At 68.1% G+C, this 220089-nt stretch carries 220 protein-coding genes, 2 tRNA genes and 3 pseudogenes (1 of these 225 only partly in view); 128 read left to right on the top strand and 97 right to left on the bottom strand.

Features of this window, described 5'->3' with window-relative positions:
• From NX1_RS36880 to NX1_RS38675, 3 genes are all read left to right on the top strand, one after another.
• A partial coding sequence (locus NX1_RS36880; protein WP_169812209.1) for a hypothetical protein occupies positions 1 to 213 on the top strand: 213 nt, incomplete at its 5' end.
• Positions 214 to 227: 14 nt separating this feature from the next.
• On the top strand, positions 228 to 1343 hold the full coding sequence (locus tag NX1_RS09620) for a winged helix DNA-binding domain-containing protein (protein ID WP_068056808.1): 1116 nt from the start codon (positions 228 to 230) through the stop codon (positions 1341 to 1343).
• 47 nt (positions 1344 to 1390) lie between these two features.
• Positions 1391 to 1681 carry a sigma factor gene (locus tag NX1_RS38675; RefSeq protein ID WP_218024091.1) on the top strand — a complete coding sequence of 97 codons (291 nt, stop codon included), beginning with the start codon at positions 1391 to 1393 and terminating at the stop codon, positions 1679 to 1681.
• 115 nt (positions 1682 to 1796) lie between these two features.
• On the opposite strand, the gene NX1_RS09615 is transcribed toward NX1_RS38675, so the two are convergent.
• On the bottom strand, positions 1797 to 2546 hold the full coding sequence (locus tag NX1_RS09615; RefSeq protein ID WP_068056704.1) for a TetR/AcrR family transcriptional regulator: 750 nt from the start codon (positions 2544 to 2546) through the stop codon (positions 1797 to 1799).
• A gap of 92 nt (positions 2547 to 2638) precedes the next feature.
• Here NX1_RS09615 and NX1_RS09610 point away from each other — a divergent pair, with 92 nt between their 5' ends.
• Positions 2639 to 3598 (top strand): ATP-binding cassette domain-containing protein, encoded by a 960-nt coding sequence (locus NX1_RS09610; RefSeq protein WP_068056703.1) that lies wholly within the window; start codon positions 2639 to 2641, stop codon positions 3596 to 3598.
• Positions 3598 to 4416, top strand: coding sequence for an ABC transporter permease (locus tag NX1_RS09605; RefSeq protein WP_068056702.1), 819 nt, complete (start codon positions 3598 to 3600; stop codon positions 4414 to 4416). Before NX1_RS09610 ends, NX1_RS09605 begins: the two co-directional genes overlap by 1 nt.
• A 50-nt stretch (positions 4417 to 4466) precedes the next feature.
• On the opposite strand, the gene NX1_RS09600 is transcribed toward NX1_RS09605, so the two are convergent.
• Positions 4467 to 5897: a DHA2 family efflux MFS transporter permease subunit gene (locus NX1_RS09600; protein ID WP_068056701.1), complete on the bottom strand. Its 1431-nt coding sequence runs from the start codon at positions 5895 to 5897 to the stop codon at positions 4467 to 4469.
• A gap of 14 nt (positions 5898 to 5911) precedes the next feature.
• Positions 5912 to 6718, bottom strand: a complete 807-nt coding sequence (locus NX1_RS09595; protein ID WP_068056699.1) for an acyl-CoA thioesterase — start codon at positions 6716 to 6718, stop codon at positions 5912 to 5914.
• A gap of 54 nt (positions 6719 to 6772) precedes the next feature.
• On the opposite strand from NX1_RS09595, the gene NX1_RS09590 reads away from it, so the two are divergent.
• The 3 genes from NX1_RS09590 to NX1_RS09580 all read left to right on the top strand — a co-directional run bounded on the left by NX1_RS09590 (position 6773) and on the right by NX1_RS09580 (position 8388).
• The gene (locus tag NX1_RS09590) at positions 6773 to 7282 is read left to right on the top strand and encodes a winged helix-turn-helix transcriptional regulator (protein WP_068056697.1); all 510 of its coding nucleotides are present in this window, start codon (positions 6773 to 6775) and stop codon (positions 7280 to 7282) included.
• 9 nt (positions 7283 to 7291) lie between these two features.
• Entirely contained in the window at positions 7292 to 7708 is a 417-nt protein-coding gene (locus NX1_RS09585) for an NUDIX hydrolase (protein ID WP_218024090.1), read from the top strand.
• Between the two features lie 182 nt (positions 7709 to 7890).
• Positions 7891 to 8388, top strand: a complete 498-nt coding sequence (locus NX1_RS09580; RefSeq protein WP_068056695.1) for a hypothetical protein — start codon at positions 7891 to 7893, stop codon at positions 8386 to 8388.
• Positions 8389 to 8451: 63 nt separating this feature from the next.
• Here the strand turns inward: NX1_RS09580 and NX1_RS35240 are convergent, their stop codons facing one another.
• From NX1_RS35240 to NX1_RS09550, 7 genes are all read right to left on the bottom strand, one after another.
• The gene (locus NX1_RS35240) at positions 8452 to 8595 is read right to left on the bottom strand and encodes a hypothetical protein (protein ID WP_174555472.1); all 144 of its coding nucleotides are present in this window, start codon (positions 8593 to 8595) and stop codon (positions 8452 to 8454) included.
• A 483-nt stretch (positions 8596 to 9078) separates the two neighbouring features.
• Positions 9079 to 9693, bottom strand: coding sequence for a GTP-binding protein (locus NX1_RS09575; RefSeq protein ID WP_068056693.1), 615 nt, complete (start codon positions 9691 to 9693; stop codon positions 9079 to 9081).
• Positions 9674 to 10048 (bottom strand): DUF742 domain-containing protein, encoded by a 375-nt coding sequence (locus tag NX1_RS09570; protein ID WP_068056690.1) that lies wholly within the window; start codon positions 10046 to 10048, stop codon positions 9674 to 9676. The genes NX1_RS09575 and NX1_RS09570 overlap by 20 nt, the downstream gene beginning before the upstream one ends.
• Positions 10045 to 10440: a roadblock/LC7 domain-containing protein gene (locus tag NX1_RS09565; RefSeq protein WP_068056688.1), complete on the bottom strand. Its 396-nt coding sequence runs from the start codon at positions 10438 to 10440 to the stop codon at positions 10045 to 10047. Before NX1_RS09565 ends, NX1_RS09570 begins: the two co-directional genes overlap by 4 nt.
• A complete protein-coding gene (locus tag NX1_RS09560; protein ID WP_068056804.1) occupies positions 10440 to 12785 on the bottom strand; it encodes a sensor histidine kinase in 2346 nt (781 codons plus the stop codon). The genes NX1_RS09565 and NX1_RS09560 overlap by 1 nt, the downstream gene beginning before the upstream one ends.
• 199 nt (positions 12786 to 12984) lie before the next feature.
• On the bottom strand, positions 12985 to 13620 hold the full coding sequence (locus tag NX1_RS09555) for a DUF3159 domain-containing protein (protein ID WP_068056686.1): 636 nt from the start codon (positions 13618 to 13620) through the stop codon (positions 12985 to 12987).
• A gap of 5 nt (positions 13621 to 13625) precedes the next feature.
• The gene (locus tag NX1_RS09550; RefSeq protein ID WP_068056684.1) at positions 13626 to 14579 is read right to left on the bottom strand and encodes a TauD/TfdA dioxygenase family protein; all 954 of its coding nucleotides are present in this window, start codon (positions 14577 to 14579) and stop codon (positions 13626 to 13628) included.
• Between the two features lie 75 nt (positions 14580 to 14654).
• Between NX1_RS09550 and NX1_RS09545 the strand changes: the two genes are divergently transcribed.
• Both NX1_RS09545 and NX1_RS09540 read left to right on the top strand, forming a co-directional pair.
• Positions 14655 to 15230: a TetR/AcrR family transcriptional regulator gene (locus tag NX1_RS09545; protein ID WP_068056683.1), complete on the top strand. Its 576-nt coding sequence runs from the start codon at positions 14655 to 14657 to the stop codon at positions 15228 to 15230.
• Positions 15231 to 15465: 235 nt separating this feature from the next.
• Positions 15466 to 17019, top strand: a complete 1554-nt coding sequence (locus NX1_RS09540; protein ID WP_068056682.1) for a succinic semialdehyde dehydrogenase — start codon at positions 15466 to 15468, stop codon at positions 17017 to 17019.
• Positions 17020 to 17113: 94 nt separating this feature from the next.
• Here NX1_RS09540 and NX1_RS09535 read toward each other — a convergent pair whose 3' ends face one another.
• The 3 genes from NX1_RS09535 to NX1_RS09525 all read right to left on the bottom strand — a co-directional run bounded on the left by NX1_RS09535 (position 17114) and on the right by NX1_RS09525 (position 20349).
• Positions 17114 to 17518 carry a DUF779 domain-containing protein gene (locus NX1_RS09535; RefSeq protein ID WP_068056681.1) on the bottom strand — a complete coding sequence of 135 codons (405 nt, stop codon included), beginning with the start codon at positions 17516 to 17518 and terminating at the stop codon, positions 17114 to 17116.
• Positions 17519 to 17538: 20 nt separating this feature from the next.
• Positions 17539 to 19056 carry an acetaldehyde dehydrogenase ExaC gene (gene exaC, locus NX1_RS09530; protein ID WP_068056680.1) on the bottom strand — a complete coding sequence of 506 codons (1518 nt, stop codon included), beginning with the start codon at positions 19054 to 19056 and terminating at the stop codon, positions 17539 to 17541.
• A gap of 78 nt (positions 19057 to 19134) precedes the next feature.
• Complete coding sequence (locus NX1_RS09525; protein ID WP_245668407.1) at positions 19135 to 20349, bottom strand: GAF domain-containing protein; 1215 nt, start codon at positions 20347 to 20349, stop codon at positions 19135 to 19137.
• A 98-nt stretch (positions 20350 to 20447) separates the two neighbouring features.
• On the opposite strand from NX1_RS09525, the gene NX1_RS09520 reads away from it, so the two are divergent.
• Positions 20448 to 20879 carry an MmcQ/YjbR family DNA-binding protein gene (locus NX1_RS09520; RefSeq protein WP_068056679.1) on the top strand — a complete coding sequence of 144 codons (432 nt, stop codon included), beginning with the start codon at positions 20448 to 20450 and terminating at the stop codon, positions 20877 to 20879.
• Between the two features lie 139 nt (positions 20880 to 21018).
• Here NX1_RS09520 and NX1_RS09515 read toward each other — a convergent pair whose 3' ends face one another.
• Complete coding sequence (locus tag NX1_RS09515) at positions 21019 to 21333, bottom strand: hypothetical protein (RefSeq protein WP_068056802.1); 315 nt, start codon at positions 21331 to 21333, stop codon at positions 21019 to 21021.
• Positions 21334 to 21453: 120 nt separating this feature from the next.
• Here NX1_RS09515 and NX1_RS09510 point away from each other — a divergent pair, with 120 nt between their 5' ends.
• Together NX1_RS09510 and NX1_RS09505 are read left to right on the top strand one after the other, a co-directional pair.
• The gene (locus NX1_RS09510; protein WP_245668406.1) at positions 21454 to 22125 is read left to right on the top strand and encodes a TetR/AcrR family transcriptional regulator; all 672 of its coding nucleotides are present in this window, start codon (positions 21454 to 21456) and stop codon (positions 22123 to 22125) included.
• A gap of 1 nt (position 22126) precedes the next feature.
• Positions 22127 to 22585 (top strand): hypothetical protein, encoded by a 459-nt coding sequence (locus NX1_RS09505; RefSeq protein ID WP_068056677.1) that lies wholly within the window; start codon positions 22127 to 22129, stop codon positions 22583 to 22585.
• Positions 22586 to 22834: 249 nt separating this feature from the next.
• Here the strand turns inward: NX1_RS09505 and NX1_RS09500 are convergent, their stop codons facing one another.
• Positions 22835 to 23743, bottom strand: coding sequence for a TIGR03620 family F420-dependent LLM class oxidoreductase (locus tag NX1_RS09500; protein WP_084501271.1), 909 nt, complete (start codon positions 23741 to 23743; stop codon positions 22835 to 22837).
• A gap of 77 nt (positions 23744 to 23820) precedes the next feature.
• Here NX1_RS09500 and NX1_RS09495 point away from each other — a divergent pair, with 77 nt between their 5' ends.
• Positions 23821 to 24411: a TetR/AcrR family transcriptional regulator gene (locus NX1_RS09495; RefSeq protein WP_084501270.1), complete on the top strand. Its 591-nt coding sequence runs from the start codon at positions 23821 to 23823 to the stop codon at positions 24409 to 24411.
• A gap of 91 nt (positions 24412 to 24502) precedes the next feature.
• On the opposite strand, the gene NX1_RS09490 is transcribed toward NX1_RS09495, so the two are convergent.
• From NX1_RS09490 to NX1_RS09480, 3 genes are all read right to left on the bottom strand, one after another.
• Entirely contained in the window at positions 24503 to 25645 is a 1143-nt protein-coding gene (locus NX1_RS09490; protein WP_068056676.1) for an alkaline phosphatase family protein, read from the bottom strand.
• 41 nt (positions 25646 to 25686) lie between these two features.
• On the bottom strand, positions 25687 to 26004 hold the full coding sequence (locus NX1_RS09485; protein ID WP_068056675.1) for a nuclear transport factor 2 family protein: 318 nt from the start codon (positions 26002 to 26004) through the stop codon (positions 25687 to 25689).
• A 95-nt stretch (positions 26005 to 26099) separates the two neighbouring features.
• The gene (locus NX1_RS09480) at positions 26100 to 26717 is read right to left on the bottom strand and encodes a TetR/AcrR family transcriptional regulator (RefSeq protein WP_068056798.1); all 618 of its coding nucleotides are present in this window, start codon (positions 26715 to 26717) and stop codon (positions 26100 to 26102) included.
• A 110-nt stretch (positions 26718 to 26827) separates the two neighbouring features.
• Between NX1_RS09480 and NX1_RS09475 the strand changes: the two genes are divergently transcribed.
• From NX1_RS09475 to NX1_RS09470, 3 genes are read left to right on the top strand one after another with little or no spacing between them, the layout of a single operon-like run.
• Positions 26828 to 27910 carry an SDR family oxidoreductase gene (locus NX1_RS09475; RefSeq protein ID WP_068056673.1) on the top strand — a complete coding sequence of 361 codons (1083 nt, stop codon included), beginning with the start codon at positions 26828 to 26830 and terminating at the stop codon, positions 27908 to 27910.
• Between the two features lie 10 nt (positions 27911 to 27920).
• Positions 27921 to 28055, top strand: a complete 135-nt coding sequence (locus NX1_RS38360; protein ID WP_281216120.1) for a hypothetical protein — start codon at positions 27921 to 27923, stop codon at positions 28053 to 28055.
• 53 nt (positions 28056 to 28108) lie between these two features.
• Positions 28109 to 28990 carry a TIGR03621 family F420-dependent LLM class oxidoreductase gene (locus tag NX1_RS09470; RefSeq protein ID WP_157119643.1) on the top strand — a complete coding sequence of 294 codons (882 nt, stop codon included), beginning with the start codon at positions 28109 to 28111 and terminating at the stop codon, positions 28988 to 28990.
• Positions 28991 to 29008: 18 nt separating this feature from the next.
• Here NX1_RS09470 and NX1_RS36120 read toward each other — a convergent pair whose 3' ends face one another.
• The gene (locus tag NX1_RS36120; RefSeq protein ID WP_157119642.1) at positions 29009 to 29170 is read right to left on the bottom strand and encodes a hypothetical protein; all 162 of its coding nucleotides are present in this window, start codon (positions 29168 to 29170) and stop codon (positions 29009 to 29011) included.
• A 45-nt stretch (positions 29171 to 29215) separates the two neighbouring features.
• Between NX1_RS36120 and NX1_RS09465 the strand changes: the two genes are divergently transcribed.
• Complete coding sequence (locus NX1_RS09465) at positions 29216 to 31498, top strand: ATP-binding cassette domain-containing protein (RefSeq protein ID WP_068056795.1); 2283 nt, start codon at positions 29216 to 29218, stop codon at positions 31496 to 31498.
• A 265-nt stretch (positions 31499 to 31763) separates the two neighbouring features.
• Positions 31764 to 32204 carry a hypothetical protein gene (locus tag NX1_RS09460; RefSeq protein WP_068056671.1) on the top strand — a complete coding sequence of 147 codons (441 nt, stop codon included), beginning with the start codon at positions 31764 to 31766 and terminating at the stop codon, positions 32202 to 32204.
• Here NX1_RS09460 and NX1_RS09455 read toward each other — a convergent pair.
• The 3 genes from NX1_RS09455 to NX1_RS36115 form a co-directional block, all read right to left on the bottom strand.
• Positions 32182 to 32790: an HAD family hydrolase gene (locus NX1_RS09455; RefSeq protein ID WP_068056669.1), complete on the bottom strand. Its 609-nt coding sequence runs from the start codon at positions 32788 to 32790 to the stop codon at positions 32182 to 32184. The genes NX1_RS09460 and NX1_RS09455 overlap by 23 nt on opposite strands.
• A 59-nt stretch (positions 32791 to 32849) precedes the next feature.
• A complete protein-coding gene (locus NX1_RS09450) occupies positions 32850 to 34385 on the bottom strand; it encodes an alpha/beta hydrolase (RefSeq protein WP_068056667.1) in 1536 nt (511 codons plus the stop codon).
• A 200-nt stretch (positions 34386 to 34585) separates the two neighbouring features.
• On the bottom strand, positions 34586 to 34816 hold the full coding sequence (locus NX1_RS36115) for a hypothetical protein (RefSeq protein WP_157119641.1): 231 nt from the start codon (positions 34814 to 34816) through the stop codon (positions 34586 to 34588).
• Positions 34817 to 34870: 54 nt separating this feature from the next.
• Here NX1_RS36115 and NX1_RS09445 point away from each other — a divergent pair, with 54 nt between their 5' ends.
• Positions 34871 to 36262, top strand: a complete 1392-nt coding sequence (locus tag NX1_RS09445; RefSeq protein WP_068056793.1) for a phenylacetate--CoA ligase family protein — start codon at positions 34871 to 34873, stop codon at positions 36260 to 36262.
• A gap of 65 nt (positions 36263 to 36327) precedes the next feature.
• Here NX1_RS09445 and NX1_RS09440 read toward each other — a convergent pair whose 3' ends face one another.
• Both NX1_RS09440 and NX1_RS09435 read right to left on the bottom strand, forming a co-directional pair.
• Positions 36328 to 37131: an SGNH/GDSL hydrolase family protein gene (locus NX1_RS09440; RefSeq protein WP_068056665.1), complete on the bottom strand. Its 804-nt coding sequence runs from the start codon at positions 37129 to 37131 to the stop codon at positions 36328 to 36330.
• Positions 37132 to 37189: 58 nt separating this feature from the next.
• Complete coding sequence (locus tag NX1_RS09435) at positions 37190 to 37540, bottom strand: hypothetical protein (RefSeq protein ID WP_157119640.1); 351 nt, start codon at positions 37538 to 37540, stop codon at positions 37190 to 37192.
• 38 nt (positions 37541 to 37578) lie between these two features.
• Between NX1_RS09435 and NX1_RS09430 the strand changes: the two genes are divergently transcribed.
• The gene (locus tag NX1_RS09430; protein WP_068056661.1) at positions 37579 to 38007 is read left to right on the top strand and encodes a DMP19 family protein; all 429 of its coding nucleotides are present in this window, start codon (positions 37579 to 37581) and stop codon (positions 38005 to 38007) included.
• A 132-nt stretch (positions 38008 to 38139) separates the two neighbouring features.
• Here NX1_RS09430 and NX1_RS09425 read toward each other — a convergent pair whose 3' ends face one another.
• On the bottom strand, positions 38140 to 38601 hold the full coding sequence (locus tag NX1_RS09425) for a VOC family protein (protein ID WP_068056659.1): 462 nt from the start codon (positions 38599 to 38601) through the stop codon (positions 38140 to 38142).
• The gene (locus NX1_RS09420; protein ID WP_068056657.1) at positions 38598 to 39191 is read right to left on the bottom strand and encodes a DinB family protein; all 594 of its coding nucleotides are present in this window, start codon (positions 39189 to 39191) and stop codon (positions 38598 to 38600) included. The genes NX1_RS09425 and NX1_RS09420 overlap by 4 nt, the downstream gene beginning before the upstream one ends.
• Positions 39192 to 39259: 68 nt before the next feature.
• Between NX1_RS09420 and NX1_RS09415 the strand changes: the two genes are divergently transcribed.
• The gene (locus NX1_RS09415) at positions 39260 to 40249 is read left to right on the top strand and encodes a helix-turn-helix transcriptional regulator (protein ID WP_174555471.1); all 990 of its coding nucleotides are present in this window, start codon (positions 39260 to 39262) and stop codon (positions 40247 to 40249) included.
• 262 nt (positions 40250 to 40511) lie between these two features.
• Positions 40512 to 40913, top strand: coding sequence for a hypothetical protein (locus NX1_RS09410; protein WP_068056791.1), 402 nt, complete (start codon positions 40512 to 40514; stop codon positions 40911 to 40913).
• On the opposite strand, the gene NX1_RS09405 is transcribed toward NX1_RS09410, so the two are convergent.
• Positions 40910 to 42325: an amino acid permease gene (locus NX1_RS09405; protein ID WP_068056653.1), complete on the bottom strand. Its 1416-nt coding sequence runs from the start codon at positions 42323 to 42325 to the stop codon at positions 40910 to 40912. The genes NX1_RS09410 and NX1_RS09405 overlap by 4 nt on opposite strands.
• A gap of 166 nt (positions 42326 to 42491) precedes the next feature.
• Positions 42492 to 43637 carry an LLM class flavin-dependent oxidoreductase gene (locus NX1_RS09400; RefSeq protein WP_068056651.1) on the bottom strand — a complete coding sequence of 382 codons (1146 nt, stop codon included), beginning with the start codon at positions 43635 to 43637 and terminating at the stop codon, positions 42492 to 42494.
• Between the two features lie 217 nt (positions 43638 to 43854).
• Here NX1_RS09400 and NX1_RS09395 point away from each other — a divergent pair, with 217 nt between their 5' ends.
• Positions 43855 to 45354: a flavin-containing monooxygenase gene (locus NX1_RS09395; protein WP_068056649.1), complete on the top strand. Its 1500-nt coding sequence runs from the start codon at positions 43855 to 43857 to the stop codon at positions 45352 to 45354.
• 49 nt (positions 45355 to 45403) lie between these two features.
• Here the strand turns inward: NX1_RS09395 and NX1_RS09390 are convergent, their stop codons facing one another.
• Entirely contained in the window at positions 45404 to 46015 is a 612-nt protein-coding gene (locus tag NX1_RS09390; RefSeq protein WP_218024089.1) for a TetR/AcrR family transcriptional regulator, read from the bottom strand.
• A 28-nt stretch (positions 46016 to 46043) separates the two neighbouring features.
• Here NX1_RS09390 and NX1_RS09385 point away from each other — a divergent pair, with 28 nt between their 5' ends.
• From NX1_RS09385 to NX1_RS09370, 4 genes are all read left to right on the top strand, one after another.
• Positions 46044 to 49253 carry an acetyl-CoA carboxylase family protein gene (locus NX1_RS09385; protein WP_444980705.1) on the top strand — a complete coding sequence of 1070 codons (3210 nt, stop codon included), beginning with the start codon at positions 46044 to 46046 and terminating at the stop codon, positions 49251 to 49253.
• 76 nt (positions 49254 to 49329) lie between these two features.
• Positions 49330 to 49986 carry a pentapeptide repeat-containing protein gene (locus NX1_RS09380; protein ID WP_068056643.1) on the top strand — a complete coding sequence of 219 codons (657 nt, stop codon included), beginning with the start codon at positions 49330 to 49332 and terminating at the stop codon, positions 49984 to 49986.
• Positions 49987 to 50208 (top strand): hypothetical protein, encoded by a 222-nt coding sequence (locus NX1_RS09375; protein ID WP_068056641.1) that lies wholly within the window; start codon positions 49987 to 49989, stop codon positions 50206 to 50208. It abuts the gene before it with no gap.
• 190 nt (positions 50209 to 50398) lie between these two features.
• Positions 50399 to 50881, top strand: coding sequence for a PLAT/LH2 domain-containing protein (locus NX1_RS09370; RefSeq protein ID WP_157119639.1), 483 nt, complete (start codon positions 50399 to 50401; stop codon positions 50879 to 50881).
• 14 nt (positions 50882 to 50895) lie between these two features.
• On the opposite strand, the gene NX1_RS09365 is transcribed toward NX1_RS09370, so the two are convergent.
• The 8 genes from NX1_RS09365 to NX1_RS09330 are packed head-to-tail and all read right to left on the bottom strand — an operon-like array spanning position 50896 to position 58927.
• On the bottom strand, positions 50896 to 51939 hold the full coding sequence (locus tag NX1_RS09365) for an MlaD family protein (RefSeq protein ID WP_084501267.1): 1044 nt from the start codon (positions 51937 to 51939) through the stop codon (positions 50896 to 50898).
• Positions 51936 to 53015, bottom strand: a complete 1080-nt coding sequence (locus NX1_RS09360) for an MlaD family protein (protein ID WP_068056636.1) — start codon at positions 53013 to 53015, stop codon at positions 51936 to 51938. Before NX1_RS09360 ends, NX1_RS09365 begins: the two co-directional genes overlap by 4 nt.
• The gene (locus tag NX1_RS09355) at positions 53012 to 54109 is read right to left on the bottom strand and encodes an MlaD family protein (protein WP_068056634.1); all 1098 of its coding nucleotides are present in this window, start codon (positions 54107 to 54109) and stop codon (positions 53012 to 53014) included. Before NX1_RS09355 ends, NX1_RS09360 begins: the two co-directional genes overlap by 4 nt.
• A gap of 3 nt (positions 54110 to 54112) precedes the next feature.
• Complete coding sequence (locus NX1_RS09350; protein ID WP_084501266.1) at positions 54113 to 55147, bottom strand: MlaD family protein; 1035 nt, start codon at positions 55145 to 55147, stop codon at positions 54113 to 54115.
• The gene (locus NX1_RS09345) at positions 55135 to 56157 is read right to left on the bottom strand and encodes an MCE family protein (protein WP_157119638.1); all 1023 of its coding nucleotides are present in this window, start codon (positions 56155 to 56157) and stop codon (positions 55135 to 55137) included. The genes NX1_RS09350 and NX1_RS09345 overlap by 13 nt, the downstream gene beginning before the upstream one ends.
• Positions 56154 to 57212: an MlaD family protein gene (locus tag NX1_RS09340; protein WP_068056632.1), complete on the bottom strand. Its 1059-nt coding sequence runs from the start codon at positions 57210 to 57212 to the stop codon at positions 56154 to 56156. Before NX1_RS09340 ends, NX1_RS09345 begins: the two co-directional genes overlap by 4 nt.
• Before the next feature lie 4 nt (positions 57213 to 57216).
• Entirely contained in the window at positions 57217 to 58083 is an 867-nt protein-coding gene (locus NX1_RS09335) for an ABC transporter permease (protein WP_068056631.1), read from the bottom strand.
• Between the two features lies 1 nt (position 58084).
• Positions 58085 to 58927 carry an MlaE family ABC transporter permease gene (locus tag NX1_RS09330; RefSeq protein ID WP_068056629.1) on the bottom strand — a complete coding sequence of 281 codons (843 nt, stop codon included), beginning with the start codon at positions 58925 to 58927 and terminating at the stop codon, positions 58085 to 58087.
• 357 nt (positions 58928 to 59284) lie between these two features.
• Between NX1_RS09330 and NX1_RS09325 the strand changes: the two genes are divergently transcribed.
• From NX1_RS09325 to NX1_RS09265, 12 genes are all read left to right on the top strand, one after another.
• Positions 59285 to 59896, top strand: coding sequence for a TetR/AcrR family transcriptional regulator (locus tag NX1_RS09325; protein ID WP_169812208.1), 612 nt, complete (start codon positions 59285 to 59287; stop codon positions 59894 to 59896).
• Positions 59880 to 60524: a TetR/AcrR family transcriptional regulator gene (locus NX1_RS09320; RefSeq protein WP_068056625.1), complete on the top strand. Its 645-nt coding sequence runs from the start codon at positions 59880 to 59882 to the stop codon at positions 60522 to 60524. The genes NX1_RS09325 and NX1_RS09320 overlap by 17 nt, the downstream gene beginning before the upstream one ends.
• A gap of 139 nt (positions 60525 to 60663) precedes the next feature.
• Complete coding sequence (locus tag NX1_RS09315; protein ID WP_068056623.1) at positions 60664 to 61524, top strand: SDR family oxidoreductase; 861 nt, start codon at positions 60664 to 60666, stop codon at positions 61522 to 61524.
• A 98-nt stretch (positions 61525 to 61622) separates the two neighbouring features.
• Positions 61623 to 63518, top strand: coding sequence for a CocE/NonD family hydrolase (locus tag NX1_RS09310; RefSeq protein WP_068056621.1), 1896 nt, complete (start codon positions 61623 to 61625; stop codon positions 63516 to 63518).
• 135 nt (positions 63519 to 63653) lie between these two features.
• A complete protein-coding gene (locus NX1_RS09305; protein ID WP_245668405.1) occupies positions 63654 to 64925 on the top strand; it encodes a GlnX family signal transduction membrane protein in 1272 nt (423 codons plus the stop codon).
• Positions 64922 to 65893, top strand: coding sequence for a glutamate ABC transporter substrate-binding protein (locus NX1_RS09300; RefSeq protein ID WP_068056619.1), 972 nt, complete (start codon positions 64922 to 64924; stop codon positions 65891 to 65893). The genes NX1_RS09305 and NX1_RS09300 overlap by 4 nt, the downstream gene beginning before the upstream one ends.
• The gene (locus NX1_RS09295) at positions 65890 to 67074 is read left to right on the top strand and encodes a hypothetical protein (protein WP_245668404.1); all 1185 of its coding nucleotides are present in this window, start codon (positions 65890 to 65892) and stop codon (positions 67072 to 67074) included. Before NX1_RS09300 ends, NX1_RS09295 begins: the two co-directional genes overlap by 4 nt.
• Entirely contained in the window at positions 67071 to 69500 is a 2430-nt protein-coding gene (locus tag NX1_RS09285) for a serine/threonine-protein kinase (RefSeq protein WP_084501265.1), read from the top strand. Before NX1_RS09295 ends, NX1_RS09285 begins: the two co-directional genes overlap by 4 nt.
• Positions 69501 to 69700: 200 nt before the next feature.
• Positions 69701 to 70759 carry a zinc ribbon domain-containing protein gene (locus tag NX1_RS09280; protein ID WP_068056615.1) on the top strand — a complete coding sequence of 353 codons (1059 nt, stop codon included), beginning with the start codon at positions 69701 to 69703 and terminating at the stop codon, positions 70757 to 70759.
• A gap of 22 nt (positions 70760 to 70781) precedes the next feature.
• Positions 70782 to 72068 carry a vWA domain-containing protein gene (locus NX1_RS09275; protein ID WP_068056613.1) on the top strand — a complete coding sequence of 429 codons (1287 nt, stop codon included), beginning with the start codon at positions 70782 to 70784 and terminating at the stop codon, positions 72066 to 72068.
• Complete coding sequence (locus NX1_RS09270; RefSeq protein WP_068056611.1) at positions 72068 to 72733, top strand: double zinc ribbon and FHA domain-containing protein; 666 nt, start codon at positions 72068 to 72070, stop codon at positions 72731 to 72733. Before NX1_RS09275 ends, NX1_RS09270 begins: the two co-directional genes overlap by 1 nt.
• Before the next feature lie 19 nt (positions 72734 to 72752).
• Complete coding sequence (locus tag NX1_RS09265; RefSeq protein WP_068056609.1) at positions 72753 to 73295, top strand: AAA family ATPase; 543 nt, start codon at positions 72753 to 72755, stop codon at positions 73293 to 73295.
• A gap of 12 nt (positions 73296 to 73307) precedes the next feature.
• Here the strand turns inward: NX1_RS09265 and NX1_RS09260 are convergent, their stop codons facing one another.
• From NX1_RS09260 to NX1_RS09225, 8 genes are all read right to left on the bottom strand, one after another.
• Positions 73308 to 74810 (bottom strand): FAD-dependent oxidoreductase, encoded by a 1503-nt coding sequence (locus NX1_RS09260; RefSeq protein WP_068056607.1) that lies wholly within the window; start codon positions 74808 to 74810, stop codon positions 73308 to 73310.
• A gap of 97 nt (positions 74811 to 74907) precedes the next feature.
• Positions 74908 to 75219 (bottom strand): hypothetical protein, encoded by a 312-nt coding sequence (locus NX1_RS09255; RefSeq protein ID WP_084501264.1) that lies wholly within the window; start codon positions 75217 to 75219, stop codon positions 74908 to 74910.
• A gap of 25 nt (positions 75220 to 75244) precedes the next feature.
• Positions 75245 to 75703 carry a hypothetical protein gene (locus NX1_RS09250; protein WP_068056777.1) on the bottom strand — a complete coding sequence of 153 codons (459 nt, stop codon included), beginning with the start codon at positions 75701 to 75703 and terminating at the stop codon, positions 75245 to 75247.
• A 42-nt stretch (positions 75704 to 75745) separates the two neighbouring features.
• On the bottom strand, positions 75746 to 76054 hold the full coding sequence (locus NX1_RS09245; RefSeq protein ID WP_068056775.1) for a hypothetical protein: 309 nt from the start codon (positions 76052 to 76054) through the stop codon (positions 75746 to 75748).
• Positions 76055 to 76142: 88 nt separating this feature from the next.
• Positions 76143 to 77093 (bottom strand): glycosyltransferase, encoded by a 951-nt coding sequence (locus NX1_RS09240; protein ID WP_245668403.1) that lies wholly within the window; start codon positions 77091 to 77093, stop codon positions 76143 to 76145.
• Positions 77094 to 77234: 141 nt separating this feature from the next.
• Entirely contained in the window at positions 77235 to 77969 is a 735-nt protein-coding gene (locus tag NX1_RS09235) for a metallophosphoesterase family protein (RefSeq protein ID WP_068056603.1), read from the bottom strand.
• 4 nt (positions 77970 to 77973) lie between these two features.
• On the bottom strand, positions 77974 to 78237 hold the full coding sequence (locus NX1_RS36875; RefSeq protein WP_068056601.1) for a BON domain-containing protein: 264 nt from the start codon (positions 78235 to 78237) through the stop codon (positions 77974 to 77976).
• 4 nt (positions 78238 to 78241) lie between these two features.
• Positions 78242 to 78832 carry a nucleotidyltransferase family protein gene (locus NX1_RS09225; protein ID WP_068056599.1) on the bottom strand — a complete coding sequence of 197 codons (591 nt, stop codon included), beginning with the start codon at positions 78830 to 78832 and terminating at the stop codon, positions 78242 to 78244.
• Positions 78833 to 78945: 113 nt separating this feature from the next.
• On the opposite strand from NX1_RS09225, the gene NX1_RS09220 reads away from it, so the two are divergent.
• Positions 78946 to 79368 (top strand): ChaB family protein, encoded by a 423-nt coding sequence (locus tag NX1_RS09220; protein ID WP_068056597.1) that lies wholly within the window; start codon positions 78946 to 78948, stop codon positions 79366 to 79368.
• Positions 79355 to 79873 (top strand): DUF6328 family protein, encoded by a 519-nt coding sequence (locus NX1_RS09215; protein WP_068056595.1) that lies wholly within the window; start codon positions 79355 to 79357, stop codon positions 79871 to 79873. Before NX1_RS09220 ends, NX1_RS09215 begins: the two co-directional genes overlap by 14 nt.
• Here NX1_RS09215 and NX1_RS09210 read toward each other — a convergent pair.
• Complete coding sequence (locus tag NX1_RS09210) at positions 79827 to 81056, bottom strand: glycosyltransferase (protein ID WP_068056594.1); 1230 nt, start codon at positions 81054 to 81056, stop codon at positions 79827 to 79829. The genes NX1_RS09215 and NX1_RS09210 overlap by 47 nt on opposite strands.
• A 214-nt stretch (positions 81057 to 81270) precedes the next feature.
• Between NX1_RS09210 and NX1_RS09205 the strand changes: the two genes are divergently transcribed.
• The 4 genes from NX1_RS09205 to NX1_RS09190 all read left to right on the top strand — a co-directional run bounded on the left by NX1_RS09205 (position 81271) and on the right by NX1_RS09190 (position 85625).
• On the top strand, positions 81271 to 83427 hold the full coding sequence (locus NX1_RS09205; protein WP_084501263.1) for a catalase: 2157 nt from the start codon (positions 81271 to 81273) through the stop codon (positions 83425 to 83427).
• An 85-nt stretch (positions 83428 to 83512) separates the two neighbouring features.
• Positions 83513 to 84190: a PAS and ANTAR domain-containing protein gene (locus NX1_RS09200; RefSeq protein WP_373864870.1), complete on the top strand. Its 678-nt coding sequence runs from the start codon at positions 83513 to 83515 to the stop codon at positions 84188 to 84190.
• Between the two features lie 228 nt (positions 84191 to 84418).
• Positions 84419 to 84850, top strand: a complete 432-nt coding sequence (locus tag NX1_RS09195) for an ATP-binding protein (protein ID WP_068056587.1) — start codon at positions 84419 to 84421, stop codon at positions 84848 to 84850.
• Positions 84840 to 85625: an RNA polymerase sigma factor SigF gene (locus NX1_RS09190; protein ID WP_068056585.1), complete on the top strand. Its 786-nt coding sequence runs from the start codon at positions 84840 to 84842 to the stop codon at positions 85623 to 85625. The genes NX1_RS09195 and NX1_RS09190 overlap by 11 nt, the downstream gene beginning before the upstream one ends.
• A 13-nt stretch (positions 85626 to 85638) precedes the next feature.
• Here the strand turns inward: NX1_RS09190 and NX1_RS36110 are convergent, their stop codons facing one another.
• Positions 85639 to 85950, bottom strand: coding sequence for a hypothetical protein (locus NX1_RS36110; protein WP_157119636.1), 312 nt, complete (start codon positions 85948 to 85950; stop codon positions 85639 to 85641).
• 195 nt (positions 85951 to 86145) lie between these two features.
• Here NX1_RS36110 and NX1_RS09185 point away from each other — a divergent pair, with 195 nt between their 5' ends.
• Both NX1_RS09185 and NX1_RS09180 read left to right on the top strand, forming a co-directional pair.
• A complete protein-coding gene (locus NX1_RS09185) occupies positions 86146 to 86544 on the top strand; it encodes a hypothetical protein (protein ID WP_068056583.1) in 399 nt (132 codons plus the stop codon).
• Positions 86545 to 86583: 39 nt separating this feature from the next.
• Positions 86584 to 86856, top strand: a complete 273-nt coding sequence (locus NX1_RS09180; RefSeq protein ID WP_218024088.1) for a hypothetical protein — start codon at positions 86584 to 86586, stop codon at positions 86854 to 86856.
• Between the two features lie 137 nt (positions 86857 to 86993).
• Here the strand turns inward: NX1_RS09180 and NX1_RS09175 are convergent, their stop codons facing one another.
• Positions 86994 to 91760: a cation-translocating P-type ATPase gene (locus NX1_RS09175; RefSeq protein WP_169812207.1), complete on the bottom strand. Its 4767-nt coding sequence runs from the start codon at positions 91758 to 91760 to the stop codon at positions 86994 to 86996.
• A 232-nt stretch (positions 91761 to 91992) separates the two neighbouring features.
• On the opposite strand from NX1_RS09175, the gene NX1_RS09170 reads away from it, so the two are divergent.
• The 6 genes from NX1_RS09170 (at position 91993) to thpD (ending at position 96393) form a co-directional block, all read left to right on the top strand.
• Positions 91993 to 92184 carry a hypothetical protein gene (locus tag NX1_RS09170; protein ID WP_157119635.1) on the top strand — a complete coding sequence of 64 codons (192 nt, stop codon included), beginning with the start codon at positions 91993 to 91995 and terminating at the stop codon, positions 92182 to 92184.
• A 184-nt stretch (positions 92185 to 92368) separates the two neighbouring features.
• Positions 92369 to 93079, top strand: a complete 711-nt coding sequence (locus tag NX1_RS09165) for a response regulator transcription factor (protein WP_068056575.1) — start codon at positions 92369 to 92371, stop codon at positions 93077 to 93079.
• 118 nt (positions 93080 to 93197) lie between these two features.
• Positions 93198 to 93782, top strand: coding sequence for a diaminobutyrate acetyltransferase (gene ectA, locus NX1_RS09160; protein ID WP_084501262.1), 585 nt, complete (start codon positions 93198 to 93200; stop codon positions 93780 to 93782).
• Complete coding sequence (gene ectB, locus NX1_RS09155) at positions 93779 to 95089, top strand: diaminobutyrate--2-oxoglutarate transaminase (protein WP_068056573.1); 1311 nt, start codon at positions 93779 to 93781, stop codon at positions 95087 to 95089. The genes ectA and ectB overlap by 4 nt, the downstream gene beginning before the upstream one ends.
• Positions 95086 to 95481: an ectoine synthase gene (locus NX1_RS09150; RefSeq protein ID WP_068056571.1), complete on the top strand. Its 396-nt coding sequence runs from the start codon at positions 95086 to 95088 to the stop codon at positions 95479 to 95481. Before ectB ends, NX1_RS09150 begins: the two co-directional genes overlap by 4 nt.
• 18 nt (positions 95482 to 95499) lie before the next feature.
• The gene (thpD, locus tag NX1_RS09145) at positions 95500 to 96393 is read left to right on the top strand and encodes an ectoine hydroxylase (protein WP_373864872.1); all 894 of its coding nucleotides are present in this window, start codon (positions 95500 to 95502) and stop codon (positions 96391 to 96393) included.
• 224 nt (positions 96394 to 96617) lie between these two features.
• Here thpD and NX1_RS09140 read toward each other — a convergent pair whose 3' ends face one another.
• The gene (locus NX1_RS09140; protein WP_218024087.1) at positions 96618 to 97451 is read right to left on the bottom strand and encodes a hypothetical protein; all 834 of its coding nucleotides are present in this window, start codon (positions 97449 to 97451) and stop codon (positions 96618 to 96620) included.
• 176 nt (positions 97452 to 97627) lie between these two features.
• Here NX1_RS09140 and NX1_RS09135 point away from each other — a divergent pair, with 176 nt between their 5' ends.
• Positions 97628 to 99679: an AMP-binding protein gene (locus NX1_RS09135; RefSeq protein ID WP_084501281.1), complete on the top strand. Its 2052-nt coding sequence runs from the start codon at positions 97628 to 97630 to the stop codon at positions 99677 to 99679.
• Here NX1_RS09135 and NX1_RS09130 read toward each other — a convergent pair whose 3' ends face one another.
• Positions 99680 to 101932 carry a serine/threonine-protein kinase gene (locus NX1_RS09130; protein WP_084501261.1) on the bottom strand — a complete coding sequence of 751 codons (2253 nt, stop codon included), beginning with the start codon at positions 101930 to 101932 and terminating at the stop codon, positions 99680 to 99682.
• A gap of 177 nt (positions 101933 to 102109) precedes the next feature.
• On the opposite strand from NX1_RS09130, the gene ybiA reads away from it, so the two are divergent.
• Positions 102110 to 102694, top strand: coding sequence for a riboflavin biosynthesis intermediates N-glycosidase (gene ybiA, locus NX1_RS09125; protein WP_068056569.1), 585 nt, complete (start codon positions 102110 to 102112; stop codon positions 102692 to 102694).
• Here the strand turns inward: ybiA and NX1_RS09120 are convergent.
• Positions 102688 to 103794, bottom strand: coding sequence for a tetratricopeptide repeat protein (locus NX1_RS09120; protein WP_068056567.1), 1107 nt, complete (start codon positions 103792 to 103794; stop codon positions 102688 to 102690). The two genes, ybiA and NX1_RS09120, sit on opposite strands and share 7 nt — an antisense overlap.
• A gap of 425 nt (positions 103795 to 104219) precedes the next feature.
• Between NX1_RS09120 and NX1_RS09115 the strand changes: the two genes are divergently transcribed.
• Both NX1_RS09115 and NX1_RS09110 read left to right on the top strand, forming a co-directional pair.
• Positions 104220 to 105299 (top strand): NAD(P)H-dependent amine dehydrogenase family protein, encoded by a 1080-nt coding sequence (locus NX1_RS09115; RefSeq protein ID WP_068056565.1) that lies wholly within the window; start codon positions 104220 to 104222, stop codon positions 105297 to 105299.
• Positions 105296 to 105778 carry a carboxymuconolactone decarboxylase family protein gene (locus NX1_RS09110; RefSeq protein WP_068056563.1) on the top strand — a complete coding sequence of 161 codons (483 nt, stop codon included), beginning with the start codon at positions 105296 to 105298 and terminating at the stop codon, positions 105776 to 105778. Before NX1_RS09115 ends, NX1_RS09110 begins: the two co-directional genes overlap by 4 nt.
• A gap of 7 nt (positions 105779 to 105785) precedes the next feature.
• On the opposite strand, the gene NX1_RS09105 is transcribed toward NX1_RS09110, so the two are convergent.
• The 3 genes and pseudogenes from NX1_RS09105 to NX1_RS38670 form a co-directional block, all read right to left on the bottom strand.
• Positions 105786 to 106478, bottom strand: coding sequence for a hypothetical protein (locus tag NX1_RS09105; protein WP_157119634.1), 693 nt, complete (start codon positions 106476 to 106478; stop codon positions 105786 to 105788).
• 72 nt (positions 106479 to 106550) lie between these two features.
• Positions 106551 to 107111, bottom strand: a complete 561-nt coding sequence (locus tag NX1_RS09100; RefSeq protein ID WP_373864871.1) for a tetratricopeptide repeat protein — start codon at positions 107109 to 107111, stop codon at positions 106551 to 106553.
• A gap of 27 nt (positions 107112 to 107138) precedes the next feature.
• Positions 107139 to 107213, bottom strand: a pseudogene (locus tag NX1_RS38670) (hypothetical protein); the annotation flags it as partial.
• Positions 107214 to 107225: 12 nt separating this feature from the next.
• Between NX1_RS38670 and NX1_RS09095 the strand changes: the two are divergent.
• Positions 107226 to 107531 carry a tetratricopeptide repeat protein gene (locus tag NX1_RS09095; protein ID WP_068056557.1) on the top strand — a complete coding sequence of 102 codons (306 nt, stop codon included), beginning with the start codon at positions 107226 to 107228 and terminating at the stop codon, positions 107529 to 107531.
• A gap of 233 nt (positions 107532 to 107764) precedes the next feature.
• On the opposite strand, the gene NX1_RS09090 is transcribed toward NX1_RS09095, so the two are convergent.
• The 4 genes from NX1_RS09090 to NX1_RS09075 all read right to left on the bottom strand — a co-directional run bounded on the left by NX1_RS09090 (position 107765) and on the right by NX1_RS09075 (position 111994).
• Positions 107765 to 108634, bottom strand: a complete 870-nt coding sequence (locus tag NX1_RS09090; protein ID WP_068056555.1) for an SGNH/GDSL hydrolase family protein — start codon at positions 108632 to 108634, stop codon at positions 107765 to 107767.
• Positions 108635 to 108742: 108 nt separating this feature from the next.
• Positions 108743 to 109858 (bottom strand): IS4 family transposase, encoded by a 1116-nt coding sequence (locus NX1_RS09085; protein WP_068056553.1) that lies wholly within the window; start codon positions 109856 to 109858, stop codon positions 108743 to 108745.
• 133 nt (positions 109859 to 109991) lie between these two features.
• Entirely contained in the window at positions 109992 to 111545 is a 1554-nt protein-coding gene (locus NX1_RS09080; protein WP_068056551.1) for an amino acid permease, read from the bottom strand.
• Positions 111546 to 111664: 119 nt separating this feature from the next.
• A complete protein-coding gene (locus NX1_RS09075) occupies positions 111665 to 111994 on the bottom strand; it encodes a hypothetical protein (protein ID WP_068056549.1) in 330 nt (109 codons plus the stop codon).
• Positions 111995 to 112150: 156 nt separating this feature from the next.
• Between NX1_RS09075 and NX1_RS09070 the strand changes: the two genes are divergently transcribed.
• A complete protein-coding gene (locus NX1_RS09070) occupies positions 112151 to 113524 on the top strand; it encodes an FAD-dependent oxidoreductase (protein WP_068056761.1) in 1374 nt (457 codons plus the stop codon).
• Between the two features lie 6 nt (positions 113525 to 113530).
• Here NX1_RS09070 and NX1_RS09065 read toward each other — a convergent pair whose 3' ends face one another.
• Both NX1_RS09065 and NX1_RS09060 read right to left on the bottom strand, forming a co-directional pair.
• On the bottom strand, positions 113531 to 113944 hold the full coding sequence (locus NX1_RS09065; RefSeq protein WP_068056547.1) for a nitroreductase family deazaflavin-dependent oxidoreductase: 414 nt from the start codon (positions 113942 to 113944) through the stop codon (positions 113531 to 113533).
• Positions 113945 to 114008: 64 nt separating this feature from the next.
• Positions 114009 to 114401: an ankyrin repeat domain-containing protein gene (locus tag NX1_RS09060; protein WP_068056545.1), complete on the bottom strand. Its 393-nt coding sequence runs from the start codon at positions 114399 to 114401 to the stop codon at positions 114009 to 114011.
• A gap of 95 nt (positions 114402 to 114496) precedes the next feature.
• Between NX1_RS09060 and NX1_RS09055 the strand changes: the two genes are divergently transcribed.
• On the top strand, positions 114497 to 114730 hold the full coding sequence (locus NX1_RS09055) for a metallothionein (protein ID WP_068056543.1): 234 nt from the start codon (positions 114497 to 114499) through the stop codon (positions 114728 to 114730).
• A gap of 42 nt (positions 114731 to 114772) precedes the next feature.
• On the opposite strand, the gene NX1_RS09050 is transcribed toward NX1_RS09055, so the two are convergent.
• Positions 114773 to 115399 carry a UdgX family uracil-DNA binding protein gene (locus tag NX1_RS09050; protein WP_068056541.1) on the bottom strand — a complete coding sequence of 209 codons (627 nt, stop codon included), beginning with the start codon at positions 115397 to 115399 and terminating at the stop codon, positions 114773 to 114775.
• A 29-nt stretch (positions 115400 to 115428) separates the two neighbouring features.
• Positions 115429 to 116589 (bottom strand): glutamate--cysteine ligase 2, encoded by a 1161-nt coding sequence (locus tag NX1_RS09045; protein WP_084501260.1) that lies wholly within the window; start codon positions 116587 to 116589, stop codon positions 115429 to 115431.
• Between the two features lie 138 nt (positions 116590 to 116727).
• Between NX1_RS09045 and NX1_RS09040 the strand changes: the two genes are divergently transcribed.
• Positions 116728 to 119631 carry a UPF0182 family protein gene (locus NX1_RS09040; protein ID WP_068056539.1) on the top strand — a complete coding sequence of 968 codons (2904 nt, stop codon included), beginning with the start codon at positions 116728 to 116730 and terminating at the stop codon, positions 119629 to 119631.
• 39 nt (positions 119632 to 119670) lie between these two features.
• Here the strand turns inward: NX1_RS09040 and NX1_RS09035 are convergent, their stop codons facing one another.
• Positions 119671 to 120786, bottom strand: coding sequence for a CapA family protein (locus NX1_RS09035; protein WP_373864869.1), 1116 nt, complete (start codon positions 120784 to 120786; stop codon positions 119671 to 119673).
• 40 nt (positions 120787 to 120826) lie between these two features.
• Between NX1_RS09035 and NX1_RS09030 the strand changes: the two genes are divergently transcribed.
• Positions 120827 to 121591: a Mut7-C RNAse domain-containing protein gene (locus tag NX1_RS09030; protein WP_068056536.1), complete on the top strand. Its 765-nt coding sequence runs from the start codon at positions 120827 to 120829 to the stop codon at positions 121589 to 121591.
• A 2-nt stretch (positions 121592 to 121593) separates the two neighbouring features.
• Here the strand turns inward: NX1_RS09030 and NX1_RS09025 are convergent, their stop codons facing one another.
• The 4 genes from NX1_RS09025 to NX1_RS09010 all read right to left on the bottom strand — a co-directional run bounded on the left by NX1_RS09025 (position 121594) and on the right by NX1_RS09010 (position 126050).
• Positions 121594 to 122037, bottom strand: a complete 444-nt coding sequence (locus tag NX1_RS09025) for a nuclear transport factor 2 family protein (protein ID WP_068056534.1) — start codon at positions 122035 to 122037, stop codon at positions 121594 to 121596.
• A 218-nt stretch (positions 122038 to 122255) separates the two neighbouring features.
• Entirely contained in the window at positions 122256 to 122930 is a 675-nt protein-coding gene (locus tag NX1_RS09020) for a TetR/AcrR family transcriptional regulator (protein ID WP_068056532.1), read from the bottom strand.
• A 99-nt stretch (positions 122931 to 123029) separates the two neighbouring features.
• On the bottom strand, positions 123030 to 124625 hold the full coding sequence (locus NX1_RS09015; protein ID WP_084501259.1) for a GMC oxidoreductase: 1596 nt from the start codon (positions 124623 to 124625) through the stop codon (positions 123030 to 123032).
• Between the two features lie 84 nt (positions 124626 to 124709).
• Entirely contained in the window at positions 124710 to 126050 is a 1341-nt protein-coding gene (locus tag NX1_RS09010; RefSeq protein WP_084501258.1) for a lipase family protein, read from the bottom strand.
• A gap of 334 nt (positions 126051 to 126384) precedes the next feature.
• On the opposite strand from NX1_RS09010, the gene NX1_RS09005 reads away from it, so the two are divergent.
• Positions 126385 to 127053, top strand: coding sequence for a cyclase family protein (locus NX1_RS09005; RefSeq protein ID WP_218024086.1), 669 nt, complete (start codon positions 126385 to 126387; stop codon positions 127051 to 127053).
• A gap of 120 nt (positions 127054 to 127173) precedes the next feature.
• Here NX1_RS09005 and NX1_RS09000 read toward each other — a convergent pair whose 3' ends face one another.
• The 3 genes from NX1_RS09000 to NX1_RS08990 form a co-directional block, all read right to left on the bottom strand.
• Complete coding sequence (locus tag NX1_RS09000) at positions 127174 to 128115, bottom strand: sigma-70 family RNA polymerase sigma factor (protein ID WP_068056527.1); 942 nt, start codon at positions 128113 to 128115, stop codon at positions 127174 to 127176.
• Between the two features lie 10 nt (positions 128116 to 128125).
• Positions 128126 to 129316 carry an NAD(P)/FAD-dependent oxidoreductase gene (locus NX1_RS08995; RefSeq protein ID WP_068056525.1) on the bottom strand — a complete coding sequence of 397 codons (1191 nt, stop codon included), beginning with the start codon at positions 129314 to 129316 and terminating at the stop codon, positions 128126 to 128128.
• A 105-nt stretch (positions 129317 to 129421) separates the two neighbouring features.
• Positions 129422 to 129853: a hypothetical protein gene (locus tag NX1_RS08990; RefSeq protein ID WP_245668402.1), complete on the bottom strand. Its 432-nt coding sequence runs from the start codon at positions 129851 to 129853 to the stop codon at positions 129422 to 129424.
• A 905-nt stretch (positions 129854 to 130758) separates the two neighbouring features.
• Here NX1_RS08990 and NX1_RS08985 point away from each other — a divergent pair.
• A complete protein-coding gene (locus NX1_RS08985) occupies positions 130759 to 132426 on the top strand; it encodes a sigma-54-dependent Fis family transcriptional regulator (protein WP_245668401.1) in 1668 nt (555 codons plus the stop codon).
• A 503-nt stretch (positions 132427 to 132929) separates the two neighbouring features.
• On the opposite strand, the gene NX1_RS08975 is transcribed toward NX1_RS08985, so the two are convergent.
• On the bottom strand, positions 132930 to 133283 hold the full coding sequence (locus NX1_RS08975; protein WP_068056517.1) for an ArsR/SmtB family transcription factor: 354 nt from the start codon (positions 133281 to 133283) through the stop codon (positions 132930 to 132932).
• A gap of 118 nt (positions 133284 to 133401) precedes the next feature.
• Here NX1_RS08975 and NX1_RS37340 point away from each other — a divergent pair.
• The 5 genes and pseudogenes from NX1_RS37340 to NX1_RS08955 all read left to right on the top strand — a co-directional run.
• Positions 133402 to 134067: pseudogene (locus NX1_RS37340) on the top strand (energy-coupling factor ABC transporter permease); the annotation flags it as partial.
• A 3-nt stretch (positions 134068 to 134070) separates the two neighbouring features.
• Positions 134071 to 134463 (top strand): PDGLE domain-containing protein, encoded by a 393-nt coding sequence (locus NX1_RS37335; protein ID WP_218024097.1) that lies wholly within the window; start codon positions 134071 to 134073, stop codon positions 134461 to 134463.
• On the top strand, positions 134464 to 135225 hold the full coding sequence (gene cbiQ / locus NX1_RS08965) for a cobalt ECF transporter T component CbiQ (RefSeq protein ID WP_068056515.1): 762 nt from the start codon (positions 134464 to 134466) through the stop codon (positions 135223 to 135225).
• Positions 135222 to 135932, top strand: coding sequence for an energy-coupling factor ABC transporter ATP-binding protein (locus tag NX1_RS08960; protein ID WP_068056755.1), 711 nt, complete (start codon positions 135222 to 135224; stop codon positions 135930 to 135932). The genes cbiQ and NX1_RS08960 overlap by 4 nt, the downstream gene beginning before the upstream one ends.
• Positions 135933 to 135963: 31 nt before the next feature.
• Positions 135964 to 136557, top strand: a complete 594-nt coding sequence (locus NX1_RS08955; protein ID WP_157119632.1) for a hypothetical protein — start codon at positions 135964 to 135966, stop codon at positions 136555 to 136557.
• 49 nt (positions 136558 to 136606) lie between these two features.
• On the opposite strand, the gene NX1_RS37845 is transcribed toward NX1_RS08955, so the two are convergent.
• The 3 genes and pseudogenes from NX1_RS37845 to NX1_RS38660 form a co-directional block, all read right to left on the bottom strand.
• The gene (locus tag NX1_RS37845) at positions 136607 to 136873 is read right to left on the bottom strand and encodes a response regulator transcription factor (protein WP_068056511.1); all 267 of its coding nucleotides are present in this window, start codon (positions 136871 to 136873) and stop codon (positions 136607 to 136609) included.
• Positions 136780 to 137115 carry an HD-GYP domain-containing protein gene (locus tag NX1_RS38665; RefSeq protein ID WP_169812205.1) on the bottom strand — a complete coding sequence of 112 codons (336 nt, stop codon included), beginning with the start codon at positions 137113 to 137115 and terminating at the stop codon, positions 136780 to 136782. Before NX1_RS38665 ends, NX1_RS37845 begins: the two co-directional genes overlap by 94 nt.
• A 113-nt stretch (positions 137116 to 137228) precedes the next feature.
• Positions 137229 to 137690: pseudogene (locus tag NX1_RS38660) on the bottom strand (DUF4331 family protein); the annotation flags it as partial.
• A gap of 1039 nt (positions 137691 to 138729) precedes the next feature.
• On the opposite strand from NX1_RS38660, the gene NX1_RS08940 reads away from it, so the two are divergent.
• From NX1_RS08940 to NX1_RS08885, 12 genes are all read left to right on the top strand, one after another.
• Positions 138730 to 139296 (top strand): hypothetical protein, encoded by a 567-nt coding sequence (locus tag NX1_RS08940; protein WP_157119631.1) that lies wholly within the window; start codon positions 138730 to 138732, stop codon positions 139294 to 139296.
• A 100-nt stretch (positions 139297 to 139396) separates the two neighbouring features.
• The gene (locus tag NX1_RS08935; RefSeq protein WP_084501255.1) at positions 139397 to 140557 is read left to right on the top strand and encodes a polyprenyl synthetase family protein; all 1161 of its coding nucleotides are present in this window, start codon (positions 139397 to 139399) and stop codon (positions 140555 to 140557) included.
• A complete protein-coding gene (locus NX1_RS08930; protein WP_068056505.1) occupies positions 140554 to 141819 on the top strand; it encodes a hypothetical protein in 1266 nt (421 codons plus the stop codon). Before NX1_RS08935 ends, NX1_RS08930 begins: the two co-directional genes overlap by 4 nt.
• 58 nt (positions 141820 to 141877) lie before the next feature.
• Positions 141878 to 142894, top strand: a complete 1017-nt coding sequence (locus NX1_RS08925) for a fatty acid desaturase (RefSeq protein WP_068056503.1) — start codon at positions 141878 to 141880, stop codon at positions 142892 to 142894.
• Positions 142885 to 143721 carry a methyltransferase family protein gene (locus tag NX1_RS08920; protein ID WP_068056501.1) on the top strand — a complete coding sequence of 279 codons (837 nt, stop codon included), beginning with the start codon at positions 142885 to 142887 and terminating at the stop codon, positions 143719 to 143721. The genes NX1_RS08925 and NX1_RS08920 overlap by 10 nt, the downstream gene beginning before the upstream one ends.
• A gap of 152 nt (positions 143722 to 143873) precedes the next feature.
• On the top strand, positions 143874 to 144887 hold the full coding sequence (mvk, locus tag NX1_RS08915) for a mevalonate kinase (RefSeq protein WP_084501254.1): 1014 nt from the start codon (positions 143874 to 143876) through the stop codon (positions 144885 to 144887).
• Positions 144888 to 144930: 43 nt separating this feature from the next.
• On the top strand, positions 144931 to 145980 hold the full coding sequence (mvaD, locus tag NX1_RS08910) for a diphosphomevalonate decarboxylase (protein WP_068056499.1): 1050 nt from the start codon (positions 144931 to 144933) through the stop codon (positions 145978 to 145980).
• Positions 145977 to 147059, top strand: a complete 1083-nt coding sequence (locus NX1_RS08905; protein WP_068056498.1) for a phosphomevalonate kinase — start codon at positions 145977 to 145979, stop codon at positions 147057 to 147059. Before mvaD ends, NX1_RS08905 begins: the two co-directional genes overlap by 4 nt.
• Positions 147056 to 148141: a type 2 isopentenyl-diphosphate Delta-isomerase gene (fni, locus tag NX1_RS08900; RefSeq protein WP_068056495.1), complete on the top strand. Its 1086-nt coding sequence runs from the start codon at positions 147056 to 147058 to the stop codon at positions 148139 to 148141. The genes NX1_RS08905 and fni overlap by 4 nt, the downstream gene beginning before the upstream one ends.
• Positions 148138 to 149196 carry a hydroxymethylglutaryl-coenzyme A reductase family protein gene (locus NX1_RS08895; protein WP_157119630.1) on the top strand — a complete coding sequence of 353 codons (1059 nt, stop codon included), beginning with the start codon at positions 148138 to 148140 and terminating at the stop codon, positions 149194 to 149196. Before fni ends, NX1_RS08895 begins: the two co-directional genes overlap by 4 nt.
• Positions 149193 to 150365 (top strand): hydroxymethylglutaryl-CoA synthase, encoded by a 1173-nt coding sequence (locus NX1_RS08890; protein WP_068056494.1) that lies wholly within the window; start codon positions 149193 to 149195, stop codon positions 150363 to 150365. The genes NX1_RS08895 and NX1_RS08890 overlap by 4 nt, the downstream gene beginning before the upstream one ends.
• Positions 150366 to 150373: 8 nt before the next feature.
• Positions 150374 to 151972, top strand: a complete 1599-nt coding sequence (locus NX1_RS08885) for a flavin-containing monooxygenase (RefSeq protein WP_068056491.1) — start codon at positions 150374 to 150376, stop codon at positions 151970 to 151972.
• Between the two features lie 139 nt (positions 151973 to 152111).
• Here NX1_RS08885 and NX1_RS08880 read toward each other — a convergent pair whose 3' ends face one another.
• The 3 genes from NX1_RS08880 to NX1_RS08865 all read right to left on the bottom strand — a co-directional run bounded on the left by NX1_RS08880 (position 152112) and on the right by NX1_RS08865 (position 154389).
• Positions 152112 to 152336: a hypothetical protein gene (locus tag NX1_RS08880; RefSeq protein WP_068056489.1), complete on the bottom strand. Its 225-nt coding sequence runs from the start codon at positions 152334 to 152336 to the stop codon at positions 152112 to 152114.
• A gap of 440 nt (positions 152337 to 152776) precedes the next feature.
• On the bottom strand, positions 152777 to 153370 hold the full coding sequence (locus tag NX1_RS08870) for an RDD family protein (protein WP_068056485.1): 594 nt from the start codon (positions 153368 to 153370) through the stop codon (positions 152777 to 152779).
• 221 nt (positions 153371 to 153591) lie between these two features.
• A complete protein-coding gene (locus NX1_RS08865; protein ID WP_068056483.1) occupies positions 153592 to 154389 on the bottom strand; it encodes a helix-turn-helix transcriptional regulator in 798 nt (265 codons plus the stop codon).
• A gap of 178 nt (positions 154390 to 154567) precedes the next feature.
• Here NX1_RS08865 and NX1_RS08860 point away from each other — a divergent pair, with 178 nt between their 5' ends.
• Both NX1_RS08860 and NX1_RS08855 read left to right on the top strand, forming a co-directional pair.
• A complete protein-coding gene (locus tag NX1_RS08860; protein ID WP_157119629.1) occupies positions 154568 to 155113 on the top strand; it encodes a hypothetical protein in 546 nt (181 codons plus the stop codon).
• A 268-nt stretch (positions 155114 to 155381) separates the two neighbouring features.
• Complete coding sequence (locus tag NX1_RS08855; RefSeq protein ID WP_068056479.1) at positions 155382 to 157121, top strand: N-acyl-D-amino-acid deacylase family protein; 1740 nt, start codon at positions 155382 to 155384, stop codon at positions 157119 to 157121.
• A gap of 13 nt (positions 157122 to 157134) precedes the next feature.
• Here the strand turns inward: NX1_RS08855 and NX1_RS08850 are convergent, their stop codons facing one another.
• Positions 157135 to 158091 (bottom strand): LysR family transcriptional regulator, encoded by a 957-nt coding sequence (locus NX1_RS08850; protein ID WP_068056477.1) that lies wholly within the window; start codon positions 158089 to 158091, stop codon positions 157135 to 157137.
• 64 nt (positions 158092 to 158155) lie between these two features.
• Here NX1_RS08850 and NX1_RS08845 point away from each other — a divergent pair, with 64 nt between their 5' ends.
• The 10 genes from NX1_RS08845 to NX1_RS08800 all read left to right on the top strand — a co-directional run bounded on the left by NX1_RS08845 (position 158156) and on the right by NX1_RS08800 (position 168727).
• On the top strand, positions 158156 to 159283 hold the full coding sequence (locus tag NX1_RS08845; protein ID WP_068056476.1) for an XdhC family protein: 1128 nt from the start codon (positions 158156 to 158158) through the stop codon (positions 159281 to 159283).
• A gap of 88 nt (positions 159284 to 159371) precedes the next feature.
• On the top strand, positions 159372 to 160262 hold the full coding sequence (locus tag NX1_RS08840; RefSeq protein ID WP_068056474.1) for an FAD binding domain-containing protein: 891 nt from the start codon (positions 159372 to 159374) through the stop codon (positions 160260 to 160262).
• A 2-nt stretch (positions 160263 to 160264) separates the two neighbouring features.
• Positions 160265 to 160783, top strand: coding sequence for a (2Fe-2S)-binding protein (locus NX1_RS08835; RefSeq protein WP_068056472.1), 519 nt, complete (start codon positions 160265 to 160267; stop codon positions 160781 to 160783).
• The gene (locus tag NX1_RS08830; RefSeq protein WP_068056470.1) at positions 160780 to 163170 is read left to right on the top strand and encodes an aerobic carbon-monoxide dehydrogenase large subunit; all 2391 of its coding nucleotides are present in this window, start codon (positions 160780 to 160782) and stop codon (positions 163168 to 163170) included. The genes NX1_RS08835 and NX1_RS08830 overlap by 4 nt, the downstream gene beginning before the upstream one ends.
• Positions 163171 to 163195: 25 nt before the next feature.
• A complete protein-coding gene (locus NX1_RS08825; protein WP_068056744.1) occupies positions 163196 to 164089 on the top strand; it encodes an XdhC family protein in 894 nt (297 codons plus the stop codon).
• Entirely contained in the window at positions 164086 to 164679 is a 594-nt protein-coding gene (locus NX1_RS08820; protein WP_068056468.1) for a nucleotidyltransferase family protein, read from the top strand. Before NX1_RS08825 ends, NX1_RS08820 begins: the two co-directional genes overlap by 4 nt.
• Positions 164676 to 165563: an AAA family ATPase gene (locus NX1_RS08815; RefSeq protein ID WP_068056465.1), complete on the top strand. Its 888-nt coding sequence runs from the start codon at positions 164676 to 164678 to the stop codon at positions 165561 to 165563. The genes NX1_RS08820 and NX1_RS08815 overlap by 4 nt, the downstream gene beginning before the upstream one ends.
• Positions 165564 to 165576: 13 nt before the next feature.
• Positions 165577 to 166221 (top strand): SRPBCC family protein, encoded by a 645-nt coding sequence (locus NX1_RS08810; RefSeq protein WP_068056464.1) that lies wholly within the window; start codon positions 165577 to 165579, stop codon positions 166219 to 166221.
• Positions 166218 to 167435 carry a vWA domain-containing protein gene (locus NX1_RS08805; RefSeq protein ID WP_068056462.1) on the top strand — a complete coding sequence of 406 codons (1218 nt, stop codon included), beginning with the start codon at positions 166218 to 166220 and terminating at the stop codon, positions 167433 to 167435. Before NX1_RS08810 ends, NX1_RS08805 begins: the two co-directional genes overlap by 4 nt.
• 425 nt (positions 167436 to 167860) lie before the next feature.
• Entirely contained in the window at positions 167861 to 168727 is an 867-nt protein-coding gene (locus NX1_RS08800; RefSeq protein ID WP_245668400.1) for an alpha/beta fold hydrolase, read from the top strand.
• Between the two features lie 139 nt (positions 168728 to 168866).
• Here NX1_RS08800 and NX1_RS08795 read toward each other — a convergent pair whose 3' ends face one another.
• On the bottom strand, positions 168867 to 170009 hold the full coding sequence (locus tag NX1_RS08795) for a helix-turn-helix domain-containing protein (protein ID WP_157119627.1): 1143 nt from the start codon (positions 170007 to 170009) through the stop codon (positions 168867 to 168869).
• A 122-nt stretch (positions 170010 to 170131) separates the two neighbouring features.
• Here NX1_RS08795 and NX1_RS08790 point away from each other — a divergent pair, with 122 nt between their 5' ends.
• Positions 170132 to 170509, top strand: coding sequence for a nuclear transport factor 2 family protein (locus NX1_RS08790; RefSeq protein ID WP_068056455.1), 378 nt, complete (start codon positions 170132 to 170134; stop codon positions 170507 to 170509).
• Between the two features lie 138 nt (positions 170510 to 170647).
• Here NX1_RS08790 and frdD read toward each other — a convergent pair whose 3' ends face one another.
• The 5 genes from frdD to NX1_RS08765 are packed head-to-tail and all read right to left on the bottom strand — an operon-like array spanning position 170648 to position 174136.
• Positions 170648 to 171001: a fumarate reductase subunit FrdD gene (gene frdD, locus NX1_RS08785; RefSeq protein ID WP_068056453.1), complete on the bottom strand. Its 354-nt coding sequence runs from the start codon at positions 170999 to 171001 to the stop codon at positions 170648 to 170650.
• Positions 170998 to 171390 carry a fumarate reductase subunit C gene (locus tag NX1_RS08780; RefSeq protein WP_068056451.1) on the bottom strand — a complete coding sequence of 131 codons (393 nt, stop codon included), beginning with the start codon at positions 171388 to 171390 and terminating at the stop codon, positions 170998 to 171000. The genes frdD and NX1_RS08780 overlap by 4 nt, the downstream gene beginning before the upstream one ends.
• Entirely contained in the window at positions 171387 to 172130 is a 744-nt protein-coding gene (gene sdhB / locus NX1_RS08775; RefSeq protein WP_068056743.1) for a succinate dehydrogenase iron-sulfur subunit, read from the bottom strand. Before sdhB ends, NX1_RS08780 begins: the two co-directional genes overlap by 4 nt.
• Before the next feature lie 5 nt (positions 172131 to 172135).
• Positions 172136 to 173878: a fumarate reductase (quinol) flavoprotein subunit gene (frdA, locus tag NX1_RS08770; protein WP_068056449.1), complete on the bottom strand. Its 1743-nt coding sequence runs from the start codon at positions 173876 to 173878 to the stop codon at positions 172136 to 172138.
• A 24-nt stretch (positions 173879 to 173902) separates the two neighbouring features.
• A complete protein-coding gene (locus tag NX1_RS08765) occupies positions 173903 to 174136 on the bottom strand; it encodes a fumarate reductase (RefSeq protein WP_068056742.1) in 234 nt (77 codons plus the stop codon).
• Between the two features lie 307 nt (positions 174137 to 174443).
• On the opposite strand from NX1_RS08765, the gene NX1_RS08760 reads away from it, so the two are divergent.
• On the top strand, positions 174444 to 175013 hold the full coding sequence (locus NX1_RS08760) for a VldE C-terminal domain-containing protein (protein ID WP_245668399.1): 570 nt from the start codon (positions 174444 to 174446) through the stop codon (positions 175011 to 175013).
• Between the two features lie 406 nt (positions 175014 to 175419).
• Here NX1_RS08760 and NX1_RS08755 read toward each other — a convergent pair whose 3' ends face one another.
• Together NX1_RS08755 and NX1_RS08750 are read right to left on the bottom strand one after the other, a co-directional pair.
• Positions 175420 to 176055: a zinc-binding dehydrogenase gene (locus NX1_RS08755; RefSeq protein ID WP_245668398.1), complete on the bottom strand. Its 636-nt coding sequence runs from the start codon at positions 176053 to 176055 to the stop codon at positions 175420 to 175422.
• A gap of 62 nt (positions 176056 to 176117) precedes the next feature.
• Positions 176118 to 176756 (bottom strand): TetR/AcrR family transcriptional regulator, encoded by a 639-nt coding sequence (locus NX1_RS08750; protein WP_068056445.1) that lies wholly within the window; start codon positions 176754 to 176756, stop codon positions 176118 to 176120.
• 86 nt (positions 176757 to 176842) lie between these two features.
• Here NX1_RS08750 and NX1_RS08745 point away from each other — a divergent pair, with 86 nt between their 5' ends.
• From NX1_RS08745 to NX1_RS08735, 3 genes are all read left to right on the top strand, one after another.
• Positions 176843 to 177502: a class I SAM-dependent methyltransferase gene (locus NX1_RS08745; protein ID WP_068056442.1), complete on the top strand. Its 660-nt coding sequence runs from the start codon at positions 176843 to 176845 to the stop codon at positions 177500 to 177502.
• Between the two features lie 463 nt (positions 177503 to 177965).
• Complete coding sequence (locus NX1_RS08740; RefSeq protein WP_068056440.1) at positions 177966 to 179210, top strand: MFS transporter; 1245 nt, start codon at positions 177966 to 177968, stop codon at positions 179208 to 179210.
• Positions 179211 to 179213: 3 nt separating this feature from the next.
• Positions 179214 to 179585, top strand: coding sequence for an ArsR/SmtB family transcription factor (locus NX1_RS08735; protein ID WP_068056438.1), 372 nt, complete (start codon positions 179214 to 179216; stop codon positions 179583 to 179585).
• 134 nt (positions 179586 to 179719) lie between these two features.
• Here NX1_RS08735 and NX1_RS08730 read toward each other — a convergent pair whose 3' ends face one another.
• The gene (locus NX1_RS08730) at positions 179720 to 181243 is read right to left on the bottom strand and encodes an FAD-binding oxidoreductase (protein ID WP_068056437.1); all 1524 of its coding nucleotides are present in this window, start codon (positions 181241 to 181243) and stop codon (positions 179720 to 179722) included.
• A gap of 209 nt (positions 181244 to 181452) precedes the next feature.
• Complete coding sequence (locus tag NX1_RS08725; RefSeq protein WP_245668397.1) at positions 181453 to 183246, bottom strand: serine/threonine-protein kinase PknD; 1794 nt, start codon at positions 183244 to 183246, stop codon at positions 181453 to 181455.
• Positions 183247 to 183586: 340 nt separating this feature from the next.
• Here NX1_RS08725 and NX1_RS08720 point away from each other — a divergent pair, with 340 nt between their 5' ends.
• From NX1_RS08720 to NX1_RS08710, 3 genes are read left to right on the top strand one after another with little or no spacing between them, the layout of a single operon-like run.
• Positions 183587 to 184711, top strand: coding sequence for an ABC transporter permease (locus tag NX1_RS08720; RefSeq protein ID WP_068056741.1), 1125 nt, complete (start codon positions 183587 to 183589; stop codon positions 184709 to 184711).
• Positions 184708 to 185406 carry an ABC transporter ATP-binding protein gene (locus NX1_RS08715; protein WP_068056433.1) on the top strand — a complete coding sequence of 233 codons (699 nt, stop codon included), beginning with the start codon at positions 184708 to 184710 and terminating at the stop codon, positions 185404 to 185406. Before NX1_RS08720 ends, NX1_RS08715 begins: the two co-directional genes overlap by 4 nt.
• A gap of 41 nt (positions 185407 to 185447) precedes the next feature.
• The gene (locus NX1_RS08710; RefSeq protein ID WP_068056431.1) at positions 185448 to 186026 is read left to right on the top strand and encodes a TetR/AcrR family transcriptional regulator; all 579 of its coding nucleotides are present in this window, start codon (positions 185448 to 185450) and stop codon (positions 186024 to 186026) included.
• A 66-nt stretch (positions 186027 to 186092) separates the two neighbouring features.
• Here NX1_RS08710 and NX1_RS08705 read toward each other — a convergent pair.
• Positions 186093 to 186177 (bottom strand) — tRNA-Leu (locus tag NX1_RS08705).
• Between the two features lie 93 nt (positions 186178 to 186270).
• Complete coding sequence (locus NX1_RS08700) at positions 186271 to 186627, bottom strand: winged helix-turn-helix transcriptional regulator (protein WP_068056429.1); 357 nt, start codon at positions 186625 to 186627, stop codon at positions 186271 to 186273.
• 142 nt (positions 186628 to 186769) lie between these two features.
• Here NX1_RS08700 and NX1_RS08695 point away from each other — a divergent pair, with 142 nt between their 5' ends.
• Both NX1_RS08695 and NX1_RS08690 read left to right on the top strand, forming a co-directional pair.
• A complete protein-coding gene (locus NX1_RS08695; protein WP_068056428.1) occupies positions 186770 to 187639 on the top strand; it encodes an NAD(P)-dependent oxidoreductase in 870 nt (289 codons plus the stop codon).
• A 97-nt stretch (positions 187640 to 187736) separates the two neighbouring features.
• Positions 187737 to 187821: transfer RNA gene (locus tag NX1_RS08690), tRNA-Leu, on the top strand.
• On the opposite strand, the gene NX1_RS08685 is transcribed toward NX1_RS08690, so the two are convergent.
• The 4 genes from NX1_RS08685 to NX1_RS38355 all read right to left on the bottom strand — a co-directional run bounded on the left by NX1_RS08685 (position 187803) and on the right by NX1_RS38355 (position 193928).
• Positions 187803 to 189542, bottom strand: a complete 1740-nt coding sequence (locus NX1_RS08685) for a recombinase family protein (RefSeq protein ID WP_084501251.1) — start codon at positions 189540 to 189542, stop codon at positions 187803 to 187805. The two genes, NX1_RS08690 and NX1_RS08685, sit on opposite strands and share 19 nt — an antisense overlap.
• Positions 189543 to 190248: 706 nt before the next feature.
• Positions 190249 to 190374, bottom strand: a complete 126-nt coding sequence (locus NX1_RS37325) for a DNA-protecting protein DprA (RefSeq protein ID WP_218024085.1) — start codon at positions 190372 to 190374, stop codon at positions 190249 to 190251.
• Positions 190375 to 190521: 147 nt separating this feature from the next.
• Positions 190522 to 193365: a hypothetical protein gene (locus NX1_RS08680; RefSeq protein ID WP_157119626.1), complete on the bottom strand. Its 2844-nt coding sequence runs from the start codon at positions 193363 to 193365 to the stop codon at positions 190522 to 190524.
• A 437-nt stretch (positions 193366 to 193802) separates the two neighbouring features.
• Entirely contained in the window at positions 193803 to 193928 is a 126-nt protein-coding gene (locus tag NX1_RS38355) for a hypothetical protein (RefSeq protein ID WP_281216095.1), read from the bottom strand.
• Between NX1_RS38355 and NX1_RS08675 the strand changes: the two genes are divergently transcribed.
• The 4 genes from NX1_RS08675 (at position 193927) to NX1_RS08660 (ending at position 197793) form a co-directional block, all read left to right on the top strand.
• On the top strand, positions 193927 to 195336 hold the full coding sequence (locus NX1_RS08675; protein ID WP_084501275.1) for an SIR2 family protein: 1410 nt from the start codon (positions 193927 to 193929) through the stop codon (positions 195334 to 195336). The genes NX1_RS38355 and NX1_RS08675 overlap by 2 nt on opposite strands.
• A 59-nt stretch (positions 195337 to 195395) precedes the next feature.
• Entirely contained in the window at positions 195396 to 196271 is an 876-nt protein-coding gene (locus NX1_RS08670; protein ID WP_068056423.1) for a DNA-processing protein DprA, read from the top strand.
• Positions 196272 to 196456: 185 nt separating this feature from the next.
• Positions 196457 to 197041 (top strand): hypothetical protein, encoded by a 585-nt coding sequence (locus NX1_RS08665; protein ID WP_068056421.1) that lies wholly within the window; start codon positions 196457 to 196459, stop codon positions 197039 to 197041.
• Positions 197042 to 197097: 56 nt separating this feature from the next.
• Entirely contained in the window at positions 197098 to 197793 is a 696-nt protein-coding gene (locus NX1_RS08660; RefSeq protein ID WP_068056419.1) for a primase 1D-like protein, read from the top strand.
• Positions 197794 to 197827: 34 nt separating this feature from the next.
• On the opposite strand, the gene NX1_RS08655 is transcribed toward NX1_RS08660, so the two are convergent.
• Both NX1_RS08655 and NX1_RS08650 read right to left on the bottom strand, forming a co-directional pair.
• Positions 197828 to 198541 carry a hypothetical protein gene (locus NX1_RS08655; protein ID WP_157119625.1) on the bottom strand — a complete coding sequence of 238 codons (714 nt, stop codon included), beginning with the start codon at positions 198539 to 198541 and terminating at the stop codon, positions 197828 to 197830.
• A 451-nt stretch (positions 198542 to 198992) separates the two neighbouring features.
• The gene (locus NX1_RS08650; RefSeq protein ID WP_068056415.1) at positions 198993 to 199175 is read right to left on the bottom strand and encodes a hypothetical protein; all 183 of its coding nucleotides are present in this window, start codon (positions 199173 to 199175) and stop codon (positions 198993 to 198995) included.
• Here NX1_RS08650 and NX1_RS08645 point away from each other — a divergent pair.
• From NX1_RS08645 to NX1_RS08620, 5 genes are all read left to right on the top strand, one after another.
• Positions 199174 to 200016, top strand: a complete 843-nt coding sequence (locus tag NX1_RS08645; protein ID WP_068056413.1) for a DUF4062 domain-containing protein — start codon at positions 199174 to 199176, stop codon at positions 200014 to 200016. The two genes, NX1_RS08650 and NX1_RS08645, sit on opposite strands and share 2 nt — an antisense overlap.
• Positions 200017 to 200542: 526 nt before the next feature.
• Positions 200543 to 200962, top strand: a complete 420-nt coding sequence (locus tag NX1_RS08635; RefSeq protein ID WP_068056410.1) for a hypothetical protein — start codon at positions 200543 to 200545, stop codon at positions 200960 to 200962.
• A 480-nt stretch (positions 200963 to 201442) separates the two neighbouring features.
• Positions 201443 to 201538, top strand: a complete 96-nt coding sequence (locus NX1_RS37320) for an MBL fold metallo-hydrolase (protein WP_218024084.1) — start codon at positions 201443 to 201445, stop codon at positions 201536 to 201538.
• Positions 201539 to 202311: 773 nt separating this feature from the next.
• Positions 202312 to 202689 (top strand): hypothetical protein, encoded by a 378-nt coding sequence (locus NX1_RS36100; RefSeq protein WP_157119624.1) that lies wholly within the window; start codon positions 202312 to 202314, stop codon positions 202687 to 202689.
• A gap of 93 nt (positions 202690 to 202782) precedes the next feature.
• Complete coding sequence (locus NX1_RS08620; RefSeq protein WP_157119623.1) at positions 202783 to 203241, top strand: hypothetical protein; 459 nt, start codon at positions 202783 to 202785, stop codon at positions 203239 to 203241.
• 302 nt (positions 203242 to 203543) lie between these two features.
• Here NX1_RS08620 and NX1_RS08615 read toward each other — a convergent pair whose 3' ends face one another.
• The gene (locus NX1_RS08615) at positions 203544 to 204401 is read right to left on the bottom strand and encodes a helix-turn-helix domain-containing protein (RefSeq protein ID WP_068056404.1); all 858 of its coding nucleotides are present in this window, start codon (positions 204399 to 204401) and stop codon (positions 203544 to 203546) included.
• 639 nt (positions 204402 to 205040) lie between these two features.
• Between NX1_RS08615 and NX1_RS37835 the strand changes: the two genes are divergently transcribed.
• The 15 genes from NX1_RS37835 to NX1_RS08540 form a co-directional block, all read left to right on the top strand.
• Positions 205041 to 205910, top strand: coding sequence for a hypothetical protein (locus tag NX1_RS37835; RefSeq protein ID WP_157119622.1), 870 nt, complete (start codon positions 205041 to 205043; stop codon positions 205908 to 205910).
• Positions 205907 to 207157 carry a cutinase family protein gene (locus NX1_RS08605; protein ID WP_245668396.1) on the top strand — a complete coding sequence of 417 codons (1251 nt, stop codon included), beginning with the start codon at positions 205907 to 205909 and terminating at the stop codon, positions 207155 to 207157. Before NX1_RS37835 ends, NX1_RS08605 begins: the two co-directional genes overlap by 4 nt.
• Positions 207157 to 208296, top strand: a complete 1140-nt coding sequence (locus tag NX1_RS08600) for a lipase family protein (RefSeq protein WP_068056399.1) — start codon at positions 207157 to 207159, stop codon at positions 208294 to 208296. Before NX1_RS08605 ends, NX1_RS08600 begins: the two co-directional genes overlap by 1 nt.
• 73 nt (positions 208297 to 208369) lie before the next feature.
• On the top strand, positions 208370 to 209869 hold the full coding sequence (locus NX1_RS08595) for a cutinase family protein (RefSeq protein WP_084501250.1): 1500 nt from the start codon (positions 208370 to 208372) through the stop codon (positions 209867 to 209869).
• A gap of 126 nt (positions 209870 to 209995) precedes the next feature.
• Positions 209996 to 210745, top strand: a complete 750-nt coding sequence (locus NX1_RS08590; protein ID WP_068056396.1) for a DUF8176 domain-containing protein — start codon at positions 209996 to 209998, stop codon at positions 210743 to 210745.
• A 3-nt stretch (positions 210746 to 210748) separates the two neighbouring features.
• Positions 210749 to 211429, top strand: a complete 681-nt coding sequence (locus NX1_RS08585) for a hypothetical protein (protein ID WP_084501249.1) — start codon at positions 210749 to 210751, stop codon at positions 211427 to 211429.
• Positions 211426 to 211722, top strand: coding sequence for a hypothetical protein (locus tag NX1_RS08580; RefSeq protein ID WP_068056393.1), 297 nt, complete (start codon positions 211426 to 211428; stop codon positions 211720 to 211722). The genes NX1_RS08585 and NX1_RS08580 overlap by 4 nt, the downstream gene beginning before the upstream one ends.
• A gap of 137 nt (positions 211723 to 211859) precedes the next feature.
• Entirely contained in the window at positions 211860 to 212687 is an 828-nt protein-coding gene (locus NX1_RS08575) for an alpha/beta fold hydrolase (protein WP_169812202.1), read from the top strand.
• Complete coding sequence (locus NX1_RS08570; protein ID WP_157119621.1) at positions 212684 to 212914, top strand: hypothetical protein; 231 nt, start codon at positions 212684 to 212686, stop codon at positions 212912 to 212914. The genes NX1_RS08575 and NX1_RS08570 overlap by 4 nt, the downstream gene beginning before the upstream one ends.
• A gap of 20 nt (positions 212915 to 212934) precedes the next feature.
• Positions 212935 to 213576: a DUF8175 domain-containg protein gene (locus NX1_RS08565; protein WP_084501247.1), complete on the top strand. Its 642-nt coding sequence runs from the start codon at positions 212935 to 212937 to the stop codon at positions 213574 to 213576.
• Between the two features lie 16 nt (positions 213577 to 213592).
• Positions 213593 to 214387 (top strand): DUF8175 domain-containg protein, encoded by a 795-nt coding sequence (locus tag NX1_RS08560; protein WP_068056386.1) that lies wholly within the window; start codon positions 213593 to 213595, stop codon positions 214385 to 214387.
• 77 nt (positions 214388 to 214464) lie between these two features.
• Positions 214465 to 215799 (top strand): hypothetical protein, encoded by a 1335-nt coding sequence (locus NX1_RS38350; protein ID WP_068056385.1) that lies wholly within the window; start codon positions 214465 to 214467, stop codon positions 215797 to 215799.
• Positions 215796 to 217268: an SCO6880 family protein gene (locus NX1_RS08550; protein WP_068056727.1), complete on the top strand. Its 1473-nt coding sequence runs from the start codon at positions 215796 to 215798 to the stop codon at positions 217266 to 217268. The genes NX1_RS38350 and NX1_RS08550 overlap by 4 nt, the downstream gene beginning before the upstream one ends.
• On the top strand, positions 217265 to 218974 hold the full coding sequence (locus NX1_RS08545) for a putative type IV secretion/conjugal transfer ATPase (protein ID WP_068056382.1): 1710 nt from the start codon (positions 217265 to 217267) through the stop codon (positions 218972 to 218974). The genes NX1_RS08550 and NX1_RS08545 overlap by 4 nt, the downstream gene beginning before the upstream one ends.
• Positions 218975 to 218980: 6 nt before the next feature.
• A protein-coding gene (locus NX1_RS08540; RefSeq protein WP_245668394.1) for a C40 family peptidase crosses the window boundary here: on the top strand, positions 218981 to 220089 show its 5' portion. The gene runs 34 nt beyond the window's last position; 1109 of the gene's 1143 nt are visible here — the first part of the coding sequence; it begins with the start codon at positions 218981 to 218983; the stop codon falls past the right edge of the window.

Here is a 220089-nt window from a genome sequence, read left to right as displayed (position 1 = left end):
GCGGTGCTCGCGCGCGCCGAACGACTGGTCGACCCGGCGACCGGCGTGCGCCGCGCCACCAACCGCACCGCCCTGCTCGGCGTGATCGCGGCCACCGTGACCGGCCTGTTCGAGATCGCAGTCGGCATTCTCGTTCTGCAGCACCATGATCAACTGACCCGCCGCGGTTGTCGGACCGCCGGTGTAGCGTGCCGGAGCACGATCGTCGTCTGACACAGGAGGATTGGGTGCGCGTCACCTGGGAACAGGTCTTCGCCTGGCGACTGGCCCGCCAATACGTCTCGCGGCCCGCCGCGTCGAGCGTGCCGGAGCTCGTCGGGCGCCTGTGCGGTGTGCAGGCGCAGGTCACCTCCGCGGCGGAAACGGCGGTCGCGCTGCGCAGCGCCGCGCCCGAGGACGGTGCCGTGGTGCGCGCGCTGTCGAACGGCACGCTGATCAAGACCTGGGCCATGCGCGGCACGCTGCACGCCATGACGCCGACGGGCGCCGCCGCCGTGCTCCCGCTCATCGCGTCCGCCCGTACCTGGGAAAAGCCGTCGTGGCAGCGCACTTTCGGCGCCACGCCCGCGGAAGTGGCCGCATTGACCGAGGCGGTGGGCGGGATACTCGCCGAGGCCGAACTCACCCGCGAGGAATTGGTGGAGGCGCTGCTCGCCGACAAGGCGTTCCACAAGCTCGGGGAGGAATTGCGCTCGGGCTGGGGCGCGCTGCTCAAGCCGCTGGCCTGGCAGGGCGCGATCTGCCATGGACCGGCGCGCGGCAACAAGGTGACCTTCACCAGTCCCGCGCGGCTGATCCCGGATTGGCCGGGATCGGCCGGACCGGACGTCGCGGCTCCGGCCGCCATCACCGCGTATCTCGGCGCCTACGGTCCGGCGACGCCGGAGATCTTCGACGCCTGGCTCAGCCGAAACAGCCTGCGCAAGACCACCGTTCGCGGCTGGTTCGCCGAGCTCGGCGACGCGCTCACGCCGGTGGAGGTCGAGGGCCGCACCGGTTACGTACTCACCGAACACGCCGACGAACTCGCCGCCACCGAACCGGCGACCTCCGTCCACCTGCTCGGCCCCTTCGACCAGTACGTGCTCGGCCCTGGCACCGGCGACACCGAACTGCTGCCGAACGCGCACCGGGCGCTGGTCAGCCGGACCGCGGGCTGGATCGCCCCGATCGTCGTGGTGGACGGGCGGATCGCGGGGACCTGGGAGCGCGAGGGCGACGAGGTGGTCGTCAGTATGTTCGACCGTGCGCCGCTGCCGAAAAACATCGATGCCGCCGTGGAACGTGTCGCGAAGGCGGCCGGGCTGGACAAGTCGGCCGTCCGAGTCGCCGCTGTTCCGTAATCGACTGTTCGATACGAGAAGTAGCTCTCCGAGGCGGGTCAGGAGCCATGAGAGGGGAGCCGACGCGACCGACGGACGCCGAGTGGGCATCGCATCAACCCGCCGTTTTCGGAGCGGCTTACCGAATCCTCGGAACCGTCACCGAGGCCGAAGACGTGGCGCAGGACGTGTGGTTGCGGGCTGTCACCGCCGATTCGTCCGAGGTGCGGGATCTACGGGGCCTGGCTGGTGACCTTGTCCGTCATGCAGGCCTGTCGGCGCGCCACGCCGATGGGCAAGGTCGCCGGGTACAACGCGGCGGCCGACCTGCTCCGAATGCCGTTGCGCGAGTTCACTAGCCGTGGCCGCAATGAATTTCGCATTGCGGTCGGTCGCGGTAGCGAGCCCGGTGAGCGGCCTGGCAGGACTCCCGACGCGGCACGGTGCCGTCAGTGGGTGGACACCGCGCGTGGGTCAATCTCCCGTCCGCTTCGCGACGAAAACCTCCAGCCCGTCGAGGATGCGTTGCAGACCGAAGTCGAAGTGGTCGAAGGACGTGTCGAACGCCTCCTCCGAGAGGGCGGCGACCGCGGGGTAGCGGCCGGTGGCGAGGGCCTTCTCGAGTGCCGGTTCCTGCGCCTTCCAGAATTCGGCGTCGGTCATGCCCGTCGTGCGCTCGGCTTCCTCGGCGAACACCCGGGTGCGGGCGACGCCGGCGACGTAGCCGGAGATCATCACGAGGACCGCGATCATCTCCGGATCCGCGAGCCCCATCGATTCGATCCGCGTGAGAAGGTGTTCCATGCCGGCCAGCGCGCCGGGCCCGAGGACGGGCCGGGTCTGGTTGACCTCGAGCAGCCAGGGATGGCGGCGATACATTTCGAGCGATTCGTACGCGTACCCGCGGAGCGCTTCGCGCCAGCCCTCGGGCGCGAGCTCCCCCTCGGGAGGTTGCTGTACCCGGTCGAGCATGAGATCGAGCAGTTCGGCCTTGCCGGGCAGGTAGCGGTAGAGCGACATCGTCCCGGTGCCCAGTTCGGTGGCGACGCGTCGCATGGTGACCGCGGCCAAGCCCTCGGTGTCGGCCACCCGCACCGCGGCCTCGACGATCCGATCGAGTGTGAGTGTGGGTTTCGGCCCCCGGCTCGGTCGATGACCGGTGTCCCAGAGCAGATCGAGTGTGCGCGCGAGGTCGCCGCTGCCGCTGGTCTCCGTGGACGTCATGGCTTCAGATTAAACGCTTGGCGAAAAACTGGGTACGTTGTACTCTAAACCGGGTACAACGTACCCAGTTAAGGTTCGGCAGGGAGGATTCGGTGAACGACTACGCGGTGCGGGCCGAGGGCTTGCGCAAGAGATACGGGGACAAGAACGCGCTCGACGGTTTCGACCTCACCGTGCGACGCGGCACGGTGCACGGCCTGCTCGGACCGAACGGGGCGGGGAAGACGACGGCGGTGCGCATCCTGTCCACCCTCATCCGCCTCGACAGCGGGCACGCGACGGTGGCCGGGCTCGACGTGGTGCGGCAGGCCAGGCAGGTCAGGGCGCGCATCGGACTGACGGGGCAGTACGCGGCGGTCGACGAGGTGCTCACCGGGCGGCAGAACCTCGAGATGTTCGGCAGGCTTTTCCATTTGGGCGGACGCCGGGCCAAGCAGCGGGCGAACGAACTGCTGGCACGCTTCGACCTGATCGACGCCGCCGATCGCGGCGTCGGCAAGTACAGCGGCGGCATGCGGCGGCGACTCGATCTGGCCGCCTCGATGATCCTCGCGCCGGACGTGCTCTTCCTGGACGAGCCGACCACGGGACTCGATCCGCGCAGCCGCGGCGAGGTGTGGGAATCGGTGCGCGCGTTGGTCGCCGACGGCACCACCGTGCTGCTCACCACGCAGTACCTCGAAGAGGCGGACCGGCTCGCCTCCCGGATCACCGTCATCGACCAGGGGCGCGCGATCGCCGACGACACCCCGGACGGCCTGAAGAACACCGTGGGCGGCGACCTGATCGAGGTGGTCGCCGCGGAGACGGCCGACCTGCCGCTGGTGGCCAAGGTGGTCGCCCGGGTCTGCACCGGCGAGCCGGACACCGACGACGCCGAGCGCCGGGTGCACGCGCCGGTGACCGACCGCGTCGCCGCGCTCACCGAGGTGGCCCGCACCCTCCAGGACGAGGGCATCGCGGTCGAGGACATCGGGCTGCGCCGCCCGAGCCTCGACGACGTGTTCCTGCAACTGACCGGGCACCGGACCATCGCCGAGGAGGCCGCCTGATGGGCACCATCGATCTCGTGCGTAACCGTTCCCGGGCGTATTGGGCGCTGGCCGACTGCTGGAATGTGGTGCGGCGCGGGCTGACTCACTATCAGCGCCAGCCGGTGAACATCGCCTGGCAGCTCGGCTTCCCAATCCTGTCGGTGCTGCTCTACGGCTACGTGTTCGGCAGCGCCATGACGGTGCCCGGCGGCGGCGACTACCGTGACTTCCTCATGCCGGGCATGTTCGCGATGACGATGGCGTTCGGTTTCGTCAACACCGCGACGCTCGTCGTCTACGACGCCACCAAGGGCGTCATCGACCGATTCCGTTCCATGCCGATGGCGCCGTCGGCGGTGGTGTCCGGGCGGGGGGTGACCGATCTGATCGTGGCGTGCGCTGAGCTGACCATCCTGATGATCACCGCGTACGCGATCGGCTGGCGGCCGGACGGCGGCATCCTCGGTGCGGCGGCGTCCTTCGCGCTGCTGCTGTGGCTGCGGTTCGCACTGATCTGGGTCGGTGTGTGGCTCGGGCTGCTGGTGCCGAACCCCGAGGCGGCGGGCGGGCTGTTCGCCGTCGCGTTCCCGTTGACGATGATCTCCAGCATCTTCGTCGCCCCGCAGCTCATGCCGAGCTGGCTCGGACATATCGCGGCGTGGAACCCCATCTCCTCGACCGTGGCCGCCAGCCGCGAACTGTTCGGAACGCCGGTGGGCAGCGGGGATTCGTGGATCGAGCAGCACGCGGTGTTGATGGCGGTGGTGTGGCCGCTGGTGGTGACCGCGATCTTCCTGCCGCTCGCGGTACATCGCTTCCAGCGGTTGAGTCGCTGAAAACCGTTGCTGCCCGGCATCGTTTCGGCAATGCCGGGCAGCAACCGCCGCTATGTGCGTGCCGCCGCAGGCGTTTCGGGCGCCGTCTGCACGGCGGGGCGCGGCATCCGCGCGCCGAGCCCGACGACGCCTGCGGCGACCGCGACAGCGGCCACGACGTACCACGCGTGCCGGAAGGCATCCAGGAGAGCGAGCGGATCGGTGGGGGAGCCGAGCACCGCGACAAGCACCGCGACGCCGACGGCCAAACCGATCTGCCGCGCCATGCTCAGCACGGCCGATCCGGTGGCGAATCGTTGCGGCGGCAGGCCGCTGGTGCCCGCGGCGAACGCGGTCGGCAGCGTCAGGCCGACGCCGAGACCGCTGACGACCATGCCGGGCAGCAGTCCCGCGAGATAGTCCGGTGCGAGCTCGATCGCGCGCGCCCACCACGCCATGCCCGCCGCGAACGCGACACCGCCCGCGGCGATCACGGGTCCCGCGCCGACGCGTCCGATCAACCGTCCCGCCAGGATGGCGACGATCGGCACCACCAGCGGCCCTGGCGCGATGGCGAGCCCGGTGCGCAAGGCCGACCACCCCCAGACGTTCTGCGCCCACAGCACCACCGACAGCAGCATGCCCGCGAACGCCACTTGGAACAGCACCGAATTCGCCGCCATCGGTGCGAAATTCGGGGCGCGCAGCAAGCCGGGATCGACGACCGGACTGTGGTGACGCGCCGAGGAGATCACGAACGCGATACCGAACACCACCGCGGCCGCGAAGGCGCCGAGCGTCTGCGGCGATGTCCAGCCCCAGTCCTCGCCCTTCACCAGGCCGAGCACGAGCGAGGCGATCGCCCCGACCAGCGCGACCGCGCCGAACAGATCCGGCAGCGCGCCGCCGTCACCGCGTGGGTCGGGCAGCTTGCGCAGACCGACGACGACGGCGCCGAGGCCGATCGGCACGTTCACCAGAAATACCCAGCGCCAGTCGATTTCGACGAGCAGACCGCCGATGACCGGCCCGAGCGCCGCACCGAGACCGCCGAACGCGACCCACAGCCGGACCGCCGTGGCGCGCCGCTCGGGCGGCGTCGCGGCCAGGACGAGCCCGAGCGACGACGGTGTGAGCATGGCGCCGCCGACCGCCTGGAGCACGCGGAACAGCACCAGCGCGGCGACGTTCCACGCGGCCGCGCACAGCGCGGAGCCGAGCACGAACACCGCGAGCCCGAGCAGGAAGGTGGTGCGGTTGCTGCCGCGGTCACCGAGCCGACCGGCGGGCACCAGCAGCGCCGCGAACACGATGGCGTAGGCGTTCAGCACCCAGGAAAGGCCCGCCAGCTCGGCGTTGCCGAAATCGCGCGCCATGTCCGGCAGCGCCACGTTGACGATGAACAGGTCGAGGCTCGACAGCAGGACGCCGACCGACACTATCGCGAGCACGAGTCGCGAATCCGGCGCGGACCGATCTGCCTCGGGGGCAAGAGTATTCATGAGCGTCTCCCGATTCAGCCGAGCACTCGGCGGTTCTGACGGGCCGAGACGAGCAGCCGCCCCGACTCGTCCCAGATATCGACGTCGTCCACCGACCAGCCCCCGCCGGTGCCGGTGTTGGCGACGCGCGCGAGCACCCGCTGGGAGGCGGGCTCGGTGAAGTCGGTGTGCACGTACATCGAGAACCCGACCGTCGGGACCGCGACCGGAGCGGAGAGAGTGGGAAAGATGCCCGGCGGCAGCGCGTCGGCCAGGATCGCGAGCGTGGCCGCGTCCGTGTCCATCGGCGGGTCGAGGGCGATCCACGCGCACATCCAGGCCTGCGCGGCCGCGGTCAACGGCAACGGGCCCGCTGCGGGGCGGATATCGAAATGCGCTGCGGCGGGGACGATCTCGGGCGGCATCCGGAAGGCCGCGCAGGCATCGGCCGTGGCCACCTCGGGGGCGGGCCGTTCGGCGCGGTCCGGCACCGAGCTCGGCGCGGTCCGGCCGAGCATGATCGACGCGGCCGCGACCGGTCCCGATTCCTGGCGCGCGACCACGTCGACGATCGCGGTGCTGCGCCCGACCGGCTGCGCGGTGGCCGAGAAAGTGAACGCGCCGTCGACGGGTCGGCCGAGGAACCGCAGGTCCACGGCGCGCACCGGCAGGTCGTCACCCGCCGCGCGCCGCGCCACCTCGACGAGCAGCCCGGCGAGCACGCCGCCGTGCGGACCGGTCCAGCCGCGCCACGTCCGATCCACTTGCGCATGCCAGGTCCCGGGGCCGGTCGCGCCGAGCGCGAACACGTCGCCCAGCGACTGTTGAGTGAGTTGCTTCATAAAATGCACACTAGGGTAGTGAGTTCTTTGAAGCAACCGACTAGGCTGACTAGCATGCGCAGGACGAGCTTCGAGGACATGAACTGCTCCCTGGCCCAGTGCCTGGAGGTGGTCGGGGAATGGTGGACGCTGCTGATCGTGCGTGACGCACTCTTCGGCGTCACCCGCTTCGACGACTTCCGCGCCCGGCTCGGCATCGCCCGCAACGTGCTGACCCAGCGCCTGGAGCACCTGGTGGCCAACGAGATACTGGAAAAGGTTCCGTATCAAGAGAATCCGCCGAGACACGACTACCGGCTCACGCCGAAGGGGCGTTCGCTGTGGCTGGTAGTCACCGCGATGCGGCAGTGGGGCGACGAGTGGGCCGCGCCGGACGGTCCGCCGGTGGAGTCGGTGCACACCACCTGCGGCCACCGGACGACGATCGAACCGGTGTGCTCGGAGTGCGGTGAGCACGTCCATGTTCGCGAACTGCGACCGGTGTACGGACCCGGCGCCCGCGACAAGACGCTGATCCCGGCCGCGCTCGCGGCGGACGCGGCCCGCATCGTGCCGCCGCGATAGGCTGCCCGCGTGACGGACGCGCGAGTGGAGACGGTCATCGATACGGTCGCGTGGGTGCGCGTCGAGGACGGTCGCATCCTGTGCGCGCGCCCCCGCGGCAAGGACATCTTCTACATTCCCGGCGGCAAGCGGGAAGGCGCGGAGACGGACTTGGAAACGCTGCTGCGCGAGATCGAGGAAGAGCTCACCGTCGCGCTGATTCCCGAGACCGCCCGCCATGTGGGGACGTACGAGGCGGCGGTGCACGGACCGGACGACGGCGTCACCGTGCGCATGAGCTGCTACACCGCCGACTATCGCGGCACGCTCACCGCCAGCAGCGAGATCGACGAAGTGGCCTGGTTCGGGTACGCCGACCGGGCGCTGGTGCCGCCGGTCGACCAGTTGCTCTTCGACGATCTCGCGGCGGCGGGCGTGCTGCACTGACGCCCCGGGGTCTCTCCCTGGCTGCGGAACTTCCGGCGCGAGACAGCCGACGCGGTCCGCGCGCTCGTCGCCGTCGCAGGCCGGTGCGACGCGCACGAGCCGTGCGAGCGCGATCGGCGGCGCGGCGAAGGACTCGTGGGCGCAACCGCGCGCCGGGGCGCGCCCCGCGATACGGTCCCAGGATGAAGTCGGTTCGCTCGCTCGCCCGCTGGGCCGGGTACGCGCTGGCCGCGCTGCCGCTCGCCGGCGCGCGGGCCGCCGCCCGGATGCGCGTGCCACGCCGGTGGCTGCGTGAACCGATCCGGCGGCGTGGGATCACACCGCTCCGGGTCGTCGCGCATTCGATTCTGAGCGCGGGCGTCGGCCTGTTGGCCTGGTTCCTCGCCTTCCTTGCGGGTCTCGGTTTCGTCCGCGGGGTCGCGTACCCGCTGGTCGCGGCGAACGACTACGAGAATTCCTGGGGCGGGCCGACATTGGCCGGGGCGTGGGCCGTGCACGCGGCGCTCGGCGTCGGGCTGCTTCCGGTCTGGCTGGCGGCGCTCGCCGGGCTCGGCGCACTGCAATTGCGGCTCATACGCAGGCTCTTCGAACGCACCGGGCCTGCGTGGCCGATTCCGGTGGCGATCGTCGTCGCCCTCGGCGGTGCTTTCCTCTTCCTGTCGTGGCTCGCCCAGGTGTGAGCGAGCCCGCCCCCATTCGGGAGCAGGAGCGACCGTCGAGATCGGCTCGTGCGCCGCGAAGTTTCACGACCTGTTGAGGTCGATGTTCCGCATCGTCACCAGCGCGGTGGCGCACAGCGTCTCCGACTCGCCGGTCACCGCGTAGACGTCCGCCGCCGCGACGGTGACCGTCGTACTCGACTGCACCGCCCGACCGCGGGCGATCACCCAGGGAAGTGGAAATCTGGACCGACTCCAGCTGCCGCCCAACGGCTTCCTCACTCCGAGTGCGGACCGGCTGCACCTGCTGCACCGTCCACTCGTCCGGCCATGGCGGTGATCCGATGCGGCGGATGCTGCTGCTCGGCGCGGGCGGGTTGCTCATCGTGACGGTGGTGCTCGCCATGGCCGACAGCATGAAGTTCGAAACCGATCGGGGCGCGGCACCCAAGTGGTGCGCTTCGACGCACGAGCCAAGGACACCGGAGTGTCTTCGGAGCCCGCACTGCGCTTGTGGGACAAGTGCGCGAGCCGCGTCAACCACGTGCGCGTCGTCGCGGGACCGGTGCCCGACGGCGACGCGTGGGCGGTGACGCCGGCACCGGCGCTCGGCGAACACACCGAGCGCCGCCTGGTCGGTTGCCTCAGAGGATCTGACCGTCGACGGCGTGCTCGGGCACTATCTCGGCTCGCGGCCGGGATAACGCAGCCTCAGGTGGTGACCGGCTCGCGACCGGCCAGCTCGATGAGATGCTGAACCAGTGTCAGCAGCACGTTCTTCGCCGATTCGCGCTCGCGGGCATCGCACAGCATGACCGGGGTGCTGGGGTCGAGATCCAGCGCGTCGCGCACCTCGTCCTCGGTGTAGCGCGGCGCTCCCTCGAAGCAGTTCACCCCGACCATGAACGGCAGGCCGCGGCGCTCGAAGAAGTCGACGGCGCCAAAGGAATTGCCGAGTCGCCTGGTGTCGGCCAGCACCACCGCGCCGAGCGCGCCGCGGGACAGCTCGTCCCATAGGAACCAGAACCGGTCCTGGCCTGGCGTGCCGAACAGGTACAGCACCAGATCGCGGTCGATGGTGATGCGGCCGAAGTCGAGCGCCACCGTGGTGGTCGTTTTGGACTCCACGCCGGACAGGTCGTCGACGCCGGTACTCACCTCGGTGATGAGTTCCTCGGTGCGCAGCGGCGCTATCTCGCTGATCGACGACACCATGGTCGTCTTGCCGACGCCGAAGCCGCCCGCGATGAGGATCTTGACCGACGCGGCCAAGTGCTGCGGCCCGTCGGGATCGAGCCGGGCGGGGTCAAAGTTTTCTGATGCCATCCAGTACCGCTCGCAATATGTTGAGATCGCCGGGGCCAGCCTCCGGTTGTACCGGAGCCCGGAAGATCAAATGTCCCTCGCCGATCAGGTCGCCGACGAGAATCTTGGTCACCGCAAGGGGAAGTTTCAAGTTCGCCGCTACTTCGGCGACCGATTGCGGATCACGGCACAGGCGTACGATTTCCGCGTATTCGGGCTCCGGCCTGCGCAAAGTGGGCGCGGGCGAGGCGCTGACCACCACCGTGACGATGTCCAAATCGTGACCTGCGCCCATGGTGCGCCCACGGGTCAGCGCGTACGGCCGGATCAGCGGTCCGGCCGCCTCGTCGAACCACGGCTCACCCCGGCGCGTCATGGCAATCGCGCGGGGGTGGAGAGATAGGAGCCGACACGCTGGACCGTGACGTTCATTTCGTAGGCCACCATGCCGAGATTCGCGCTCTCGGAGGCCTGCAGCGCAAGACAGGCGTTGTCGCCCGCCGAGGTCACGAACAGCACGGCGCGGTCGAGTTCGATGACCGCCTGGCGGACTCCGCCGCCGTCGAACCGGCTGCCCGCGCTGCGCGCGAGTCCGTAGAGGGTGGAGGACATGGCGGCGAAGTGTTCGGCGTCGTCGCGGCTCATCGCGTTGGAGCGGCCGAGCAGCAGTCCGTCGGTGGACAGCACCACCGCGTGCCGCACACCGGCCAGCCGATCCACCAGATCGTCGAGCAGCCAGTTGAGATCACCGGATTTGGGAGCGGTCACTACACGCCTTCCTCTTCGTCGGCGGGCTGCGCTCGGCGACCCTGCCGGGTTCCATTCTCGATGGCGGACATCAGATCCCGGGCCTGTTCGGCGGAACGCTCGCGTTCGACGACGGGTTCGGTGATCGATGGCTTCGCGAGTTCGGGTGCGAGATTGGCCTGTCGGTTGCGTTTGGGCAGAACTGGTCTGCCATCGGCGGTGGTCGCAGGCGTGTCGGCCGGGTTGGGCGGCGCCTGTTCGGGTTTCGGCTCGGGCGGGTCCATGGTGAGCACCGTGGCCGCCGACTCCGCCGTGCCACCTGGCGTCTCGGTTCCCGGCGCCTCGATGAACGGCACCGGATGCCGCGGGCGTCGCGCCTGCTCCTGCGCCGGGGTTTCCGGCGCGGTCGGCGCGCTGTCGGTGACGAGCAGCGAGGTCGGGATGAGCACGATGGCCCGGATGCCGCCGTAATCGGATTCCGCGAGCCGCACCGTGACGCCGTGCCGGACGCCCAGCTGCGCCACCACGAACAGGCCGAGACGGGAATCCGCGGAGAGCGTCGCGACACCGAAGTCCGGTGGATTGCGCAGCATCTCGTTCACCCGGAGCAGCTCCGCCTCCGGCATGCCCATGCCCTGGTCGCTGACCTCGACGACCACACCGCGGCCGACGATGTTGCCGGACACCTCCACCCGCGACTGCGGCGGGGAGAACGCGGTCGCGTTGTCCACCAGCTCGGCGACCAAGTGCACGAGGTCGGCGATCACGGTGCCGAGCACGCGCGCGTCGGGCAGCTTGGCCACCCGCACGCGCGAGTAGTCGAGCGTCTCGCCGACCGCCGAGCGCACCAGATCCATCAGCGGAATGGGATAGCGCCACTGCCTGCCGGGCTGCCCGCCGCCGAGGATGATCAGGTTCTCCGCGTTGCGGCGTTCGCGGGTCGCCAGGTGATCGAGCCGGAAGAGCGTCTCCAGCAGCGCCGGATCCTCTTGGCGCGCTTCGGCTTCGTCCAGGATCTCCAGCTGCCGGTGCACCACGATCTGGCTGCGGTGGGCGATATTGAGGAAGACCGCCTTCACGCCCTCACGGGTGCGCGCCTCGTCGACCGCGGCGGTCACCGCGGCCGCGGCCGCGTGCTCGAAAGCCTGGGCCACTTCACCGATCTCGTCGTGGCCGTAGTCGAGGCGCGGTGTCTCCGCGGCGGGATCGACTTCCTCGCCCGCGCGAAGCCTGCGCATCATGTCGGGCAGCCGGTCGTCGGCCAGCGCGAGCGTCTCACCGCGCAACCGCCTGAGCCGCCGGATGATCCGGTTGGCCATCAGCACCGCGACCACGATGGCCGCGCCGCTCAACAGCAGCACACCGCCGCCGCCGAAGAGCGAGGTGAGCGCGGAATCGGCCGACTTCTCCTCGGCGAGGCGCTGGGTGTGCTTGTTCTGGGCGATCCACAGATCGAGGAGGCCACGGTTCACCTCGGCGGCCGCGTTCTGCCAGTCCTGCGGCGAGAGCGGCAGCGGCGCCGGTTCGGCGGCGGTGCTTGCGCCTGTGCTGCCGGTCGAGGAGTTCTCGTGCTCGGCGGGCGCGACGTAGCGCCGGGCGACGGCGTTCTCCATCGCGGACAGCTGCTGCCAGGCCGCGGAGCCCGCGAGCGCGGCGCCCGCCTCGCGCTGATCGGTGTCGATGTCGGAGGCGAGCAGGGCGATCTCGGTGTGGTAGTAGCCGATCTGGCGCAGGTATTCCTCCACCGGCACCGACACGTCTCCGTTGGCGATGACCATGGCGATGGCCAGCGCGTGACTGCGCGACATGGCCTCCGCGGCGTACAGCAACCGCATGCCCTCGGTGATCTCGACACCGATCTCGGCGTCCGGCGCCGACTGCTGAGCCACCTGCGAGCCGACCGAGACCACGTCGAGCAGCCGGTTGTAGAAGGCGTACGCCTCGGCGGCGGGCAGCTGGCGCGAATCCGCTTGGGCGCGAACACCTGCCAAGTGCTGGCCGAGGGTGTTGAAACCGGCCAGGTCGTCGCCGATCTTGGAGTCGTCGACCTCGCGGATTCCCTCGCCGGCCTCCAGCAGCTTGCGCAGCGCGCCGTCCAGTCGCACCCGGGCGGCGGTGAGGGCGGGGCCGGTCGAGTCGTCGCCCGCCAGATGGGCCAGGGTGAGGTGGCGTTCTTGCTGCGTCGCCTCCATCAATTCCCTGGTCGACGGGATCGCGGCCTGCATCTGCGCCGCCCAGTCTTTCGCGGTTGTGCCCTGGTCGACCAGGTATCCCGCCGCACTCACGCCGATCACGAGCAGAGTCAGGCTCGGCAGGAGCGCGATCGCCAGTATCCGGGTCCGGACACCGAGCCTCGCTCTGAACATCCGCACAACCTAATTCAGCGGACTACACGGCTGTAATTCCGGTCTCGCTCAGCGGGACTGGATTTGACAAACAGTCGTGTAGTTGATCCACCGGTGGTGGGCGTGCCGCTGTCGGGTGCGAACCATTTGGTGTGGCAAGCGATTCGGCCGGAACAGCGAGCTCGCCGCTGACGGGATTCTTGTCGCGGCGACGCGTCGGTCATCGCTTGCGGATCCACAACCACGACGCCGCAAGGGCGATGAGCACCGAGGGTTTGCCGAGCAGCGTGGTCCCCAGAGCGAGGGCCGCGATCTGATCGGCGGCATACAGCGGCAGGAGTATCAGCACATGCAGCGCCCACATCACCGCCCAGGCCGCGGTCAGTCGCCTGTGCTTCCGGATCAGGGGCTGATCGACACCGGAGGGTTCGATCTGGAAGCGTTGGCACACAATCAGACTCAACGGCCGGCCCCGGATCAGAGTGGCGCCGAAGGCCACAGTCAGTACCGCGCAGCCGACGATCTCGGGTAGAAAGAAGGCACGGCCCTCACCGGTGAACAACACCAGCGCCGAATAAGCGGTGACGGCGGCCATGGCGGCCGTGACGACCTTCGGTGAATCGCCCCGCCGCAGCCGCCATCCGGCGAGCAGCGCCGCCGCGGTCAACGTGGCCGCGACCGCCGGGCCGGTCCCGAACAGTTGATATCCGACCACGAATGCCGCGACCGGCGTGGCGGCGTCGACGAGGTGCCGAACGCCGCCACGCGCGATGACGGCGTGCCCGAGCGCCCTGGCGTCCGATCGTGCTCGAGCGGAGTCGTGCGCGGTCCCGGACCGGTTGTCGTCGACTGTCATCTCCGTCAACGGGCGGGACGGGGGCCGACGATGGAGGCGCGTTCCATGATGCGCACGTGGGGCCAGTAATCGCTGGCGGCGTAGTGCTGGACGGCGCGGTTGTCCCAGAACGCGACGGTGTCGGGCTCCCACCGCAGGCGAACCTGATGCTCGGGGGCGTCGGCCGCCCGGCACAACCGGTCGATCAGGTCGCGGCCCTCCTCCAGGTCCATGCCGTGGACGCGGTCGGCGAAGACCCGGTTGACGTAGAGGTGCTTGCGGCCGGTGACAGCGTGCGTGCAGGCCAGCGGGTGGGCCACCGCGGGATGGTCGGCGCGCATCTTCTCCCGCTGCTCATCGTTGAGCATGTGCCCGAACGCACGAGTGAAATCATGAATGGCGTCCAGGTTTTCGATTCGGGCCTGGGTGTCCTCGTCGATGGCGTCGTAGGCCGCGTACATGTCGGCGAACAGCGTGTCCCCGCCGATCGCGGGCACCGAAATCGCATGCAGGACCGCGCCCATCGATGGCTGCTCGCGCCAGGTGACGTCGTGATGCCAGGCGTTCTCGAAACCGCCGACCTGCGCGCTCTTCTCGAATCGCACGAGTTCTGGCTGGTCGGTGTTGGAGGGGATGAAGGGGTGGACCTCGAGCGTGCCGAACCGCCGCGCGAAGGCCACGTGCCGTTCCGCGGCGAGCGGTTGGTCGCGGAAGAACAGCACCTTGTACTCGTGCAGGGCCTGCCGCAGTTCGGCGATCACCGCGTTCGGCAACTCGGTGGTCAGGTCGATCCCCGAGATCTCCGCGCCGAGGGTCGCGCCGGCCTGGCGGGCGTCGAAATGCTGCCAGCTCAGCTGGGCGAGCCGGTCGCGCTCGGCGGCGATATGCGTGAAGGGGCCGGACCGGACCGGATATCCGGGCAGCTGAACGGTGCGAGGTGTGAAGCCGGCGGCCGGGTCCTTTTCGGCGATCACGGACATGGCGACCTTCTTTCTCGGAGTGAAAGCGATGATGTAGTCAATCGACTACAGTTGCGTCTGAGCTACTGTAGTCACATGACTACAAAGGGCGCAAGGCCGTCTCCCGACGACGTCAATCCGCTCGGTCGCGACGCCGTCGTGTCAGCGGTGCTCACCCACGCGGCGGATCTGTTCGCCGAACGCGGCCCGGCCGCGACGTCGATCCGAGACATCGCCGAGCGGGCGGGCGTGAACCACGGGCTGGTATTCCGGCACTTCGGCGCCAAGGACAAACTTGTGACGGCCGTACTCGATCACCTCGCCGGCGAGACCGCCGAGCTCGCCGATGCCGGGGTGTTGTTGCCGGATGATCCCCGGCTGCGCAGGCACTGGGTCGTGCTGGCACGCTGCATTCTCGACGGCTATCCGGTCGGACAGATGCAGAGCCGATTCCCTGTCATCACGGCTCTGATCGACCATGCCCGCTCGCATCGAGCCGATGACCGCGACGCCGCCCTCTCCGTCGCACACGCCGCGGCGTTCGTACTCGGCTGGCAATTGTTCGAGCCCTTCCTGCGCAACGCCGCCGGGCTCGACGACATCTCGAATGATCGACTGCGACAGGCGATCAACGCCGAAGCCGTCCGGATCCTCCGCGGCAGCCAGCAATAGCCGTTCGGCGGATCAGTACGCGGCTGGCTCTCCGCTCGTCCCGAAGGATTCCGAGTTTCCGATCGGCATCGCGAACCGGGTGGTCGGACCATCCGGCGCAGAGGCGGATCGCCGCGGGCCGTTCACGTCGAGGGGCGGACCGAGTGTCCGCCGAGTCGGCGGACCGAGTGTGTTCGGGGCCACCGAGGGCGTAGATTGTGTGTATCCCGAGGTTACTCACAAGTAGGAGGCAAGGATGCCTGCGCCGGAAGCCGGAGTCTTCGACCGTCTGAGCGCGCTCGCCGCGATCGACGACCACGAGGCTCGTTCGCGCAAAACGATCGCCGAGACGTTCACCGGCAAGCCGCTCGGCTCGGTGCCGGTCGGCACCGCCGAGGATGTGGTGTCGGCATTCGCGAAGGCCAGGTCCGCGCAGGCGCGCTGGGCGGCCCGCCCCGCCGGGGAGCGCGCTGCGGTATTCGAGCGCTTCCGCGGCCTGATCATCGAGAACCGCGAATCCCTGATGGATGTCATCCAGGCCGAGACCGGCAAAGCGCGCTGGGCGGCCCAGGAAGAGATCATGGGCATGATGTTCGCGGCCCGCTACTTCGCCAGGGTCGCGCCAGGTCTGCTGCGCCCGCGCAAGGTGCCTGGCGCCTTCCCGGTGCTGAACCGCGCCGCGGTGCACACCCAACCCAAGGGCGTCGTCGGCGTGATCGCGCCGTGGAACTACCCGATGGTGCTGTCCATCGGCGACGCGTTGCCCGCCCTGCTCGCGGGCAACGCGGTGGTGGTCAAGCCCGACAGCCAGACCCCGTACTCCGCGCTGGCCGCCGCCGAGCTGCTCTACCGCGCCGGCCTGCCGCGCGACCTGCTCGCTGTAGTGCCAGGCCCCGGCTCGGTGGTCGGCACCGCCATCGTCGACGCGTGCGACTACCTGATGTTCACCGGCTCCTCGGCCACCGGCCGCGCGCTGGCCGAGCAGTGCGGGCGCAGGCTCATCGGCTTCTCGGCCGAACTGGGCGGCAAGAACCCGATGATCGTCACCCGCGGGGCGAACCTGGACAAGGCCGCCAAAGCCGCGGTGCGCGCGTGCTTCTCCAACGCGGGCCAGCTGTGCATCTCGATCGAGCGCCTCTATGTCGAGAAGGCGGTCGCCGACGAGTTCACCGAGAAGTTCGTCGCCGCGGTGCGGGCCGCGAAACTGGGCGCGGCCTACGACAATTCGGCCGACATCGGCAGCCTCATCTCCGAGGCGCAGCTCGAGACGGTCACCAAGCACGTCGCCGACGCCACCTCCAAGGGCGCCAAGGTCCTCGCGGGCGGCAAGGCGCGCCCCGATCTCGGCCCGCTGTTCTTCGAGCCGACGGTGCTCGCCGACGTCACCGACGAGATGGAGTGCGGACGCAACGAGACCTTCGGCCCGCTGGTGTCGATCTACCCGGTCGACTCGGTGGAGGACGCCGTCCGGCTGGCCAACGACACCGAGTACGGGCTCAATGCCAGCGTGTGGGCGGAGAGCAAGTCGGCGGGCGAGAAGATCGCGCAGCGACTGCACGCAGGCACCGTGTGCGTCGACGAGGGCTACGCCCCGGCGTGGGGCACGACCGCGGCGCCGATGGGCGGCATGGGCATCTCCGGCGTCGGGCGCAGGCACGGCGCGGACGGCCTGCTGAAGTTCACCGAGCCGCAGACGGTGGTGGTCACCCGGTTCATGAATCTGGATCCGCCGCCGCTGGTTTCGCATGATCTGTGGCAGCGCTTCCTGATGCTGGTCGCGCGTAGCCTCAGGTTCCTGCCCGGCCGCTGATCCGCGCGCGGCCAGACCTGAATTCGGCCGCGTCTTCGGGAACCTGGCCGGCTCGGTCTGCGGTCGAGCCGGCCAGGTTCCCCGTCGCCGGCTCTCAGGTGAGCCGGTCGTCTCCGGTGCGCGGCGGCGGGCCCGCCGCCAATGCCGCCGCTTCCTCGTCGGTGAGCAGCCGGGACCGGACGAGGAATCGCACGCCGAGGGGCGCCTCCAGCGAGAATCCGCTGCCGCGCCCCGCCACCACGTCCACGGTGAGATGCGTGTGTTTCCATAACTGGAACTGATCGGCGCTCATCCACAATTCGGTGTGCCACGGTAGCTGCCCGACAAGCACATCGGCGGCGCCGACCCGGAACTCGCGTGCCGGGAAGCACAGGGGCGAGCTGCCGTCGCAGCACCCGCCGGACTGATGGAACAGTACCGGCCCGTGGTGTTCGATCAACCGGCGCAGCACCACTCGCGCCGCGTCGGTCATGCCGACGCGATGAACCCGGTTCTGCATGAGAGTGATCCGATTCCGCATCAGAAGAATCCGAGCTTGGTAGGGGAGTAGCTCACCAGCAGGTTCTTGGTCTGCTGATAGTGGTCGAGCATCATCCGGTGGTTCTCCCTGCCGATCCCGGACTTCTTGTATCCGCCGAAGGCGGCGTGCGCGGGATAGGCGTGATAGCAGTTGGTCCACACCCGGCCCGCCTTGATCGCCCGGCCCATTCGGTAGGCGGTGGAGCCGTCTCTGGTCCACACGCCCGCGCCGAGGCCGTAGAGCGTGTCGTTGGCGATCCGGACCGCTTCGTCGACGGTGTCGAAACGGGTCACCGCCACCACGGGTCCGAAGATCTCCTCTTGGAAGACGCGCATGGTGTTGTCGCCCTCCAGGACGGTGGGCTGGATGTAGTACCCGCCGGGCAGTCCGTCCACCTTGCGTGCTTCCCCTCCGCTGAGCACGCGGGCGCCTTCCTGCCTGCCGATGTCGATGTAGGACAGGATCTTCTCGTACTGGTCGTTACTGGCTTGGGCTCCGATCATGGTGGTGTCGTCGAGCGGGTGCCCGCCCTTGATGGCCGCGGTCCGCTCCAGGCAGCGGACCAGGAACTCGTCGTAGATGGACGAGTGGATCAGCGCGCGCGACGGGCAGGTGCACACCTCGCCTTGGTTGAGCGCGAACATCACGAAGCCTTCGACGGCCTTGTCCAGGAACGCGTCGTCGGCGGCCATGACATCCGGCAGGAAGATGTTGGGGCTCTTGCCGCCCAGCTCCAGGCTCACCGGGACGATGTTCTCGCTGGCGTACTGCATGATGAGCCGCCCGGTGGTGGTCTCGCCGGTGAACGCGATCTTGGCGACCCGGGGACTGGTGGCCAGCGGCTTGCCCGCCTCGACGCCGAAACCGTTGACCACGTTGAGAACTCCTGGCGGGAGCAGATCGGCGATCAACTCCACCACGAGCAGGATCGAGGCGGGCGTCTGTTCGGCGGGCTTGAGCACCACGCAGTTCCCCGCGGCCAGGGCAGGGGCCAGCTTCCACGCCGCCATCAGGATCGGGAAGTTCCACGGGATTATCTGACCGACCACGCCGAGCGGCTCGGAGAAGTGGTAGGCGACGGTGTCGGCGTCGATCTGGGAAATGCTGCCCTCCTGGGCGCGGATGACGCCCGCGAAGTAGCGGAAGTGGTCGACCGCCAAAGGCAGGTCGGCGGCCAATGTTTCGCGGACCGGCTTGCCGTTGTCCCACGTCTCGGCGACCGCGAGCGGTTCGAGGCTGTTCTCGATGCGCGCGGCGATCTCGAGGAGGATGTTCGCGCGCACGGTCGGCGAGGTCGCGGCCCACGCCTCGGCCGCGTGATGCGCGGCCTCCAGCGCCATATCGATGTCGGCGGCGGTGGAGCGGGCGACCGAGCAGAAGGTCTCGCCGTCGACGGGGGAGGGATTGTCGAAGTAGCGGCCCTCGATCGGAGTGGCCCAATCGCCCCCGATGAAATTGTCGTAGCGGGTGGCGTAACCGACTATTGCGGCGTCGGAACCCGGTTTGGCGTAGATCATCGCAATCACTCCTCGCGCGAAACCCCCGGCGCACGCCACTATGAACGGCGAAGGTTGGCGGGAGGTTGGTGGCCGGGCTCAGTCGTTCCTGGCGTTGTGCAGCCGGGCGGCGACGACGGCGCGGCGCACGTCGTCGGCGGGCAGCAGTCGCAGAGCGTGCTCGTGCACCGCGATATCGCCCCCGGCGCGCTCACCGAAGGCGATGGCGTGCTCGGGCCGGTCGCTGGCCAGCACCGCGGTGCGTATGCCGACGTCCAAGTAGTCGCGCCATTCGACGACTCCGGGGGTGTCGGAACCGGGGAGCAGCGGGCCGCGGTAGTGCCACACCGCGCCGGACGTGTCGCCCGAGGTGATGGCGGCGAGCAGGTCGACGGCATCGCAGGACAGCGGTCCGGTCAGCGTGTAGCGGCGATTGGCGATCTCGCCGCCGGTGGCCCGGCGCAGATGCGAGACATCGGCTTTCAGCGTGCTCGCCGAGACGGGGCGATCGCCGTACACCGCGGCGTGCAGCCGATCGGGGGTGTAGCCGTCCGGTTCCAGCGCGAGCAGGGTGAGGATCTCCAGTTGTCGCGGCGGCAGCGGCACCGGCCTGCCGTGGCGCAACAGCCGTGCGGCGCCGAGACATTCGAGTCGCACCCGTTCGGCGGGCGGCGGCGCGCTCGTGCGAAGCACCGCCTCGACCGCCGTGACCAGGGACCGCACCGAGGCCATCGCCATCGGATGCGAGCGGCTCCAGTCGCTGGACAGATCGAGCAGGCCGAGCAGTCTGCCGTCCGGCGCGTGGATCGGCGCGGCATAGCAGACCCAGCCGTGCAGCGCGGCGACGAGGTGTTCGGCGGCGAACACGGCGGCAGGCCGGTCGTGGTGCAGCGCGAGGGAAAGTCCGTTGGTGCCCATCTGGCTTTCGTCCCAGCAGCCGCCCGGTGCGAAGTTCACCTCCTCGGCCTGACGGCGCAGCTTCCGGTCACCGGCGGACCACAGGATGGTGCCCGCCGCGTCGGTGACCACCGCCACGTACTCGGCGTCCTCGGCGATGCCGCGTATCTGGCCCGCCAGTTCGGTGATGGGCCCGCGGAGCGGGGATTCCGCCCACCGATCATCGATCCGGTCGAGCCCCGGTGCGGCTTTGCGGCCGGGATCGACGGTGTGCAGCGAGCGCTGCCAGGAGCGCACCACATCGGTGCGCAGGACGCCGGACTCGCGCCGGATTCGCGCGCGAGTCCCGGCGGTCGATGCCCACCGGGTCCATTCCTTTTCCAGTTCTGCCCGCTGCTGGGTGAGCGACGGTGCCACCTCGGAAAACCTCTGTCGTCGAGTGAACTCGCCTCGTGAACCCATCATGGCCGACGCGCCCGCGCGACGCGCCGATTTCCGGGCCTAGGCTCGTACGCATGGACAAGCGAGAGCGACCGGCCCGGATCGCCGACGTGCACGCCATCGCGCGCGGGATGCCGCACGTGACCAACGCGGCAGGCCCGCGCGGCAACGCCATCTACCAGGTGGGCGGCAAGTCGTTCGTGTTCTTTCGCACGCCGCGCCCGGACGCCGTTGATCCGCGGACCGGCGAACGCTACCCCGACGTCATCGTGTTCTGGGTGCCCTCGGAATCGGACAAGCAAGCCCTCGTACAGGATCCGGACGCGCCGTTCTTCACCACACCGCACTTCGACGGACACCCCTCGGTGCTGGTGCGCGCATGCCGCCTGCACGAGATCACCCTCGGCGAACTCACCGAGATCATCCAGGACGCCTGGCTCGCCCGAGCATCCCGCAAACGCGCCGCAGACTGGCTCGCCGCCCATCGGCTCCCGCCGCTCGCCTGAGTGGTCGAAGTGTCCTGCGTACGAAGCATTCTCGGCACGACGTGTCGGGACTTCTTCGCCGGTGAACCGGACAAGTCAGTAGTGGCGCCGGGGTTGACGATTCGCTTCCGACAGCGCTCGTCTCGCCGCCGCGCGCACCTCATTTGTTGAGGAAGATGCCCGCCACGTCGGCGTTCTTGATGGGCGTCTCGGCGTTGCGCTGGGTGGCGCAGAGCAGGTCGACGGAGATGATGGTGGCGTCGACGACGGTGCCCGCGGGTTCGCGGTCGTCACCGGTCTGCTGTTTGACGAACTTCGTGATCGTCGTGCGCTTGGTGTCGGGGTCCTGGGTGACGTACTCGTTGCACGGTGTGTCGCCGCCCTTGTTGAGAGCCCGCTCTATATCGGTGCAGCCCGCCAGCAGCAGTGCGGCGGCCACCATCCCGAGGCCGGTCCGTATCACGGTGGCGTTCATCTGCTCCTCCTGGTCGCATCGGTCGAGCGGATGGGCCGCCGCGATCGGTACGAGGGTAAGGGTGCCGGGTCGGAGGCGAGCCACGCGGCCCACAGGATCGTCGTATAACCCAGTCGCTCCGTGCCTCTGTTCATCTCGACCGAACTTCGATACAGTCTGTTTTGTAGATATGAAACATTCTGTCTCACAAGGAGTTCTGTGCGACCACCGGATCCACGCGCGGTGCGCAGTCGCGATGCCGCGCTCGCATCGGCCCGAGAGCTGTTGATCGAGCGGGGATTGGCCGGTCTGACGCACGGTGCCGTCGCGGCGCGCAGCGGGATCAGCCGGGCCACGCTGTACCGGCACTGGCCGGAGCCGCCCGATCTGGTTCGCGCCACGCTGGCACTGCACATCACCCTGTCGCAGTCGCGGCCGACCGGCGACTTGCGCGCCGACCTGCTGACCGAACTCGCGGCAACCCGCGCGATGCTGCACGAACCGGCGAGCGAGCAGGGAATGCGCGTGATGATCGAAAGAGCCGCTGTCGACCCTGAATTCGCGGAAGTGAAGGAGGCGCTGTACCGCTCTGGCACCCGGGTGGTGCGCGCGATCCTCGCCGATGCCATCGCGCGCGCCGAACTGCCTGCCGAACTCGATATCGACCTCGCCATCGATCAGCTGCACGGTCCGCTGTTCTTCCGGCGGCTGGTCGCGAACCGGACCTTCGATCTCGACTACGTGCACGCGGTCGTCGACGACTTCCTGCGCTGCCATTCCACGAAACTCCCACGTCAGCAAGGAACCTCGTGACATGACGACTCCGGCCACCAGAAGTCTTTCCGTCGCACGCGTTCTCGCCGTGCTCGTCGCACTCGCCACCATGTTCGGGGCACTATTGGCCGATTTCGTCATCCCGGCGGGCGCGGCCCAGCACCTTCGCAACGACGCGTGGCTGCCCCACGCGAAGTTTCACGACGCCCAGTACATCGTTCTCTCGATCCTGCTCGGCGTGGTCGCACTGACACTGCTTGTGCAGCGCGGGGGCGGTTCACGATCCCGCGTGTGGACGGCCTGTGCGATCCTGGCCACGCCATGGCTGGGTCTGCTGGGCGCGATACTGTTCCCCGGCGCCGCCGTGCACGACCCCGAATTCGACAACGTGTCGATCATCGGTCTGCATCCCCAGGTGCTGCTGGCCGTGATTCTGCTGACGATACTGCTCGTCGCCGTCCTGTTCACCGCCCGAACCGGACCGGGAGAACTGACATGACAGGTGCCGCGCGTCGGCATGGGTGACGAACGAAGCCGAATCGAGCAGTACTGCCCGCCGTTCGAGCCGCAGTGGCCGGTGCAGGGGCGATGACCAGGGCCGCGTGGGTCTCCCGCCGGGGCGAGGTTGGTCGCGGTGCCATTTCTTGCCAGACCGCCGCGGCTACGGCATCGCGCTGAGGGCGCTGGTCGACGCGTTCGGCGCCTGCCGTCCGCAGGTGATCCTCGAGCGGCCCCCGACACGCATCTGTCAGCAAAGGCTGGCATCGATACAGGCCAGGAGCTTCCACTGCTCTGCCGGGATGGTGAACGGCTCGGCTGGTAGCGCCTGAAGGCATACGTGATCGGCGCCGGCGGCGATATGGGCGGCGATGCGTTGTCGCACTTGGTCTTCCCCGATCGCGACCAACGCGTTGACGAGCCGGTCGCTGCCGGGTGCGGTGAGATCGGCGTCGGTGAAGCCGAGTCGCTGCCAGCTCGCCCGGTAACCAGGGTTGGACAGGTAGGCGCCCACGTGTGCGTGAGCGCGTGTGCGGGCGTCGGCGTCGCCGGCCCCGACCACGACGGCCTGTTCGACTACGAGCATCCGGTCCGGTCCGAGAGTGGCGCGGGCCTGCGCGGTGTGTTCGGGCGTCACAAGATAGGTGATAGCGCCGTCGGCCCTGTCCCGGGCCAGCTGCAAGGCGCGCGGACCGAGCGCCGCCAGCACGCGAGGTAACCGACCGGAGTCCGGCAGTCCGAGCTGGGCTCGCAAGGTGTCCGGTGTGTCGAGATCGTCGAGGTAGTCGCGCAAGGTGGCCAGCGGTCTGTGGTATTCGAGTCCGAGTACTCCTTCGATGACGCGGGGATTGGATGTGCCGGTCCCGAACACGAACCGATCCGGGTAGGCATCCAGGACGGCCCGGGCCGAGGCTCGCATCCAGTGTGGATGGCGGCCGTATGTCACCGCGATCCCCGTGCCGACCAGCAGTCTGCGGGTCGCGGCGAGCAGTCCGGCGGCAGTGACGAACGGGTCGTGCGCGAGCCCTTCGCTGAGCCAGATCGCGCCCAAACCCAGTTCCTCCAGCTCCGCTGCCAGCCCCGTCGCCACGGCCGGTGCTTGCAGATCGAGCCCGTTCACCCAGATGCCGGTGCGCGGCAAATTTGTCGGCAACATCATGGTCGACTCCCGTCCACTACAATTCGGAATGCCACTCCGAATATACGGAGTGGCATTCCGATTCGCCGAGGAGCCCTGTGAAGCAAGCAGATTCACTGCCACCGGGCGGCGTACGAGCCGATGCCCGCCGCAGCCGCGCACGACTGCTCGAGGCCGCCCGCACGATGTTCGCCAGCGAAGGCGTCGATGTGTCGTTCAACGAGATCGCCCGCCGCGCCGGTGTCGGCCCTGCCACTCTCTATCGGCACTTCCCGCAGCGAGAAGACCTCATCGCCGCCGTGGTCGGCACCAGTCTCGACGAGGTCACCACACTCGCGAGCACCCTTGACACCGATCCCGATCCCGCTGCGGCCCTGTCGTTATGGGTTGCCGCGCTGGTGTCGCACATTCGCCGTGTGCGGGGGCTGTCCGAGGAGATCGTGCGTGCTCTCGAGGTCCCCGACAGCCCATTGGCGCCGCATTGCGCCGCAGCACTGGCTGCGGCCGACACCGTGCTGGTCCGAGCCCAACGGGCAGGACGTGCGCACTCCGAGGCCACCACCGACGACATTGTCAAGATCGCCAGCGCAATCGCGTGGACCAGTGACCAGTCCGACATCACCGCGGCGGCCACCGACCGTCTTCTCGACCTTGTGCTGCACGGCATCATCGGCCCGGGCAGAACGTAACCCTTGCACGCCTGCCACCACTCTTTCGCCGAGGCGGGCGTTATCCACTCGGTCCAGTCGACGGGCAGTAGGCGGTGATGTCTGTCCGCGATCAGGCGAGGCAGGTGCGCAGTGGAACGTTGAGCTCGGCCGAGGTCAGTGAACCGTGGTGGCCGACCATGGCCGATTGGAGTGGTTCGGCGCCGGTCCGGATGACGCCGCGCGGTCCGAGCGCGGCGACGACGAGATCGCCGATCCGCTCGGCCACCGCGGGTCCGACGATGGGGCCGAACCAGCCGCGTTCGATCACCTCGGCGCGTGACAGCACCGCGAAGTCGGGGCCGAGCGTTTCTCGCCATGCCGCCGCGACGTCGTCCACCGCGCCCTCGATGGTGTAGACGTGCCGGGCGCGCGGTTCGCCGCCGAGCCGGTGGACGCCTGCGCTCAGTGCGTCGACGGCGTCGAAGTCCACGGTTCCGGTCAGCTCCACCATGCCGTGATCGGCGGTCACCAGCAGTGCGGCGTCGGGCGGCAGGTGTTCGGCGATGGTGGCGGCCAAGCGGTCCACGTGCGCGAGCTCCAGCCGCCACGCGTCCGAGGATGGGCCGCGCACATGGCCGGTGGTGTCCAGGTCGCCGTGGTAGGCGTAGACGAGCGAGCGGTCGCCCGTGCGCAACGCCTGGGCGACGCCGTCGACCTGGTCGCCGAACGACAGGCTCGGGCGGAACGCGCAACCGCGCAGCACGGCCCTGGTCAGCCCGGAGCCCGCCTGGTACATCGGGGCGACCTGGCTGACGCTGATCCCGGCGCGGGCGGCGCGTTCGAATACCGTTGCGGTGGGCTGGAACTGCTCAGGGACCAGTTCGCGCAGCAGGTCCACCTTCGGGCCCTCGCCGTGCAACCGCCAGCGCAGTGCGTTCACCAACCGGTCGTAGCCGGGCACGTTCATCAGATAGCCGACGATGCCGTGTTCACCCGGCGGCACCCCGACGCCGAGGGAGCTCAGGCTGGTCGCGGTCGTGCTCGGGAAACCGGCCGCCAGCTCGGTCGCGGCGAGGCCGGACAGGAACGGCGCCTCTTCCGCGTGCGCGGCGAGCGCTTCCGCGCCGAGCCCGTCCACCAGCAGGACGCAGACCCGGCGCGCGGACAGGCCGAGGCCGAGCCGATCGTCCTCGCCGGGGACGCCCAGACAGGCGAGGACGGAGGGAAACAGGTCGGCCAGGGAACCCGAGCCGTAGCGTGGCGCGTCGAACACGACGTCAGAATGTCAAGATCGGCGCCGCCACGGCAAGGGTTTCAGGCCTGTCCGGTCTCGAATCGGCTGATCTTGCCGTCGCGCACGGTGAAACGCCACGAGGTGCGCATCGATCCCCAGCGCGAGTTCGTGTAGTCGGCGAGCAATTCGATGCCGCCGTCGATCACCGTTTCGACCTGCATCCTGCCGTTGCTGGCGAAGACCTCCGAATCGGTCCACTGCTCGACATCGCGTTCCACGCCGTCGTCGGACATGGTGGCGTCCTCGGTGAGCACCGAGTGGAAGCGGTCGCGGTCGTTGGCGTTGAGCGCGTCGACGAACTCTTGCACGATGGGGTCGAGCTGCTGCTGTACGGACATCCGGTCATCCCTCTCGAATCACGTATTCGGGTCGAGCAGTGACGGAACAGCAAACATCTGGCGCCCACTCTAGGGCAGAAATGCGGCGCGACGCGTCAAGACCCGGGCGCGAGGAGTGCGGACATCGTGCGCATTACGTCCTCGACCAGTTCGGGCGCGGTGGTGCCGAGCTGAACCGCCCGCTTCTCCAGCTGACCGTCCAGCCACAGCGAGGCGAGTCCGTGGCCGATGCCCCACCAGGTGATGCCGAGAATATCCGCTTTGTCGGCGGGCAGCAGACCGGCCGCAACACACTCGCCGATGGCGTCGGCCAGGATCGCGAAGGCGGCGTCGCCGGCGACGATGGTATCGGGGTGCTTCTCCGGCTGGGAGAGCTCAGGGCGGAACATCAGCCGGAAATAGCCGCGCTGCTCGCGAGAGAAGCGGACGTAGGCGCCCGCCAGCGCGCCGAGGGTGTCGAGCGGCGAGCCGGTCGTGGCGTTCCGCGCGGCGGTGAGTTCGGCGGCGAGCAGCTCGAATCCCTTGGTGGACAGCGTCGCGAGCAGCGCGGCCCGATCGGCGAAATGATGGTACGGCGCGCCGGTGCTGACGCCCGCCTCCCTGGCGACCCGGCGCAGGCTCACCGCCGCGATGCCTTCGGTTTCGATCAGGCGCAGGCAGGCGGCGATCAGCTCATCACGCAGTGCGCCGTGGTGGTAACTGGTCCGCTTCACCAACCGAGCGTATGCGACGAGGGCTGGCCAACCTATCTATGCGCTGCTTAGATTATCTGAGCGGCGCTTAGATTCCGGCCGCGCCCCTCTTACCCTGACAGGTGGGACACATGAGCAAACAGGTACTCGTCACCGGCGCAACGGGATTCATCGCCGGACACGTGATCGCTGAACTTCTCGAACACGGCTACCCGGTGCGCGCCACCGTGCGCGACCTGGCGAACACCGGCAAGCGCGCGCACCTCGTCGAGCTCGCGCGCCGCCTCGGCGCGGACCTCGAGTTCGTCGCCGCCGACCTCGACCGCGACGCCGGGTGGGCGGAGGCCGTCGCAGGCTGCGCGTACGTGCTGCACGTGGCCTCGCCGTTCCCGTCGTACATCCCCGACGACGAGCGCGAACTCGTCGAACCGGCCGTCCAGGGCACGCTGCGGGTGCTGCGCGCGTCCGCCGCCGAGCCCGGCGTGCGGCGGGTCGTGGTGACCTCCTCGATCGCCGCGATCGCGTACGGCCACGAAGCCGACGCCGTGCGCACCGAGGCGGATTGGTCGGTGGTCGGGCGGATTCCGCCCTATCAGAAGAGCAAGACGCTGGCCGAACGGGCGGCGTGGCAGTTCGTCGGCGACCTGCCCGCCGAGCGCGGGCTCGAGCTGGCCGCGGTGAACCCGGGCATGGTGCTCGGTCCGCTGCAGAGCCCCGTCACCAGCACCTCGCACGAACCGATCCGGCGGCTCATGGCACGGGACGTCCCCGGCTCGGTGCGCACCGGCTGGACCCCGGTCGACGTGCGCGATCTGGCCGTCGCGCATCGGCTCGCGATGGAACTGCCGCAGGCGGCGGGCAACCGGTACATCTGCGCGGCCGATCCGCTGTGGATGGCCGAGCTGGCGCAGATCCTGGCCGACGAATACAACCCGCGCGGGCTGCGGGTGCCGACCCGTGTGCTGCCCGACTGGCTGATCCGGTTCATCGCGCGATTCGACAAGGGCGTTCGGTTGGCCGTTCCGGTGCTCGGCCGCACCGAGATGGTCACCGCGGACAAGGCGCGCGCGGAACTCGGCTGGACCATGCGCCCCGTCCGGGACACCGTGCTCGACACTGCCGAGAGCCTGCTCGCCTTCGGTGTCGTGAACGCGCCGGGCGTCCGCCCCCGTCCGGCCGCGCCGCGTCCGGCCTCGAACACGATCGGCGGCTAGGGGTTCGGGCATGGTGATCGTCACCGCGATCCTCGCGGCACTCGGGCTGGCGCGGCGTCCGGTGCCCGCGCTCAGCGCGGCGGTGGCGTTGCTCGGTCTCGGTCTCGGCGTCGCCCTCACGGCGAGTGCGTTGGCCGAGTGCTGAGCGCACCCGGTGCCAGGTGGCGGCTGGGCCGCGCCGCCGGGTAGACAGGACTGGTGACTGTGCAGCGTCCCTTCCGTTTCGGCGTGAACATGGTGGTCCCCGAGTCCAGGTCCCGGTGGATCGAAAAGTGCCGCAGGGCAGAGGAACTCGGATTCGACGTGGTCGGCGTCGCCGATCATCTCGGCCTGCCCGCCCCGTTTCCCGCCATGATCGTGGCGGCCGAGGCCACCGAACGCGTGCGGCTCAACACCTTCGTGCTCAACACCGCCTTCTACAACCCGGTGCTGCTGGCCCGCGACGCGGCGGGCGCGGACCAGCTGACCGACGGTCGCGTGGAACTCGGGCTCGGGGCGGGCTACGTGCGGGCCGAGTTCGACACCGCCGGAATCCCTTTCGAGAGTGGTGCCAAGCGGGTGCGGCACTTGGAGCGCACCGTCACGACGCTGCGGAGATTGTTCGCCGACCCGGACTACCAGCCGCGCCCGGCGCAGCCGTCGGGTCCGCCGCTGCTGCTGGCCGGGTGGGGCGACCGGCTGTTGAAGCTCGCCGCCGAACAGGCCGACATCATCGCCTTCGCGGGCGGGGGAGCGACGCCCGGCGGCCCGGTGCAGCTCGCCGACGAGGACACCACCGCCGAGCGGGTCGCCTACGTCGGCGGGTTGCTCGGCCCCCGCGCGGGCGAGGTGGAGCTCAATCTGCTCATCCAGCGGGTGATCTCGCGCGCCGACTGGCCCGCGCTGGCCGATGCGTACGCACCGGCGCTGCCGCCCTCGGCCGCCGGCCACCCCGAGCGCATTCCCACCCTGCTGATCGGTTCCCCCGACGAGGGCGCCGACCGCGTTCGCGAACTGCGCGAGCGCTTCGGATTCAGCTACCTCACCGTGCTGGAGGACAGCATGGAACAGTTCGGCCCGATCATCGAGCGTCTGCGCTGACCGGCAGCGGCTCGCACGCTACGCGGGGCGCTGCCACAACAGGGTGTAGCGAAACATGAGGCGTCGCCGAATCCTTGCGCCGTGCAGGGTCTTCGCCGCGCACGCGCGAATGTCGTCGAGCGTCTCCTCGGGGTCCCGCATCGCCACATCGGGTCCGCTCGGATATGTGATCTGCGTCACTGCGCACTCGCCATTTTGTCGGTTCGCGATGGCATGGTGTTCGGCATGCCATCTACCGAATCGGCCGCCTCGGTCGACGTCATCCGGGTGCTCGGGGCCAGCGAGCACAACCTGCGCGACGTTTCGCTCGAGATACCGAAGAACAAGATCACCGTCTTCACCGGCGTGTCCGGATCGGGCAAGTCGTCCATCGTGTTCGACACCATCGCCGTGGAGTCCCAGCGCCAGCTCTACGCCACCTTCCCGGCATTCGTCCTCAACTTCCTGCCGCGATACGAGCGCCCGCACGCCGAGGCGATCGAGAACCTGACCGCGCCGGTCATCATCGACCAGCAGCCGGTCGGCGGCGGCCCTCGCTCCACCGTCGGCACCATGACGGACATCTACTCGATGGTGCGTGCTATGTTCGCCCGATTCGGTTCGCCCTCTGCGGGATTCGTCTACAACTACTCGTTCAACGTCCCCCAGGGCATGTGCCCGGACTGCGACGGGCTCGGCATGACGGTGCGCGCGGATCCGGAGCGCTTGGTGGATCGCGGCAAGTCGCTCAACGAAGGAGCCATCCTGCTCCCCGGTTACGGTGTGGGCAGCGGTGATTGGCAGCTCTACGGCAATTCCGGCCGCTTCGATCCGGACAAGAAGCTGGCCGACTACACCGAGGCCGAGTATCAGGACTTCCTGTACGGCAGTGGCGGCAAGGTGGAGCTGACCTTCGCGAAGGGCACCTGGAAGGCCGAATACGAGGGACTGGCCGCGAAGTTCACCCGCACTCGGCTGCAACGCGACACCTCGACGCTCAGCGAGAAGACCCGCGAGCAGATGCAGAAGTTCCTCACCGAGGGCGTCTGCTCGACCTGCCGTGGCGCGCGGCTCAATGCCGCCGCATTGGCCACCGAGATCGGCGACCGCAACATCGCCGACTGGTCGAGCATGCAGATCACCGATCTCATGGCCGTGCTGGACGAGATCACCGACCCCGCGGCGCTCGGCCTGGCCGACGCCATCAGGACCGCGCTGCGGCGGGTGGCCGACATCGGGCTCGGCTACCTGAGCCTGGATCGCCCGACCTCGACGCTTTCCGGCGGTGAAGGCCAGCGGCTGAAGATGATCAAGCATCTGTCCAGCACGCTGATCGGGATGACCTACATCTTCGACGAACCGAGCGTCGGACTGCACCCGCGTGACGTCGGCAGGCTCAACGATCTTCTGAAAGCGTTGCGGGACAAGGGCAACACCGTGCTGGTGGTCGAGCACGATCCGGACGTCATCCGGATCGCCGACCACATCGTCGATGTCGGCCCGCGCGCGGGCGTGCACGGCGGACAGGTGGTGTTCCAAGGCAGCTTCGCCGAACTGCGGGACGCCGACACCCCGACCGGCGCCGGTCTGCGCAGGCCGTTCACCCTCAAGGACACCTTCCGCGCCGCCACGGGAAAATTGCTGATCGAGAATGCCACCGTGCACAACCTGCGCGATGTCACCGTCGCCATCCCCACCGGGGTGCTCACCTCCGTCACCGGCGTGGCGGGTTCGGGCAAGAGCAGCCTCATCCGCGACGTGTTCGTGCGCGAGCATCCCGAGGCGCTGTTCGTCGACCAGTCGCCCATCGCCGCGTCCTCACGGTCGACGCCAGCGACCTACTTGGGACTGATGGATCCGATCCGCAAGCTGTTCGCCAAGGCGACCGGGGAGTCGCCGAGCCTGTTCAGCTTCAACTCCGACGGCGCGTGTCAGCAGTGCGAGGGCCGCGGTGTGGTGGTCACCGAGATCGCCTACATGGACCCGGTCGCCACGCACTGCGACGCCTGCGACGGCCGCCGCTTCTCCGAGAACGTGCTCGGGCACACGCTGCGCGGCAAATCCATCGCGGACGTGCTGGAGATGTCGGCGGAGGAGGCGCTCGGCTTCTTCCCCGAGAAGGCGCTGAATGCCAAGTTGCGCACCATGAACGAGGTCGGCCTGGAGTACCTGAGCCTCGGCCAGGCGATGAGCACGCTGTCCGGCGGTGAACGCCAGCGCATCAAACTGGCCACCCAGTTGCAGAACACGGGGTCGATCTACGTGCTGGACGAGCCGACCACCGGACTGCACATGTCCGATGTCGACACCCTGCTCGCGCTGATGGACGGACTCGTCGATCGCGGCAACACCGTCGTCGTCATCGAACACAACCTCGACGTCGTCGCCCACTCCGACTGGGTGATCGACCTGGGCCCGGACGGCGGCAAGGACGGCGGGCGAATCGTATTCACCGGCACCCCTGCCGACCTCATGGACCACCCGACCTCGTTGACCGGCGAGTACCTGCGCGAGTACAAAGCGGCCTGAACCGGACCGGGACCGCGGCCGCACCGTCGAGATTGGTTGCGGCCGCGAGTCTTTCCGCCGACGACGACGGAGAATTCGCGAATCAGGGACGTGGCTGACCGTCCTGTCCAGGGTGTGGCGTCGAGGACTATTCGAATGGTGTCGCGCCTAAGGGTGAGCGGGGCGGGTTCTTCGACCGGCGCGGGCCGGTCCCTTGGTGAGGCACCGCTAGGATGCGCGCATGCATGTGCGGAAGTCGCGGCGGTCGAACACGGTGTTCCGATCGATGCGGACGACGCTGGGCGTGGCGGCCGCCTGCCTGATGCTCGCCGTGATCTGCGTGATCGCGATCGTGACCGGAACGGCCGTGATCGCGGGCAAGATCGGCGCACTGGTGTTCCTCGCGATCGGCGCCGAGATCACGTGGTCGGGGCTGCGGCGCAGGCCGGATCTGGTGATCACCGACGAGGTCGTGGAACACCGGGCGTTCGGCCGGATCGCGTGGTCGACCGTGGATCACGTCCGGGTGCGCCGTTGCCCGGGCGGCGACGCCATCGATCTGGTGCTCACACACCCCGATCCGGAGTACGCGCTCGCCACCGCGCCGTCCATTCCGATGACCTCGCTGTCGGTGCCGCTGCTTCGGGTCACCGAGGCGATGCGCAGGCACCGGCCGAGCCTCGAGATCACGGCCGACCAAGCGTTCAGGCGGCCGCGTATTCGGTGAGCCAGGACGGGAATTCGGTGAGATCGCTCAGCACGATGTCGGCGCCCGCCGCGCGCAGCTCGGCGGCGTCGCACGGTCCGGTCGTGACGCCGACCGCGAACGCGTCGGCCGCCTTGGCGCCGCGCATGTCACCGGCGTGATCGCCGACGTAGACGGTCGCCCCTTGCGCGCGCAGCGCCTCGGCCTTGCCGGTGGACCACAGCCCGCCCGCGAGGTGGTCGATCCGCCAGCCCAGCTCGTCGAGATGCAGCTGCGCGTGCGGCTGGTACTTGCCGGTCACCACCATCAGCCGTCCGCTGCGCGCGGCCACCGCGTCCAGGGCCGCATCCGCACCGGGCATAGCGGGGACCCGCGGCACCACGTCGGGATACAGCTCGCGGTAGCGGGCGATCAGGGCGGGAATGAGCTCGTCCGGCGCGCCGGCCTCGGCCAGCAGCAGATCGAGCGGCGGGCCGAGGCGCTGCACGAAGTCGGCGCCCCTCAGCGGCAGCTGGAACTCCGCGGCGACGGTGTCGATGGCGAAGGAGACTCCCGGTCGCGAGTCGATCAGCGTCATGTCGAGGTCGAAACCGACGGTCCAGGTCACCCGTCGACTCTAGAGGGACGCGACCGGACCGGGTCCGCCGGGAGCGCGGAGGCGCCCGGTCAGTTCGTGCAGCGGGTCCGATCCGCGGGCAGCTCGCCGTCGTAGAGGTAGGCGACGACGATGGCGTCCACGCAGGACGAACCGTTGTCGAAGGCGATGTGACCGTCGTGTTCGTTGATCACGAGCACGGCGTGGGCGAGGGCGGCGGCGACATGTTCGGCGTCCTCTAGCGGGGTGGCCGGGTCGCCGCTGTTGTTCAGCAGCAAGATCGGCGGCGCACCCGCCGCGTGCACGCCTTGCGACTCCTGCGTCGGCGGCACCGGCCAGAACAGGCACAGCGGGGTGCTGAAAACGCGGTTCGCGCCGAACAGCGGTGACTGCACCGCCGCCCATTCGGCCTCGCGCGTCAGTTCCCCGAGAATCACGTCCTCGGACTTCGACCGCCACGCGCGCGGGTCGTCGTTCAGGCATTCCACCGACCAGAACGCCGGATCCGACGAGCTGTAGCGCCCCTGGTCGCGGCCGACGTAGAGGTCGGCCAGCTCGGCGAGCCCGGTGCCGTCTCCGCGCAGCGCGTCGGCGAACGCGCGCTCGAATCGCGGCCAGTAACGCTCGTCGTAGGTCGCCTGGAAGATGCCGAGAAGCGCCAGATTGGAGCCGACTCGGCGGCCGTCGGAGGTGCGGATGGGTTCGGCGTCCACCCGATCGATCAGGCCGCGCAGCCGCTGCATGGCGGCGTCCGCGTCGTTGCCGACGGGGCAGTCCGCGCGTCGCGCGCAGGCGTCGAGCATGGTGCGCACCAAGCGATCTCGCGGCGCGAGCTCCCCCGGCGCCGGGGGGCCGGACGTGTCGAGCGCCTCCCACCGGTCGGTGGGCAGACTCGGGTCGTCCACGGAGTCGAGCACCATCCGCCCGACTCGATCCGGGAATCGCTCGGCATACAGCTGCCCGATCCGGGTGCCGTAGGAGAAGCCGAAGAAATTCAGCTTCGCCTCGCCGAGCGCCGAACGCATGATGTCCATGTCGCGCACCACGAACTCGGTGCCGACGAAACCGAGCAAGGTGCCGGTATTGCGCAGGCACGCGGTGGCGTAGCGGCGGTGCGCCTCGGCGACCGACCGGCGGCCCGCCTCGTCGACCGGGGTGAAATCGGTGGCCAGGTAGTCGTCCATCGCGCGGTCGCTCAGGCATCGCACGGGCGCGGTCCGGCCGACGCCGCGCGGGTCGAAACCGACCAGGTCGTAGCGGATGCGGAACTTGCGCAGCCCGGTGTCCTGCGGGTCGAGCGCGGAAAGCACGTTCTCGTAACCGGATTCGCCGGGACCGCCGGGATTGCTGGTGAGCACGCCGAGGCGCCGGGCGGGATTGACGGCGCGCAAACGCACCAGCGGCATGGCGATGGCGGCGGTTTCGGGGTGGTCGTAGTCGACGGGCACGCGAATCTCGCCGCATTCGGCGCCGGGCAGTCCCGCGCAGGACGACCAATCGATTCGCTGAGCCTCGTAATCGTGCAGTGTGGGCAGCGGGGCGGGGGAGGGCGTGGCCCGGCCGTCCACCCTCGGCCCGATGACGCATCCCGACACCAGCAATCCCATGGCCGCAACCACGGCCACCAGTACGCACCGACTCGCTCGCACTGTCGTCCCCCGATCCTCCGCGATGTTCTCCGGCGGATGTATCGCGCCGCGCCCACCGAGAATTCACGGAGGGCCCCCTCGAAGATAGCGAGAATGCGGCGATCCATATGGATCTCCGCGCATCGCGGCTCGGTCGTCCCGAGGAGGTCGCCTTTCGGTCAGTGCGAGAAGGGGTCGAAGCGGCGTCCGGTGAGCCGAGCGGGAAGGAGCCCGTCGGTGACAGTGCCGTCCAGGGCCTGGAAGGTGTCGTTCGCCGTGCCGGTGAACTCCGTTTCGCGAACGGTCAATTCGAATTGGACGACGCCCTTGCGTATCCGGCTCGGATCGTCGCGCGACCGCGCAGCGCGCGAACGACGGCGATCGGCGCGGATCTCCCCGCGTGGCGGCATCCGGCGGTACGGTTGGTTCCCGACGCAGGTTTCGCCTCGCGGAAGGGCCGGGAGATGGATTCGAATCTGCAGCAGCGGCTCGTGGCGTTGTTCCAGCGAACAGCGGCGACCGTACCCGCTTATCGCGCCTTCCTCGACCACCACGGCATCGACCCCGCTTCGGTCGTCGACGCCGCGGGATTCGCGCGAGTTCCGCTGATCACCAAGGAGAACTACCACCATCGCTATCCGCTGCCGCAGCGGTGCCGCGACGGCGATCTCGGCGCGTGCGACCTGATCGCGGTATCGTCCGGTTCGACGGGCGAGCCCGCCTTCTGGCCCCGATCCGCCGCCGACGAAGCCGCCGCGACCCGGCGCTTCGAACAGGTCCTCGTGCACGGCTTCGACGCCACCCACCGGCGCACCCTCGCCGTGGTGTGCTTCCCGCTCGGCACCTGGGTCGGCGGCCTCTACACGCTGTCCTGTCTGCGCGGGCTGGCCGCCGAACTGGCTATGACGATCGTCGCGCCGGGCAACAACAAGGCCGAGATCCTGCGCGTGATACCGGAACTCGGTCCGCACTTCGACCAGGTGGTGCTGTTCGGTTATCCGCCCTTCCTCAAGGACGTCATCGACACCGGCTTGCGCGAAGGCGTCGTCTGGTCGCGCTTCGCACCGAAACTGGTGTGCGCGGGCGAGGTCTTCAGCGAACAGTGGCGCGATCTCATGGGCAAGCGCGCCGGCCTGGATCCGGTCCGCGACGTCGCCGCGGTCTACGGCACCGCGGACGGCGGCGTGCTCGGCAACGAGACCCCGCTCAGCGTGCGCATCCGGCGGTTCCTCGCCGAGCATCCCGGTCCGGCGCGGGAACTGTTCGGCGGCCAGCGGCTGCCGACCCTCATGCAGTACAACCCCGCGGACCGGTACTTCGAAACCGTCGACGGCACACTGGTGTTCACCGCGGACTCCGGTGTGCCGCTGATTCGTTATCACATCGCCGACGACGGCGGCGTCATCCCGCACGAGCGCCTGGTGGAGTTCTGCAAGGCGCACGGCTTCGAACCCGACGAGGAGACCGGCCCCGACCTGCCGTTCGTCTTCGTCTTCGGCCGCGCGATCCACGCCGTCTCGGTGTTCGGCGCCAACGTCTTTCCCGAGACGGTGTCGCTCGGGCTGGAGCGGGCGGAGATCAGCGACTGGGTCACCGGGAAGTTCGTGCTGGAGGCGTGGGAGGACGCCGACCGCGACCGGCTGCTGCGCATCACGGTCGAGCTCGGGCCCGGCGAGCCGAACACCGCCGAGCGCACCCGGCTCGTCGCCACCGCGATCCGGGACGAATTACTCACGCACAACAGCGAATACGCGAACTATGTGCCCGCCGAGCGTCATCTGCCACACGTCGAACTGCGCCCGGCGGGCGACCCGGACTACTTCCCGGTGGGAGTCAAGCACCGCTATACGCGGTGACCTCGCCGCATCCCGGATTCACCCGCCGGCTCCGGCCACGTACTCTCCATCGCCGACGCGGCCCCCTATGCGGTCGCGACGTCCGAGTTTTCCGTTCGGTCGTGAACCGGCCGCAGTTCGGGACGCTTGGCGGTGCGGCCGTCGCCGGACGATCGTCCGGTCAGCCTTCGGCCCAGCCAGGGCCCGAGAAAACTTGCCGCCCAGCGCAATTCGTTCGCCGCGGTGGACAGGGCGCCGCAGGTGGGCAGTGGCGGGTGCAGGGATTCGGTCCAGCGGTCGTCGGCGCCGGGCAGCCGCAGCGCGTAGGCGAGGGCGTCGGCGATGCGCTGATGTCCGAGCGGCCCCGCGTGCAGCCGATCCGTGCTCCAGAGGCGGGGATCGGTGACGACCGGGTAGGGCGTCGTGTCGGCCACGACGACGCCATGCCGTTCGGCGGAGGCGCGGATGCGTTGGTTCATCGCGGTGACCCGGCCGCTGAGCGGACGCGCGAGCGGGGTGATGCGGGCGACGTCGGGGAAGGTCAGCGTCGCCACGACCACGCCGCGGGCGGTGAGGGCGGCGAACATGGCATCGAGGTGGCCGACGACCTCGTCGGCGTCGAATCCGGGGCGCAGCAGGTCGTTGAACCCGGCGACCACGGTCGCCAGATCGGGGCGCAGCGCCAGCGCGGCGTCGAGCTGTTCGGCGTGTACCTGGTGAGCGAGTTTGCCGCGGACGGCGAGATTGGCGTAGTGCAGGTCCGGTTCGATCGTGGCGAGCCGTTCGGCGAGACGGTCGGCCAGGCCGCGCAATCCGGTCCGGTCGTCGCCGTCGCCGACGCCTTCGGTCTGGCTGTCGCCGAGCGCGACGTATCGCGAGTAGCTGGTCATGCGGCACGCGCCGTCGAGTGCGGGAGATCGGCAAACATGAAAACAAAATATGCGCCTATTAAATTACTTGTCCATAGAGCGTGGTGATCATCACGACTTGCTGTCGGTGATCGATCGCCGGATCGCCGCGCATGTGTAGCGCTTCGCCTGCGCCGAGCCTCGTCGCCGCGATAACCAGCTCTCGCGAGCACTCGAGCGTCACCACACCGGAAACCCTTGCGGTGATCTGGGTTTCAGTGTTTCGTCTCCAGCTGTCGCCTATCCCGGACTCGGAGCCGCCGTCGACGATATGGTGGGCGGATCGGCCCGTTGCCGTCGAGTGCTCGCGTATCTTGCTCTGGCGCAAAGTTGTTCGTGTCGCCATGGCCGATGAGCGCGGAGCCGCATCAACTGGCCGCTTTTCGTCCATGAGATCGGCAGACTGCTCGTGTCACTAGGCTGTCCGGCGTGAGCGTGTACAACGAGCGGCTGCAGCGCCTTGGCCGGCGGGCGGCGCAACTCATCGACGATGCCGAAAATCTCGACGAAGCGACACGGGATCTGGTTTACCTCGCCGTCCTGGCCGCGGACTTCGATTACCAGGTGAAGAACGGTGGCTTCGGGCAGCTGATCTACAACCTGGGACGTGAGCGGTTGGAGCAGTGCGACGGCATGCTGCGCGCGGTGGGTGCGCCGGTCGCGTCGTCCTTTTACGTGCGCGCGGCGATGCGTTGTGCCGAAGACCTGGCCGACTTCGAGCAATTCATGGCCGACTTCACCACGCCGACCGAGGTGGGCCGGGACCTGACAGCGCTCAGCGTCGAGTATCTGCGTGGCGACACCAGCTTCGATGACGAGATCGCCGAGTTTCTCGACGTCGTGGATGCCCGACTCTGACCGGGCAGTTCGGTCGAGTGGTGTCCGGGCAGCAGCTCCGGCGCGATCGTCGCACTGGAGCTGCTGACACCGCGGCGACCTCGTCCGCACGCCGACCGCGCGCGAGTCGCCTTGTCACACAGCCGGACCGAGTCAGTCGAGGCAGAACTCGTTGCCCTCGGGATCGGCCATCACGATGAAGCCCGCGCTGAGCGGCGGCTCGGGCTCGTGGCGACGTGCACGTTTCGCTCCCAGCGCGACAAGCCGGTCGCACTCGGCCTCCAGCGCCGCCATGCGTTCCTCGCCCTGGAGCCCCGGAGCGGCGCGGACGTCGAGGTGGACGCGGTTCTTGGCGACTTTGCCCTCCGGCACCTGCTGGAAGAACAGTCGCGGGCCGTGCCCGTCCGGGTCCTCGATGGCCGATTTCGTGTTGCGCTGCTCCGGCGGTACGCCGATACGAGCGAGGAACTCGTCCCACGCGGCCAGCGGGTCGGCGTCGGCGGGCAGGTCGACTCCGGGCGGGCCGGGGTGGACATAGCCGAGCGCGTCGCGCCAGAAGGTGGACAGCGCCTTCGGATCGTTGGCGTCGAAGGTGATCTGGATGTGGCGGCTCATCGAGTTGCTCCGTTCCCGGCGGGTTGCGTGTGCAGGTAGAGGTCGCGCAGCAGGCAGACCTCGGACAAGTGGTGGATCAGTTCGCGATGGATGTGTAGTACCAGGTCGGCCATGGATGCCTCGGGATAGGGCTCCTTCGGGCCGGCCTTGCGTCGCAGTCCGGCGTCCCCGAGGTCGCGTACTCCGGCGAGCCATATGCCGAGCTGGGTTTCGAGCTGGTCGAGTGCGGCAGCGGCGTCGCCCGCGTATGACCAGGTTTCGTAGGAGGCGGGCGGTGCGCCGAAGTGCGCCGCGTTGCGCACGGCGAGCACGCCGACGATGACGTGGCCGAGTCGCCACGCGATCGTGGTGAACGCCGCGGGGCCCGAGCCAGGAACCGCATAGTCGATCGTGAAGTCTCCCGCGCCTGCTTGGATCGGCGCGGTCGAGCTGCCGCGCGGCCGCACGCTCCACGCGTCCGGTATCGGCGACCAGAAGTACTCGTCGTCGGTGAGACCGTCGAGCCGGGGTCGCAATTGATTGTCCCAGTGGACCTCCCACTGCTCGCGCAGCGTCCGGTTCCAGTCGAGTCGTTCTATGTCAGCTTCCATGCGGCTACCCTGACACCAATAGCGGACAGTATCGGTCCGCTAGCTACGGCAGGCTCGGCGAGGTGGACATGACAGGCGACGAGCGGGGGACGACCGAGCGAGTGCTCACCTTGCTCGGGTTGTTGCAGCAACGCCAGGTGTGGACCGGCCCCGAGCTCGCCGACCGGCTCGGCGTCACGCCACGCACGGTACGGCGCGATGTCGAACGACTGCGCACCCTCGGCTATCCGGTGCACGCCTGCCAGGGCGTCGGCGGCGGCTACCGGCTCGGACCGGGACAAGACCTGCCGCCGCTGCTGCTCGACGACGAGGAAGCGATCGCCACCGCGGTCGCGCTGCTCGTGGGTGCGGGTGGCGCGATCACCGGCGCAGGGGATGCCGCGCTGCGGGCGCTGACCAAACTCGACCGGGTGCTACCCGCCCGGCTGCGGAACGAGGTGCGCGCGCTGATCGAATCGGTCGAATCCTTCGGCGGCGGCCGCACACCCGTCGAGCCCGAGGCGCTCATGACGCTGGCCAGAGCGTGCCGCGACGAGGTCGAGGCGGGATTCGACTACCCGTCCGCGAAAGGGCCGCGACGGCGGCGGGTCGAGCCCTATCGTCTCGTCGCCTCCGACCGGCGCTGGTATCTGCTCGCCTACGACCTCGATCGCGACGACTGGCGCAGCTTCCGCGTCGACCGGATGACCGATGTGGTCGCACGGACCTGGCGGTTCCGCGCGCGCCCCGCGCCGGACGCGGCGACGTACGTGCAGGAGGGCGTGGCGAGCCGGGTCTATCCGCACCAGGCACGCTTTCTCGTGCACGCGCCGGCCGACACGGTGCGCGCGCAGATTCCGGCGTCGGCGGCCGTGGTGCGCGGGCGCGGCAGCGAGCGTTGCGAGGTGCTCAGCGGCGCCGCCGACTTGGACGCCGTACTGATGCGCGTGCTCCTACTGGGGCACGCCTTCGAGGTACTGGACCCTCCGGAGCTGGCGACGCGCTGTCACGCCTTGGCGGAGCGGCTGCAGACGGCCGGTGGGCCGATTCCACCGATGCCGGAGGGGGAGAACCCGTAAGCCCCGAGCGGTGTGATCTGCACCGCCGCATCGGCTTTCGGCGACACATCGAAAAGGCGCGCGTGGGCATCCGAGGGACCACCGGGCGAGCCGTCTCCGAATTCCGTTGGAAAACGGTCTGATTCACGTGGAACTCCGGTTGCACTCCATGCCACGACCGGGAAGAGCGGCCACGCGACAGCGAATCCGCATCGAGTGCAGAACGACACAGCGTGCGCTTCCCCGTCTGCGCGCAGCGAAGATCGCTGGCAATGTGGACGTCATGACCCTCGGTTCCGGCACCAAGATCCTCTCCATCGGCCTGCATCCCAGCCAGCTCGACTACAGCAAGCACCCGGGCCTGGACGAGGCCGCGCTCACCGCCCGCGTCGAGGCCGCGACGGCGGTGCTGCTGGATTCGGGCTTCGACGTCGTGTCGTGCATGCTTCCCGCCGATCCCGACGCGGCCGAGGACCTCGTCAAGAGCAGGCTCGGGGAGGCGACCTACGGGCTGGCGATGATCGGCGGCGGCATCAGAATGCTCCCGGAGCAGACCTTGCTGTTCGAACGGATCGTGAACGTGCTGACCGCGGCGGCGCCCGGCATCAGGCTCTGCTTCAACACGTCCCCGGAAACAACAGTGGACGCGTTCTTGCGCTGGGTGCAGCCCGCCGGGCGCGGCTAACTCACGGGAACGCGGGCCTCGGATGCGCCGAACGTCGAGTGCCTGCGTCCGTACCCGAAATACACCGCGATGCCGACCGCGATCCAGACCGCGAACCGCACCCAGGTCAGCGCGTCGAGGGTGACCGCCATCAGCGCGCATCCGATCAGCGCGAGGATCGGCACCAGCGGCACGAGCGGGGTGCGGAACGGACGCTCCCGGTTCGGCTCCAGTTTGCGCAGCACCAGCACACCGACGCACACCACCGCGAAGGCCGACAGCGCGCCGATGTTCACCAGTTCGACCACGATGTCGATGGGCAGCAGTCCGGCGATGGCCGCACAGCACACCCCGAGGACCAGCGTCAGCCGCACCGGTGTCGAGCGCTTGCCGGTGGCGGCCAGCTTGCGGGGGAGCAGACCGTCGCGGCACATCGCGAAACTGAGCCGCACCTGGGCGTAGACGATGAGCAGCAGTCCCTTGCTGAGCGCGATGACCGAGGCGACGATGATGACGTTGCCGATCCAGCCGATGTTCAGCGCTCCGAAGGCGGTGGCGATCGGGGCGCCGTTGTTCAGGGTCGGGAACGGGACGACGCCGGTGAGCACGGCGCTGACGAGCGCGTAGAGCAGAGTGGCGATCAGCACGGTGCCGATGATGGCGAACGGCACGTCGCGCTTGGGGTTGCGCGCCTCCTCGGCGGAGGCGGCGACCACGTCGAAACCGAGGAAGGCGAAGAACGCGATGGCCGCGCCGCCGATGACACCGCTCCAGCCGAACGGCGCGAACGGGACCCAGTTGCCCGGGTCGATGTGCGGGGCGCCGACGGCGATCACCAGCACCAGCACGCCGATGGTCACCGCGACGAGCGCCTTGGTGATGCGCGCGGTGAGCGTCACCTCGCCGACCAGCACGGCCACGACCGCGGCGATGATCAGCACCGCGGGCAGGTTTACCACCCCGCCCTCGCCGGGCCCCGCGGTGATGGCGTGCGGCAGCGCGATGCCGAACATCGAGTCCAGCGCCGACACCGTGGTCCCGGACCAGCCGATCGCAACGGCCGCGCCCGCGATGACGAATTCGAGCAGCAGATTCCAGCCGACCAGGAACGCGGGACCCTCACCGAGGGTGGCGTAGGTGTAGGTGTACGCGCTGCCCGAGACCGGGACCATCGCGGCGAGCTCGCTGTAACACAGCGCGACCAGCACGCAGACCAGACCGGCCAGTCCGAACGACAGCACGATGGCCGGTCCGGCCTTCTCCGCGGCCGCGACGCCGGTGATGACGAAGATGCCCGCGCCGACGATGGTGCCGACACCCATGGCGGTCAGGTCGATCCTTCCGAGCCTGCGCTCGAGTGACGCGCCCGCGGCGGGCAGGTTCGAATCGTCGGGCGTGCGGCGGCGCCACCGTTGTTCAGCTGCGCGGGTCATCGACTTCCTCTCGGGGCGCGGTGCACCCCCGTACGAAAAATGGATCCTCGGCTCGGCCTTTGTGGGCCGGAGCCGGGAATCCATTCTCGTGGGTGCCGCGATGGAGTCGATAACCGGGGGTTTGCAGGCGCTGCGTATGGGCAGCGAACGCACCCCGGCCGCGCGCTCAGCTCGACGACGAGGCCGCGAACGGTGTGCCGCCGCGGACCGCCCCGGTGCGGTGCGGATGCCGCCACAGACCCATGCGCTCCAGGATCGGCAGCACCCCCTCGCCGAACCAGTACGCCTCCTCGAGATGCGGGTAGCCGGACAGGATGAAGTGGGTGATGCCAAGGCGTGAGTACTCGATCAGCCGTTCTGCGACCTCCTCGTGCGAGCCGACGAGCGCGGTGCCCGCGCCGCCGCGCACCAGTCCGACGCCGGCCCACAGGTTCGGCGCGATCTCCAGTCGCTCGGCGCGGCCGCCGTGTAGCTCGACCATCCGGCGCTGCCCTTCGGATTCGCTGCGCGCGAGATTCGCCTGCACCCGCGCCACGTCGGCGGGATCGATGCCTTGAAGCAGCCGATCTGCCTCGGCCCACGCCTGTGCGGAGGTGTCGCGGCTGATGACGTGGATGCGCAGGCCGTAGTCGATGACGCGGCCGTGGTCGACGGCGAGGCGGCGGATCCACTCCAGCTTCCTGCTCACCGCGAGCAGCGGCTCTCCCCAGGTGAGGTAGGTGTCGGCATAGCGGGCGGCCACCGGACCGGCCGGCGCCGACGAACCGCCGAAGAACACCGGCGGGATCGGATCGGGCCGGTTGCTCAGCAGCGCCTCGCGGACCCGGATGTGCTCGCCCTCGAATGTCACCGGCTCGGTCGAACGCCACAGCTCACGCACGACGTGCAGGAACTCGCCGGTGCGGGCATAGCGCTGGTCCTTGTCGAGGAAATCGCCGTAGGCCTGCTGCTCGTGCGGTTCGCCCCCGGTCACCACGTTGAGCAGCAGGCGGCCGCGCGAATGGCGCTGGAAGGTCCCCGCCATCTGCGCGGCCAAAGTCGGGCTGATCAGGCCGGGACGGAAGGCGACCAGGAATTTCAGCGTCTCGGTGGTCTCCACCAGCATCGCGGTGGTGAGCCAGGCGTCCTCGCACCAGGCGCCGGTCGGGGTGAGCACGGCCTCGAAGCCGTTGTCCTCGGCCGCGGCGCCGATCTGATTCAGGTAGCGCAGCGAGGCGGGGCGATCGCCGGACATGAAAGTGCCGTGGCCGCCCGCGACCAGACCGCGCGAATCGCCGTAGGTCGGCAGGAACCAGTGAAACGACAAACTCATGCGCGCGTCACTTCCTTCGGGCGTGGGAGTCGTGGGAATGCCGCAGTGGTTCATGGTGCCGACCGCACGTCCCGGGGTCACGGTTTGCGACCACCATGGTTCTTATCGCCGATCAGCGGATTCGCGTTATAGACGTTACTTCCAATAACATGTACTCTTGACGAACACGCTCGGGCGACGTCGCCCGGGTGCGAGACCAGACGAAACGAGTACCTCAATGACGCGGCATGTCGACGTACTGATCATCGGCGCCGGCCTGTCCGGAATCGGGATGGCCTGCCACCTCACCCGCGAGCAGACCGGACGCAGCTACGCGATCCTGGAACGGCGCAGCGCCATCGGCGGAACCTGGGACCTGTTCAAGTACCCGGGCATTCGCTCCGACTCGGACATGTACACCTTCGGCTACGGCTTCCGTCCGTGGCACGGCACCAAAGTGCTCGCCGACGGCCCGCACATCCGCCAGTACATCGAGGACACCGCCGCGGAGTACGGCGTCACCGAGCACATCCGGTTCGGCCGCAAGGTGACCGTCGCGCGCTGGTCCAGCGAGACCGAGCTGTGGACCGTCACCGCGATCGACGAGCAGACCGGCGCCACCGAGGAGTGGACCAGCAACTTCCTGGTCGGCTGCACCGGCTACTACGACTACGACAACGGCTACCGCCCCGACTTCCCCGGCGAGCAGAACTTCCGCGGGCAGATCGTGCACCCGCAGCACTGGCCCGAGGATCTGGACTACCGCGGCAAGCGCGTGGTGGTGATCGGCAGCGGCGCCACCGCGATCACCCTGATCCCCGCCATGAGCGCGGACGCCGCGCACGTGACCATGCTGCAGCGCTCGCCCACCTACATCACCGCGTTGCCCGCCGACGACCCGGTCGCGGTCGGCATGAAGGCGGCCAAGGTGCCCGCGAAACTGGCCTACCGGATCGGCCGGGCGCGCAATATCGCCTTGCAGCGCGCCAGTTTCCAGCTCTCCCGCACCAACCCGGCCGCGGCCAAGAAGCTGCTGCTCGCCGCGGTCCGGTTGCAGGTCGGCGCCGACCTGGACATGCGCCATTTCACGCCCACCTACAACCCGTGGGACCAGCGGCTGTGCGTGGTGCCCAACGGCGACCTGTTCAAGGTGCTGCGCAGCGGCAAGGCCTCGATCGCCACCGATCGCATCGAGACCTTCACCGAGACCGGCATCCGGCTGGCCTCCGGCGAGGAACTCGAGGCCGACATCGTGATCAGCGCGACGGGCCTGTCGGTACAGATGCTCGGCGGCGCGTCGCTCGAGATCGACGGCGAGCCGGTGGTGACCCGCGAGCGCGTGGTGTACAAGGGCGCACTGCTCGACGGAGTGCCCAACGCCATGATGGTGCTCGGCTACACCAACGCGTCGTGGACGCTGAAGGCCGATCTGGCCGCCGAGTACTTCTGCCGCCTGCTCAACCACCTGAAGTCCAACGGCCTCACCAAGTTCGTCGCGGTGGCCGAGGAGGGCGACCGCGGCGCCGATTCGGTGATGGGCGGCGCGCTCACCTCGGGCTACATCAAGCGCGGCGACGCGGTGATGCCCCGCCAGGGCACCAACGGCCCGTGGCAGGTGATCAACAACTACTTCCGCGACCGCGCGCTGCTGCGCAAGGCGCCGCTCGCGGACGGCGTCCTGCGCTTCAGCGGAGCCGCCGACCGGCCGACCTCGCTGCTGGAAACCCGCAGCGCCTGAGCCACGGCCGTGCTTCGGCCCGCCGGTGACTCGGCGGGCCGAAGTCGTGTCACGGCATGCCGAGCAACGTCTCGGCGATGGTGTAGACGTTGCGTAAGTACTCGTCCCACGCCGCCGGGTCCGCGTCGCGGCGTTCCAGTGCGCCGCGGGCCAGCGCGTAGCCGACGGTCTCCGCGATCACGCGCGGCTCGGCGACCGGTGAGAGGGCCGCAGCCCGCCGTTGGCGCTCGATCCACCGGGTGAAGCGGCGGGTCGGACGCTCGGCGATCTCGGCCGCGAGCTCGGCCAGCGCCGGATCGATGGCGCCGCGCTCCTCGATCATCCGCAGCAACGGACCCGCGTCGCGGGCCGCGATCGCGAAGGCATCGATGGTGGCGCGCAATGTCTTTCGTGGATCGCCGCCGGTGAGGCCCGGCTCCTGCGCGGCGATGAAGTCGTCGCGCACCCGCGCGGCGAGCGCGTGGAAGATCTCCTCTTTCGAGGCGAAGTACACATACAGCGTGGCGCGCGCGACGCCGGCCTCCGCGGTGATGGCCGCGACGGTGGTCCCGGCGTAGCCACGCGCGGTGAAGACCCGGACGGCGGCGTCGAGCAGGTCACGGTGGCGGTCGGTGTGCGAGCGTTCGCGCGCGACGCGAACCGACCAGGCGGAGGAGGTCACCACAACATCGTCATTGACGTTGACGTCAATGTCAACGAGACTGGGCGGCATGCATGTGGTCGTGGCCAACAGAGGAGAAATCGCGGTCCGTGTCCTGCGGACCGCCCGCGAGCGCGGATATCGCACGCTCGCGGTGTACACCGCCGACGAACGCGAGGCCATGCACGTCCGCCTCGCCGACGACGCGGTGGAGCTGAACGGACACGGCGCGGCCGCCTACCTGGACGTGCCGGGCATCGTGGCAGCGGCGCGGAAGGCGGAATCCGGCGCGCTGGTCCATCCCGGCTACGGATTCCTCAGCGAGAGCGCGGATTTGGCGGCCGCGTGCGCCGCGGCTGACGTGGTGTTCGTCGGCCCGTCACCGGAGGCGTTGCGTACCTTCGGCGACAAGACCGCCGCCCGCGCCGCGGCCGAGCGCGCGGGCGTGCGCGTCCTGCCCGCCACGCGGGCCGGCTCCGGCGTGGCCGAGATCGCCGAGTTGCTCGCCCGCTATCCGGAAGGCGTCATGGTGAAGGCCGCGGCCGGTGGCGGCGGCCGCGGCATGCGCGTGGTGCGCGACCCGGCCGAGCTGCCCGCCGCTTACGAGTACTGCCGCGCCGAGGCGCGCGCGGGATTCGGCGACGACACCCTCTACGCGGAGGCGTTGGTACCCGCGGCCAGGCACATCGAGGTGCAGGTCGTCGCGGACGGCGCCGTGGCGATGGCGCTCGGCGACCGCGATTGCAGTGTGCAGCGCCGCCACCAGAAGCTGATCGAGATCGCGCCCGCGCCCTGGCTCGACGACGCCGTGCGCGAGCAACTGCACGCCGACGCCGTCGCGCTCGCCGAATCGGTGCGCTGTCGCGGGGTGATCACCGTCGAATTCCTGGTCAGCGGCACGCACTACTGGTTCCTCGAGGTGAATCCGCGACTCCAGGTGGAGCACACCGTGACCGAGGAGGTCACCGGAGCCGACCTCGTCGGGCTCCAGTTCGATCTGGCGCGCGGCGCCTCGCTCGCCGGACTCGACCTGCCCGATCCCGCGCCGCGCGGTTACGCGATCCAGGCCAGGGTGAACGCCGAGATCATCACCGCCGCGGGCGAAGTGCTGCCCGCCTCCGGCACGGTCACGCGGTTCGCCGCGCCGACCGGCGTCGGCGTGCGGGTCGACACCGGCCTGTACGCGGGACTGCGGCACGGCGTGCATTTCGATTCGCTGCTGGCGAAGGTGATCGCGCGTGCCGGGTCGTATCCAGCCGCGCTGCGGCGCTGCGCGGACGCGCTGGCCGAGACGGTTGTCGCCGGGGTGGACACCAACGCGACCGTGCTACGCGCGGCGCTCGACGAGCTCGCGGACAGCGACGCGGTCACCACCTCGTGGTTCGAGCAGCGCGCCGCCGAATTCGCGGCGCGCGCAGCGGATCTCGCCGCCGCCCTGCCCTCGGTCGACAGCTCCGCCGATGCCGCGGCCGCGCGCGAGCCCGACCCGCTGCTCGACGGCGAGACCGCGCTGTGCACGCCGATGGGCGGCACGGTGGTGAGCCTGGTCGAAGCGGGCTCCGTGGTCGCCCCCGGCGGCGAAGTCGCCGTGCTGGAAGCCATGAAGATGCAGCACGTGCTGCGCGCCGAACAGCCGCTGCGCGTGCTGCGGCATCTCGTCGCGCCCGGCGACACGGTCGACCCGCACACCGCGCTGCTGGTCTGGGCCGCGACCGAGCACGACGGCGAATCCGCCGACGTCGCCGCCGTGGACCTGGACGCGATCCGCGCCGATCTCGCCGAGGTTCACGAGCGACATAGCATCGGCCTGGACGCGGCCAGGCCCGAGGCCGTCGCCAAACGCCACCGGCTCGGCCGCCGCACGGCCCGCGAGAACATCGCCGATCTGGTGGACGCGGACAGCTTCGTAGAATACGGAGCGCTCGCGGTCGCCGCGCAGCGGTCGCGCCGCAGCCCCGAGGATCTCATCGCCAACACGCCGGCGGACGGCCTGATCACCGGCCTGGCGACGATCAACGCCGACCGCTTCGGGGTGGACGCGGCCCGTGCGGCGGTTCTCTCCTACGACTACACGGTGCTCGCGGGCACCCAGGGCATGCGCAATCACGTCAAGACCGACCGCATGCTGGAACTTGCGCGCGAACAGCGACTTCCGGTGCTGTTCTTCACCGAAGGCGGCGGCGGTCGTCCCGGCGACACCGACTACGCGGGTATCTCGGGCCTCGACGTCACCACCTTCCGCGCCATGGGCGCGCTGTCCGGCCGGGTGCCGCTGATCGGTATCGTCTCCGGCCGCTGCTTCGCGGGCAACGCCGCCCTGCTCGGCATGTGCGATGTCGTGATCGCCACCCCCGACGCGAACATCGGCATGGGCGGGCCCGCCATGATCGAAGGCGGCGGCCTCGGCGTCTACGCGCCGGAGGACATCGGGCCGATCGAGGTGCAGCGCCGCAACGGCGTGGTGCATCTGGTCGCGGCCGACGAAGCCGAAGCGGTCGACCTCGCGCGACGCTGTCTAAGTTATTTCCAAGGCGACGAGACCGAATGGACGGCCCCTGATGCCAGGCTGGCGCGCCACGTGGTGCCCGAGAATCGCTTGCGCGCCTTCGACATTCGCGCCGCGATCGCCGCGATCGCCGACGTCGGTTCGGTGCTGGAACTGCGCAGGGACTGGGGCGCCGGCATCGTCACCGCCTTGGTGCGCGTCGAGGGGCGGCCGTTCGGCCTGATCGCCAACGACTGCCACCACCTCGGCGGCGCCATCGACGCGCCCGCCGCCGACAAGCTGTCCATGTTCCTCCGGCTCTGCGACGCGCACGGGCTGCCGATCGTATCGCTCTGTGACACGCCGGGTTTCATGGTCGGTCCGGAGGCGGAGACGCACGCGACGGTGACCAAGTTCAGTCGCCTGTTCATCGACGCGGCCGCGCTTTCGGTGCCGTGGGGCACGGTGATCCTGCGCAAGGGCTACGGCCTGGGCGCGCAGGCCATGGCCGCGGGCTCGTTCCGTGCGCCGCGATTCGTGATCGCTTGGCCGACCGGCGAGATCGGCGGTATGGGCCTGGAGGGGGCGGTGCGCCTCGGCTTCGCCAAGGAACTGGCCGCCATCGAGGACCCCGGCGATCGGCAGACGGCCTTCGACAACCTCGTGCAGCTGGCCTACGCCAACGGCAAGGCGCTCACCGCGGCGACCGTGCTGGAGCTCGACGACGTCATCGACCCCGCCGACACCCGCCGTTGGCTGCGAATACTGCGCTGACCGGGTCGGACGCCGGTTGTCGGTGGCTACTGGTAGACAGAACCGACCGTTGTCGACCGAGTTGGGGAGGTGAGGCGTGGCACGTGAGCTGGCGGATCTGCCGTTCGCGCGGTACCTGACGCCGTTGCGGGAAGAGCCGGAGCGCGAGGGCGATTACGACTGCGTCCACGTCGGCGATCGGCAGCTCGAACACCTCGGGGCCGAGCACGTGCGCTTCGCCGAATCCGCGTTCGGCTCGCTCACGGTCACCCGGGGCAGCTTTCGCTACGGCCGGTTCACCGACGTCTGGTTGCGCGCCGTCGCCTGGATCGGCACCGATCTTTCCGACACCTCGTGGCAGGATGCCGAATTCGTCGAAGGCGCTTTCTCCGGCGTGGACGCGGGCGGCGCGGTGCTGCGCCGCGTCCGGTTCGAAGGGTGCAAATTCGACTCGGTCAACTTCCGCCGCGCGAAACTGCGCGAGGTCTCGTTCGTCGACTGTGTCCTGCGGCACACCGATTTCGGCGACGCGGACCTCACCACGGTGAGCTTCCCCGGCTCCACGCTGACGGACCTCTCGCTGACCAAGACCACGATGCGCGAGGTCGACCTGCGCGGCGCCACCCGCATCGGCATCGCCGACGGAATCGAGGGCCTGCGCGGCACCACCATCACCCCGCTACAACTGATGGACCTGGCCCCGAGCTTCGCCGGCGCCCTCGGCATCACCGTGGCCGAGGAGTCGTGGCCGTAATTGCCGAAGGTCGGCATGTCGCGCTACTTCGCCGGTGAGGCGGCGTTGTCCGAGGAACGAGTAGGCACTACTCAGCGTTCCGACAGCAACCGCAGAGAAATCAACACCAATGTCGTGGTCTCGCGCAGCGACGCTGTTCGGGCAACCCTCGGCGCGCTCGATCAGTGGGCGCTCACTGCCGACAGCGATCTCCGCGCAGCAGCGACGCAATCGGGTAGCTGATTACTCGTGTTCCGGAGCACCAGCAGGGGAACTGTGGGAGACGCGTCGCTCTGCGGAGGTCCGATGCCCGTCAGCGCGGTACGCGGTAGCCAACACAACTATCTGACATCCGCGGCGGAGCAGCGCTGCCTTCGGCATCCGCCCGAGCGACGCGAATTTCATCGACAAATATTCGAAAGGAGGACGCGCAATGTCACACATTCGAGGAATGCTCGTGGAATTGAGTACCCACGCCAACAGGAACTCGGGTACCGATGACCATCTATACATCGGTGTCTACGGAACCGACGGCGGTCGGGAATTCCCGCTGGATGCGCCAGGCGATGATTTCGAGACCGGGACGCGCGTCACGTACGTCCTCGGGGACGTGCCGGAAACGTTGCCGGAATGGCGTCGTCCGAACTTTTCGGAGCCGGGCGGCGCTTGCGACCCGGCGGCGCTGCACATAGATCTGGACAGCGTGGAGCAGGTCTACATTCGCAAACAGGCGAAAGGCTTCGGCGACAGCGACGACGACGCGTATCAGCTCGACACCGTTCGGGTGGTTCTGCGAGCAGGAGACGACGGTCGCGCCTTCATCCTGCCGACACCGGGATCCAAGGGATTGTGGTTCGGCAACGAGTACGGCCACCAAGCATGGCTGCGAGTGCTCGGGGTTAACCCGCCGTCGTGACGGGAGTCGTTGATCTACCGGACGGTGATCTGTAACTGAAGCGCACCGTCCGGGGTCGTGGCGTGCAGGGCCTGGGAGATCAGGCTGCCGAGGTCGACCTTGCCGATCACTCCCGTCGTCAAGGCCAGCAGCGGCTGGATCGCCGGAAAGAGTTCGCGCAGTTCCGGTCCGAGTAGGTCGAGTTTCTGGGTGAGCGCGTCGAGGAAGGGGAGCAGTCCGATCACGTCCGCGGTGTCGGTGAGGTAGTCGGCCGGGGTGTCGCCGATCCGCACGACGCGCGCGATCGCCGCGGCCACCTCGCTGACCCGCGGTCCGAACTCGGCCCACGGTGTGGCGGCGGCGGCCAATTCGCCTCCCGCCCATGTCATGTCGGTGACGTGGGCCTGCATGTCGACCAGCAGCCTGCGGATCAAGTCGGTGCGGCTCAGCAGCGTGGCCGCCAGCAGATCGCCCGCCCTGGACAGTTGCGGGATCACCGCCTCGGTGCCAGCGAGGCCGGTGCTGAAGTTGTCGATGATGGCGGCCACCGTCGCCGGATCGACCTGCTCGAGCAGTTGGGTCGCGGTGCGGGCGACCTCGGGGATCGACACCGGCCGCTGTACCGAGGCGGCCGTGAGCCGGTCGCCGTCGCGCAGGTACGGCCCGTCCGCGGCCGTCGGCCGGAACTCCAGATACGGTTCGCCCAGCGCGGAGAGCGTCTCGATGCGGACCGAACTGTTCGCGGGCACCCGGTATCCGGCGTCGTAACGGAAGGCCACCTCGATGCTTTCGCGGGTGTGTGTCACCGCGGTGACCTGCCCGATCTGGATTCCGGAGAGCAGCACCTTGGATCGCGGCAGCAGGCCGCCGGAATCCGGGACCGTCATCGTGGCCTCGGTGTACTCGGTGAACCAGCCGACCCGCACCACGCCGAAGCTCAGGTATCCCACGCCGATCAGCAGAATCGCCGCGATGGCGCCCAGCGAAGCGAGCGGTCCGAGCCGCCGCAGTATCTCGTCGCCTGCGCTCGGGGCCCGGGGAACGTAGCCGGAGTAGGCGGGTTCGGTGGCGACGTTCATCGCACGACTCCGATCATCCTGAGGGTGGCGATGATCCGCTGCACCTGCTCGTCGGCGGCGACCGGCGTAGGCGCCCCTTCCGCGGTTCCTGTTCCCGCCACGAACACCGTGCCGACGTTCAGTTTCGGCCCGCGCTCCACGAACGGAATGATCTTGTCGCGGAGCAGCGACACCACCCGGTTCAGATTCGACGGCGCGCTCAGATCCAGCGGCCGGTCCGCGAAAAGCAACGGCACCAATGCTTTCGCGGCCTCGTCGCCCGCCTCGAGTAGCGGAGCGAGCCAGGCGATCGCGTGCCCGACGATGCCGAGCCCGCCTACCACGCCGAGGGTGAGCACCAGTGATGTCGCGTCGGCGGGGATCTCCACCGCGCCGCGCTCGCTGAGCAACGCGTCGAGCTCGCGCGGATTGCGTAGCGCCACATCGAGATCGCGCTGGATCGTGTCGAGGAACCGGTCCACCACAGCCATGTCCGCGGCCACGTCGGACACGTCGCGGCCAAGAACGTCGAAGATCCGCGCGGTCTCGGCGGGCTGTTGCGGCAGCGTCGCGTTGACGCGGTCGACGATGGCCTGCATCTGCTGCAACGCTCCGCCGCCGACGAAGGTCGACATGCCCGCGAGCAGATCCTCGACCTGGAGCGCGGGGCGGGTCCGCGCCAGCGGGATGGTGCCGCCCGGCGCGATGACGCGGTCGAAATCACCTGTGGGCGTGGTGAGTCCGATGTAGATGTCGCCGAGGATGGTGTTCTGGCGCAGCTGGACGGTGGTGCTCACCGGCAGTCGCACCGCGTCGGCGATCTCGACGACCGCCTCGACCCGGCCGGGCTGCTCCGGCGTCGGGTCGACCACCCGGACCTCGCGCAGGCTGCCGATCTGCGCGCCGTTTGCGACCACCTTGGCCCGGGCGGGCAGGTTGAGCGCGTTGGCCAGCTCGATGCGTACCTGGTAGGTCGGGCCGGACACGGTCGCGCCGGGCACCGGAACCTGGGCGGGATCGAATCCGCATCCGGGCAGCAGCAGGGCGGCCGCCACGGCCGGGGCGAGCGTGGCCCGCCGGACGGATCGCACGGTCATCGGGCACCTACCGTTCCGAGCACCAGGGACACGAGATTCACGTCGGCCAAACCGTTTTCGGCGCCGTCGCAATGGCCGGGACGCAGCGCGTTCAGTGCGGCGCAGATCCGATCGGCTTCCTCGCGGGGCAGTCCGACCTTCGGCGCTGCGTAGGTCAACTGCGGTCGCCCGGTCACGGGGTCGATCACCTGCTCGAAGAACTGCACGATCGGCGGGACCATCGACACCAGCTGTTGCAGACCGGCGACATTCGCCGAGAGCAGCCGCAGGCCCGGCAGCGCTCCGTCCAGCGCGCCGAGGATCGGCCTGCCGTATTCGCGGGCGACGCCGTTCAGCCACGGCAGGATGACGAGCAGCGAATCGATCAACTGCACCACGCGGCTCCAGAGCTCGTTGATGAAGGCTATGCCCTCGGTCGCCTGCCTCAGCACGATCTCGATGTCGTCCCAGTTCAGCGCGATGCTCGACATCAGCCTGCTATAGGAGTCCAGCAGTCCGCCGATGCGCCCGATGGCCGCGTCGGGCGCGCGCAGGGCATCGCCGAGGTCGGTGATCAGCTTGTTCAGTTCCGGGCCGGTCCCCGAGGTGGCGGCCTCGAAGGCGACGACGCTGTCTCGAATCCTGGTCCGCTCGCCCGGGTTCCCGCCGCCGGTCAGCTGGCCGGCGAGCTGCGAGAAGCCCTGGAGCGTCTGGCTGATGCTCTTCGGGGTGAAGGTCTTCGTGATGCACGTCGAGCGATCCCACGGCGCTGCGCCGGGCTCGCCCAGGACCGCTAGGTTGCGATCGGCGACCAGGGTGTCGGAGACCGTTGTCGCCGTGACCTCGCCGCGCAGCGCGCGGTCCGCCTCCACCTCGAAGTCGACCCGCACGCCCGTGCCCTCGGGACGTACCGAGTTCACCGTGCCGATCGGAATACCGAGCGCCGTCACGTGATTGCCTGGATACAGGCCGACGGCGTCGGGCATGATGGCGCAGTAGGCGACCGTCTTCCGTGCGGGATCGAACACCACCAGATAGCCGATCGCGGCGACCAGCGCCAGCACCAGCGCGCCGAGGACGGTCACGAAACCCTGAGACCGCAGGATGCGTGTCATCGCTCAGCACTCCAATCCCGGCAGCGGAATGCACACCGTCGCCGTCAGCGCCGACTGATCGATGACGACACCGTCCTCGGAGGCGGTCATCGCCACGAGTTGTTCGCGCAGCCGCTGCCACTGCGGAATGGCCGCGTCCAGTTGCGCGCCGAGCTGTTCCAGCTGCGGCAGCAGTTCGCGCAGCTTCCCGGCCAGCGGCGCGAGCACCTCCCGCCAGGACGGCTCCACCGCCGCGATCCGCGCCAACAGCGAAGCCGCCACCGTCAGGGCCGATTCGATCTCGGCGCGCTTGCCGAGCCCGACGGTCAGCAGCGTGCCGACCTCGCGAACGAACGTCCCGATCAGCGATTTGTTCACATCGATCGCGCGCAGGTACTCGTCCAGCACCGCGAGCGCACGCGACACCTCGAGGTTCTGCCCGCGCAGGATGTCCACGAAGGACTGCATCGCGGCGCCCATCTGGCGCAGCGCGTCGGGGCTGGTGTCCAGGGAGTCTTGCAGGGCGGCCAGATTCCGGCGCAGCGTCTCACCGTCGACCTGGGCGACGGGCGTCGCGGCGTCCTGCAGTATGCGCACCAAACTGTAGGGGAGTCGCACCCGGTCCGGCGGGATCGGCCGTGAACCGAGGGCGCGGTCACCCGCGGGGAACACCGCGACGTAGTGGCCGCCGACCGCGGTGAGCATGCGGATCTCCAGGCTGGTCGCGTCACCGAGAAACACGTCGCGGTCCACCGTGAAGGTCATCCGCACCTTCGTCTCGCCGAGCTCGAGCGCGGTCACCGAGCCGACGGTGATGCCGGCGAGGCGGACCTGGTCGCCCACCTTCACCGAGTTCGCCTCCGCCAGATCGGCGGTGTACTCGGCCTTGCCCAGCGGAATCAGGTAGATCACCGCGGTCGCCAACAGCAGCGCGGTGACGAACAGCGCACCCAGGATGCCGAGCCGGAATTCCCTGGCGTTCTTGGCCGCCTCATGCCAATCGTGCGAAAATCCCGGCGGCGCGAGCCGATTCAACGACCGCTCGATCATCCGTTGCATATCGCGATCCTCTGTCCGGCGACCAGCACCGAAAGCACCTGGGGGAGTGCGACGGGGCCCTTCGAGCAGCTCATCGACACCGGTCCGGCGGCGCCAGGCGCGGGCGGCAGCGCGGCGCTGAGCGCCTGGAGCAGACCAGGCAGCCTGCCGAGCGCGTCCAGCGTCGCCTGCGGGTCGGGGAACAGCAGCCGCAGGTCGGTCATCAGGTCGGGATTGCTGTTCTCGGTGAAACCGAGCGTCTCCATCAGGCTGTTCAGGGGTCCCATCGCCGAGGGAGCCACGGCGGCGAAGTCGAGCAAACCGTCCAGCTTCACCCGGAAGGCGCTGAACACCTCCGCGATGCCGTCCAGCAGCGTGGCCAGATGCGATGAGCGCCCGCCGATCTGGGTGAAGATCCCGTGCAGATTGGCCACGATGGTGGCGATCACCGCCTGCCGATCCGAGGTGTAGCGACTGAGCTTCTCGATGGCGTCCAGCGCGGGGCCGATGCCGGACCCGTTCCCTTCGATCACCGCCAGCACGCTTTCGGTGAACTGATTGAGCGCGCCGGGCGAGAACTCGGCGATCACCGGCTGCAAGCCGTTGAACAGCTGGGTGATGTCGAACGAAGGCACCGTGCTCGCCACCCCGAACGCCGCGCCGGGCCGCAGCTGGGCGCCGGGTCGATCCGGTTGCCGCACATCGACATAACGCTGACCGGTCAGGGACTGGTAGCGGATGGCGATGACGCTGGCGTCGTAGACAGGACGGTCGCGCCGGACGGTGAAGGTGACGCGGGCGTTGTTGCCCGCCCGTCCGATCTCGGCGACCTTGCCGACCGACACGCCGAACATCCGGACGTCGTCGCCGGTCTTCAGCCCGCTCACGTCGGTGAATTCGGCCGTGTAGGAACCGGTCTCGCCATCGACCGGGCGGGTGATCGCCTGCACGACGACGGCGAGCAGTACGACCATCGCGGCCGCGAACAGCCCGAGCCGCCACACCACGGCACGGATCGGCAGGGCCGTCATCGCGCACCTCCCGCGCCGATCGCCGCGAATCCGGACGGTCCGAGCAGCGGCACCGCGAGCCCTGGCATACCGCGCAGGGTCACGGCCACATTCAGCGCGGGCCCATCGGGGGTGTCGGAGAACAGGCGCTCGAGCCGATCGACCAACGCGGCGGCCTCGGCGCGCGAGCGTCCCGGCGCGGGCACCGTGGCCGCGAGCACGGCGACGAGCGGCGTCAGTTCCGCTGTGTAGCTGGACAATTGCCGATTCGCCGCGTCGCCCAGCAGGCCGATCTTGGGCAGGGCTCCATCGACGACCATCGTGATGGTGGCGTCGTAGCGCGGCCGGTCGTGGCGGAAGATCTCGATGTTCATCACCGCGTGCAACAGCCGGAAGGTCGCGGAGGCGAAATCGCCGAGGCCGCCGAAGAAGGCCGCGTACTGGTCGATCAGGTACGGCGCAGGGTAGCGCTGGGTATCGGCGACGGCGCGGCCGAGCGTGACGATCGCCTCCCAGAGCGGGGCGAACGAGCTCATCTCGCTGTTGACGGTGGCGAGCAGTTCCGACAGCTCGGGGGTGAGCACCTCGGTGGAGGTCGCGGTGAGCGCGCGCAGCAGGCTGCCCATGGTCACGTCGGTGACCTTGTCGGCGTGCGCGCCCGCGAGATCGATCATCCCGCCTTCGGTGAGCGGTGCGCCGCCCGCCGCGGCCCGCAGCGTGAGCGCGCTGATACCGAACAGGTTCTCCGGCGCGTAGTCCACGGTGAGCGCGTCGGTGAGGCCCGCGGTCTGCGTCTTGTCGAGATCGAGCGTGAGCAGCTGGTGTCCCGCGCCGACGGCGGCGATCTCGGTGATCTCACCGACGGTGACACCGTCGTAGCGCACCCGCGTGCCCTCGACGACGCCTTCGCCGATCTGCTCGGTGCGCAGCTGGACCTGGAGGCGGTCCGGCGGCCGGTCGTCGAGACCTGCGCGCCAGGTGAGGCCCGCGGCGACCGTCAGCGCCAACGCGGCGGCGCCGAGGGCGCGGGAACCGCGCCTGCTCATCGGAACGCCGGGTAGTCCGTAGTTCGGCATGGGCTCATCCCGGGAATTCGATGGCGGAGTCGATGCCCCAGAGCACGATGGTGAGCACCATGTCGAGGGCGATGATGGCGACGAAGCTGGCCCGCACCGCGCGGCCCGACGCGATGCCGACCCCCTCGGGCCCGCCGGAGGCGAAAAGGCCGTAGTAGCAATGGATCAGGATGACGGTGACGCCGAACATCAGGATCTTGATCACCGCGGCGAGCACGTCGTAGCCGCTGGTGAATTGGAAGAAGTAATGGTTGTACACACCGCCCGCCTGACCGTGCAGCAGGACGATCACCGCCGAACAGGCCAAATAGCTCAGGATCAGCGCGATCAGGAAGGTCGGCACGATCGCGACGGCGCCCGCGATGACCCGCGTGGTGACGACGAAAGGCACCGAACGCAATCCGAGCGACTCGATGGCGTCGATCTCCTCGGAGATGCGCATCGAGCCGATCTCCGCGGTCATCCGGCAGCCCGCCTGCGCGGCGAAGCCGATCGCCGCCGCGATCGGTGCGAGTTCCCTGGTGTTCGCGAAAGCCGACACCACGCCTGTGACCGGCCCGAGGCCGATCAGGTCCAGCGCGGCGAAGGATTGGATGCCGACGCCGGCACCCATCGCGACGCCGAGCACCACCAGCATCGGCACGGTGCCGCCGCCGACGATGACCGAACCACGGCCCCAGGTCATGTCGGTGATGGTGCGCATCGTCTGGGTGCGATAGCGGCGCAGCGTCAGCGGTATCGCCCACAGCGCCTGAAAGACGAAGCCGAGCAGGAAGCCGGTGGTCTCGACAGGGGCGAGAACCCGGCCGCGATTGCGGACGGCGCGATACGCCCAGCCGAGGCCTTTGGGTGCGTAGGGTGTCGCCGTCATCTCAGGCCACCCGCAGCGGCAGGAACATCGTCACGATCTGGGTGATCACCAGGTTGACCACGATGATCGACGCCACCGAGATCACCACGGCGGCGTTGACGCCGTCCGCGACGCCGCGCGGCCCGCCCTTGGCCTCCAGCCCGCGCTGGCAGGCGATGATCACCACCAAGAAGCCGAACAACATCGCCTTGGCCAGCGAGATCCACACATCGGCGACGACCGCGAAGGAGCCGAACGTCGCCCAATAGCTGCCCGGCGTCACGTTCTGCGCGCTGATCGCCACCGCGTAGCCGGACACCACGCCGACGAAGATGATGAGCACGTTCAGCAGGGGCGCGACGAACAGCATCGCCGCCACCCGCGGGATGACGAGCCGGTGCACGGGACTGATTCCCATGGTGCGCAACGCGTCTATCTCCTCGCGCACGGTCCGCGCACCGAGGTCGGCGGCGATGGCCGAGGCGCCGGCGCCGCCGAGCAGCAATCCGGTGGCGATCGGCGCGCCCTGCTGGATCACGCCGAGGCCGCCCGCCGCGCCGATCATGGAGTCGGCGCCGAGTTGATGGATCAGGTTGCCCACCTGCACCGAGACCACCACGCCGAACGGCACCGCCATCAACACCGCGGGCAGCGTCGTCACGGTCACCAAATACCAAGCCTGGCGCAGCATCTCCTGCCACTGGAACCGCAGGCCGATCAGATCGGAGACCGCGCCGCGCACCGACTCGATGCCGAGATCGACCGCACGGCCGAACGTGCGCACGCTGGAAACCGCTGTGGCGCCGACGTTTTCCCGCGCGATCCGGATCGCGCCCCCGTCCGAGGCCGGTGCCGCCTCCTTCATCGTTCCTCCCTGCATCCCCCGTTGCGCACACGCCGATCCGCCTCGGCGCGGGTCGCCGACATCTGGCGCTTCTGGGTAGCCCGATGCCGCGATAATCCGTGACTGCCGACACTTCTGCCGATTGGAAGTAGTCTGCGTCACAATCGAATACAACGATGTCAATTTACCCCGTGACTGGGCGGCGACCCTGGGTTAGCGCGAAATTCATTGCCGCCGTGAGCAAACCGATATACGAGACGGTCGCATTCCGGCGCGACGCGCCCCGGCGGACGCTCGGCTGCGTACACTGTTTCAAGCGGGTGACCAGTTCGCTGGGGGAGTGCTGACGCTCGACGATCGACCACGATGGAGGCGAAGGTGTCAGCGCGACGCGACCAGATCCTCGACGCGGCACGCGATCTCATTCTCCGCGAGGGCTATGCCCAGGCGAGCATGCACGCGGTCGCCCGAGCCGCAGGCCTGACCAGGCCCGCGCTCTACGCCGAATTCGGCGACCGGGAAGGACTTTTCACCGCCCTGCTGGACCGAGAGGAAGAACGCGCGCTCGCCATGGCGACCGCGACCATTCCCGAAATACGGCCGGGAGCCGATCCCGCCGAGGTCGCGGCCGCGGCCACCGACCTGTTCCTGGACGTGGTGCTCGCCGCGCCGGACACGTGGCGATTCGTGCTGCTGCGAGACCGGGCGCTGCCGCCGGTGGCACACGAACGGGTGAAGCGCGGCCGAGCGGTGTTGCGCGAGCGCTCCGAAGCCATGATCCGCCTGATCGCCGCCATGGGCGAGCGGGAGGTGGACGCCGAACTCGTCAGCTACACCGCCATCAGCACGAGCGAGACCGCCGCTCGCCTCGTGCTCGCCGAAGGGGGCGCGCAGCGCCGCGAGGCAGTAGCCGCGACCTTGCGCTGGATCGCGCGCCGGGCCGTGGCCGCCGCGGGCATCGAGGAGGTGGCCGGTGGCGCGCGCGGGTAGCGACGCCGCCCGGCCGCGCCGCAGATACGCCAAGCGCCTGCAACCGGCCGATCGGCGAGAACAGTTGCTGGACACGGCGTTGCGCATTCTCGCCACATCCGGCTTCGCGGAGGTCACGATCGCCGCGGTGGCCGAGGGCGGCGGGGTGACCCGCCCTGTGGTCTACGACCTCTACGCCAATCGCGACGACCTGCTCGGCGACCTCATCGCCCGCGAGACCGCCCGCATGATCGCCGCCACCGCGTACGTGGCCGAGCGCGACACCGCGGCCGCCGATCCCAAGGCGGCGCTGCTCGCCGGATTGACCCGCTTCCTGAGCGATCTGCGCTCCGTCCCCGACAGCTGGCGGCTGGTGTATTACCCGATCGACGGCGTACCCGTCGCACTGCGTCCGCCGATCGAGCGGGCGCGCGACGAACTGCGCGCGCCGCTGCGACGGCTGCTCGGCGACTGGCTGGCCGGCCGACCGGCCGGCGAGCACACCGACGAAGTGGACCTCGACGTCTTCGTCGAGATCGTGCAGGGCGCCGTCCAAACCGTGGCCCGCCAGATGCTGACCGACCCCCAACGCTTCGACGTCGACCGAATCCTGCGCGTCGTCGATCTGCTGCTCTACGAAAATCCCTGAACCCGTGCCCATGGACCCGGAACGAGGTACGGGTTCGCCTCGCTCGGAACGGGACACGACCCGCCTCGAACGGTTCCGTCTGGGACGCATCCCGCCCGATTCATAGACAACCGTGTTCACCGACACTTATGGTCTAGCCATGACGAAGTTCGACGGCAAGAGTTGCCTGATCACCGGGGCGGCCAGCGGCCTTGGCCGAGACACCGCCCGTGCGGTCGCGGCGAAGGGCGCGTCACTGATCCTCACCGACATCGACGACGCGGGCCTGCGGCGCACCGCTGGTGAGTTGCGCGACGCGGGCGCCACCGTGCACCTGGCCGAGTCGCTCGACGTCAGCGACCACGCCGCCGTCGCCGCGCTGGCCGCGAAGACGCACGACGCGATCGGCAGCGTCGACATCGTGATGAACGTGGCGGGCATCGCCACGTGGGGGACCGTCGACCGGCTGACCCACGATCAGTGGCGGCGCACGATCGATATCGACCTGATGGGACCGATCCACGTTATCGAGGAGTTCCTGCCGCCGATGATCGACGCGGGACGCGGCGGGCACCTGGTCAACGTGTCCTCGGCCGCGGGCCTGTTCGGTCTGCCGTGGCACGCGCCGTACAGTGCAAGCAAATTCGGGCTGCGCGGCGTCTCGGAGGTGCTGCGCTTCGACCTGCGCAGGCACGGGATCGGCGTCAGCCTGGTGTGTCCTGGCGCGATGTCGACGCCGATGGTGAACCGGGTGGACATCGCGGGCGTCGATCGGGAGGCCGACGCCGTGCAAGCGGGGTTGAAGCTGTTCCTGCGGCACGCCGTCACACCCGAACAGGCCGCGAAAACCATTGTGCGCGGGGTGGAACGGAACCGGTACCTGATCTACACCTCGCACGACATCCGGATCGGGCATTGGGCCCAGCGCTATTTCCCGCCCTCTTACAACCTCGCCATGCGAGGTCTCAACTGGGCGATGCAACGGTATGTCGACAAGCCTGGTGTGCTGCGCGCACGATAGGCCTACTTCCCGCCTTCGCTCCCGCCGTGCGCGGATCGTCGAAGGACTCGTCCGGCTGTGCCCAATCGTTTCGCCACAGACCTCGGAGAGGATTCGCCATGGTCGAGCCGCTGATCAGCGCCACCGGCGCGCCGCCGGACGCACGCTTCGACATCGGTCAGGTGCGCTATCCGAAACTGCACGGGTCGTCGACGGTTCCGATCCCGATGTCGGACGGCGCGGTGCTCAGCGCCGACGTCCTGCGACCAGGCGATCGATCGGGGCCGACCGCCGAACCGCTCCCGGCGCTGATCAACTTCACCGCCTACAACACGATGCTCAACCGGCACGGCATGCGCGCGAACGAGGCGCTGCGCGCGCTGGCCCGGCGCATCGCACCGTCCGATCGCGTCAGGATGACCGCGCGGGACGTGCTGCGCACCCCGGCGGGCGGGATCATGGAACCGTTCGGGATCAACCGTACCGCCGTGTCGCGCGGCTACGTGGGGTTGATGGTGGACGTGCGCGGCACCGGAAGTTCCACCGGCACTTGGGATTTCTTCGGCCATCGGGAACAGCGCGACTACCTCGAGGTGCTCGAATGGGTGCGCGCGCAGCCATGGTGTGACGGACGCGTCGCGGTGACCGGACTGTCCTACGGCGCTATCGCGGCGCTCATCACGGCGGGCCTGCGCCCGGAGGGCCTCACCGCGGTGTTCGCCATCGAGGCGGGCGAGAATCCGATCCGCGAACTCGGGCTCACCGGCGGAGTCCCCACGCCGGGCATGATCGCGTGGATCCTGTTCGTGCACGGGGTCGGGCACATTCCCGCCATGCCCGGGCTGGTGCGCAACGGGCTGCTCGGCCACTACCTGCGCGATCGCGTCACCGCGGGCTCGGACTGGCTGCGCAAGGCGCTGCGGATCGCGCTCGACATCGACCACCCCGACGGCTATCTCAATCCGGAGTGGGCGGCCCGCCTGGCCCATTTCGAGGAGATCGACGTGCCCACCTGGATTCAGGGCGGCTGGCACGATGTCTACAACCGCTCGAATTTCCGCATCTACGACCGCATTCCGGTCGCGCCGGGCGCCAAGCAGGTTCTGGTGGACGACTCTTACCACCTCACGCCGGGCTCCGGGTTCGGCGATCCCGGCAACCCGCAGGCGCTCGACCAACTCCAGTGCGCGTTCTTCGACCGCTGGGTCAAGGGCATCGACAACGGCATCGACGAATTCGGACCGGTCACGGTGCGCAGGCAGGGCGACGGGAGGTGGGTGCAGCGCGCCGAGTTCCCCGACCCCGCGACGCGGGTACATCGGCTCTACCTCACCGACGTGCCGAGCGGCACCGCGGGACACGCCGCACGCGACGGTGGATTGTCCTCCGTGCCAACGAATACCGAACTCCAGCTGCCGGTCCCGACCGGCCGGGTCAGCGCGGCCTCCAACAACACCGCGGTGATGACGATGGGCATCGCGCTGCTGTTCGGCGACCGATTCGGCAACGACGACCGGCGCAGCGAGGCCACCGCGCTCACCTTCACCAGCGCGCCGTTCACCACCGACACCGTGCTCTCCGGCCCGATGAATCTGCACCTCGTCGCGGCGGCCGACGGCGCCGACGCCTTCTGGTCGGTCATCGTGTGCGACGTGCGGCCCGACGGCGCGTCGGTGCCGCTCACTCGCGGCGCCCTGCTGTCCACGCTGCGCGCGATCGATTCCGCCGACAGCTATTACGCCGAGGACGAACTGCTGTTCGCCATGCACCCGATGACCGCCGATTCCGCGCAACCGCTCGAACCGGGCCGGCCCTTCGAGATCGACATCGAGATCAATCCAACCGAGGCCCTGCTCCGCGCCGGGCACCGGCTGCGAATCTCGGTGAGCCGCACCAGTTCCCCGCGCCACCTGATTCCACCGTGGAAGCAGCGGCAGATCGCGGGACAACGCATTCTGCTGCGGCCGGACACCCCGAGTTATCTGAGCTTTCGCGCGCTCGGCGTCGGCGACTGAGATCCGCCGCGGGCGGCCTATCGGCGATCGTTGCTGTGCGATCGCGAGACCGGAACAGCAAGGGGGAGCGCAACGCAGCGGCCTACCGTACTATCGCGTGCGGAGACACCGGCCGGTAGCAGAAGGGGGGACGGTGTGGGACCTCGCCTTCCGGCGACCGCGCGCGACGGGGTGGCGTGGGTGCGCCGCTTCGCGCGCACGACACCGGGTCTGATCGGTGCGCTCGCGCTGGTGATGGTCACGCTGTGCCTGGTCGCGGGCTTCACCGGAGCGAATCAGTTGAGCGGGAAGATCGATCGGCGCGACGCCACTCTCGCGGGTACCGAGCCACTGGCTTACGCGGCGCAGAACCTGTACGTCTCGCTCTCGGCGGCCGACGCGGCCGCGGCGGAAGCCTTCCTGACCGGCGGTATCGAGACACCGCAGGTGCGCGCCCGCTACCAGCAGGCGCTCGCCGACGCGGCCGACGCGCTGGCCCAGGCCACCGCGGGCGCCTCCGACGAACGGACCCGCCGCATCGTGGCGGCCATCAGCGCCGAATTGCCCGCGTACACGGGGCTGGTCGAGACCGCGCGGGCGAACAACCGGCAGGGCTTCCCGGTCGGCTCGGCCTACCTGCGCGAGGCGTCCGACATCATGCAGGACTCGCTGCTGAAGAACGCCGAAGAACTCAGCTCGCTGCGTTTCGCCGCCGTGCACGAGGACCAGCGGGCGATCGGCGCGTTGCCGTTCACCACGATCACGACGCTCCTTCTGGTGCTCATCGCTTGCGGCGCCGGCTCTTTCGCGCTGCTGCGCCGCACCAACCGGCGGGTCAATCCGGGACTCGTGGCCGCGGCGGCCGCGACCGGCGTCGCGCTGCTGTGGACCGTGCTCGCGACCACCGTGGCCGCGACGGCACTGGAGACCGGCCGGGACGGTGCGGCGGTGCGCTTCCAAACCCTCGCCGAGGCAAGGATTCTAGCGCAGCAGGCACGCACCGCCGAGACGTTGCAGCTGGTCACCCGCGGCGACATCGCGGCCGGGGAGGAGACGTACACCCGCCACACCGCGGCGCTGCGTGACCGCCTCTCGCGGGTGACCGGCGCGGATTCGCCCGCCGCCGCACGGTTCGAGGACTGGACGGCCGGTCACCGCCGTCAGCTCGCGGCCTACCAGGCGGCCGACTATCCGGCTGCCGTGGATCAGGCCATCGGCGCCGGACCGGAGACCTCGGCGACCCGATTCGCCGAACTCGACGAATCGCTGCGCGCGGACGTGCAGCAGGTGCGCAGCGACCTGCGCGGCGGCGTCGACGCCGCGGGTGACGCGCTGACCTGGAGCCCCTCCGCGGTCCTGCTGCTGATGCTGTTCGCGGCGGGCGCCGCGGTCGTCGGGCTGTGGCCACGGCTGAAGGAGTTCCTGTGAGAAGACGGCTGTGCGCGCTGGTCGTCGCCTCGATCGCGGTCGGCCCGCTGCTCGCGGCGTGCAGCACAGACACTTCCGTGCCCGCGACGCCGCCCGCCGCGGCGGTGAATCCGGCTCCGCCGGAGTTCGCCGCGATCACCACGCCGGGGCAAGCCGAGAACGAATGCGACGCCGAGGCCAGCCTCCGGCCGGGGCCGCTGCCGCCGCCGGGCGCGATGCCCGCGGGTTCGCCGATGGCCGCGATCGTGGCCAACGGCCGGGTCCGGGTCGGCGTCGACCAGAACACCTACCTGTTCGGCTTCCGCAACCCGACGACCAACGAGCTCGAGGGCTTCGACATCGACATCGCCAGGGAGCTCGCCAGGGCGCTGTTCGGCGACCCCAACCGGATCGAACTGCGCTCGGTGACCGCCGAGGAGCGCATCTCCGCACTGCGCGACCACAAGGTCGACCTGATCGTGCGCACCTTCTCCGCCACCTGCGAGCGCCGCCGCGACGTGGACTTCTCCGCGGTCTATTACCGTGCGGCGCAGCGCATTCTCGCGCCCAAGAACTCCGGTATCCGGTCCAGCGCCGATCTCGGCGGCAAGCGGGTGTGCGTCGCAAGGGGCACCACCGCGCCCGGCCCGCTGTTCGCGCTGCCCAAGCGGCTCACCGTCTTCGGCGTGACCAACTGGACCGACTGCCTGGCCGCACTGCAACAGGGCCACGTGGACGCGATCAGCGCCGACGACCCCATCCTGTACGGCTTGGTCGCGCAGGACCGGAATCTCGAGGTGGTCGGCGAGCCCATCGGCACCGGCGCGTACGCCATCGGAACGGCCAAGGGCGCACCGGAATTGGTGCGTTTCGTCAACGCGGTGCTCGAACGCATCCGCTCGGACGGTACCTGGCAGCGGATCTACGCCGCGCACCTGAGCGTTCTCGGTCCATCGCCCGGCCCGCCGGAAACCCGGTACACCGCGTGATCCGGACGACCATGCAGCCGCTTTCCCTCGCCGAAATCGATCGCGAACTGGATTCCCGCACCACCCAATTCGACGCGATCACCGCCACGTTGCTGGAATTGGACCGCCATCCCGGCCTGACCTTGCTGCGCCGTTTCCCGCCCGCGGGTCTCACCGAGCGCCGGTGGACGCCGATCCGCGCCGAACTCGACTTGATGTGGCAGGACTTGGCCCGGTTGCAGACCATCCTGGATGCGGCGCGCACCGCGCGCGGCGGCCGGTCCCGCCTGGACGCCGATGCGCGCGCCGAGCTGACCCGGCTGCTCCGCGGACGGCCGCACGAGGTCTCACGCGCACCGATTCCGCTGGCGCAGCGCTCCCTCACCGGCCCCAGCGAGCGGGTGCTGTTCGTCGGGCTGGCCGACACGGTGGACCGCATGCGCGCGACCTTCCCCCGGATCGCCGCCTTCCTCGACGAGGTCGGGGCGGTCAACGACATGGTGATGGCCGGGCTCGCGCCGCTTCAGGCCCGGCTGGACCGCGCGGGCGCCGTCACCCCTGAACTGCGGGACATCGGGGAGGCGATCGGCGAGCTGTTGGGCCGATCGGCCACCGATCCGCTGGCACTGACACCGTCCGAGATCGACGCCCGCGTCGCCGAGATCGGCACGCGCCTGGACCGTGCCGCCGATCTGCTTGCCGAACTGACCTCGATCACCGGAAACTGGGACGCCGCCGTCGCGGCGACTCGCGATCGGCTGACCGTGCTCGCCGAAACGGAGACACGGGCCGAACGCGCGCGTGCGGAAGCCGAGCGCAAGATCCGCACCGGCCCGTTGCCGGTGCCCGATGCGGCGCACCGGATGCTCGGCGCGGAACTGACCGCCCTCGAGTCCACGCCCGGTTCCGCCGCGGCGCTGCACGAACTCCGCCGCCGGATCGCTGCGGCGAGCGCGACGGCAGCGAGCGCGGCAGAGCTCGCCCAAGGCTTGCTCGACCGCCGCGCCGAGCTGCGCGGGCGGCTCGCCGCCTACCGGGCCAAGGCCACCAGATTGGGTATCGGCGCGGACGACGAGCTCACGGCGCAGGAGAAGAGCGCGACCGAGCTGCTGTCGCATCGCCCGTGCGATCTCGCGGCGGCCACCCGCGCGATCGCCGACTACCAGCGGCTCATCGCGGAGAGATCGGGGAGGAGATCATGACCTGCACCGAACCCGGCTGCGACGGGGCGGTCGAGGACGGCTACTGCACGGTGTGCGGCACCGCACCCGCTGCCACCGCGCCGACGACCACAGCGTCGCCGACAACAGCGCCGAAGGCAGCGCCGACGACCACAGCGCCGAAGACAGCATCCGAGACCACAGCGCCGCAGGTAGCGTCGGAGACCACAGCGCCGGAGACGACCGCGTCACCGGCCGCACGCACCGACGCCTGCGCCGAACCAGGCTGCGAGGGAACCATATCCGGCGGCTACTGCGACACCTGCGGCACCGCGCCCGCGGCGGCCGGAACCGCCGCCGCCTCGGCCCGGACCACCGGACCGGGTTCGAGGGGCTCCGCCCGCTCCGTGCGCACCGGCCGCTCGACGTCGTCGAAGCCGAGCGCGCGCGGACGGCTCGGCGCTGGATTGGTCGACGTGCCGCGCGTGCCGCGGATCCACCCGAGCTCGGCGATCCTGGCCGACCCGATGGTCGCCGAGTCGCAGCGCTTCTGCGGCGCGTGCGAGCGCCCGGTCGGCCGGGGACGCGAGGGCGCGCCCGGCCGCACCGAGGGCTTCTGCCCGAACTGCGGCACCCGATTCTCCTGCGCGCCCAAGCTCTTCGCGGGCGATCTGGTCGGCGGCCAGTACGAGGTGGTCGGTTGCCTGGCGCACGGCGGCTTGGGTTGGATCTACCTGGCCACCGACCGCAATGTCGGCAATCGCTGGGTGGTGCTCAAGGGTCTGCTCAATTCCGGCGATCCGGACGCCATGGCGGCGGCCGTCGCCGAGAAACGATTCCTGGCCGAGGTCGAGCATCCGAGCATCGTCAAGATCTTCAACTTCGTCGAGCACGCCGGACCGGACGGCGTCGCCGTCGGCTACATCGTCATGGAGTTCGTCGGCGGCACGTCGTTGAAGCAGATCCTGCGCAACCGGCGCGACACCGACGGCGGTTACCTGCCCGTGCCGCAGGCCATCGCCTACATTCTGGAGATGCTGCCCGCACTCGGACACTTGCACTCGCTCGGGCTCGCCTACTGCGACTTCAAGCCCGACAATGTGATGCAGACCGACGAGCAACTCAAGCTCATCGATCTCGGCGCGGTGATCGCCATGGACGATCAGGACAGCGCCATCTACGGCACGATCGGCTATCAGGCCCCGGAGATCGCGGCCACCGGGCCGACCGTCGCGACCGAGGTGTACAGCGTCGGCCGCACGCTGGCCGTGCTGATCATGCACATCCCACAGCAGGACGGGCATTTCGGCGCGTTGCCGGGACCGGACGCCGAACCCCTGCTCGCCCGCTACGACTCGCTGTACCGGTTCCTGTCGCGGGCCACCGACGCCGATCCCGAGTCGAGGTTCGCCTCGATGGAGGAGATGACCGACCAGCTCACCGGTGTGCTGCGCGAGGTGCTCAGCGCCGACGACGGGTCGCCGCGCCCCGGTATGTCGGCGTATTTCGGGCCGCCCCGTGCGGTCTTCGGCGTCGGCGCCGCGATGAAGCCGGAGGCCGTCGTCGCCGGTCTGCCGGTGCCGCTGGTCGACGCGAGCGACAGCGGCGCCGCGCTGCTCGCCACCACGGCGGGGACGACGCCGGAGGAACTGGAGCGCGCCTTCGCCGACGGCCTGCGTTCGGTGGTCACCGGCCGCGCCGAATCGGTGGAGATCCCGCTGCGCCTGGTGCGCGCCGCCCTCGACGTCGGCGACCCGGCGCAGGCCGAGCGCAGGCTCGCCGAGCTCGCCGATCGAATACCCGGCGACTGGCGGCTGGCCTGGTATCGCGCGCAGGCGGGGCTGCTCGCCGGCGATTTCGCTTCGGCTCGAGCCGAATTCGAGGCCGTCTACGCCGCGCTGCCCGGTGAACCGGCGCCCAAGCTCGCGCTGGCCGCAGTGGCCGAACTGGCGGCCGAAGGACCCGTCGCGGCGCGCTACTACGACACCGTCTGGCGCACCGATCGCGCCTTCGCCGCCGCGGTGTTCGGTCTGGCGCGGGTACGCCGCGGCACCGGCGATCGCGACGGCGCGGTCGCCGCGCTCGACCAGGTCGACCGGTCCTCCTCGCTGTACACCGACGCGCGCGTGGCCGCCGTGGACGCGCTGCTCGCCGAGCGTGCGCCCGCCGAGCTGAACGAGTCGGTGCTGCGCGATGCGGGCGGCAGGGTCGACGCGCTGGCGCTCGACTCCAAACGCCGCGGCGCCGAGGTGCGCATGCGGGTCTTGGACGCCGCGCTGGCCTGGCTGAGCGGCGGCGGGGCGGCGACGAATCACGCTCCGCTGCTCGGCGTCTCGCTCGACCACGGAGGTGTGCGCACCGGATTGGAGCGCTGCTACCGCGATCTGGCGCGCGAAACCGACGACATGTGGGCACGTTTCGAGTTGGTGGACCGCGCCAACGCGATTCGCCCGAGGACCACGCTGTGAGCCACGAGCGGGGCGGAGACCCCGCGGAACCCGCCGAGCCCATCCCGCCCGACGATCCAAGCCCGCCCGCCGAACCCGGCCGGTCCGCCGAGTCCGGCGCGGGCCAGGCCCCACCCGACCAATCGACTTCGACCGTGAGTGCCGACTTGACCCCATCTGCGAGCGCCCCTCCGACCTCCTCGGCGGACACGGTGCCGACCATGCCCCTGGCGACGCCCTCCGCACCGCCGCGTACCTCGCCGCGCTGCCCCGACTGCCAGGAGAACATTTCGGTCACCGATCGGTACTGCGAAGCCTGCGGCCGCGAACTGGGCGCGCGCCGGGTCGCGCTGCCGTACCCGGAATCCGAGTCGGCGACACCTCGCCCGTGCGACGCGTGCGGCGCGCAGCAGTACGACGCGGACGGCTACTGTCGCGGCTGCGGCCAATTGCGTGCCCCGCGAGACCGTTTCGAGGCCGACCTCGGCGCGGTGTGCGTGGCCACCGACCGCGGCATCGCGCACGCGCGCAACGAGGACTCGGTCGCCGCCGCCGTGGTGGAAGACGCCCCGGGCGGAGCGCATCCAGCGCCGCGGACCGTCGTCATCGTGGTGTGCGACGGCGTCTCCACCTCGGAGGATCCGCAGGCCGCCTCCGGCACGGCCTCGCGCTCCGGCGTCGACGCGACGCTCACCGCGCTCGCCGAAGGCCGCGACGCCCCCGATGCCGCGCTGGCCGGACTGGCCGCCGCGGCGCAGGCGGTCCGCGATATCGCGGTGGACGAGAGCCACGCTCCCTCCTGCACGTACGTCTCGGCGATAGTGCGCGGTTACGACGCCGACACGTTCGAGATCACGGTCGCGAATGTCGGTGACAGCAGGGCGTATTGGCTCGTCCCCGCGCCCGGCGCGCCCGACATCCCGCCCTCGCAGCGGCTCACCGTCGACGACTCGTGGGCCCAGGCGCTGGTCGACGCGGGCGCCATGGACGAGCAGACCGCCATGAAGGACCCAAGGGCGCACACGCTGCTGCGCTGGCTCGGCGCCGACTCCGGCGATCGTCCGTGGTCGGACACCTGCGTGCGCGTCTTCCGCACCCGCGGCCCCGGCCTGCTCCTGCTGTGCAGCGACGGACTGTGGAACTACCAGCCGGACGCGCACGGGCTCGCCGCGCTGGCGACGGCGCCCGAGCCGATGCGGGCGGCCCGCGACCTCGTCGAATTCGCTCTGCGCAGCGGGGGCAGCGACAACATCACCGTCGCGCTCGCGCGGGTGCCTTGATCGACCAGCCAGGAGAAGTACTGTGAATTCTGTTGCCGACAACGGCATCTCGGTGGTCGTCGACCAGAACGAGTATCTCGCGGAGGGTGCGGGCACGGTCGACGCGGTGGTCAGCGTCGAGACCGGCACCGGCTTCGTCGCGGCAGGGCCGCCGCCGGAGCGGGTGGAGATCCTGATCATCGACTGTTCGGGGTCCATGGGCAACGCCAAGAAGCTCGACGGCGCGCGCCGCGCCGCCATGGCAGCGCTGGAGGCGCTGCCCGACGGCACCCGCTTCGCGATCGTGCAGGGTACGTCGATGGCCCGGCTGGCCTTTCCCACCGACGTGCCCTCGGTGCCCGCGGACGCGACCACCCGCGCGGCGGCGCGCCGAAAGCTCGACAAGCTGCGTGCCGACGGCGGCACCGCCATGGGCACCTGGCTCGGCCTGGCCAGGCAGCTGGCCAAGAAGCACGAAAACGCCATGGTGCACGCCATCCTGCTCACCGACGGCAAGAACGAGCACGAATCGCCGGAGTCCCTCGCCGCCGAGATCGCGCAGTCCGAGGGCGTGTTCACCTGCGACTGCCGCGGCGTCGGAACCGATTGGCGAGTCGACGAATTGCGCGCCATCGCCTCGGCGTTGCACGGCACCGTCGACATCGTCGCCGATCCCGCGCACCTCGCGGCCGATTTCGCGGCGATGACCCAGACCTCGATGGCGAAGGCCATTCCGGAACTGACGCTTCGGGTCTGGACTCCCGCCGGTGCGACGGTGCGTTTCGTCAAGCAGGTCGCGCCCGCCATCGAGGACCTCACGGCCCGCCGCGTCGAGGCGGGCGCGCAGGTGGGGGAGTATCCGCTCGGGGCGTGGGGCGCCGAGGAGCGCGACTATCACGTTCAGGTGCGGGTCGAGCCCGCCGCGCCCGGCCGGGAGAAGCTCGCGGCGCGGGTCAGCGTGATCGCGGGCGGCGAGGTCGTCGGGCAGGGTCTGGTGCGCGCGGTGTGGACCACCGAGACCGAGCTGTCCGCCCGGATCAGCAGGCGCGTCGCGCACTACACCGGTCAGGCCGAGCTGGCTGACGCGGTGCAGGAGGGTCTGGCGGCCCGCAAGAACGGCGACGTGGAGACCGCTACCGCCAAATTGCGGCGCGCAGTGCAGCTGGCCGCGGAATCGGGCAACGAGAGCACCGCGAAGCTGTTGCGCGGCGTGGTCGAGGTGGACGAGCGCAACGGCACCGTCCGGCTGCGGTCCCGCGTGGAGGCCGCCGACGAGATGGCGTTGGACGCTCGCTCCACCAAGACCGCGCGGGTCCGCAAGGAGTCCTGATGGTGACCTGCCCCGAGGGACACCGTTCGGCCGCGCTCGACTACTGCGATGTGTGCGGAGCGCCGGTCGGGGAGCCGCCGACGACGGTGGCCGCGCCACGCTGCCCGGCCTGCGGCGTGCCGAGCGGCGGACGCTTCTGCGAGGAGTGCGGCCACGATTCGGCCCTGTCGCCGTTGCCCGATCAGACCGCACCCGATCCGTTCCCGCGCGAGGTGACACCGGCGGCTGCCGAGCCCGCGACGGTGCGAGCGTCGCCGGTGATCTGGATCGCGACGGTCACCGCCGATCGTGCCTTCTACGACCGGGTGCTGGCGCGCGAGGGACCGGACGCCGACCGCGTCGAGTTCCCCGCGTACTATCCGCCGCGCCGAATCACCTTGCGGGGCAATGAGATCCTGATCGGCAAGCGCAGCGTCTCGCAGGGCTTGCACCCCGGCATCGACCTCGGCATCGCCCCCGCCGACGTGGGCGTCTCCCGCGCCCACGCACTGCTGCATCTGACACCGACTGGCCTCACCGTCACCGATCTCGGCTCCACCAACGGCACCAGCCTCAACGACAGCGACGATCTCATCCCGGCGGAGCAGCCCGTCGCGCTGCGCAGCGGCGACCGCGTCCACGTCGGAGCCTGGACCACCATCACCCTGACCGCCGAGCCCGCCTGAGGTCTGCGATCATGGCCCGATGGCCTCCGCCGTCTATCTGATCACCGGTATTCAAGCCGCGGGCAAATCCACGGTGGCCCAGGCGCTCGCCGAGCGCCTGCCCCGGTCGGCGCACGTGCGCGGGGACACCTTCCGCAGATTCGTGGTGAACGGCCGCGAGGAGATGAGCCGGGAGCCGTCGGCGGCCGCCCTCGATCAGCTGCGGCTGCGCCACCGGCTCGCCGCGTCGGTCGCCGACGAGTACGCCGCCGCAGGTTTCACCGCGATCCTCCAGGACGTGGTGCTCGGCGAGTTCCTGCCCTACACCGTCGACCGGATCCGCACCGATCCGCTGTACGTGGTGGTGCTCGCACCGAGCCAGGAAGCGATCGCCGCCCGCGAGGCGGCCCGCGGCAAGGACGCCTACGACACGTTCACCGTCGCGGCGCTCGACGCCGCACTGCGGGACGGCACACCCCGGATCGGGCTGTGGCTCGACACCTCGGAGCTCACCGTGGCGGAGACTGTCGACGCCATTCTCGACACCGTGGGACCGATCGAACGGCAACCGGCGAAATCCTGAGCGTTCCCGGCGCTACAGATCGTCGCGCAGCACAGCCCGGCGCGTGAGCGGCTTGGTGGCAGGCCCTTCCAGCACCGTGCCGTCCGGCGCGAAACGGGAACCGTGCAGCGGGCAGTCCCAGGACCGCTCGGCGTCGTTCCACCGCAGGATTCCGTACAGATGCGGGCAGATAGCCGAGACCTCGGTGGTGACCCCATCGACGGTGCATATCCCGGAAGGAACGAGCCCGTGGCGCTCGACGCGGCCGCAGCCCTCCTCGGGTACGGCCGCATCACCGCCCCCGATCATGCGCAGCCACCCTGTCGAGAGCTGTTGCGCCACAGCCGTGTTCGCTCGCGCGCCGGAGAGCAGCGAGCGCAGCTCGGCGGGCCGCCAGGTCGCGAAGGTGCCGGACCAGGACGGCGGCTTTCCATCGATCCTGCCCGCCAGTGCGAGCGCGGCGGCCACGCCGTTGGTCAGGCCCCATTTGGCGTAGCCGGTCGCGACCAGGATGTCGTCCCGGCCGGGCAGCAACGGACCGACGTAGGGCAATTCGCCCACCGGGTGATAGTCCTGGGCCGACCAGCGGTGCAGCACCTCCGCGCCGGGGAACCACGCGCTGGTCCAGTCCAGCAGTTCGTCGGCGTGCGCGGCCGCGGCGTCGGTTCGCCCGACCGCGTGCCCGCTGCCGCCGACCAGGAGCAGATCTCCCTCGGGCGTCGGGTGGTAGCGCACCGAGCGGATCGGCTGACCCGCGCTGATGTACATGTCGTGCGGCACCGGCTCCGGCGTACGGAACGCCGCGAGATACGAACGCTCGGCCGTGAGTCGTGCGAAGAAGCCGCCGCGGTCCAGAATAGGGGTCCCGGTGGCCAGCACGACCTTCTCCGCGGTCAGATCGCCGTGTTCGGTCTGCACGATCAGCTCGCCGTCGGCGCCGTGCACGCCTTGCGCGCGGGTCGATTCGTAGATCGGGGCGGTGTGCGCCTCGACCTCGGCGGCGAGCGCGGCCAGTACGGTCATCGGGTCGATCTGCGCCTGCTCGCCGAGCCGGACCCCACCGTACGACGGGAACGGCGTGTCCAGCTCGCCGAGCAGTTCGGTCGGCAGGCCCGCCGCCCTCGTCGCGCCGAATTCGGCTGTCACCGCGGCTTTTTCGCGTTCGGACTGGGCGTAGGTGAGCGCCGCGCTGCGCTGATACGCGATGCCGCGTTCGTCGCAGAATCGCAACAGCCAATCCTGACCGTCGCGGTTCGCGGCGAGGTACTCCGCCAGCACGCCGATGCCGTGGCGTCCGGCGATGTGCTGCGCGCGAGTTCCCTGGAGCAGACTTATCTTTCCGGTCGTGCCGCCGGTCGTCCCGACCCCGACGCGCCTGCCCTCGACCACCGCGACCTGACTGCCGTTCTGCGCCAGCAGCAGCGCCGTGACGAGACCGGTGATCCCGGCGCCGATCACGACGATGTCGTAGCGCGAACCCGGCGTGAGCCGCAGACGCGCCGGTACTTGGGCGTCGTTCAACCACAGGGACGTCATAGTCGGGAGATAGCCCTTCGATTCGGCCCGAAACCCGTCGCAGGCCCGGGCGATCCGCTTGTGAGCGGCGGTGCGGATTGCGGCGGCACGTCCCGGCTCACTTCGGAACGAAAATGCCGGTCAGATCGGCTTTCCGGATGGGAGTGTCCGGATTGGCCTGGGCGGTGCACATCAATTCGATCGAGGCGATGGCGGCGTCGACCATCCGGTCGTCCGGCGGCTCCTGGCCGCTGCGCTCCTGCTCCAGGAATTTCGTGACGGTGGTTCGCTGCTTGTCCGCGTCCTGTTGCACGAACTCGTTGCACGGGGTGTCGCCGCCTTTGTTCACGGCTTTCTCGGCTTCCTCACAGCCCACCGCGAACAGCGCGGTCGAGGCCAGCGCCGCGGCGGCGAAACTACGCATTCTCATCAGAACTCTCCTGGTGCGGTGCCGCTCAGAAACCGGCGAGGCCGGACGCGAGGTCATCGATGTCCAACGCCTCCATCACCTGCTGGCGCACGTCGGGGCATTGCTGGATGGTGGCGGTGTCGACGATGGTCTGGTCGGCGATGACGGCGTCGTTGAGCCCGCCGTTGCGGAACGCCCAGCTGTGCACCGTGGCGTTGAAGCTGACCCGGCCTGCGACCGCGCCTTGCTCGCGCCACTTGCCGACCTCGTCGCGCATCATGTCGCACAGCTGCGCGGCCGCGGCCGGCGTCACCTCGTCGGGATTCGGCACCTCGGCGCTCGTCGGTGATGGAAACGTCAGCGATATGCCACCCTCGGTGGGGGTGGCCGGCACCGGAGCGGTGTCGCCGTCGTCGCCGCATCCCGCGACGAGCGAGCCGGCGAGCAGCAAGCCCGCCAGCACGATCGAGTCCCGGCCGAGCAGCCGAGTTCCGTTGAATGTCATCATGTTTCCTTCCGCGCACCCCGTCGCCGATCGGTGGTGCGATCAGTGACCGCGGTCGTCGTAGAGCGCGTCGCCGTGCTTCTTCTGGACACGCTTGTGCTCGGCGAATACCAGTGCGGCGCCGACGACGATGCTCAGCGCAGCGACGATGCCCGCGACCACCGCCCAGCCCTCGAAGCCGTAGCCTGCGGCAGTGAGCGTCAATGCGACGAGGACGATGCCGAGGCCGACCAGGACGATTCCCGGCCAGTTCTTGGCGTCCTCGATCGCCTCGCCCGCGTGAGTACGCGTGGTCCGGTGATGGTCTGGGAACACACCTTTGGGCGTTTTGTCATGATTCTCGGCACGCATAGTGAACTCCTTCCGGTCCAACCGTCGGACAGGCGCCGTTCGACGGATACCCCGGAAATCGCTATGCAATCAGCCCGGCCGAGCGGCGTCAGCCCACAGACGTGCTGTGGCGATCGCCGAGGAGAGTGGTGAACAGCCGGTCCCAGGCGTGCAGGAACTCGGTCAGACCGAAATTGGCCTGGGCCCATTGCCGCGCGGCCTTGCCCGCCAATTCGGCGAACATCGGCTCGTGCACGAACTGGCGGACCGCCTCGGCGAGTATCGCGGGTTCGGTCGAGACCACACCGGCCTCGGGCGGAATCGATGCGGAGACCTCGGTGGTACCGAGTGCCACGATCGGCATGCCCAGATACATCGCCTCGAGCACCGACATGCCGAGCGACATCCAGCGCGGCACGTGCAGGAACACGCGGCGGTGCGCCAGCTCCGCGTGCAGCCGGTCCTGGGCGAGATCACCCGCGCCGACGATCCGGTCGGGGGGAGCGTGCAACGCGTCGGCCAGCCGTTCGGTGCCGGAACCGTAGACATCGATCGGCGCGGCTTCGGAGAGCGGCGCGAGCAGATCGGTGCCGGTGATCCGGCAGCGGCGCACGGGATCGTGGATGATCGTCGCCGCCCTCGGCAGTTCGCCGGTGTAGAGGTGGCCAGGATCGGGAATTCCGTACGGGATCACCATGCTCGGGCAGCGGCCGTTGTCCCACATCAACCGGTTGAACTGGGTGACGTGCACCAGCGGGATGTCGGAACGGCCCGCGAGTGGATGCCTGGTCAGCGCGGCGTGCTGATGCGGCGTGTTGTGTTCGACGTACACCGCGGGCACGTCGATGCCCGGTGCGCGGCCGAGCCATTCGTGCGCGAGATCGATTTCCCTCGGGCGTTGCAGAACAACGAGATCGACGTCGGTGTCGACCAGGTCGGCGGGTGCGATGTCGACCGCGTTCGCGGGCCAGGGACGACCGCACCTGCCACGCGCCCATTCGCCGCGGCGTGCGTCGTAAGGCACCAGATAGCGATGCCCGCCCTGGACGAATGCTGTCATCCAAGGGCTGTGCGCGTGCCACACCAGGACGTTCAGCGGTACGGACGCCCCGTTCGAAGTTGTCGTCGGAGCTTCCATACGTCCCGATTGCCCCGGCAGACCCACCCGAAACATGGGCCCATCGCCCCTGCCGGGGGTATATCAGGTGGTGACGGCCCGCTGCCTGGCCGGCTCCAGCTCGTAGATGGCGTAGGCCGCCCTGATCACCGGCTCGGCGACGTTGCGCACCCTGATCCCGCCCGGCGTAGTCCCGCGCTCGGTGCCCGCGTGCGCGTGCCCGTGCAGGGCCAGATCCGCGCCGAATTCGTCGATCGGTTCGCCGAGCAGATAGGACCCGAGGAACGGGTAGATCTCCCTCGGCTCGCCGTGCAAGGTGTCGCTGACCGGTGAATAGTGCGTCAGCACGACGGTGACGTCGGTGTCGAGCTCGGCCAGCGCGCCGCGCAGCGAATCGGCGAGTTTGACAGTGTGGCAGGCGAATTCGCGCATCACCGGCTCACCGAACACGCTGGCGCACTTCCCCGCGAAGCCGCCGCCGAAGCCTTTGGTGCCCGCGACCCCGAGGGTCTGCCCGTCGATCGACACGGTGGTCGAACTGCCTTCGAGCACGGTGATGCCGTAATCGGTGAGCAAGGCGGTGATGTCGTGCTCGGCGTCGCTGTGATAGTCGTGGTTGCCCAGCACGGCGATCACGGGCACGCCGAGATCGGTGAACTCGGTCGCCACCACGCGCGCCTCGTCCAGCGTGCCGTGCTTGGTCAGGTCTCCGGCCAGCATGAGGACGTCGGCGCGCAGCGGGAGTTCGCGTAAAACGGGTCGCAGCTGACCGGTGGATTCGGCACCCAGGTGTATGTCGCCTACCGCGGCGATCCGCATGGTGTCAGCTCCCTTCGTGCGACGACAGGTGTTCGGTTCCGGTCGGTGCGGTGGGCACCATGACGCGCACGTCGTTGTGGATGACCACGCCGGGCAGCTGCTCGCGCACCACCTGCTCCATCTGCTGTTTGCGCTGGGCGCTGGTCACTTCGCCGTCCAGCACCACCACCTCGCCGCGGATGGTGACCTGCACGCCGAGTTCGGCCGTGCGGGGGTCCTCGGCGAGCGCGCGGCGCAGACGGGCGACGAGATACTGGGGTGTCTCCATCGGCTCAGCCTTCTTCTCGATCCTGGTGCCCGGCCCCTGTCCAGCCGGCGTCGGTGATACCGAGGTCGTCGACGAGGCCGAGAAAGGCTCGGGCGTAAGGGGATTCCTTCGTCTGACTGCGCACGGCGGCCCAGTCCACTTGCTCGCGCAGATCACGCGCGATGTGCAGCAGCGGGCTCAGATCCAAGCGGTGCGCGTCGAAGACGAGCAGTTTGTCGATCATCAGATCGGTCGCGCTGATCACCGGCGCCACGGTGGGGCCGACGCGCATGACCGTCGCCCGGTCCAGCAACTCGTCGGTGACGTCCCGGCAATTGGGCCGGTAGATGACGTCGACGAGGGTGTCGCCGTCGTAGACCTTGGACAGCCAGTCCTCGGGCGGCTCGCACACCCGCAGTCCAGCCTTTGCGAGCGCCTGGATGGCCCGCGAGATGTCGGCCGGCTTGACGAAGAGATCCACGTCGTGATCCGAGCTGGGACCGCCGCGTGCGTACACCGCGCAGCCGCCTGCCACCGCGAACCTGATCTCCGCTTCGTGCAACGTGTTCGCCGCGCGGGTCAGGGCGTGCAGCAGTTCGTCCATGGTCGCGACCATGCTGCGGTTGTACCCGGCGGATACCGGGTTAATCAGGGGTTCAGTGGGTATGCGAAGGCGTGCGGCGGGCCGGGAAACGGCCCGCGAGGTACCTATGCGGAAGGGGCGGTGAGATGCCGAAGACCACCCGACGCGGCGACGCGAAGAAGTCCGAGCTGCCGAGCACGCTGCGCAGGTCCGACGAGAAGGCCCAGCGCACATTCGCGAAGGCGCACGATGCTGCCCTGGAGGAATACGGCAGCGAGGAGCGCGCCTACCGCGTGGCCTACAGCGCGATGAAACACAGCTACGAGCGGGTCGGCGACCACTGGGAGCCGAAGGAACGGCGCGGTCCCTCCGACGAACGCGCCGAGAGCGGTGGACCCGACGCCCGAGGGGAAACCGCCGAAGGCGTGAACGCCAACGCGACCAAGAAACACCTGATCAATGTCGCGGGTCGCCTCTCGATCACTGGGCGGTGGAAGATGAGCAAGAACGAACTCATCTCGGCGATCGAGAAGGAGAATCGCCGGAAGACCGCACGTGCACGTCGATGACGACACCGCCTCGGAACGTGCGGGTCGAGACCGCGACGACGGCAGGAACGAAACCGATCTCGAACGACTGGACCGCAACTGGGCCAGCCTGATCCAGGAGTTGCGCGTCGTGCAAACCGGCGTGCAGTTCCTGATCGGCGCGCTGTTGGTCCTGCCCTTCCAGGCCGAGTTCGCGGGGGTGTCGCAGCAGATGCGGATGCTCTATCTGGTGACGGTCGCCGCGGCGTTCGGCGCCACCGTTTTCCTGGTGGCGCCGGTGTCCTGGCACCGGATTCTGTTCCGCAGGCATCGGCTCGGCAATGTCGTCTCGGCCGCGCACCGGTGCGCCATGGCTGGCGTCGCGCTGCTCGGAGTCGCACTGGTAGGAGCGTTGATCCTCGTGGTCGACGTCGTGGCGGGCACTACGGCGGGGGTGATCGCCGGTGTCGTCACCGCGGCGCTGTTCGCCCTGACGTGGCTCATCGCGCCGTGGCGGTGGCGCGCCGGGAGCCGGCCGCACCAGTGACGACCGCGGCGCTCGCGGGCGCGGCGCGGCGGTAGGCCGCCAGCGTGGCCGCTGCGACGCGATCCCAGGAGTACCGGCCGCGCGCTCGCTGACAGCCCGCCGCACCCCAGGTTTCGCGCAGTGTCTCGTCCTCGAGCAGCGGGCGCACCGCGCGGGCAACGGCCTCGGGTTCGGCGGGGGCGACGAACCTTCCGGTGACGCCGTCGACCACGGTGTCGAGCATCCCGCCGACAGCAGTCGTCACCACCGGCTTGCGGCAGGCCATCGCCTCCAGAGGGACCAGGGCGAACGGCTCGTACCACGGCGTGCACAGCACCACGTCCGCCGAGCGGTAGAGCCGCGGCATGGCGCTGTGCGGCACCTGGCCGAGCAGCCGAACCCTTTCCTGCACACCGCATTCCGCGGCGATGCGGCGCAGCCGTTTGGATTCGCCGTCGTCGTCCACGTCGTCGCCGATCGGGCCGCCCGCGATCACCAGTTCGGTCTCGGGCAGGTCCGCCAACGCGCGCACCGCGAGGTCGAATCCCTTCCTGCGCATCAGCCGTCCGGCAGCGAAGACCCGGTGCCGCGCCTTGCGGCCCGCGGCGGAGCCCTCGGGACGGAAGGCCGAGAGGTCGACGCCGCAGGGCGCCACCGAGATACGGAAGCGCGGCACGCCCATCCTGACCAGTTCGACGGCCTCGTCGGCGCTGGTCGCCAGCACGTGCGCGGCCCTGGTCGCGATGAGTCGCTCGAAGCGGATGCGCGAGCGCGGGTTGGGGTCGGCCAGCCCGTGGTGGCGGCGCTCCACGGTGCCCAACGCGTGGAAGGTCACTACCACCGGGATGTCGTTGGCCTTGGCCGCCAGTTCGGCGGCGAGCGCGGAGATCCAGAAGTGCGCGTGCACCAGATCGGGGGTGTCGCGCGCCCAGTGCTTGCGCAGGAAGGTGCCGAATTCGCCGAGGTGGGGCAGCGTCCGGTCGGGGCTGAGCGGCCGTGGCGGCCCCGCGGGAACGTGCACGACGCGGTACCCCTCCCTGGTCGCCACCTCGGTCCTGACGTGCGGGTCGTCGCGCCGGGTGTAGACCGTGACCCGGTGCCCGCCGCGGACCAGCGCCGCCGCGAGCGCCGCGACGTGCACCTGATGACCGCCACCGGAATCCGCGAGCGGGCTGACGTGCTCGGACACCATGGCGATCTTCACGGTTGCTCCGTTCGGCGAGGGGACGGACGCACGACGTCACCCGGCGCGGCCATGGCCAGGGCTTGCGGTCGGCGATATGTGCGGGATATGCCCGCCCGAGCGGTTCGCAAACGGTGTATCTCGCGCTTTCCGTGCGAGGAGGACGCCGCGAAAGGCCCGATGAGCTCGGTTTATTCGCATCGAATGCGGGCAGTCGGCCGGACGAGAGGGATTGATGGCAGGTAGGAGGAGACCAGTGAACGAGCGATCGGGTAACGGCCCGGACGGATCCGGCGCCGATCCCAAGCAGCGACAGCTCGAGACACACCGGGTCGACCGGGAGCGCGGTTACCTCACGACCCAGCAGGGCGTGCGCGTCGAGAGCACCGACGACGCGCTGGCCGCAGGAGACCGCGGTCCCACCTTGATGGACGATTTCCACGCGCGCGAGAAGATCACCCACTTCGATCACGAGCGCATCCCCGAGCGCGTGGTGCACGCCCGCGGCGCGGGCGCCTACGGATACTTCCAGCCGTACGACAACGCGCTGGCCGACGTGACGGTGGCGAAGTTCCTCACCGATCCCCGCGTGCGCACCCCGGTCTTCGTACGGTTCTCCACCGTCGCCGGATCCCGCGGCTCCGCGGACACGGTGCGCGACGTGCGCGGCTTCGCCACGAAATTCTATACCGCACAGGGCAATTACGATCTGGTCGGGAACAACTTCCCGGTGTTCTTCATCCAGGACGGCATCAAGTTCCCCGATTTCGTGCACGCGGTGAAACCCGAGCCGCACAACGAGATTCCGCAGGCCGCCTCGGCACACGACACGCTGTGGGACTTCGTCTCGCTGCAACCCGAGACGCTGCACGCCATCATGTGGCTGATGTCGGACCGGGCGCTGCCGCGCAGCTACCGGATGATGCAGGGCTTCGGCGTGCACACCTTCCGCCTGGTCGACGCCCGCGGCAAGGGCACTTTCGTCAAGTTCCACTGGAAGCCGAAGCTCGGCGTGCATTCCCTGGTGTGGGACGAATGTCAGCAGATCGCCGGACGCGACCCCGATTTCAACCGCCGCGATCTCTGGGACTGCATCGAGGCGGGCCAGTATCCCGAGTGGGAGCTCGGCGTCCAGCTGGTGCCCGAGGAGCGCGAATTCGATTTCGATTTCGACCTGCTGGACGCGACCAAGATCATTCCCGAGGAGCAGGTCCCGGTCCGGCCGGTCGGTCGGATGGTGCTCGACCGCAATCCGGACAATTTCTTCGCCGAGACCGAACAGGTCGCCTTCCACACCGCGAATCTGGTGCCCGGCATCGACTTCACCAACGACCCGCTGCTCCAGATGCGCAATTTCTCCTACCTGGACACCCAGCTGATCCGGCTCGGCGGGCCCAATTTCGCCCAGCTCCCGATCAACCGGCCGGTCGCCGAGGTCCGCAATCACCAGCAGGACGGCTACGGGCAGCATGCCATCCCGCAAGGCGAAGCCGCCTACACCGAGAACAGCATCGGCGGCGGCTGCCCGTTCCTGGCCGATGCCGGTGCGTTCCAGCACTACACCCAGCAGATCGACGGTGCGGCGCTGCGCAAGCGCGCGGAGAGCTTCAAGGAGTACTACCGGCAGCCGAGGATGTTCTGGCGGAGCATGTCCCCGATCGAGGCCGAACATATCGTCGACGCGTTCGCCTTCGAACTGGGCAAGGTCGTGCGACCGGAGATCCGCGAACGGGTCGTCGAGCATCTGGTCCGCATCGACTCCGATCTGGCGGTGCGGGTGGCGGGCAAGCTCGGCATCTCCGCTCCGCACGCCGATGTCGACACCACCGGGGCCTTCGTCTCACCGGCGCTGTCCCAGGCCGGCACCGCGATGGACACGATCCAGACGCGCAAGATCGCGGTACTGGCCGCCGACGGCGTCGACGCGACCGGGGTGCGCGCGCTGCGCACCGCGCTGACCGAACGCGGCGCGATCGTCGAGGTGCTCGGGCTGCACGGTGGGGCAGTGCGGGGCGACGGATCCGACGGTGACCAGCTCGCCGTCGATCGGGCGCTGGTCACCGCCGCCTCCGTGCTCTACGACGGCGTTGTCGTCTCGGGAGGGGCCGCCGCGGCGGAGACTCTGGCGCGCAACGGTTCCGCGGTGCATTTCGTGCTGGAGGCGTTCAAGCACGCGAAGGCCGTCGCGGCCTTCGGCGCGGGCGTATCGGTGCTGCGCATCTCCGGCATCGTTGCCGACACGCCGCCGGATGGCGATCTCGGCATCGAGCACGGCGTGATCACCACCGAGTCGAGCGGCGGCGCGCTCCCGGACGAGTTCGTCGACGCGTTTTCCGAGGCGCTGGCCAAGCATCGCAGCTGGCGTCGCGCGACCAGTGCCGTGCCGGCTTGAGAAGAGGGCCCGAGAAGAGGGGCCGATAGTCCTCGGAGACACGGATCTGGTCGCCGGGCGGTCGGCGAGGACGGATACTTTTCCTGTGACGGAGAGTGGGTCGATGCCGCCCGGCGACGCGTTCGCGCTGAACCGGGTGATCGGTATGGGAACGCCGCAGAGTGTCGGCAGTTTCCGGTTCTGGTTCGCGGACCAGCGGTGGGAGTGGTCGGACGAGGTTGCCTTGATGCACGGGTACTCGCCGGGAACGGTGCGGCCGACGACGGAATTGCTCCTCTCGCACAAACACCCCGACGATCGCGAGCAGGTCGCCACCCGGCTGGCGAAGACCATCGAGACCGCCGAGCCGTTCTCCAGCAGGCACCGGATCATCGACACGAAGGGTGCGGTTCATCACATCATCGTGGTGGCCGACCGGATGGCCGACGAGTCCGGCGAGGTGGTCGGCACCGCTGGCTACTACATCGATGTCACCGAGACGCTCGAGGAACATCGGCAGGAGACCCTGGACGACACGTTGCCGGAGCTGTACGAGGCGCGCGCTGTCATCGAACAGGCGAAGGGCGCGCTGATGCTGGTGTACGGCGTGAGCGCTGAACAGGCTTTTCGCGTGCTGAGCTGGCGTTCCCAGGAAACCAACGTGAAGCTGCGCTCGCTGGCCGCCCAGTTGATCGCCGAGATGAGCGCTGTGACGCAGGCGGCCGTCGGAGTGCGCACGGAATTCGATCACCTGTTGCTCACTGCGCACGAGCGAGTGCAGTGAGCGAGTAATGTGACAGCGCGCCTGCGCATGCCGGAGCCGAGCGCCGGCGAGGCGAAGGCGAGTGCGACGGTAGGGTTCGGTATCACGTCGGCGAAGACCGGCGTTTCAGTTCGTGTCCGACGGGTAAGTGCAACATGAGGGACGCCGCGGTCGCCCGACCACGAGTGATGGCGATTGTTGCGCGGTAGCCTGACGGATCGGCCGCGCGAAACAAGGTGGTGATGGGTGATGGGGGAGTGGACCTCGCAGTCCTCGACAGAAACGACGACCATCGGTGTCCGCGTACCCGCGCGGCTCGAGCAGCTGACGATGCTGCGCGCCCTCGCCGAAACCGTGGCTCTCATCGCGGATTTCGCCATCGACGAGGTCACCGACATCCGGCTCGCGCTCGACGAGGTGGCCACCGTGCTGATCCTGGACGCGGTGCCCGGCTCGGACATCGACTGCGCGTTCACCTACGACGAGAACCGCATGTTCGTGCACGTGTCGTCGATCGTGACGACCGACTCGATAGTGGAACAGGCTGGTTTCGGATGGCACATCGTGCGGACGCTCACCGAATCCATCGCCGCGCAGCAGGAGTCCTACGACGCGGAGCTGTCCGGCCATCGGACGATTGTCGACTTCACCTGGGTGCGAGGGGGCGCCGATGGCGGGTGAGTCGAAGTCGGCGGGCGACAGCTACGACAACATCGAGCCGCTCTTCGAGAAGATCGACGCCCTCCCCCCGGACGACCCGCGCCGCGCCGCCCTCCGCGAGGAGCTGATCGGGCGCTGCCTGCCGCTGGCCGAGCACATCGCGCGCAAGTTCTCCGGACGCGGCGAGGTGTTCGACGATCTGCTCCAGGTCGCGCGGCTCGGCCTGGTGCAGGCCGCCGACCGGTTCGACGTGAGCCGCGGCTCGTCCTTCCTCGCCTTCGCGGTGCCGACCATCATGGGTGAGGTCCGCAGGCACTTCCGCGACAACACCTGGGCCGTTCGAGTGCCGCGGCGCACCAAGGAGATCCAGCTCAGCATCGGCGCGACGGTGGAAGCGCTGTCGCAGCGGCTCGGCCGGATGCCGCGAGCCCGTGAGATCGCCGACGAGCTCGACGTCGACCTGGTCGAGGTCACCCAGGCGCTGATCGCGGGCAACGCTTACCAATCGTCGTCCATCGACGCCGTCGCGGGCGACGATATCGACAGCGCGCCATTGCCGCTGCTGGAAAGCCTCGGCGCCGACGAGCCCTCCTATCACCTGGTGGAGGACTACATGGCCGTCAAGCCGCTCATCGCCGAACTGCCGGATCGCGAGCGGCAGGTGCTGATCATGCGGTTCTTCGAGGGCAAGACCCAGACACAGATCGCCGACGTGCTCGGCGTCTCGCAGATGCACGTTTCCCGGATTCTGGCCAAGACCCTGCGCTGGTTGCGCGAAGAGGCGCTGCGCGACTGAGCCGCGCGACGCCTCACTGCGGATTCGGCGGTGCGGGCGCGGGATCGGGTCCCGGCGTGGGATGACCGGGACCAGGTTCGCGCGGGTCGGGGCCGGGCGGCCGCGTCGGCCGATCGGGTTCCGGCGGGATGGGATGAGCCGGTCCCGGCCCGGGTTCCGGCGGCAGCGGGGAAGGGCCAGGATCGGGCGGGAACGGTGGCGGGAACGGGTGCGGAGCCGGGTCGGGGTTCGGAATCGGTTCCGGTTCCGGCGGCGTCGGCACCGGGTCGGGCTGCGGATTCGGGGGTATGGGATCGGGTATCGGCTGTGGCGTGTGGTCGTCCATGCGACATCTCCTCGGTGGCGCCGTGACCCGCACCGCCGCGAACCTCGGCGGCGAAGGTCGTCATCCAGCGGATACCCACCGCACAGTGGCCGAATCGGTTGCGGCATACGCCTCACTTCCGTTTGCCGACGTTCCGGTTCGGGTACGTGGTGAGACAACCGGACAACGAGACACGAGGGCGCAGAGGGAGTCGTCATGGACGATCAACGACGACCCGCCACCCGGCCTCCGCACGCCGGACCGGGGCAGGCGAGGTCGCTGTACCAGGCACAGGAGATCACCTCGCCCACCCAGCGGCCGGACAGAGCGGGCCGCACCCTGGTCACGCGCAACCACGAGGTGATCAGGCGGTGGGCCGAGGAGCGCGGCGCTCGCCCCGCCACCATGCCGGGCAGCGAGTACAACGGCCGCCTTTGCGTGCTGCGCTTCGACTTTCCCGGCTACGGCGGCGCGGTGCTGCGCCCCGTCGGGTGGGACGAGTGGTTCGCCACCTTCGACGACCGCAGGCTGCGCTTCCTGTACCAGGAGCAGCGAGCCGACGGCTCGCCGAGCAATTTCAACCGGCTGGAGCGTTCGCGGTACGAGGACGGCTGATCCCCGTTTCGGCGGCCCGCCAGCGGCAACCCCTCGAGCATGACCGAATCTTCAGGCGGAGAGCCGCTCGACGACACGACGTGGACCGACGAGATCCCGTCCACCACCGAACAGCTCGACGAGGACGAACTCGACGCCGATCCGCTCGAGGCGGCGATGGACCCGCCCGATGCGTGGACGGCCGCGGAACGCTACGCCGAGTCGCCCGCCGACCTGCGCGCGGGCGAGTCGATCGGCAGGCGTCTCGACGCGGAGGAACCGGACGTCGTGCCGGACGAGCCTCCTCTCACCACGGGCCCGGACGAGTCCTGACCGGAGCGAGCCGAGTGATCGGCGCGGGCCACAGTGCCGCGCCGATCGTCACCCTGTCGGCCTCCTGATCGAAAAGTTGTGCGTCGCAAGCATTCCAGTCCTGCCATAGCTATGAGCACGAATCTCACCGAGCCGAATCACTCGGGTTGTTCGCCGGAGGCGGGCGCGGGCAGCAAGCGGGGAAGCACGATCGAACCCGCGGTCGCCGCGGCGGCGCTGGTGGCGGCGATGGTCCAGCCGACCGGTCCCAGCGGCGTGCAGCCGAAGTAGTTGCACACTCCCGGTGTCATGACCACCGCGCCGAGTACCGCGCCGCTGGCCGCGGTGGTGAGCCACACCAGCGGGCTGTCGTGCCCGGAGATCAGGGTCTGCCCGAGCTGGGTACCGATCAGCGCGACCAAGCCGATGGTGGCGGCGCGCCGGTGCGACCCGGTGTAGCGGGCGACCGTCCACGCGGTCGCCGCGCCGGCTGCGGTGGCGATGCCGCGCACCGCGATGGTGTGCGCGAGTTCCGGCCCCAGTCGCGCGGGCGGGATCTCGGCGAGCTGAGCCGCCCGCTGTTGCGGATCGGCGGCGTCCTGCTCGTCGCGGTCGGGGGACAGGGCGAGCGCCAGTGCGGGGAACATGTCGGTGAGCATGTTCACCAGGAGGAACTGACGGGTACCGAGCGGGGCGTGACCGCTCACCGCGGTGCCGTACAGCGTGAAGGCGACCTCGCCCGCGTTACCGCCGACCAGCACGCCGACTGCGTCGTTGATCCGCTGCCACATGCCGCGCCCCTCGACGAGGGCGTGCAGCAGCGCGGTCGGATCCGGATCGGTGAGCACCAGGTCGGCGGCATTGCGGGCGGCCGCGGAACCGTGTGCCGCCAGACCGATCCCGACGTCCGCGCTGCGGATCGCGGCCGCGTCGTTGCTGCCGTCGCCGGTCATGCCGACGACGTGTCCCGCACGGCGCAACGCGGCGACGATGCGCACTTTCTGTTCCGGAGCGATCCTGGCGAACACCGAGGTCTTCTCGATCAGCTGGGTCTGCGCGCTCTCGTCGAGCCGCTCGAGATCGGCGCCGGTGGCCACCGACTCCGCGTCGATGCCCAGCTGCCGCGCGACGGCCATCGCGGTCACCGGATGATCGCCGGTGATCATGCGGATGCCGATTCCGTTCTCGCGCAGAGCGTTCACCAGCGGCAGGGTCTGCGGACGCGGCGCATCGGCCAACCCGAGGAAGCCGAGCAGGGTGAGGTCCTCGACCGCTTCCTCGACGTCCGCAGGCTCCTCGGTCAAATCGCGGCGGGCCACCACGAGTACTCGGAGGCCCTGTTCGGCGAGATCCCGCACGACGGACTGCGCGCGTTCCCGCTTTCCGTCCGTGAGCGGCTGCATGTCCTGTCCGTTCGTGCGCACCTTGGCGCAGCGCGGGAGCACCACCTCTGGGGCGCCCTTGACCACGAGACGCAGCCTGCGGGTGGTGTAGCCGAGCGCGGCGGCGTAACCGCGGTTGGACTCGAAAGGAATCTCCTCGATCTGATCCCACTGCGCGTCGTCGCCGAGCACGTCGGCGGCATCGATGACCGCTCGATCGGTGGCGTGCAGCATCGGCCCCTCGTCCGGGTCGGGGCAGGCACGCGCGGCATCGCGCAGCAGACGGCGCGCGGTGTCGGATTCGGCATCGGGCGGGAGTTGGTCGTGCAGGTCGGCCAGCGTGGTCAGCCGCAGCCTGCCTTCGGTGAGCGTCCCGGTCTTGTCGAAGCACAGGGTGTCGACCCGGCCGAGCGCCTCGACGGTGCGGTTGGCCCGCACCAGCACGCCGTACCTGGAGAGCCTGCGCGCGGCGGCCAGCTGCGCGACGGTGGCGACCAGCGGCAGGCCTTCGGGCACCGCCGCGACGGCGACGCCGACGCCGTCGGCGATCGCGGTGCGCAGCACTTGACCACGCAACGCGCCCAGCGCCGTCACCGCGCCGCCGCCGGTCAAGGTGAGGGGCAGTGCGCGCTCGGTCAACCGCCGCAATTGCGCTTGGACACCGCCTTTTTCGGGGGGCAACGCGCCCGCGGTGGCGCGGCCGGCCTGGGTGTCGGACCCCACGGCGACCACGACGGCGCACGCCGCGCCGCTCACCACCGTGCTGCCCTCGAACACCATGCACGTCCGGTCGCCGAGTTCGGCGCCAGGCGTCGCGGCCAGCTGCTTCTCCACGGTCACCGATTCGCCGGTCAATCCGGATTCGTCCATCTCGAGATCGTCCAGCCACAGCAGGCGCGCGTCGGCGGGCACGATATCGCCCGCCCGCAGCGCGACGACATCGCCGAGCGCGAGCCGGTGTGCGGGCACCACGCGTGCGTCGGCGCCGTCCGCGTCGAGTTCGGCGCCGCCGTCGCCGATCAAGGCGCGGTCGAGCAGCCGTGCCGTCACCTGTTCGTCGGCGATCAGCTGGTGCAGTGCGTTCTCCGCCTTCTGGCGCTGCCGCGCGGAGACCAGCGCGTTGACGGTCAGTACCGAGGAGAGCAGCGCGGCGTCGGACGGCGAGCCGAGGATGGCGGTGGCGATCGCGCCGACGCCGAGGATCGGGGTGAGCGGGTCGGCCAGCTCGCGGCGAATCTGCCCGGCGAACGAGACCATTGCCGCGAACGGCGCGAGAATCGCCGGGGTGCGCGAGGTTTCGGCAGTCCGCTCGGTCAGGGCCTGTGGTCGCGGCATCCTGGCGAGGACCTCGTCGGCTTCGAGCGCGTGCCAGGGCAGCAGCGGCGCCGAGCTGCCGCGCGGTTCGCCGCGCACCGCCCGCCAGCCCGCGACGGCGCCGCTGAGCAGGCCGACGCAGTGTGCGGTGACCATCGGTGAGTAGCGCCCGTGCCGGGCGGGCCCGGTCGCAAGCAGCAGCCCGCCGAGCGCGCACGCCGAGAGCGCCAGCGCCCTGCCGCGTTCGCTGGCCTGTCTGGCCGGTGCGACGGCGGCGAGCACCCGCTGGGCCTGGTTCAGATCGCGGCAAAGGATGTCCGCGCTCCACGATGGCCGCATCGAGTCGCAGTCCCCGCCGCACACACCGATCGCCACGTCGGACCAAGCCAGCGCCTTGTGCGCGCGGGGGCTCAGCACCGCGACGACGTGACCGTCCAGCTGCGCGCCGTGCACCAGCTTGCTCATCGACACCCCGGCGGAGACGAATTCGTCGGCGAGGGAACGCAACTCGGCGACGTCCTCGCCGCCGACCAGAGTCACTCGCAGACCGGCGTCGTGTGCCGCGCCGAGCACGGCGTAGGCGCGGCGGTTCAGCTCGCGCCCGATCAGGACTCGGCCCACCGGCCGGTCGCCGTCGCGCAATTCGCGCCAGACCGGCCGCAGGGTCGGTCCGCGGTCCGGCATCCCGCTGGAGGGGTGAACCAAGCGCAGGCCATGCGAATTCCGCTGCTGTGCTGTGTCTTTCGCCCCGGATCCGCCTTGGTCCGCGCTGGCGCGGAGCAGACGCTGGGCCGCGCTCCACACGTGGGCCGCGGCGCGCTGTTCGTTCGCTTTCACCCGCTCACCCAGGTCGTCCTCAGCGGGGCCGGACCCGTTTTTCGACAATCGGCGCGCCACGTCGCCCGGCGTGACTCGGGAACCGCCGTGGGTGGTCTCGTCGGTGCCGGCCGACGCGCGGTCCGGCCGACGCCGCCTGCGCGGATCCCGCCACTGCGGATCGATGGCCTCGGCGGCCAGCACCAGGCGGCGCGAAGTGAGCAAGGATTCGCCGTCCACCACGATCGCGCTGAGGCGGTCGAGCCGTCGCCAGACGGCCGGCTCCAGAGTGAGCACGCCCGCGCGCGACATGGTGGTCGACACGGCGGCCGCGTAGGCCTCCCTGGTGGCGCGGGCGGCCTTGGGCGCGCCGAGTTCCAGCGCCTCCGCCGCGGCGCTGCCGCTCCTGGACACGCCGAATGCCGCTGCGCTGAGCAACGCGCCCGCCGAGGTCTCGTCGCCGACCCGTTCCACGGGTCCGCGCGGCAGCTCGGCAGGCCTGGTGTGCGGCGGCAGTGGCTCGTCGACGGAGAGCGCCGCGTGCGTGGTGAGTTCGCATTCCCAGCGGCGCCACTGGGCACGTCGCGCCATCACTTCGGTGAGCACCATCGTGCGCTGCATCGTGTCGGCGAACAGGTTCGCCATGCCCTCGGTGGGCTTTTCGCCGAGTGCGTTGCCGATCGCCGTCGCGGTGCTCAGCACCAGATCCGTCCTCGGACGTCCCAATCGATCCTCCAGCATGCGTCGCAATCGCGGCTGGGAATCGGTGAACGCGGCCACCGAACGCAGCGCTCGCACCGGCGGCTTGAGCGGCAGCAGCCAGGAAGCGCTCGTGACGGCCATCGCGCACAGATCCCCGGCGACCTGAATGCCTGCGACCAGCAACGGTTCTCGATCCGCGGGAAACTCTTCGCGGCGGCTCCACTCGCGGTCGGCGACATCGGCGTCGCTCTCTGTCCGCTCGACCGCGGCGAGCAGGGTCGGCAGGTCGGCCGCGCCGTCGGCGAGTGCGGCGACCAGCCGTCCGGTGACCGCGTTGACCTCCCACCAGCGCACCGCGCGCAGCCGATCGAGTCGTTTGGCGAGCGCCCGCGTGATGTCCGGGTTGTGCTCGTCGGTGAGCCCGCGCACCTCGACGGTCGCGCGGTTCTCGCAGACGGCGATCCGCCGCTGGGTCCGTCCCGCGTGCGGATCGACGAGGTCGGCCAGATCGTCTCCCAGGTGGCCTGCGGCGTCGGGCAGCACCAGTTCGGCGCCAGCGACGGCAGCGCGCACGCCGGTCTCTGCGACGCGGACCGGTACGGTGGCGACCTTCAGCCCGGCATCGAAGGCCAACCCGGCTCCGGACCGGGCGACATCGACCGCCGTGCCCGCGACAGCGGAGACCAGCGGATTGAAGACGATTCCTCGCACCGATAAGCCCATACCGGACAGCTACCCCGCAGGGGACCCGGCAAACAGCTACCGGAGGCCGTCCCGCCGCTGTTCGCGGCGGTCGCGCCGCGCGTATCGGCGGGCCTCATCGGGGCGGGTCGAACGTGTCGTAGATCACCGCCGATTTGCGATCGCCGCCCGTACAGGCAAGGGTGGAAAACCGGACGCACACCAGAAGCCCGGCAATCCGGGCATGGAACGGGAGCCGCGGATGCGTGGAACGGTGACCACGCTGTCGACACTGGCCGCGGCCGGTGTCGCGCTCACCCTGGGCGCGGGAGCCGCCTCGGCGATCGCGGCGAATCCCGTTCCGGACGGCACTCGCGTCGACCTCGAGCAGGCCGAAGCGGGCGTCTCCGGCGAGGTCACCGCGCCTCCCCCGGTGGGAGCAGCGGTCCCGTAGGACCGGCTCACACACGGTCCTCGCGATACGTCAGGAGCGGCGCGGGCCGGCTACCCGATGTTTACCGAGCGGTCGCTACGGGTACTCGTGTGTTCGGCAAGCTGCTCGAAGCGGACTGTCGCGTCGTTGGGCATGCGATTTCCGCATCACGCCGCGCTTCCGCCTGTCTGCAAGGGATGAGGTCTTGAGCGCGAACCTGATGATCGTGGACGACGACGACCAGATCCGCGGCGCACTGCGGATAGCCATGGAGGACGAAGGGTACGACGTCGCCGAGGCGCACGAAGCCGAGGACGCGCTGACATATCTGCGCAGCAACGGGGCTCCCGATGTGATGATCGTCGAGCTGATGCTCGGCGACATGGACGGATTCGACTGCATCAGAGAGATCCGCCGCGACCACGACGTCCCGATCATCGTGATCAGCTCGCGCGACGACACCCACGATGTGGTAGCCGCCCTGGAGGCGGGCGCCGACGACTTCGTCACCAAACCCTTCGAAATCAAGGAAATCTCCGCCCGCATGCGCGCATTGCGCCGCAGAGCGCGGCTGGCCGCCGAACGAGACGCGCCGCGCGAAATAGTGCTGGACGCATACCGGGCCGCGCCTTTGGTGCTCGACCGCGACGGCGGTGCGGTACGCCGCGGCGACGAGGAAATTCGCCTGACAATCACCGAATTTCGGCTCCTCTGCGAACTCGCGGAATCGCCGGGGCGGGTGCTCAGCCGCGCGCTGCTACTCGAACGTGTGTGGGACGACGGATTTTTCGGCGACGAACGCATTGTAGACGTCCATATGCGCCGGCTGCGCACCAAGATCGAGCGCGATCCCTCCGATCCGCGCGTCGTTGTCACTGTGCGCGGTCTGGGATATCGCCTCGACGTGCAACGTTGATCACATTTTGTTTCGCCTCGTGATCTGTTCGTAATACAACCGCAAAGAGATCGACCACTTCAGCTCAAAGTTGGTTGGCAAATCTGGATGAGTACTGCAGACCCGAGCTGGGAGTTGTATGTCACTGCCAACCTTGTCCACGGAAACGATCGATCGCGCCGACCTCGCGTCGGCATGGCGCAGATCCGACCGCATCGGTGTTCCACGTCTACGCGCGCCGCAACTGGGTGACGCCGCCCAGATCTGGCGGATCGCAAAGGATTCCCACGTGCTCGACACCAACTCGAGCTACGCGTACCTGCTGTGGTGTCGGGACTTCCCCGGTACCACGGTGGTCGCCGAGGTGGACGGCAGGGTCGTCGGCTTCGTCATCGGCTACCTGCGCCCGCAGGCGCCGGACACCGTATTCGTCTGGCAGGTGGCGGTTTCGCAGAGCGAGCGCGGCCGGGGCACCGGCACCGCGCTGATCGAGCACCTGCTCGACACCGTCGCCCCGCACGGGGTGACCGCGCTGGAAACCACCATCTCGCCGGACAATCCGGCTTCGGTCGCGATGTTCGCGGCCGTCGCCCGTCGCCGTGGCGCGCGAATGACCAAGCGCCCCTTGTTCGATCCTGGCGTCTTCCCCGACAACCACGCCGCGGAAGACCTCTATCGCATCGCGCCGACCGCGCAGCGAAAGCCTGAGAAGGAGCTTCGATGATCACCGCCGAAACCACCGTCTTCGAGTCACTGGAGTCGAATGTGCGCGGTTACTGCCGCGCCTGGCCCACTGTGTTCACCACCGCGAAGGGCGCCTGGCTGCGCGACGAGGACGGCAAGGACTACCTCGACTTCTTCGCGGGCGCGGGCGCGTTGAACTACGGCCACAACAACCCGATCCTCAAGCAGCCTCTGCTGGACTACATCGCGAGCGACGGCATCACCCACGGCCTCGACATGTCCACCGCGGCCAAGCGCAAGCTGCTCGAGACCCTGCGCGACACCGTCTTCGCTCCCCGCGATCTGGATTACAAGGTGCAGTTCCCTGGCCCGACCGGAGCGAACGCCGTCGAGGCCGCGCTCAAGCTGGCCCGCAAGGTGACCGGCAGGGAGACCATCCTGAGCTTCACCAACGCCTTCCACGGCATGACCCTCGGCGCGCTGTCGGTGACCGGCAACGCCGCCAAGCGCGCCGGTGCGGGCGTGCCGCTGGTGCACGCGGCGCACATGCCCTACGACGGCTACTTCGACAACACCACCGCCGACTTCCAGTGGATGGAGCGGGTGCTCGACGACACGTCCTCCGGCTTCGACCGTCCCGCCGCGGTAATCGTGGAGACGGTGCAGGGCGAGGGCGGCGTGAACGTCGCTCGCGCGGAATGGCTTCGGCACCTCGCGAAGCTGTGCGAGGAGCGCGAGATCCTGCTGATCGTCGACGACGTGCAGATGGGCTGCGGCCGCACCGGTCCGTTCTTCTCCTTCGAGATCGCCGGGATCACCCCCGACATCGTGACGCTGTCAAAGTCGATCGGCGGCTACGGATTGCCCATGGCGCTGGTGCTTTTCAAGTCCGAGCTGGACCAGTGGGCGCCCGGCGAGCACAACGGCACCTTCCGCGGCAACAACCCCGCCTTCGTCACCGCGCAGACCGCGCTACAGCACTACTGGTCCGACGACACGCTGGAGAACGCGACGCAGGCCAAGGGCACCCGAATCGCGCACGCGCTCGGCGAGGTCGCCGATCACTTCCCCGGCCTGTCGACCCGCGGCCGCGGCCTGGTGCACGGCATCGCCTTCGACGACCCGTCGCAGGCGGGCAAGGTCTGCCAGGTGGCCTTCGAACGCGGCCTGCTGGTCGAGACCTCCGGTTCCACCGACGAGGTGGTGAAGCTGTTGCCGCCGTTGACGATCACCGACGAGGAACTCGACCACGGTCTGCAGCTGCTCACCGGCGCCATCGACACCGTCTGCACCGGCTGGGGCCGTCTGCACCACCGCGGCCCGGCCGAGGGAGGTGAGCTGCGGTGATCGTGCGCACCACCGCGGGGATCACCGGCACCGACCGCGACGTCGCGGGCGACGGCTGGCGTAGCAAGCGGATCGTGCTCGGCGGCGACGGCGTCGGTTTCTCCTTCCACGAGACCACCATCGAGGAAGGGACCGTGCACGAGTTCCACTACCGCCACCACGTGGAGGCGGTGTGGTTGATCGAGGGCGAGGGAACGCTCACGGACCTGGACAACGACGTCACCTACGAGCTCGCCCCCGGTTCCATGTACCTGCTCGACGGCCACGAACGCCATCGCCTCGAGGTGCGCAGCGCCATGCGGATGATGTGCGTGTTCAATCCGCCGGTCACCGGGCAGGAGGTTCACGACAGCAACGGCGTCTATCCGCTTGTCGCGGCGCCGATCGGCTGAAAGGAGCGGCGAGAAGTGTTGCCACAGACCATCGAGCGCGACGAGGTCGAGCGCATCGATCGGTACCCCACCCGCACCGGTGCGCGCACCGCGCACATCGAGCGACCCGATCCGACGGTGTGGGGCGCGATCGAGTCCGCTGAGCTGACCACGTTCGACCGCGACGGCTTCGCGGTCGTCGAGGATCTGCTCACCCCGGACGAGGTGGCGTTGTTCAGCGCCGAGATCGGCAGGCTCGCCGCCGATCCGGCGCTGGCCGAGGACGACCGTCTCATCGTCGAGAAGGCCTCACAGCGGGTCAGGTCCATCTTCGAGGTGCACAAGCTCAGCGGCGCGGTGGCCGATCTGGTGCGCGAATCGCGGGTGGCCGGGCTGGCGAGGCAGGTGCTCGGTTCCGATGTCTACCTGCATCAGAGTCGGATCAACTACATGCCGGGCTTTCGTGGCACCGGCTTCTACTGGCATTCGGATTTCGAGACCTGGCACGCCGAGGACGGCATGCCGAGCCCGCGCGCGGTGAGCCTGTCCATCGCGTTGACGGACAATCATCCCGTCAACGGGAGTCTGATGGTGATGCCGGGCTCGCACCGCACCTTCGTGCCGTGTCAGGGCAGCACGCCCGCCGAGCACTACCGGGAGTCGTTGCAGGAGCAGGAGATCGGGGTGCCGACCACCGACGATATCGGCACGCTGGCGAGAAAGCACGGCATCGTGCAGTTCACCGGCCGCGCGGGATCGGCGCTGCTGTTCGACTCGAACATCATGCACGGCTCGTCGAACAACATCACCCCGTTCCCGCGCTCGAACATCTTCCTGGTGTTCAACAGCGTCGAGAACACCTTGGAGGAGCCGTTCGCCGCACCGGGGCGGCGACCCACCTACATCGGCAGCCGGGATTTCACGCCGGTGTAGGCGGTTCCGCCGCCGCGCACGGCGTGGTTCGGCTCCGGGCGCGGCCATCCCACGCACGCCGTGCCGCGCGCGTCCCATCCGAGGGGGCGGGCGGCACGGCGTTCTTTTGCGCCGCTTCGGTATTCACCCTCGCCTCGCGCGAGCGGCGGCCTCAGCGGAGGTTTTCACGGTAACCGCAGCCGCGCCCGGCGGTAAGTCATCGGCTGTCGGCCCGAATTCGACGGTCATGTGCGGCCATCGAGGGTCGGCCGGCGCCAGAGGGTGAGGTCGCTGCTGGTGGCGATCGCCAGAGTGAGCCCGGATGGGGAGAACCCGGCCGCGCGGAAGGTGGAGTAGTCGGAGTGGAAGATGTGCCACCAGCCCCGGCCCGGTGGGTCTCGGTAGATGTCGCCGTCGGAGGAGAGCAGCACACGCTCGTTCGGCCATTCGGGAGCGACGGTGTCCAGGGCCCAGCCGTCGGGGGTGGTGCGATGGAGACCGCCGCCGGAGAGCCCGGCGATGTGCACCCGGGTGCCCGCGATCGGTCCGAGCCCGGGGCAGGCCAGATCCGGTGTGTCCTCGGGTGTGCTCGTCGCGGGGTCGGGCTCGTGTTCTCGGGCGATCTTCTCTCCGGTGACCGCGTCGAAAAGTCCGTGGCCGTCGAGGGACACGACCATGACCAGGTCGTGTCCACTGTCGGGATGGACAGAGAAACCGATGCCGAGCAGTCCACCGATGGGCGTTCGGCGGTCCCGGACCGGGTGCCATGGCGCCGGGGCCGGTAGGACGGGGGCGGCCAGAAAGTGGTCGCGCAACCGTCGCTGGTGGTCCGAGAGCAACACATCCTCCATCGAACGGCGTCTGCCCGGCACGGCTTCGACTGCGCCGCTGCGCTGTTCACCCTCGCCCCGCCGAGGCGAGCCGCAGCCGTAGATGTTCATCGTGACCGTGAGGGTGGCGAGACGGGTGTCGAGCCGGAGTTCGTGAACCCGCCGCTCGAGCGTATCCCGGTCCGCGGCGGGCAGTTTCGCCCACGCCTCGCCGAGGACCGGGGACGGTCGCGAAGCTTTCTCGATCACATTGCGCAGGTCCGCGCGAAATGCGGAATGTATTCGCATAATTGGACGTCCGACCGAAAAGTCGCCGCTGCATCCCCTCGGCAACATCGGGCCTTGACCTAACTGTTACCTATCGGTACAAATACGTGACCACGCCCATCCGCGCACACGGATGGGCCGGAGAGAAATGCACACAGTTGGTTACCGATGTCATCACCGTCGATGCCGAGTACGCAGTCGACCGCACCGCGATGTGGGATCTGCTCACCGAGACGCAGACCTACGCGCGAATGTTTCAGGGGGTCGGATCCTGCGAGCGCGCCGAAACATCAGAAACGCGAACCGTTCTGATAATCCGCGCCGGTGGGCCCGACATCGAGATCACCGTACCGCCCATTCATCTGGTTGTCGCGCGGAAGCACGAAATTCTCGAATTGCAGTGTCCGGGCGCGGGCGGATTCGCCTCGGTGCAGCTGCGCGGCGACGCCGGGCGCACCCGCGTGACGGTGACGTACGTCGGTGTGGGACGGGTGAATCCGAGCATCGGCGCGTTCGACAAGTCGCAGGTGATCGCGTGGACCGAAGCGGGTCTCGACCGGATCGCCGACGCGGTGCGCGGTGCGCCGACCTCGGTGCTGGTCAACGGCGAGGACTCACCGGCGCGCTTGCAGGTCGGCATCGCCAGGCAACTCGTCACCACCGGCGTCGTGCGGAGCTACCGGCCCGACCGCGGGCTGAAGCAGCTGAGCGGACTGGCCAAATGGGGCTTCACCCTGGCGGGCGGCTATGCGGCCGCCGCGGCATACACTCCCAAGCGACCGGCGCTGATCGACGCCCGCACCGCCTACAGCTTCGCCGACGTGGACGGCCGCACCCATCGGCTGGCGGGCGCGCTGGTGGCGATGGGCATGGGGGAGGGCAGCGCGATCGGAGTGCTCTGCCGCAACAGCGCCGCGATGGTCGAGTGCATGGTCGCGGCGGGCAAGGTCGGCATCGACGCCGTGCTGATCAACACCGGGCTTTCGGCGCGTCAGATCCGCGACGTGGTCGAAAAGCACGAGCTCGCCGCGATATTCCGCGACGACGAATTCGATCCGCTGCTGCGATCGGTGTCGCCGGAGCTACCCCGCTATTCGACCTCGGACCCGTATCAGGGCGGCCCAGCGACGGTCGACGACCTGGTCGCGTGGGACACCCCGCCCTTCACCAGACCCGCGCAGCCGGGACGACTGATCGTGCTGACCTCGGGCACCAGCGGCGCGCCGAAGAGCGCACGACGCCCGCAGCCCAAGGGTTTCGGCACCATCGCCGCCCTGCTCTCGCGCATCCCGTTCCGGATGGACGAGATGATGCTCATCCCGGCGCCGCTATTCCACACCTGGGGTCTGGCCGCATTGCAGATCAGCACGCCGATCCGGGCGAGCGTACTGCTCACCGAGCGTTTCGACGCCGAGGAGTGCCTGCGCCTGATCGCGGAATACCGCGTCAGCGCGATGGTCGTGGTGCCGGTGATGGTGAACCGCATCCTCGACCTGCCCGCGCACGTCAAGGCGCGCTACGACACCTCGAGCCTGCGGATCGTGGCCAGTTGCGGTGCGCCGCTCGCCGGTTCGGCCGTGCTGCGGTTCATGGACACCTTCGGCGACGTCATCTACAACATCTACGGCTCCACCGAAGTGTCCTGGGCGACCATCGCCGATCCCGCCGACCTGCGCGCCGCGCCGACCACCGCGGGACGCCCGCCGCTCGGCACGAAACTCGCGGTGCTGGACGCGAATCTGCGCCCGGTGCCGCGCGGGGTGACCGGGCGCATCTTCGTCAACAACCACATGCTCTTCGACGGCTACACCGATGCCGCGCCGCCCGCCGAATCCGCAGGCATGCTCGACACCGGCGATCTCGGGTACGTCGACGCCGACGGCCTGGTGTATGTCGCGGGCCGCGACGACGAGATGATCATCTCCGGCGGCGAGAACGTCTTCCCGCGCCCGGTGGAGGAGGCGTTGCTGCGCCTGCCGCAGGTCAGCGAGGTGGCCGTGGTCGGCGTGCCGGACCGCGAGTTCGGCCAGCGCCTCGCCGCGTTCGTGGTGACCCGTGAGGGTTCCCGGCTCGACCGTGACACGGTGCGCGACTACATCCGGCATCGGCTCAGCCGGTTCTCCGTGCCGCGCGACGTGACGTTCCTCGATGCCCTGCCACGCAACGCGACCGGAAAGATCCTGAAACGCGCTCTGGTCCAGCCCGGCTGATCACCGCGCGATGATGCGTCGCAACGCCGCCAGATCCTTCTCCAGCGTCCGGAACAGCCAATACACGCCGACGAAGGCCGCGGCGCTGCCGACGCACAGCACCCGCAGCGCCACGATGACCAACGGAATGTCCTCGGCGGGGATGAAGGTCGCGCCCGCGACGCCGAGCAGCGGTACCGCGGCCGCGATGGCGAGGAAGTAGTCGCTGCGCCGGTCCAGCGTCTTCAGCTGGTCGGCGTCCGCGCGTCCGAGTCCACCGTGCGGCAGGAACATCGGATACAGGCTGCGTACAGCGTAGAAGCTGACCAGGAAGTACGGGTAGGCCATCGCGATCGCGCCGCACACGATCTGGGTGACGAAGAAGTGCAAGTAGGCGTCCGTAGTGAGCCGACTGCCCGAAGCCGTCACCGTCACCGGCACGACCACGCCGGACAACGCCCACAACGCGAAGCAGGTGAGCACGTTGCGCTGCGCGAGTCGCAGGGTGTCCGAGCGCGCCTTGGCGAGCCGGGCCGCGTCGTACTCGCGGCCGCCGTGCAGCCCGAAGGCGATGGCCAGGGGACCGGCGATCAGCACGTTGGTGACGATGAAGCCGATCAGGAAGCACAGGCCGTAGGCGTTCGGCGCGATCTCGCTGAATTGTTGCTGGGCTTGTTCGTCCATCTTGTCGATGATCAGCGTCCGGTTGTGGTGGTAGCTGTAGAAGATGGCCAGCGAGTTCGGGATACCGATGGCGACGGCCATCACCGGAATGATCCAGAGCCGGGCCCGCAATCGCCAGCTGCCAGGCGGCGGATCCACCAGATCGCGGGCGCGGGCGTCCAGGCAGACGTCGAACTGCTGGGCCATGTCCGCGCCGGTCGCCCACCGGCGGTCGGGATCGGGTTCGAGCGCCCGGACCAGCGCGCGGCGCAGCGCGGCGGGGCAATCCGGCGGGAGATCCTCGTAGGGCAGCGCGTCCGGGCCCGCGGCGCGGCGGCCCAGCATGCCGTCCAGAGTGGTGCGGTCGCCCCCGGTCACCGATTCGTCGTGGAAGGGCTTGTTTCCGGTCAGCAGCTCCCACAGCATCACGGCCAGCGAGTACAGATCGCTACGGCTGTCGAGATCGGCCGCGGTGGTGGATTTGTCGGGATGCACCGCCGCCAGCTGCTCCGGCGACATGTACGCCAGCGACCCGCCGAAGTAGGCCACCGGGCTGGCGCCGGAGACGTTGCCGCTGAAGCTGATGTTGAAATCGGCGAGCTTCGGAATGCCCTCCGCGGTCAGCAGGACGTTGGCGGGTTTGAGATCGCGGTGCAGCACTCCGCACCGGCCCGCGTAGTCGAGCGCCTCGGCCAGCCTGCGGCCGAGCCAGGCGATGGTCTCCGGCCACGACAACGTGGCGAGCTCGGCGCGCACCGTCGACTCGACCGGCGTGATCTCGCCCTTCGCCGCCAGCACCGCGTCGATGACCTCCAGCAGCATCGCGCCGCTGCGTTCGGCGGTCGGCGTCACGCGCACCCGCTCCAGCACCGAATACAACGTGCCGCCCGGCACGTACTGCATGTAGAGCAGGCGCAACCGGCGAGAGGGCAGCACCCGCTGATCGAAGACCCGCACGATGTACTCGTGGTCGAGCTGGGCCAGTGTCTGCGGCTCCGAGCCCTTGTTCTGCGAGATCTTCAGCGCGACCAACCGCTGCATGGACCGCTGCCTGGCCAGGAACACCTTGGCGAAGGCGCCGCGGCCGAGGCTGGTCATCAGGTCGAAGTCGTCGATGCGCTGGCCGACCTCGATGTCGTCGAGCCGGTCCGGTTCGGTGGCGGCCGTCATCATCGTGCTGTGGTAGTCGTCGGTCGCCAACATCTCCGAAAGCTCTTGGGCCTGAGCCGGATACGCCGCGGTGTACTCGCCGACCCGCACCGAACTGCCTGCTTTCCTTCGCACGTGGAACTCCTCGTAGATGAGGTCCGGCGGCAAAGGCCATGTGCTCAGCTCGGGCAGTTCCGCGACGTACTCGGCGAGGCGCTTGGGTCCGGTGTTGCGCGACCACCGGTTCACCAGATCGACCTTGATCAGCTCGATCAGCGACACCCGGCGGATGGCGGGCGAGTCGGGCAGGAAGGCGGGCAGGTCCGGCGGCGTCGGCCCGTCCCGCCATGCCTCCGCGAACCGGGCCACGACCTCGGCGACACCGGTGCCGCGCCCCACCGCGGCGGGCGACGCGCCCCCCGCGACCGTCGCCCCCGGTACGGGTGTAGCGGGGTGCGCCATGTGCGCATACTATCGCCGCGCCAGGGCGGTGACCCGCGCATTCCGCGACGAGATCGACGAACCCGTGCATCGGCGTCACGACAAGGCCCGATGCAGCGCGATCCACCGCGCCGGGTCGACCGTTCCGGCCGTGATAATCGGAGGCGTTCACCCTGCCCGTTCGGGCAGACTCGGGCCATGCGTTCGGTCGACGATTTGATCCGTTTCACCGCGGCGGGTGGCGCCGTGAAGTACCTGCCGTTCTGGGGCCATCGCCCGCAGGCCGACGGCAGTGTCGGCAAGGGCTGCTTCAGTCAGTGGTGGCCCGCACCGTTCGACGTGGACGGCAGGTCGTTCCCGACGGCCGAGCACTACATGATGTGGCGCAAGGCGCTGCTGTTCGACGACACCGAGACCGCGGCGAGAGTGCTCACCGTCGAGCACCCCAAGCAGGCCAAAGACCTCGGCCGCCAGGTACGCGGCTTCGACGAGAAGCGCTGGGAAGCCGAGCGTTTCGAGATCGTCGTGGCAGGCAACCTGGCGAAGTTCGGCAGCGACGACGAAATACGCCGATTCCTGCTCGGCACCGGCGACCGCGTGCTCGTCGAGGCGAGTCCGGTGGACCGGATCTGGGGGATCGGTTTGGCCGCCGATCATCCCGACGCCGCGGAGCCGACGCGCTGGCGCGGAGCCAACCTGCTCGGTTTCGCGCTGATGCGAGTACGAGAGGAACTCCGGAAACACGACGAGCTCAGCGCGGTTCGGCCGAGCTCGATTCAGTAGGGGCCCACGGACTGACCGGCTTCGGCGGCTCGCTCGTCGGCGGCGCGGGCGCGCCACATGCGGGCTTCCGCGTGATCACCGCGCCGGTCGAGCAGTTCGGCGAGTCCGGCCATCGCGCGCAGGTCGCGCAGCTCGGCGGACGTGCGCCACCACCCTTCGGCCGCGACCAGATCACCGCGCCGGAACAGCACGACGCCGAGATCGTAGCCCGCGCCGGAGTGCCCGGCCTGGGCCGCCTGGGCCCATAGTTCGCACGCCTGGTCTTCCTCGCCCCGGCCGAACATGGCGACGCCGAGATCGTATAGCGCGCCGCGATATCCGGTCTCGGCTCCGCGTTCGGCCTGCGATGGTCGCGCGCCGAGATCACCGATCGGATCGGCCGCGGCGGGGGCGGGTGATTCCGCTATGGTCTTCGGCGAATGCCGCAGTGCGGCATTGGATTTCGGCGGCACCGTGGTCTCGGAGGGCGACGTCGCGGCGTATCCGGCCGGCGTACCGTTCGGGTACGGCACCGAGCCCGTGGTTCCGGCGGTCGACATTTCGGTGTTCGTAATCGTGTCTGCCACAGTTTCTTTCGGTGTTTCGATAACGGGAGCGGCCGCGGTGCCGAGACCGACGACCAGGTTGGCGAAGTTGGGTGGCCCCTCACCGACGCTGCACCACAGCGCGATTCGGCCGTCCGGGGTGTCCTCGACGAGGATGCCGTAGTTGCCCATCCACGAGCGCTGCACGCCGGACTGGTCCACCCACACCGGCGTGAGGGTGAACACCGCGTCGGGGCCGGTCGGCGTGAGCGTCACGGTGGTGCCGCGGGCGAGCGCGTCGCTCCAGACGTCGATGCCTTCGAGCTTGCGCCCTTCGAGGTCGATGTACCCGCCGAGCACCGAGAGCCCCATGCCGTGGCCGCGCAGCCCGGCGGGCGGCGCCGCGGACAGCAGGGTCATGCTGAGCAGGGTGGTGGTATGCCCGAACCGCTCGGTGTACATCGGGTAGACCATGCTGCCGTTCCAGCGAATCGGATCGGCGCTGCGGTAGCGCGAGGCGAGGGGTGGGTCGGTGGCCGAATTCTGGGCATGCCACTGCGAATACGGCTCGTTCATATGTTGGCGTCCCGCCTTTCCCGCCGGATGCTGTCCCGCACATCTGCGCCTCGCGGCGGCTATACCGTACTAGTCGGCGGCACCGTCGGCGGCCCAATCCGGCGCCGATCGGCCCTGATGCGCAGGACTGTTACGAAGATGAGTTCTTTGCCCGCTCGCGACGGCGATTTCGATGTTGAACGCGGCGCCGAATTCATCTGAAAGCGGGGTGCAGGACGAGAAGGGGAATACGTGTAACCCAGCGTTACATGTAACCGTGGGTTGCAGATAATCTCTTCCGATTCGAAGATGCCGAGCGGCTGAAGCGCCATCACCGGGCGCTGACTGGCCATCACGCTACCTCATCGGCGCCGCCCGCGCACATCGAAACCGAGCGATCTCGCGAACCGCCGGACACCGAACCAAGCGCTTGCTACGCTCGCGCGATGATCCCCACGATCGTCTGGGGCACCGGCAATGTCGGCCGCGCCGCCATTCGTGCCGTCGATGCCCACCCGGCGCTGGAGCTCACCGGCGTGCTCGTCCACAATCCGGCCAAGGTCGGGCGCGACGCGGGCGCGCTGGCCGATCTCGACCGCGAACTGGGCGTCGCCGCCACCGGCGACATCGATGCGGTGCTGGGTGCTCGCCCCCGCGCGGTGGTCTACGCCGCTTCGGGCGATATCCGGCCCGCCGACGCCCTCGACGACATCGTGCGGGCCATCCGCGCCGGCGCGGTCGTCGTCACCCCGGCGCTCTACGCCCTCTACGACCCACGCAGCGCCCCACCGGAATTGCGCGATCCCGTACTGGCCGCCATCGCGGAGGGCGGCGGGTCGCTGTTCGTCTCCGGCGTCGATCCGGGCTGGGGCAACGATGTGCTGCCGCTGCTGGTCAGCGGGCTGGCGAGCACCGTCGACGTGGTGCGCTGCCAGGAGATCTTCGACTACACCACCTACGACCAGCCGGACTCGGTGCGCTACCTGGTCGGCATGGGTCAGCCGATGGATTACCAGCCGCCGATGCTGGCCCCGACGGTGCCGACCATGGTGTGGGGCGGGCAGATTCGGCTGATGGCCCGCGCGCTCGGGGTGGAACTCGACGAGATCCGCGAGACCCTGGACCGCCGCCCGCTGGAGACCACCGTGCAGACGGCGAAGATGGGCGAGTTCGCCAAAGACACCCAGGGCGCGGTGCGTTTCGAGGTACAGGGCATCGTCGACGGCGAGCCGCGAATCGTCGTCGAGCATGTCACCCGCATCCACGGCTCTTGCGCACCCGACTGGCCCGCGCCGCCCGATGGCGACGGCGCCCACCGGGTCATCATCGAGGGCCGCCCGCGCATCGAGGTGACGGTCGAGGCCACCGACGAAGGCGGCAACCGCTCCGCGGGCGGCAACGCCACCGCGGTCGGCAGGCTGGTCGGCGCCATCGACTGGCTCGTCGCCGCGGAACCAGGACTCTACGACGCACTCGACGTCCCGCTGCGCCCAGCGGTCGGCAAACTCGGAAGGAAGTACCCATGATCGTCGACATCCCCGAGGGCAAGGATCCCATCGGTTACGTGTGGGGCGAGATGGTCCCCGGCATCGGCGTCGCCGCGTCCGGCTTCTCGCTCGCGGTGTACCAGCACAGCACGCTCGGCCTGCGCGAGTTCGAGGCGGCGCGGCTGCGCGTCGCCCAGATCAACGGCTGCGTCTTCTGTCTGGACTGGCGCACCGAGCGAGACGGCACGAAGGTCGAGGAGGGGTTCGCCGACGCGGTGACGGAGTGGCGCACCACCGACGCCTTCGACGAACGCACCCGGCTGGCCGCGGAGTACGCCGAACGCTACGTCACCGACCACCACAACCTGGACGACGAATTCTGGGCCCGAATGAAGGCGCACTACAGTCAGACCGAGATCGTGGAGCTCAGTATGAGCATCGGGTCCTGGCTGGCGTTCGGGCGGCTGAACCATGTGCTCGGCCTGGACACCGCCTGCGTGCTGCCAGGCCACTCCTGATTCCGGACTATTTTTCTTCCCGAATCCACTCCACCCGGTCCAGAGTGGACCAATCGTCGTTGGCCCACTCCCAAATCAACTGTGCGACAAGACGCGGATCCGAGAACGCCGCAGCGAAGAAATGGTCGGTGTGCGCGCTGTCGTGGATTTCCAGCGTGTAGTTCGCCGGCGCGTCGCGGTAGGTCTGGATGAACGTCTCCCGGTCGTCGGCGCGGCTGACGATCAGAAAAGGCGTCGAGGCGAGTTCGGCGAGCTTCGGAATCCACGAGAACACTTGGGTTTTCGTCATCGAGCGATAGCTGCGCTCGCCGCCGATATCGACATCGACGATCCGGAATTCCGGTGCCGGGGTGAGAGTGCGTTGTTGCCCGTCGTAGATCTCGTAGTCGAAACCGGTGATCAGATCCTCGAGCAGCTGCCGCACCGGTCCCGCCGCGTAGTCGACCGCCGAGCCCCTGCTCCGCCGACGGTCGAGGTCGTCGGCGGCCGTTACCCGCACCGCCGCGCCCGCCGCCTCGATCCGGACGGCGGCATGCCGCCGCGAGGCGGGGATCGTCGCATTCCACGCCGCCAGCCCGGCGAGCACGACGATCCGCAGATCGTCGTCGACGGGCCGCCCTTGTTGCGATCGGAAATAGGACGGCACTTCGACCGCAGATGCGACTACCCCCGCGGGTACGACGACGTACTCGTAACTCACCCAACCAAACTAGCCGCGCCGCGCCGCCGGCGCACCCCCGCGATTATGTGAAATCTACGGAGCCGCAAACTTTTACACGTTCCTTAGCGCCGCGCAAAGTTCGCTCGTCGAACCGTTGACAAGTGGCAACGGTGGTGCGAATGCCCGGTCCGCGACAACTTCCTCGATCGCGCCTGGGATTGGATCGGTGACACGGTCCCGTCGGTGCTCCGACGATATCCATCGGACATTGCTGATCATCGAGCGCGACCGCGCCGACTGATTCCCGGCGTCGGCGGCGCGCTGGAACCAGGTCATCGCTTCATCGAGTTCGCCTCGCGCGGTCAGCAGCCATCCGAGGTGACGCATTGCGCTGCTATCCGCGTCAGCCGCACGGCGGTACCAGGATTCGGCTTCTGCGAGTTCGCCTCGCTGCTCGTGCAGCAGTCCGAGCCTATCCATCGCGTCGATGTCGCCGCTGTCCGCGGCGCGGCGAAACCATGACAGTGCTTCATCGATTTCGCCCCTCACCCTGAGCAGGCGGGCGAGATCTTTGACAGCTTCGGGGTGATTCCTGTTCGCGGCACGGCGGTACCAAGCTGTGGCCGCGACAGCATGGTCGAGTTTTACGGACAAGCATCCAAGGTTGTACATCGCGTCGGCATGACCGCTATCCGCGGCGCGGTGGTACCAGGTTTCGGCGTCATCGACCCGATCCAGTGTCTCGTATAGATCTCCGAGACGGAACATGGCATCGACGTGGTTGCGATGACCGTCCTCGCGCTCTGGCTCGAGGAGGCGGGAGAATTCGAGAAAGCTGAAACCTGGTACCGCCGTGCCGCCGAAGCCGGCTACGCCCGCGCGATGTTCGACCTCGGCTACGTGCTCGCACGACGCGACGCGCTGGCGGAAGCGGAAGACTGGTACCGCCGCGCGGCCGCCCAGGGAGATCCCAATGCCATGACCAACCTGGGATTGATGCTCCAGAAACGGGGCGAGCACGCAGAAGCGCAGTCCTTGTTTCGCCGCGCCGAAGATATTCGGTACTACCGGCCTTTTCTCGGTGGGCTCTAGCGCTGCGGAAAGCTCCCTGCAACGCAGACGATCGGCGACGGCGCCGCGGTGCGACCGGTGCTGCCGCCCGCGTCTCAGGCGACGACCGATGCCACGTCACCGGCCGGATCGGTGGGTGCACCGACCGTGCGCTTCGGCCCCGAACCAGGTCCGGTTTCGACAGCGGCCTACGGGCGGTTCCCGACCGGCCTTTCGGCCCGATGGTCGGGAACCGCCCGTGCGGAATTCGGGTGTCAGCCGCCGATCGCGGCCAATGTCTGTGCGGCCATCTTCTGCATGCCGAGCGCGTTCGGATGGATCGGCACGAAGTTCGTACCCCACAGGGCCGGCTCGACCCAGCGGGTGCCGATGGGCTTGCAGGAGTCGTGGCCGATCGAGCTCTGCATGCTGACGAAGGTGGTACCTGTCTCGTCGGCGGCGCGCTTGACGACCCCGTTGAGGGTGTCCTCGATCTGGTTGATGTAGGCGACGTCGCCCTTGGCGATCGGCATCGTCAGGAAGCAGTTGCTGTTGTCCTCGGGCATGACCTGCGGGTATTCCACGATGGCCACCTTCGCGGACGGTGCCTTGGCGTGGATGTCGTTGAGCGCCTTCTTCACCGCGGGGTAGGTCTTGTTCAGGATGTCGTTGGTGAACTGGTCGCCGTAAAGGGTCTCGCAGGGATTGCCGAAGCCCGCGGTCCCGGTCCCCGCGCTGATGCAGGCGGAGATCACCTTGATCAGGGTGTCGTTGTTGTTGCCGCCGATGGTCAGGGTGACGAGCTTGGTGTCCTTGGTGACGGCGTCCAGCTGCGGGATCACGCTGGGGTATTGCTTCTCGTAGAAGTCCTGCGTGTCGGCGTCGGAGCAGGTGACGTCGGTGAACGACTGGACGCCGAGGGCGTCGGCGACGAGGTTCGGGTAGTTCAGCGTGCTCCGCGCGCACAACGGGGTGACGGTCGGATCGACAGGAACGATGCCCGCCCCCGCGCTGTAGCTGTCGCCCATGGCGACGTAGGGGCTCAGGCTCGGGGCGGCCTGCGCCGGGGCCGCGGCGAGGGCAAGCCCTGCCGTGATTGTCATGGTGAACGCAGCAGCGATCCCCGTGCGAACGGCCTTGATCATGCAAAACTCCCGTGTCGAACAGTTCCGGTTACCGATCGGTAACGATTCGGCGGAGGAACTGTGACACGCCGCACACATTCACGCAACGGGCATCGAACCGCAGGTTGTTTACTTAACGCGCATCAAGCTACGGATCGCGTAGTGCGCGCACAGGTGGCCGTAGACCTCCTGGATCACTCCATCGGGCGTCTTCGACCGCAACACCACACCGCGGCCGCGTTGGAGGGTCGCGAGCCCATCGAAGGTGGTCTCGATCTCCGATAGCCGTGAATACACCCGGGCCAGCTCGTTCGCTGGCGCCGCCTCGGGATCGGTGATGGTGGTCAGCAGTCGGTCGATTCGCCCCTCGTCGTCGCTGGAAGCGGTGCGGACGAACTCGACGACGCGCACAGCGATCCCGTCGATGTCGCTCTGGCGCGCTCGCGTCCCTGGATACACACGGGACTCGAAAGACCCATCGGGATAGCGTTTTTCGACAGGAAGCGCGGAATCGTAACGCGTTCGCCAGAGCAGGTCCGCGCCGGAGGATCGGCACAGGTCCCACAGGCGGTAACCGAAGAAGGCGCGGTCGGCGAGCAGCAGCATTCCGGGGCGCAGCGACCGCACGATCGATTCGGCCATGGCCTGCTCGCGATGCTCGTAGGTGCCGATCGCGGCATCGACGATCGCGCGCGAACCGCATTCGACCAGCCCGAGGAGCCGCACCCGGGTGAACGCTCCGCCCCGGCCGCCCCGAGAAGCCTGCGGCGGGCCGAAGCGCTCGATATTCGCGCCGGTAGCGGGCGCATCCATGGTCGATCCGTGGATGCTCATCAGCCGCCACGACCGGTACCAGCTGCCCGGCGCCCCCGCGTCGGACAGTGGCACCGCCACCTTCTCGTACAACGCGCGCAGCGGTTCCGAGCCCAAGCGCCTGCGGGCCTGGAAGATGGCAGCCTTCGTCGGGGTCGTCCACTGGGGCGCCTGTCCCGACGCCCACTCGAGCCCGGACACGAGCTTCCGCATCGTCTCCTGATACGAGCAGGATGCGAACAGAGCCAGCGCGAGCACGTAGTAGACCACCACTCGCGCGGGCAGCAATCGGTTCCGGCGTTCGACCCGTCCGCGTTCGACCAGCACCTCGTCGACTACATCGGGCGGAAATGTCCTGGTCAGGACGCCTATCGCGAGGTGGTCGGACAACCGCTGATCGCCCTCCGGCTTCACCCATCCGGCACGCGGCACAGCGAAGAGAATACCGATGGGTCTGTTCTTAAGTAAACACTGGCGAAGTCAAGATTGTGTCTCAAACGGCGGTTTTCCGGCCGATCCGGCGCTCGACGGCGGCGCGGATTCGACCCGCGCCGCCGCGGACGCGTCAGGCGACGACGGATGTCGCGTCGTCGGACGGATCGGTGGGCTCACCTACCGTGCGTTTCGGGCCGGTGAACCAGCGGCGGGCCGAGGCGAACCACCAGATCGCGATCGCGCCGACCACGCCGACCAGCGTCAGTGGCGCGTAATTGACGGTGGTCCACGTGAATTCGCTGTTCCACGGATAACCTCGGTCGTCGGTGGGCAGGATGAAAAGCACGCTGATCGCCGCGATCCAGAGCAACGCGACGATTCCGACGGGCCGATACCATGTCCCGAGTCGCCACGGGCCGGTCTGGAATCGAGCACCGTGCCGCTGGCGCAGCAGAATCGGAATTCCGTAGGCGATGTAGAGGCCGATGGTGGCCACCGAGGTCGCCGCGGCGTAGGCCGTCGGAGCGTTCGCCGCGGGCACCAGCATCGAGGGAATCAACAGCACGAACGCGAAGAACGAGATGAACAGCACCGCGTGCACCGGCACCTTCTTCGCCGAAAGCTTCGACCAGTAGGCCGAGCCCGGCACCGCGCCGTCGCGGGCGAACGCGAACAGCATGCGCGAGGCGGAGGTGACCGAGGCGTATCCGCAGAACAGTTGCGCGACGGCCGCGATGACGAGCAACGAGCCGGACCAGAACGAGTCGAGCGAATTCTCCAGAATGTAGATCACCGGATAGCCGCTGTTCTGCTCCGGATCCAGCGCGTCGTTCAGATCCGGAATGGCGAACGTGACGGCCATGATGAGCAGGTAGCCCGCGACAGCGGAGACGAGAATGGTGTTGATGATGCCCTTGGCCGCCGCCCGCGCGGCGTCGTGGGTTTCCTCGGACATGTGCGCGGAGGCGTCGTAGCCGGTGAACGTGTACTGCGCGTGCAGCAGGCCGAGCAGGAAGCTGAACGCGACGCCGCCGAAGCCGACGGCGCTGTTGTCCACCGTCTCGGTGAACACGAATCCGACGCTTTGATGATGCTTCGCGCCGAAACCGAGCACCAGCACGAAGATCGCGACGCCGCCGACGTGCCACCACGCCGAAATATTGTTGATCACCGCCGACAGGTGCGGGCCGATCGCGTTCAACACCGCGTGCAGCACCAGGATCGCCGCGAACACCAGGAAGATCGCCGTGCGGTCGGTGCCGATCTCGATGCCGATCACGTTCAACACCACGGTGGTGAAGATCGCCGCACCGTAATCGATGGCGGCGGTCACCGCGATCTGGCCGATGAGATTGAACCAGCCGGTGAACCAGCCCCACACCGGCCCGCCCAATTCCGCGGCCCACCAGTAGAGCCCGCCGGAAGTGGGGTAGGCGGAGGCCAGTTCGGCCATGGCCAGGCCGACGAAGAGCACCATGATCGACACCAGTGGCCAGCCCCACGCCATGGTGATCGGGCCGCCGTTCGCCAATCCGATACCGTAACTGGCCAATCCGCCGGTCAGAATCGAGACGATGGTGAAACTGATGGCGAAGTTGGAGAATCCGGACCAGGATCGCGCGAGATCCTGTTTGTAACCGAGTTCGGCGAGCCTGCGTTCGTCCTCGGACGGGTTTTCGGTCATGATCGCTCCCGAAGTGAAAAACGCTGCCCTCATACAGCGTTTGCCAGAAGCTCAGTGTGAAGTAAACCCGGGTCGATCACAGGGCAAACGGATGACCGCGGCGTAAACCGACGGCCGGCTCAGCGATTTCGATCGCCGCCAGCTGGCGCGCAGTCACCGGCCGTCCGGTGTTCCCAGCCGAGCTTCGCCGCGGCGACCGGGCACCGGTCGCCCGGCTCGCCGCCGCCGGGAGAGCGCACCGGCACCAATCCCGCGACGGAGGCGACGACGCCGACCGCCGCGAGCGCCAGACCGAGATCGACCAGTTTTCGGTCCCAGCGCCCGGTCGGATCGTCCTGCGCGGCAGGCGGGTTCGCCAGTCGCCAGCTCGCGGCCAACACGAAGGCGACCGCCGCGAAAACCAGCAGCGGGATCCCCACACCCGCGAGCACTTGCCGTGCGCCGTCCATAGACCGTCACCCCTGTTTCGTCAGGGCGAATCCGGACAATCCGCGGCGACCCCCGGCGGCGGCCGTCCGCAGGCGACCCCGCCCCCAGCGACGGGCAACCTATCGCACCCGTATCCGGCCCGCAAGCCGCGGTGGCCGCCAACTAGCGTGATCATCATGAGCGAACGTCTCGTTGTCATCGGCGCGGACGCGACGGGTATGTCCGCGGCCTCCCAGGCCCGCCGCATGGCCGGTCCGCGGGAGCTGGAGATCGTCGTATTCGAGCGCGGCGGTTTCACCTCGTATTCCGCGTGCGGGATCCCGTACTGGGTGGGCGGGCTGGTCGCCGAACGCGACGCGCTCATCGCGCGGACCGCCGACGAGCACCGCGCCCGCGACATCGATCTGCGCCTGCACACCGAGGTGCTCGAGATCGACGTGGCTCAGCGCCGCGTCCGCGTCCGCGACCTCGGGTCGGGCGCCGAATCATGGTTCGACTACGACAAACTCGTGATCGCCACCGGCGCCCGCCCGGTCCGGCCCGCGCTGCCAGGCATCGACGCCGCCGGTGTGCACGGCGTGCAGACCCTCGACGACGGACAGGCGCTCATCGATACGCTCACCATCACCGAGGGCAAGCGCGCCGTCGTCGTCGGGGCGGGCTATATCGGCGTGGAGATGGCGGAGGCGCTGATCCATCGTGGTTATCAGGTGACCGTTCTCGATCGCGGCGCCGAACCGATGTCGACGCTCGATCCGGACATGGGTGCGCTGGTCCGAACCGCTATGTGCGGCTTGGGCATCGAGATCGTCGGCGCTGCGGAGGTCACCGCGATCCGCACCGACGAGGCGGGTCGCGTCCGAGCCGTCGCCACCGCCGAGGGCGACTATCCCGCCGATGTGGTGGTGCTCGGCATCGGCGTGCGGCCCGAGACCGCGCTGGCCAGCGCGGCCGGTCTGCCGCTCGGCGAGCACGGTGGGCTGCTCACCGATCTGTCGATGCGGGTGCGCGGCCACGAGGACATCTGGGCGGGCGGCGACTGCGTGGAGGTGCTCGACCTGGTCTCGGGCCGCAACCGCCACATCCCGCTCGGCACCCACGCGAACAAGCACGGCCAGATCATCGGCGCGGGCGTCGGCGGGGGATACGCGACCTTCCCCGGCGTGGTCGGCACGGCCGTCAGCAAGGTCTGCGATCTCGAGGTGGCCAGGACCGGTCTGCGCGAAAAGGACGCGCGGGCGGCGGGATTGCAGTACGTGAGCGTCACCGTCGAGTCGACCAGCCGCGCGGGCTACTACCCCGATGCCGCGCCGATGACCGTGAAGATGCTGGCCGAACGCCGCACCGGACGGTTGCTCGGCGTGCAGATCGTCGGCCGCGAGGGCGCGGGCAAGCGGGTCGACATCGCCGCTGTCGCCCTCACCGCCCGGATGACCGTCGACGAGATGACCGCCCTCGATCTCGGCTACGCGCCGCCGTTCTCGCCGGTGTGGGATCCGGTGCTGGTGGCAGCGCGCAAGGCCGCGGCGGAGGTGCGGCGGCGCGGCTGAGCCGAGTCAGGCCGCGTCGCGCCGGACGGCGACCACCGGGATCACGCGGGTGGTCTTTGCGCGGTACTCGCCGAAGGCGGGCATGAGCTCCACCATCCGGTCGTACAGTTCGTCGCGCTCGGGTCCGGTTACGAACTCTGCTGTGGCGCGGAACTTTTCGGTCCCGACCTCGACGGTGAGCTCGGGCGTCGCCCGTAGATTGTGATACCAGGCGGGGTGGCGATCGGCGCCACCGTTGGACGCGATGAGCACCATCCGGTCGCCGTCGGGCAGATACACCAGGGGATTGGTGACCTGCCGTCCCGACTTGGCTCCGGTGGTGGTGATCACGACCATGTTGGTCCTGCCCTCGAACATGCCGCCGACGCGGCCGCCGTTGGCGCGGAATTCCTCGATCACCTGTGCGTTGAAGTCGCTCATCTCGTTCCTCGGTCGCGGTTGCTCCACGACCAACCTCAGGTCGGCCGTGGAAATTCCGCCCGGTTCAGTCGAGCGCGTCGAGCAGGGCGGTCTTACCGAACATGGTCGCCGCGTCCCTGGCCGACGGGGTGCCCGCGTCCGGATCGGCGCCCGCCGCGACCAGCAGGCGGACGATCTCGTCCTCGCCTTTGAACACCGCGCCCGCCAGCGGCGTCTGGCCCTTGTCGTTGGCGCGATCGGGGTCGGCGCCGCGTACGAGCAGCATCGCGACCACGTCGCGGTGGCCGTGGTAGCTGGCGAGCATGACGAGACTGTCGCCGTGGTCGTTGGTGAGGTCGGCGGGTACTCCGGCGTCGACGTAAGCGGCCAGCGCGTCGGCGTCGCCGTTGCGCGCCAAGTCGAAGACCTTGCTCGCCAGTTCGATCACTTTGTCCGCATCGGAATCGTCTGGGCTCACCTGCCCTTCCTACCAGGTTCCCGGTTTCGCCGGGCGGACGTCGGGTACCGCGCCAGCAGATCACGCCCTACCACGACAACCAGGAGGTGAGCTCGATGCCGGTATGCGACACCTGCGGCAACGACTACGACCAGACGTTCACGGTCACCAGGAACGGCTCGTCGGCGACGTTCGACAGCTTCGAATGCGCGGTCACCGCGCTGGCGCCCACCTGCGAGCACTGCTCGTGCCGGATTCTCGGCCACGGCGTGCAGGCCGGCGATCGGATCTTCTGCTGCGCTCACTGCGCGCGTGTCGCGGGCATCAAGGAACTCGTCGACCACGCCTGACGCGGCGGTTCGAGCGGCGGGCTGGGTGCGGACGACCCGCGCTCAGCCCGCGTCGATCGCGGCGCGCACCGTCCGCAGATCCTCGACGAAACCCTTGTAGGCCGTCGTGCGGTCGGGCGCACGCAACACCGACGAGGGATGCACCGTGGCGACGACTCGATAGTCGTCGGCGAACACCACCCGGCCGCGTTCCTCGCTCACCTTGAACGAAGGACCGAGCACCGCCTTGGCCGCGACCGCGCCGAGGCAGACCACGAGCTCGGGCCGCACCGCGTCCAGCTCGGCGGTCAGCCACGGCGTGCAGGCGACCACCTCGGTGCGCCCCGGCGTCTTGTGGATTCGCCGCTTGCCGCGTTCCTCGAACTTGAAATGCTTGACCGCGTTGGTCAGGTAGACGGTGTCGCGAGCGATGCCGACCTCGTCCAGCGCCTTGTCCAGCAACCGTCCCGCCGGGCCGACGAAGGGGTGTCCTTCGATGTCCTCCCGATCGCCTGGTTGTTCACCCACCACGAAGACGGACGCGTCCGCGGGACCTTCACCGAAAACGGTTTGGGTCGCGTCGCGATACAGCAGACAGCCGTGGCAGCCACACGAGGCCGCACGCAGTGTGTCCAGGTCCGCGCCCTCGGGGACGAATTCCTCGGCGCCCGGCGCTTTTCCGGCAGCCATCAGCGGCTCCCTCCGCCGACGATCGGCACTTACCTGAGCGGACTACCCGCGCCCGCCTCGCCGAAACCGAGCGGCGGCTCCTCCGGCAGCGCACAGCCCTCCAGGGTCGCCTCGGACAGTTCGGCGATCACCGCGGCGACGTCACCGCCTGCGCCGAAGGCGCGCAGCTGACGCGTCGCGCCGTTGCCGCGCTCGAGCACCGCGGCGATGGTGTCGGTGACGAACTCGCGATCACCGAGTTCCTTCAGGGCGGGCTCGACGTGTTCCACCAGTTCGGCCAGCAGCTCACGGGCGGGCAGCACACGCCCGTCCATCGGCGCGACCGCGTCGCCGTCGATGCCGCTTCGCGCCGCCTTCCAATAGGCCGCCCGCAGCATCTCCGCGGCGACGGGTGGGGCCGTTCTGCCCTGGTCGAGGGACTCGCGCGCCATGATCACCGTCGCGCGCACCAGGGTGGCGAGCAGAGTCGTCTCGGCCACCGTCGCGGGCACATCGCTGACCCGGACTTCCACGGTCGGATAGGTGATCGACCGGCGCACGTCCCAATAGACCATCTTCTCGTCGAGCATGATGCCGCTGGACAGCATCATCGAGACCAGGTCGTCGTAGTCGTCCGCGCAATGGAAGTACGGCGGCGGTCCCGCGCTCGGCCAGCGCCGCCACAGGATGTTGCGCCAGCTCTTGTACCCGGTATCGGCGCCGCGATAGATCGCCGAATTCGCGGTGAGCGCGAGAAACAGCGGCAGCCACGGCCGCAGGTAGTTGCTCACCTGCACCGCGGTCTCGCGATCGGGCACGGCCACGTGCACGTGGCAGCCGCACAGGCCCTGCTCATGGGCGAGCATCCCGAAACCCTCGGCGATGCGCCGGTAGCGCGGGGTGTCGGTGACGGGGTAGTGGAGCGGGACCGTCGGCGGGATCGCCACGGCGAGCAGGCGCGCGTCGTTCATCTCGGCGCAGCAGGAGACGCCGCGGCGCAGCTCGCGAAGCTGCTGGGCGAGATCGCCGGTGCGGGTGTGGACGCCGGTGTTCGTCTCGATCTGACAGCGCGTCAGCTCCAGCTGGAGATCGAGCCCGAGGTCCTCGGCGGTTCGGGCGACCGCGTCGTTCTTGGCGGTTGGCGCCCCGGTACGCGGATCCGCGAGGAGGAATTCCTCCTCGACTCCGACCGTAGACGAGTCCACGTCCATGTGGGTAGGTTACCGCGCTGACCTCAGACTATGTCTGGAGCTCCTGCTATTTCGCACGTCGGCCCCGGTAGAATCGGACCAGTCGGTCACGCGTCGGCCGGGCGCCCTTCGGCCTGCGCAACCACGGGAGAGTGGGAGATGAGCGCACGCGACGGCCTCGGTATGCGGCGGTTGCCGCATGGGATTCGGGTACTGCTGATCATCGCCGCGCTGTTCGTCGCGACGTTGCTGATACTCCCTCGATTGGTCGGCGTCTACGTCAACTGGCTGTGGTTCGGCGAAGTCGGATTCCGCGGCGTCTGGCTCACCGTGCTGCTGACCCGGTTGTCGCTGTTCGTCGTCGTCGGTCTGCTCATCGGCGGGGCCCTCTTCGTGGCCATGTGGCTCGCGTTCCGGTCCCGACCCCTCGTGGTGCCGATCTCCGAGGAGGAAGACGTCCTCCGTCCCTACCGCGACATGGTGTTCCGGCGGCCACGGCTGTTCGGCGTCGGCATCGCCGCCGCGCTGGGCGTGCTGTGCGGTCTCATCGGACAATCCGGCTGGGTGACCGTGCAGCTGTTCCTGCACGGCGGGTCCTTCGGCATCTCGGATCCCCAATTCGGCCACGACGTCGGCTTTTACGTCTTCGACCTGCCCTTCTACCGGCTGCTGGTGAACTGGCTGTTCGTCGCCGTCATCCTCGCGTTCCTGGCCTGCCTCGCCACGCACTACCTGTTCGGGGGGCTGCGGCTGGCGGGCAGCTCGCCGGGGCTGGCCCATCAGGCTCGCGTCCAACTGGCGGTGCTCGCAGGCACATTCGTCCTGTTGAAGGCGGCCGCGTACTGGCTCGACCGCTACTCGCTGCTCTCGACCCGCAGCAAGGAACCCACCTTCGCGGGCCCCGGCTACACCGACATCAACGCGGTGCTCCCCGCCCGGCTCATTCTCTTCGCGATCGCCGTCATCTGCGCCGCCGCGTTCTTCGCCGCCGTCGTGGTCCGCGATCTGCGCATCCCGGCGATGGCCGCGGCGCTGCTGCTGTTGTCCTCGATTCTGGTCGGCGCCGTCTGGCCCCTCGTGGTGGAGCAATTCTCGGTGCGTCCGAACGCCGCCGATATGGAGCGCGTCTATATAGAGCGCAACATCACGGCCACCAGGCAGGCGTACGGAATCGGCAGTGATCACGTCCGATACCAGGACTATCCCGGAATCGGCACCAAACCGCCTCCGGAAGTGCCCGCCGATGTCACCACGATCGCCGATGCCCGCCTGCTCGATCCGAACGTGCTCTCGCGCACCTTCACCCAGCAGCAACAGCTGAAGAACTTCTACAGCTTCCCCCCGCATCTCGACCTGGATCGGTATCCCATCGAGGGGCAGTTGCGCGATTACGTGGTGGCCGCCCGCGAGCTGACGCCGAGCGCGCTGAGCGGCAACCAGCGGCACTGGGTCAATCGGCACACCGTGTTCACCCACGGCAACGGGTTCGTCGCTGCGCCCGCCAATCGCGTCAACGCCGCGGTCCGCGAGGCGGCGGGCGACGCCGCGAGCAGCAACAGCGGATATCCGATCTACTCCGTGAGCGACATCGCCTCGCAATCCGCCGGGCATCAGGTGATTCCGGTGGATCAGCCGCGCATCTATTTCGGTGAAGTGATCGCCGAGGCCGATCCGGACTACGCCATCGTCGGCGGCGGCACCGAACCCCGTGAGTACGACACCGATACGACCAAGTACGCCTATACCGGCGCGGGCGGGGTGCCGATCGGGAACTGGTTCAACCGCTTGGCCTTCGCGATCAGCTACAGCGAGCGAAACATCATCTTCTCCAAGGCGATCGGGTCAGGATCGAAGATCATCTTCAATCGGGATCCGCGTCATCGCGTCGAACTGGTGGCGCCGTGGCTGACGACCGACCACAACCCCTATCCCGCGGTCGTGAACGGCCGGATCGTCTGGATCGTGGACGCGTACACGACGATCGACGGATACCCCTATGCCAAGCACACCACCCTCGAGGCCCTCGAACCGGGCGAGCAGGCCGGTCGTGGATCGCACCGGGACATCTCCTATTTGCGCAACTCGATCAAGGCCGCCGTCGACGCCTACGACGGCACCGTCACCCTCTACCAGGTCGATCAGCACGACCCGGTGCTCGCCGCGTGGATGAAGGTGTTTCCCGGCACGGTCGAACCCGAGTCGTCGATCAGCCCGGAACTGCGGGCCCACTTCCGTTATCCGGAGAACCAATTCGAGATCCAGCGCGAGATGCTGGCCAAGTACCACGTGGATGAGCCGCGAGAGTTCTTCACCACCAACGCTTTCTGGTCGGTGCCGAGCGACCCGACCGTCGAGGCGAATCCGCACCAGCCCCCGTTCTACGTCCTCGCCGGTGACGCCGACAGCGCCAAGCCGACGTTCCGGCTCGCCACCGCGATGGTCGGCTTCAACAGGGAGTTCCTGTCCGCCTACGTCTTCGCCGATTCCGATCCGCAGAACTACGGCAAGATCACCGTCTTGCAGCTGCCGACCGACAGCATCACCCAGGGCCCGCAGCAGATCCAGAACTCGATGATCTCCGACACCAGGGTGGCGTCCGAGAGAACGTTGCTGGAGCGATCGAACCGGATCCAGTACGGCAACCTGCTGACGCTGCCGATCGCGGACGGCGGCGTGCTGTACGTCGAACCGCTGTTCACCGAACGGATCTCGACGACGCCGGACGGATCGACGTTCCCGCAGCTGGCGCGGGTGCTGGTCAGTTATCGCGAACCAGGCACCGGCGGCGTGCTCGTCGGGTACGCGCCGACCATCGCCGAGGCGCTCGACCAGGTGTTCGGCCCCGCGACGGGCAGGCTCGCCACCGCTCCCGGCGGCGGGCCGGGAGCGCCGCTGCCACCGGGTCAGCATCCGTCTCCCGGACCGGCGCCGCCGCCACCGCAGGGCCCGCCACCGGTGGATCAGGCCAAGATCGCCGAACTCAACGCGCAGATCGACGCGATGCGCGAGGCGCTCAACCGTCTCCAGCAGCAACTCAACGAACTCGGCATTCCGGGCCGATAGCCGTTGTCCCCGAACGCATCACGTCGATACGGGGACCGGCTATCGGCGATGAGCGAATCGATACACCACCGGCAGCTCGTCACGGCGCGCCGCGACCTTGGTATCGAATCCGCGGCTGATAGCGGCCATCGTCTCGCACAGCCAACGGGTTTCGTCGCGTCCGGCCATTTCCAGGCGCATGCGCCGCGTCCGCAGCGGAATCATGCGCACCTCGACCTCCGAATCCACCGTGACCAGGAACAGCAGCCGAAGTTCGGTGCGATATCGTTCGTAGCCGCCGATGCCCTCGTAGTCGTCGACGACATCGCCGCACCCGTACAGAATCGGTTTGCCACGATAGAACTCGACCGGCCGCGGGTGGTGTGCCGAATGCCCTTGCACCACATCGACTCCCGCGTCGATCAACCGGTGCGCGAAGCGTCGTTCGCTCGATGTCACCCGGTAACCCCAATTGGGTCCCCAATGGATCGAGACGATCGCCACATCCTGCGCGCGGGTGCACGCCGCCACCAGCTCCGCCACCTCGTCGGCCGCGGCGAGGCTCGGTTCGTCACCGATTCGCCACAGTCCCGGCCGATCGCGCTGCGCCGCCCAATATTGCGGAACCCCACTCGATCCCGCGGCGACCGACACGATCACCGCCCGTCGCCCGTCGCCGAGGTCCGCTGTCACGGGGGATCGGGCGCCCTCGAGATCCACGCCCGCTCCGGCGTGCTGGACGCCCGCCGCATCGAGCGTGTCGAGCGTGTCGGTCAGTCCGGCCACGCCGAAATCCAGCACGTGATTGTTGGCCAGCGAGCAGACGACCGGCGCGATGGCGGTCAGCACCGGCACGTTGCGCGGGTTCATCCGATAGTGGATGCCCTTCGCGGGAGCGAACGTCCCGCCCGCCGTGATCGCGGTTTCCAGATTGATCGAGCGCACGTCGGCTCGCGCGAGAAACGGCAGGGCATCACCCCACGGCGCGCGGAAGTCCACGGGGCGGGTGAACGCGCCGTTGGTATTCTCCGCCAGCTGGACGTAGGTGCGCGCGTCCTCGACGAATCGTTCGCGCAGCGCCGGATCGCCGGGATGCGGCAGGATCTGGTCCACCCCGCGGCCCAGCATGACGTCGCCGCCGAGCGCCACCGTCGGCATACTCCCATTCTCGATCACCGATCGGCCGCGCGCCTCTGCCCCGGACGACAATGGTCGTATGACCGCCGGTGTCGAACTGCGCGTGTACGCCGAGCTGAACGATTTCCTGCCCCCGGACGTCCGGTTCACGGCGCAGCGGCGGCCGGTGCGTCCGCATCAGACCGTGAAGGACATCGTGGAGGCCGCGGGCGTCCCGCACACCGAGGTCGATCTGTTGCTGGTGAACGGCGCGTCGGTCGACTTCGGCCACCATCCGAGCCCGGGCGACCGGCTCGCCGCGTACCCGATGTTCGAAACGCTGGACGTCGGGCCGCTGACCCGGGTGCGTGCCCGTCCGCTGCGTGATCCGCGGTTCGTCGTCGACGTCAATCTGGGCGGGCTCGCGCGGATCCTGCGACTGCTCGGCATGGACGTGCGCTGCGAATGGGACGCCGAGGACGCCGTGCTGGCCGAGATCGCGGCCGCCGAGCACCGCATCCTGCTGACCCGCGACCGCGGACTGCTCGAACGCCGCAACGTCACGCACGGCGTGTTCGTGCACGCGGATCGTCCGTTCGCGCAGATCATCGAGGTGATCCGCCGTCTCGACCTGACCGATCGGCTTGCGCCGTTCAGTCGCTGCCTGCGCTGCGGCGGCGTCGTCACCGACGTGGCCAAGGACGACGTCGTCGATCGGATCCCGCCGCTGACTCGCCGCTACTACGACGTCTTCCGCCGGTGCGTCGACTGCGGCCGCGTCTACTGGGCGGGCTCGCATCAGCGGCGGCTCGACGACCTGGTCGCCCGCATCATCGCCGCGACCGCGCCCGGGTCGCCGCGCTGAGGTCAGAGCCCGCTCGCCTGACCCGCCAGGAACATGTAGCTCTTCTCTTCGACACGCTGCCGAATGCGCCACTGTCCCTCGACGCGCGCGAAGGTGTCGTGGTACCAGAGCCCGCACAGCATCAGGCTCTGCGCGCCGTTCTCGCCCGCGACGAGCATCGGGTTGTGGCACATGGTGCGCGCGGTCGCGGTGTCGCCGTCCACCGTGATGGAGGAATTGCTCACCAGATGCTGGAAGGCGGGGAAATTCGGCATGACACCGGCCAGGAACTCCTTGGTCGAGGCCAGATCGCCCGCGGGTCCGCCCATCGCGGTGTAGTCGATATGCGCGTCGGCGGTGAAGATCTCGTCGAGCAGATCCCACTGCCGGGAGTCGACCGCGTGCGAATACCGGACCATCAGATCCTCGATCTCGAGCCGATCCGAAATCTCCTGCAACGACAGCATGGGTGCCTCCGAAGGTGCGATTCGGCGGGGCCTCGCCCCACCCTGGAACACGTTCCTATCGCGCCGACGGTTCGCGCGCTGCCGTTCGCCGGAAATACCGCTCCCACACCTACAGCCACGTCCGAGAGCGCGGTTGCCACCACGCGTGATCCGAGCCGCGTCGGCGGCGCAGACGATCGTGGCAAGCCATTCGCGCGGGCCTGATCGAGCCCTGAGGGCTACGGCTGATCCGTCGTGGCTTCGGGCCCGGGGGAGTAGGGCGAGACGATCGCCGGACTCCAGGCGAACGGCGGTGCGCCGGGGGTGAGCCGGCGTCCGGCGGCCGCCGCGAGGTGTTCGTTGTTTCCGGTGAGCCGGGTGATCGTGCGTTCGAGCGCCGGGAGTATCTCGGTGATCGCGAGGTCGTCGTGCGCGAAGCGGCCGACGAGCGCGTACACCATGTTGCTCAGCACGAGACCGACGTCGGCGATGTAGTCGGCGTCGATGCCCGTGAAAAGGGTGCTCGCGGCGGGCAGGACAGCGTCGAAACCTTGAGTGTCGAGGCGCTGCCCCCCGGGGCCGGAACGCGCGCGGTAGTAGGCAACCAGCATCCGCGGATTGCGCTCCCACGGTTCGAACACGTATCGGACCAAACGCACGAGACCGTCGGCCAGCGACTCGTTCTCGCGCGGCGGCGGCATGTCGGTGTAGATGTTGGCGGCCATCCACTGTTCGACCGCGGCGAGGATCAGCTCGTCGCGGGTCGGGTACAGCTTGTAGACCGTGGCCAGCGAGACGTGCGCCTGCTTCGCGACAGGGCGCAACTGGACCGCGTCGTAGCCGTCGGAATCGAGCAACGACAACACGGTATCGATGATCTTCGTCGCGGGATCGCTTTCGCCTGTCGTGGCCACCTCGCTACGGTAATCCAGTTTTCCGGCGACTCGGCTCGCCGCGGCGTCCGCGAAGCGCCGAGCCGCCGCACCGGGGAGCGGGCGGCCCGGCGGATCGTGTCAGATGAGGGTTCCCACGTCGCGGGCGACGAGGTTGTCCAACGCCCGCTCGGCGACCGCCGCGATGGTCATCGAGGGATTGCAGGCGGCGGTGTTGCCCGGCATCAGGGCGCCGTCGAGCACATAGAGTCCCGGCTGGTCGTGGACCCGGCCGTCCAGGTCGCAGACCGCGCCCATGCTCGCTCCGCCCAGCGGGTGCCAGGTCGAAGGGAACATGGCGTTGGTGTCCAGCAGGATGCCGTCGGGTCCGGCGATCCGGTGGACCGCCGGACCGATGTGTCTTTCCTGGATGTCTCGATCACCGTGCTCCGGCCAGTGCAGAATCGCGTCGTCGCGCGCCGCGTCGTAGCTGAACACGCCGCGCCCGTCGCTGACGCCGTAGCCGACCATCATGGTGCTGCCGACGTCGAGCGACAGCGGCGGGATGGACGCTTGGATCACGGTGTAGGCGGCCCGCGCATCGTCCCAGTTCTTGCTGCCGTAGATCACCGGACCACCCTGCGGCGCACCGAATCCCGCGGTGCGATCGGCCCACACGTAGATGCGGTCGGCGTTGGTGCCCCAGCCATGGCCGAGGCCGTCGGGAAGATCGGGAATCAGGCCCTTGGCGCCTGCCCGCACCAGCAATCGGGTGGTGTTCAGGCTTCCGGCGGCCATGATCAACGCGCCGGTGGTGAGGACTTTGTGCTCGACGACGGCGCCGGTGGTGTCCAGGCGTTGCGCGTGCACGATCCAGCGACCGTCGGGTGCGCGTTCCACGTCGGTCACCTCGTGCAGGGTCTCGACCCGCACCAGCCCGGTGGCCTCGGCGGCGGCGATGTAGGTGACGTCGACGGAATGCTTGCCGCCGTTGTTGACTCCCATCGCGCCGTCGCCGTTGGTGTAGGAGGCCTTCATCTCCCCACGCAGCTCGGCCAGCGCGAAATCCCAGTCGATCGGCATCGGGATCTTCGCCAGCGGCATTCCGGCCGCGCGCACCCGATCGGCGAAAACCCTTGCCGCCCGGTAATTCTCGCTCGCGATCAAGTCGTCCGGGGCTTCCGCCAAGCCGAGCATCCGCGCCACCCTCGGGTAGTGCACGCGGTTCATGGTCGCCCAGTCCAGCTCCTGCGGAAAATGCGCGTCGAACACGTGCTCCGCGGGTTGCAGCGACATGCCCTGGTAGACCAGCGACCCGCCGCCGACGCCCGCCGCGCACAGCGCCGTCATGTTCACGCCGGGCACCGCCTCCACCAGGCCGGTGTAGGGCTCGAACGCCAGCGGCCTGCCGAAGAGGTTCGGGCTCGACCTGCACCACAGCAACCGTTTGTCCGGCGCGGAGGCGCGGGGGAAGGTTTCCGCGTTCGGTCCGGTGGGCCAGCGCATTCCGCGCTCCAGCACCGTCACCGGCACGCCCGCCCGCGCGAGGCGCAGCGCGCTGACTCCGCCGCCGAACCCGGAACCGACCACGACGACGCGGTGCTCTTCGTAGCTGAGCGGGACACTGTTGACACGGGCGGCGACCGGAGCGGGCGCACCGATCGAGCGAACGCCGAAGAGTATGGCGCCTGCCGCGGCGGCGCCGGTCAGCATCGACCGGCGCGAAATTGCTTTCATGACAGAACCTTCGGATGATCGTGGGCCGCCGCGGTTCGGCGGCGGCCCCTCGGCGTGCGCCGCATCGTTGCGACGCAAGGGAATTCAGTCGATGGCGCAGCCGGAAACCGGTTTGTCCGCGAGGCGATCCAGCAGGTAGGTGACCGCGTTGTCCGGCCCGAAGCCGTCGATGATCTCCGGTCCGAAGTGGTTGGGCAGCGTCGCGCCGGGCAGGATCGGCGGGAGGTCGTTGGTGCGGAAGGTGACGGTGGCGCCCTTGGCGCACCAGTCGTCGGCGAGTTGCCTGGCCTGGTTGTAGGGGACGGTGTCGTCGTTGAGGCCGCTGGTGATCAGGACCGGCGTGGCGGGGGTGAGCGTCCCGACGCGCAGGTCGGCCAGCGCGGGGGCCGCCTCGGGGATCGCGTGCAGATGTTCGGTGAGCGAACGGCCGTCGATGGTCATCGAGCTGGTCTTCAGGAACGGATGTTCGGTGATGACATCGCCGATGCACGCGTCGCTCAGCGTGTCGAGCATGGCGCGGCCCGCCGGACTGGTCACCCGGTCGACGGCCTTCTGCAGTTCCGGGTAGCGGGCGAGCATGCCGTTGATGGCGAATCCGATGGCGCCGCCGATCAGCGCGCCGTCGATGCGTTCGAGGATCTTGGCCAGATCCGCGACCGGGCCGCCGGCCCAGGTGCCTTTGAGGTTCAGCTCCGGTGCGTAGTCCGGCTGCATCTCCGCCGCGGCGGCGGCCGCACCTCCGCCCTGCGAGTAACCCCAGAACACCAACGGGGTTTCGGGTCCGACGCCCGCGAGACTGTTGGCCGCGCGAGCGCCGTCGAGCATGGCGTGCGCTTCCTCGATGCGGTTGGCGAAGGTGTGGATCCCAGGTGTGCCCAGGCCGATGTAGTCGGTGACCAGCACGCGGGCGCCCAAGCCGCTCCATACCGCCGAGGAAGGCAGTTCCTGATTCGCCGAAAGGCCCGGCGACGGTTCGGCGAACAACGCCATCCCGGTCGAGAACGCCACCGACATCGCGCAGCGGTCGGCCTGACCCGAGGTGCCGGGACCGATGACCACCGTTGGCCGCGGGCCCGCCCCGAGCCAGGGACCCGCCGCGTCGATGAACGTTCCGGTCACCGCCACCGGGGACCCGTCCTGCAACCGCGTCGTGTACATGACGTGCTGCGCTCGGCCCGGCCAGCCCTTGTCCGAGGGCGCCGTGGCGTACAGGGGCATCGGCTGGGTCCGCACGACCGCGCCCGGCTCGAACGGAATCCGGTCGGGCGGAGTGTAGAAGGCGCTCACCGGATCCGCCTCGGCCTCAGGCGTAGTCACCCCCACCGCGGCTACCGCGGTGGCACAGGCCAAGGCCACCACCGCCGCCATCCGACCGGCCCGCGGTAGCGAACCGGACCGCGAACGTCCTTCATGCTGTCGAAGCATCGATAACTCTCCGTGAACTCCGCCCCCGGCGCCGTCGCCGGAGTGCCCATGCATCGCGTCGCGCCCTGTGGCATGACTCCCGTCACAGCCGCGACGCGGTGTACAGTAACATGGTTACTGTGGATATGAATCCAATCGGTGTCAGCGTTTGGAGAATCCACAAAGGCCGGGCCACAACGCTTTTCGGCCGGTATGGGCGACTTGCCATCGGGCTGACAGCGGTGGAAGCGAAACGAACGCCTGGCCGCCGGTTGTCCGGATGATCCGCCGGACGGAGTCGCAGCTGTGATTTGGGGATCGATCGAGCGACTGGCCCATGGGTACGGTTCCAGGTATGAGCAAGGCGATCGTCGAGCTTTCCCACCCGATCTCCGACGGCATGCTCACCTATCCCGGCCTGCCTGGGCCGCGAGTCACCACGGATGTCTCGCGGGAGCAGTCACCGCTGGTCGACATGGCATACGACATCGCGCGCGTGGATATGGTCGGCAACACCGGGACCCATATCGACGCGCCGTTCCATTTCCATGCGCGCGGAGCCGATATCGCCGAGCTGCCGCTGGAGCGGCTGCTCAACGTGCGGATCGTGGTGGTCCGCGCCGCGGGGATCCGCGCGGTGGGGCCCGACCTGCTGGGCGACCCCGCGAGACTGTGGGGCAAGGCGGTGCTCGTGCACACCGGATGGTCGGCGCGGTGGGGTTCGCCCGCCTACCAGGAGCCGGGCCATCCGTTCCTGGTGGGCGAGGTCGCTGCGGCGCTGGTGGCCGCGAACGTGGCGCTGGTCGGCATCGACTCGCTCGATATCGACGACACCTCCCTGCCGACGCGACCGTGCCACCACACGCTCCTCGCCGCGGGAGTCCCGATCATCGAACACATGACGAACCTGGAGGCGGTCCCAGACACCGGCGCCCGGCTCGTCGCACTACCGGCGCCGATACACGGCATGGGCACCTTCCCGCTGCGGGCCGTCGCCTGGACCGACCACGGCGTCGGTAGCTAGATCACGCCTCGACAAGCGGCGGTAGACGGGCCGGACGGGTTCGATACGTAGGGCGACATGGCCTTTCGCTGATGGTCTCGGCTGGAGTAGGAGGAGCTGATGGTGGCGAGGGACAGCCTGCTACCACGATTCGATCAGCGGGGCATCATGCTCTCGCCGCTGCCATTCCTCGGTTAGGCGACCGAGTCGGCTCCGGGCGGCGATGCCGCGCACACCCGCGATCTTGTCGTCGCGGATCTCCAGGATCAGGACGCCGACGACCCGATCGCCGAGCGTGGCGAGCATGGCAGGGCAGCCGTTGACCACGGCGGCGTGCATCGAGGGCGAACCACCGGCGAGTCTCCGCTTGGCCGGAGACGGTTTGAAGCCGGCCCGCACCGCGCCGGCGATCCGCTCCGGGGTCGCGTACCGGACCAGCTTCTCGGCCAGCCCCAGCCCGGCGCCATCGGAGATGCCGGTCGCGTCGTCGGTCAGCAGCGCGACCAGCCGTTCGGTCCGGCCCGAGGAGGCGGCATCGACGAACGCCTCGACGATTCGACGCGCGGAGGCATGGTCGATCTCGGTGCCGTTGCCCGCGGCGGCGATTCGACGCCGGGCTCGGTGGTTGTGTTGCTGACTCGCGGACTCGGTGATGCCGAGAATGTCGGCTACCTCGGCGTGGCTGTAGGCGAAGGCCTCGCGCAGCACGTAAACGGCCCGTTCGACCGGCGACAGACGCTCCATGAGGGTCAGCACCGCCAGAGTCACCGATTCGCGCTGCTCGACGGTGTCGGCCGGACCGAGCATCGGGTCGCCGTCGAGGAGCGGCTCGGGCATCCAGGCGCCGACCGCGCGTTCGCGTCGCACCTTCGCCGAACGGAGCCGGTCGAGCGCCAGATTGGTGACGATCTTGGTCAGCCATGCCTCTGGCACCTCGACGTACTCGCGGTCGGCGGCCTGCCACCGCAGGAACGCGTCCTGCACCGTGTCCTCGGCGTCGGCCGCCGAGCCGAGCAGACGGTAGGCCAGCGAGGCCAGCCGATTCCGGCTGGCCTCGAAACGCGCCACGGTGGCAATGTCCATGAGCACGACTTTATGCGGCGACCACGTCGAGCGAGCGCTCTCGAGTGGTGGCCAAGCGGTAGTTGTGACTCGGCCTTCCGAAGGTCGGGTGGCTAAGGCTCCAGGCGGCAGTCTCGAGGATCGCCGACTTGACGCGTGCGGCCGTCCGGCCACGCAGGGCCCACGACTTCGATCGCGCGTCACCGTCGACCAGCTGGAAGATCCCGTCCTTCCGGCCGAGGCTGATGTGGTTGCCGACATACGACAGCGCGGTCGTCGAGATCTTGCGCCCGGTCCGGTCGCCGATGATCGCGGCCGTCGCCTGCATGCTGGTGCTTCCCGCGGAAGCGCAGGACATCGGCAGCGGCCGACCGTTCTCGCCGATGACGAAGGCGCTGTCACCGGCAACGTAGACATCAGGGTGCGAGACCGACCGCATCTGACGGTCGACCGTGATCTGGCCGTTGGGTTCCACCTCGAGGCCGCTGGCGGCGGCAATCGGGTGGACGGCGAAGCCGGCGGCCCACACGGTCGCGTCGGAGGCGAAAGCGGTGCCGTCGGCGGCGACCGCCACCGCCTCCTCGACGCGCGCGATGGTGGTGTGCTCGTGAACCGTGATATCGAACCGGTCGAAGGCGCGCAGCAGGTGACGGCGTGCTTTCGGACCCAGCCAGCCGCCGAGTTCGCCGCTGGTGGCGAGGCCGACCCGAAGTCCCACGCGGGATTCGGCGATCTCGGTGGCGGCCTCGATCGCGGTCAGGTTGCCGCCGACCACGAGCACCCTCCCGTTCTCGCCCAACTCGTCCAGGCGTGCGCGCAGGCGCAGCGCGGACGGCCGCGCGGCCACATGGAAGGCGTGCTCGCGGACGCCGGGAACGCCGTGATCGGCGGCGGTGCTGCCGAGCGCGTAGAGGAGGGTGTCGTATTCGAGCCGGTCGATGCCATCGCCGTCGGCGACCGTGACCGTCCGGTGCCCGGCGTCGACGTTGGTCACCCGCGCCAGTCGTAGCCGGATGCCGGTGCCCGCGAACACCTGCTCCAGCGGCCGGTGGCGGAGGTCCTGCCCGGCGGCGAGCTGATGCAGGCGCAGCCGCTCGACGAAATCGGTTTCGGCGTTGACGACGGTGATCTCGAAGTCGTCGGAGTGGAGCTGACGGGCCAGGTACCCGGCGGAGAAGGCTCCGGCGTATCCGGCTCCGAGGACGACGATGCGGTGCTTCATGGTTCGCTCCTGTCTGGTTCGCGTGCTTCCTGAACGAGACAGCCCCCGAATTCCTGACAGATCGGCCAGTGATGTGGGTCACCCCCCGGAGACTCGTTTCTCGCGTCAACCGCAGCAGAAGGGGTTGTCGCAGGGATCGCCGATTTCGCTGGCGTAGGCGACTGAGTTCCGGACGGGCCTCAGAATCTTCTCCACGGTCGCGACCTCCAGAGCCGGAGCGGAACGGTCGGACGGCTTGCCCCACTCGGGTGGCGTGTCATCGATGTCGAAACGGCGAAGGCCGTCGACGAAGAGAGTCCAGAGCGGGTGATCGGGAAAGCAGTTGAGCCGCAACACCCACCACGATCCGCCGACCGAAGCCGCGACGGGGAAATGCGCATTCCCGGTCCTGCTCCACCGAGGTCGCGCGTTCAACTCCGGGTACGCCATGCCCCCAGTCTGGTCGATCGAGCCGTCGCCCGTCACGCGCGATCCTCCGGAAGAACCTCCGCCGCAGCCGGATTCGTGCGCCTCAGTGGCCGCAGCGCCGTCGGACAACCTCTCTTTCGGTATCAGGACGGTCGATCGTTGTCGCCGTGCACGATCCGAGCGCTCCAGGTGTGTCAGCGACGAGGGTGGTCGACATTCGGTGCTGCTCGTTCGGGGAGATTTTCAGGTGTTCGGGTTGTCAGGAGGTTGCCTGCTGTGTATCCGAATGCGGCTCGCTTCGGTTGGCTGTCGCCCTCCTGACACTCCCGGCGCCGTTGCCGGGAAACTCGGCGCCGTTGCCGGTTCCGATCACCTTGGTAAGAAGGTTATGGCCTCGCCGAGATCGTCGACTGTCCAGATTTTGGACAACGTTCCGGCGATGTCGCGGGGCGAAAACCGGCGCCGGTCCTGGCGGGACCGGCGCCGATGGCGATCTCCGTTCGAGGTCGACAGACGCCCTCGGTGTTGGTGGACGACGACGCTAATGGCCTCAGGGCTTCGCCCGCGTCGGCGAATGCATGCGTCGCGCCGAGCTCCATCGCCTTTGCCCGTTTGTTCTCCAGCGGGTCGATGGCGACGATGTGGCGTGCACGCCGGGGCCGCCGACGCCATAGATCGCGACGGTCTGTCCGACCTGGACATTCGCGGCATAGATGGCCGAACCCCAGCCTGTGGGTACGCCACAGCCCATCAGGACCGCTTGTCGAGCGGGATGTCGTCATCAGCCCTTTGTCGGTTCTCGGCAAGGCGGCGGACTGTCCAACTTTTGAACACTCGACTGTGGCCGGCGTCACCGATCATGGGTGGGCAGGCAACGTATCGAGCGGCCCGCAGCGGTCGTCGATGTGACACAGAGCACAAGTTGGTGAGTATTCTTGAATACGCAGATGAAGGACGCCGCGTCGACCGCCGATGAATCCGGTCCCAGGCCGGAGCGTTTGACATCGGTGGGGCGACAAAATGTGAGGAGCAGGGTGTCGACAATTCCCGGCCCCGATACCGGAGCGCCGATGACGCGGCCGGAAATCGAGCTGTCGTGGAAACGTTCGAAACTCAGCGGGGTAGAGCCCGAATTCGACGGATTCGCCGATCTCCCCGTGGTCGAATTCGATCCCGCTAGCCGGCTGGTCGAAGCTGCGGCGCCGGTGCTGGACCGGATAGCCGGCGCCCTCGCAGGCACCGGGTTCAGTCTCTTGCTCGCTGATCGTGACTGCCGTTTGGTGTATCGCTGGTTCGACGATCCACGATTCGAATCCGCACTGGATACGCTGGGCATCAGGGACGGCGCCATTCTGGCCGAGGAGAAGATCGGAACCAATGCGTTGGGCACGGCGATCGAAACCCGTCAGGGGATCATCGTCCACGGCGCCGAGCACTACATCGAACCGCTCAAGGCGTTCACCTGTTACGGGCATCCCATCCGGCACCCGGTGACGCGGCGGCTCGAGGGGGTCCTCGACATCACCGGCTCGTCTCCGGCGATGAACCCGCTGCTGGCGCCGTTCCTCGTGCGGGCCGCGGAGGACATCGAACAGCGACTGCTCGACCAGGCGAAGGCCTCGGAACGTGCGCTGCTCGCCGCCTTCCAATCGGTCTCACGACAGCGCCGCGCGGTCGCCGCCGTCGGCGACGACATCATATTGAGCAACAAGTCGGCGCTCGATCTGCTGAGCCCGGCCGACTATGCCGTGCTGCGCATGCTGACCGACGATCTGGACAGCGGTGCCCGCAGCACCGACCTCACGCTCGACTCCGGCGTCGTGGTGCGCGCTCATCTGGCACGCATCGCCGGGGCCGGCGGCGGCACCCTGTTCCACTTCGCACCGATCGAGTCGCCCGGCGCCCGACCCGTGCGGCTCACGCCGCGGCGAGACATCGAGACCACGACGCGCACCGGGCCCGTCTTGATCGCGGGTGCGCGCGGCACCGGGCGCAGCACCGAGGCGCGCAGGCTCGCTCGCGAGGACATGGTGGAGTTCCGTGATTGCGCCGACATCGCTGTCGAGGGCGAGCAGCCGTGGGTGAAGCGGCTGCGCGAGCGGCTCGGCCAACCCATAGGCACGTTGTGCGTGGAGAACATCGACCTGCTGCCCGAACCGCCGGTTGGCATCCTCACCGACGCGATCTCCGCTGGGCACGGCCCACGGCTGATCCTCACGTCTTCGCCACTGTCGGAGCTGGCCGGCGCGCACGCCGCACTCGCCGCGGTCTGCCTGCGCCGGGTGGAGATGCCGCTGCTGCGCAACCGGGGCCCCGAACTCGCGGCGATCGCGGAACGCATTGTGCGCGAACTGGATCCCACCGCGCGAATCCGACTGCTGCCGAGTGTGATCGAGGTCCTTTCCGCTCAGCCCTGGCCAGGCAATCTGCACGAACTCAAGGCCGTCCTGGCGCATGTGGTGCAGCGCAGGCACGAGGGTGACGTGACGGTCGGCGATCTTCCGGCGCCCTACCGCGTGGCTTCGCGTGTGCGGCGCCTGTCCGGCCGGGAACGTGCTGAACTCGACGCCATTATCGAGGCCATGCGCCGGCACAAGGGAAATAAACTGAAGGCTGCGCGAGATCTCGGAATAAGCCGCACCACTTTGTATGCCCGCCTCAAGGCATTGCGCATCACCGACGGCGGATTGTCCACTTCCTGAACACTTCACAGCGGCCCGCAGTCCTTAGCGTTGGTGTTGTTCAGATCACGGCGAACAGGGCAACCTTCAGGAGGCATCAGGATGACCGCGGTAGCAAGGTCCAACCGCATCCCCGAGTGCGAGAGTTTCTCTCCGGCAGCAAGAAGTTGCTTATCGACGGCGAGTGGACGAAGGCCGTGAACATCGCCCTATGAGTGACAGCATGGACGGGCGGAATTCCGCTCCGCCCGTCCTACCAGAACACCCAGGTCCTCGACTGTCGAGGGGAATCCGGCGCATCCGCATCGTGTCCGGCGCCTTGACGTTGAACTACCGGGCATCGGCGGAACAAGCACGGAATGTCGCCGACCTGCTCGCCTGCAACTACACGAGCCAGGACATGGTGATCACTGTCGACGACCGGGTTGACCCGAATCTGCCACCGCTGCCGTGCGCCGGGTTGTGGGACCAGGGTCATGAGCCTCACCGATTCGGGGATGGCCGCCGCCGGTAATCCGTTGCGCTCAAAGCGGACTCGGTTCGGGGGCGTGGGGTGCGCCGATCCAGTGCAGGAGTCGATGGATCGTTTCGTCGGCGAGGCGATACCGGACGATTCGGCCGCTCTTGGACGCGGTGACCCAACCTTGGTAGCGCAGCAGGCGCAGCGCGTGCGACGCGGCGGTGGCCGTCATGCCGACGGCGGCGGCGAGCTCGGTCACGCTCTGATCCGGCGTGTGATGCAGGCATACGAGCAGACGGAGCCGATTGGCGTCGGAGAGCAGATCGAAACGGTGGGCCCAGTGTTCGATGCCGGCGACATCCAGGCCGGGCGCGGCTGGCCTGGCGTGTTCGGGGTCGAGCGGGGGAGTGAGGGCCACTGTTCTACTCTGCCGTTCTCTCCTCGACGGGGCCGGTCGTCACCAATGCTTACATATCGGTCCAGTTGTTCATATGTTGCGCGTATCGTATCGGGAGGTGAGCGACACCACCTCGGCCATGCATATGAGCGATGGCATCGTCGACGCACCCACCTCCGTGTTGTTCGCGGTAATCGCCCTCGCGGCACTGGGTTTCGCGGCGCGGCGCGCGCGTGCCGAACTCGACGAGCGGGCCGCGCCGATGGCAGGTCTGGTGGCCGCGTTCATCTTCGCGGTGCAAATGGTGAACTTCCCGATCCTGCCCGGCGTGAGCGGGCATCTGCTGGGCGGAGCGGTCGCCGCGATCCTCGTCGGACCCTACGTGGGTGCGCTGTGCGTGGCCATCGTGCTGATCGTGCAGGCACTGCTCTTCGCCGACGGCGGGCTGACGGCACTGGGCACGAACATCACGAACATGGCGTTGATCGGCGTAGCGGCCGGTTATCTCGTCGCGCGCCGATCGCTACCCCGCGCGCCGAGGCGCGGCGTAGTGGGCGCTGTCGCATTCGCCGCCGCACTGCTCGGAACGGTCAGCGCCGCAATGGGTTTCGTCGTCCAATACGCGATCGGCGGGGCCGCGGGCTCCACCGTCGGCGCGGTCACCTGGTACATGCTGGTCACGCACACATTGATCGGCATCGGCGAAGGCATCGTCACCGCGATCACCGTCATCGCCGTCGTCAACGCCCGCCCCGACCTCGTGTATCTGCTCCGCGCCACCGATCGCCCTGCGACGCCGCGCGCCGCACTGCCGGCGAACGGATTCCTCTTCGGTTTCGCCGCCGTCGCCGTCCTCGTCGCGGGCTTGCTCTCCTATGCCGCGAGTTCGCAACCCGACGGGCTCGACGCCACGACGCAACGCGGCTGCACCGTGGTCGAGGTCGACGGAACCGAGGAACTGCACGGCGAATGCATCGCGCAGAACGCGGAGAGTCACACGCTGGCCGACTCGCCGCTGGCCGACTACACGATCGGCGGCAACGACCGGCTGACCGGCATCGCGGGCGTCCTCGGCGTAGCCGCCGCCTTCGCCACGCTGTTCGCTGTCGTGCGCCTCGTCAGAGCCGGACGGTCGGAGCGGCGACGGGCCGAACATGTTTCGGAGACCGGAAGCGCGTCGCCCGAATCGGAGTCGACCTAGGTGTCCGCCGTCAGCCACCGGCTGCACTTGCCCGGCAGCTCGCCGGTGCATCGGACTCCGGCCGAGGTGAAGATCGTCTGCGCGGTGGTCACGGTCTTCGCCGTGGTCGCGACGCCACGAGAGATGTTGTGGCCGTTCGCCCTGTACGCGGCCGGCTTGGTCGCGGTCTGGCGCGTGGCGCGCATCCCGCCGCGGTGGATCGCGCCGCGACTGCTCATCGAGCTGCCCTTCGTCGTGCTGGCGATCCTGCTGCCCTTCGCGGCAGGCGAACCGCGGACGACCGTGCTCGGACTCTCGCTGTCGACGACGGGCCTGCACGCCGCATGGGGCATCATCGCGAAAGGGTCGCTCGGAGTGGGTATCTCGCTGACCGTGGCGGCAACGACGAGCGTTCGGGAACTGCCTGGCGGCCTGAGCAGGCTGCACGTGCCGGGCATGATCGTCATGATCGTGGTGCTGATGCTGCGCTACGTGGACGTGATCGCCGACGAAGCGGCGCGCATGCGCCTGGCACGGATCTCGCGCGGCGACGATCCACGCACGATTCGCCAGATCGGCGCCACCGCGCGCGGCGTCGGTAGCCTGTTCCTGCGATCCTACGAACGAGGGGAACGGGTCCACTCGGCCATGCTTTCGCGCGGATTCACCGGCACCATAGCCGATTTCGGCACACCTGCGGCCACGCGCGGGCAATGGTTCCTCTCCTGCCTTCCCACCACGGTCGCGGTCGGAGTCTGTGTCGGCGCGTGGGTCGCCCGGTGAACGCGTCCGCCGTGCGCCTTGTCGACCTGGCGTTCGCGTATCCGGACGGGACCGGTGCGCTGCACGGGGTGAATCTCGAGATCGCCGACGGTGAGCGGGTCGCGGTCCTCGGGCCCAACGGCGCGGGCAAGTCCACGCTCATGCTGCATCTCAACGGCGTGCTCACCGCGAGCTCCGGCGATGTGTACATCGGCACGACCCGCCTGGACCGCACCACCGTGCGCGCCATACGCCAGCGCGTCGGCGTGGTGTTCCAGGACCCCGACGACCAACTGTTCATGCCGACGGTCGAACAAGACGTCGCGTTCGGGCCGGGCAATTTCGGTGTGCGCGGCGAACACCTCACCGAGAGCGTGCGTTTCGCGCTCGACGCGGTCGGCATGTCGGATCGGGCCGATCGTTCTCCGACCCGCCTGTCGCTGGGCGAACGCCGCCGGGCCGCCCTCGCCACCGTCCTGGCCTGCCGTCCCGAGGTACTCGTCCTCGACGAACCGGCCGCCAACCTGGACCCGGTGGCCCGCCGCGAACTCGCCGACATCCTGCTGTCCCTGCCGACCACCCTGGTCCTGGTGACCCACGACCTGCCCTACGCCCAGCGCATCTGCGACCGCGCGCTGATCCTCGACGCAGGACGCATCGTCGCGGACGGCCCCATCGGCGAAATCCTCGGCGACGCCGACCTGCTCGCCGCCCATCGCCTCAGCTGACACCGCGCGAGCCGCTCCGCCACCGGGACATGTGAAGGACCCCACCAACCTTGGGGCCTACACTGCGACAATGGCAGCCACTGACGTGTCGGAGTACTCGCGTGAGCAGCTCACCGAAGAGCACCTGCATCGGCTGGCGGCGATCGCCCGCGCCGAGGTCGCCACGTTCTTCCAGCGCAATCCGCACCTCGACGAGTACCGGGACGCATACCTGATGACGGCTCTGACACAAGGCGCGGCCCTGCACTACGCCTCGGGCGGGAAGCATCGAGTCAAAGACCTTGATATCCATTCGTTCTTCGTTCGACTCGACCCCCACAGAACGCAGCTTCGACGGGCACGGCGAGTGATCGACTTCGGCGGCTCCGAACACGGCCTGCACCCCGACGACGTGAAACTCGGGTTCCAAGGCCGACACGTCGACGGAATCTTCCGCCTCGTCGACACCGCGCGGAAGGGTGACGAGCCGGTTCTCGCTGTGCAGCACTATCTTCGCAACAGTACGACGCCCACCGCCTTCCACCTCAGGCAAAAGGCGGTCGTCGCTCTCGACCCGCTCGAACTGTTCGGAAAACTCGTGTGGTTCAACCGGAATGCGCCACTCGACCCAGTCTGGGACGAATGATGCTTCCCTCGCCAGGCCACCACGAAGGGCGAAATACCGAGTAGCCGGTTCAGTCCGGTAGCAAGCCGTGCTCCATCGCGAAGACGGCCGCGCCCGCGCGGGTGCGGCGGCCGGTCTTGTCGTAGATGTGTGCGAGGTGGTGCCCCACCGTGCGCTCGGACAACACCAGTTCCGCCGCGATCAGTCGGTTCGACAGCCCACGTGCGGCGAGCCGTAGTACCTCTACCTCGCGTTCGATGAGGCCGCAGGGGAATTCGGTGCGCGACTTGCGTAGACCCGCCGCCTCCACCACCGCGGCGCAGGCGGATATGTCCACCCTGCCCGTTGTCGCTTCGGCGATGAGTAGCTTAGCTGTGCCGCGTCGTCGGCGGAGAAGGCTGGGCGGTGGGGTCGTGGCTCGGTCAGCGCCGCGAAGACATCGGCGGCGGCGAGGATCCGGGCCGACTTCGACTGGCCGTGGCCGCCGACGCCGCGGTGGTAGCCGCTGCCGTCGAGACGTTCGTGGTGGCCCGCCGCGATCTCGCGCAGATCCGCCAATCCGGGGCACCGTTGCAGCACCCGGTCGGTCCAATACGTATGCAGCCGAACGCGTTCCTAGTCACCGGGCCCGAGCGGTCCCGGGCGATCCCAGATCGCCGAGGACACCGCCGCCCGGCCGATATCGTGCTGAACGCGTCCTTCAGCCCGACCGGGACGACGACCTCGTTCACCAGGGGGTTGCCCAACCGCGACACCTGCACGAAGTCACCGCCCGACGTCGCGGCGCCAGGGCTCAGTTGCAGCGAACGGCGCTCGGTGTCGCTCCACACCCCGATCACCGGATTGCGGGCCGGGTCGTTGCGCAACGCGAGATCGTTTTTCGGCACCTGCAAAACAATGGTGTCGACGTTGTACCCGGTGAGTGTGTCGGTACCGACCTCGGACAGATCACCGCCGTAGAGCAGATCGAACACGCGCGGATCGAGGAAGAAGGGGTCCTCCGCGGCGCCGACGCAGACCGAGCCGCCGCCGGGCAGATTCGCGGTCGCCTCCTTACGCAGCCGGCCGTAATCGGGCGCCGGACCCGTGAACGACGGAGCCGCCTGCCCTTGCGCGATCGGCCGCCAGTCGTTCGCGCCGTGGCTGACCGACACCGCGACGATGAATCGGCTTACAAGACAACTTCGTTCACGTTCGCGTTGCGAAGCCGATGTTCATCGAGACCGTGCCGCCAATGATGCTCGCCGACCCGCAGGAGCCACATCGGTCGATCGACCTATCTCGGCGAGGACGGCCTCGCCCGGCACGGGCCGGCCCTGCGCGTGATCGCCACGTCGGAGACCTCGTCGGCGCCTCGCAGTCGACCCATTCCATGTATCCACCGCCTATGGCGGCCTGCCGGTCCTGTCATGTGCCCTGGTAGCTGTGGCCGCCGATGTGGCCCTGTGGCCGCCGATGTGGCCGCGGCGGCGCCCAGGGCAAGGACGGCTCGCGTCGCGCGGACCGCGTCCGGGTGTCGGGCGCGATAGGCAGTTCGTCGCGGACCTGTGGCACCAGCGGCAGGTCGTAGTCGGCGCCACGGCGGTCGACGCGGCGGACGCCATCGCGGGTTCGACGCCCAGTGCGACGGTTCGTCCGGTAGGCGCTATCACGCCCAAGGATCTGCTAGCTCGAGAGTTGCTATTTACCAATAATTTTGGAACCAACTCATAGCCGAATCGGCGGCAACGTATCCAGAATATATTGGACCGCAATGCAATTGCCAAACAGTAGCGGTCAACCTCCGTTTGCTATCCGAGAAGTGGGCATCGATGAGACCACTCGTCCCGCACCGTGAGAAACCAATTCACAAGACTTGCTCGAGACGTTCGCGTCTTGTAACACCGTTGTGGTACTTGATGATTCGAGCACGACCACCGTCCCAGTCGGCAAGAGTCCCGCACTGCGGACTGCTCGACCGAGATCGGAGCGGTCCTTGCGCCGCTCGCCCGCGTATCGTCACTTCTCTGTCTGAGTTGCGTTGTTGTACAACGTGATACATACTCGCGCACCTGCGCGACTCGTTGTGAAATCTCCTGCTGTTTTCAACGAGCGATCAGTTGTGTTGTGGGGTAGCCTCTTTCGCTATGTCGATGGATGAAGATCGGTTTGCGGTGGTGGCTGGGCTGAATGATGGACGGTACGCATCGACTGTTGGGCAAGACTGTGCGCTACGACTACGGGTTGCGTGACGATCTGCGCGCGTACGTGAACGAGCACCCGGGCGATCCGGACGGCGTGCTGGTTGTGGACGAGACCGGATCGTGCGAGAACGACACGAAATCTCTTGGGGGACAACGGCGATCCTCAGGAATTGCGCTCATGCGCGTCGAGCCCGGTCGGCTCGGCGTTCTCCGTACCGAGGGTGCGGCCGCTGCCACGCGCAGCCCGTTCGCCTCGATGACCACAGGCGGCATCTTTCGTGATCACGTGGCCGCACAGAAGATTTCACAGACATCGACATGGCTCGGCCGCGGTTTCGGAAGCGAACGACCGCGGATGCTCGACTCGGCGGTGACCCCGCCGCCGACCGGCCCATGGAGCGCTCCCGGCGGCTGGGATCGCGAGCGACTCGCTCGGCGCCCGCTGACATTGAACATCGACGGCGAGTGCGAACTCGCCTCTGGCCTGCGCTGCACACCTATCCGGACAAGCGACGACCACCTGCACCGGCATCGCGGTGGCGATATCGCCGCGCGCCGCCGGCCGGCCACCTCGTAAGTACTTCGATCCCCGTGTAATCGACGCCCGCCAGGCTCGTCGTCGCCTGTCGCATGCCCGACTCCGCCGCCGTTACGACACGTAAGGAGCCCTCCCGCCAATGGACAATCCCACGTCACCGTCAGAACATCAGCAGGACGAGCACCTGGTGGCGGCCATGTCCGGACGGTCCAGCACCGCGCACGCGGTCGTGGACGACCGGGCGCGCGTCACCGCCCCCGCGTCGAACGGACGTGCCGACAGCGCCGACGCCGCGAGCGCGAATGCCGGCGCGGCGGACCAGGTCGACGCCCAGCCGATCGCGCCGATCTACCAGCCGGCGATGGTCACCGAGCGCATGCGCGAAATGCTCGTCACCGGTAGCGTTTTCGACGACATCTACCAGCACGTCCTGGCCGCCCCCGGCAAGCGGGTCCGGGCCCGCCTCGTGCTGGACTGCCACCGCCTGCTGCCCTCGGCCGTGTCCACCTCCGTGGCCGACGCCGTCGACCTGGCCTGCTCCATGGAGATGTTCCACGAATCGTCGCTGATCCACGACGACATCTGCGACAGTTCCCTGCTGCGGCGCGATTCACCCTCGGTACCCGCGTTGTTCGGTATCCGCACCGCCGCACGCGCCGGATTTCATATGGCGGGTACCGCATTGGAAGTGCTGGCGCGGGTACTGGAGAACAATCCCGTGGTCTGCGCGCACCTCGGTGAGGCTCCCGGCGTCACTTATCTGGACCGCATCTCGGATCTTTCGGCAGGCCAGCTCGTGGAGACCATGGCGCCCGACGTCGACGATGCCGCGCTGCGCAGGCACTACGAGGTCGTCGCGGGCGCGAAGACCGGCACGCTGTTCCGGCTGGCCTGCTCGTACGGCGGCACGGCGGGCGGCGTGGACCACGACCGGCTGCGAGCCCTGATGCAGTACGCCGAGCAGTTCTCGCTGGCCTTCCAGATCATGGACGACGTGCGCGACGTCGAGGGCGACCCCGCGCTCGGCAAGGAGGCCTGCGGCGACCTCGACCGCAGGGTACCGACCTGGCCGGTGATCGAATGGCTGGCGATCCGGCCCGATGCCCGCGAAATGTGGCTCTCCGAAGAGACTTCCAGCGCCGAACTGCAAGCCGACCTGGTGCGCAGCGGCGCCACCAAGGCCGCTCACGACGCCGCGATCCGCGCCGCCGAGACGGCGTGCGAGGCCCTCGAAGTGTTCCCGCCCACTCCCGCGCGGGACGACCTGCGCGACCTAGCACTACAGGTGGTGTCCCGATGACCGGAGGACGACTCGGCATCCTCGCCCACGGGCTGCGCAACCTGCGCCGCGCGCCCGACCTCGCCGCGCTGCGGGCGGCGGACTCGCCGGACGAACTGGCCCGGCTCGCGCTGATCCCGGCGGCCAGGAACATGGGCATCGCCATCGGTTTCCTCGGCCCGGCCCTGCGGGCCGAGGCCACCGCGGCCCTGCTGGCCTGCCGGGTGCTCGACGCCTACGAGGATCTCGTCGACCGTCCGCTCGCGGGTAGCGCCGTGCGGGCCGCCGCCGAGTATCTCAACGGCAGCACCGACACTCCGCCCCCACCGCCGGACCGGGTCGCGATGCGTGACAGCGAGGCCGTCGATATCGTTCTGGCTGAACGCATTCAGGACATCAGGTCGCTGGTGGCCGCGCTGCCTGCCGCGGGACGCGAGCGGGTGGGCGGGCTCGTGCTCGACATCGGCGATGTGATGGCCCGCAACCTCGATTCCTCGCTGTCGCGGGTCGTCTACGGCGAGGGCGTGCTCGGCCGGGTGACGCACTACGCGTGCTCCCTGGTCGCCCCCGATGCGTGCGCCGAGGACGATTTGCGCGAGCTGGCCGGATGCGTCGGCGTCATCGCCCAGTCCGCCAACGACCTGCGCGACGGCGAACTGGACCTCTACGGTGTCGCCGACCGCAAGGAACTGACCCAAGTGGTCATGCTGAGGCTGCTGGCGCCCGCACTGGGTGGATTCGCCCTGCTGGCCCGGCTCGGCCCGCACACTCCGAGCGCGGGCGCTCGTGCGGCGATGGCGTACATGACCATCACGACAACCGGCTTCCTGTGCACCGCGGTCGGCGCCCCGGCGCCTTACCGGCGGCCGGTCGGCGCGGCCGCGCTGGCCGCCTGGTCATCCGCCTACTGGACGAAGATGGTCGAGCGGGTACAGCGATCCGCCGACGAGGCGATCCACCGGGTGCTGGACACCTCGCCCGAACTCGGCGCCGGGTCCGAAGCCGCGGCCGAGTTGCTCGGTGCGGTGGACCCACGCACGCTGGCGCCTTCGATGGTGCCGCTGATCGTCGACACCACCTTCGCGCTAGTGCGGTCGCTGCCGGAAGAACCGTTGACGGGTCGGCTTTCCGCCGCCGACATCCGCACCATGATGATCGCCGACCACTTGGCCTTCGGCGCCCTGGAGCGGCTGCCACCCCACAGCGCCGACGCGATGCGTGCGCTCGCCACGAATTTCCAACTCGCCGCCCTCGAAACGACAACCACTGGAGATCGCCCATGACGAGTGCCCCAACTCATCCCGTAGGAACGCCCGACACCGATACCAGAGGAGATCGACTATGACCACCGTGCCAACACGTCCCGGCGACGGAACGCCACCGGCGGCGTCCGACCGACCGCCGTTCAGCCGCCGGGTGCTCAAGCTCGAGCATCCGGCGAACGTCGGCCCGCTGCTGCACATCGTGGCCTGGGTCGTATTACTGTCCTTCGGCCTGTTCGTACCTTTCGCCACGAACTGGTATTTCGCGGTCCCGCTGATCATCCTGCTGACGCTGCTGAACTTCTCGCTCACCATCGGCGTGATGCACATGCACACGCACCGGGCGCTGTTCGTGTCGCGCAGGCTGAACCGAGTCGTGGACATCATGTGCTGTCTGCCTGCCACGCTGACGTCGGCGGAGATGCGCGAGGTGCACGTGCTCAACCATCACCGCTTCAACGACGGACCGGGCGACGTCACCTCCACCGAGGGCATGGAGCGCGGGCTCGGTGCCGTCTGGTACTGGATCAGGTACGGCACCATCGTCAAGAACCACACCATGCGAATGATCTTCGCCGCCAACCCGTCCGAGGGCAGGCGCAAGCGGCGCCACCAGTTCGTCTTCGACCTCACGCTGGCCCTGCTGCTGCCGGTCGGCATCTGGTACGTCGCGGGCTTCGAACGGTTCGCGCTGTTCTGGGGTCTGCCGTTCCTGATCACCCAGGTGAACTCCGGATACTTCGCCTGGCTGACCCACGCGCCCGCGCGGGTGTTCGAGGACGACCCGAGCAAATCGCTGAACACGGCCGGTAACTGGCTGAACTTCTTCATCTTCAACCAGGGCTACCACAGCGTGCACCACCGGTACCCGGGCGTGCACTGGAGCCAGATCCCCGACAAGCTCGACTTCATGCGGCAGGTCGACGCGGCCGTCATCGTGCCCTACTGGATGACGATCCAGTCCTCGTGGCGCCTGGCCCGGCCCGGCGGCTTCCTCGACGCGCCCTACGGCGAGCGGTGGAAGACCAAGCTGGACAAGCGGATGGAGGAGGGCACGGTCCGCCTGCGGTTCCTGCCCTGGTTCGCATGGATCTGACCACCACGCGGCATTCGGTTCGGGGCGCGCTGACGGATCGCCGCCGGCTCGTCCCGTTCCTGCTGGCCTTCGGCGTCTACGGCGTCGCCGGGGTGACCGTGCCCCTGATGCTGTTGTTCGCCGGAGGCTGGTGGCTGCCGAAGACCGTCGACGAGGGACCACACCTGGCGACCGGTCCGGCTCTCGCGATCGACGTGCTGCTGATCGCGCTGTTCGGCCTGCAGCACTCGGGTATGTCGCGGCCCGCGTTCAAGGCGTTCATCACCCGGTGGGTGCCCGAAGCCCTGGAGCGGACCGTCTACATCGTGATGGTCTGCCTGGTGATGTGGGTGCTGTGCTTGGCTTGGCAGCCGCTGCCGCAGCGGATCTGGTCGGCCGACGGCGTCGTCGGGATCGCGCTCGACGCCGGATTCTGGCTCGGCTTCGTGCTGGTGTACGCGGCCACCTTGCTGCTCAACCACTTTCACCTGCTCGGCATCAGTCAGGCTTACCGCCACTACGTCATCCAGGTGCCCGACGCGACCATGGACCGGCTCCAGGTGCACGGGCCCTACCGACTGGTGCGTCATCCGCTGATGACCGGCCTGCTGCTCTCCTTCTGGTGTGCCAGCGACATGACGGCCGGGCACCTGCTGTGGGCGGTCGGGATGACCGGCTACATCCTGCTTGGCACCTTCCTGGAAGAGCGCGACCTCGTCGCTCGCTTCGGGGCGGCCTACCGCACCTACGCCGCGCAGGTACCCGCCTTCTTCCCGTCGCCGCTCGGCCCCTCGGCGCGGGCGAGTCTCCGCCAAGCGCTCTTCCGTCGTTCGGATCAGCGGCTGTGACGGTCGATTCACTCTCGGCCTGAACAGATTTCGCACCACAGCGCAGACCGTCTCACGGTCGCCGCACGCCGACGTGTCTGCGCATCGTCCGCCGCGCGCGTTCCCGTCCGGGAACGCGGGCGGGCCCCGCTCGAGTTTGGAGAGAAAACGACGTGAACAGCGATCGCGTTCGCGAGGGCAGCAAACTCACCGCCGCGGAGGCGGAGGGAGGGCGCGGCATCGGTCGCGCCCATGGCAAGGCGATCCTGCTCGGCGAGCACACGGTGGTGCACGGCACGCCCGCCATCGCGTTTCCCTTGCCAGCGCTGTCGGCGCACGCGGTCGCCCACCGGGATCGTCCCGATGTTTCGTGGGAGGGCGATTCTCCTGCGGGACAATACTTTCGGTTCGCAGCGGGCGGCATACGTACCGCGGAGCGCGCGTCGTCAGGGGCGCACGTAGCGGTCGAGGAGGCGTTGCGGCGGTGGGGCCTGGCCGGTGAGGTGGTCGAGGTCGCGCTCGACTGCGAGATCCCGCCCGCGCGCGGACTGGGGTCGAGTGCGGCGTGCGCGGCGGCCGCGGTGCGGGCGGCCGCCGATCTCTACGACCGGTCCATCGATTCCGGCATCCTCTACGAGTTGGTGCAGTGCGGTGAACAGTTCGCGCACGGCCGGGCCAGCGGCGTGGACGCCAGCACCGCGGTGGCGACCGGACCGATCTGGTTCCGGGCGGGCGCGGCGCGCGGGCTGGCCATCGGCTTGGACGCCACCCTGGTGATCGCCGACACCGGGGTACCGGGCGCCACGCAGCACGCGGTCGCGGCCGTCCGCCGCAAGCTGGAGTCGGATCGACGGGCGGCTCAGCGAGTGCTGGAACACGCGACGGACCTGGTCGAGTCGGCAGCGGCGGATCTGGCGGCCGGTCACGCCGAGTCGCTGGGCAAGACGCTGCTCGAATTCCAAGAACTGCTGGCCGAACTCGGCGTCAGCACACCCGAGATCGACGCACTGGTCACCGCAGCGCACGACGCGGGCGCGTACGGCGCGAAACTCACCGGCGGCGGCCTCGGCGGATGCGTCGTCGCCCTCACCGACACCGGCGACGACGCCGCGAGGGTGCGTGCGGCGCTGAGCCGGGCCGGCGCGGCGCGGACCTGGATCGTCCCGACCCGAGACGGACAGCCATGACCGATTCCCGATTCCCCTCGACACCGGAGCTCGAGACACGCCAATGACATTCACACCTGGAGCAGAACTCGCCGATCCGCTCGCGGATCGATTCGGCGACGACGCGGCGACCGCTGTCGCGCACCCGAACATCGCCTTGGTGAAGTACTGGGGCAAGCGCGACGAGTCGTATTTCCTTCCCGTCACGGGAAGCCTGTCGATGACACTCGACATCTACCCCACCACGACAACGGTGCGGTTGAGTGCGGAACCGGCCGACACGGTCGTGCTGAACGAACGTCCCGCGGTCGGCGAGGCGTACGCCAGGGTGGCGCGGTTCCTGGATCTGGTGCGCGCGCGGGCAGGCCGCGACGAACACGCCGAGGTCGTGTCCACCAACGCCGGGCCGACCGGTGCGGGCCTGGCCTCCTCCGCGAGCGGCTTCGCGGCGCTCGCCGTCGCGGCGGCCGCCGCCTACGGACTCGACGCCGATGCCCGCGCGCTGTCACGACTCGCCAGGCGGGGCTCGGGATCGGCTTGCCGGTCCATCTTCGGCGGCTTCGTGGTCTGGCACGCCGGGGAGGGCAATGGCGAAGCGGGGGACGCGAATTCCTACGCGGAACCGGTCGACGGCGACGCGCTCGATCCGGCTCTGGTCGTCGCCGTCGTCGACAAGGCGTCGAAGACGGTGTCCAGCCGGGAGGCGATGCGGCGGACCTGTGACACGTCGCCCTTCTATCTCCCGTGGGCCGACGCGTCCAGGATCGACCTCGAGGAGATGCGCAAGGCGATCGCGCGCCGCGATCTGCCCGCGGTCGGAGAGATCGCGGAGCGCAACGCCCTGGGGATGCACGCCAGCATGCTCCTGGCCAGGCCGTCGGTGCGATACCTGTCGCCGCGGTCGGTCGAGGTCCTGGATTGCGTGCTGGCGCTGCGCGCGGACGGCATCGCCGCGTACGCCACCATCGACGCCGGACCGAATGTCACGGTGCTGTGCGCCCGCGCCGACGAGCATCGGGTGATCGCCGACCTGCGCGAGGTCGGCGGCGTCGTCGACATGCCGGTGGCGCATCTCGGCCCTGGCGCCGCGCTGGTCCCGGACGGCGCACGATGATCACCTGTCGCGCCCCGGGCAAATTGTTCATCGCAGGGGAGTACGCCGTCGTCGAGCCTGGACGCCACGCGGTGCTCACCGCGGTCGACCGCTACGCGACCGCAACGGTGGACGAGGCCGGTGACGAAGTCACCACGCTGCGTTCCGATCTCGACGGTGGGGTGACGTTGTCCTGCGGGCGCATCGGCGGCCGATTGGTCCCGTCGACCGCGGATGGCGTTGTGCCGTCGAACTTCACCTACGTCTTCGCGGCGGCCGCGATCGTCGAACGGCTGCTCGCCGAGCGCGGGATCGCGGCACGTTCCTACCGGTTGAGCATCAGCACCGACCTCGCCGACGAGAACGGGAAAAAGCTCGGCCTCGGATCCAGCGCGGCCGTCACGGTGGCCACCGTCGCGGCGCTGGGGCGGTTTCACGGGCTCGACCTGAGCCCGATGGATCGCTACCGGCTGGCGATGCTGGCCACCGTGTCGATCAACCCGCGCGCCTCCGGCGGCGACGTGGCGGCGAGTACCTGGGGTGGCTGGATCGCCTACTGTTCCCCCGACCGGCAGCGAGTAGCCGAGCTGGCGGGGGAGAGCGGGGTGGACGCCGCACTCCGTGCGCCATGGCCCGGGCTGTCGGTGCGCCCGCTGCCCACGCCGACGGGTCTCGCGATGCAGGTCGGCTGGACCGCGAAGCCCGCGTCGACACCGAAAATGGTCGCGGGGCTCGGCGGCGCGGATGCCGACTTCGTGTCGCGCAGCGACCGCTGCGTCCAGCGACTCACCGCCGCGCTGGAGGCCGACGACTCGCTCGGCATCCGGGCCGAAATCAACTGTGCCCGGGAACTTCTCGTCACCCTCGATAGCAAAGCGCGGCTCGGCATCATGACGCCTTCGCTGCGTGCGCTGTGCGAGGCGGGCGAGGCGGTCGGCGCCGCGGCGAAACCCTCCGGTGCGGGCGGCGGCGACTGCGGCATCGCGCTCATCGAACGCACTCGCCGCGCGGCGATCACCGAACTCACCGGCCGCTGGGTCGCCGCGGGCATCCGGCCGCTGTCGTTGCGAACACATCCATTCGAAGGGGATCGCCGATGACCGCCAGCCGCAAAGACGATCATGTTCGCCATGCCGTGAGCCAACAGCGCGACGCGGGCCCCAACGACTTCGACTCGGTGACCTTCGTCCACCACGCCCTCGCAGGCATCGACGGCGAGGACGTGTCGCTGGCCGTCGACGTCATCGGAAAGCGTTGGGAGACGCCGCTTTTCGTCAACGGCATGACGGGAGGCAGCGAGCACACCGGAGAGATCAACCGGCAACTGGCCATCGCCGCCCGCGAAACCGGAACCCCCATCGCATCCGGATCGATGAGCGCCTACTTCCGCGATCCCGCTGTCGCCGACACTTTTCGTGTGCTGCGACAGGAGAATCCGCACGGCTTCGTCATGGCGAACGTCAACGCCACCGCGACGCTGGACGAGGTGCGGCGAGCGATCGATCTGCTGGAAGCCGACGCCCTCCAGATCCACCTGAACGCGGTCCAGGAGATCGTCATGCCCGAGGGGGACCGGTCTTTCGGGTCTTGGGCGCGCCAGATCGAGCGCATCACCGCCAACACACCGGTGCCGGTGATCGTCAAGGAGGTCGGGTTCGGTCTCAGCAGGCCCACCGTCGCCTGGTTGCGCGACGCGGGCGTCGCGGTGGCCGATGTCGGCGGCCGCGGCGGCACCAATTTCGCGCGCATCGAGAACGATCGGCGCCCCGCGGCGGACTTCTCGTTCCTGGAGAACTGGGGCCAGTCGACGCCCAACTGCCTGGTGGATTGCGCGGGCGTCACCGGGATCGATCTCTTCGCCTCCGGCGGCATCCGCTCACCGCTTGACATCGCCCGCGCATTGGCGTTGGGCGCCAACGCGACCGGGGTCGCGGGCCGTTTCCTGGAGACGCTGGTCAGCCGCGGCACCGACGCCTTGATCGAGACGATCCGAACCTGGCTCGAGCAGCTGCGGCAGATCCTCACCGTGCTCGGCGCGTCCAGTCCGGCGGACCTGGCCGGTAGCGACCTGCTGATCACCGGCGACGTGGCCACGTTCTGCCGGCTGCGCGGTATCGACCCGGCCTCCTATGCCCACCGGAACCTCTGGTGGAACGAATCGGACAGAAGGAGTCACCGATGAACGACACGGACTTCGCCGCGGTGCCGCTGCGGTGGGTCGGCCCCCTGCGCATCACGGGCAACATCGTCGACGACAATGTCGACGTCCCGCTGGCCACCTACGAAACGCCGCTGTGGCCCTCGGTCGGTCGCGGAGCACGGATCACCACGCTGACCGAGAAGGGCGTGGTGGCCACCCTCGTCGACGACCGCATGACCCGCTCGATCCTGCTCGAGGCCGACGACGCCTACACCGCCCATACCACCGTCACGCAGCTCAAAGCGAGTTTCACCGAGCTACAGGAGGTGGCCGCGAGCAGCAGCCGGTTCGCAAAGCTCATCGACCTGCACCACCAGATCACCGGCAACCTGCTCTTCCTGCGCTTCGAATTCACCACCGGCGATGCCTCCGGCCACAACATGGTCACCCTCGCCTGCGATCACCTGATGAACCACATCCTGGCCACGCGCCCCGGCCTGCGGTACGTCTCGATCTCCGGAAACTACTGCACGGACAAGAAGGCGACCGCGGTCAACGGGATCCTCGGCCGCGGCAAGAACGTCGTCACCGAACTGCTCATCCCCCGCGAAGTGGTGCAGAAGCGGCTGCACACCACCGCTCGCCAGGTGGTGGAGCTGAATATCCGCAAGAACCTCATCGGCACCCTGCTGGCGGGCGGAATCCGTTCCGCCAACGCGCATTACGCCAACATGCTGCTGGCCTTCTACCTGGCCACCGGGCAGGATGCCGCGAACATCGTGGAAGGGTCCCAAGGCATCACGCACGCCGAGGACCGCGATGGGGACCTCTACTTCTCGTGCACGCTGCCCAATCTCATTCTCGGGACGGTGGGCAACGGCAAGCACCAGAGTTTCGTCGACGACAACCTGACCCGCCTGGGTTGCCGCGCGGATCGTGATCCCGGCGACAACGCCCGGCGGCTCGCCGTCATCGCCGCGGCCACAGTGCTGTGCGGCGAACTGTCGCTGATGGCGGCACAGACCAACAGCGGCGAGTTGATGCGCGCCCATACCCAATTCGAACGGTCCACCGTAAGCAACGGAGTACAGCCATGACCAGCACGCCGGTAGGAATCCACGACCTTTCCTTCGCCACCACCCACTACGCGCTCGACCACGGGGTGCTCGCCGAGCGCCTCGGCGTCGATCCCGACAAGTTCTACCTCGGCATCGGCCAGGAGATGATGAGCGTCGCCGCGGCCGACGAGGACATCGTCACCATCGCCGCGGCCGCCGCCAAACCCATCCTCGACCGCCACGGCGTGGACAACATCCGCACCGTGCTGCTGGCCACCGAAAGCGGTGTCGACCAGTCCAAGGCGGCGGGCCTCTATCTCCACCCGCTGATCGGGCTGCCCAACACCGCGCGCGTCGTCGAGCTCAAGCAGGCCTGCTACGGCGGCACCGCGGGGCTGCAATTCGCGGCCGGGCTCATCGCCCGCGATCCGTCGCAGCGCGTGCTCGTCATCGCCGCCGACATCGCCAAGTACGAACTCGACACTCCCGGCGAACCGACCCAGGGCGCCGCCGCTGTCGCGATGCTCGTCAGCGCGAATCCGGCGATCCTGGAACTGGAACCGCACTCCGGGATCTACAGCGCCGACATCATGGACTTCTGGCGCCCGAACTACCGCACCGCCGCCATGGTCGACGGCAAGACCTCCGTCAACGCCTACCAGAAGGCCACCCAGGAAGCCTGGACCGATTACCGGCGCAACGGCGGTCGCGACCTCACCGAGTTCGCCGCGTTCTGCTATCACCAGCCGTTCACCAAGATGGCCTTCAAGGCGCATCGCCACCTCCTGGAGAGCCAGGGACACACCGCCGAGCCCGCGGAGATCGACGCCGCGCTCCACAACACGACCATCTACAACCGCACGGTCGGCAACAGCTACACCGCGTCGCTCTACCTCGGTCTGGCCTCGCTGCTCGACCACACCGGCGATCTGACCGGGCAGGCGCTCGCCTTCATCAGCTATGGATCCGGCAGTGTCGCCGAATTCTTCAGCGGCACGGTGCAGCCCGGCTACCGCGAGCACCTGCGCACCGAGGAGAACCGGGACGCCATCGCCACACGCGTCGCGCTCGACTACGACCGCTACCGCGTACTGCACGAAACCGAATCGCCCTCGGACGGGATGTATCACGCCATTCCGGAGGAGACCGGCCGCCCGTTCCGGCTGGCCGCCATCTCCGGTCACAAGCGCATCTACGAATCCCGATGAGGTCCGGTATGAGTCAGAGCATCACCAACGGGCACGCACCCGACACTTCCCGGCGGCACACGGGCGTCCTCATCATCGGTAGCGGGCTGTCCGGACTCGGCACGGCCGTGCGGCTGAGCCAGGAGGGGTACAGCGATTTCCTCGTCATCGAGCGCGGCAACGACGTGGGCGGCACCTGGCGGGTCAACACGTATCCCGGTGCGGGCTGCGACGTTCCATCGCAGCTGTACTCGTATTCGTTCGCGCTGAATCCGGAATGGTCGCGGTCGTTCTCGCCGCAGCCGGAGATCCAGCGGTACATCCAGGGCATCGCCGACCGATACGACGTGCGCGACAAGCACATCTTCGACTGTGCGATGACCGGCGCCCGGTGGATCGACGCGGACAGCCGATGGGAGGTCGATACCACGCGCGGCGGATTCACCGCCGACGTCGTGGTCTCCGCGGCCGGAGTGCTCGCCGAGCCGAACCTGCCGGATATCAAGGGAATTCACACTTTCGAGGGCGAGATCTTCCATTCGGCGCAGTGGGATCACGACGCCGATCTGTCGGGTAAGCGGGTCGCCGTCATCGGCACGGGCGCCTCGGCCGTGCAGATCGTGCCCGCCATCGCGCCGCAGGTCGCGCATCTCGACGTGTACCAGCGCACCGCGGCCTGGGTGTTCCCGCATCTCACCCGCGCTTACCTGGCGCCGGAGCGATTCGCCTTCAAACACGTTCCCGGACTCCAGCGATTGATCCGCGGGCTGATCTACGCGAACCGCGAACTGTTCGTCATCACCCAGGCCAAGTACCCGGCGACGGCGCGGCTGCTCGAGGTGATCGCGCGCGTGAAATTGTGGTTGGAGGTCCGTGATCCCGCGCTGCGCAAGCGGCTCACGCCCACCTTCCGCGCGGGTTGTAAACGCCTGCTGGTCTCGAACAAGTTCTATCCGACGCTGACGCGCGACAATGTCGAACTCGTCACCGACGGCATCGAGGAGATCCGCGGGAACTCGATCGTTTCGACCGACGGCACCGAACGCGAGGTCGACGCGATCGTGCTGTGCACCGGCTTCCACGTCGCCGATTCGCCGACCTACAGCATGTTCGCCGGCCGGGACGGGCGCACCTTGTCCGAGGAGTTCGAAACCGACGGGCTGCAGGCATACAAAGGCACGACCGTCGCAGGCTTCCCGAACGCCTTCACCATGCTCGGCGCCAACTCCGGGCTGAACTACACCTCGCTGATCTACGTCATCGAATCCCAGATCGCCTATGTCATCGACGCTCTCGCGACGATGGAAAAGCAGGGTCTGCGGACGTTCGAGGTCCGGCAGGACGTGCAGGACGAGTACAACGTGGCGCTGCGGCGGAAGATGGCCCGCGGCGTGTGGCTCACCGGCGGCTGTACCAGCTGGTTCCTCGACCGGCACGGAAACAACCCCGTGCTGTGGCCGGACTTCAGCTTCCGGTTGCGGCAGTTGCTGCGGAAGTTCGATGTCGAGAACTACGAGACGACGAAGCATCCTGTGACACAGGCAGATTCACCTACGGTAGCCGCGCAGGCGGGCCAGTCCGCCAACGGCAGCGACGTCCATGCTCCGGCAGGGCACGAGTCGGCATAGTCCTGCGGTTCGCCGAGCGTGCCTGCCCGTAGGCTTTTCGATACGGGCGGCCGCGAGGTGAGTCGGCTTCGGCCGTTGCGGACTCCGCGGATTTCCTTGCGTCGCTGGATATTCCGGGTGGCGCCGAGTGCCTCGCTGGTCAGTGCTTGGTGGACTTCTTCGGCTTCTTCTTGTACTTCGGCTTGTCGTGGTCGGGTTCCCACTCGTAGCCGGGCAGACCCTGTTCGCAGTACGAGTTCTCGACCACCACGTCGCCCCGGTCGAGCTCACACCAGCGTTCGGTGCGTGAACACGCTGCGGTAGCCGCGCCTGCTAGCACGGTGAGCGCGAGAACAGCTGCTGCGGTCGAAGTTCGGGTGGTCATTCGTCCTCGTCTCCCAAATCGGGTGTGCATGGTGGTGTTCGCCGCCGGAGGCGAGCAGCCGGTTGCGGTGACACGTTCCTCACGGTATTCGATCGGACGAACTCGCACCCTTCACGTTGCCTGATTCGCCGAGGCGATGTGCGCGGAATCGCCGTCGGACATGGCCGTCGGCTCCTCGCTCGGTGGACCGGCACGGCTCAGAACGCGAAGCGGTTCAGCACGTCGTATTTCCTGACCGGCCTGCGCCTCGACGGCGAACCCCACCGCCGCGGCCTGTCCACCCTGCACGGCTACCAACACATGCCTGCCCCCCTGTGCGACGGGCGGATGCCCGGGCCGTCCCGTCCATGGCATCAGGCGACCGCACGCCCGGCAGTTGGACACCTGCGGCGAGCGCTCGGCCCTGCCATAAGCGGCAGCACGGGCCACAACCGCGTGGCCTAGGGGCGTTTGCGGAGGTCGACGCGGCCCGGCAGCACCATCGGGATGTCGTTCTTCCAGTCGATCTTCCGCTTGGCCGCCCGCACCACGCGGCTGCCGGTCGCCAGATCATGGACAGCACGACGCTTTCCAGCAGGAACCGCCGCGAGGAAGAAGCTCGCGATCAGCGAGAGCAGGCCGAGCACGGCGATCCCCTCGAGGACGGCCGATTCGGGATTCGACCCGGACAAGGACATGAAAACGAATGGCAGGAATATGATCAGCATGCGCGAGGTCGCCGGCAGCAACTCCAGCCGAGGCCGAGCCCACTGCCCGGCGGGTACCACCCGCAGTCCGAGCAGCCCCTTGCCGAGAGTCTGCCCTTCGCGGCGGATCAGCAGAAAGACCTCCAAGCCGACATAGGCGATGAAGTAACACAACCACGCCGCCGCCCCGTAGATCACACCTTCGTAGGCTTCGGTCGTCATCAAGGTGATCGGGATCAGCAGAATCCCGACCGGTATCGCGATGACGAACGTAAGTAGCAGGCAGAACGCAAGATCGAGCAGCCTGGCGCCGAAGCGACGAAAAAATGGAGCGGATTCGTAGGGCATATGACCTCACCTGCCTGTCGTGATCAGTCGGTTCGTTGCTGCGGCGACCTCCGCAGGCTCGGCCCGGCCCGCGAATCCAAGTCATCCTTCCGCATTCCGACGTAGTGCCGCAGACGATTACTGCATCGATGCAGCAACGTCGCCGAGCTGATGCGTCTGCCGAAGGCCGCGCCCTGTTCCGGCACAGCGCTCGTCGGTGACTACCGCAACCTGCGCTCGGTTCAGCGCGCAGGGGAGGGTGGCTCGGCGTCCGGGTCCGGTGGGGGTGCGGGAACAAGGCCGAGACTGTGTGCTTTGCGCAGTGCCGAGACGCGGTCGTGCACACCGAGTTTGCGGTAAAGGTTCTCGGTGTGTTTGGTCGCGGTCGCCGATGTGATCGCGAGTCTGGTGGCGATGGCGCGAGCGGTCAGGCCTTCGCACAGCAAGGTCAGCACCGCGAGCTCCCGCGGGGTGATCTTGTATTCGGCGGGGTCGGCCGATCCGCGGTAGGCGAGTACCGCCGTCTGGTTGGCTTCGACCGTATCGAGCAGTGACCTGGCGAAGGCGGCGTATTCGAGGTCGCGATCGCTGAACCCGAGACCACTGCGGCTCATGATGACACCGCGGATTCGTCCCGGCCCCGCGGACAGCGGCAAGGCGAGCTGGCGATCGATGCCGATCGCTTCCTTGCCCGCCCGGTAGGCTTCGCCCTTCCACCAGCGGTCGTCGGCCACCTCGTCCATGGTCAGCGGCGTCTTGTCCCGGGTGCGCGCGTAATGCCGCAGCAGGGGATGGGATCGCATGTGCGCGTGGATGAGTGCGTCGAGCGGGGCTTCGTGCAACCATTCCGGGGACCCGGTCAGCGCGTGACCGGTGCCCGCGTTCCAGTCGAGGTCGATCAGGACGGCCAGGTCACACGGTAGGTCGGCGGTCAACCTCGCCATCAGCAGCGGCCACACTCGCACCGGCTGTTTCGCGGTGATGATCTCGAGCGCGAGATCGTGAATCCTTCTGGCGTCGCCCCCTGGCAAACCCTGCACTCCAGCATTGTGCACCAATGGATTCCGCATATCAGCCGAAAGACTGGACCGCTATACGAGGTTCTGCGTATGGCGGATGTCGCGACGCGGAACCTACCGTGGATTTGCACGTAAGCAGTTGGCCAACAAGACCTTTCGATTTGATCAAAGGTCGGCCACTATCAGGGGAGGTTGTCTCATGTCCGAAAACGCACGTTCTCGTCGCCGGCGCCGCGCGGCGTCGGCTGTGCTCCTCGCTGCCGCGGGACTCGCCGGGACGGCCGTCGCTGCCACTCCCGCCGCCCATGCGGACACCGTGTCCCTGTATCCGCTCTACACGTGGTGGAATCCGGATCGCGGCGACAATTTCACCACCGGCAACCTCGGTGACGAGAACAGCGCCGTAGCCGCGAACTACCTGCCCATCCGCAAGGAGGCATTCGTCTACGAGACCCAGCAGCCGGGCACCGTGCCGCTGCACCTGTTCTGGAACAACGCCCGCCAGGACAACTTCAGCACCGCGACGCAGGTGGGCATCGACTCCGCCTACAGCGCCGGCTACACCTACATCGGCATCCAGGGATACGTCAACACCGCCCAAGAGCCCGGCACCCGGCCGCTCTACCTGTTCTGGAGCGAGGCGCGCCAGGACAACGTCCTCGCTTCCGATCAGGCCACCATCGACTCCGCCTACAGCGCGGGTTACATCCTGATACGCGCCGAAGGCTACGCGCCGCACTACTGAGAGCGCGGATGTCGACACACGCTAGACATTCAGTCACTCACTAGACACAATGTCAAGCGAATGCTAGCGTGTGTGCCACATCACGCCCGGCCCGGTCCTCGTCGATCGCCAGCCCCACAGGAGAGTGATCCCGAATGCCGGGTAATCACAGCGAAAACCGCTGCCGCGCAGAGCAACCGAACGAATCGTCCGGGGCGAGACGCCGATTCGCGGCGCGGCCGGTGCGGTGACGGCAGGCCGTGACGAGGGGAGTAAGGAGAGAAATCCCATGTACGACGGCATCATCAAAGGCGGCCGCTGGTTCGACGGAACCGGCGCCCCCTCGTCGATTCGTCACATCGGCATCCGCGACGGGCGGGTGGCGATCGTCTCGGCCGAGCCGCTCGACGAAACCGGTTGCGGCACTGTGGTGGACGCCAATGGCAAGTGGGTGATCCCCGGCATGGTCGACATCCACACCCACTACGACGTGGAGGTGCTCCTCGACCCGGCGCTGTCGGAGTCGGTGCGACACGGTGTCACCACCGTTCTGCTCGGCTCCTGCTCGCTGTCGGCGGTGCATGTCGACCCGGAGACGGCGGGGGATCTGTTCGGCCGGGTGGAGGCGATTCCGCGCCCGTACGTCATCGAGGCGGTGGCCGATCACAAGACCTGGCGCAGCGCCCACGAGTACGTCGAGGCGCTGGAGCGGTTACCGCTGGGCGCGAATATCGCCAGCTTCCTCGGACATTCGGATATCCGGGCTGCCGAGCTCGGGCTCGACCGCGCCACCCGCCACGACGTGCGGCCCGAGGCAGGCGAACTGGCGGCGATCGAACGCAAGCTCGTCGAGGCGCTCGACGCGGGATTCGTCGGAATGTCCTCCCAGCAATTGCTGTTCGACAAGCTCGACGGCGAGCTGTGCCGGTCCCGAACGCTACCGTCGACCTTCGCCACCGGCCGGGAACGCAAGCGGCTCAACGCCATCCTGCGCGAACGCCGGCGCGCCCTCCAGGGCGGCCCTGACGTGGCCCGCCCGCAGAGCCTGGTCTCCATGGCGGCCGCCACGCTGGGGATCTGGCGCAAGCCGCTGAAGACGAGTCTGCTTTCGGCGGCCGATATCAAGGCGATTCCCGCGATCGCCACCATCTTCCCAGTTGTCGCACGGTTGCTCAACGCGCTGGGCGGCGACTTCCGCTGGCAACACCTGCCGGTCCCGTTCGAGGTGTACTCCGACGGCATCGACTTGCCCGTGTTCGAGGAATTCGGTTCGGGCGCCGCCGCGTTGCACCTGTCGAACCAGCTGGAGGAGCGCAGCCTGCTGCTGCGCAGCGAAAGCTACCGGCGGCAGTTCCGGAAGGACTACGACAAGAAGTACGGGCCGAGGGTGTGGCATCGCGACTTCTTCGACGCCGAGATCGTCGATTGCCCCGATCGGGCGGTGATCGGCAAGACCTTCGGGCAGGTCGGAATGGAGCGCGGCGGTGTGCATCCGGTGGACGCGTTCCTGGACTTGGTCGTCGAGCACGGCGGGAAGGTGCGCTGGCGCACCACGATCTCCAATCACCGCCCCCATGTGCTGAACCGGTTCGCCGCCGATCCTGGTATACAACTCGGATTTTCGGATGCGGGCGCGCACCTGCGCAACATGGCCTTCTACAACTTCGGCCTGCGGCTGCTGCGCCGGGTGTACGAGGCCGAGCTGGCGGGCAGGCCTTTCATGACGATAGAGCACGCGGTACACCGCGTGACCGGCGAGCTCGCCGACTGGTACGGACTGGAAGCCGGGCACCTGCGCGTCGGCGATCGGGCCGACGCGGTCGTCGTCGACCCCGCGCGCCTGGACGGCAGCCTCGACGCCTACGCCGAGCATCCGGCGCCGTACTTCGGCAACATGTCACGGATGGTGAACCGCAATGACGACACCGTCACCGCGGTATTCGTCGGAGGTACTTACGTATTCGGCAACGGGAAGGCTGCCCCGATCCTCGGCGACCGGCGCACCGGCCGATTCCTCCGTGCCGCCTGAGCGGCTCGTCAATTCAACTCCACAGCGTCACATGCACTTTCGGCCGGAAACGGGTCACACCCACGCCGGAGCCGCGGATCATCGCCTGAATGCATCGAGGGGTGGTGATGAACCGCAACAGTTCCGACGCCGCGGGCTGACGGGAATCCGGGGGCAGGGTGGTGGCGCACCACTCGTCGGACACCTGAAGCCCAGGCCCTTTGAGGTGGATCAGCCGACCGGCCGCGAGGTCGAAGGAGACCGCGAAGCCGATCGTCAGGGTGATGCCTCCGACCCGGCGGACCTCTTCCAGAGCGGCGGCGTCGCTCTGGAAGATCCGCTGGTGTGATTCGGGAACGGCCAACTCGCGCAGCATCGTCGCGATGTGCCCGTCCACGCTGCCCGCGCTGGGACCCAGCATCCACTGTTGTTCCCGCAGCAGCGACGGATGCGGCGCCGCGCTCGCCAGCGGGCTGTCGGGCCGCGCAACCGAAATGATCTGATACTTAAGGAATGGCCGGGCGGCGACGGTCGTGTCGGCGCCATCCGGCGCCGGTCCCAGTGCGATGTCCACCGCGCGTGTCTCGATCAGGCTGCGGAACTGGCTGGTGGGATGCACACTCAGCTCGACCGACAGATCCTTCGCCCGCGCCGCGAACAGATCGATGAGGCCGGGCGCGGCATGTTCGGCGAAGGCACTCGATGCCGCGATGCGGAGCAGCCGCCTGCCGTGCGCCGCTTCGCTCACCTCGACAGCGGTCTGATGTTGCAGTCCGAGAATCTCGATCGCCCGGCTGGCCAGCCGCAATCCGCCGGGCGTGAAGGCGAGACCGGCGGCCGCGCGAACGAACAGCGGGTCGTCGAGTTCCCTGCGTAGCTGAGCGATGTGCAACGAGACACCGGCGTCGGACATCCCCAGCTCTCTGGCCGCCGCGTGGACGGAGCCGAGCCGCACCACGGTCGAGTAGGCCCGAAGCTGGGCGGGCGTCACAATCCGAGTCTAGTTTGGTGGTGGACGCAGTGCCTACAGTCGCATCGCGCCTGGAGGACGCATCATGCAGGACGTGCTCACGGATTTGATGACAACGTGGAACGCCGGGGGCACGGCGGGTGTCGCGACGGTCGTGCGAACCTTCCGTTCGGCTCCGCGACCGCCCGGCGCGGCTATGGTCGTCGCGCCGGACGGGACGGTCGGCGGTTCGGTTTCCGGCGGCTGCGTCGAAGGCGCGGTCTACGATCTCGCCACCGACGTGATGCGGACCGGGCGTCCGGTGCTGGAGCGGTACGGCTTCTCCGACGACGACGCGTTCGCCGTCGGACTCACCTGCGGCGGCATCATCGACATCTTCGTCGAAGCGATCTCGCGGGAGACGTTTCCCGAGCTCGGCGAGGTCGCCGCTGACATCGTCGCGGACCGGCCGGTCGCCATCGCGACTGTCATCGAGCATCCTGACACCGCCCGGGTGGGGCGACGGTTGCTGATCCGGCCGAGCGGCGCGCACGGCACGCTCGGATCGGCGCGCGCCGACGACGCGGTGATCGATGACGGGCGCGGGCTGCTCGCGGCGGGCCGCAGCGAGGTGCTGTCCTACGGCCCCGATGGGCAGCGCCGCGGCGAGGGCATGGCGGTCTTCGTCGCCAGCCATGCCAGGCAGCCGCGCATGCTGGTGTTCGGGGCCATCGATTTCGCGGCCGCCGTCGCCCAGCAGGGATCGTTCCTCGGGTACCGGGTGACGGTGTGCGACGCGCGGCCGGTCTTCGCGACCTCCGCCCGCTTCCCGACCGCCGACGAGGTCGTCGTCGACTGGCCGCACCGCTACCTCGCCGGGCAGATCGCGGCGGGCGCGGTCGATTCGCGGACTGTCGTCTGCGTGCTGACCCACGATCCCAAGTTCGACGTTCCACTGCTGGAAGTTGCCCTGCGCGCGCCGGAGATCGGCTATGTCGGCGCCATGGGGTCGCGCCGCACGCACGACGAGCGCATGTCCCGGTTGCGGCAGGCCGGCCTCACCGACGAACAACTCGCCCGGCTCGCCAGCCCGATCGGACTGGATCTCGGCGGCCGCACACCCGAGGAGACCGCGGTGTCCATCGCGGCGGAGATCATCGCGCGGCGCTGGGGCGGACAGGGTCGCTCACTGACCCGAATCGGCGGACGGATCCATCACGGCACAGGCGAATGACGAATTAAGTGATCCCTTAATCCGGCCTTGACGTGGGCGTCTGTGCGGCAGAGGCTGGAATTCTTCCCGAAGATGTGAGGTAGATCACATGCAAGTCCCTGGGCCATTCGAATACGAGCGCGCGACGGGCGTCGACCACGCCATCGGATTGCTGGACCGGCTGGGGGAGGAGGCGCGCATCATCGCGGGCGGGCACAGCCTCCTGCCGATGATGAAGCTGCGGCTGGCCAATCCGGAATATCTCATCGACATCAACGACCTGGCCGCCGAGCTGGGCTACATCGTCACCGATCCCACCCTGGTGCGCATCGGCGCGATGGTCCGGCATCGGCACCTGCTCGAATCCGACGACCTCGCCGCGGTGTGCCCGATCTTCCGTGACGCCGAGCGGGTGATCGCCGATCCGGTGGTGCGCAACCGCGGCACCATCGGCGGCTCGCTGTGTCAGGCCGACCCCGCCGAGGATCTCACCACCGTCTGCACGGTCCTGGGCGCCACCTGCCTGGTGCGCGGACCGTCCGGCGACCGGGAGATCGCGATGGACGACTTCCTGGTCGGCCCGTACGAAACCGCCATGTCGCGCAACGAAATTCTGATCGAGATCCGAATTCCCTTGCGGCATCGTACATCCAGTGCCTACATGAAGGTGGAGCGACGGGTCGGCGACTGGGCGATCGCGGCGGCGGGCGCGACGGTGACGGTGGGCGCCGAGACGATAGCGGCCGCACGGATCGGCCTGACGGCGGTCGAGCCCGATCCGATGGCGCTCGCGGGCGCGGCGGACGCGCTCATCGGCAAGCCGCCCACCGAAGAGGTTTTCGCGGAAGCGGGCCGCAGGGCGAGCGCGGCGTGCTCGCCGGTCTCCGACGCGCGCGGCAGCGCGGACTACAAGCGTCACCTCGCGTCCGAACTGACGATTCGCGCGCTGCGCACCGCCGTCGAGCGGGTACTGAACGAAACGGCGCCGAAAGGGAATTAGCCATGCAGGTAACAATGACCGTCAACGGCGAGCAGGTGACCGCAGAGGTCGAGCCGCGCACGCTGCTCGTGCACTTTCTTCGAGACCAATTGCGGCTCACCGGAACCCACTGGGGCTGCGACACCAGCAACTGCGGCACCTGCGTGGTCGAGGTCGACGGCGAACCGGTGAAGTCGTGCACGATGCTCGCCGTCATGGCGGGCGGTCGTTCGGTGCGCACCGTCGAGGGACTCGAGGTGGACGGCCGCCTCGATCCCGTGCAAGAGGGCTTCATGCAGTGCCACGGTTTGCAGTGCGGATTCTGCACGCCAGGAATGATGATCACCGCCCGCGCACTGCTCGATCGCAATCCGGATCCCGACGAGCAGACCATCCGGGAAGCGATCTCGGGCCAGATCTGCCGCTGCACCGGATACACCACCATCGTGCGGTCCATCCAGTGGGCCGCGGCGAAGCAACGAGGCGAAGCGGTGGAGCCCGAACCCGCGGCTCCGCCGACGCCGGCGAGGAGTGGATCATGACCGCAGTCGAGTCCCGGCCGGAAGACCGTGTGGACAACGACCAGAAGCCGTGCGGTCACGGCAGGATGCTACGCAAAGAGGATCCGCGATTCATTCGCGGACGCGGCAATTTCGTTGACGACGTCCAGCTGCCGGGCATGCTGCACCTGGCGATCCTGCGCTCCCCGTTCGCGCACGCGCGCATCGTGAACGTCGATGTCTCCGCGGCACAGGCCCATCCGAAGGTCAAGGCGGTCGTCACCGGTGCGGATCTCGCCGCGAAGGGACTGGCCTGGATGCCGACGCTGTCCAACGATGTGCAGGCGGTGCTGGCGACGGACAAGGTCCGGTTCCAGGGTCAGGAGGTGGCTTTCGTCGTCGCCGAGGATCGCTACGCCGCGCGTGACGCGCTGGAGCTCATCGACGTCGAGTACGAGATGCTCGATCCGGTGATCGACGCAAGGACCGCGCTGGCGCCCGATGCCGCGGTGATCCGCGACGATCTCGAAGGCAAGCGAAACAACCACTGCTTCGACTGGGAGACCGGTGACGCCGCCGCCACCGAGGCGGTGTTCACGCGCGCCGACGTCGTCGTGAAGCAGGAGATCGTCTATCCGCAAGTGCATCCCGCCCCGATGGAGACCTGCGGTGCTGTCGCGGATCTCGATCCGGTGACGGGGAAGCTCACGCTGTGGTCGACGAGCCAAGCGCCGCATGCCCACCGGACGATCTACGCGATGGTCGCCGGACTGCCCGAACACAAGATCCGGGTGATCGCACCGGATATCGGCGGCGGGTTCGGCAACAAGGTGCCCATCTACCCCGGATACGTTTGTGCCATCGTCGGATCGCTGTTGCTTGGCAAACCGGTGAAGTGGATGGAGGATCGCAGCGAGAATCTCACCAGCACCGGGTTCGCCCGCGACTACATCATGCTCGGTGAGATCGCCGCCGGCACCGACGGCAAGATCCTGGCCATCCGGTCGACGGTGCTCGCCGACCACGGCGCCTTCAACGGCACGGCCGCGCCGCTGAAGTATCCGGCCGGCTTCTTCGGCGTCTTCACCGGCAGCTACGACATCGAGGCCGCCTACTGCAAGATGACCGCGGTCTACACGAACAAGGCCCCCGGCGGCGTCGCCTACGCGTGCTCGTTCCGCATCACGGAGGCCGTCTACTTCGTGGAGCGGTTGGTGGATTGCCTCGCGTACGAACTGAAGATGGATCCCGCCGAACTGCGGCTGCGCAATCTCCTTCGCCCCGAGCAGTTCCCGTACAGGAGCAAGACCGGCTGGGTCTACGACTCCGGCGACTACGAGAAGACCATGCGTCTCGCGATGGACATGATCGGTTACGAGGCCTTGCGCAAGGAGCAGCGGGACCGGCGTGCCCGCGGCGAGTTGATGGGCATCGGGATGGCCTTCTTCACCGAGGCCGTGGGCGCGGGCCCGCGCAAGGATATGGACATCCTCGGGCTCGGCATGGCCGACGGGTGCGAGCTGCGCGTGCATCCGACAGGCAAAGCCGTTGTGCGGCTGTCCGTTCAGACCCAGGGGCAGGGGCACGAGACGACGTTCGCGCAGATCGTCGCCGAGGAACTCGGCATACCGCCGGACGACATCGAGGTCGTGCACGGTGACACCGATCAGACTCCGTTCGGCCTCGGCACCTACGGCAGCCGTTCGACACCGGTCTCGGGCGCCGCCGCCGCGCTGGTGGCGCGGAAAGTGCGCGACAAGGCGCGCATCATCGCCTCCGGCATGCTGGAGGTCTCCGTCGCCGACCTCGAGTGGGAGAAGGGCTCGTTCCACGTCAAGGGTGATCCGGGCGCCGCCGTGACGATCCAGCAGATCGCGATGCGGGCGCACGGGGCCGGTGATCTGCCCGAGGGTATCGAGGGCGGCCTCGACGCGCAGATCTGCTACAACCCGGAGAATCTCACCTACCCCTACGGTGCGTACTTCTGCGTCGTCGACGTCGACCCGGGAACGGCCGTGGTGAAGGTCAGGCGCTTCCTCGCCGTCGACGACTGCGGAACCCGGATCAATCCGATGATCATCGAAGGCCAAGTGCACGGTGGCATCACCGACGGCATCGGCATGGCGTTGCTGGAGATCATCGCCTTCGACGAGGACGGCAACTGCCTCAGCGGATCGCTGATGGACTACCTCATCCCGACCGCGCTCGAGGTCCCGCATTTCGAGACCGGGTTCACGGTCACGCCGTCGCCGCACCACCCGATCGGCGCGAAAGGCATCGGCGAGTCGGCCACGGTCGGATCGCCCGCCGCGGTGGTCAACGCGGTAGTGGATGCGTTGGCGCCGTACGGCGTTCGGCACGCGGACATGCCGCTGACGCCGTCGCGAGTGTGGGACGCGATGCAGGGCAGGGCCAGACCGCCCATCTGAGCGGGTGCGAGCGATGGAATCGTCGATGAAGATGACCGAGCGCGCACAGCAGCTGGTGCGCGCCAGGACGCCGTTCGTGCACGCGACCGTCGTGCGCGCGCAGCAGCCAACCTCGGCGCACGCCGGGGACGAGGCGATCTTGTTGCAGGACGGGACCATCGAAGGATTCGTCGGCGGTCAGTGTGCGCAGAACTCGGTCCGCAAGGCGGCGCTTGGCGCACTGCAGTCGAACGAGAGTGTGCTGCTGCGGGTGCTGCCCGACGGCGATCTGCACTTTCCCGAGGCACCCGGCGCGGCGGTGGTGGTGAATCCGTGTCTGTCCGGCGGCGCGCTGGAGATATTCCTCGAGCCGCAGATCCCGCCGCCGCTGGTGCAGATCTGCGGCGCGACGCCGATCGCGGAAGCCTTGGCGGACCTGTGCGAGCTAGTGGGATTCGCGGTGCGGCGCAGCGGCGCCGGAGACGACGCGCTGGAGTCGCCCGCCGACACCACGGCGATTGTGATCGCCAGCCACGGCGGCCCGGAAGCCGAGCTGATCCGCATCGCGCTCGATGCGGGTGTGGGGTATATCGGGTTGGTTGCCAGCAAGATTCGGGGTGCGTCGATTCTCGACGAACTCGAACTGACCGACGCCGAGCGTGCTCGGGTGCGCACCCCGGTGGGACTGCCGATCGGCGCGAAGACGTCCGCGGAGATAGCCGTCTCGATCGTCGCGGAGGTGATCCAGGCGATCCGCAAGGGTGGTTTGGCCGTCCCGGCCCGCCCGGCGAGCGTCGTCTTCGAGGCTCTCGATCCGGTGTGCGGTATGACCGTGACCGTCGGGCCGGACACACCACATCTGACCGTCGACCAGGTCGACTACTGGTTCTGCGGCCCCGGCTGCCGCAAGTCCTTCGCGGCGACGAAGGCGGGCTCATGACAACCGAATTCGTCACCGGAGTCGTCCTCGCCGCGGGCGGCTCACGGCGTCTGGGCACCGCGAAACAGCTACTGCCGTACCGGGATACGACGGTTCTCGGCGCAACGCTCGACGTCGTGCGATCCTGCGCGTTCGATCAGGTCATCGTCACACTCGGCGGCTCGGCGGCGGCGGTTCGGGAGCAGGTCGATCTCACCGGAGTGGAGGTGGTGATGGCCGAGGACTTCGGTTCGGGCTGTTCGTCCTCGCTGCGCACGGCCCTGAACTCGGTGGATCCCCTGGCCGCGGGGATCGTGTTGCTGCTCGGTGATCAACCGGGGCTGTCGGCGGCGACCGTCGACCGGCTGATCGCCGAGGGAACGGCCGCCGAGATCACGGTCTGCCGCTATCGCGACGGCATCGGGCATCCATTCTGGTTGAGCCGCGGCGTATTCGGCGAGCTGGCCCGATTGCACGGCGACAAGGGCGTGTGGAAGATCATCGAGTCGGGCCGCGTCGCGGTGTCGCGGCTCGACGTCGACGCACCGACGCCCTTGGACGTCGACACCTGGGACGACTACGAGCGCCTGCGCGCCTCGACCCCGCCATGATGCCCCCGTTCGATGACATCGAAGAGGTGGTCCGGCGATTCGACGCCGACGACTACCTGCTCGACACCGGGACGGCGGCCGCCTTCTACCTCGCCACCACGTTGGGCCGGCCGCTGCTGCTGGAAGGCGAACCCGGCGTCGGCAAGACGACGGCGGCGAAAACACTGGCCACCGTCCTTGGCGCGCCGCTGGTCCGCCTCCAGTGCTACGAGGGCCTCACCGTGAGCGAAGCGCTGTACGACTGGAATTACCAACGTCAGCTGCTCAGCATCCGGCTCGCCGAGGCGCGCGGCGCGGACCTCACCGAAGCCGACCTGTTCACCGAGGCATACCTGGTCGACCGCCCGATCCTGCGCTGTGTGCGCTATCGCGGTCCGACGCCTCCGGTACTGCTCGTCGACGAAATCGACCGTGCCGATGACGAATTCGAGGCGCTGCTGCTCGAATTCCTCGGTGAGGCCACGGTGACCGTCCCTGAACTCGGGACTTTCGTCGCCGAGCACCCGCCGCTCGCGGTGCTGACCTCGAACCGAAGCCGCGACCTGCACGACGCGCTGCGGCGGCGCTGCCTCTACCACTGGATCGATTACCCGGAACCGGCCCGCGCGGTGGCGATCGTGCGGCGCACGGTGCCGGGGGCGACCGACGCGCTGATCGAGCACGCCACCCAATTCGTCGGCCGCGCTCGCGATCTGGATCTCGACAAGCCGCCCGGCGTCGCCGAGACCATCGACTGGATCGCGGCGTTGGCGACGCTCGACGTCGCCGATCTCACCGCGCCGGAGGCGATCGCCGCGCTGAGCGCACTGGCGAAGACGACTGACGACCGCGCCGCCTTGCACGAGGCATTCATCGAATACACCCAAGACCTGGCCACCGGATGAGGAGGACACTCCGATGAAGATCGCCAATGAGTTCACCGTCAACGCCCCCGTCGAACAGGCATGGGAGGTACTGTCCGATCTCGAACAGGTGGTGCCGCTGCTGCCCGGCGCACAGATGGTCGGCTGGGAGGGCGACGACTTTCTCGGCAAGCTGAAGGTCAAAGTCGGCCCGGTGACAAGCGAATTCACCGGGAAAGCGAACTTCGTCGAGCGCGACGAACACGACCATCGCGCTGTCATCAACGGCCGCGGACGGGATACCCGCGGATCCGGCAACGCGGCGGCGACCATCACCACGCGACTGCGCGAGGACGGCGACAAGACCCGGGTCGTCGTGGACACCGACCTCAAGATCGTCGGCAAGCTCGCCCAGTTCGGCAGCGGGATGCTGCAGCAGGTGTCCGAGAAGATGATCGGTCAATTCGTCGCGTCTCTGGAAGCGAAACTCGCGGAGAGTGATTCGGCCGTGGCGGTGGCCGCGCCGGACAGCGGCGCGGCGCGGCCGCAACTGGTCGCGGAACCCGAGCCCGCGCCGCTCGATCTCGTCGATCTCGTCGGGCCCGCGATGATCAAGAAGTACGCGCCCGCGATCGGGTTCGTGCTCGCGGCGGTGCTCGCGATCATTCTGGTACTCAGGCGGATACGCGCGAACCGATGACGCGAGCGGTAATGCTGCGCGGCGTGGATCTGGCCGCGTTCGCCGTCGCCGTGGTCGCGCGGCTGCGGCGCGGTGGCGTCGAGGTGGCGCCGAGCGGGCCCGCGCTGTTCGTGCAGGCTTTGCGGCGCATGGCGCCGCGATCGCGCACCGAACTGTACTGGGCTATGCGGCTCACACTCGTCGACCGCGTGCAGGATCTCGCCGCTTTCGACGCGGTGTTCGCGATGGTCTTCGACGACGCGTCACTGGGCGTCGACCCGCCGAGCCAGACGCACGCACTACCGGCGGAACGTGCGTCGCCAGAGGGGATGGGCGGTGGAGGCCAGGCTCGACAAGGCGGTGATGTCCCTTGGGCGACACTGCAATCGGCGACCGGCGCCGACCGATCCGGCGACGAGTGCGTCGCGCTGCCCGACGTAATGCCGAGCCGGTTCGCGGCACGGGAACAGGAACCGTTCGCCCGCTTCGACCCGGAGGATCTACGGGTACTCGTCGCCTGGCTGAAGCAGGCGTCGGCGCGCTGGCCTCAGCGCAGCAGCAGGCGCTACGAAACCCACCCGCACGGTAAGCGGATCGACTTCCGGGCGACGATGCACAACTCCCGCCGCACCGGTTGGGAGCCCGCGGTGCTGGTCCGCACCCGTCCCCGTCGCAGGCCGCGCCGGATCGTCATGATCTGCGACGTCAGCCGCTCGATGCAGCCGTACTCGACGATCTACCTGCACCTGATGCGGGCCGCGATGCAGCGCCGTTCGCCCGATCGACCGGAGGTGTTCGCCTTCTCCACCTCGCTCACCCGGCTGACCTCGGTGCTCGCGCACCGTTCGACGGATGTCGCGCTGGCCAGAGCGAACGACAAGGTCGTCGACCGCTACGGAGGCACACACATCGGGCAATGCTTCGCCGCGCTGCTCGCGACCCCCTACGGCAACGCGGTGCGCGGCGCCGTCGTCGTCATCGCGTCGGACGGCTGGGACAGCGACCCCCCGGACGTCCTCGCCCGCGCGATGGCCAGGATCCGGCGCCGCGCGTGGCGCGTCATCTGGCTCAATCCCCGCGCGGGCGAACCCCGATTCCAGCCCGCCACCGGCGCGATGGCGGCAGCGTTGCCGTTCTGCGACATCATGCTGCCCGCGCATACGCTGGCGGGGATCCGCGCGTTCGTGGAGGTACTGGCACGTTCCCGCGTCGTCGACGGTGACGTGGCGCTGTGAACACGGAAGTGCTGCAAAAGATCTCAGCGAAACCCTGCCCATCGTCCTCGACACCGTGACACGAGACCCCGCGACGGCTTCCGCATCGCGGGTCGGCGCCCGCAGACCGAAATCCTGATAGTTGCCGCACGCAACTATCAGTGCACTCGCCGATCGGCGACCCCAGTTCACCTTCGAACAAATATCCAAATGCCGACAATTCCTGTCGTTCGCTCTCGATCGTCGATGTCTCGGCGCAGAACATCCCGGTAGTTGCGCTACCTGTCCTGGGAGGCAACTGCCGGACGAGGGGTGCTGACCGTAAGAACGTCATCGCGCCGATGGTCGCCGCTTCCTGTCGAGGGTCTGTGCCGACGAGCGCTTCGGCGTTATCGTTGAAGTCGCTGCCTGGTTGCCAGGGTGGCCTCAAGGGACACGATATGCATGTGCTGATCGAGTCGCTCGCCGACACCGCACGCGTGGTGTCGCCGCACGACGAGCTGCCGGCCGACCGAGGACCTGCGCTCGACGTGGTGTTGCCGATCCGGCTCGGCGGCGCCGAACCCGCGCTGTTCTGCATCCATCCGTCCTCCGGAGTGTCTTGGAGCTACTTGGGATTCGCCGATGAACTGGCCCCTGGCAGGCCGATCTATGGACTGCAAGCTCCGGACCTCGGGGGTTCCGAAGCACCGGCACGCTCGATCGAGGAGCTGGCTGATCGGTGCATCCGCGAAATCCGCGCCGTGCAGCCAGCAGGGCCGTACCACCTCCTCGGCTGGTCGTTCGGCGGACTCGTCGCGCATGCGATCGCGACGAAGCTCGAGAACGCCGGTGCCACGGTCGGCGTCCTCGCGTTGCTCGACGCCGACTGCGCCGACCTCGACGGTGACAGCATCGAACAGCTGTCCGTCGGTGCTTTCGTCAACGCCTTCGGCCCGATCTTCGGTATCCGTGATGTGCCCGCCGACGCGTCCGCTCAGGAGGCCGCCGATCTGATCCGTACCCGGCTGGGTGGCGCTTCGCTGGTCGACGCGGACGCCCTCGAGCGGATCACCCGGTCGTCCAACACGGCGGCGCGGATCCGAGCGGGCTACCGGCGTCCCGTATTCGACGGTGACATGGTGTATTTCAGTGCCACGGTAGATACTTCCGACATCTTCGGTCCGGTCGGCTGGGAGCCCTATGTGACCGGCGAAGTCGTCAACTACGACGTCGAAGTCACCCACGACGAATTGACCTCACGACACGTGCTGCCGATCATCGCCCGTGTACTCGACGAGCATTTGCAAGCGTCACTGCCATCGGCCCGCTGAGCACCCGTTACTCGGCGGGCGGTCCGCGCCGTACGTCTCCAGGTGGGTACGCGGCGGCCATCTCGATAAGAAGGTCGGATATCGCAGGACGTCTGTAACAGACTCGGCGCTGGTGGGCGAATCGACTGTCGTGGCCGGGTCAGGACCTGTCGCCGGGAGCCTGGAGCAGCCGTGTTTGCAGCGCCAGGTACAGCAGCGCCGCGTCGGCAGGCATCGCGAAGATCGCACCGGTCAGCCGCTCTATTCGCTCGAGGCGGTGCAGGACCGTATTGCGGTGCAGGTGAAGGCGCTCGCCGACCGCCGACGTCGAGCCGCCGAGCTCGTACCAGGCCAGGGCGGTCTCCAGGAGAGCATCGGCGTCGTCGGGACGCAGTCGATCGAACGCGGCGAGCGCATCCGAGAGGACGTCCGCGGCGAGGCCGGGGTTCGCCGCGATCAGAGCACGCGCCGGTGACGAGGCATACGTGTGGATTCCGGTGTCCGCCGGGCTCAGGCAGCGGAATGCGAGGCGTGCCTGGTCGAGCGCGGTAGGCGTGGCTACGAGGTCGGCGAACGGCTTGCTCGCTCCGGCTCGCGTTCGCACGGCGTGCAGCGCGCGGGCGAGCGTGACCGGCGAGACCGCGGCCGCCAGGGTTACTCGTTCGTCGGAGAGAACGGTGCGGACGGTGGTGACTCCGGTCGCGACGAGACGAAGGTCGCCGACCAGGACGACGAACGTCGCTCGGGCGGGCAGGCGCATCCTTCTGCCCAATTCCGCGCGCTGCGCAGGCGGGAAGCCGGGATCGAGCAGCGCCCGCAGCAACCGTTGATCAGGTTGTTCGGCGCCGACGACGACTACGCGCCGGTAGGTGTCGGCCGCCGCGACGGAGTATTCGTCGACGGTCGCCCACATCAGCGTGGACAGCTGGGGCAGAGCGGGGCGGTCGGCATCGTCGGCCCGCTCGACGATGACCTCCCAGAACGCCAAGCCCACCACGCGGAAGGCGTGCAGCAAACTGTCCAGCGGAATGCCTCGCTCGGCCTTGAGGCGTCCGGCGCGGCGAGCGGGCTCGAGCGAGTACGGAGCCCCGGCGAGGGCATCCAGTAATGCGGCGAGGCTGTCGGCCACGAGGGTGGCCACTTCGTCATGATCGAGCGCGGCGTCGTCGTAGTCCCCGTCGTCCTGTTCGATTCTGGCGGTTGCCATCTCGGAGATCGCAGGCAAATCGGCGCGCAGCTCGCGAAGGAGGCGCGGATGCTCGGCGTGCGTGTCCCGGGTCACTGCCGTCAACCTAGCGTCCATTGTGCGCGTGCACAACGGAAGTGCTCGAAGTGGAGGCGTGCGCCCGTCGCCACCGTGGACGGCTCCCGGCGACACTGAATTCGCTTCTCGCCGAGTATCTCCCACGATCGGAGTCGTCCATCATGACCACCGCCACACGCGAATTGTTCGAGCGCTACCACGCTTGCTGGGCAGACCGCGACCCGGACCGAATCGTCGAACTCCACACGGCCGACTCGGTGTTCCATCTGCACTCGGGCCAGGAACCCGCGCGAGGCCGCGCCGCCATCCGCGAGACCGCAGCAGGCACCTTCGCCCTGGTGCCCGACCTGACATTCCACCTGATCTCGTTGCGCGTCGGAGACGACTTCTGGGTGGTGCAATGGCAGCTGACCGGAACCTCGGCCACCGGCAATCGCGTATGCGTCGACCTCGCGGATTACGTCTTGATCGAGGACGGCGCGGTCAAGGAAAAGCATTCCTACGTCGACGGTGTCGCCATGCAGGCCGCGCTGGGGTGAACGCCCACCTGCACGCCTTGACGGGCCGAGGGCTCGGTCCGTCGGGCAGCTGTGCATTTCGTCCCGGTCCAACCGCTCCGAGCCGGTGACGAGACCGTCGCGCACCGGACATAGTGGTTGTATCGGAGGGGTTGCTGGCTAGACGCGTAGCAGGAGGTATGCGGCGGTCCCGGAGCCGATGACGGCGCCGCCGTAGCAGATCAGGATTATCGATGAACTGAACTGCTCGAGCCGCAAGCCGTGCTCCAGCGTGTACCGGAAGCGGTGCGCCCAATGGAACAGGGCCAGCGCACAGAGCCCGAAAAGGACCAGCCGCGTAACGGGATGACGCAACACCGAGAGCAGGTGTGCGTGGTCCGGGGCCGGAAGCCAGTCCAGCGGGAAGGCCAGGCCGAACAGAAACAACAGCACCGGTACGAGCAGCGCAGCCGCCATTCCGCCGACGCTGAACAGCAACCACGCCAAGGGTTCCAGCGACTTCCTCTTCGTCATCGCAGCACCACCCACAGCACGACCGCTGTCAGCAGAACCCAGAGCAGGTAGTGCAGCCCGACGATCACGACCGGTGCGACGCGCCGATTCCGGACCCGCACCGCCATCGCCTTGGGCGCGAGGTCGAACCAGGTGACCGTGTGCAAAAGCACGAACAGCAGGGCGATGATGTTCAGTGCGACGACCCACCAGCTGGCGCTCCAGTTCAGAAACCGTTGGTACTCTTCGTTTCCGGAACTGACCGCATGGATCAGGATCAGGAAATACACCACGAACCAGGCGACGAACACGCTGCTTAGCTCGCGCAATACGAAGAGCAGATAGGAGCGCCGTCGCGCCCACCAGAACGTGGAGACCGGCTTTCGGTACAGCTGGGGCGTCGTGGTCATCGCACCCGCCAAGGCATGAGGAAATCCCGGAGCGATTGCGTGGCCGCCGTCAGCTTGTAGCGTTGGATCGCGCCGGCCGGGTCGACCCCCTTGGGGCAGGCGGTGGTGCATTCGCCGACGAAGGTGCAGGACCATACGCCCTCGGGGGAGGCGAGAACGTCCCGCCGATCCGCGGCTCCCTCATCGCGCGAGTCGAGGTTGTAGCGCTGGCCCAGTGCGATCGCCGCCGGACCCAAGAACTCCGGCTCGAGCGCGAAGACGGGACAGGCCGAGTAGCAGAGCATGCAGTTGATGCACATGCTGTACTTCTTGTAATCGTCCATCTCGGAAGGTGTTTGCAGGTACTCGCCCAGATCGAGCGGCCGGTGCTCCTCCCTGATCAGCCATGGCTTGACCGCGGTCAGCTTGTGCATGAAGTCGCCGATCTCCACGACGAGATCCCGGATCACCGGGAAATTGCGCAACGGCTCGACCCGCACCGGCCCCGGCGCGTAGTCGGTCAGGAAGGTGGCGCAACTCAGTTGTGGTTCACCGTTGACGGTCATGCCACAGCTACCGCAGATGCCCATCCGGCACGACCACCGGTACGACACCGTCCCGTCGAGATAATCCTTGACGTAGTTGAGGCCGTCGAGCACCGTCCATTCCTTGCGTAGCGGAACCTCGTACAGCTGCGGTACCGGTTCGTCGTCCAGACCCGGTCGATAGCGCGCGACCTGCAGAGTTATTCGGTCCGCCATCGCCATCACCTCCCATATACGCGTTCGCCCGGGGGCCAGCGAGTAATCGTCACCGGAAGGTACGAGACGTGGCTCGAACCGTCCGGCTGCCGATGGATCATCGAATGAGCCAGGAACCGCTCGTCGTTCCTGGCGGGGAAATCGGTCCGTTGGTGCGCGCCCCGGGATTCCTGCCGCGCCAGCGCGCAGGCGATGATGCATTCCGCCACCTCGAGCATGCACGACAGTTCGAGCACGGCAACGAGTTCGGTGTTGAACGCCCGGCTGTGGTCGTCGAGGCCCGCCCTGCCGAATCGATCGCGAAGCTCGCGTACCTTGTCGGCTCCCTTGGCGAGGGAGTCGCCGTCCCGGTAGATCCCGGCACTGGTCTCCAGCGTCTCTTGCATCTCGGTGCGGATGTGGGCGATGCGTTCGGATCCCTCCGCATGTCGCGTGAGATCCCGTTCCAGCCGGTCCTGTTCGGCGCGTCCGCGCGCGAGGACCGCCGACTTCTCGCGGGCCGTGGCCGAACTCGCGTACTCGGCGGCGGCACGACCGGCTCGCGCGCCGAAGACCAGCAACTCGGGCAGCGAATTCGATCCGAGCCGGTTGGCGCCGTTGATGCTGACGCAAGCTGTCTCGCCCACCGCGTACAGGCCCTCGACGGGTGTCGCGCCGTTGATGTCGGTATGGATGCCGCCCATCATGTAGTGGACGACCGGTCGCACCGGGATGAGTTCCCTGACCGGGTCGATGTTTTGGTACTTCGAGCACAGCTCGCGCACGAACGGCAGTTTCGTGTCGATGAGATCCGCACCGAGGTGGCGTAAGTCGAGGTGGACGACGTGTCCGTACGGTGTGCCGATGGTCCGGCCCTTGTCGAGTTCGTGCACGAAGGCCTGCGAGAGCCGGTCGCGCGGCCCGAGTTCCATGCTTCGCATCACCGGTTCCGGTGATGGTGTCCCGAGGTCGTAATCCTGTAAGTAGCGGTAGCCGTCCTTGTTGAGCAGCCAACCGCCCTCGGCGCGCGCTGCCTCGGTGATCAAGATGCCCGTGAACGGAAGGCCGGTCGGGTGGTACTGGACGAACTCCATGTCCTTGAGCGGCGCGCCCGCCCGGTAGGCCAACGCCATACCGTCGCCGGTGTTGATATTGGCGTTGGTGGTGAAGGGATACACCCGGCCGCAGCCACCGGTGCACACGATGACGGCGTTGGCGAGAATCGTTTCGACGCGTCCGGTGGCCAGCTCGATGGCGACGATTCCGCACACTTTGCCGTCGTCGACGAGCAATGTCGTGGCGAACCACTCGTCGTACCTGACGATGTCCTGATACGACAACGCGGTCTGGAACAGGGTGTGCAGCAGGTGGAAGCCGGTCTTGTCGGCTGCGAACCATGTGCGGTTGTTCTTCATGCCGCCGAATGCCCGCACCGCGATGTGCCCGTCCGGCCGACGGCTCCACGGGCAACCCCAATGCTCCAGCTGAAGCAGCTCTCGCGGAGCTTCCTCGACGAAAGCCTCGACGGCGTCTTGGTCACAGAGCCAGTCGCTGCCGGAGACCGTGTCGTACGCGTGCTCGTCGAGGCTGTCGCCAGGACCGGCGACAGCGGCGGCGCCACCCTCGGCCGAGACGGTGTGGCTGCGCATCGGATAGACCTTGGAAACGATCGCGATACTCGACCGCGGGTCGTGTTGCGCAATGGCGATGGCCGCACGCAGACCCGCGCCGCCCCCGCCGACGATCACGACATCGTGAGAAGCGGTCATGTGGCACCACCCGGGCGTCGTCAGTCAGGCCTCGAAGTCGGCGCTGTGCTCGTCCGTCAGCACCTTGCCGTCGTGGCGGATGGTTTTGATCCGAACGCTGCCGTCGTGGAATTCGTGTCGAATCTTGCGACAGCCACAGTCGTAACGCAGATCGTCGATGACCAGGCCGGCCTCGTCGTCTTCGCGGTGGCGAGCCCCGCCCCGCAGTTTCCCGCACGGGGCGCGTTCGGTGCTGAACTGCTCGGTGGTGCTGAGCATATTCACCTCCCGGCTAACCGGTGGCACACCTTACTGATCGGTGTAGACACATAAGCGTACGCGCCTTATGCGGAGGCCGCAGGAAGAGTTGTTCTTGGTCTCACGGAGGTGTCTACCTGCGACGATGCGTTGTCGACGAACCGATTCGGCGCCCGACCTCGCCTGCTCGGCGTGACAATTCCGCGACCATTTCGTAATGTATCGGTGATCATTTTCCCGACAGTAACCGGTAACCGACATCATGCCTGGTCAACATCGCAAACAGACCGCAGCCTGGAAGCGCACCGCCCTGGCCGCGAGTGGCGTCATGGCGACGGTCGCCGTTGTGCTGTGGATGGCGATCCGGCTGAGCCCGGTTGCTCAGCCCGCCGCCGCGGTCGATCCGCTGCCGTCCACCGCTGAATCCGACCCGCCCGCGACAACCATGGCACCGGCAATCCCGCTGGCGCCGGCGGCGATCGCGGCCGAGTTGCCATTCCTCTCGGAAAAGGTGGCTGTACAGCACCTGCCACCTCCGATCCCGTGTTCGACGGAACTGGTCGGCACGCAGCCGCACGTGGCGCAGGTGGGCAACATGCTCAAGAAGACGTTCGGCCTGACCGACGTCGGCGGCGCCATCGGCCGCGGCGACGGCGACCATGGCGCCGGCCTGGCACTGGATCTCATGACATCCGATTTCGCGCGCGGCGACGCGATCGCCGACTTCGTGCTGGCCAACAAGCAGCGATTCGGTGTGACCTACGTGATCTGGCGGCAGCGGTACAACGACGGCAGCGGGTGGTCGTATATGGAAAACCGCGGGAGCCCGACCGCCAATCACTACGACCACGTGCATGTTTCGTTCGCTCGGGCAGCCCATGTGGACGTGACCTGTTGATCCCTTGTCAGGTCAACGCCTTCGCAGCGTGTTCCTCGGCGGTCGCCTTGCCAAGCAGCGAGCCACCAGTACCGAACCGGCCGCGGCAAAGGCGCTGCTGAGGGTTTGTCAGGTGCCCCTCCGGGATTCGGGGCGGGGCTCGCTGTTTCGTCAGGCGTGGACGGGGGAGTCCGCGCCCATCTGCCGCACGCAAACTCGTTTACGTGCAAGGCATTTGAGTATCGCGCCGTGTCGCTTCCCGCCTGGACCGCCGCGGCAGCCGCCGTCCGCCGAGACGAGGTGACAGCGCGAAGGAGCCCTGCGATGACGTTCGAAGCAGGGCTCCTTGCGGCAGTCCGGTGCGATCAGGCGTGCGCAGACGCTGGGGCAGGAGAGTTTTCCGAATGATGCGGGATGAAAACGGCTTTCAAGCTTCGAGGCCCGGGACGAGCACGACCTTGCCGGTAACCGTGCCGGACTCGGCCAGTGCCATCGCGCGTGCGGCTTCCGTCAGCGGAATGCGAGCGGCGACCTGCGGGCGTAGCGTTCCCTGCACGGCGAGCGCGAACACCGATCCCAGGTCTTCGGCGATCCGGCGACGGAATCGTTCTGTATTGCGCTTGCCCGCCCAGATGTTGAAGAAGTGGGCGTGGCGGCGGTTGGGCAGCGCGTTCCACCACAGCAGCCGGGCGAACAGCTTCAGTACCGGCAGGCGTGAGTCGCCCGTGACGTCACGGGTCGAGGCGGTGCCGTAAGAGACCAGGGTGCCGCCGGTGGCGAGCAGCCGAAACGAGTCGACGATGCCCGGGCCCCCGACATGGTCGAACACGGCATCGACCCCGGCCGGGGCCAGCGCCATGACCTCGGCGGCCACGTCGCCGCGGTCATCGATCCAGTTCGCGCCGAGTGCCTCGACCGCGGCACGGTTGCGCGGCGAGGCCGTGCCGAGAACCCGGATCCCCGCCGCACGGGCCAACTGGACCAGTGTCGAGCCGACGCCACCGTTGGCGCCATGGACCAGAATCGTCGCGCCACTGGGCACTGCGGCTGTGCGATGCAGCATCTGCCAGGCTGTAATCCCATTCACCACATGATGCAGTAGTCGGCTACCTGAATCGCGCTCCTTTACGAAGGTGATGCACCCTCATTCAGCAGCATGCCCAGAGTCATCGCGGCAAGGTGTTCTTCGAGGTGCCGTCGGTTGGGCATGACCGCGGAGCGAAACGGGTGCGCGGAGAGGAACGACAGCACCAGCCAGGCGGTGGACTCGGGGTCGAGGTCGGCGCGCAGCTCACCATCGCGCTGACCGCGTGCGATCACCTCGGCCAGCACATCGGCCAGTTCGCCGACATGCGCGCGGACGGCCGCTCCGATCGCGGGTTCGGCGGTGAGAGTCATGGCATCGGCGAAGATGACGCCGAGCGAACCGGGGGCGTGCAGTTCGTCGATGTGGTCGGGGCTCAGCAATTGCCTCAGCAGCCCGCCGATCGAGTCGCTGTGTTCGGCGAGTTCGCGCATCATCGCGGCCATCTGGCCGGTGGCATGTGCCACGACGGCGGCGTAGAGCCCGGTTTTCGAGCCGAAGTTCTGGAACACCACGGGCTCGGTGACACCGAGGCGGGTGGCGATCTGGCCCATGGTTGCGCGCTGGTAGCCCGACTCGGCGAATGCCTGAGTGGCCGCGTCGATGATCGATGCGCGCCGGTCGGCGGCGCTGAGGCGGGTGCGGGGCCGACCGGGGGGTGAGGAGTGAGTGCGGGCCATGTCGTCATGGTATCGACCCTTGCGGATTAACTTAGTTGAGACTAAGTTAAAGTCATCTTAGTCGTCACTAAGTTAAGGAGCGGACCATGGGCCTCGGACATCTCTTGCACAACAACCCCGATCCCGGTACCGACGGACTCACCATCGATCACGGCGCCGGTTACGACGTCTTCGGTGCGGTGTTCTTCGGTGGACGGCGCGGCCGGGTGTACCGGCGATTGGCTGAACTGAGTGGTGCGCGCGCCGGCGACCATGTCCTCGATATCGGCTGCGGCACCGGGTATTTGACGCGCCGCCTGGCCGCGGTCGTCGACACCGGGACGGTCGTGGGCGTGGATCCCTCGGCGAAGGTGCTGGAGCGGGCCCGCGCGACCACGAAGGAGACCAACTGCACCTATGTCGTCGGGGTCGCCGAATCGCTGTCCGCCGCTGATGAATCCTTCGATGTCGTTGCGAATTGCCTCATGCTGCATCATCTTCCGGAGGAATTGCGTACTCGCGCATTGAGCGAGATGTGGCGGGTGTTGCGCCCCGGTGGGCGGCTGCTGATCGGTGAGTTCCGGCCGCCGGCGAACCATCTCGGCAACCATCTCATCGAGGCGCTGACCGGTCCGGCCATGGCGAACAACCCGCTGCATCTGCTCGAGCCGATGGTTGCCGACGCCGGATTCGCGGGGATCGGCTCCGGCGACCTGCATCCGTGGATCCGCTACGTCACGGCGAGCAAGCCCGGGGTGGGCGCGTGAGGCACGGTAATCCGTTGCGGGGTCGTTCCGGTGTGGTGCGGTGGGCGGCGCTGCTACTGATCGGGATCGGTGTCGGTCTGCATCTGCTGTTGGGTGCGATGATCTGGCTCGCGGTCGCGGGCGCGGGACTGGCCATAGCTGTCGGGGGAGTCGCAGCCCATGTGTTGTTCGCCGGATTCGGCATTCGATGGGCTCGACGGCGTGCCGGTGAAAGCTCGTTGTCTCGATTCCCGGCGAGTCATCGTCATTGAGCTGCGGCGGCCGAGCGCGGGTGTCCGGCCGCCGCGATTGTCATTTCCCCTGTAGTGACGCCGAAGGTCGGCGGCAGCATATGCCGTCGTCCTTCGGAGCGGCGCTGTGGCATCGGCCGTCGGCGCCTGCCAAATGTGTATAAGTTAGCAACTGCGCACATATTGTCGTATGGTGTCGCGGTCTGTCAGAGGCGAGTTGGCCGGAGGTTCGTGTGATCGAGGTGTTGGGGCACCCCGAGTTCCGCCGTCTGTTCACTGCCCAGGTGGTTGCGTTGGTTGGCACGGGGCTGTTGACGGTGGCCTTGGGGCTGCTCGCCTACGACATCGCGGGTAGCGATGCGGGCGCGGTCCTGGGTACGGCGCTGGCGATCAAGATGGTCGCGTATGTCGCTGTGGCACCGGTGATCTCGGCTCTCACGGACCAAGTGCCCCGGCGCGCGCTGCTGGTGTCGGCGGATGTCATCCGCATGGTGATCGCGTTCACGCTGCCATTTGTCACGCATGTCTGGCAGATCTACGTGCTGATCTTCATCATGCAATCGGCGTCGGCCACGTTCACCCCGGCTTTCCAGGCGGTGATCCCGTCTGTGCTGGTCGATGAGGAGGACTACACGCGTGGCCTGTCACTGTCGAGGTCGGCCTACGATCTCGAATCCCTGCTGAGTCCGGTGTTGGCCGCCGCGCTGCTGACGCTCATGGGCTACAACTTGCTGTTCCTCGGTACTGCGGCGGGATTCATCGTGTCGGCGATCATGGTGGTCGGTACCCGGCTTCCGCGTCCGGTGGCCGCCGACCGCTCCATCCCATTGGTGCAACGCATTACGCGTGGGGCTCGGATCATGCTCTCGCGCCCCGTGTTGCGCGGCTTGCTGGCCATGAACCTCGCCGTTGCCGCGGCCACGGCGCTGGTTGTGGTGAATACCGTTGTGTACGTCCGGGATCTGCTCGACGGCCCGGCCTCTGCCGTCGCGCTGGCTCTGGGCTGCTACGGCGGCGGCTCGATGGTCGTGGCCCTGTCGATCCCGCGTCTGCTCGCCACTGTGCCCGACCGCCGATTCATGCTCACCGGCTGCGCGCTGCTGCCGGTCGGGCTGCTGGCGGCCGCGTTCATCGCCGGGCTCACCCCATCGCCGGGACCGGGCTGGGCGCTGCTGACGGTCGCCTGGATCACCCTCGGTGCGGGGACCTCGCTGATCAACACCCCGGCGGCGCGGCTGCTCCGCTCACAGTCCGATACCGAAACGCGCACAGCGGTATTCACCGCCCAGTTCTCCCTCTCACACGCATGCTTCCTGCTCGCCTATCCGATCGCGGGCTGGGTTGGCGCGGGTGTCGGACAGTTCGCCGCGGCGATCACGCTCGCCATCGTCGCTACACTGGCCGCAGCGACGGCCGCACAGATGTGGCCGATCGATACGCCCTCGGGAGCCGAGAAGGTGATGGCAGGAAGTCGGTGAACCATGAGCAGGACGGACAGGTCGGCAGCGACCGAACCCGCCCCGAGCCTCGAACACCCGGTCGTTGCCGACCATGCCCACCTCGAGGCCGCCACGGCGACCTTTCGCATGCTGTCCGACTCCACCCGTCTGCACATCCTGTGGCTGCTGGCCGATGGTGAAGCCGACGTGAGCGCCCTCACCGAAGCCTGTGGCGCCTCTCGCACCGCCGTCAGCCAGCACCTGGCCAAACTTCGCTTCACCGGTATGGTCGAGACCCGCCGCGAGGGCCGACACGTCATCTATCGCATACGCGACGGCCACCTCGCCCGCCTGGTCCGCGAGGGCCTCAACCACGCCGACCACATCGTGACCGGTGAACCACCACACGCCTGATCGGACGTGGATCGGCCCAGACCAACCTGACTGCTGACCGCCCACCGTCCATCGACTCACCGACACCGTGATACGTGAATTGGCCGACTCGCCGGCTGACATCCGCGCGGTGCTCGCTGCGGGGGAGTGGTCGATCAGTGTGACGCGGGCGGGATGCTCTGCTCGTACTGGAAGACGTTGTGGGGGTCGTACTTCGTCTTGATCCTGCGCAGCCGCTCGAAGTGTTGGCTACCCCAGTAGGCGGTCTCCCATTCTTGCGTTCCGACGTTCGGCACGTTGACGTAGGCGCCGTCCGCGTATGGTCGCAGGGCCTGGCTGAACTCGGCGGTCCATGCCTGGGCCTGCGAGGTCAGCGGGTCGCCGACGCCTGGTTGTGTCGAACGAGTCCCCCAGGCTGCGCCGATCTCGCCGTAGAAGAGCGCGTCGCGATGCGCGAACGCCGTGCCGCCGGGGGGCTCTTTCTCGATCGCCCCACCGAAGGCATCGACGAAGTAGTTGCTCTCCTCTGTGGGAGCCTTTCGCATGAAGTCGCCGATGATGTCGATCGCCTCCTTCGGGAACCGCTCTCTGACGAACTGCGAGAAGAACTTCCAGTTCGCTGGCTCTTGCGGGAGTGGGACCTGGGCTCCCGCGAAGATGTCGCCCCAGTTACCGACCTGCACCGAGACGTCAGGCGTGCCGACCGACAGGATCGGAGCCAGCATCTCTCTGGCCTGGGCCGCTGCCCCCTCCACAAGCCACGCGGACAGCACGATCTGGGACTTGTGGATCTCGAGCTCGGATCCCAGACGGCTGTCGGCGGACGGTACCGTACGCTGCCACGCTTCGAAGACCCTGTACAGGTCCCCGAGTCCATCCCATGTCGCCTGCACAGAGGCGAGATGCTCGAGCGGATGCACCTTATAGGTGAGTCGTGTGACGATCCCGAAGTTGCCGTTTCCCGCCCCGCGAAGCGCCCAGAGCAGATCCGAGTGGTGCTGCAAGTCCGTGTTGATCACCTCGGCGCAGTCGTCACCCGACGGGACGACGACCTCGGCCGCAATCAGGCTGTCGCAGGCCATGCCGAGCCAGCGGTTGAGGGGCCCGAGGCCACCGCCGAGCGTCGCACCGCACAGGCTCACGCTGCCCTCACTCCCGGTTGTGACCGCAAAGTTCTGCTTCGCGAGCGTCGTCACCGCTTCCAGTTGGTTCAGCCCGGCACCGACCGTCGCGATACGAGCGCCAGGGTCGATATGGACCGACTTCATCTGGCTGACGTCGATGACGATGCCGTTGTCGACGTTCGACCAGCCTTCGAGGGCGTGGCGGCCGCTCCGCACCCGCAGCGCGATGTCGTGCTGCCGTGCCCACGTCAGGGCGTTCACCACGTCCTGGGTTTCCTGTGCGAAGGCGATGACCAGCGGATAGTGAGAAAAGAGCTGATCCCAGCCGAGTCGCGCGTCCGTGTACGACGCGTCACCCGGGCGGACGATGTGGCCGGTCAGCGTCGCGGGCGGGCATCCCGGGCTTTCACTCGGGTGGTCCGCGGCCTCGATCCCACGGGCGCTCGCGTCCGCGATATCCGGCGTGTCTGCGGCCGTAAGGCCCGAGACGACGACTGCTCCGGCGCCGGCGGCCGCCGATATCCTGAGCAGGTCACGGCGAGAAAGATCGCTCAAGGTTCAGCTCCTCTCAATCGGTCTACGCCAGTACCGGGCTGCCGAAATCCCGCCGGTCCAGATGGTTTCGATACTCGGTGAGTAGAACTCCTTCTGTTGTGAGCACGTGCTGGTTTCTCGACCGCTCTTCGATGGTGCCGAACCCACAAGGTCGACATCCGGGTCGGGCGGTTCGACGTCGAACCGCCCCTGTCTTCCCGATGGGTGGTTCAGCCAGCCGGGAGTCTCACCACCGGATCGGTGCCAAGATCGGTGATATATACGTCGCCCGCCGAGTCGACCGCCACACCCTGGGGATTCTTCAGGCCGGTGAACGGCAGCGGAGTCGGCGTCGACGCCCCAGCCGCCAACATCACCACCGATTTGTTACCCCAGTCGACGACATACAGATCTCCCGCCGTGTCGACCGCCAGCGCCTGAGGATCCTTGAGCCCGGTGAACGGCACTAGTGTCGATTCCGTCGCGCCCGCCGCCAACATCTTCACCTGCTCGGTACCCAATTCGGTGACGTACACATTGCCCGCCGGGTCGACCGCCACACCATCCGGACCTTGGAGCCCCGTCAACGGCAGCGTCGTCGGCGCCGCCGCGCCAGCCGCCAATTTCAGCACCCGATCGTTACCCCGGTCTGCGACGTATACATCTCCTGCCGTGCCGACCGCCACGCCATGGGGATCCTTCAGGCCGGTGAACGGTAGCGGGGTCGGCGTCGACGCGCCGGCCGCCAATTTCAGCACGCGATCGTTACTTGTGTCGCTGACGTATATGTTGCCCGCCGTGTCGACCGCTACATCCTGGGGATTCTTCAGGCCGGTGAACGGTAGCGGGGTCGGCGTCGAGGCGCCGGCCGCCAATTTCAGCACGCGATCGCTAGCCATGTCGGTGACGTATACATTGCTCCCCGCGTCGACCGCCACACCGGTGGGCAGGCTGACGCCGGTAAACGGCAGCGGAATCTGTGACGAGTAACCCGAGGCGACAGATGTGGGCGAGGTACCGCCGCCGCCTGATTCCCGTTGGACACCGAGGACGACGGCCACGACCGCCGCCACCACGACCGCGACCGCGGCGGCGAGCAGCCCTGCGGTCTTGCGCGACAATCTGTTTCGCCGCCCACGGCGCGCAGCCACGCCTTCGGTGGCGCCGACCGCGGAATCGCCCACCGCGGCGCGGGCCGCCGCTGCCAGCTCGCGCACGGTCTGGTAACGATTGTCGGGATCTTTGGCCATTCCCTTGGCGATGACGGCATCGAACGCAGGCGGTACACCAGGTGTAGTGGCGCTGGGACGCGGCGGCGGGGTGTGCAGGTGATGGGCGATCACGCCCTGCATTCCCAACGTGCTCGCAAACGGCGGCCGACCGGTCAGGCACTCGTACAGCACACACGTCAACGCGTACACGTCCACACGGGCATCGGCCTTGACCTCCGCGCCTATCTCCTCCGGCGCCATGTAGGCGGCGGTGCCGATCGTCTCGCCGGTCGCGGTCAGCGTACGGTCGTCGGCGGCGTGCGCGATCCCGAAATCGATCAGGGACGCGAACTCATCGGCCCCCAGCAGGATATTGGTCGGTTTGACATCGCGGTGGACCAGCCCGGCGTCGTGGGCCGCCTGCAGCGCGCCGGCCACCTGCGCGACGATCGCCACTGCCCGCTCCGGCGACAAGGCCCCTTCTTGGGCGATCACCTTGCGCAGGTCGGTGCCCTCGATCAAGCGCATATTCAGATAGAGCCGCCCGTCGATGTCGCCGAAGTCGTGGATGGGGATCACATGCGGCTCGGTCAACTGCGCCACCGCCCGGCACTCCCGGCGGAACCGCTCGCGCAGCTGCTCGTCATCGGCGAAGCGCTCGGGCAACAGCTTGAGCGCCACCACCCGGTTGGTCAGCGAATCATGCGCCCGCCACACCTGGCCCATGCCGCCCTGACCCAGTACCGATAACAGCCGATAGCGCCCGAACGTCCCCGCTGACCCCGACGCCCGGGCGGTTTCCCCGCCACCCATTGGTATGTCATCCATGGTGCCGTCCCGTGACCACTCGTCTGGCTAACGGCGTACTCGCTTGCAATCCGACCCGCGCCCGCGAGCGGATAGGTCCACAGTAGTCGATTCGACCAGGCCAGATTCTCAATAGCCGAACGTGCATTCAAGGTCGGTCCAGGATGTCAGCGAGTTCTGATGGACATCGCCGAACGTCTCGCGCGGCGCGGGGCGCGAGCTCACCTGATGCCTTTCGGCTGGCACAAGGCCTGCGGCATCGAGGAATGACCGCTGCCTTTTTAGAAACGTCGTGTTGCTATCATGCGGACATGATGTTTCTAACCTTCCGTGGAAGGTGGCCGAGATGTTCTTAGCCATTCGAGAACTGCGCTTCGCCTGGGTCAGGTTCACCCTGGTCGGCGCGGTGATCTCGCTGATCGCCGTCCTCATGGTCATGCTGTCCGGCTTCTCCGAGGGTCTGGTCCGCGACGGCGTTTCAGGACTGCAACAGCTGCCCGTCACCTCCTTCGCCTTCGCCGAAGGCGTGCACACCGATTCCGCGTTCTCCCGCAGCGTCATCGACCAAGACGCGGTGGCCACATGGGCCGCGCAACCCGGCGTCGAACATGCCGCGCCCTTCGGCAACGCGCTGGTCAACGCGCGCAGCGATTCCCGCGTCGACATCGACCTCGCGCTGTTCGGCATCGAGCCGGATTCCTTCCTTGCCCCGGCCGTAGCCGAAGGGGAGAGATTGGGCGCCGCGAACGGCATCGTGGTGAGCCGGACCGCGATCGAGAAAGGGCTCCGGGTCGGCGACACTCTTACCGTCGATCGCGTCGGGACGCGGCTGAAAGTGGTGGGCGTGCTCGGCGGCCAGCACACCTACGGTCACGTCGACGTCGGCTACGTGCCGTTGCCCGTGTGGCAGCAGATCCGATCCGGAATCAAGCCAGGCGAACCGGTGCCCGAGCACGTCCATCGTGAGATCACCGCCGTCGCGGTGCAGGCGACCGACCCCGACATGGACCTCGGGGCCGGTGACACGGCAGCCGGCACGAAAAGCTTCGCGCTGAAGAAGTCGTTCGACGCATCTCCCGGCTACAGCGCGGAGACGCTGACGCTCACCATGATCCAAGTCTTCTTGTACGCCATCTCGGCGCTGGTCGTCGGCGCGTTCTTCACCGTGTGGACCATCCAGCGGCGGCAGGAACTCGCCGTGCTGCGCGCGATGGGTGCGCCCACCGGCTACCTGCTGCGCGACGGACTCACCCAAGCGCTGATCATTCTGGTACTCGCGGTGCTGGTGGGTGTGGGCGCGGGCGTCGTCGTCGGTAGCCTGATCGGCTCGGCCGTCCCGTTCTCGATGACCGCCGCCGCGATCGGGTTGGCGGCCGTACTGCTGGTCGTCCTCGGTCTGGCCGGAGCGACCGCCGCCATCGTCCGGATCGCCGCCGTCGATCCGCTCATCGCACTGGGAGGTAGCCGATGACCGGCGTAGCTGGCGACGACTCCGACGCCGACGGCCTGGTGATGCGCGAGGTCACCCTGCGGTTCGGCGACGGCGACGAGACCGTACTGGCGCTCGACAATGTCTCGCTGACGGTCGCCCCCGGCGAATTCGTGGCGGTGGTCGGCCCGTCGGGCTCGGGCAAGTCGAGCATGCTGGCGGTTGCCGGCGCGCTGACCCGGCCCGATTCGGGAACGGTCACCGTGGCGGGGCAAGATATGACAGTGTCCGGTCGCAACGCGCGCGCCCGCCTCCGACGGGAGCTGGTCGGATTCGTCTTCCAGTCCGGTAATCTCATCCCGGCTCTGACCGCTGTCGACCAATTGCGGCTACCGGTCGAGTTCGGCGGTGAGCGCGCCTTCCGGGACCCGCGGCAACTGCTGGCCGAGGTGGGTCTGGAGCGGAAGGCGAACCGCAGGCCGCACCAGCTCTCCGGCGGCGAACGGCAGCGTGTCGGCATCGCCCGCGCGCTGGTCACCGCGCCGGCCCTGCTGCTGGTGGACGAGCCGACGGCGGCTCTTGACCGGTCTCGTAGCCGAGAAGTGGTCGAACTGCTCGCGAAGGAGACCCGTGCGCACCGCGCGGCCACCGTCATGGTCACCCACGACCACGAGGTGCTGAGCCATTGCGACAGCGTGTACGAGATGATCGACGGAAAGCTGACGCGGATCGACTGATCCCCGCCGCACCGTCACGTCGCAAAGGGGAGTGCTCGCCCATGCCGAAGATCCAGGCCGCCACCGTCGCGGAGCATCGCGCCGCGCAGCGCCGGGCCATCCTGGACGCGGCACGCGAACTTCTCGCCGAAGGAGGAACCGAAGCGCCGGGCCTGGCCGCTGTCGCCGAGCGAACAGGCCTGGCGCGCCCCAGCGTCTACCGCTACTTCCGGTCCCGCGAGGACCTGCTGGAGGCCGTCATCGCCGACAGCTTTCCCCGCTGGTCCACCTCCGTCGCCGAAAGGATGGCAGGGCTGGACGATCCGGGTGCGCGCGTCCTCGCCTACGTCGATGCCAATCTGCATCTGGTCGCCGTGGGCGAGCACGCCATCGTGCGGGGCCTCGCTGCGGTCGTCCCGGGTGAACGGCTGGCCGAGGACAGCAGGATCCTGCACGAGCAACTGCGCGTGCCGCTGACCGAAGCGCTCGTCGACCACGGCGCCGACGATGCGGAGGCAATGTCCGATTTGATCCAGTCCATCGTCCTGGCGGCCAGTCGCATGATCGAGAGCGGTGCGCGAGAAGCGCACGTGCGTGCGCTCACCCATCAGTTGCTCGAGCCGTATCTGCGGGCCGGATAGGCGCGGACCTCCGTCCGGGCAGTGGTGGCCGAAACCAGCCCGCGACCGCCCGCGGGCGTAGTGTTGTGTCCGAAGGGGGACTTGAACCCCCACGCCCGATAAAGGGCACTAGCACCTCAAGCTAGCGCGTCTGCCATTCCGCCACCCGGACCGGTGTTGTGTTCTGTTGTGTGCCTGGCGACTTGGCGTCGCCAGCGGTTCATGATCATAAGGGGGTTGGTGGGTACTTTGCCAAATCGGCAGGTCAGACGGTGACGTGGACGCGGTCGGCGCCGATGCGGTCGATGCGTTCGCGACCCCACGCGCCGAGTGGTTCGAGTGCGCGGTTGAGGGCCGAACCCAGTTCGGTGAGTTGGTATTCCACGCGCGGCGGGATCTCCGGGAAGATCTCGCGGGTGACGATGCCGTCCTCCTCGAGCTCGCGCAGCTGCTGGATGAGCATCTTCTCCGAGACGCCGGGCAGGCCGCGGCGCAGCTCGCCGAAGCGGCGCACACCGTTCGCCTCCAGCTCCCAGAGGATCAGCGCCTTCCACTTGCCGCCGATCACGTCCATGGCCGCGTCGATGCCGCAGAAGTATGGTCCCGATCTCTTTGCGCCCATCGCCGAACCTCGCTAGCTGCTCACACACGTGTTGGTAAGTACCCGACCGAATAGTAGGTACTTGTCGACCCAACGCCGTCCGAGCAGTGTTGATTCCAGCGCGCTGACCATAACGTTTCCAACCCCAAGGAGTTGACCCGCGATGGCGGAAATCCAGCAGACCTCGGTGACGATTCTCGGTCTCGGCGCGATGGGCAAGGCCCTGGCGTCTGCCTTCCTGAAGACCGGACGACCCACCACCGTCTGGAACCGGACACCAGGCAAGGACGCCGACCTCGTCGCGGCAGGCGCGGTCGGCACGGTCGCCGTAGACGAGGCCGTGCGGGCGGGGGAGGTGATCGTGGTCGTCCTGCTCGATCACGCGTCGGTGCATTCCGCGCTCGACCCGGTGGCGGAGCAACTATCGGGCAAGCAGGTGATCAACCTGACCAGCACCGCACCCGAGGAAGCGCGCGAACTTGCCGGCTGGGCCGAACGCCACGGCATCGACTACCTCGACGGCGGCATCATGGCGGTGCCGCCGATGATCGGACAGCCCGGCGCGACCATCCTGTACAGCGGGTCGCGCAAGGTCTTCGACGACAACCGCGACTTGCTCGAATCCGCCGCCGCCGCAGACTATTTCGGCGACGACGCGGGTCTCGCGTCCACCTGGGACTTCGCGCTGCTGTCGAACATGTACGCGATGTTCGCCGGTTTCCTGCACGGTGCGGCGCTGGTGCGCTCCACCGGCGCCTCGGCCTCCGCGTTCGCCGAACGGGCGACCGCGTGGGTCACGGCGATGGCCCAGCTCATGCCGGAGTACGGCCGGATCATCGATTCCGGCGACTACAGCACGGACGTGCAACACCTGGCCTTCCACAAGGCCGCGTTGGACGCCATCGTGCGCGCCAGCCGCGACGCCGGCGTCGCACTCGACGTCGTCGGCCCGATCAAGAACCTGATCGACCGCCAGGTCGCCGACGGACACGGTGCACTCGCCTTCGAGCGCACCTTCGAAGAGCTCCGCTGACCCCACCGCCGACCTCCCGCAACCGCCCGATGAGCTGCGGTTTGTACCGCGATTTGGTCCCAGCCGCCGCATCCGTTAACCTTGCTGAGCACCACCGGTCCGGGTGGCGGAATGGCAGACGCGCTAGCTTGAGGTGCTAGTGCCCTTTATCGGGCGTGGGGGTTCAAGTCCCCCTCCGGACACCTGTGCTAAACCCAAAATCGGCCCCGACAGCAGCAAGCTGCTGTCGGGGCCGATACCGTATGTCGAGGTGGAGGGCCTGGTAGAGCTCGGCTTTGTCGGCTCGGGCACCTGCGGCGAGGACAGCTGAAATGTCGCCGAGGGAGTCGATGAGCTTGCGGATCTCGGTCTCGGTCAGTCGGGCGATGGTGGGCAGATTTTGTAGCTCCGCTTGTGCTGCCGCCTTCTCGGCGTGGGCGATGTTCATCGCGGCGACGAGGACTTGGGGGTCGACTCCGGCTTCAATGGCAGCGAGGTGGCGTTCGAGTTTGGTTTCGGCGTCGGCGATACGTCGGCGTAGCAGCGCGCGGTGCGTGTCGTGGTCGTTGTCGTCCTGGGCTGAGAGGAGGCTGGCGATGGTGCGGTCGCGATGGCTCCGATGAAACAGGGTGGCCAGCCACCGGTCGATCGGTACGACGAGGTGGTCCTCGCGCAGGTTGACCGAGGGCGGGTGCTCGGCCAGAACGGGACTGGCGGGAGCCAAGGTTTTGGCGCGGCAGCGGTAGTAGACGGTCCCGCTGACCGCTTCGGCCTGCATCTTGCGGCCGCACGCATCGCATCGCAGCAGGCCGCGCAGCAGGTATTCGCGCGGCGAAGGTCTCCTTGTGCGTTCCAGGCGGCCGCGGGCGCCGATGCCCGTGCTGGCCCTGCGTCGGCGGATGAGTTGGGCTTCGGTGAAGGTTTCGACCGAGACGATGGCGGGGTGCGCGGGTTTCTTGGATCGGATGATGCGGTGGTTGGGGGAGCGGCGCAGGCGGGTGATGTGGCCTGCGGCGACGTCGTCGGGGTCGAGGAGTTCTTCGTGTTTGTTCCAGCGGCCGAAGATGGCGTAGCCGGTGTAGCGCGGGTTCTGCAGGATGGCGGAGACGGTGCTGGCTTGCCATCCGTCTCGGGATCGGTGCCGGTTCTGCTCGGGCCGGTGTGCCGAGGGGCAGGGGATCGCTTGGCGGTTGAGTTCGTGGGCGATGGCCTTGTCGCCTCGCCCGGCGATGTAGTCGCGGAAGATTCGCTGGACCACCGGTGCGGTAGCCACGTCCAGGGACAGGATCCGCAGTCGGGAGCCGTCGGCGGCTCGGTTCGGGTTCGGGTGTGGTGGTCCGTCGACGACCATGTATCCGTAGGGTGCTCGGCCGCCCTGGTGGCGGCCTTCGTTGAGGACTTGGGCGTCCATGCTGGCGCGGGTGCGTTGTTGCACGCGTTGGCGTTCGGATTCGCTCAGGCCGCCGAGCATGCTCATCATCATCGAGTGGGTCACGTTGTGAGAGTCGAAGCGTCCGCCGAGCTCGGGGACCCAGACTTCGACCTTGTGCGCTTGAATGCGGGGCGCTACGAGACTGAACTGGTTGCCGAACCAGCAGCGCGTCCCTTCACCGACCACAATCGCCGACCAGCCACGTGTGTGGCTCTTCAGGTCTGCCAGCAGGCGCGCGGCTTCGGGGCGGCGATGCCATGGCACCGAGCGTGACTGGCCGACGTCGAAGTAGTCCTCGACGATCGCGCCGTCGGCGACGAACTTCTCGGCGTTGCCACGCTGCCACCGATACGAGGTTTCAGGGTCTTGGTTGTCCTCGGTGGAGCAGCGCCCGTAGAAGGCGAACCGCTGATCGGTACTCGGTTCAACGGTTTCGGGGACGAGCCCGAGAAGTTCGTCTAGCACGGCCCATTCGTTGGACTCGGTCGGCATCGTCGGTCTTCCTCTCACCAGAACCATCACGGGCATGTCGGAGAAGCAGCTGAAGCAGCAGCCTAGCTGCGGCGGGGTTCAACTCAGGCGGGTCGTTTGGACAGACAACCTCGATTGATCCAGCGGGGTGTCTTCGAAGAGGATGCGCAACCATCGGCTTCAGCGCTCACGACCACAGGAGAAGCCCAGCGAGACGGGTCGAAAGCCTGCCGGCTTTGGAGTCCCGCTGGCTGGTCGATCAGCGACACCTCGATGTGAGAGGACGAGACGACGAAGGCGTTGAAAGTCCGTCGCGCGCCTACGATCTGGAGTGTCAGTGTCCGACATGGTGTCGTCGAAGTGAACCACCGACCGCTTGTTGTGAATCAAAAGCATGGGACATCGCATTCTGGCCCGTCTAGCCTGATTCGCCCACTTACATGAAACCCGATCTTCTGCTTCTGCGCCATAACCAAGCCGGTGCGCAGCCACAAGGTGGGGGGCTGCTGCAGGATCGGGTGACAGTGGTCACCTGATCGTGCAGCAGTCCCCTCCGTCGGTGTTTGCGAGGCGATGCCGCCTGCTGGAATCGTCTAATACCCAGCACTCAAAACTGGCCCCTCTCCTCAAGATTGGCTCGCCGAATCACAACAGAAGAGCAGCAATAGAACTACCCCGCACCACTGAGCACGGTCCACCCGCGCTCGACGAACGCGGCTGCGAGGTCCTAGGCGACGCGCTGTCCGTAGTCGGTGGCCTCCCGCGCCCCGACCATCGCCACCGTGTCGTCCAGGAAGTCGTCCACCCGTCGGGGGCGGCGCAGCCACAACGCGACCGCGGCATGACCGCGCACCTGCGGCGCATCGAGGCGAGCAAACCGAGCCGTCGGCTACTCCGACTCGTCGCGAGCCAGCAGCCGGGCCTCGACCGCAGCAGCGCGCTCGTGATTGCGCATTGCCAGACCTTTCAGATCGGTAGCATCGGGGACCGGTCAGTTCGGTTATCTCAGGTCATTCCATGACCACGGAGCGGCCGGGCTTCCATCCGGTTCACGCCCGAATTGGAACCGTTCTCGGTGGTCACCGGCCTCAAGGAATCGTTCGAACATCCGGGCTGCGGGCATAAGCTGAACAAGGTCGGTGAGCTCGTCGCCGGTACCGATCTCCCCGGGCGCCGAGGGCAGGATGCTCATACTGATCATCCCTCGGCCTGTGCCGATCTGAACTTCGGGTGCCGCACGATGAGCCAGGTTCGCCGCATCCTGCGCTGCGCCCATATCCCGTAGCAGCATCACCAGCGCGTTGACGTAGAAGGTACTGGCAACGGTATTGCCGAGTTCAGCGTCTGCGGCCGCGCGCCGTGCGAGATCGAGTGCCTCCTCGTGCGCTCCGGCCACCCACAGTTGGTACGCCAACTGGGGCGCGGCCAAGTTGTCGTGAAAGCTGTGGGCTGCTTCGCAACCACGTCGACCCAACTCCACTGCTTCCTGAGTTGCGCCCAATTCCCGTAGTACTCGCACCAAGCCGGTGACTTCAGAGGTATTGTCGACATCCACGGTCGTGACACTACGGCGGATCATGACAAGCGCCTCCTGGCTGACTCCCGCTTCGCGGGCCCATTCGCCTCGCCCAGGCGATGCGCGCAGATCGGCGGCAGCCACAATGCGGCGCGCGAGGTCCAGCGCTTCCTGCCGTGCTCCCATTGTCCGCAACTCTCGTACCAGATCAGCCATCTGGAAGGGGGCTTCGGGGTCAACGTCGGTCACCGCCCGACGAACGATGTCCAGCGCGTCGTCCGCTCCGCCTGTTTCTCGTAAGTGTTTGGCCAACACGACGACTCGCGAAATATCGCTGAGGTCGCTAACAGCCGCGGCCCGACACGCCAATTCCCGTGCTTCTCCTGTTGCCTGTGTCTGCCTCAGCTCGCGTACCAGCGCGACCACGTGAGAAAGCTCGGCGGGATCGACCTCGGCCGCGGCGCAGCGAGCCAGCTCCAGTGCATCCCGGCTTGCCCCCATGATCCGCAACTCACAGGCTAATTCCACGACAGCGGTGAGTTGGGTTGCGTCGGCCGTCTCCGCTGCGCGGTGAGCCAAGTCCCGTGCTTCCCGCTCCGCATCCAGGTGCCGCAGTTCTCGTATCAGGACGATCACTTCAGGCAGGCGGGTAATGTCGGCGACTTCGGCTGCACGGCAGGCCAATTGCAATGCCTGCGGGGTCGCTCCGGTTTCCCGCATCATCTGCACCAACGCGGTGGCGTCCGCGAGATTGTCGACAGGGACACCGGTCGCGATCACTTCGGCCAGGCCCGGCATACGGAATCGATAGATCAGATTGATGGCGGCGGTCAGGTCGCCGTGGCGCAGACCGTTCTTCCACAACTGGGCGGCATCGCGAATCATGCCACGGTCAGCGGCGGCCTGCCCGAGTCGGGCCAGGTCGTCAGGGTGGGCGTAGTCCGCCGCTGCGTCCCAGAACTCGACGGGTGGGATGACTGTGGCGCGGTGCGTGCGGCTGAATTGGTCAAGATAGTCGGCCAACTCGAACACCGGCACAGCATCGATTGCGAGATCATGGTGGGATGTGTGTGCGGCGCTGCGGCGTCCGGCAGGGCGGCGCAGTGGGCGGATCGGAGTGAGCGGCCCGCGGACACCTTTACATTGTTCGCCGGTCTCAGCGAGCGCCTTCTCCAGCCAGTTCTCGTCGAGCTGATCCCGCTCAGCGTTGGTCATGTAGAACGGCGCGACGTGTTCGAGCAGAGCGTAGGGTACGGCGTTGCGATGTCCCATACGGACGGCATCCATCGCGACCTCAATGATCGCCCGTGCGGCAGCTGAGCTCGAGAATCTGAACCTCCTCACCAGTTCTGTGCCCCCAGCGATGTATTGGGTGATCTGGCCGTCTTCAGAGCCGTGGATCGCAAGCTTGATTCGGGGATCGGTGTCCGCGGCGCGGCGCATCTCTTCCAGCGCGCTACCGGTGAACGATTTCGGGACTTCGATGACGGCCGGCTCAAGCAGCTTCGATACCGCGGATGCCGGATCAGCGCACAGGTCGCGGTGATGCTCGCGCCACAGTGTGCCGAGGATGAGTACCGGCGCCCGGGAGGTGTCGAGCAGCAGATTGTGCAGCGCCACCGCGACCTGTTCGGCAGCGGATTTGTGAGTCAGATACTTCTGAGTTTCGTTCAGCCAGACGAGAGTCCGCGGGCGGACATGCTTCAGGTCGTCGAGCGCCTGGCTGCGAGTCGGTCTCAGCGGGTGCCACAGCCGCCACCCGCCGGCGGCACGCAACGGCCCCAACGCTTCCAGCAGAGCCCGGGTCTTGCCTGTCGACGATTCGGCCACCAGCACCGCTATGGCGCTGCTACCAGCCGCCGCACGCGTGACTACCGTCGCCAGCTCGGCATCATGTGCGCGCCGGACATAGGGTGGCAGCACTGGAAGATCGAGATGATTGTTCAAGTTGTTCGAGGAGATCGGCCGGTGCACGTCGAGTGCAAAGGGATCGATCGCTTCGGTTTCGTCGAGCGCGACACCGAGCCCGGTCACGTCATTCTCAGCCCGCGCCCGGGCGTACTTCCACTGCGCCAGGTCGGCCTGGGACGTGATTCCCCAGACCTGCAGCACCTCCTGCAGGGTCTCCCATCGAGGGAATGTCTTAAGTTTCACCAGGTTATGGACGGTGGCGGTGCGCTTCACATCCGAGCGTTCGAAGATCTGGTGATAGCTGAGACCGCAGTCGTCGTAGAGCTGCTGCAAAGCCTCTCGGAGTTCGGCACGGGTGTTGATACCTCTCGGATCGTTCATGCCATCCGCCCGTTCATTCTGATCGTTTCCGTTCACAGAATACGCACCAAACGCCCTATGGTCAGGGGCTTTACGGCCTGGTCCAGCAGAATGCAATCGAACGGGCACCTGTTCAAGGCTCTTCGTATGTCAATTCTCAGTATCACTCTCGCTGTCAGCTGTCAGCTCGCGGTGGCCTTGGCGGCAGGCGCCGAAAAGTCCAGATAGGTCGCGCTATTCGAAGAAGATGTTGCTACGTGTCCGGCTGAAGTGACGTATGGGGAGCGTGGAGCTCTGAAGCGTTCAGTTGAGTTTGATCGCTGAAGTGAGTGGGGGTCTGAAAGCTATGGATACAATGCGCGGCCCAACGGCAAGGATACGACGACTCGCGGTAGCTATCCAGCGCCGATGGGAACTGCTTGGCGCAGGTCTGGTGTGCGGTGGCGTATCAGCGCGGAGCATTTGGAAATGTAGACGTGCGTATTTATGCATATCTACGCCCTGGTGTTGCACTGGTTGGTCGCATGCTCGAGCGTGTGCAGTCTTTCCTTGCGATAGGTGAAGACGACCGGTAGACATCTCCTACAGAGCCTGGTGGAGCTGAGTGGTGGGAGTGTCATGGATCAATACGATCTGGTGAACGCCTTCGGGGAGGCGGTCTCGGCGGGCAACGGCGCACTGTTTGTCGGTGCCGGATTGTCGGTCGGTGCGGGGTTACCGACCTGGCCTCAACTGCTGAAGCCGTTGCAGGACAAAGCCAACGTGCCCGATCACTATGATTACCCGTTGATCGCGGAATATATCGCCAACGACAAGAAGAACGTGGGTCGTGAGGCGTTGTGCGAACACATCCTGGAGATGATCGCGACGCCGGCGGCGCCTACTCCCGGGCATCATCTCCTGACACAGCTGCCATTGAAGGAAATCTGGACCACAAACTACGACGAGCTCATCGAGCATGCATGTGATGCAAGCACTTTCGTGGCCGTGACGGACGAAGACATTCGAACGATCGGTACGAATCGTCGGACGGTCATCAAGATGCATGGCAGTGTCGCCACCAGGAACGGCGGCCCGGCCTGGGCTGAGCCGCCGGTGATCACCCGCAGCGACTACGAGCAGTACGAGTTCCGGCGACCGCGGACGTGGGCTCTACTGAGAGCCGCCTACGTGAGCAAGACATTTCTGTTTCTCGGATTTAGTTTCACCGATCCGAACATCGAGATTCTGCTTCGCTTGGCTCGCCAGCACGCGATGTCTGTCACTGACCGTCATCTGACCGTGCTGAAGAGACCAGCCGCCGGTCCGGAGCGCACGTTGCACGACCTTCGCGTGAAGGACCTTGAGGCGAGCGGGGTGAAGGTGTGCGAGATCGACGAGTTTCACGAGCTGCAAGGCATCATCCAGGCGCTGGTCCGCAGGACACGTCCCCTACGGCTTTTCATATCCGGAAGCGCAGGTGTGGATGCCGACGGAAATCCCCGTGACGATGCCGAAATCCTGCCGTGGTGCGAGAAGATCGCTGCTCAGTTGGCTGAGAGAAGCGACTGGGAACTCACCTCGCTGGGCGGACCGGCTGGCTGGAGCGTCACCAGGGATGTGGCAAATATCCGTCGATCGGAGCAGAACTATAGGCCGGAGAAGCTAACCTTCTACTTCAGGGAGAAACAGGAGCCGCCACCTGAAATGGATGAGCGTGTTGGCACTTCGGTCTATACCGATTTGGCGAGAGAGCAGTTGGTGGGGATGCTGCTCGATGATTGCAGGGCGATACTGGTGATCGGCGGCGGGGCACGAACCGAGGAAGAGATTCGGTGGGCGCGCGAGCGTGGCGTAGGCATCGTGGCGCTGGCGGCGTCTGGCGGTGCTGCCCTGCGGGACTGGCAGGCTCATCGCGGATCGCCTCCAGAGCTCGGGGGACGAACGGCGTCGGAGAACGACTGGGATCTTCTCAACAACACCAGCGCCATCGTCGCAGCTCGCGCGGCAGCACGGTTGCTGGAGCAGGCGATGTACCGACGGGATTGACGCGCACGACGAAGTGCCCTGACGCCGGAATGTCGTAGTTCTCCCATACAGTCCCTGTCGTGGACACCTTCTCTCTACGTTCGGTCAGCACGGTGATGGCGGCGCTGGAGCTGCTTCCCGCCGAACCCAGTGACCTGGCTGGCATCTTGCGCGACTCTGATCAGCGAAGCATGCTGCTCAATCGAGTTGCCGGTCCTCATGGTTCGCCGCTGACTAGGTATCTGTGTGAGAACATCGCACCCGAGCGGGTCGATGCATGGTGGAAGGAGCTCGAAACGCTGTGTGAGAGAAAGGCTGTCCGGACCACCCTTGTAGGAACGTCAGCCTATCCGCAAAGGCTAGCGGAATGCTGGGACGCGCCACCGGTACTGTTCACTTCGGGGTCGGCAGCCGAAGGGGCTCACGTGGCGATCGTCGGCAGTCGCGCGGCGAGTCCCGATATCGTCGAGGATGCGCGGACGCTGGCCGCCGACTTGGCTTCAGTCGGGGTTACGATCGTGTCCGGCCTGGCGGCCGGTATCGATACCGCCGCTCACGACGGTGCGCTGGCGGGGCATGGAACTACGGTCGCCGTCATGGGAACCGGGATCGAAACGGTCTATCCGGAGCAGAACACCGAGCTTGCGGAACGCATCGTGGAGAGCGGAATGCTGGTGTCGCAGTTCGCTCCGCGCGCGCCCCGGACCAGCACGACGTTTCTCAAGCGCAACTGTGTCATCGCCGGAATGTCCGATGTCAGCGTGATCATGGATGGGCGGACCCGTAGTGGTAGCCGGCATGAACTCGAACAGGCCATAAACTATGGACGGACCGCGTTGATGTGGGCACCTGCGCTGGCGCAAGAGGATTGGGCCAAGGATTTCAGTGACCGAGGGCTGGCCACCTTCGTGTCATCGGTCGCCGAGGTACGTCGAGCCCTCACAGGCATAGGATGAGAGTCACGGCCGACGTCGATTCGATCATCAGTTTGTCCAATGAGCTGACTTCTCAACTGGTGGTTCCACCCTCGGTTGCGGCCGGAGTGTGTCCGCGGTGCCGAACGTGGAACGACTCGGACAGCAATGCGGACTGCGAAAACTGCTGCGAGATTTCTGCCCGGTTGGGTTGTCCGGCTGTACCGTTGAGCGTCGTATCGCTGTACTGCAAACCGTCTCCGCTTCGAGACTGGCTGACCTGCTACAAGGGGCGTATCGACGACAGCGAACCCTTCATCGAGTCCTATGTGCCGAATGTCAGGGCTCTGCTGGGACGGTTCATCATCGAGCACGGACGAGCGATCGGGGCCCTGTCGGACGGCTTGGACGGCCTGGTGGTCGTGCCATCCACCGACCGGCCTGGCCCCCATCCACTCGAGGAAATCATCCGTTCGCTGGACATTGACATTCCTGTGCTGCCGATTTTGCGCCGAGGCCACGGTGACTTGGGTTTCAGGAAGCCTTCGCGGGATGGCTATGAGGTCACCGTCACCGGTCATACAGGTCAACGGCTGGTCGTCGTCGACGACGTGTACACGACCGGCGCGAGAATCAACAGCGCGGCCTATGCGTTGGTCCAAGCAGGTTGCACGTTGGGCGCGGCGATCGTCGTCGCGCGAAGGGTCAATCCCGGCTACTCCGAGGCGGCCCAGGAGTTCTGGAACGGTCAGCGGGCGAAGACGTTCGACTGGGCCGCGAGTCCTGTTGTAAGCGAAGGGAATCACGAATGACCGGCGCAGGATCTCCGACCTGGCGTGCGTGCAGCGGGGGAGGTCTGGCTGATTCTATGTCCGAACTGTTCTCCTATGCCGATGTGACGTCGGTCCTCCTGGAATCCACTCTGCGGCGGCCGTCGCTGCGTGGAGGAGACATCTCCGCTGAAGCACAGTCGTTGACCCGAGCTGCCCGAAGTGAATACACCGATCGAGGATTCGGCTTCTGGGATTTCCTTCTCTTCAGTGCTGTCGAGTCGTCAGCGTCGACGCGGATCGCGATGTGGAAGCGCGCGATCAAACACGAGGAGCAGATCGACGATCGAGAAGAGATCGAGACCGCCGCCTTTGTACGGCAGTTGAGCAACGCGACGTTCTGCAACCTCGATTCGCGCCGGATCGTCTCGCTTACCTCGCAGGTCCGCGTGGACGGCAAGGACACGGAGTTGCATTTACCCATGCTGGATTTCGCACTCTCGGCCTCATCGCACAACGACACGGTCGCGATCGAGATGCTCGATGAACTGAGTCTGAGCGGCAACCTCTACCGGTCGGGACGAAGCTACCACTATTTCGGGGCGACCCCGGTGCCCACGACTGTCCTGACGTCCATCCTGGCCAGGGCGCAGCTTCTCGGTCCACTCGTGGACCATCGGTGGATCTCCCATCAGTTGATCAACAACCGCTGCGCCTTGCGAGTATCGACCGACACTACCCGTCACACGCAAGCACACGTGCTCGTAGCGACGACCCTGGATGCGGTGAACTAGCCGCCACTGTGGTCGCTGGCAGCCGGTGTCTCGACTATTCAACGGTGGCTAGAAGATTGTTGGTCAGCCACCCCAGTACAGGCTCAGCGGGATATCCCGAGGTGGTCACGAAGATGTCGTTGCAGCCGCTGACGCGTTGCATCTGATCCCGCGCTTCACCCAGCGTCGCGGTGATCGAGACGAAGCCGATAGCTTCGGCAAGCCTCTTGTTCGCGGAGTTGGCGAGGAGATCATCGAGCGAGGCCTGCGCATATTCTTCAGGTGTCACGGTGCGCGCGTAAGAGTCGAGCAATGATTGGTGAATGACGAATTTGACACTTCCTTTGTCATCAAGGATGGGGACGCGCTTTTTGCCGGTCACTGTGATGATCGCCGCGATGGACTCCACGGTGATCGTGCCGACCTGTTGACCGCTCGTGGTCGAACGTACAATCATCTGGGCTCGAGGGATCATGACATCCGAGACAGAATCATCCTTTTCATAGCCACCCGACAGCCGTAGCGTCGATTGGGTTGCGGCTTCAAGGTTTTCGCGTGCGAAGTAGAAGGCCATGACGGTGCCAACCCATGTCCCGAACAGGGGCAGCACGGACGAGAACACGAGCTGTGAGACGTTGCTTTTGTCGCCGGGCTCTGCCATGGTCACGACAAGGACCGATAACGCGGTGATCGCCGCAAGGCTCAGACCAACCACCCATGCGGCCAGCCTGGTTCTGAAAGTGGTTTCTTTGGTGCTGCTGAGTTTCAAATGCTTGCTTCTCTCTCGAAGTTCCGGTCCTGATCACATGGGGTGCTCGTGCGCGGAGTGGTATGAGGTGCGGAGAGTCGGTGATCGCAACGGACGGCAGGCCGTGTCCAGCTACTACTTCGGCTCTGGCAAGTAGCAAGTCCGCCTTCGCTCCATCAGTACGTCGAACATGTGTCGCACGCTCCCGGCTGAAGCCTATTGTGGCCCAGTATGTTCCGCGTGTTTCAAGTACGGGACGCCTGAGTACTCGTCGCCCCGACGACGCGTATGTTAGCCGGTGTCGGACCTGACATCAGGGTTGCCGCACCCGTCCGTCGTCAGACTGCCGGTTTCCCAGACATCCTGTACTCCCCCTATTGCGCGGTTGTGCTGAATGCACACGTGCCGATTGTGCTGTCCGCAGTTCAGGCTGATGAGGATCCCCCGAGGCTGGAACCTGACATGTCGGAACCTAGACGAGCCAGGTGCAAAGCTCCCACGATGGCGCAAGCAAGGCGATGATGCGTGCCGCACGGCCCATCGGCACGGGATCGTTGACACGGATCGCGTAGCAGTCCGGCGGGCGCACCACGGACAGGGTGCCGTACGCGAAGACCACTCTGCTCAGTGGCTCGAGTGGCAGAATCGCAGCCATGGGATTCGATAGCCACGTGCTGAAGGTGATGATTTCGTCACCTGGTGACACCGCCGACGAGGTTAAGGCGGTTACGGACGCGCTTCACGGCTGGAACGGGTCGCGAGCAGAAGGCGCCCAGACAATTCTGTTGCCCCGGTTCTGGAAGACTGATGCCATACCGCAGCTAGGTTCCGGTGGCGGACAAGGCGTCATCAATTCTCAGTTGCTGGATGACGCCGATATCGTCATCGCACTGTTCGATGCCCGCCTCGGCCAGGCAACGGACACAGCGGTATCGGGCACGGCCGAGGAAATCGAGCGCGCCGCGGACGCTGGCAAACCAGTACACGTGTGGTTTTCAGACGAGCCTATTGATCGCAAGAAGATCGATATCGCAGAACTGACGCGGCTGGAGAGCTTCCGAGAAGAACTACAAGCAAAAGGGCTGCTTGGCGTCTACACCGACCTGACCGACCTGGCCTACAAGGTTCGCGACGCAGTGGAGAGCGACGTCAACCAGATGGAACTCGGCGCACCGTCGGTAGTTCGCAAGGGCGAGCACGCACTCCCACGGCTTCGTATCGAGAGGGATGTTGACCATCGTGGGAAATCGCACGTCTCAGTGATCCTCGAGAACAAGAGCGCAACCATAACCGCCAAGGAGTTCCAGCTCGATCTCGGTCCATGGGAGCGCGCAGTGTATCGCGAGAATCACGCCCCCTTCGATCTTCCCCCACTCCAACCACTTCGGTGGTCAGCAAGCTTTGACATGGGGACGCCAATGCAGATCACAGCGAAGCTCACATGGACCGAAGACAGCGGACCCCAGTCGGTCGACCTACCGGTGACCGCTCGTTAGCTTGAGTGGGGCTTTCCCACAGATCGAGATCCGCGCACGTGCTGTCGACCCCGGTCAGACTGCCCCTCCGTCAGGGAGGTAAGCGACCCGGCTGGTTTCGAGGGCGTGAAGTGCTGCCTCGACGCGTGACCAGACGTACGCGTAAGCGATCCCGCGCTTGGTCGAGTGTGCAGAACGCGAAAGCGTCGAGCTCGTGATCAGTGATCGCGAGCGCGTCCACCTGGTCGGGTCGCGGGCTCTCATGTCGAAGATGAACATCAGCGAGTCGTTCCAGGGGCCGCGGAGTGAAGTCCAGTCCACGCACGGCAGTTTCGGTGTGATCATGGGGGATGCGCAGGCCGCGTTCCTCGGCGAGTTCGCGTCGTGCTATCGGGTGGCTCGTTGGCTTCGGCCATGGCGCGGGCAGGTCCCAGCCCAACACGGCTGCCGAGCCTGTTTCCCGTGGTCTGGGCTTTGACGGTGCCGACACAGGGGCTGGACGTGCGAGGCGCTTAGGCCCGCGCCACACACCGCGGCAGCGATCGGGATGAGCGACAGGCAGCGCGCCCGCGCGTTCACCATCACCGACGAGAAGTTGCGGCAACAGATCGCCCACTACCTGGACTACCCGCTCGATGAGCTCAATGCGCTGTGGCACAGGCACACAACCCCCGACATCGCCGCCAGTGTTCGACGTTCACTGTCGAGCCTGCGCCACAGCCACAGCCACAGCCCAATCCCAGACCTCGACCCCGAGCTGCCCAAAACGGCACAGCTGAGAGAACGCGCCCGCACGACCCTCGCCGAGACGGTCGCCGACCAGCCGAGCTCGGGCGACACGATCGAGGAAGCGATCGCCGCAGCGATGCCAGACAGCCCGAACCGTGAGTTGGACACCGAAACGCGCTTCGCCGACGGCGAACCGGTCACCATCGAGGCGTTTCCCGACGCCGGACGCGACCTCTAACCCCGGCGGCGGATCCGTCATATGCCCCACCGCCGCCAATCGATCCGACCTTCACCGGGCGTGGACCGACTCGCCTTCCGACATGACCAGACCACCACAACGCCGCGATCCGCGCCGCCCACCGCCCCCGGGTCGCCGTCGACACCGACACCCCATCCATCTCGCGCGAACAGGAGTACCCGCTATGACCCTCAGCCTCGCCCGCAGCACGCGGCCCGCCGCCGTGCACAGCCATCAGCTCGGCGACCACAGGATCACCTATCTGCCCGACGGCGTCGCCCTGCTCGAACCCGCAGCCTGGCTGCCTGATTCGAATGATCGGGTGTGGGCCCAGGACGCTGACCTGATCAACCCCGACGGGTTCCTCGTCGCCAGCGTCGGCGCGCTGCTCGTCGAGCACGGTGAACAGGCGATACTCATCGACGCCGGCTTCGGGCCCTCGCGGTACCCGCCGATATCGGGTTGCTGCGCGGCGGGCAGTTGCTCGACAGCCTCACGGCGGTCGGCGAAACCCCCGCCGACATCGACCTCATCGCCATCACCCACCTGCACATGGACCACATCGGTTGGCTATAGGCACATCCTGCGCACCACACAAGAAGCCCTTTCGCCAACATTCCCGTCGCGGTCGGGCGCACCGAACGGAAACACCCCGAACTCGCCGCCGCCTACGGCACACCCGGCGAGGTCCTCGACATCTTCGCCGACCAAGTGCGCACCGTCGGTCCGGGCGAGGAAATCTTTCCCGGTGTCACCGCGATGGCCCACGCCCGGCCACAGCCTGGGTCACACGAGCTACCTCATCGAATCCGGTGGAAGGCGGCTGTTCGCCTTCGGCGACGCGCTGACCACCCCCGCCCAGATCACCCACCCGCACCTGACCACGGTCACCGACGATGAGCCCGCCCTGTCCCGCGCGACCGCGATGCGACTGCTCGACGAACTCCCCCGCCCAACACCCCCGGCTTCGGTGTCCATTTCGCCGACATTCAACTCGGCCGCGTCAGCGCCAACTCCGACGGGCAACCCGAGTGTTAGCTCGAATAGTGCTGCAGCCCAGCCAGGTTCGGCGTCACCGCCTCTCGCGCCGTCGCCAGTGTATTCCCTCTCACGCGCAGGAGATCACATGACCCCTCTCCCAATTCCTTCGGTGTGACCGTTGAGGTCCGCCCCGCCCGTTTCAGAGCCGAACTGCGCGAGTTCCAGCGATGGCATCGGCTCTGCGGTCTCCCACACTCGCGCCGCGCGGTACGAAACCTTCTCCACGCCCACGACGACATGGTGTTGTCGACCGGCTTGTCCCGCGACTACGGCCCTCGGCGCGCGACGATCTCACCGCGCTCGGTGGCGTGTCCACGGTGCTGGCCGCGCGAACGATGGCGCTGACCAAGACCCAGAAGGCACACGCGCTGGCTCGACGATTGTCGGAGACGGACCGGGCACAAATCGTCGCCGCTTACACGGGTGGAGCGTCAGCCAACCAGCTCGCATCCGATCACCAGCTTGCCAAGGGCGGCATTCTGGAAATCCTTCGTGCGGGAGGTGCGGCGATTCGCGAGCAGCGCCGACCGTCCAGCGAGGAGATCGATCAGGCCATCGTCGACTACGGGGACGGCCAGTCTCTGGCCCGCATTGGCGACCGGCTCGGTGTCAAGGCCACCACGGTCCGCGCCGCATTGGAACGTCGAGGTATCCCACGTCGAGATAGTCACGGCCGTCCGCGGTGAGCGCGGCCGCGTCGCTGTTGCTGGTGAGCATCGCGCTCGACCGTGAATCCACCATGCTGGCCGCCGTACGGCCGACTGTCGCCGGTCACGGTGGTGACCACCGAGACCGAGGCGCACAATCCGGCCATGACCTCACGGAACAGTTCCGGCGGCACTCCGTTGTACGAGGTAGACACGTCGATCAGCCTCCCGGTCACGTGCCGAGACCGCGACGAGGGTGCGGCCCTGCTTGCGTCCAGCGAGGATCGCGTCGGGTTCAGGCTCGAGGCCCGCGAGCCCGACTACGTCGCTGACCACCGAATCCGCGCGGATCTGGCTGCAGGCTTACCCGATAAGGCAACGGTCGACGACTACGTGCGGTGCCTCATCCTTTCGATGACCCAGCACCTGGCCTCGCTGCCGTGCGGCTGGGGTGGTGCCGACTGTGCCCGCCTCGCCGCGGTCAGCTCCAGGTTGTCGTCCACAACGCACTCCGGCGGCAGCGGAGCGTCGTCGTGGATGTGCTGCCCGCAGGCTGCCGGGTCGGGCTGGGCGCGGCAGCGTGGCTGGTGACGGGCGACAGACCGCGCGGCGAGGCGGACCACGAAATCTCGTTGAACGCTCTATTCATGTTGCACATTCCATTTCGGGAGCCGACATCGAAATATCCTGTCATTCAATGTGCGCAAATTTAGTGGTGATGGTCAGCAAATCGCAGTAGTGGAGCTCGGGGATAAGAGCATCGCTCGGGTTCCGGATCACGCCACCAGCTTGTAGATGTGTGCCATCAGATAGCTGGCGGGGATTCTAGTCCGGCGCCGATTGTGGTGGCTGGGTCATGAGCGTCGGATCGGGGCGTGTGTAGATCTCTTGGCTCATCCGAAAGCTATCGGCGTGTCGTGCAGCGTGTCGCGAGGATGTCGGGGGTGGTCCGGCGCGGGTCCGGAGTAGGGTTTGCGGATCGCGGTGACGAGCAAGACGTGTTCGGTTTGAGTGACGTTGGAGATGCTGAGGCTGTAGGACACGGGTTCGCCGGTTGCGGGGTCTCGCACGTGTACGAGGTCGCCGGTGTTGCGGCCGTAGGCGACGCGGATGCTGGCGGTCCAAAAATCGACGAATTCCGGGTTCTGTCCCAGGATCTGCATGAAGTCCTGGGCCTGAGTGGAGTCGCGGTATCGGCCGAGGATTGTCTTGCTGGATGCGACGGCGTGGGTGGCCTCGCTGGGCCAGTCGAGGAAGTAGTTTCTGGCTGGCGGGCTGAACAGCCACGTGTGGATCTGCTCGTTTTCGGTCAGTCCTGGCACCGCGGCGCGGAAGGATTCGTTGCAGGCCAGCATGTTCCACAGGGGATCGATGTAGGCGGCCAGCACGCCGCGGTCGTCGAGGTCGCGCAGATGGACGACCGCGGCCGTCCTCTCGCGCACGCACTGGCGCAGGTTGTCGGTCGGGGGGAGATCCTCGGCGGGGGCGAGAAGTTCGCGCAGGTGCCGCGCCATCAAGGGATCGACTTCGTAGCCGGCGATGATCCGGTCGACTGTTTCCAGGGTGGGTAGGAAGCCGTTTTCGATGTCGGCGAGGGTGGATTTGGCGATGCCGTGGCGGGTGTAGGCCTTGACGAGGGAGAGGCCCAGATCCTCGCGGATCAGTCGGCAAATGCTGCCGAATGTCGGGATGCGGGCGTGTGGTCTGCGTCTTCTGGTGATCGGTGATCGGTGTGCGGGATTCTGGCTCATGCCAGGGTCCCCCCTTTTCCAATTGTCTTCCGTCACAGGACTAGTAGCGATACGATGAAGAGTTGCCCCCGGGTTGATTCCTTGTTCCTACCAGACGAAATGACCCCCGGCAAGGGCCTTCCGCCCCGTAGCTCGCACCGCGGTAGCTGTCCCAGGCGCAGGTCGCCTATGTCCGTCCCACCGGTTGTGGGCGCTGCGCAAAGGGGTGTACCGGAAAATCGGTACACGGGCTAGATCATCAAATATTCGGCAAATCCGCTGGATGCGACGTGTTTGAGTGCGTTGACTGACAACGTACCGATAATTCGGTACGCCAGAACCCTAGCGCTCCAATGGGTTTCGTGGTTTGGATAGAAAGGCAAGTTCAAACCGTCTGAAAGGAAACAGTCTTGGACCCCTTCGTGATTCTGGGTTGGGTGAACACCGGTTTGTCGGTGCTCTCGAACGGCCTATCCGTGGTAGCGCAGGCTCTGGCGCTGGCCCTGCCCTTCATCTGACGCGCTCGCCCTGAGAAGCGTTCTCCCAGAGGCAAAGCCGCCTCTGGGAGCTGCGATACCCGCGCAGCCCCCGCGCATTCGTTAATTCCAAGAAAATTCCCCATTCCCCATCCCGCCTTCGGATGAAAGGGCCTATTTCCGCATGCCCAAATCCACAAAGTGCACCGGACGCGCCAGTCGCATGCTGCTGACCGGGACGGTTCCGATGGCCATGGTGATCGCCGCGTCGGGAATGGCGAGTGCCGCCGATATCCCAGCGGTGATCGCCGACCAGCCCGGGGTGACCGGGCCCTCGCAGCCGGGCACCACCCCGCCGGCAGCTCCGTATGCGCCGCCAGCACCCGAACCTGAGCCCGCGCCGCAACCGCCACCGCCGCCGGTGGTGTATTACTCCCAGCCGCCGCAGGTCCGCAACGAAGCTCCCTCGCGCCCGGCCCCGCCGCCGGAGGCGCCTGTGGAGCCGATCCGGATCGAGGAGATGCACCTGCCCGAACCGGTGGCACCGGTGGCGCCGATCGAAGCGCCGGAGAACACGATCCGCATCGGGCAATGGCAGAGCCCGCGCCCGGAGTGGCTACCGCCACGCTGCGCGGAGGTCGTCAACGACGCTGCCGCGGGTGCGGAGGCGCAGGTCGCGACCGCGCTGGACTCGATCGGCATCCCGGCCGGGCGCTCGGACCGGGTCAGCGGCACCACTCTCGCCGGTGCCGGGATCGGCGGCGCGGCAGGCGCAACGCTGGCGGGGGTACCGGTCGGCGCTGTCGGTGCGGTGGTCGGTGGCCTGATCGGCGGCACCATCGGCGGCATCGCCGGTGCCGCGCTCGGCACGGTCGTCCCGGTACCCGTGATCGGCACCGTCACATCAGGAGTCGCCGGTACCGCGCTCGGTGTCACCGCGGGCGCTGCGGCGGGTGCCGCGGTCGTCGGTGTCCCGGCCGCGGCCGTCGGTGCAGTCGCCGGCGGCACCGTCGGTGCCGGGTTCGGTGCCGGAGTGGGGGTCGGTCAGCCGTGAACACCCCCACCAGCGCCCGCGCACGCACTGCCGCGGCTGCCGCCGCGCTGATCACCGCGGTCGGCGTTGCTGCTGCGCCCACCGGAACCGGTGAGGCGTCGGCGGTGCCCGTCGGGCCGGGCTGCCCGGCGCTGTATGTGCTCGGAATTCAAGGCACTGGCCAGTCCTCGCCGACGGCGGATCCGCTGGCCGACACCGGTGTCGTCGGTGCTTTGATCGCGCCGGTGCTGTCGGCGGCACCGGGGTTGGTTCAGCGCAGCTACATTCCCTACGGCGCCGGATTCGGTGGCGCGGTCCCTGGCGGCGGACCGGATCCGTACGTGGCGTCGGTGAGCGACGCCCGCGCCCAGCTGGATGCCGCCGTCAGCCAGATCGCCGAGCAATGCCCCGCCACCATGATCGCCGGAATCGGCTACTCCCAAGGCGCACAAGCCATGTCGTCCTTCGCAGCTGACGTCGGCGCCGGAGTCGGGCCGGTCGGACCCGACCGCATCGCGGGGATCGCGCTGTATGCGCACCCCGACCGCGCGAACGGGGCTCCGATCTTTCCGGGCCGTCCCGGTCAGACGGTGCCCGACCCGGCGCCGGGGACCAGCGGGGCGGCGGTGTCGGCGGTGCGGCTGACCAATCCACCCGCGGCGGGTGGTGGCATCGCTGACGGTGCGACCGGCTATGGCGCGTTGACCGGGCGGGTGGCTGACATTTGCACTGACGGTGACCTGGCTTGCTCGGCGCCGGACCGTGCCGCGTTGCTGCGTGTGGGTGCCGAGATCGCCGCTCAAGCTGACCTGCGTGACCCGATCGCCGCGATCGGTTCCCTCAACGCCCTGTTCCACGCCGCGCTCGGTGATGCGTGGACCACTGTGGTGCTCAGCGACTTTCAGGTTGGCGGTGGCAACGTCGACTACACACCGCAGCTGCCGCTGGCGGCTCGGTTGATCGACGCCGCCGACCCCCGCATCCCCGCACCCACTTCTGGCGATGTTGGTGCGGCGGTGGCGCGGTGGAACGAGATCACCGCCGCTGTCGCTACGAATCCGATCGGGTTGCTGCCCACACTCGCCGGGCAGCTGAGTGTGGCGTGGGGGCAGTTGGTCGCCGACAACGCCGATCTGCTCAACCCGGCGGTCTGGCTGCGCTATGCCGACACCGTCGCCCGTCACAACGGCTACGCCCTGACCGGGCAACTCGACTCCGGGGTCGCGTGGATGGTCGCCCTCGCCCACGACATCGCAGGAACCCGCTGATGACCAATCCACTAGAACCCACTGCGTCCGAGGTCGACGACTTCTTCCTCGGCGGCCAGATCGGTTTCGATCCCCATCCCGGCGACATCCTGCGACGCCGCAGCATCGAACTCGCCGACCTGGACGAAGCCGGACGGGCCTTCCAACTCGTCTACGCCACCCGCGCCGGGTTCTCCGCACCCATCCCCGCCTCGGGCACCGTCATCGCCCCCGCGACCACCGAACTGACCGGGCCCGGCCCAATTCTGGTGTACTGCCCGTCCTTTCACGGGCTCGGCGGAGGCTGCGCACCCTCACAACTCCTGGCCGACGGTAGCGAACCCGAAGCGGTGTTCATCAGCGCGGCCCTGGCCCGCGGATGGACGGTCGCGGTGCCCGACGGGCTCGGCCTGGGCATGACCCGATTGGGGCCCCACCAGTTCCTGGCCGGGCGTGCCGCCGCCCACGCGGTGCTCGACTTCGCCCGCGCCGTGCGCGTGCTACCCGAACTTGACGCGGTCGACGCGCCTCTGGTCGTGTGGGGCTACGCCGACGGCGGGCGCGCGGCGGTGTGGGCGGCCGAACAACATCTCATCTACGCCCCCGATCTGGATCTGCGGGGTGTCGCGGCGGGCGCGGTCGTCGCTGATCCCGGGGCGCTGGTGCTCGGGCTCGATGGCGGGGCGTGGGCGGGGCTGGCGTTGGCCGGGCTCATCGGGCTGGGGCGCGCGTACGCGCATCTGCCTGTCGCCCACATCCTCACCGACGACGGCGAGCAAGCCGTGGCCGCGGCCAGCGACATGAACCTGACGGCGCTGCTGGCCACCTATCGCGATGTGCCGCTGGGGCGGTGGTGCGAGCGCCCCGATCCGTGGTCGGATCCGATCTGGCGGTATGTGCTCGCGAACGAAACCTCCGCGCGAGAAACACCTGTGGTGCCGGTGCACCTCTACCACGGCACCGAGGACACCCTCATCCCCGTCGGTATGGGGCGGCAGCTGTTCGCCGAATACCGCGCCCTTGGTGTCGATTTGTCCTGGCGCGAATACCCGACCGTGCACCGCGGCGCCGCCCAAGCCGGAGCGGGGGAAGCGATCGCCCGCTTGGCCAGCTACCTGCTGCGCCGCCCCACCACCCGGTCGGCCCCGCAGACCACCTGAATCGCCTGCCCGCACCCGAAGACCCCTCGCTGAGGGTGCGGGCAGGCCGCCCCGTCGAAATCGAGGTATCCCCGTGAACCGCAGCAGCTTCCCCAACATCATCGGACCGGCGTGCCGCGTGGTGGCGGCGATGGTGGCGTCGGCCGTGGTCTCGATCGCAGGCATCAGTGCCGTCGGCGCCGATACCGATGTGCCGATCGGTGCGAGCTGCCCGAGTCTGTACGTCCTGGGCGTGCAGGGCGGGCCGGAGTCGTCGGCGGGTGGGACCACCACGAGCGATTCCGGTGCGTTGGGGCAGGTGCTCGGTCTCGTGGCGGCTGTGGCGGGGGAGTTGGTGCAACGCGCCTATGTCCCGTACGGCCGCGGATCCGACGGCAGCCAGCTGCCCTACGACCAGGCCGTCCCCGCGGCGGCGCAGCGGCTCGAGCAGATGGCCACCGACGTCGTCGCCCGCTGCCCGGACACCAAGATCGCCGCCGCCGGCTACGCCCACGGCGCGCCCGCCGTGTCGAGTTTCGCCCACCGCGTCGCCAGCGGCACCGCCGCGATCAGCGCCGAGCAGGTCGCGGCGATCGCGTTGCTGGCCAACCCCACCCGCGCAGCGAGCACACCGGTGCTGCCTGGGTCCGAATCCAGCACCCCGTCCCCGGCGCCCGGCACGGCGGGGGAGAAGGTCTCGGCGATCACCCTGACCAACCCTCCACTATCTGGGGCAGGGATCACCGCCGCACCGCAGCCGGGATTCGGCGGGTTGACCGGCCGCGTCGCCGACCTGTGCGTCCCCGGCGATGCCACCTGCGACCTCCGGACCGGTTCGCCGCTGGCGACAACGGTCGCCAACATCGCCGCCCGATCCGACCTGCGCGACCCTATTGCCGCGATTTCCACTGTCGCACAAGCATTGTCGACGACGGTGTACTCCACCGCGGTGGACGTGGTCAACGAAGACCTGACCGGGGTGAGCCTGGACCAACTGTCCTACGACCCCGCCAAAACACTCGGCCAGCGCTTGGCCGAAGCCTCCCAACCCAGCAGCGCACCACCCGGCCCGGATGAAGCACTGTCCGCGCTGTTCAAGCTCGGCACGATCGGCCTGAACGCGGTGGTGTCGGTGGCGCAGAAGGTGTTCACCCCCGCCACGATCGCCGAGCTGGCCACGGTCGGGCTGGCCGATCCGTGGGCGGCGGTCGCGACGTTGGGCGCCGAACTCGCCGGCGCGGTCGTGGAGTTGGTGCCACCGCAGACAGCCAGCCGCTGGATCAACGACGCCTTCGAGGCGATCACCAGCACCATCACCGACACCAGTCAGCTCTACACCCTGTCCGCGTCAGCCCAATACAGCGACACCACCGGACGCCACGGCTCCTACCGCAGCGCCCCCGCCACACCCGAGGGCCGCTCGGCGATGGCTGCGACCGCGGACTGGTTCACCGCCGTGGCCCGCGACCTCGCGACCGCGACACCGACCACGGCAACCCCCAAACCTCGCCCTACCGGGCCCACGTCCACGAGACCGGCCCCAACGACCAGGAGCACGCCCGCCACGCCGTCGATACCACGCGGCGGGCCCTAAAGCCCCTTCGGGCGGACGCCGAACCAGGATCTTGCGCCCGTCAAGCCTGATTCGCCCCGGCAGCTCCGCCCGAAGGGCCCCTGTCCCCGATCCGAGATCCCCAAGCCGAGGAGGTGACCACTCGACATGACCGACACCGGCACACACCGACCCGAACCCGACACCCGACCCGAACACGGAGCCGGATGGCTCCAACCCGGCGAACCGGTTGCCCTGCAAGCCGTCTCGCCCGACACCGACACCGACCCCAACATCGACGGCGGCGCGGGTGCGGCGCAGGGCGAGTGGCAGTGGATACAGCACCGGCCCGCACCGCCGCCGGTGACCGCTGGCATGCCGCGCGGTCGTCGGTTGCCGTGGCGTGCATGGGTTGGCTTGGCCGCCGCGCTGGGTGTCGCTGTGGCGCTCGTGATCGCTGGGATCGTGTCGATCGCCGAGGGTGATTCCACACCCGCGGTGATTCCGACGCTGACCGCGCCCCTACCGAGGACCACCGTCACACCGGCTGCGGCCGGGGCTTGCACGGGTCTGTCCGGTCAGGCCGTCACCGATGGTCCAGGGGACACCCTCAGCCTGACCGGGGTGATCGCGGCGTTCGAGCATGCCTACTACGTGCAACGCAATGCCGAGGCCGCGCTGCGGCTGATCGCGCCGCAGGTCGGAATCATCTCCGAGGAGTTGGCGGCCGGTATCGACTCCATCCCACCGGGCACCGTCCACTGCGTGGCGATCACCCCGATCGCCGAGGGTGCGGCCGAGGTGCATTTGGTCGAGCTGCGACCGGACGGGCAACGCATCGACTACCTGCAACTGATCAACGCTCGCCACGACCCGGACGGCGCCACGGTGATCACCAACATCCAGAAGCGGGGCTGAACCATGGCCGCACCGCTGCACCTGCACACCACCGGCCACCCGGCGCCGCCACCGGGCGCGGATCGCCGCCTCGATCCGGACACGATCGCCGCACCGGCGGCCGAACGGCGGGCGCCGGTGCGCGAACAGCCGCTGTCCACCACCGGGGCGTATCCGCCGTTGTTCGCGGTGCTCGGCGCCCACGGCGGCGCCGGTGCCTCGACCTTGGCGCGATGGTGGGCCCCGGCCGCTGACACCGGACTGGCCTGGCCCGCTTCACCCGCGACCACTCAGCGGGTCCTGGTGGCGGCGCGACTGTGCATGCCAGGTCTGACCGCGGCCGCCGAGCGGCTACGGGAATGGCACGCCGGGCTGGCCCCCGACGGTGTCACCATCATCGGCCTGGCGCTGTCGGCCGCCAGGCCCGGGAAGGTTCCCACCGCGGTGCGCCGCTACCGCGGTGTCGTCGCCGAGCTGGTGGGGACGGTCTACGAGATCGGCTGGCACGACGAACTGGTCGTGCGCGAAATCGCCGAACTAGCGCAATACACCCCCTTCGACCCGGCACCGCGTAGGCGTCGGCGGCCCCGTCTGACCGAGGCGGTCCCCGCCGACGTGCACACCGCAGGCACCCAGATCATCACGCACCTGGCCGCCACCCGCACAACTGCGGCGGCACAACATGATTCGGAGCACACGTCATGACCACCGCCCCCGTGGTCGGCGAGAAGCTGACCGCCCTCGCCCAGGAAATCACGATCACCCCCACCGTTCCGCCGGGGGCACCGCAGCTGGTCAACCTGGTCAACTACTTGTCCTGGATCGTCATGCTCGCCGGGATCGCCTCGCTGATCTACGCAGGTGGGAAATTCGGGTGGGAACGCTTCCACGGCGGAGCGATCGAATCCCCGAAGATCATCCTCGGCGCCCTGGTCGGCGGCATCATCGCCACCAGCGCTGGCGCGATCATGAACGCCGTCGTCACCGGAGGCGCATAACCATGCGCGCCAACCGAATCCACCCCCGCCTAACCACAGCCGCCCTAGTCGGAAGACGCAGTAGCGACCGGCCGTTCCCCGCCGTCCCTATCGGCTTGCCCGGACCGGTCACACCCGTCGACGCAGAGCAGGTGACTGTGGCTGGCGCAGACGGGATCGCGTTGTCGGCGACGCGTCTGGGGCCCGCCGCAGCCCCGGCGAGCGTGGTCTACATCCCCGGACTGCTCACCGACTCCACCTACTGGACTCCGCTGACCAGCCACCTGCGTGCTCGCCTCGACGGCGGCATCGCCCAGATCATCTACTCTCGCCCGAAACCTCACCTCGACGACCGATCGGCAGCCCGCCCTGCCGTGCCGGTGCTGGTCGAGGACCTCGACACGATCCTGTCCCTCGCTCGCGGTGCGATCATCCTGGTCGCGCACTCGGTCGGATCGCTTGTACTGCAAGCGTGGGCTGCGCAGTACCCGCGCCGCGCTGGCGCGTTGGCGGGACTGGTCCTGCTCAACCCGTGGCCGAACCTTCTCGACCTCACCGCGCTGCTCGAGGCCCACGGTGCCCGTGGGGCTCGACGACGCGAACATCGCCTCCTCGCCGAGCTGACCAGCCACCTCTACGACCCGCCCAACGGTGGTCTGCCCCGGCGCAGCCGCATCGCCACAAGCAAGACAGACGTCGATGCCCTCGGCGTGGTGCTGGCCAGCTACCAGGGCACCCCGTTCACCGACGAGGTAGTCAGCGTCCTACGCGGTATCCCGACCTGGGTGTTGGCCGGGCTATCGGATCCGATCATCGCCCCGCGCCGAACACAGATGTTGGCCGAGCGTCTCTGGGCGGACTACGACGTCATTCCTGGTGCCGGTCACTCTCTCCCGTACGTCGACCCCGTCCGAGCTGCCGAGCCGATCGTGGCCGCGCTCGAGGTCGCCTACCGCGACCATCAGCACGGGAGGTCGTCGTGGTGACCGCTAGACCGCTTCCCGTGCAGGTGCTTTCGCCGTTGACGCAGCTGCTGGGCTGGCTGGCGTGGTTGGTGATGCTGCTGTGCATCGCTCGCGCGGTCTGGGTGGGCGGGCTGCTCGCGATTCGTCGCTACCGCGAAGAAAGTCTCGAAGGACTCCTCGGCGCGCTGCTCAGCGCGGCGCTGCTCGGCGCCGCCAGTTCGATCGCGATCGCTGTGCTCCCCAACTGACGTGCCCACCAGGAGAATTCGTGAACACCACCCGCACCCACCGCCTCGGCGTCATCACTGCGCTGGCCTTCACCGGACCCATCGCCGCTGCCGGGCTCCTCGCCTGCACCAGCGACGACACCGCATCATGGACCCCGACACCCTCGTCGGCCGCGACCGTGACACCTCCGACAGGGCTGGCGTGGCGGCCCTTCCAAGGCATCGAGTTACCGGTCGCCGATCAAGGCCCCCGCCGCACCGAGGGGCCGGTGACAGGTGGGTTCGTTCGGTCCCCGGCAGGTGCGGCGCTGGCGGCGATCCATGCCGCGGTGCGGATGTCGATCGCCCCCGACAGCCAATGGGCCGCGGTCGGCCAGCAGATGCTCGCCCCCGGACCCGGCCGCGATGCCTGGGCCACCGCGCGGGCCCAGATCTCGATCACCACCCCGATCACCGCGGGCGCACCAAAGATCCTGGGCTACCAAGTGACCCGCTACACCCTCGATGCCACCGACGTCGAGATCTACAGCCGCCACCCCGACAACTCCCTGACGCGCAACACCACCCACGTGGTGTGGCAGCGCGAGGACTGGCGGCTGCGACTACCTGACAACCCCACCGCCAATCCGGTCACCACTGTCCCGATAGCACCGGCCGACATGGTCACGTTCCCGCCCCGGTGAGGAGACCCAACGAATCATGAAAACCCAACGCCTGCTGATCATCCTGCTCGTCAGCATCAGCGTCGTCGTGATCACCGCCTTCGTGGTCACCATCACCCGCGACGACCAGCCTCGCGACATTCTCGCTGATCCCGGCCACGGCCCCACCGAACGCACCTACCCCGAATCGACAACGACACCGCCGCTGCCGCCGAGCACCGACCTGTTCGGCAACCGACTCGAAACCCCCGCCCAGGACTCCGGAGTCGTTCTAGCGCAGGATTTCACGACCCGGCCCGACCCGGCGCGCCCGGACTACCTGAGCACGGCACCCGCGCGGATGCAGTGGCAACGCGGGTGGGGCGGGGCTGCGCTTCCGTTCTCGAGCAGCGACGGCCCGACCGCGGTCTTCGACGGTGTGGCGATCGCGTTCGCGCGCACACCACAAGGTGCGGCGCTGGCCGCCTTCGACGCGATGGCACGAGCCTTGTCCGCGCCAGAAGGCGTCTGGCAGCAGGTGGTGCGCGAACGCTACCACGGCGGTGGCCAACCCCTGCTGGACCGATTCGCTCGTTCCCGGCGCACCATCGGCGCGGCCCGCTACGTCGTGGTTCCCGACGGGGTGCGGATCCAACCCGGTTATCGCGACGACCTGGCGGTCGTGCAGTTCGCGACCCGCGACGACCTCGGCTACACGGTCGCGACCTGGCCGATGACCTGGATCGACGGCGACTGGCGCGTCCGCGTCCCCGACAACATCGAAACCCTCTGGGGACCAGGCACTTCGGTAGCCACCTTGACGGGATTCGGGTCATGGAAGAGCCAGCCATGACCCACCCCATACTCGCGAACACCACCCACGGAGCCGAAGGCTGGCGAACACAGCTACCCGGACCTAATCTCTGCGACTTGCCCCTCGGACCGCGGCAAGCCTGCGAAGAACTCCAGCAAACCGCCTCCGCGGCGGCGTCTTCGGCCTTCGACGATCTCGCGGACATGCTGCTCGAGGCTTTCGCGCGGATTCTGCGAATGGCGTTGACGTGGTGGACCGACCTTCCCGCGCCTGAGCTGGCCGGGCCTGGTGGCGAGCCGGGCCCGGCGCTGGCGGCGATCCGTGACTACACCAGCGGCCTGCAAATAGTGTTCCTGACGACCGGAATCATCTTCGCCGCAGCACGACTGGTGCTCGCCAAGCGAGGTGGCCTCGCTGCAGAGGCGCAGGACAGCTTCCTGATGCTGGCGCGGGCGGTGATCGCGTCGATGACCTTCGCCGCGGTCATCGCCGCCGGAACCCGAGCCGGTGACGGCTTCGCCAACTGGGTCATTTTCGATGCCAGCAGCGGAGATTGGGCGGGAGTGGTCAACCGGTTGACCGACTTCGACGCCGAAACCCGCTCCGGGCTCGGGACCGGAGTCCTGCTGCTGGTCGGTCTGCTCGGCCTGATCAGCACCTTGATTCAGCTGGTGATGCTGGTGATCCGGCAAGCACTGTTGATCGTGGTCGTCGCGCTGATCCCCATGGCCGCCGCCGCCTCCGGGACGGGTCCCGGATCGCAGGCCTACAAACGGCTCTTGGCGTGGGCATTGGCTTTCGTGCTGTGGAAACCGGTCGGCGCGCTGGTGTACGCGATCGCGTTCGCGGTGATCGGGAACGAGGATCAACGCGATCCGCAGCTGGTGCTGCTCGGGCTGATCCTGCTGGTGATGAGCGTGGTGGTCCTGCCCGCGCTGATCCGGCTCGTCGCCCCCGCGGTCGCGACCCTCGGTGGAGGTGGCGGGGCGACGGCCGTGCTGGCCGGTGGCGCGGCCGGCGTCGCGATGGCCTCCCTCGGCGGGCGCGGGGAAGGCCGCAAGGTAAGTGAGGGGGAGAACGCGCCGAGTGGATCATCAGCGACCGGTTCCGCGGCAGGACCGACCGGCGGCGGTGGGGGACGCCCTATGTCGGGAGGCGGGGGTTCGCCAGGTTCGGGTCTCGGTACTGCCGGTGGCGCCCAGTCCGGCACGAGTTCGGGTGGTGGCGGAGGCGGTGTGCGGCCTAGCGGCGGAGGGTCGGGGAAGTCTGCGGGCGCCAAGGCTGCTGGCGGTGGTGGTGGCGCGGGTGCGGCCGGTGCGGTGGTGATGGGTGCGCAGATGGGTGCAAGTGCTGCTCAGCACGGGGTTGCGGCTGTCGACAGTCAGGTGCGCGAGGCGAGCGAAGCCGGGTGGGATCCGGACGCGCTCGGGCCGGGGGAGGTGCGGCGATGACCGCGCGCATGTACGGCCGCTGGGAACGGCCCCGCTCCGCCGGCTTCTTCGGCCTGACGTGGGGTGTGTCGATGCTGGGGCTTGGACTGATCGTCATGGTGATGGTGGGGTTCATGCTCACCCGATCCCTGACTGTCGCCGGTGGGCTGATCGCGGTCGCAGCGGTGATGTTCACCCCGCTGGCGATCACCCGAAACGGCCGCACCGGCTGGGAAATCCTGTTGCTGCGTGTGCAATTCGCCGCAGCTCGAGCCCGTGGCGAGCACGTTTACCGCGCGGGCCGGTTCTCCAGAATCCCCGGTGTCGCGAAACTGCCGGGCTTGCTGGCAGATTCGCGATTGACCGAATACGAGACCGCGGGTGGCAAGCGGTTCGCGATGATCCACATCCGCCGCAGCGACCACTACGCGGTCGTGGTGCGGGTGATCCCGCGCGGCAAGGAACTGGTCGACCAGGCCCAGATCGACGCTTGGGTGGAAGGATTCGGGCAGTTTCTGGCCACCCAGAGCCGCGGCGGGGAAGTGGTGGCGGTGACCGCGGTGCTGGACAACGTGGTCGAGACCCGCCTCAAGCAAGCGCGTGAGGTGGCACGCCTGGTGCGCCCGGACGCGCCTGAGTATGCGCAGGCGGTGATGCGGGAGGCCGCCGCCGATGCCGGTGGGGTCGGTGTTCGCATCGAAGCGCGGATCGCGATCACCTACCGCGCCATCGGTAGAGGCAAGATCCGTCGCGACGAAGCCGAGCAGGCTCGCGAGATCGGGCAACGCCTGCAAGGGGTCCTGTCCCAACTCGCCCGCGCTGGCTTGCCCGCGACTCCGTTGCAGGCGTGGGAAGTGCTGGGCCTGGTGCGCACTCGCTACGACCTGGCCGCTCAACGTGATGTCGAGGCCGCGGGCGCGGACATCATGTCGAGTCAGTCGTGGGACAGTGTCGGGCCGATAGCGCACAAGGATCGGTGGGACCACTACCTGCATGACGGCGCGCGCTCGATCACCTGGGAGATGGACGCGGCTCCGCGTGGGGCGGTGATGGAAACCGTGCTCGAGGAGCTGCTGCGTCCGCGCGCGGACATCCCGCGCAAGCGGGTCGCGATCGTGTACCGGCTGCACTCGGCCGCGGAGGCCACCAGCCTGGTGGACTCCGATTTCCGCGACGCTGTCGCCGCTGAACAGACCGAACGCGGGATCGCCTCGGCCTCAGCCCGCATCCGCGTCGGCAACACCCAGGCCGCGCGTGAGGAGCAAGCCCGCGGGGCTGGGTTGACGCGGTTCGGGGTGCTGGTGACGGTGACCGATCACCTCGATGGGGATCTGCCCGGGATCGAAGCCTCGGTCAAGGGGATGGCGGCGGCGTCGCGGTTGGGGGTGCGTCGTTGCTACGGCAGCCAAGCCGCCGCGTTCGCCGCGAGCCTAGGGATCGGGTTGATCCTGCCCGAGCACACCTCGATCTCGAAGCGGGTGTCGGCATGAAAACCCTCCGCGCCGCTGCTTCTCGTCCTGCCCGTACCGAGACCGTCGCGGGCGTGTGTGTGCTCACCTCCCAGGCGCGCGCCGCGGCCGAGGCCGCCGCCGCCCGCCCTGGTCTGCGTGGCTGGCGGGCGCGGCTGGCGATATCGAGCGATGATCATCGACGCGCCACCGCCGCCCGACGCGCGGAAGACCTCGGGCGCGATGGCTTCGACCGATCGCTGGCCACCCTGACCGACCGCGGATATCGCGGGCCCGGCGGTGGCCGTGCCGGTGTCGTCGCGGCCACTCCGGAATGGCGTGCCACCACTGTCCAGGTCGCCGGGTTGTGGCCTTTCGCCGTCGGCGCGAGCGCCCCCACGGTTGGTACACCGGTGGGTGCGCACTACATCACCGGCGCACCGGTGCATTTCGACCCAATGAGCTGGTTCCTCAAAGGATTCATCACCGCACCGATCGCATTCGTTCTGGCGCTCAACGGATTCGGCAAGTCCAGCCTGATCCGGCGGATGGTGACCGGTGCGGTCGCGGCGGGGGAGACGGTGCTGTGCATGGGCGACACCAAACCCGACTACCGCGACCTCGTCGAACGACTCGGCGGACACGTCGTCGACGTCGGGTATGGGCACGGGACCCTCAACCCCCTCGACGTCGGAGCCCTCGGCGCGGTCGTGCAGCGGCTCACCGACCCCGATCAACGCCGCCAGGTCACCGCGCGAGTCGAAGCCGGGCAGGTCAACATCGTCGCCGGACTCATCGAGCTAGTTCGCGGGTCGCGGGTGGCCGACTACGAGGAAGTCCTGATTGCCGCCGGGCTGCGCGAACTCTACAGCCCGGCCGGTGGTTTCAGCTACGACAATCCGCCGCTGCTGTCGGACCTGCTCGAGGTCATCTCCGGCGGGGCCGAGCGGTTGCGGCAGTTCGCCGAGGAAGACGACGAACCCACCTACCGGGCAAGCACCAAAACCCTGCGCCGCTCGCTACGAGCGCTCGTCGAGGGCCCGTTCGGTGCGATCTTCAACGGCCCCACCACTACCCGTCTGGATTTGGCGAGTCCGGCGGTGTGCGTCGATGTTTCGCGGATCCCCGAAGGGGACACGAAGCTCTTGGCCGCAGTGCTGATGGTCTGCTGGAGTGAAGGATTTGGCGCCGTCGCCGCCGCGCACGCGCTCGCTGATGCCGGGCTCGCTCGGCCGCACACTTTCGAAGTCGTCATGGACGAGATCTGGCGCGTCCTCGGGGTCGGCGCGTTCATGGTCGACCGGGTTGACGCGCTGACTCGCCTGAATCGCGGTTTGGGGACCGGGTTGATCATGTGCTCGCACACAATCAAAGACCTCGCCGCCTTCGATTCCCCAGCCGCCCAGGCCAAAGCGCTCGGCTTCTTCGAACGGGCCCGCGCCAAACTCGTCGGTCCGGTTGGCCCCGAGGAGATCGACCGCATCCGCAACGCGGTCGGCATCACCGACACCGAAAAGCTTCTCGTCACCTCCTGGGCCGCGCCCCGGCCGCCCAGCGACGACGACCTCGACCCGACGCGGCGTGAAACACCGCCCGGCACAGGTTGTTTCCTGCTCAAGACCGGTGAAGCTGCGGAGCCGGGGATCCCGTTCCGGATGATGTTCACCCCTACCGAGCGCGATGCGGATGTGCACAACACCAACCGCCGCTTCGACAACCTCCCCGCTGTCGGTGAGGCGAGCAGGTGATCGCTGGTGGATACCTCCTCGCGCGCGGTGATCGCCACCGCGTTGGGCCTACCGGCGGCACTGCTGCTGTTGATGCTGATCGTCGGCGCCGAGCCCACGCTCACCTGCACGACACCGCTGGCTTCCGGAGGTGCGGCGGGGGTGAGTGGCCCGACAGGACAGACGGTGGCGGGGCTGTCGGAGGGCCAGTTGCAGTTGGCGCGCAACGGGGTGGCGATCGGCAAGCAGCGGGGGATGCCGGAGTCGGTGATCGTCTCCGAGTTGGCGGCGCAGGCAACGGAATCCAGCTTCCGCAATCTGGCCAACCCGACGGTGCCGGAGTCGCTGAACTACGCCAACGACGGGCTCGGCTACGACCACGACTCGGTCGGCCCGCACCAAATGCGCGCCAGCATCTGGGGATCGGTCGGCATCGCAAAGTTGATGGACCCGGTCTACCAGATCAACTGGTTCTACGACCAAGCCGAACGACTCGGCAATACCGCTGGGCCGATGTCACCGGCCGAGCTCGCTCAGGAGATCGAACGGTCGGCGCCCAACGCCTATGCGGGGCAGTTGGAGCTCGCGCGCCGGCTGTATGCGCTATTCGCCGACATCGACCCCGCCTCGATGCCCCGCACACCCGCCGGGGCACCAGCAGCAGGATGCGGGCCGAACGGCTCCGGCACACCACTACCAGCGCAGGCCAGCGAGTTCGGGCGAGCGGTCATCGAGCACGCCGCCCGCTGGATCGGCACCCCGTATGTGTGGGGCGGCGGAGACACCACCGGCCCGACCGGCGGCGGATTCGATTGCAGCGGATTGACGCTGTATGCGGTCTACCACGCCTCGGGCGGGCGGATCAGGTTGCCGCACTACACCCAAGCCCAACAAGACCACCCCACCGCTCAAATCATTCCGTTCGCCGAGCGGGCCCCGGGGGACCTGATCTTCTTCACCGCCCAAGGCGATACGGATTCCCATCACGTCGGCATCTACTACGGCCGCGACGAGCAAGGCCGGGACCTGCTGCTACATGCCCCGCAGTCTGGGCAAACCGTGACCCTCACCCCGCTGTCGGCGTGGGACGGCGAGCACATCGATGTGCGCCGCTATTCGGTCCCCGCCACCTCTAG

It is taken from the genome of Nocardia xishanensis NBRC 101358, from assembly GCF_001613365.1.
GTDB classification, from domain to species: Bacteria; Actinomycetota; Actinomycetes; order Mycobacteriales; family Mycobacteriaceae; genus Nocardia; species Nocardia xishanensis.
The sequence above is the reverse complement of the archived record's forward strand: the minus strand, read 5'-3'. Positions and strand labels throughout refer to the sequence as shown.

What these genes read in the sequence shown, in the direction of transcription:
- NX1_RS09245 (WP_068056775.1), bottom strand. Translation starts at nt 76,054, where the DNA reads ATGCGTGCCGAGAATCATGACAAAACGCCCAAAGGTGTGTTCCCAGAC.
- NX1_RS08550 (WP_068056727.1), top strand. Translation starts at nt 215,796, where the DNA reads ATGACCGCGCGCATGTACGGCCGCTGGGAACGGCCCCGCTCCGCCGGC.
- NX1_RS08745 (WP_068056442.1), top strand. Translation starts at nt 176,843, where the DNA reads ATGGGCCTCGGACATCTCTTGCACAACAACCCCGATCCCGGTACCGAC.
- NX1_RS08615 (WP_068056404.1), bottom strand. Translation starts at nt 204,401, where the DNA reads ATGAGCCAGAATCCCGCACACCGATCACCGATCACCAGAAGACGCAGA.
- NX1_RS09285 (WP_084501265.1), top strand. Translation starts at nt 67,071, where the DNA reads ATGACCTGCACCGAACCCGGCTGCGACGGGGCGGTCGAGGACGGCTAC.
- NX1_RS38360 (WP_281216120.1), top strand. Translation starts at nt 27,921, where the DNA reads ATGGTGATCGTCACCGCGATCCTCGCGGCACTCGGGCTGGCGCGGCGT.
- NX1_RS09115 (WP_068056565.1), top strand. Translation starts at nt 104,220, where the DNA reads ATGATCCCCACGATCGTCTGGGGCACCGGCAATGTCGGCCGCGCCGCC.
- NX1_RS09445 (WP_068056793.1), top strand. Translation starts at nt 34,871, where the DNA reads ATGGATTCGAATCTGCAGCAGCGGCTCGTGGCGTTGTTCCAGCGAACA.
- NX1_RS38675 (WP_218024091.1), top strand. Translation starts at nt 1,391, where the DNA reads ATGAGAGGGGAGCCGACGCGACCGACGGACGCCGAGTGGGCATCGCAT.
- NX1_RS08885 (WP_068056491.1), top strand. Translation starts at nt 150,374, where the DNA reads ATGAGTCAGAGCATCACCAACGGGCACGCACCCGACACTTCCCGGCGG.
- NX1_RS09395 (WP_068056649.1), top strand. Translation starts at nt 43,855, where the DNA reads ATGACGCGGCATGTCGACGTACTGATCATCGGCGCCGGCCTGTCCGGA.
- NX1_RS08795 (WP_157119627.1), bottom strand. Translation starts at nt 170,009, where the DNA reads ATGGACGCTAGGTTGACGGCAGTGACCCGGGACACGCACGCCGAGCAT.
- NX1_RS08695 (WP_068056428.1), top strand. Translation starts at nt 186,770, where the DNA reads ATGGCGGAAATCCAGCAGACCTCGGTGACGATTCTCGGTCTCGGCGCG.
- NX1_RS08790 (WP_068056455.1), top strand. Translation starts at nt 170,132, where the DNA reads ATGACCACCGCCACACGCGAATTGTTCGAGCGCTACCACGCTTGCTGG.
- NX1_RS09355 (WP_068056634.1), bottom strand. Translation starts at nt 54,109, where the DNA reads ATGACACGCATCCTGCGGTCTCAGGGTTTCGTGACCGTCCTCGGCGCG.
- NX1_RS09050 (WP_068056541.1), bottom strand. Translation starts at nt 115,399, where the DNA reads ATGGCTGCCGGAAAAGCGCCGGGCGCCGAGGAATTCGTCCCCGAGGGC.
- NX1_RS09485 (WP_068056675.1), bottom strand. Translation starts at nt 26,004, where the DNA reads ATGTCCGTACAGCAGCAGCTCGACCCCATCGTGCAAGAGTTCGTCGAC.
- NX1_RS08560 (WP_068056386.1), top strand. Translation starts at nt 213,593, where the DNA reads ATGAAAACCCAACGCCTGCTGATCATCCTGCTCGTCAGCATCAGCGTC.
- NX1_RS08815 (WP_068056465.1), top strand. Translation starts at nt 164,676, where the DNA reads ATGATGCCCCCGTTCGATGACATCGAAGAGGTGGTCCGGCGATTCGAC.
- NX1_RS09270 (WP_068056611.1), top strand. Translation starts at nt 72,068, where the DNA reads ATGGTGACCTGCCCCGAGGGACACCGTTCGGCCGCGCTCGACTACTGC.
- NX1_RS09005 (WP_218024086.1), top strand. Translation starts at nt 126,385, where the DNA reads ATGAGCAAGGCGATCGTCGAGCTTTCCCACCCGATCTCCGACGGCATG.
- NX1_RS09250 (WP_068056777.1), bottom strand. Translation starts at nt 75,703, where the DNA reads ATGACATTCAACGGAACTCGGCTGCTCGGCCGGGACTCGATCGTGCTG.
- NX1_RS08765 (WP_068056742.1), bottom strand. Translation starts at nt 174,136, where the DNA reads ATGCTCAGCACCACCGAGCAGTTCAGCACCGAACGCGCCCCGTGCGGG.
- ectA (WP_084501262.1), top strand. Translation starts at nt 93,198, where the DNA reads ATGTCACTGCCAACCTTGTCCACGGAAACGATCGATCGCGCCGACCTC.
- NX1_RS09330 (WP_068056629.1), bottom strand. Translation starts at nt 58,927, where the DNA reads ATGAAGGAGGCGGCACCGGCCTCGGACGGGGGCGCGATCCGGATCGCG.
- NX1_RS09110 (WP_068056563.1), top strand. Translation starts at nt 105,296, where the DNA reads ATGATCGTCGACATCCCCGAGGGCAAGGATCCCATCGGTTACGTGTGG.
- NX1_RS08735 (WP_068056438.1), top strand. Translation starts at nt 179,214, where the DNA reads ATGAGCAGGACGGACAGGTCGGCAGCGACCGAACCCGCCCCGAGCCTC.
- NX1_RS09580 (WP_068056695.1), top strand. Translation starts at nt 7,891, where the DNA reads ATGAAGTCGGTTCGCTCGCTCGCCCGCTGGGCCGGGTACGCGCTGGCC.
- NX1_RS09360 (WP_068056636.1), bottom strand. Translation starts at nt 53,015, where the DNA reads ATGACCGTGCGATCCGTCCGGCGGGCCACGCTCGCCCCGGCCGTGGCG.
- NX1_RS09340 (WP_068056632.1), bottom strand. Translation starts at nt 57,212, where the DNA reads ATGCCGAACTACGGACTACCCGGCGTTCCGATGAGCAGGCGCGGTTCC.
- NX1_RS09030 (WP_068056536.1), top strand. Translation starts at nt 120,827, where the DNA reads ATGACCGCCGGTGTCGAACTGCGCGTGTACGCCGAGCTGAACGATTTC.
- NX1_RS09450 (WP_068056667.1), bottom strand. Translation starts at nt 34,385, where the DNA reads ATGGGATTGCTGGTGTCGGGATGCGTCATCGGGCCGAGGGTGGACGGC.
- NX1_RS08710 (WP_068056431.1), top strand. Translation starts at nt 185,448, where the DNA reads ATGCCGAAGATCCAGGCCGCCACCGTCGCGGAGCATCGCGCCGCGCAG.
- NX1_RS09170 (WP_157119635.1), top strand. Translation starts at nt 91,993, where the DNA reads ATGCGTGGAACGGTGACCACGCTGTCGACACTGGCCGCGGCCGGTGTC.
- NX1_RS37835 (WP_157119622.1), top strand. Translation starts at nt 205,041, where the DNA reads ATGCCCAAATCCACAAAGTGCACCGGACGCGCCAGTCGCATGCTGCTG.
- NX1_RS09600 (WP_068056701.1), bottom strand. Translation starts at nt 5,897, where the DNA reads ATGAATACTCTTGCCCCCGAGGCAGATCGGTCCGCGCCGGATTCGCGA.
- NX1_RS08855 (WP_068056479.1), top strand. Translation starts at nt 155,382, where the DNA reads ATGTACGACGGCATCATCAAAGGCGGCCGCTGGTTCGACGGAACCGGC.
- NX1_RS09195 (WP_068056587.1), top strand. Translation starts at nt 84,419, where the DNA reads ATGGGGGAGTGGACCTCGCAGTCCTCGACAGAAACGACGACCATCGGT.
- NX1_RS08675 (WP_084501275.1), top strand. Translation starts at nt 193,927, where the DNA reads ATGGATCAATACGATCTGGTGAACGCCTTCGGGGAGGCGGTCTCGGCG.
- NX1_RS08645 (WP_068056413.1), top strand. Translation starts at nt 199,174, where the DNA reads ATGGGATTCGATAGCCACGTGCTGAAGGTGATGATTTCGTCACCTGGT.
- NX1_RS09335 (WP_068056631.1), bottom strand. Translation starts at nt 58,083, where the DNA reads ATGACGGCGACACCCTACGCACCCAAAGGCCTCGGCTGGGCGTATCGC.
- NX1_RS08700 (WP_068056429.1), bottom strand. Translation starts at nt 186,627, where the DNA reads ATGGGCGCAAAGAGATCGGGACCATACTTCTGCGGCATCGACGCGGCC.
- NX1_RS09280 (WP_068056615.1), top strand. Translation starts at nt 69,701, where the DNA reads ATGCCCCTGGCGACGCCCTCCGCACCGCCGCGTACCTCGCCGCGCTGC.
- NX1_RS09040 (WP_068056539.1), top strand. Translation starts at nt 116,728, where the DNA reads ATGAGCGCACGCGACGGCCTCGGTATGCGGCGGTTGCCGCATGGGATT.
- NX1_RS08600 (WP_068056399.1), top strand. Translation starts at nt 207,157, where the DNA reads ATGACCAATCCACTAGAACCCACTGCGTCCGAGGTCGACGACTTCTTC.
- NX1_RS09240 (WP_245668403.1), bottom strand. Translation starts at nt 77,093, where the DNA reads ATGACAGCATTCGTCCAGGGCGGGCATCGCTATCTGGTGCCTTACGAC.
- NX1_RS09460 (WP_068056671.1), top strand. Translation starts at nt 31,764, where the DNA reads ATGCGGACGACGCTGGGCGTGGCGGCCGCCTGCCTGATGCTCGCCGTG.
- ybiA (WP_068056569.1), top strand. Translation starts at nt 102,110, where the DNA reads ATGCGTTCGGTCGACGATTTGATCCGTTTCACCGCGGCGGGTGGCGCC.
- NX1_RS09260 (WP_068056607.1), bottom strand. Translation starts at nt 74,810, where the DNA reads ATGACGTCCCTGTGGTTGAACGACGCCCAAGTACCGGCGCGTCTGCGG.
- NX1_RS09385 (WP_444980705.1), top strand. Translation starts at nt 46,044, where the DNA reads ATGTCAACGAGACTGGGCGGCATGCATGTGGTCGTGGCCAACAGAGGA.
- NX1_RS08830 (WP_068056470.1), top strand. Translation starts at nt 160,780, where the DNA reads ATGACCGCAGTCGAGTCCCGGCCGGAAGACCGTGTGGACAACGACCAG.
- NX1_RS09415 (WP_174555471.1), top strand. Translation starts at nt 39,260, where the DNA reads ATGACAGGCGACGAGCGGGGGACGACCGAGCGAGTGCTCACCTTGCTC.
- NX1_RS08825 (WP_068056744.1), top strand. Translation starts at nt 163,196, where the DNA reads ATGAAGATGACCGAGCGCGCACAGCAGCTGGTGCGCGCCAGGACGCCG.
- NX1_RS09420 (WP_068056657.1), bottom strand. Translation starts at nt 39,191, where the DNA reads ATGGAAGCTGACATAGAACGACTCGACTGGAACCGGACGCTGCGCGAG.
- NX1_RS08805 (WP_068056462.1), top strand. Translation starts at nt 166,218, where the DNA reads ATGACGCGAGCGGTAATGCTGCGCGGCGTGGATCTGGCCGCGTTCGCC.
- NX1_RS09515 (WP_068056802.1), bottom strand. Translation starts at nt 21,333, where the DNA reads ATGAACGCCACCGTGATACGGACCGGCCTCGGGATGGTGGCCGCCGCA.
- NX1_RS08660 (WP_068056419.1), top strand. Translation starts at nt 197,098, where the DNA reads ATGTCCGAACTGTTCTCCTATGCCGATGTGACGTCGGTCCTCCTGGAA.
- NX1_RS09070 (WP_068056761.1), top strand. Translation starts at nt 112,151, where the DNA reads ATGAGCGAACGTCTCGTTGTCATCGGCGCGGACGCGACGGGTATGTCC.
- NX1_RS09405 (WP_068056653.1), bottom strand. Translation starts at nt 42,325, where the DNA reads ATGACCCGCGCAGCTGAACAACGGTGGCGCCGCCGCACGCCCGACGAT.
- NX1_RS08895 (WP_157119630.1), top strand. Translation starts at nt 148,138, where the DNA reads ATGAACGACACGGACTTCGCCGCGGTGCCGCTGCGGTGGGTCGGCCCC.
- frdD (WP_068056453.1), bottom strand. Translation starts at nt 171,001, where the DNA reads ATGACGAAGAGGAAGTCGCTGGAACCCTTGGCGTGGTTGCTGTTCAGC.
- NX1_RS09095 (WP_068056557.1), top strand. Translation starts at nt 107,226, where the DNA reads ATGACCGTCCTCGCGCTCTGGCTCGAGGAGGCGGGAGAATTCGAGAAA.
- NX1_RS09090 (WP_068056555.1), bottom strand. Translation starts at nt 108,634, where the DNA reads ATGATCAAGGCCGTTCGCACGGGGATCGCTGCTGCGTTCACCATGACA.
- NX1_RS09440 (WP_068056665.1), bottom strand. Translation starts at nt 37,131, where the DNA reads ATGACCAGCTACTCGCGATACGTCGCGCTCGGCGACAGCCAGACCGAA.
- NX1_RS09535 (WP_068056681.1), bottom strand. Translation starts at nt 17,518, where the DNA reads ATGCAGAACCGGGTTCATCGCGTCGGCATGACCGACGCGGCGCGAGTG.
- NX1_RS08845 (WP_068056476.1), top strand. Translation starts at nt 158,156, where the DNA reads ATGCAGGACGTGCTCACGGATTTGATGACAACGTGGAACGCCGGGGGC.
- NX1_RS08590 (WP_068056396.1), top strand. Translation starts at nt 209,996, where the DNA reads ATGACCGACACCGGCACACACCGACCCGAACCCGACACCCGACCCGAA.
- NX1_RS09315 (WP_068056623.1), top strand. Translation starts at nt 60,664, where the DNA reads ATGACGAAGTTCGACGGCAAGAGTTGCCTGATCACCGGGGCGGCCAGC.
- NX1_RS09130 (WP_084501261.1), bottom strand. Translation starts at nt 101,932, where the DNA reads ATGGCGCACCCCGCTACACCCGTACCGGGGGCGACGGTCGCGGGGGGC.
- NX1_RS09025 (WP_068056534.1), bottom strand. Translation starts at nt 122,037, where the DNA reads ATGCTGTCGTTGCAGGAGATTTCGGATCGGCTCGAGATCGAGGATCTG.
- NX1_RS09045 (WP_084501260.1), bottom strand. Translation starts at nt 116,589, where the DNA reads ATGGACGTGGACTCGTCTACGGTCGGAGTCGAGGAGGAATTCCTCCTC.
- NX1_RS09425 (WP_068056659.1), bottom strand. Translation starts at nt 38,601, where the DNA reads ATGAGCCGCCACATCCAGATCACCTTCGACGCCAACGATCCGAAGGCG.
- mvaD (WP_068056499.1), top strand. Translation starts at nt 144,931, where the DNA reads ATGACATTCACACCTGGAGCAGAACTCGCCGATCCGCTCGCGGATCGA.
- exaC (WP_068056680.1), bottom strand. Translation starts at nt 19,056, where the DNA reads ATGATCTACGCCAAACCGGGTTCCGACGCCGCAATAGTCGGTTACGCC.
- frdA (WP_068056449.1), bottom strand. Translation starts at nt 173,878, where the DNA reads ATGACCGCTTCTCACGATGTCGTGATCGTCGGCGGGGGCGGCGCGGGT.
- sdhB (WP_068056743.1), bottom strand. Translation starts at nt 172,130, where the DNA reads ATGGCGGACCGAATAACTCTGCAGGTCGCGCGCTATCGACCGGGTCTG.
- NX1_RS08650 (WP_068056415.1), bottom strand. Translation starts at nt 199,175, where the DNA reads ATGGCTGCGATTCTGCCACTCGAGCCACTGAGCAGAGTGGTCTTCGCG.
- NX1_RS09475 (WP_068056673.1), top strand. Translation starts at nt 26,828, where the DNA reads ATGAGCAAACAGGTACTCGTCACCGGCGCAACGGGATTCATCGCCGGA.
- NX1_RS09185 (WP_068056583.1), top strand. Translation starts at nt 86,146, where the DNA reads ATGGACGATCAACGACGACCCGCCACCCGGCCTCCGCACGCCGGACCG.
- NX1_RS09555 (WP_068056686.1), bottom strand. Translation starts at nt 13,620, where the DNA reads ATGACAGTCGACGACAACCGGTCCGGGACCGCGCACGACTCCGCTCGA.
- NX1_RS09550 (WP_068056684.1), bottom strand. Translation starts at nt 14,579, where the DNA reads ATGTCCGTGATCGCCGAAAAGGACCCGGCCGCCGGCTTCACACCTCGC.
- NX1_RS08870 (WP_068056485.1), bottom strand. Translation starts at nt 153,370, where the DNA reads ATGCCCTACGAATCCGCTCCATTTTTTCGTCGCTTCGGCGCCAGGCTG.
- NX1_RS09410 (WP_068056791.1), top strand. Translation starts at nt 40,512, where the DNA reads ATGACCCTCGGTTCCGGCACCAAGATCCTCTCCATCGGCCTGCATCCC.
- NX1_RS08810 (WP_068056464.1), top strand. Translation starts at nt 165,577, where the DNA reads ATGAAGATCGCCAATGAGTTCACCGTCAACGCCCCCGTCGAACAGGCA.
- NX1_RS09465 (WP_068056795.1), top strand. Translation starts at nt 29,216, where the DNA reads ATGCCATCTACCGAATCGGCCGCCTCGGTCGACGTCATCCGGGTGCTC.
- NX1_RS36110 (WP_157119636.1), bottom strand. Translation starts at nt 85,950, where the DNA reads ATGGACGACCACACGCCACAGCCGATACCCGATCCCATACCCCCGAAT.
- NX1_RS09520 (WP_068056679.1), top strand. Translation starts at nt 20,448, where the DNA reads ATGGACAAGCGAGAGCGACCGGCCCGGATCGCCGACGTGCACGCCATC.
- NX1_RS08760 (WP_245668399.1), top strand. Translation starts at nt 174,444, where the DNA reads ATGGCGACGGTCGCCGTTGTGCTGTGGATGGCGATCCGGCTGAGCCCG.
- NX1_RS09605 (WP_068056702.1), top strand. Translation starts at nt 3,598, where the DNA reads ATGGGCACCATCGATCTCGTGCGTAACCGTTCCCGGGCGTATTGGGCG.
- NX1_RS08725 (WP_245668397.1), bottom strand. Translation starts at nt 183,246, where the DNA reads ATGGGTGGCGGGGAAACCGCCCGGGCGTCGGGGTCAGCGGGGACGTTC.
- NX1_RS08925 (WP_068056503.1), top strand. Translation starts at nt 141,878, where the DNA reads ATGACCACCGTGCCAACACGTCCCGGCGACGGAACGCCACCGGCGGCG.
- NX1_RS08880 (WP_068056489.1), bottom strand. Translation starts at nt 152,336, where the DNA reads ATGACCACCCGAACTTCGACCGCAGCAGCTGTTCTCGCGCTCACCGTG.
- NX1_RS09255 (WP_084501264.1), bottom strand. Translation starts at nt 75,219, where the DNA reads ATGAGAATGCGTAGTTTCGCCGCCGCGGCGCTGGCCTCGACCGCGCTG.
- NX1_RS08930 (WP_068056505.1), top strand. Translation starts at nt 140,554, where the DNA reads ATGACCGGAGGACGACTCGGCATCCTCGCCCACGGGCTGCGCAACCTG.
- NX1_RS08920 (WP_068056501.1), top strand. Translation starts at nt 142,885, where the DNA reads ATGGATCTGACCACCACGCGGCATTCGGTTCGGGGCGCGCTGACGGAT.
- NX1_RS09545 (WP_068056683.1), top strand. Translation starts at nt 14,655, where the DNA reads ATGACTACAAAGGGCGCAAGGCCGTCTCCCGACGACGTCAATCCGCTC.
- NX1_RS09120 (WP_068056567.1), bottom strand. Translation starts at nt 103,794, where the DNA reads ATGAACGAGCCGTATTCGCAGTGGCATGCCCAGAATTCGGCCACCGAC.
- NX1_RS08995 (WP_068056525.1), bottom strand. Translation starts at nt 129,316, where the DNA reads ATGAAGCACCGCATCGTCGTCCTCGGAGCCGGATACGCCGGAGCCTTC.
- NX1_RS09065 (WP_068056547.1), bottom strand. Translation starts at nt 113,944, where the DNA reads ATGAGCGACTTCAACGCACAGGTGATCGAGGAATTCCGCGCCAACGGC.
- NX1_RS09265 (WP_068056609.1), top strand. Translation starts at nt 72,753, where the DNA reads ATGGCCTCCGCCGTCTATCTGATCACCGGTATTCAAGCCGCGGGCAAA.
- NX1_RS08935 (WP_084501255.1), top strand. Translation starts at nt 139,397, where the DNA reads ATGGACAATCCCACGTCACCGTCAGAACATCAGCAGGACGAGCACCTG.
- NX1_RS09225 (WP_068056599.1), bottom strand. Translation starts at nt 78,832, where the DNA reads ATGGTCGCGACCATGGACGAACTGCTGCACGCCCTGACCCGCGCGGCG.
- NX1_RS09400 (WP_068056651.1), bottom strand. Translation starts at nt 43,637, where the DNA reads ATGAGTTTGTCGTTTCACTGGTTCCTGCCGACCTACGGCGATTCGCGC.
- NX1_RS08755 (WP_245668398.1), bottom strand. Translation starts at nt 176,055, where the DNA reads ATGCTGCATCGCACAGCCGCAGTGCCCAGTGGCGCGACGATTCTGGTC.
- NX1_RS09180 (WP_218024088.1), top strand. Translation starts at nt 86,584, where the DNA reads ATGACCGAATCTTCAGGCGGAGAGCCGCTCGACGACACGACGTGGACC.
- NX1_RS09190 (WP_068056585.1), top strand. Translation starts at nt 84,840, where the DNA reads ATGGCGGGTGAGTCGAAGTCGGCGGGCGACAGCTACGACAACATCGAG.
- NX1_RS08750 (WP_068056445.1), bottom strand. Translation starts at nt 176,756, where the DNA reads ATGGCCCGCACTCACTCCTCACCCCCCGGTCGGCCCCGCACCCGCCTC.
- NX1_RS09615 (WP_068056704.1), bottom strand. Translation starts at nt 2,546, where the DNA reads ATGACGTCCACGGAGACCAGCGGCAGCGGCGACCTCGCGCGCACACTC.
- NX1_RS08905 (WP_068056498.1), top strand. Translation starts at nt 145,977, where the DNA reads ATGATCACCTGTCGCGCCCCGGGCAAATTGTTCATCGCAGGGGAGTAC.
- NX1_RS09500 (WP_084501271.1), bottom strand. Translation starts at nt 23,743, where the DNA reads ATGATGTTGCCGACAAATTTGCCGCGCACCGGCATCTGGGTGAACGGG.
- NX1_RS09575 (WP_068056693.1), bottom strand. Translation starts at nt 9,693, where the DNA reads ATGGCATCAGAAAACTTTGACCCCGCCCGGCTCGATCCCGACGGGCCG.
- NX1_RS09345 (WP_157119638.1), bottom strand. Translation starts at nt 56,157, where the DNA reads ATGACGGCCCTGCCGATCCGTGCCGTGGTGTGGCGGCTCGGGCTGTTC.
- NX1_RS09080 (WP_068056551.1), bottom strand. Translation starts at nt 111,545, where the DNA reads ATGACCGAAAACCCGTCCGAGGACGAACGCAGGCTCGCCGAACTCGGT.
- ectB (WP_068056573.1), top strand. Translation starts at nt 93,779, where the DNA reads ATGATCACCGCCGAAACCACCGTCTTCGAGTCACTGGAGTCGAATGTG.
- NX1_RS08890 (WP_068056494.1), top strand. Translation starts at nt 149,193, where the DNA reads ATGACCAGCACGCCGGTAGGAATCCACGACCTTTCCTTCGCCACCACC.
- NX1_RS09055 (WP_068056543.1), top strand. Translation starts at nt 114,497, where the DNA reads ATGCCGGTATGCGACACCTGCGGCAACGACTACGACCAGACGTTCACG.
- NX1_RS09365 (WP_084501267.1), bottom strand. Translation starts at nt 51,939, where the DNA reads ATGAACGTCGCCACCGAACCCGCCTACTCCGGCTACGTTCCCCGGGCC.
- NX1_RS08580 (WP_068056393.1), top strand. Translation starts at nt 211,426, where the DNA reads ATGACCACCGCCCCCGTGGTCGGCGAGAAGCTGACCGCCCTCGCCCAG.
- NX1_RS09435 (WP_157119640.1), bottom strand. Translation starts at nt 37,540, where the DNA reads ATGGACGAAAAGCGGCCAGTTGATGCGGCTCCGCGCTCATCGGCCATG.
- NX1_RS38355 (WP_281216095.1), bottom strand. Translation starts at nt 193,928, where the DNA reads ATGACACTCCCACCACTCAGCTCCACCAGGCTCTGTAGGAGATGTCTA.
- NX1_RS08585 (WP_084501249.1), top strand. Translation starts at nt 210,749, where the DNA reads ATGGCCGCACCGCTGCACCTGCACACCACCGGCCACCCGGCGCCGCCA.
- NX1_RS09310 (WP_068056621.1), top strand. Translation starts at nt 61,623, where the DNA reads ATGGTCGAGCCGCTGATCAGCGCCACCGGCGCGCCGCCGGACGCACGC.
- NX1_RS09075 (WP_068056549.1), bottom strand. Translation starts at nt 111,994, where the DNA reads ATGGACGGCGCACGGCAAGTGCTCGCGGGTGTGGGGATCCCGCTGCTG.
- NX1_RS09015 (WP_084501259.1), bottom strand. Translation starts at nt 124,625, where the DNA reads ATGAAAGCAATTTCGCGCCGGTCGATGCTGACCGGCGCCGCCGCGGCA.
- NX1_RS09000 (WP_068056527.1), bottom strand. Translation starts at nt 128,115, where the DNA reads ATGGACATTGCCACCGTGGCGCGTTTCGAGGCCAGCCGGAATCGGCTG.
- NX1_RS36115 (WP_157119641.1), bottom strand. Translation starts at nt 34,816, where the DNA reads ATGCCGCCACGCGGGGAGATCCGCGCCGATCGCCGTCGTTCGCGCGCT.
- NX1_RS36875 (WP_068056601.1), bottom strand. Translation starts at nt 78,237, where the DNA reads ATGGAGACACCCCAGTATCTCGTCGCCCGTCTGCGCCGCGCGCTCGCC.
- NX1_RS09235 (WP_068056603.1), bottom strand. Translation starts at nt 77,969, where the DNA reads ATGCGGATCGCCGCGGTAGGCGACATACACCTGGGTGCCGAATCCACC.
- NX1_RS08835 (WP_068056472.1), top strand. Translation starts at nt 160,265, where the DNA reads ATGCAGGTAACAATGACCGTCAACGGCGAGCAGGTGACCGCAGAGGTC.
- NX1_RS08840 (WP_068056474.1), top strand. Translation starts at nt 159,372, where the DNA reads ATGCAAGTCCCTGGGCCATTCGAATACGAGCGCGCGACGGGCGTCGAC.
- NX1_RS08860 (WP_157119629.1), top strand. Translation starts at nt 154,568, where the DNA reads ATGTCCGAAAACGCACGTTCTCGTCGCCGGCGCCGCGCGGCGTCGGCT.
- NX1_RS09350 (WP_084501266.1), bottom strand. Translation starts at nt 55,147, where the DNA reads ATGCAACGGATGATCGAGCGGTCGTTGAATCGGCTCGCGCCGCCGGGA.
- NX1_RS08685 (WP_084501251.1), bottom strand. Translation starts at nt 189,542, where the DNA reads ATGCCGACCGAGTCCAACGAATGGGCCGTGCTAGACGAACTTCTCGGG.
- NX1_RS09595 (WP_068056699.1), bottom strand. Translation starts at nt 6,718, where the DNA reads ATGAAGCAACTCACTCAACAGTCGCTGGGCGACGTGTTCGCGCTCGGC.
- NX1_RS08715 (WP_068056433.1), top strand. Translation starts at nt 184,708, where the DNA reads ATGACCGGCGTAGCTGGCGACGACTCCGACGCCGACGGCCTGGTGATG.
- NX1_RS09100 (WP_373864871.1), bottom strand. Translation starts at nt 107,111, where the DNA reads ATGTACAACCTTGGATGCTTGTCCGTAAAACTCGACCATGCTGTCGCG.
- NX1_RS09560 (WP_068056804.1), bottom strand. Translation starts at nt 12,785, where the DNA reads ATGTTCAGAGCGAGGCTCGGTGTCCGGACCCGGATACTGGCGATCGCG.
- NX1_RS09540 (WP_068056682.1), top strand. Translation starts at nt 15,466, where the DNA reads ATGCCTGCGCCGGAAGCCGGAGTCTTCGACCGTCTGAGCGCGCTCGCC.
- NX1_RS09220 (WP_068056597.1), top strand. Translation starts at nt 78,946, where the DNA reads ATGCCGAAGACCACCCGACGCGGCGACGCGAAGAAGTCCGAGCTGCCG.
- NX1_RS08545 (WP_068056382.1), top strand. Translation starts at nt 217,265, where the DNA reads ATGAAAACCCTCCGCGCCGCTGCTTCTCGTCCTGCCCGTACCGAGACC.
- NX1_RS09010 (WP_084501258.1), bottom strand. Translation starts at nt 126,050, where the DNA reads ATGCTTCGACAGCATGAAGGACGTTCGCGGTCCGGTTCGCTACCGCGG.
- NX1_RS09370 (WP_157119639.1), top strand. Translation starts at nt 50,399, where the DNA reads ATGTCACACATTCGAGGAATGCTCGTGGAATTGAGTACCCACGCCAAC.
- NX1_RS08780 (WP_068056451.1), bottom strand. Translation starts at nt 171,390, where the DNA reads ATGACCACGACGCCCCAGCTGTACCGAAAGCCGGTCTCCACGTTCTGG.
- NX1_RS09205 (WP_084501263.1), top strand. Translation starts at nt 81,271, where the DNA reads ATGGCAGGTAGGAGGAGACCAGTGAACGAGCGATCGGGTAACGGCCCG.
- NX1_RS08820 (WP_068056468.1), top strand. Translation starts at nt 164,086, where the DNA reads ATGACAACCGAATTCGTCACCGGAGTCGTCCTCGCCGCGGGCGGCTCA.
- fni (WP_068056495.1), top strand. Translation starts at nt 147,056, where the DNA reads ATGACCGCCAGCCGCAAAGACGATCATGTTCGCCATGCCGTGAGCCAA.
- NX1_RS09590 (WP_068056697.1), top strand. Translation starts at nt 6,773, where the DNA reads ATGCGCAGGACGAGCTTCGAGGACATGAACTGCTCCCTGGCCCAGTGC.
- NX1_RS08635 (WP_068056410.1), top strand. Translation starts at nt 200,543, where the DNA reads ATGAGCGACAGGCAGCGCGCCCGCGCGTTCACCATCACCGACGAGAAG.
- NX1_RS09505 (WP_068056677.1), top strand. Translation starts at nt 22,127, where the DNA reads ATGACGACTCCGGCCACCAGAAGTCTTTCCGTCGCACGCGTTCTCGCC.
- NX1_RS08720 (WP_068056741.1), top strand. Translation starts at nt 183,587, where the DNA reads ATGTTCTTAGCCATTCGAGAACTGCGCTTCGCCTGGGTCAGGTTCACC.
- NX1_RS09570 (WP_068056690.1), bottom strand. Translation starts at nt 10,048, where the DNA reads ATGACGCGCCGGGGTGAGCCGTGGTTCGACGAGGCGGCCGGACCGCTG.